Genomic DNA, 226,816 nt, shown 5'->3' with positions numbered 1-226,816 from the left:
AAGCCATCTCGCGGTGGATCTGACTTTCCGTAGTACGAGCACCGATAGCGCCCCAACTGATGAGATCGGCGATAAACTGACCGGTCACCATATCGAGGAATTCGGTCGCCGTCGGGACGCCGAGGGTGTTCACCTGCAGCAGCAGTTTGCGCGCCTGCTCAATGCCATGATTCACACGGTAGCTGCCGTTCAGGTCTGGATCGGAGATCAGTCCTTTCCAGCCAACCACGGTGCGCGGCTTTTCAAAATAGGTGCGCATCACGATTTCGAGTTCGCCCTGATGTTTTTCACGCAGCACCTGTAAACGGCGAGCGTAATCCATCGCCGCATCGAGGTCGTGAATGGAACAAGGGCCGACAATCGCCAGCAGACGACGATCTTCGCCGTTAAGGATTTTTTCAATGCGACGGCGTGAAGCGGTAACGTGAGCGGCAACGTCCGCTGATACAGGGTGGCGCTGAGCAAGTTCAGCAGGCGTAATCAAGCTCTCAATGCGAGCGGTACGCAGTTCATCGGTCTTATTCATGGATATCTCAGAAATTTGTTGCTTCGCCAGTCAAGGTGCTGGGAAGTGATGCACATCACGATAAACCAATCCCCGCTAAATTCAAGGGTGACACGTAATGTGCGCTCAATCACACTGCTATGATAAACAAATTCGATGCATTGTACTAGTGTATTAGTACATTCTGCGGCTTAATCCCATGATGTCCATGATTTTAGTAGCGATTTCTTCAACCGAATAGTTGGTGCTGTTCAGCCACGGGATCTGATGCCTGCGGTACAGAGCCTCAACCTCAGCGACTTCCATCCGACACTGCCGCATCGACGCATAACGGCTATTTTCCCGGCGCTCTTCGCGGATGGCCGCCAGACGTTCCGGGTTGATGGTCAGCCCGAAGAGTTTATGCTGCAGCGGTTTGAGCGACGCGGGAAGCACGAGGTTATCCATATCATCGGCAATAAACGGGTAGTTGGCGGCGCGAATACCAAACTGCATCGCCAGGTATAGGCTGGTCGGGGTTTTTCCGCAGCGCGATACGCCAAGCAGAATAACCTGCGCCTGGTCGAGATTGCGCAGTGAGATACCGTCGTCGTGCGCCAGCGTGTAATCAATGGCGGCAATACGGGCGTCGTACTTGGTCAGGTTACCTGGCGTTAAGCCGTGGGTGCGGTGGGCAATCGGTGTCGGATCGAGCTTCAGTTCTTCCTGCAATGGGGCCACCAGCGCCTGGACGATATCCTGACAAAAACCTTCACATTGCAGAATAATATGACGAATTTCGGGGATAACAATGGAATAGAAGACCAGCGGGCGAACACTGGTTTGCAGATAGATAGCATCAATCTGCTCCTTTACCGCCCTGGCGCGACTCTCGCTTTCGATAAACGGCAGGGTGATGCTGTTAATCGCCACCGGAAACTGCGACATCACCGCGTGGCCGAGCACTTCCGCCGTGATGGCGGTACCGTCAGAAATATAAAATACCTGCCTGTCGACTGCGTTATCCATATTGCTTGACTCCCATTAATTGCCTGAAAGGGTAAATTAAATTTAAACACAAGCCTGTGGTATTTGTCTTAAATTTAAAAATGAAACGGTATTTTTATTTTTAATGAAATGGTCGTTTCAATTTCCAAAAGCTACCAATAGACCGCTGGTTGCTGTGCCTTTTCAGCTGAATCAGTAGGTTATGAATAACCTGGAATCAATCTGAAAAAGTAAAAAAATAATTTGCTTACACGATTCACCGTTTTTTTCAGCCGTTTAAATATGCGAGGATAATTTAAGTAGTCAGTCGTTACTTATCACTGCTTCTTTAATCAAAAAAGGATTGTCTCGATGTCCAACAATGGCTCGTCACCGCTGGTGCTTTGGTACAACCAACTCGGCATGAATGATGTAGACAGAGTTGGAGGCAAAAATGCCTCCTTGGGTGAAATGATTACGAATCTGTCCGGAATGGGGGTTTCTGTCCCTAACGGATTTGCCACCACTGCCGATGCGTTTAATCAGTTTCTCGACCAGAGCGGTGTGAACCAGCAGATCTATCAACTGTTGGATAACACTGATATTGACGACGTTACCGCTCTGGCGAAAGCCGGCGCGCAGATCCGCCAGTGGATCATCGATACACCTTTCCAGAGTGAACTGGAACAGGCTATTCATGAGGCCTACAACCAGCTGGCTGCCGATAACGCCAATGCTTCTTTCGCCGTGCGCTCTTCTGCCACCGCGGAAGATATGCCGGATGCGTCATTCGCCGGCCAGCAGGAAACCTTCCTCAACGTCCAGGGTTATGAAGCGGTGCTGGTGGCGGTAAAGCATGTATTTGCGTCACTGTTCAACGACCGTGCCATCTCCTACCGCGTACACCAGGGTTACGATCACCGCGGCGTCGCGCTCTCTGCGGGCGTCCAGCTGATGGTGCGTTCAGACCTCGCGTCTTCTGGCGTGATGTTCTCCATCGATACTGAATCCGGCTTTGACCAGGTGGTGTTTATCACCTCCGCGTGGGGCTTAGGTGAGATGGTCGTACAGGGCGCGGTCAACCCGGACGAATTCTATGTCCATAAACCGACGCTGGCCGCTGGCCGCCCGGCGATTGTGCGCCGTACCATGGGTTCGAAAAAGATCCGCATGGTTTATGCGCCAACGCAGGAGCACGGCAAGCAGGTGCGTATTGAAGACGTGCCGCAGCAGCAGGGCGACATCTTCTCGCTGACCAACGATGAAGTGCAGGAACTGGCGAAGCAGGCCGTACAGATCGAAAAACACTATGGTCGTCCAATGGACATCGAGTGGGCAAAAGACGGTCACACCGGCAAACTGTTTATCGTCCAGGCTCGCCCGGAAACCGTGCGTTCCCGTGGACAGGTGATGGAACGTTACACGCTGCACTCCCAGGGGCGCATTGTCTCTGAAGGCCGTGCCATCGGTCACCGCATCGGTGCAGGCCCGGTGAAGGTCATCCACGACATCAGCGAAATGAACCGTATCCAGCCAGGCGATGTGCTGGTGACCGACATGACCGACCCGGACTGGGAACCGATCATGAAAAAAGCGGCGGCGATTGTCACCAACCGCGGCGGCCGTACCTGTCATGCGGCGATCATCGCCCGTGAACTGGGGATTCCAGCGGTGGTGGGCTGCGGTGATGCTACCGAGCGCATGAAGGATGACGAGAAAGTTACCGTCTCCTGCGCCGAAGGCGACACCGGCTACGTCTACGCTGACCTGCTGGACTTCAGCGTGAAAAGCTCCAGCGTCGACACTATGCCGGATCTGCCGCTGAAAATTATGATGAACGTCGGTAACCCTGACCGTGCGTTCGACTTTGCCTGCCTGCCGAACGAGGGCGTCGGTCTTGCGCGCCTGGAGTTCATCATCAACCGTATGATTGGCGTGCACCCGCGTGCGCTACTGGAGTTTGATGACCAGGAGCCTAAGTTGCAAAACGAAATCCGCGAGATGATGAAAGGCTTCGACTCGCCGAAAGAGTTTTACGTTGGCCGTCTGACAGAAGGGATCGCGACGCTGGGCGCGGCGTTCTACCCGAAACGCGTCATTGTCCGTCTCTCTGATTTCAAATCGAACGAATACGCCAACCTGGTGGGCGGCGAGCGTTACGAGCCGGAAGAAGAGAACCCGATGCTGGGCTTCCGCGGCGCTGGTCGCTACGTTTCCGATAGCTTCCGCGACTGCTTCGCGCTTGAGTGCGATGCGGTGAAACGCGTGCGTAACGACATGGGGCTGACTAACGTTGAGATCATGGTGCCGTTCGTGCGTACCGTGGAGCAGGCGAAAGCAGTGGTGGACGAACTGGCGCGCCAGGGGCTGAAACGCGGTGAAAACGGGCTCAAAATCATCATGATGTGCGAGATCCCGTCTAACGCCCTGTTGGCAGACCAGTTCCTGGAGCACTTCGATGGTTTCTCCATTGGCTCAAACGACATGACGCAGCTGGCGCTGGGTCTTGACCGTGACTCCGGCGTTGTTTCTGCGCTGTTCGACGAACGCAACGACGCGGTGAAAGCGCTGCTGTCGATGGCGATTCGCGCCGCGAAGAAGCAGGGGAAATACGTCGGTATTTGCGGTCAGGGTCCTTCTGACCACGAAGACTTTGCCGCCTGGCTGATGGAAGAGGGGATCGACAGCCTGTCGCTGAACCCGGACACCGTCGTTCAGACCTGGCTGAGCCTGGCTGAACTGAAAAAATAACGCTATTGCGCAGAGAAATCCCGGGCATCGACCCGGGATTTTTTTGCCTATAGGGTTGCGGGGGATCACACTCCGGAAAGAAAACCAAAAATCATAAATCTGCAGGCAATTTCTACAATTGTTCCTCACGCATCACTTCTGAATACTGATTCGCAAATGTTAACACCGTGTGCTTACCCTTCATCATTAGCCAATGATTTCGGGTACTTATCAGCGACTCAGGAGACCGGCTATGACCCCGATTTATAAAGACCCTCAGCGCCCGATTCAGGAACGCGTAACAGATTTACTGGCGCGTATGACCCCCGAAGAAAAATATGCCCAGATGCATGCCTGGTGGCTGGTGCTATCGGAAGACGGCAATCATCGTGAGAGAACGGATATGAGCGATGAGTTTGCTGGCGTCAGCGAGCAGACGTCTCTCAGTGAACGTTTAAAACTGGGTGTCGGGCAAATCACCCGCCCACTGGGCACCCATATTGTGGACGCCAAAACCGGTGTACGCGCAGCTAACCGCCTGCAAAAAATGATGATGGAAGAGACGCGGCTCGGCATCCCCGCGCTGTTCCACGAAGAGTGTCTGGTTGGGCTGCTGTGCAAAGACGCGACGCTGTTCCCATCCTCGTTGAACTATGGCTCAACCTGGGATGCGGAGTTGGTTAAGCGCGCCGCGCAGCAAATTGGCGAAGAGGCTCGCTCTACCGGCTGCAAGCAGGGGCTGGCCCCGGTGCTGGATGTCTCCCGCGACGTGCGCTGGGGGCGTACGGAGGAGACCTTCGGTGAAGACCCGTGGCTGGTGGGGGTGATGGCCTGCGCCTACGTGGAGGGCCTGCAGGGCGAAAAGCGAGACGTGCTGGCGACGCTGAAGCATTACGTTGGCCACTCGTTTAGCGAAGGGGCGCGTAACCATGCGCCGGTGCATCTGGGCTTTCGTGAACTGAACGATACTTTCCTGCTGCCGTTTGAAATGGCGGTGAAGCAGGCCAACGCAGGTTCAGTGATGCCGGCCTACCACGATATTGATAATCAGCCGGGCCACAGCGACAGCTTCCTACTGACAACAGTCCTGCGTGAGCGCTGGGGGTTTGATGGCATCGTGGTGGCGGACTACGGCGGCGTGAGCCTGCTGCATCAGCATCACGGGGTGGCGCAGGATGCGGCAGAATCGGCGGCGCTGGCGTTCAACGCCGGGCTGGACGTTGAACTGCCAAAAGACGACTGTGCGCGTCATCTGGCGGAGGCGGTTGCTCGTGGGTTGATTACGCCCGAGAAAATCGACGAGATTGTGGCGCGTACTCTGACCGAGAAGTTCCGTCTCGGCCTGTTTGAGCATCCGTATACCGATGAAAATGCGATTTCGTTGCAGTCCGATGCCACCCGGCAAGTTGCGCGCGAAGTCGCTACGCGTTCTATCACGCTGCTGGAAAATCGTCAGGCGCTGCCGCTCACCGGTAAACCGAAGCTGGCGGTGGTGGGGCCAACGGCTGACGACCCGCTGGCGCTGCTGAGCGGCTACAGTTTCCCGGTACATCTGATCATCAGCGACATGATGGAGAAAACCTCACAGGTCACTACGCCGCTGGCGGCGCTGCGCCATTATCTGGGGGACGACCATGTCCGCTATGCCAAAGGCTGCCACATCATTGAGCAGCGCATGGCCGGTGCGCCGGTCTTCCCAGGTGATAGCTCAGGTAAACCGATGCAGTCTTCGCCGGTCTCACATGACCTGAGTCTGATCCCCGAGGCGGTGCGCGCGGCGCAGGCGAGCGATGTGGTGGTGGCCTGCGTGGGTGACCTGGCTGGGCTATTCCAGAGCGGCACGGTTGGAGAAGGTTCGGATACCGACAGTCTGAACCTGCCGGGCGTACAGCAACAGCTTTTACAAGCGCTGGTGGATACCGGTAAACCGGTCGTGGTGGTGATGACCGGTGGCCGGCCTTACAACCTTCAGGGGCTGGAGTCTAAAGTCGCTGCTCTCATGCTGGCATGGGCGCCAGGGCAAGAAGGCGGTTGGGCGATTGCTGATATCCTAACCGGCCGCGCCGAACCGCAGGGGCGTCTGGTAGTCAGCGTGCCGAAAAGCGCGGGGGCAATGCCGTTCTACTATAACCACAAGCTGAAAAGCGGCGGCACGCCGTTCGCCTTCCACTTCGGCGCGCTCTACCCGTTTGGCTATGGTAAAGGCTGGGGAGAATTTAGCTACGGCACGCCGCAGTTACTGCAAAATCAGGTCGCTATCGACGGTGAAATTACCCTTAGCATCACGGTTAAAAATAGCGGCGAGCACCGCGGCAGTGAAGTGGTTCAGTTGTACGTGCGGGATAAGGTTGCTTCAATGGTGCGTCCATTGCAGGAGTTAAAAGCCTTCCAGCGGGTGACGTTGTCATCGAATGAACAGGCCACGCTGACCTTTACCGTTCCGGTCGATATGCTGAACTTCACTCGCTACGACGGTCAGCGCATTGTCGAGCCCGGCGAGTTTGAACTACAGGTGGGCAGTTCGTGTGCGCAGATTCATGGGCGAGCAACGGTGCAGGTGATGGGGGAAACTCGCGTCCTGCCGTTTGACTGGCGCATGATGAGCCGCTGTGAAGTACGGTAATTTCCCCTTATACCCGGAGGCGGCGTAGGGCGCTGACTCCGGGATGTTGCCAGATGGCAGGCAAAAAAAAAGCCCAACGTGGGAGTTGGGCAAAGACTACACACAGCAATTCGGTGTTTCTCTCAGGGGATATATAAATCAAGGGGTTGATCTAGTACCTTGGAACTTATACTAGGCCATGCCCGGTTTTAGCGTCGATCAGATTCGTCTCAATAGTTAAAGAAATGTGAATAATTTCCGTAGCATGTCGCAGAAAGCAAAGGAAAGGCGCTGGGTGGGGCGGGGGAAAAGTGAATTTTGCTTAAGTAAACAGGCGGGTTGCCCCGCCTTTTTTTATATTACGGTTTCGGATAGTTATTCTGCTCAAGCTCAGTCAGCTCTTCCAGAACCTGATCCGGATCTCGTGACGGCGGCGGCACTTCGTGCAGCCAGGCATCAAACAGGCGCCAGGAGACGGCTAACAGCACCGGGCCAATGAACAGGCCAATCATGCCGAAGGCGACCAGGCCGCCGATAACGCCGGAGAGGATCAGAATCATCGGCAGGTCAGCACCCATGCGGATAAGCATCGGGCGAATCACGTTATCCATCGTCCCGACCACGACGCTCCATACCAGCAACACCGTGCCCCAGGTGGTGTCACCCGTCCAGTAGAGCCAGATAATGCACGGAACCAGCACGATCAACGGCCCCAACTGCACCAGGCAGGAGAAGATCATCACCACGGTCAGCAGCGTAGCGTACGGCACGCCAGAGATGCCGAGGCCAATACCGCCAAGCACCGCCTGCGTCAGCGCGGTGACGACCACGCCCAGCGCAACGGCGCGAATCGCCTGGCCTGCCAGCAGCACCGCCGCATCGCCGCGTTTCGCCGCCAGACGGGTCGCGAAGTAGCGCATACCAAATGCCACCTTTTCACCTTGCCAGTACAGCAGGGCGCTGAACAGCAGCATCAAGGTGCTGTGCATCAGGAAACGCCCGACGTGCGCGGCCTGGCCGACAAACCAGGTGGTCGTGGTGCCGATATATGGGCGAACCTTCGCCATCAGCGCGCTGCCGCCCATATCCAGCAGGCTATGCCAGCCGCTGTAGAGTTTGGCGCCAACAAAAGGAATGCTGTTCAACCAGGCCAGATCGGGCAAGCTCAGCGTGCCGCTGGTAATGGCGTGTACCAGCGGCGTGGAGCCGTCAACCAGGCTGTTAACGAGCAGCGCGATGGGGATAACGAACAGTAAAAAAAGCAGCAGCGTCATGACCAGTACGGCCAAAGAACGGCGGCCAAAAAGTTTGCGCTGGAACCAGAGCAGCACCGGCCAGGTGGCAATAACGATAGTTGATGCCCAGGCGAAGCCCAGAATAAACGGCTGAACTATCCATAAACAGGCGATGATCATCAGTGCCAAAAACAGCACGGATAGCAGTATTTGTGGAATATCACGAGGCCGAGGATTCGTGTTCATAAATGAGTTTTACCTTCAGTTGCTTGTCAGCGTGTTGACGCAGCGTAAATCCGTTCATTGATAATAATATCAATAAATTCCCGGCGCTGATTCTGCGACAAAATCTACCGGGCGTATAAGAAAAAAATGTGATAAAAGAATAACTGCACCACGCAAACGATTAATTACTCTCTACACATCATCTTTGCCGCTTGGCGCCACGCGTAGACCGGCAAGATTTTGTGCGTACAACACAACATTCAGAAAGGGTCACAAGTAATGATCCCACAGATTTCCCAGGCACCTGGCGTAGTTCAGCTGGTGCTGAATTATTTGCAAGCACTGGAGCAACAAGGCTTTACCGGCGACACCGCCACCCGCTATGCCGACAGGCTGACGATGGCGACCGATAACAGTATCTACCAGCTTCTTCCCGACGCGGTGATCTTCCCACGTTCGACCGCAGACGTTGCGCTTCTGTCCCGTTTAGCGGCAGAAGAGCGCTTCCAGTCCCTGATTTTCACTCCGCGCGGCGGCGGTACTGGCACCAACGGCCAGGCGCTGAATCAGGGCATCATTATTGACATGTCTCGCTACATGAACCGCATCATTGAGATCAACCCGGAAGAGGGTTGGGTGCGCGTTGAAGCGGGGGTCATTAAAGATCAGCTTAACCAGTATTTAAAACCTCATGGTTATTTTTTCGCCCCTGAGCTGTCGACCAGTAACCGCGCGACGCTGGGAGGGATGATTAATACCGATGCCTCCGGGCAGGGGTCGCTGGTGTACGGTAAAACGTCTGACCATGTACTTGGCGTTCGCGCCGTGCTGTTGGGCGGCGATATTCTCGACACCCAGCCGGTGCCGGTGGCGCTGGCCGAAACGCTGGCGAAAGAGCAGTCGGCGGCGGGGCGTATCTACCGAACCGTTTATGAACGCTGCCGGGAAAACCGTCAGCTGATTATCGACAAATTCCCGAAACTGAACCGCTTCCTCACGGGCTACGACCTGCGCCACGTCTTTAATGACGAGATGACCGAGTTTGACCTGACGCGCGTGTTGACGGGTTCAGAAGGCACGCTGGCCTTTATCACTGAAGCGCGGCTGGATATCACGCCGCTGCCGAAGGTACGCCGGCTGGTAAACATCAAATATGACTCCTTTGATTCTGCGCTGCGTAACGCGCCGTTCATGGTCGAAGCGCGCGCGCTGTCCGTCGAAACGGTAGACTCTAAGGTGCTAAACCTGGCGCGGGAAGATATTGTCTGGCACTCGGTGAATGAACTGATTACCGACGTGCCGGACAAAGAGATGCTGGGGCTGAATATCGTCGAGTTCGCGGGCGACGACGAAGCGCTGATTGAAGGTCAGGTGTCGGCGCTATGCCAGCGGCTGGACGAGCTGATTGCCCAGCAGGAAGGGGGCGTTATCGGCTGGCAGCGCTGCAACGAGCTGGACGGTATCGAGCGTATCTACGCGATGCGTAAAAAAGCAGTCGGCCTGCTCGGCAACGCCAAAGGGGCCGCTAAGCCGATTCCGTTTGCGGAAGATACCTGCGTGCCGCCGGAACATCTGGCGGACTATATTGTTGAATTCCGTGCGCTGCTCGATAGCCATGGCCTGAGCTACGGCATGTTTGGTCACGTCGACGCTGGCGTGCTGCACGTGCGCCCGGCGCTGGATATGTGCGACCCGCAGCAGGAGATCTTAATGAAAAAGATCTCCGACGATGTGGTGGCGCTGACCGCTAAATACGGCGGCCTGCTATGGGGCGAACACGGCAAAGGCTTCCGCGCGGAATACAGCCCGGCATTCTTTGGTGAACAGCTTTACGCCGAGCTGCGCAAAGTGAAAGCCGCCTTTGACCCGGACAACCGTCTGAACCCTGGGAAAATCTGCCCGCCGGAAGGCGTGGATGCGCCAATGATGAAGGTGGATGCGGTAAAACGCGGCACCTACGATCGCCAAATCCCCGTGACCGTTCGTTCGGCGTGGCGCGGAGCGATGGAGTGCAACGGCAACGGTTTGTGCTTCAACTTTGACGCCAAAAGCCCGATGTGTCCGTCGATGAAGATCACCAACAACCGTATGCATTCGCCGAAAGGCCGCGCAACGCTGGTGCGTGAATGGCTGCGCTTGCTGGCGGATCGTGGCGTAGACCCGCTGCTGCTGGAAAAAGAGCTGCCGGAGAAACGCGCAAGCCTGCGGTCGATGATCGAACGTACTCGCAATAGCTGGCATGCCCACAAAGGGGAGTATGATTTCTCGCATGAAGTGAAAGAGGCGATGTCCGGCTGCCTGGCCTGTAAAGCCTGTTCCACCCAGTGCCCGATTAAAATTGATGTGCCGGAGTTCCGCTCTCGCTTCCTGCAGCTCTACCACACTCGCTATCTGCGCCCGGTGCGCGATCACCTGGTGGCAACGGTCGAAAGCTACGCGCCGCTGATGGCGCGAGCGCCGAAAACCTTCAACTTCTTTATGAGCCAGCCGCTGGTACGCAAGCTGTCGGAAAAACATATCGGTATGATCGATTTGCCGCTGCTTTCCGTGCCGTCGCTGCAAAAGCAGATGGTGACCCACCGTTCGGCAAATATGACGCTTGAGCAACTGGAGTCGCTGGCGCCTGAGCAAAAAGCACTGACCGTGCTGGTGGTGCAGGATCCGTTCACCAGCTACTACGATGCGCAGGTGGTGGCGGACTTTGTTCGTCTGGTTGAGAAATTGGGCTTCCAGCCGGTGCTGCTGCCGTTTTCGCCGAACGGCAAGGCGCAGCATATTAAAGGTTTCGTTAGCCGCTTTACGAAGACGGCGCAAAAAACCGCTGATTATCTCAACCGCGTGGCGGAATTGGATATGCCGATGGTCGGGGTCGACCCCGCGCTAGTGCTCTGCTATCGCGATGAGTACAAGCAGGTGCTTGGCGATAAGCGCGGTGACTTCAACGTCATGCTGGTGCACGAATGGCTACCGCAGGTGCTGGAGCGCAAAGAAAATACGCTGCTGTCCGGTGAACCCTGGTATCTGTTTGGTCACTGCACTGAGGTAACGGCGCTGCCGACGGCACCAAAACAGTGGGCGACGATCTTTGCCCATTTCGGTGCGAAGCTTGAGAACGTCAGCGTTGGCTGCTGCGGTATGGCTGGAACTTATGGGCATGAAGTGAAAAACCACGCTAATTCGTTGGGCATTTACGAGCTTTCCTGGCATCAGGCGATGCAAAGGCTTCCCCGTAATCGCTGTCTGGCGACCGGATATTCGTGCCGAAGCCAGGTGAAACGTGTGGAAGGTAATGGAGTGCGCCATCCGCTGCAGGCGCTGCTGGAGATGATAGGATGATCTGGAAACGACAAACAACGCTCGAAGCCCTCAATGCGATGGGTGAAGGCAATATGGTGGGGCTGCTGGATATTCAGTTTGATCATATCGATGACGATTCGATCGCAGCGACGATGCCGGTGGATCACCGTACGCATCAGCCGTTTGGGCTGCTTCACGGCGGCGCCTCAGTGGTGCTGGCGGAAACGCTGGGTTCGGTGGCGGGCTATCTGTGTACCGAAGGGGAAGACCGGGTGGTGGGGCTGGAAGTTAACGCCAACCATATTCGCTCTGCCCGCAACGGGCGCGTACGCGGCGTGTGCAAAGCGCTGCACGCCGGTCGTCGCCATCAGGTCTGGCAGATTGAAATTTTCGATGAGCAGGGGCGTTTATGCTGCTCTTCACGCTTAACCACCGCCGTCGTCTAGTCTAACCGGACGGTATGGCTTCCCATTCCGGGGAGCCATACCGTTTCCTGCCTCATTACTGCAACAGCGCATCCGGCGCGATATTCATATTCTTTAGCACTGGCCCCATGATATTGCCAAAGATCGGTGCTGCCACTGAGCCACCAAAGTGGGTGCCTGCGGTTGGGTTGTTTACCACCACCACCAGCGCCACTTCAGGATGGCTGACCGGCGCGACGCCCGCGGTGTAGTTCACGTAGCCGCCATCATATTTACCGCTGTCGCCCAGCTTCTCTGCTGTCCCGGTTTTGGTTGCCAGGCGATAACCTGGCACGGCAGCTCTCACGCCGCTACCGCCGGGCAGAACGTCGCTCTCCATCATATGAACCACTGTTTTGACAATGTTCGGATCGGCAACCTGCTGGCCCATGACCGGCGGTGTGACTTTGGTTATCGACAACGGTCGATAGACGCCATAGGAACCCATCGTGGCGTACTCACGGGCAATTTGCAGCGGCGTAACGCGAAGGCCATAGCCAAATGAGAAGGTGGCGCGTTCAATGTCCGCCCACTGCCGGCGGTGGAGCGGGAAGTAGCCCACGCTTTCGCCGCTCAGGCCGAGGTCGGTTGGTTTACCGAGGCCAAACGCCTGATAGGTATCGACCAGCGCCTGCGCCGGCATCGCGAGGGCAATATGGGACACGCCGATATCGCTCGATTTTTGTAAAATACCGGTTGGCGTGAGCTGCGGCCAGTGGCCAACGTCACGGATCAAATGCCCGTTCACGCGATAAGGCGTGGTGTTCAGCAGCGTATTAGGCTGGATGATATTGCGCTCCAGCCCTTCAATAATCACCAGCGGCTTCACCGTGGAACCCGGTTCAAAGCTGTCGTTGATCGCCACATCGCGCATCTGCGTCTGGGTGGCGTTATCAAAGTTATTCGGGTTATAGGAAGGATAAGAGGCCATCGCGAGGATTTCGCCAGTATCAATTTTAACCAGCACCGCCGCGCCGGAATCGGCCTTATTCAACAGAACGCCATCGCGCAGTTTGCTATAAAGGGTGTACTGATCGAACTTATCGATACTGAGCTGCACCGTCGGTGCCTGTTTTGGCGCATCGTAATTTAATACGCTGATAATGCCGCCATTGGCATCCTTACGGTAAATTTCTTTTCCCGGTTCACCCTGCAGAATATTGTCGTAGCCTTTTTCAACCCCGTTCAGGCCGGTATTATCTGCGCCGACAATGCCAATTAAGGGGGCGGAGGCTTCGCCCATTGGATAGAAGCGGCTGTCGTCGTAAATTTCGCTGATGCCTTTTATATGAAGGTCAGCAACATCCTTGGCGATACCGAGTTCAACTTTGCGCCCGAGAAAAAGAAAGTGGCGGTGTGCGTTCTGATAAATTTTGCTCGCAATTTGGTCTGGCGTGGTATTTAACGCCGCCGCAAGGTATTGCCATTTGGGGTCGCGGAAATTAGGGCTATCCTCAACCACTTTAACCGGATCGACCACCACATCGCGCGAAGGTACGCTCATCGCCAGTGCTTCACCGTTCCGGTCTACAAGCGTTCCACGGTTTGTTGGCAGCACCACGGTGCGCAGTGAACGTTGATCGGCCTCGCGCGCCAGCATCGGGTGATTTAAAAATTGCAGATCCGCCACTCGCACCAGTAAAACAGCAAGGCAAAACAGAATACCCAAGCAGAGTATTATGTAACGAGATGTAATAAATGAGTCTTTATTTTGCTTTTCTGTCGATTTTGTTTTCATTTGTAACATTAAACCACATGAATTTTTATTTTTTTTAATTAAAAGGCAGGCGGTCAGCGGTTTAATCGCGACCACAATGATGCGATGCAAATATCCATTTACCAGACGACCTGAATAATCAGTTTACAGGGAACGTCATTGATAACAAGTCATTAAGTTAACAGATTATTTCAACGTGGAAGAGATATTATCCTGAGCCAGATAGGGGACGTTCGAAGGGATATAGCGAATGATAGCGGCAAAAAAACCACCTAAGGAAGCTTTTATCATTAACGACTGCGTGGGTATTCCGCACGTCACCGGGACGTTATCGGAATTATCCGGCTTAGTTGGCTAACGTTGCTTCAGCTACCGTGCAGGTTAAACCTGAGCACATGGTTACCTTTTCACCATTGCAGCAGCGCTGAATATTGTGACCATCACCTTGCCGTGCAGGGAAAGCATCGTTGATGCTATGACCAAACATACCGTCAGGCGCATTTAAATATAAAACGGATTCTTTGCTTATCTTTTACCGTTGTTTTTATTAAATAAACCATAGTAAAAATAGATAACGTTCGTTTTTAATATTTAATACTGGATAAAACAAGTGAAGACAGCGTTCATTCTCTATCGCTATGATATGGCTTAGATTTAATAATTATTATTTTGTCTTAGCGTGGCGATATTTCTATGCTTTAAATGACGTGATTCAGGTTCTCTTAGAACCAAAGATAATCCACGTTTTCTGTTGCAAGGTAACCAAATGAATAAAAAAACAATTATTATCACAGGTCTGTTTTTTTACAACGTACAGCCATGCAAGTGCACTCTATTTCTATGATATTGGTACCGAAGATACTGCATTGGCAGGCGCGGGACAGGCGGCACACGCTCAGGATGCGTCAACGCTATTGACCAACCCAGCAGGCATGACGCGTTTACCGGAGCACATGGTAACCGGCGGGCTGCAGGCAATGGGGGAAATATCCCCTATACGCTGGATGATGAAACGGCGGGACGTCAAAGCCCGGGTAATATCATGAAGCTTTTTCCCAACGCGAGCATGTTTTATACCCAACGTTTAAGCGATACGGTTTCAGCTGGCCTGGGTTTGTACGGCAACTATGGGCTCGGGATTGATTTTGGCAATTGGGCAGGGGATCGTCTGATTAAGAAAAGTACCATGGTAGCGATGACGCTCAGCCCCGGTATTGCCTGGAAATTAAGTGATAAGGTTTCAATTGGTGCGGCAACCGGACTGAACTACGGAGTACTTTCACTGACGCGAAACGTCGATGGCAATGACGAAAAACAAAACGACCATGATTGGGCGATGAATTACCGCCTGGGTTTGTTGATGGATTTAACCGCGCAAACACGGGCAGGTATTACCTGGACGAGTAAAACGGATTATCACTTTAATATTGATGGTAAAGCGCGTTTCCCTAATGTGCCAAACGTTGAGTACATCCTGCCGATTGCCGCGCAGATTCGTGCGCCCCAGCAGATAATGATGAGCCTGGTTCACGATGTTAATAAACAGTGGTCGGTAATGGGCGACCTTGGCTGGCAAGACTGGAGCCAGTTTGGCAGTCCGCAGATTTCAGTTAACGGACAATCCACTGATAAAACCAACCGACTGAAGGATACGTGGCATACGGCATTAGGGGTTCAGTATCGCCCGGATGAGCAGTGGCGAGTTAACGCTGGCGTAGCGTTTGACAGCACGCCGTACAAATCACAAAGCGACGTCGCGCTTTCCCTGCCGACCGGCGACGAGTGGCGTTTTGCCACCGGAGCGCAATATCAGATTACGCCTGCCAGCAATATAGGGGTGGCGGTGGAATACCTGCATATGCAGTCTTCACAGGTTAAATCAGCGGCATTTGGCGGTAGATACAACCACCCGTGACTATGGTTTGCGAGCGTCAATTATAGCTACCAATTTTAAGCTGAATAACCGCTTCCCGTACCGAAACTGCGATGGTGTCCAGAATTCAGGTTATCCGATTTATCCAGAAATAAACAAGTTATCGATTATCAGCACACGCTAAAAAAACTATTGTAGCGCCACTTCTTAAGTCACTCACTGACAAATGGCAACGCTATAATAGGATGATTATGAAAAAGGCGCTTATTACACTCATTATTGCAAATGCACTGACGGCGACTACCGCTTTCGCGGCAGCAGATGCTGGAACCTGGTACACCGGCGGTAAGTTTGGCTGGTCACACTATTCGGATACCAGCACCAGTCAGCAGACCAATGCCGACGGAAATAAGTTCGGCGATGTAGGCAAGAATAGCGATAATGTGGGCGGCGGCGTATTTACGGGCTACCAGATTAACCCTTGGCTGGCCGTTGAAGGTGGCTATGATTATTTAGGTAATATGCAGTTTAATGGCCGAAATGGCGCATCGGGTTCTCAGATGAAAAGCCAGGGTCTGCAGTTGTCATTAAAAGCCAGCTATGGCCTGACGGATAGCTGGGATCTGTATGGCCGCGCAGGGGCGATGGGCTATCGCGCCGAGTCTGATATTAAAGGCCACAATCGTTTTGATACCGGTGTGCGTCCTGTGGTCGCCGTCGGTACAGAATATGCCTTTAATAAGAACTGGGCTGGCCGTCTGGAATATCAGTGGGTGAGCAATGTGGGTAATGAAAACCAGATTGGCGTGTCAAGCGATGTCCACTCTGTCACGGCGGGTCTCTCGTACCGTTTTGGTCAGCACGATGATGCTGCGGTTGTCGCCACACCAACTGCCGCCGTTGTTGCCGCACCGCAGGCCCAGCGTTTTAACTTAAAATCCGACGTGATGTTTGGTTATGATTCCGCGGCATTAACGGCTGAAGGTAAAGCGGCTATTGCCCAGCTCTATCACAACCCTGGAATGCAGCCAGCGAACGAAAAAACGACGGTGGTTATTGGCTATAGCGACCGTACCGGTGCTGCCAATTATAACCAGCAACTTTCCGCCCAGCGTGCGCAGGCTGTTGCCGATGAGCTAGTCGCTTTGGGGATGCCTGCGGGCAACATTACCGCCGAAGGGCATGGTGTCAGTGATTCAGTGACCGGTGCGAGCTGTGATGGGCAGTCTGGCCAACAGCTGATTAACTGCCTGGCGCCAGACCGTCATGTGGTGGTTGAGATTACTGACAAACAGTAATTCGGCGCTAAAAAAGCCCTTCTTATCTTCGGATAAGAAGGGCTTTTTTTAATCACATAACAGAGAGTTCAATGCGCTACTAAGATTTTGTAATCCGCTCATATTGGCTTCTTGCAGATAGTAGCTGTTAACCGACTGAATTTTATCTAATTTCGATAATAAACTGTACACTTTGTGTGTTGTGCTTTCAGAATCAAAAATTGCTTCAATATCAATGCTATTAAGGAACTCTTTCTTTAGGTAACACTGGAGCTGCTTGATGGTGTATTTGTTTCTGTGTTGAAGGCAATGCATGTTGCTTTGATTCTGCGATCTATCTGTTACTTTGCATTTTATTATTGGCACCTGCAGCATTTCAATTTTCATCAATATCTTTCGTGAAACTTGTTCACACGGGGTTAACGTCCCCGACAGTATGAGTGTATGAAGGGTTCTCATTACCTTTTCCTCTTTATGTATAGAACCCAACTTAATATCATAATCACGACTCTATACGGTGATGATTTTTGATTTATAAATAAACTTCACTGCCTATTAAGGAAGTTTAGAATTAAATTGTTTTCTGCTTAACGCTGCATGAGCTGAATGGTACGATTTTTAACCAATTCAATCTTTGCTATGATATGAGCGCTGTTGAGAACAAATATGTTTATTGAATCGTTAGTTTCAAAATTCAAAACTAAACTGTGGGGCTATTTTCTCCCCTTACTTACCGCTGGAAGTTTGAAAGATGGTGAGGTCTACAACTACTACGGCGTTTATTTTTCAGACGTAAAGCAAGAGAAATATCAGCTGGTCAAGCTGATTGGTAAAAGCGTCGTGCTTGAAAGATGGAATGCCGAGCAACATGCATATGCTACAAGATTGAATATAGCGATTAGCGAGATTGAGAAGATGAATGTTGAAATCATTCATTGGAAAAAGTACGGCCCACTCCGGTTCGACTCTATTGCCCTTTTTGCGATTAACTATTTTACGCGTATCGCCTATTTTAAGAACCTGTTTACCCGTACTAAAAATAACCTGTTGGTGCAGTTTACGCATAACAGGGAAATGACCGGGCTTGATCGTATCACGCTGATGAAAATGCTGGTGAACGAGTATGTACGCCAATCGCCTGAGAAGACGCATACCGGTGTGACCGGTAATGAAGTGAGTGACTTGCTGTACGGCACGCTTTGGTATCACCATATAAAAAATGAAGACTTTAGACGTAAGATTTTGCTACTGCTGCAATCGCTGGTGATTACTGGCGACGTCAAATTTGAAGAGGGCAAGTACCTTATTCAAGGTCAGGCGATTTCTACGATCGTCGCGTGGGAGTCGGGTGCAAGAAAGGATAAACAGCAACTCAGGATCCAGAAAAATATCAATCGCTTAATGCTGATTATTACCGCCTCAACGCTAATGATTACGCTGGCTATTTTAGCCCAGGCAGGCATTGTTAACCTGCATAATCTTTGGTTGCATCTGACCCAGCTGAAGCCTATTCGCCTGTTATTTAAATTACTCTAATACCAGGCGTTGAAACCAAGCTAATCCCTGGCTGATGACACCTGGTTTCGCCCAGCTTGTTTGGCTTTATAGAGTTCTTTATCGGCATCTTCAGCCAGTTTTTCCAGAGTACTGCCCGTTCTCCACTGGGCAACGCCGAAACTCGCGCTAAGCCAGGAAGAGTGCTGGGAACCTTGATGCGGAATCTTTGCATCACTGATAGTCTGGCGAATTCTCTCCGCAATCATAACGGCTTCCTGAATGTGGTTGCAGCGACTGAGCACGATAAATTCTTCACCGCCAAAACGGAACGCGGTATCCGTTGATTTTCGGAGCGACTGGGATAGGCATTTTGCGGTCTTCACCAGGCATTCATCACCGGCGACATGGCCATAGAAATCGTTATACTGTTTGAAAAAATCGATATCCATGATGATCATAAATAGCTTCTCGCCCGGCTTCCTCAACAACTGGATATTCTCTTCGAAGTGCGTGTTCAGGCTGCCTTTGTTCAGCAAACCCGTCAGCGAATCGCGATGAGCCAGCCGCGTAAGCTTTTTAATCAGCATGCTTTTGGCGTATTCGCTGTTTTGGGTGCGGGTATACCATTCCAGAAGAATATACCGGGCGCTTACTACCACTGCGAAAATGATAATGGTCCCAGAGACTTGCAGCAGATTAAATTTTTCAAAAGATGTCAGTTCACTAAAGAACATCGAAAATACAATGGGCGTACAAAAAAGAATCAATATTCTGCCTGATATATAGAACGAAATGGTTGCCGGTAATAAAAGGGTGATGAGCAAGGCGAGGGAGGTTGCAGGCGTATTGTAGTTCTGAATCATAAAATAAAACATTCCGCCCCATAGCAAACCTAAAACTAGCACGAGAAGGGATAAGGTTAATGGCTGAAATTTCTTTTTGATATGCCTTCTCAAGTAAAATCCGAGCAACGAAATGATGATGGTAATAAAACACAACTTGTTGATGATGGTGCTGTTAAGGTAGTGGGATGAGTGAGTGACATTGCTGGCCAGTGTCCACAGACAAAAAATCACATTAAGGCTAAGAAACCAGATGTAGCCCCATGAGTTAACGATATCTAAAATTTTCTTACTGTCGGTCATTACCTTCATTGTCTACGGCTCGCAATGTTTAATTCCAGTCTGAAATTATAGTCTAAACACCAATGCCGCCACGTCTTGAATTCGTTTAAGACTGGACTAAGCTCAAATGAACCTACGGTGTTTAAGCCTTACGCTCAATAATAAAAATATATGTATCTGGGTGATAGCCATGATCAGAACTAGGGCTGGAGAATGTGCGTGGTCATTGCGGTGGTTAATCCTGCTGATGCCATTGCTTTGCTGGAAAGTGCAAGCCGACAGCCTGTTTGATCCTGAAGATGGCATGCTGGATATGAGTCGCTACCTGCAGGATAACCAATATGGTTTTTTACCCATCCCCGTAGTCATTACGGAGCCCGCCGTGGGATACGGCGGCGGGTTGTTTGGCCTTTTTTTGCATGGCAAAGGTAAACGTGAGGATGGACGCTTTATTCCTCCGCCTATCAGCGCTTTTGGCGGCGGTGGAACCCAAAATGGCACCTGGTTTGTGGGGGGCGGGCATCGCCATACCTGGCAGGACGACCATATTCGTTATCTGGTGGCGGGGGGGTATGCGGATATTAATCTGGATATTTATACCGGTGATGTGATTGGCTTTGGTCACAACAAGGCGATAAATACCGAAACCAAAGGCTACGGCGGCATGCAAAAGTTGCTCTTTCGCCTTGGTGATACGCCTGTATTCCTCGGCGCCTCGCAGTTTTGGGCCAAAATGGATATCTCCGCCAAAAATAACCCCGTTATCGACAGCATCTGGAAGCGTGTGCTGGGAGAAAGCAGCACCTCCTCGGCTTTCGGTATCGTTGCGGAATATGACACCACGGATAATCTCTTTTGGCCCGGTCGCGGCGTCTCTCTTTCGGGGGAATACCAGGTCTATGGCAGTGTATTAGGCGGGGATTACCAATACGATTTGCTGACCCTGGACGGTAAGACGTTCCTGCCGCTTAATCCTTCCTGGACGCTGGCTCTCGCTGGAAATTATCAAAGCCTTTCCCATCAGGATAACCACCTGCCGCCGATGGCACGGCCCTATATCGCGCTAAGAGGGATCTCCCGTTATCGCTATCAGGGAAATGATGTTGCCACGGTCCAAACGCAGCTAGCCTGGCAGGCTACGCCGCGCTGGATCATTCAGGGCTTTATTGGTGCCGGGAGCGCTGTAGATACCTCATCCGATCTGTTTCACAGTGCAGAGGTCGCCTGGGGTACAGGATTTCGCTATTTGATTGCCCGTGAGTATGGGTTACGCACCGGGGTCGATATCGCGTTTAGCGATAACGAACAGGCGGTTTATTTCAACGTAGGCTCAGGGTTATAAGCGAGCTGCAGGAAAGGTGAGGCGCTTAATAATGAGATGGAAGCATACTGTTTTGCCATTGCTGTTGATATCAGGCGCGGTAACAGCAGCTGACGGTGATGACCATACCTTTCCTATCTGGGGGGACGAGGCCAGAGCGCGTGGCTATTCCATTCCATTGCCCTTTGGTATCAACATTAACTATATGAATATGCGCCAGAATATCGATGTTGATAGCATCAGTTTTTCAGGGCTGGCGCTGGGAAATCATCCTATTCCAACGGACATGTTTAATATTGATGCCGGGCATACACGAGAAAAAAGCAAATCAGAAACGGTGCGTCTCGATATGTGGGTTTTCCCCTTTCTGAATGTGTACGGATTAGTCGGGCACTCCCGGGGATCGTCCGTCTCCAACGTATCCGTTGATGCGGATCCCACGCGTTATACAGGCGTTGACCGGCTGATAGCCGGGGCCGTGCATCAGCTTTATCAAAGCGGCGATCTTCAGAATATTGATTTCAAACTTGATTTTAAAGGTACAACCTTTGGTACCGGCGTCACGCTGGCTGGGGGATATGAAAATTGGTTTGCGCTGGTGGACACCAACTATACGCGGACGGATTTCGATATTCTTGACGGAAAAATTTCGGCATTAACCGTCTCACCACGCATCGGATATCGCTTTAATCTCCAGGGACCTGTGGGGCCATCGCATCTGAGCGTCTGGTTAGGAAGCATGTATCAGGACGTTCAGCAGGAGTTCAAAGGGAGCCTTTCAGACCTGAGTATGCCCGCGGCACTGCAGCCCTTAATTGATGCGGTCAATCAAAACGGTGAAGGGCGCTTTGATGTGAAACAGCGTCTGACGTCACCCTGGAATGTACTGGTGGGTAGCCAGTATGAAATTACGCCGCACTTTAATTTCCTGACGGAAATTGGCTTTAACGAGCGGAACAGCTTCTTTATTGCTGGCGAATACCGCTTCTGATGATAACCAGACCTCTTATTCTGACGGGGCTTATGCTGCTGAGTTGTCAATCGGGGGCGATTTCTCTCGATAGAAAACCAGTGGATAACCTGCTGACAAAGCTAGGAGCAGACAATCAATACGATCCGGCGAAAGGAATTAACTGGAGCGTGCTGCCTGGCCCTTTCTATACGCCTGAATTAAAACTGGGGCTGGGGATGGCCGTGGCGGGGATTTACCGCGTTGACCCGTCCGATGGCACGACGCAAAACTCATCGCTGTCTTTCACCGGGTTCGTCAGTTCGAGCGGGGCATTAGGCGTTGGCCTAAATAATTACACCTTTTTCACCGACGATCGCTGGCGACTGTTTGCTGATGGCTCAATTGCCAAAGTGCCCACCAGTTTTTGGGGGATAGGCTACGATGCCGCACAGGGCGGTGAGCAGAGCTACACCAATAATTCTGTCAGCCTGCATCCGGTGTTACTTCGTGAGGTGGTCGATAATCTCTATGTAGGCGCTGGCTGGGACTTTTCATCCATGCAGGCGAGCGTAGAAAATGCCCATCCTGGAGACGTTTTTTCCCTCTGGCAGGCCGATCCTTCGCCGCTTTCTTCCGGGGCGTCGGTGGCGGTGAACTACGATTCTCGCGACGTGGTGACGCGCCCTGAACATGGGCAATTTTTTAAGATGGAATATACCGTCTATGATCCGGCCCTGGGCTCAGGTACCCACTTCACGGCGACAGAACTTCAGTACGATTATTACCATCTTCTCAATGAGAAAACCGTATTAGCGTTCGATCTCTGGGGCCGTTTTACGCGCGGCGAGGTACCGTGGGATAAGCTGTCGATGGCGGGTGATGACCGGCGATTACGCGGCTACTACCAGGGGCGATATCGCGATAAAGATGTGGTGAGCGGGCAGGTGGAATATCGGCGCAAACTCAACTGGCGACACGGCTACGTACTTTGGCTAGGGGCCGGGGCGTTGGGAAATGATGCCGGTGATTTAAGCCATCATCCGCTGCTTCCTACTGCTGGTATAGGGTATCGGTTCGAGGTTAAACCGGCGATGAATATCAGGCTTGATCTTGGCTTTGGCAGAGAGAGCGCAGGCTTCTATTTTCAGGTTGCAGAGGCATTTTGAATGGGTAAATGGCTATTGTTGCTGCTCGTTGTTATGGCGGACGCACAGGCAAACGACGGGTTATTATCGCTAAAACAGGCCAGTCAAGTCTCCCCCGTAGTGGCGCAGCTTCACGCACCGGAATCGCTGCGCCCGTGCTGTGCGTTCGGGCACGACCTGCACGTACGTGCGATTGGCGTACCGATTCCCTTCTATCAGATTGGTAATGTGCTCGCGCTGGATACACTGGGAGACCATCAATACAACGATAAAGCCTTCGGCGCGGTTAAAAATATTATCGGGTTGAGCAAAGAAGAGAACGGGCTGGTCTATACCCATCGAGGCGGTTTTATCGACATCGCCCACGTTCGCGATACGGCGGATAATACCTTCTTTCTTTTCTCCAAAATCCACCCAAAGTTAGGCCAGCGCTGGCGTTATTTTTACAGCAATGAACTGGGCGTCAGGCGCATACAGTTAAACGCCTTTCCCCCTCCGGCCGGGTTGAGTGCGCGCTATACGCTTGCGGCCTGGCTCGCCGGACGTCTAGCCTTTGAGTTGGCGCAGTGGCATGAAATTGCACAGTGGTACGGATTCCAGTCTGTGCCCGGTTTTTCGGAGGAGATTTCCGCCTTTTCGCCGGAAGATCTCTATTCTAATCTGCTCGGTGCACGCATTGCGGTTGCATTGATTCTGCAAGGTAAAGCCGGAACCGTCGATGACTATAATGCGGCGATGACGTCGGCGCTGAAAGAGGCGCTACTGAGCCTGGATATTGCGACTCGTACTGAAACTGAGCGGAAGTTTCGCGAACTGGATGGGGATTGGTGGAACAGTAAACGAAGAGTGCCGGATAAATTTCTGGTGTTAAAAAGAAACTACAACCTCAATATCAACCGCTTACCCACGCCAGTTGCCAATGAAAGCGCTCAGCCGCTGATGTTAACCTTTCCTGCCGTGGTTGAAGGGTATCAACTCTCACAGCTGGGTGCGCTTGAAATTTATCCGGGGAAAGAGATGCTGTTGCTTCCGCCACCCAAATCCTTCTACAGCCCACAGCAGTTTCAAAAACTGGCCGATAAAGCCGCGCGTTCGGATAAGGTACTGCTTGAGAGGATAGAGAAATAATTAAGGCCACAGTCGTGGCCTTAGGCTGTTATTTTCGACGATGGTCTTCGTCAATACGATAGCGTATTAGTTGAAGCCAAGACGGATCAAATCCAGCGGGCAATAGACGCCATCGCAACCCTCAATTTCAACGGAGTCTGTACGGCGAATTTGCTCAGCCGTTTTACCTTCACCGTGAATTGACCGGATAACGCCCGTCGCGCCATTGTTAGCAATCATGACGCGGCTGCCGATAGTGATAGCGTTACGGTTACGATCGTAAGTTTTCATCGTCTCCTCCTTTCACATTTCAAGACGGGATACATTTGCGGTGTGAATTAATACCGCTGTGACACGCGTCATGTTTTGAGCTTCGTCAATAGAGTGGTTATTTTTAGATGGAGCGCTTACGGAGTGAAAAACGAGTCAGGATTTCCGATAGCTGACAAACCACAGCACAAACCCGCCAGCCGCGCCAACGCCGGCCATGCTGAGAAAGAGAAGGGCATGAGAGAGGAAATAGTCAGCCAGCGTCATTCGTCCACTCCACACATCTTCAGTTGAGTCACCAATCGCAAAATCAATGAAGACCAGCACGAAGACGAACATGAGGGCATAGGTGATCATCATGTAGCAAAGCGCGTAAAGCTTGAAATCAGTCTTGCTGCTCACGAATGTGCCCCGGTGTGGTTTGAGCGGGTAAGATAACGTATTGCGGGAAAGATGCCTAGACGAGCCATTGGAAAGTCTTAGCAGACAAGTTGCCACCGCATCGCCAGAGGGCGAGAATTTCGCTATGATCCTCCCTCCTTCGCAATGCTGGCCGCCTGATGTCTACGATTATTGATACCTTTATCGCTCCACCGTGTTCCGCCGAGATAGAGATCCTCTATGAAGATGCGCATTTGTTACTTATCAATAAGCCTAGCGGATTGCTGAGCCTATCGGGTAAGAATCCGCAGAATCTCGATTCAGTACACTATCGGCTGGTTAAGGATTTTCCCGGCTGTACGCTGGTCCACCGTCTTGATTTTGGCACCTCCGGGCTAATGGTGGTGGCGCGCAACAAAGAGATGAACGCCGCGCTGTGTCAGCAGTTTAGCCAGCGTAGCGTGTCTAAGGTGTACACAGCGCTGCTATGCGGTCATCTGGAATATGACGAAGGGATTATTGACGCGGCGATTGCTAAGGATCCGGCGCTGTTTCCGCGCATGACGATTTGCCCGCTGCAGGGAAAACCGGCACGGTCACATTACCGGGTTGAAGCGCGTTTTTTCCAGCAGGGGAAAGAGGGAACGCAATTGCCGTTGACGCGGGTTACCTTAACGCCGGAAACCGGGCGCACGCATCAGTTGCGTATTCACTGCCAGCAGTTGGGTCATCCGATTTTAGGTTGCGATCTGTACGGCGGGCTATTGATGGCGGGCATCGAGGGTGTGCCCAGGCTGATGCTGCACGCCAGCGAGCTGACTTTTGTTCACCCCATTAGCGGTGAAGCGGTCAACGCGCGTCATGCTAGCCCGTTTTAGACATTAAAAAAGCCCGTCAGGGCTTTTGGTAAGAAGTTGGCGAGGTGATGTTTACCACATCAGATCGTCAGGGATTTTGAAATCAGCGTACGGATCGTCTTCGTCCTGCGCTTCCTGGCTTAGGACGCTGTGCAGAACAATACTGCTGGCATCGCGCTGAGCGATTTTTTCCGCCACGACCGCCGGGATAATCGCGTATTCGCTCTCACCGTTGCTCTGGGTTGCCAGACGCGCGATGGCGAGACGCCCGTTAATTAGCTGGCTTTGCGTCAGTTTATCGACGGTGATTTTTTTGATGATGCTGCCGTCGGTGAAGTTAAAGCTAATATCGCCTCGGCCCGGCATGACGCGGTTCATTTCAATCAGCTGTTTAACCTGCGCTTTATACTCTTTGGATAACACGGCCTGCTTTTGCTGCTCGCTGAGCAGTTTATCGCGCTCAATCTGCGCCTTTTTATTCTCTTCGACCGCTTCTCTTGCCTCACGAGCCTGAACGCGCGATTTTTTCGCCGTACGCTGAACCTTGGCCACTTTTTTACTGGAGACTAATCCCGCTTTTAGCATCTGCTCTTGTAAGGTAAGTTTTGTCATTTTCGCTTCTGAATAGGATGAATAATGGCGGGGATTATACCCGTAATTTTTGTCACGATGCCAGATTATAGGTCTCGAGAGCCTGGTTGTCCGGCGCCCGGTTGGCATTTCGCGCCTTTAATGCCCTGTTATTCATTGTGGTGATGAATGCGTAGCCGCATAATAGCGGCCAACCTCCGCAGGTGCGGGGTTAAGCGCCAGCTTTTTCTGGTGATGAAGGAAACACAATGGAAAGGCGTAACTTTCTGAAAGGTGCCGCGGCACTCTCCACCCTTGGGCTGGTGAGCCCGGTTTTTGCCAAAACCGAAGCCGTTGCGAAGCCTGCCGTCTCATCTTCCGGCAAATATCGCCGTTTTGTGATGACCCAGACCTACAGCCTTAAGGCTCCGCTGGGCTCTTCCGGCAAGGTCAATTTGTGGATCCCCATCCCGGAAGATACCGCCTTCCAGCAGCTGCTTGACCTCTCCTTTAGCGGCAACTATCAAAGCGCGACCCTGAATGCCAATAACCGTTACGGGGCGAAAGTCCTGTTTGTGACCTGGCCTGCCTCCAGCGGCCCGCTGGAGATCAAGGTCGAAATGGAGATTGAAACTCGCGATTGGGAAGTGCTGAAAGACAATCGCCTCGCCGACTGGCAGCTGCCGGTGGAAGGCGCGGTGATCCCTGACGAAATCAAGCCGTTCCTGCAGGCGACGCCCCATATTCCCGTTGATGGTCTGGTCAAAGAGACTGCGCTGAAAATTATCGGCAGCGAAAAAGCGCCGCTGAAGCAGGCGCGTCTGATTCATGACTGGGTAAGCACGCATATGCACCGTGACGATGCGGTGATTGGCTGTGGTACCGGTGACGTGGGTGAGATCCTGAAAACCGGTAAGCTGGGCGGCAAATGCACCGATATCAACTCGGTGTTTGTGGCCCTGTGCCGCGCGGTCGGCATCCCGGCGCGTGAAATGTTCGGTATTCGCCTGGGCGCGAGCCGCAAGCTTGATGGCTACTCCAAAAAAGCCTTCGGCAGCGCCGATGCGCAGGGCGTGGCAAAAGTCAGCGGCGGCCAACACTGCCGCGCGATGTTCTGGCTGGCCGGCTTCGGCTGGATGCCTGCCGACCCGGCTGACGTCACCAAAATGCGTCTGACCGAGAAAAAAGAGAACGGCGACCCGGCGGTGACGGCGGTGAATGACTACCTGTTCGGCAACTGGGAGATGAATTGGGTGGGCTTCAACCATGCGCGTGACTTCGCGCTGTCGCCAGCGGCAGAGCAGGGTGACGTTAATAACCTGGGCTACCCGTACGCCGAAGTTGATGGCGACCCGCTGAACTTCTACGATCCTGCGGCGTTTAGCTACGATTATGTCAGCGTCGAACAGCATTAAGGGCGGCGTCCTGACGCTACTGGCGGCGATCGTCGCTGCCGGTGCCTCGACGCTGTGCTGCATTGGGCCGCTGCTGTATCTGCTGTTCGGTATCTCGGCGGCGGGGCTGGTGGGTATTCCCGGCGCATCCTGGCTGCAGTTCCCGATGATCGTCGTCGCCGTAGGGCTGATGGCGCGCGGATTCTGGCGTTTGCATTTGTCGCCGAAGCCGGTGTGCGTCAACGTGGTGAGCCGTCGGGTGCTGGTGTGGCTCTACTGGCTGTCGGTGCCGCTGGTGCTGGCGCTTATCACCTATCCTTATGTTCTGCCCTGGATTTGGGAGTGGATGGAATGAAAAAAGCAGTATGCCTGGCGTTGATGCTCTTTACGCCGCTGGGTTGGGCCGCCGATAAGTTAGTTACTATTGATATCGGCGAGATGAACTGCCCGCTGTGCGTGATTTCGATTAACCAGGCGCTGCGGACGACCGATGGGGTGATTAAGGCGAAAGCATCGCTGAAAACGCGTCAGGCGGAGGTGGTGGTGCCGGAGAATTTCGATAACCAACGGCTGCTGGCGGCGATTGCCAAAACCGGGTTTAAGGGTGAGATTCACGGGGAAAGTGCGGTGCAGTGAGGCAGGGCTGGTGTGGATAAAAGAAAACCCGCTGTTGGCAGCGGGTTTTTTGTTGCATTAGAACTGGTAAACCAGGCCTACGCCAACGATGTTGTCGGTAGAGATACCGTTTTCCTGGTAGAAGGAATCGTTGCCGTCCAGCAGGTTGATTTTGTAATCAACGTAGGTGGACATATTTTTGTTGAAATAGTAGGTTGCGCCCAGATCCAGGTATTTAACCAGATCTTTATCGCCAACAGAGTTGGAGCTAACGTTAGCGTTAGTAGCGGTGCCGTACAAATCTTTACCTTTGGACTGCAGGTAAGAAATTGCCGGACGCAGGCCGAAGTCGAACTGGTACTGTGCAGTAACTTCAAAGTTCTGGGTTTTGTTTGCTACGCCATCATTACCATACGGGGTCATGTTGTTGGTTTCAGCATACATGGTTGCCAGGTAGATGTTGTTAGCGTCGTATTTCAGTCCCAGAGTCCATGCGTCAGCTTTATCGCCTTTAGCATTCGTGTTAACGATCTGATCGTTAGTACGATCAGAAGTTGCATACGCAGCAGAAGCGCTTACGCCCATACCTAAATCGTATGAGGTAGAAACACCAAAACCGTCGCCATTATCGTAGCGCACATCACTATCACCGACATTGCCGCGGTTGTTGGTTCCAACATCATCGGTGCCTTTGCTTTCGTTTTTGCCCTGATACTGCAGAGCAAAATTCAGACCATCAACCAGACCGAAGAAGTCGTTGTTACGGTAAGTCGCAACACCGTTAGCACGGCCAGTCATGAAGTTGTCTGCATTGGTATAGGTATCGCCGCCAAACTCTGGCAGCATATCGGTCCAACCTTCAACGTCGTACAACACGCCGTAGTTACGACCGTAGTCGAATGAACCGTAGTCGCCGAATTTCAGGCCAGCAAACGCCAGACGGGTCCAGTTGTTAGCACCATCACCTTCAGAAGAGTTTGCCTGAACGTTATATTCCCACTGGCCGTAACCAGTCAGCATATCGTTAATCTGAGTTTCGCCTTTGAAGCCAAAGCGGACGTAAGTCTGGTCACCGTCTTTTTTGGAATCGCTAGAGAAGTAATGCAGACCATCTACCTTGCCATACATATCTAATTTGTTGCCGTCTTTATTATAAACTTCTGCGGCATGAGCTGCGCCTGCTGCTAACAGCGCAGGGATAACGAGGGCCAGTACTTTTCTGTTCATTGAAATTATTCCTTTAGTATTTTTATTCGCGCACTTCCACTCAAATGGAGGAAGTAAGGCAATGCTAAAGGAGAGCTATCTGAGATGGTAAATAACATTTGTTACAACATAAGTAAAATCTAAAGAATATAATTCTCATGAAATGATGATAATTTTTGTGAATGATTGCGATCGAAATATATAAAATAAAAATTATACAAAGAATATTCGCTGCCTTAAGCTATCTCCGTTATATGCCTTTTTGTCACACAACGTATTTAAGTTGCCGTGTGCCATTTTCATTCTTCGTCATATAAAGTGACAAGCCCGAACCCTCATTCGGGCTTTTTTTATTTCTCTTTTATGGGTTTCTTTTCATTGGCTTAGGGTGGATGTGATTGACGTTAAACCGTAGGCTGGATGATTAATAGTCATCTTTTTTTGCGCACTCAACGTGCGATAAATTTGCGTGTGACGATGGGTGGATTTAAATAAATGGTGAAAAATTAGGGTAGGGGAGAAGAGAGTTTAGTGCGTAGAGAATATCCTGACCCACCGTAATAAAACTATTCCTGATACATTGTCAGGGATAGGTGTGAGGTATTTTATACATATTCGATTAAATAGTGTGATCGAGTGCATAAAAACAAATGTAACGGTGCTGGCTAAATGAGTCGTTATTTTACATGCAAAAAAAACCGCCTTCATAAAGAAGGCGGCTGTCGATTATAAACGTTATTCCTGCGGCGTGGTCTTCTCAGCCTTCCCGGCCAGTTGCGCGAGGAAGTCATAGCGCTTTTGCAGGTCCTCTGCCGCGTCTTTCCACAGCTGCTCGGCCACTTCCGGCTGCTGGCTGTTCAGACGACGGAAGCGCTGCTCGTTCATTAGCGTTTCGGCCAACGCGTCTGACGGTGGACGAGAATCCAACGCCAGCGGGATTTTACCTTCGTCAGCGCGACGCGGGTCGAAGCGGAACAGCGGCCAGAAGCCGGTAGCGGTAAGCTGACGCATCTGATCGTGGCTTAGCGCCAGATCGTAGCCGTGCTCTTCACAAGGGCTGTAGGCGATGATCAGCGACGGGCCCGGATAAGACTCGGCTTCCTGAATCGCTTTTACCGTCTGGTTGAGCTGCGCGCCGAGTGAAATCTGCGCCACATAAACATGACCGTACATCATCATGCTGACGCCCAGGTCTTTACGCGCTTTGCGTTTGCCGTGCTCGCCAAACTTGGTGACCGCGCCAAGCGGGGTCGCTTTGGAGGCCTGGCCGCCAGTGTTGGAGTAACACTGGGTATCCAGCACCAGAATATTGACGTTCTCGGTCAGGCTCATCACGTGATCCAGACCACCGAAGCCAATATCGTAGGCCCAGCCGTCGCCGCCAATCAGCCAGATAGACTTCTCTACCAGCGCATCGGCGTCGGTCAACAGCTCCTCAGCACCCTCGACACCTTTCAGCGCGCCGCGAAGCTGTGTGACCTGTTCGCGACGGACATCCGGTGTGGCATCAGCGTGCAGCGCGTCGTTCAGCTCAGCCGGAATATGTTCGGCAAAACCGTCCAGCAGTCGCATCACGCGCTGACGATGCTGATCGACCGTTAAGCGGAAGCCCAGACCAAACTCGGCGTTATCTTCAAACAGCGAGTTGGCCCACGCGGGGCCGCGACCGTTGGCATCGGTCGTGTACGGCGTGGAAGGCAGGTTGCCGCCATAGATAGAAGAACAGCCGGTGGCGTTGGCAATCAGCATGCGGTCGCCGTACAGCTGGGTCAGCAGTTTGATATACGGCGTTTCGCCGCAGCCGGAGCAGGCACCGGAGTATTCAAACAGCGGGGTAATCAGCTGCGAGGTACGAATATCGATACGCTCCAGCTTGCTGCGGTCGATTTCCGGCAGGTCGAGGAAGAAGTCATAGTTTACTTTCTCTTCTTCAACGTGCTCCAGGCGGGATATCATATTGATGGCCTTAATGCTTGGATCCTGACGATCTTTTGCAGGGCACACTTCCACGCACAGATTACAGCCGGTGCAGTCCTCAGGCGCTACCTGCAGAACGTATTTCTGACCGCGCATATCGCGGGACTTCACGTCCAGAGAGTGCAGGGAGGCCGGCGCGTTTTCCATCTCTTCCGGGGAGACCACTTTGGCACGAATCGCCGAGTGCGGGCAGGCGGCGACGCAGTGGTTACACTGGGTACAGAGATCCTCTTTCCAGATAGGGATCTCTTCGGCAATGTTGCGTTTCTCCCAGCGGGTAGTACCCACAGGCCAGGTACCGTCCGGCGGCAGCGCCGAGACCGGCAGCGCATCGCCAAGCCCGGCGAGCATCGCGGCGGTCACGGTTTTGACGAAATCTGGGGCCGCGTCGGACACCACCGGTGGGCGGTTAGGGCTGGTGGCGTTAACCTGCTGCAGCGGCACTTCAAACAGCGACTCGCGTGCCAGCGCCAGCGCCTGCCAGTTACGCTCAACCAAATCCTGACCTTTACTGCTGTAGCTTTTGGCGATAGCGTTTTGCAGTTCCATCAGCGCGCTATCGCCCGGCAGGATCTGCGTCAGATGGAAGAACGCCATCTGCATCACGGTGTTAATACGCGCGGCCAGCCCGCATTCACGGGCGATTTTCGCCGCGTTAATCACGTAGAAGCGCGCTTTTTTCTGGTTCAGTACGGCCTGGACTTCCTGCGGCAGACGCCCCCACACTTCATCGGCGCTGTAAGGGGTGTTGAGCAGGAAAATGCCGCCGGGCTTCAGGCGCTCGGCCATCTGGTATTTATCGATAAACTGCAGCTGGTGGCAGCCAACGAAATCGGCCTGCGCCACCAGGTAGGCGGAGCGAATGGGTGTGTCGCTCACGCGCAGGTGAGAGACCGTCAGGCCGCCGGCTTTTTTGGAGTCGTAGACGAAGTAACCCTGCGCAAACCAGGGCGTCGAGTTACCGATAATTTTAATGTTGTTCTTGGTAGCCGAGACGCTGCCGTCACTGCCAAGACCGTAGAACAGCGCTTCCAGACGTGCGCGCGACGGCAGCGTATTTTCCGGCAGCGGTAGGGAGAGGTTGGTGACATCGTCATAAATGCCGACGGTGAAGCGCGGTTTTGGTTTCGCTTCTGAGAGTTCATTAAAGATAGCCAGCACGCAGTCCGGGCCAAACTCTTTCGACGACAGGCCGTAGCGGCCGCCAATCACGCGCGGCAGGGTTTCACGCTCACCCTGATTAAACGCTTCCGCCAGCGCAGTCATCACGTCAAGGTACAGCGGCTCGGCCAAGGCGCCAGGCTCTTTGGTGCGATCGAGTACGGCAACGCTACGCGCGCTTTCCGGCAGCGCCTGCAGTAAATGCTGAGCGGAGAACGGACGATAGAGACGCACTTTCAACACGCCGACTTTCTCGCCGCGGGTCAGCAATTCGTCCACCACCTCTTCACAGGTACCGATGGCGGAGCCCATGATGACAATCACGCGTTCGGCCTGCGGATGACCGTAATACTCGAACGGTTTGTAGTGACGGCCGGTGGCGTCGGCGAAGTCAGCCATCGCCTGCTCAACGTGGTCGTATACCGCGTTGTACCATGGGTTAGTCGCTTCGCGAGACTGGAAGTAGGTGTCCGGGTTTGCGGAAGTACCGCGAATCACCGGATGTTCCGGGTTCAGCGCGCGGGCGCGGTGCGCGGTGATTTCATCCTGCGGCAGCAGGTCGCGAATGGTGTTATCCGACAGCGGTACGATTTTGTTGATTTCGTGGGAGGTGCGGAAGCCGTCGAAGAAGTGAATAAACGGCACGCGGCTTTTCAGCGTGGCGATATGCGAAATCAGCGCAAAGTCCTGCGCTTCCTGAACGCTGCCGGCACACAGCATCGCGCAGCCGGTCTGGCGGATAGCCATGACGTCGGAGTGGTCGCCGAAAATCGACAGCGCGTGGGTCGCTACGGTACGGGCAGCGACGTGCAGAACAAACGGGGTCAGCTGACCGGCCAGTTTGTAGAGCGTTGGGATCATCAGCAGCAGACCCTGCGATGAGGTGAAAGAGGTCGACAGCGCACCGGTTTGCAACGCGCCATGCACGGCGGCAATGGCGCCGGCTTCAGACTGCATTTCGACCACACGTGGGACATCGCCCCACACATTTTTAAGCCCATTCCCCGCCCATGCATCAGCCTGCTCGGCCATGGTTGAACTCGGCGTGATCGGGTAAATGGCGATGACTTCACTGGTTCGGAACGCCACTGAGGCGACCGCACCATTACCGTCAATTGTGATCATTGGTTATGACACCTTACATTGCGCAGAAAAGTGGCCCACGGGCATACCGAAGACCGGAAATTAATCCTTAATAGACACATCGCTCTTGTCGATGATGTTAGATGAAGTTTAGCAAACCCCGCGCTGAATCATTTTTGCTTTTGTGTCCTTGGTGGGCGTCTATATCAATGACGCGAATGTTTTTAGCCACAAAATTGCCAGAAAATGTTTCTAAGGTGCATAAATGCGCGCTTCCTCTCTCGACGAGCGCGGCTGCGCTGCCTATGATGCATAGGTTTGTTCCTATTTTTGCGATTCGGAGGGAAGTGATGCGAGCTGCTTTTTTTGTCGGGTGTGCGGCGCTTTTATTATCCGCGTGTAGCAGTGAACCTGCCCAGCAGGCCACGGCGGCGCACGTGACGCCAGGGATGAGAGCGGCAATGTCCAGCTCAGGCGAAGCAAACTGCGCGATGATCGGCGGAACGCTTTCTGCAGCCCGCCAGCTGGACGGGTCCAGCATTGGGATGTGCGCGCTGCCAAACGGTAAGCGTTGCAGCGAGCAATCTCTGGCGGTAGGAAGCTGCGGTAGCTACTGAGTGTTAACTCACCAGGTCGGCGAGTTTGAAGGTCAGCGTTTGATCGGCGGTTGCCAGCGTCAGCTGATGTTCAGTTAAATCGACCTGGGCACCCTGGCGGAGCATGTTGCTGAGCGTCGCGTCAAGCTGGTTAAGCTGCGCGTCGCTGCAGAGCTTACGGGTCATTGCCAGTTCGGAGGCCTTTAGTTCGCCGTTGCGGATTTTTGCGGTTCCGGAGAAGCGGTTACACATCTCGCCGGAGAGATAAATGTTATTTAATAGCGGCTGCTTCTCACCAAAGCTCACTTCGAGCGGAGCGCCATTGCTATTGACGGTCTTGCCATTCACGCTTTCCAGTACGAAACGGTGATGCTGTAGCTGATCGCCGCCGGTCGACATTTTGCTGTTATAGACGCAGCCTGAAAGCAGAGCGGCTGCGGCCAGCAATAAAAACACTTTCTTCATTGCACAGGACTTCTTATAGATATATTGATCAGGTGAATACTACTGAGGGATAACTGTACAGCGAGAGGGGGTTTCTGGACTTGGCGGAAAATGCTTCTCGGGTGGAGGGCTGACGTTATTAGTCAAATTCTTAGTTGTAGGCCGGATAAGCGAAGCGCCATCCGGCAAAATCCGTGCAGATTGCCGGATGGCGGCGTAAACGCCTTATCCGGCCTACCGCTAGTCCGTTCTTCCCCCACAACTGTGTGTTCTTTGTGGGGGAAGAAAAACGCATCAAGCAATAGCGTTAGGACAATCAGCCCCAGTATCGATCAAGCGCAGGTTCTCCAGCGTTGTCTCCGAAATGCTGGTCAGCGCTTCCGCAGTCAGGAACGCCTGGTGGCCGGTAAACAGCACGTTGTGACAGGCGGAGAGGCGGCGGAACACATCGTCCTGAATCACGTCGTTAGACTTATCTTCAAAGAACAGATCGCGCTCGTTCTCGTACACGTCCATCCCCAGCGCGCCAATTTTCTGCGTCTTCAATGCTTCAATCGCTGCCTGGGAGTCAATTAACGCACCGCGACTGGTGTTGACGATCATCACGCCATCTTTCATCTTCTCAAACGCGCTGGCGTTGAGCAGATGATAGTTATCCGCGGTCAGCGGACAGTGCAGCGAAATAACGTCCGACTCGGCGAACAGCGTCGGTAGGTCAACGTACTCTACGCCCAACTCCAACGCCGCCGCACTTGGATACGGGTCAAACGCCAGCAGGCGCATACCAAAACCTTTCAGAATCCGCAGGGCGGCAACGCCGATTTTACCGGTGCCGATCACCCCAGCGGTTTTACCAAACATGGTAAAGCCGGTCAGGCCTTCCAGCGAGAAGTTGGCATCACGGGTACGCTGATAAGCACGATGAATACGACGGTTGAGCGTCATCATCATGCCAATAGCATGTTCCGCAACGGCTTCTGGCGAATAGGCTGGAACGCGAACCACGCGCAGACCCAGCTCTTTTGCCGCATCGAGGTCGACGTTATTAAAGCCCGCACAGCGCAGCGCAATGTACTTCACGCCGATTCTTTTCAGCTCTTCCAGAACCGGGCGACTGCCATCGTCGTTGACGAAAATACAGACCGCTTCACAGCCGTGGGCGGTTTTCGCGGTTTTTTCCGTCAGCAGGAAATCAAAAAATTCGAGTTCAAAGCCATATGTCTCATTAACATTTTGCAGGTACTTTTTGTCGTACTGCTTGGTGCTGTAAACGGCGATTTTCATAAGACTTTTCTCCAATGATTTTGGCGTTAATTTAGCATGTTTCAAAAAATCTTACAAAATATAAAAATGTTTTGAAGGCTAAAGTTACGTAAAGAACTATCACCAGTATACGCGGATTATCAGCGGGGGAGAAATCACTGTCTCAATCAGAATCAACTGAAATTCCTCACGTTTTATTTTGTAGCCGCTATGATTAATCCATGACGGCGGCTTTCACTCACAGGTTTGACATGACACAATATGCCTCTTTGGATCGCCCGCTGCGCGTTCACGGCATGACTGCCTGCTTAATCTGGATATCACTGCACCCATGAAGGGTAAATATAAAGCCGTTATTGCGCTACTCCTGGTATTAATACTCCTGCCGCTCACGCTGGTGATGACGCTCGGATATTGGGTGCCCACGCTGGTGGGCATCTGGCTGCCGGCGGGAACCCGAATTGCGCTCAACGAAAGCCCACGCTTCACCCGCACCTCCTTACGCGTTCCTGATTTACGTTATCTGGTAGGGGATTGCGAGCTCGCCACGCTGAAAGACGTGACGCTGTCACATCCTAGTCGCTGGCAGCTGCATGCCACCGCCGTCAACCTGAACTCCGTCTGCTTTAATAAGCTCCCACAAAACGATGCGGTGCCGGGAGCGCCGCGTACGCTGGCGGAATGGCAGTCGATGTTGCCGAATACCTGGCTGTCCATCGACTCGCTGAGCATCTCGCCGTGGGAAAAGTGGCAGGGCAAGCTCAAGGTTTCGCTGACCACCCAGCATCAGGAGCTGGAGTATGAAGGCGACCAGGTGACCCTTCACGCCCGCCTGCGCGGGCAGGCGCTGACGGTCAGCGAGTTTCATGCCAGCCTGCTGGAAGGCGAACCGCCGGTGAAGCTACTCGGTGAATTTACTATGCCGCTGGTACCGGACGGTCTGCCGGTGAAGGGCCATCTTGAATCGACGTTCCAGGTGCCGCAGGTGCCGTCGCTGGTGGATGCGGAGCTGAACTGGGACGGTAATCAGGGGCAACTGGTGATGATGGCGCGCGGTGAAGACGACCCGATTGCCGATTTCCCGTGGCAGATTACCGAACAGCAGCTAGTTATCAGCGATGGTCGCTGGAGCTGGCCGTATCAGGCGGGCATTCCGCTTCGCGGGCGCGTGGGCGTGAAGCTGGATAACTGGCAGCAGGGCATCGATAAAACGCTGATTACCGGTCGCCTAAGCGTACTGACCTCCGGTGATGCCGGTAAAGGCGTAGCGGTACTGAACGTTGGGCCAGGAACGCTGAGTATGGATAACAGCGACATGCCGTTACATCTGGTCGGTGAGGCCAAGCAGGGCGACCTGATTTTCTATGCCAAACTTCCTGCGCAGTTAAGTGGACCGCTCTCTGCACCGACGCTGGTTTTCCAGCCTGGCTCACTACTGCGTTCGCGCGGTCGCGTTATTGATGCTCTAAATATTGATGATGTCCGCTGGCCATTGGCCGGGGTCAAAATTTCCACGCAGGGGATTGATGGCCGTCTGCAGGCGATCCTTCGCGCCCATGAGCAGCAAACCGGCGATTTTATCCTCCATCTGGATGGCAAGGCCGACAACTTCATGCCGGATAAAGGGACCTGGCAGTGGCGCTACTGGGGGGACGGTCACTTCACGCCGATGCAGGCGCGCTGGGACGTAACCGGCACCGGCGAATGGCGAGACAGCGCAATTGTGTTGAACACGCTCTCCACCGGTTTTGACAAGCTGCAGTACGGCACCATGACCATCGAGCAGCCGCGCCTGACGCTGCAGCAGCCGATTCACTGGATCCGCGACGAACAACATCCCTCCTTTACCGGCGCGCTGGCGCTTGATGCCAAAGAGACTCGCTTTACCGGCGGTAGCGTTTTGCCCGCCTCGGCCCTGAACTTCAGCGTTGACGGCCGCGACCCGACCTTCTTCCAGTTTAAAGGTGACCTGAGGGCGCAGGAGATTGGCCCGATCCGCGTTAACGGCCGCTGGGACGGCGAACGTCTGCGCGGGCAGGCATGGTGGCCGAAGCAGTCGCTGACGGTGTTCCAGCCGCTGGTGCCACCTGACTGGAAAATGAAGCTGCGTGACGGTTCGCTGTATGCCCAGGTGGCATTTTCAGCGGCGGTAGGGCAAGGTTTTGAGGCCGGTGGTCACGGCGTGCTGCGCAACGGCAGCGCGTGGATGCCGGATAACGAAGTCAACGGCGTCGATTTTGTGCTGCCATTCCGCCTGAAAGCGGGCGTATGGCAGTTGGGAACGCGTCGCCCGGTGTCGTTGCGTATTGCTGAGATTGTCAACCAGGTGACGGCGCGTAATGTCACCGCCGACCTGCAGGGCACCTGGCCGTGGAGTGAAGCATCGCCATTACAGTTGAGCGATGTCAGCGTTGATGTGCTTGGCGGTAAGGTGACCATGCAGCAACTACGCATGCCGCAGCACGATGCGGCGCTACTGCGCTTGCAGCATATTTCAACCAGCGAACTGGTCAGCGCGGTCAACCCGAAACAGTTCGCCATGTCCGGCCCGGTGGACGGTGCGCTGCCGCTGTGGTTGAACGACAGCAAATGGATAATCAAAGACGGCTGGCTGCATAACCCCGGCCCGATGACCCTGAGGCTGGATAAAGACACCGCCGATGCCGTCGCCGATGACAATATTGCCGCGGGTGCCGCAATTAACTGGTTACGCTATATGGAGATCTCGCGGTCGTGGACGCGTATCAATCTCGATAGTCTTGGTCTGCTGACGCTACAGGCAACGGTCACCGGGACCGGCGTGATGGACCAGAAACGCAGCACGGTGCGCCTGAACTACACGCACCAGGAGAATGTTTTTGATTTGTGGCGAAGCCTGCGCTTTGGCGACAAACTTCAGTCATGGCTTGAGCAACACGCAACCCTTCCCGGTGTGCCGTGTCGCAGCGGCACGGAATGTAAGGAGCAACAATGAAATTATCCATCGCCACACTGGGATTAATGGCAACCGGCCTGCTATCGGGGTGCGTGCCGCGCATTGAAGTGGCGGCGCCGAAAGAGCCGATCACTATCAATATGAACGTGAAAATTGAACACGAAATCCATATTAAGGCCGATAAGGATGTTGAGGATTTGCTCAAGTCCCGTAGCGACCTATTCTGAGGCTATGATGAGAAAAACCGGGATTATCGCCGTGCTGGCGCTCACGCTCTTCAGCCTACAGGCGCTGGCGCTTACGCTGCCCGAGGCTCGTCAACAGGGGCGGGTGGGAGAAACGCAGGGGGGCTATCTGGCGGCCATCGCCCAGGATAGCGAGACGCTGACGCTGGTGAAAAAAATCAATGAAGCGCGCAGTCAAAGCTATCAGCAGCTGGCGCAAAGCAACAACCTACCATCGCAGGAAGTGGCGCGTCTGGCCGGGAAGAAGCTGATTGAGAAAGCCCTGCCGGGGGAATACGTCCAGGGTATTAACGGCCAGTGGGTGCGTAAGTAAAGGTCGGGCGTTTAAGAAAAAACGCATTACGGTTGAAACAGGGGCGGCAACTCGCTCATACTCTTGGCATGTAACCTGTTCGTCGGTAACGATTTTACCGGCTAAACATGAGAATAATAAAGGAACTCCCAATGGCAGAAGAAACGATTTTCAGCAAAATCATTCGTCGTGAAATCCCGTCAGACATCGTGTACCAGGACGAGCTGGTCACCGCCTTCCGCGATATTTCTCCGCAGGCGCCGACGCATATTCTGATCATTCCCAACATGCTGATTGCCACCACCAACGACGTTACCGCCGAGCACGAACAGGCGCTGGGTCGTATGATTACCGTGGCGGCGAAAATCGCGCAGGAAGAAGGCATTGCTGAAGACGGCTATCGTCTGATCATGAACTGCAACCGCCACGGCGGGCAGGAAGTTTACCATATCCACATGCATCTGGTGGGCGGCCGCCCTCTGGGGCCAATGCTGGCACATAAAGGCTAATCTATGAAACGGGTCTGTCTCGGTCTTGTGCTTTGCGCGACGCTGCTTGCCGGGTGCCATTCGCGTCCGGAAATCGCCGTCAGCGAGCAGCAAACGCTGGTTATGGAGTCCAACGTCCTGGCGGCGGGGGTCAGCGCGGAAAAACCGGTGCTGAGTTCATCGGATATCCAGTCTACCGCCAGTGCGAAGCTGTTTAACGAAAGGCGAGAGCCGGTCACCGTTCATTATCGTTTTTATTGGTATGACGCCAGAGGGCTGGAAATGCACCCGCTGGAAGCGCCGCGCAGCATTACCGTTCCCCCGATGGGGTCGGTGACGCTGTACGGGACGGCTAACAGTCTTGGGGCGCATAAAGCCCGGCTTTATCTTTATCTCTGAGGGGTAAACTATCAATGAGTAAATTGGGTCGCTATGCGTTAATTGCTTCCCTGGCGATGTTCCTTGCCGGGTGTGTGGTGCGTGAACAACCGGCTCCGGTCGACACGGCCAATCCACAGCAGCCGCAGCAGCCAACCGAACCGCAGCAGCCGGTGCCGACGGTACCGAGCGTGCCGACGATTCCGGCACAGCCGGGGCCAATTGAGCATGGCGGTGAAGCGCCTGCGCAGCCAACGCCGCGCGTTCGTCACTATGACTGGAACGGTGCCGCGCAGCCGCTGGTGGGCAAAATGCTCCAGGCCGGCGGTGTCAACGCGGGCAGCATTCTGCTGGTTGATAGCGTCAACAACCGCACTAACGGCTCGCTGAACGCCGGTGAGGCGACGACTGCGCTGCGCAATGCGCTGGCGGGCAACGGTAAATTCACCCTGGTTTCTGCGCAGCAGTTGGCGGTAGCGAAGCAGCAGCTTGGCCTGTCGCCGCAGGATAGCCTCGGTTCCCGCAGCAAAGCGATGGGCATCGCCCGTAACGTGGGCGCGCAGTACGTGCTCTATTCCAACGCCACTGGTAACGTCAACGCGCCGACGCTGCAAATGCAGCTGATGCTGGTACAGACCGGTGAGATCGTCTGGTCAGGTAAGGGTGCGGTTGCGCAACAGTAAACTTTCGCGTGACGAACTTCTGTCACGCGTCTTCCCGCACTATGACATTGTCGCCAGCCCCGAAACCGCGGGGCTGAGCGGCAGTAGCTGCATTCTGCAACACGGCGAACGGCGGTTGGTGCTGCGTCAGCATCACGACCCGTATGCGTCGGAAAGCGACTTCCTTCGTCAATATCACGCCCTGCGTCGACTCCCGTCTTCACTGGCGCCAAAGCCGGTTTTTTATACGCCCGGCTGGATGGCCGTTGATTTTTTAGCCGGTGAGATCAAAAGCGTGCTCCCGGCGCATCGTCCGCTCGCCGCTCTCCTGTATGATTTGCACCAGCAACCGCGGTTTGGCTGGGCGCTTTCGCTACAGCCGCTGCTGATGCAGTACTGGGAACAGTGCGATCCGGTGCGGCGAACGCCGCTGTGGCTACGAGAACTTCAGCGTCTGCGTAAGCAGGGCGAACCTCGCGCGCTGCGGTTGGCTCCGCTGCATATGGACGTTCATACGGGCAACATCGTCCATACAGCCAACGGACTGCGGCTTATCGACTGGGAATATGCGGGAGACGGCGATGTAGCGCTGGAGCTCGCCGCCGTCTGGACGACAGATATGCAGCAGCGCCGCGAACTGACGTGGGCGTACGCCGAGCAGGCGCATTTTTCGCCGGAGCCGCTCTGGCGACAGGTTAAACGCTGGCGGCCATGGGTGCTGATGCTGATGGCAGGCTGGTTCGAGTGTCGCTGGCAGCAAAGCGGCGACACACAATTCATCACGCTGGCCGACGAGATATGGTGCCAGCTTCGCGACAAAAAGGAGGCCGTGTGGGGCCAGTAATGTTGGATGTTGAAGGCTATGAGCTGGATGCCGAAGAACGTGAGATTCTGGCGCATCCGCTGGTAGGCGGCTTAATTCTCTTCACCCGTAACTATCATGACCCGGAGCAACTGCGCGAACTGGTTCGCCAGATCCGTAGCGCCTCCCGCAATCATCTGGTGGTGGCGGTGGATCAGGAAGGTGGGCGCGTCCAGCGCTTCCGTGAAGGCTTCACCCGCTTGCCGGCAGCGCAATCTTTTGCCGCCGTGTTGGGCGAAGAGGCGGGCGGACGTATGGCTGTAGACGCAGGCTGGTTGATGGCGAGCGAAATGATCGCCATGGACATTGATATCAGCTTTGCGCCGGTACTGGACGTCGGCCATATCTGCACCGCCATTGGTGAACGCTCTTATCATGCTGACCCGCACAAAGCGCTGGCAATGGCGCGTCATTTTATTGACGGCATGCACAGCGCCGGGATGAAAACCACCGGTAAACACTTCCCAGGCCACGGCGCGGTCACCGCTGACTCGCATAAAGAGACGCCGCATGACCCGCGTTCAGAGGCTGAGATTCGTGCCAAAGATATGGCGGTGTTTAAAACGTTGATTACCGAAAACGCGCTTGATGCCATTATGCCTGCGCACGTTATCTATGATGAAGTCGACCCGCGTCCGGCAAGTGGTTCGCCACACTGGCTGAAAACCGTGCTGCGCGGCGAACTGGGCTTCGACGGCGTAATCTTCTCAGACGATTTGTCGATGGAAGGGGCGGCAATCATGGGCAGCTACGCCGAGCGCGGTCAGGCATCGCTGGATGCAGGTTGCGATATGATCCTCGTCTGCAATAATCGTAAAGGGGCCGTCAGCGTGTTAGATAACCTGTCGCCGATCAACGCTGAGCGTGTTACGAAGTTGTATCATAAAGGTTCATTTAGCCGTCAGGAACTGATGGACTCCGCCCGCTGGAAAACGGTTAGCGCTGAGCTGGAGCAACTCCACGAACGCTGGCAGGAAGAGAAGGCTGGTCATTAACCCTCCCGGTGTGGGAGTAATGGTGTGGTGAGGATCAAATGATTATCTATTTACACGGTTTTGACTCGAATAGCCCAGGTAACCACGAGAAAGTACTGCAACTGCAGTTTATCGACCCGGACGTACGGTTGATTAGCTACAGCACGCGGCACCCGAAACATGACATGCAGCATCTGCTCAAGGAAGTGGACAAGATGCTGCAACTGAACGCCGATGAGCGCCCGTTGATTTGCGGCGTAGGCCTCGGTGGTTTTTGGGCGGAACGTATCGGCTTCCTGTGCGATATCCGTCAGGTGATGTTTAACCCGAACCTGTTCCCGAACGAGAACATGGACGGCAAAATTGACCGCCCGGAAGAGTACATGGATATCGCGACCAAGTGCGTGAATAACTTCCGTGAAAAGAACCGCGACCGCTGCCTGGCCATTCTCTCGCGTCATGACGACGCCCTGGATAGCCAGCGTTCAGCTGACTTGCTGCATCATTACTATGAGATCATCTGGGATGAAGAGCAGGGTCATAAGTTCAAGAACATCTCCCCGCATCTGCAGCGGATCAAAGCCTTTAAAACCTTAGGTTAAGCGGCCCGCTAATGGCCCCGGCAACGCAGCGTTGTCGGGGCTTTTTTTTGTTAATTTTTAACCTAACCCGCCCTTTTTTCCGCTATGGAAATACCGTCCGCTCAACTTCTGCGCGATAAAACTTGATGCACATCAATTTTGGTATGACCAATGCACCATTCATGTTATTCTCATTGCAGCTGAATGGTTTCACACAAGTAACTTGTTGTTAATTAAAGGCTATATTCATAACTTTTAATTAACAATTGGTTAATAAATTTTAAGGGGGTCACATGACTACGCCAATGAAAAAAATCGTAATTGTGGGTGGTGGTGCTGGCGGCCTGGAACTGGCTACTCAATTGGGTAGAAAGCTTGGCCGCAGCAAAAAAGCGAAAATCACGCTGGTGGATCGTAACCACAGCCACCTGTGGAAACCGCTGCTGCATGAAGTGGCAACCGGCTCTCTTGATGAAGGCGTGGATGCGCTGAGCTATCTGGCGCATGCGCGTAACCACCACTTCCAGTTCCAGCTGGGTTCGGTGATGGACATCAACCGCGAAGCAAAAACCATTACCATCGCTGAATTGCGCGATGAGAAGGGTGAACTGCTGGTACCTGAGCGTAAGGTGGCATACGACACGCTGGTGATGGCGCTGGGCAGTACCTCCAACGACTTCAACACCCCGGGCGTGAAAGATCACTGCATATTCCTCGACAACCCGCATCAGGCGCGTCGTTTCCACCAGGAAATGCTCAACCTGTTCCTGAAGTACTCTGCGAACCTTGGCGCAAACGGCAAGGTGAACATTGCGATTGTTGGCGGCGGGGCGACCGGCGTTGAACTGTCGGCTGAACTGCACAATGCGGTGAAACAGCTGCACAGCTACGGCTATAAAGGTTTAAGCAACGAAGCGCTGAACGTGACGCTGGTGGAAGCCGGTGAACGTATTCTGCCTGCGCTGCCACCGCGTATCTCGGGTGCCGCGCACAGCGAGCTGACCAAAATGGGCGTGCGCGTGTTGACCCAAACGATGGTCACCAGCGCGGATGCAGGCGGCCTGCACACCAAAGACGGCGAGTACATTCAGGCTGACCTGATGGTCTGGGCGGCAGGTATTAAAGCGCCGGACTTTATGAAAGAGATCGGCGGCCTGGAAACCAACCGCATTAACCAGCTGGTGGTGGAGCCAACGCTGCAAACTACCCGCGACCCGGATATCTACGCGATTGGCGACTGTGCGTCCTGCGCGCGTCCGGAAGGCGGCTTTGTGCCACCGCGCGCTCAGGCTGCGCACCAGATGGCGACCTGCGCACTGAATAACATTCTGGCGCAGATGAAGGGCAAAGATCTGAAAGCTTATAGCTACAAAGACCACGGCTCTCTGGTATCGCTCTCCAATTACTCTACCGTCGGCAGCCTGATGGGCAACCTGATGCGCGGTTCGATGATGATTGAAGGGCGCATCGCGCGTATGGTTTACATCTCTCTGTACCGTATGCACCAGATTGCGCTGCACGGCTATGTGAAAACCGGCCTGATGATGCTGGTGGGCAGCATTAACCGCGTGATTCGTCCACGTCTGAAGCTGCATTAATCATTACGCTGTTCCCGGCCTGCACGTTATGACACCTGTAGGCCGGATAAGTCGTTTACGTCGCCATCCGGCAGGTGCTCGCATCTCGCCTGATGGTGCTGCGCTTATCAGGCCTACAAGAGTTAGCTGCACTTTCATCCTCAGAATCCTCCGAAACACCCATATCCCCACATAAAATCCTGCTTTTGAGTTTTTGTCTGATAGGCACTGCTAACGATCGGTTGCACAATTGTTAGCAATAGCAACAAAGGAGGATCTCCCGTGAATAAATCAATGTTGGCGGGTATAGGTATTGGCGTTGCCGCCGCGCTTGGGGTTGCCGCTGTAGCGAGTATGAATGTTTTCGACCGTGGCCCGCAGTATGCGCAGGTCATTTCCGCTACGCCTATCAAGGAAACCGTCAAAAATCCGCGTCAGGAGTGCCGCAACGTCGCAGTGACGCATCGTCGTCCGGTACAGGATGAAAACCGTATCGCTGGTTCTGTGCTGGGTGCGGTGGCAGGCGGCGTAATTGGTCATCAGTTTGGTGGCGGGCACGGCAAAAGCGTTGCTACCGTGGTCGGTGCATTAGGCGGCGGTTATGCCGGTAACCAGGTGCAGGGTGCGATGCAGAATAATGACACCTACACCACCAACGAGCAGCGCTGTAAAACGGTGTATGACAAATCCGAAAAGACGCTCGGCTATGATGTGACCTACAAAATTGGCGATCAGCAGGGAAAAATCCGTATGGATAAACAGCCTGGTAGCCAGATCCCGCTGGACAGCAACGGCCAGCTGGTACTGAATAAAGCCTAAAATAGCAGGTAGTCAGTTGTTCGCCCCGCCATCACTCAGATGGCGGGGCGTTTTTTTTATGACGGGGCGATCATCTGCGGCCAGAGTTGCAGCGTGGTGTTGGTTATCTGCATCAGGGTATCAAAGCTGGCCCCTTCGCGGGCGCTGATGGACATGCCCTGCAGAATACAGCTCAAGAACAACGCCAGCTCGGTGACATTTTTCTCCGCCGGGATTTCCCCTCGTGATTGACGCAGCGAAAGGAACTGATTCAGCGTCTGCTCCTGTACCGCATGGCGAGACTTAATGGTCTTCGCAATCTCTTTCGATGACGCCGCCAGCGCCGCCGAGGTGTTGATCATAAAACAGCCCGCCGGCGTATCCTTACTGGTAAAGCAGGTGGCTACCGCGGTGAAGTAGTTGCGTAGCGCTTCTACTACCGGCTGCTCATCGCAGAACAAGCAGGCTTCATTTTTGGAGGCAAAGTGCGTGATGTAGTGATCGAGAACGGCACGGAACAGCCCCTCTTTATTCACAAACTCGGCATACAGCGTCGGCGCTTTTGCACCCGTAGCTTCGACGAGGTCGGAGAGGGATGTTGCTTCGTAGCCATATTGCCAGAATAGCGTCATCGCTTTATCAAGCGCCGCTTCCCGGTCGAATACTTTAGGTCGACCGCGGCCTTTTTTCGCGCAACTTTGCGTGTCAGTTGTCATCGTGCCGCCTACCTTAGTCGGTGTTTAGTGAACGCTCATTATAAAAATAATCCCCAACAGGGGCTAGCGCTTCGTGAGAAAAAATAAAAAGAACATATTTATATGAAAAATATATGAATCTTCATTAAATAAACGATCGTTATAAAAATACGTTGACGTGTGACCTGGATCTCATTATGATTATCTTATCGATCGTTAAGTTAATAACATCTAACCTACAAAAATCATCTGCAAAGGTAAAAATCATGAAAACCGTAAAAACTCTGGCCATCGCAGCCGTACTGAGCTCCCTATCATTCGCAAGCTTTGCTGCCGTTGAAGTGCAGTCTACTCCGGCAGACCAGCATAAAGTCGGCAGCATCTCCGCTTCCGCAGGCCCTAACCTGGCGTCTCTGGAACAAGAACTGGCTCAGAAAGCAGATGACATGGGCGCGAAATCGTTCCGTATCACTTCTGTAAGCGGTCCAAACAACCTGCACGGCACCGCAGTTATCTATAAATAAGCGTTAAAACCCTCATAATGCTGATGTCACTGCCATAAAAAAGGCCCTGAGCGCATCCCGCTCAGGGCCTTTTTCTTTAATGGTTCTGCTACATATTTTGCTGTGCGATGTCGTGGTGACGGGTGACATCAACCGGCATCCCGGAGCGTACGTCCATCACTTTGTTCATCAGCGCCGCGTCGGTATTTGCATTCTGGCTGAACGCCTGCATGCTGGCGTTTAACACGATAGGCAACGTCTGCGGATCGTCATCAATATGTTCGGACAGCGGCTGGTGAACCTCCACCAGGCGTACGCCGTTTGGCTCGACCGACGCTTTGATTGGCGTGTTGATGATGGTCACTTTGGTGCCCGGCGTCACCTGGTCAAACAGCGCTTTGATATCGCCGTCGCGCAGACGAATACAGCCGGAACTAACGCGCATACCGATACCAAAATCGGCGTTGGTGCCGTGCAGCAGATACACGCCGCCGTACGCCGCGAGGCGAATGGCGTGGTGGCCCATAGGGTTATCTGGCCCGGCTGGCATCACCGCAGGTAGATCGATCCCCTGGGCTTTGTAGCGGGCGCGGATATTGGCCGTTGGCGTCCAGGTTGGGTTGGCGCGTTTATCGGAGACGGTGGTGACCATGGTTGGCGTCACCGTGGTGCCGCCTAACTGACCGATACCGATAGGGTAGACGGTGACCGTATTTTTACCCGGCGGGTAATAGTAGAGACGCAGTTCGGCCAGATTCAGCACGATGCCTTCGCGCGGTACGTCCGGCAGCAGCGTTTGCAGCGGAATGGTCAGTACGCTACCGGCGCGGGGCACGTAAGGGTCAACCCCTGGGTTAGCCTGAAGCAGTGCGAGGAAACCGACGTTGTATTTTTTGGCGATAGACTCCAGCGAACCGCCGTTATTCTCGACGACGTGGAAACGGTTTTCGCCGACCAGACGGCTGCCGGGCGGCGGTAGCGGCCAGCTGTTGGCGCTTACGGGCAGCGCAACGCTGGCGACGAGAAGTAATCCCAGTAGCCAGCGTGAAAGTTGCAGAGTTTGTTTCATTACTCTAATCCCTCAAAGTCACAATATGTTGCTTAAAAGTTAAAGCGACTATTATGCGGAAGGGAACTGTAGGGAAGTACTAAGGGTTTGAAAGAGTATGTAAAGGCGGCCCCGCAAGTGGGGCCGCTGGCGGTTAGAAGGACATTTTTACCGTGAACTGCACTTCGCGCGGGTCGCCAATTTGGTTGCCCAGGTTGTTGCTGGCGATAGACGAGGTGTAGTAGGTCTTATCGAACAGGTTTTTGACGTTCAGTTGCAGCGTGACTGGATACTGCAGCTTCATCTTATAGGCCGCAAAGACATCGGCCACTGCGTAGCCCGGCAGGTAGTAATCCGCGCCGTTGGTGCCTGAACGACGACTCAGGGCGTGGCCGCCGCCGCCTAGGGTCAGTGTGTTGCTGTCATAGACGTTATTAATGTCATAGGTCAGGAACAGTGAGCCGGTATGGCGAGGGACGTTTGGCAGCGGTTTACCAGCATAATCAGGGTCATCAAGCACCTTCGCATCGGTATAACCGTAGCTGGCAATCACGTTCAGGTTGTCAGTCAGCGAGCCCGCCACATCCACTTCAATCCCGCGTGAACGCACTTTCCCCGCCGTTTTAGCGTAGGTTTCGTCACCGATGGTCTCGGTATACAGCACGTTGCGTTTATGAATATCGAAGAAGGTGATATTCGACGTTACGCCGTTGAACAGATCAAACTTGGCGCCCATTTCATACGCCGTTGACTCTTCCGGCGGCAGGTCGCCGATGTAGCTAGCAATGGAGGACTGCGGCATAAACGACTGCGCCACGTTACCGAACAGCGAGACGTTTGGCGTCAGCTTATAAACCATCCCGAACTTCGGCGTCAGCTTCTCATCCTGACTATCGGTGTTGGCATTAAACGGGCGGCCTTTACCCGCATACTGGGTGTAATACTGGTAGCGTGCCCCGGCGACGGCAATCCATTTATCGGTCAGGTACAGCGCGTCCTGCACGTAGGTGGCATAGGTTTCCTGCTGAATGCGCTGGTCGCTGTCGGCCGCAGAAACGCTGGTGCATTTACTCAGCGAACCGTAAACCGGGTCATAAATGTTAAAGCCATTTTTGACGTTTTTGCAGCGAATCATATCGGTACGCAGCAGGTCATAATTCTCGTAGGCAATACCGGTGAGCATTTCGTTATAGAAGCCACCAATGACGACGTTGCCCTGTAAATCTGCGCGCGTGGAGTGCATACGCTGGGTAGAGCCCTGGGTTGCGTCGACGCGTCGGGTCAGGTTGCCGGTCTTCGCATCATAAGCCATCACGCGCGCCTGGTTATCGCTGTACATGTCCTGGCTAAAGCTGTAGTCGAAGCGCGCGGTCCACTGGCTGTTCAGGCGGTATTCCGCATTAAGCTGCGCCAGATCGGAATTACCGTCGGTAATATTGAATGGTTCGTCAAAACGCTCTTTGCTCGAAACGTTCACCGCATGCCCGGTATCAAGGTCGAAAATGGTGCCACGGTCGAACGGGGTATTGTAGTTACGGTGTGACCAGGAGAGGTTTACCGTAGCATCGTTGCCAAACCATGTCAGGGAAGGGGCAATAAAGCTGCTGCGCTCTTTGCCGAAGTTGCGCCAGTAATCTTCGTTCTGGTATTCACCAATCAGGCGATACGCCAGACGGGTGCCTTCAATGGGACCGGTCACGTCGATTTGCCCGGTGCCGCCGCCAAAGCTGCTGGAGGTGGCGGAAATATCGCCGGAGAAGGTGCGTTCCGGGCGCTTGGTGACGACGTTAATCAGGCCTCCCGGGTCCAGAATCCCGTACAAAGTAGAGGCCGGGCCTTTCAACACTTCCACGCGAGAGGTCGCGGCGTTAAAGCTGCGCGGCAGCACGGTGCGCAGGCCGTTGGTCATGATCGAACCGTCGCGGTTAGCGCCAAAGCCACGACGGGTAAAGGCGTCCTGGGTGCCGCCCAGGGTGTTGGTTTGCACCACGTTGGCGACGTTATACAGCGCCTCGTCAAGCGAAGTGGCGTGCTGGTCCTCCAGCACTTTGTCACTCACCGTGTTGACCACCTGCGGAATATCGAGCAGCGGCATGGAGGTGAGGGTGGCGGTGGAGCTGCTGATGGGCTGATACCCTTCGGTAACCGTCTGATCTGCCTGCGCGGTGCCTACAACCGTCATCGCTTCTTCTTTTTTCGCGCTATCGCCGCTCGGGGTATTTTCTGCCGCCATCAGCGAAGGAGAGCCGACCGCCCCCAGAAAAACCAGTGAAAAAAGTGCGCGTCCGGATTTTCCCGTGAACGTCGGGAATAACTGTGTCATCTCTCTGTTTCCCATAAAAAAACTGCCGAAGGATGGCAGTCAAAATTGATAAAAATCATTGCCCTGAAAAGCCAAAATTACCCATTCACACCAAGCCAGGATGTTCAGGATATGTAATTGAGAATCATTCAAACATGCAAAAATGTAGTAGTAAATCCAATCGGCAATAAATTTATCGGCGACTCAAAATGAGCCGAAATACGAGGTTGTAAAACAGAGGTGTTATTCATAATTTATTGAATGTAATTATGTTTATTGGTTTTTATTAGGTGTGAAAATCGCGCTTCGTAACCTATTCCTTATGAAATGAAGTGGTAATGTAGCGCTATTGACTACTACATTACGGCATTGCATGATCAAAAGAGAATGAGATTTATTTAAAGTGCAGAACGATACCACGTCGTTGCGGCCGGAGAGAAAGAAACATGCCACAGCGGCAACAAAATGCCCCTCAGGAACGCGGGATAGTGCTGGAGTCCCTTTGCGCCGGCTACGGCAACCAGCGCATCGTTGATAACATCAACCTGACCATCCCCGTCGGCAAGATGACGGTGCTGGCGGGCGCCAACGGTTCCGGTAAATCCACCTTACTCAACACCATGGCGCGGATGCTCAAACCGCTGGGCGGCTGCGTGCGCCTGGATGGCCACGATATTCACCAACAGCCAACGAAACAGGTGGCGCGCCAGCTCGGCCTGCTGCCACAGTCACCGTTGACGCCGGAAGGGCTGACCGTCTTTGAACTGGTTTCGCGCGGGCGTTACCCGTGGCAGGGGCTGATTCGCCAATGGTCGGCGGACGATGAACAGGCGGTAGAGACGGCGCTGCGCCTGACCGGCACGTTAGAATTTGCGCATCTGCCGGTCGACAGCCTCTCTGGCGGCCAGCGCCAGCGCTGCTGGATTGCCATGGCGCTGGCGCAGCAAACCGCCACCATTCTGCTGGATGAACCCACTACCTGGCTTGATTTACGCTATCAGGTGGAGATCCTCGAACTGCTCCAGCAACTCACCCGTGAGCATGGGCGCACCGTAGTGACCGTGCTGCATGACCTCAATTTCGCGGTGAACTACGCCGATACGCTGATTTTTATGAAACAGGGGAAGATTGCCAGCATCGTGGACGACAGCGCGCCCTGTACCGCAGAGGTCATCAAACAGGTTTTCGACGTTGACGTACATATGTTGCCTAACCCGCAAACCGGTAAGCCGCTGTTTATGCCGTTTTGCGCCCGTCCGGAGTCTGCCTGATGGCGACTCAGAGCCTGATCCAACGGCCAAAAACGGTTCGCCCGCTGTGGGCACTGCTGCTGGTTAGCAGCCTGCTGTGCCTTGGTGCGATTATTCATCTCGGGCTTGGCGCACGCGCCATTGCCCCCGGCGTGGTGGTTGACGCGCTGCTGCACTTCGACCCGCGCAATTTTGACCACCGCATTATCATCAACCTGCGCCTGACGCGGCTGCTGGCGGCGCTGTTGACCGGCGCGGCGCTGGGGGCGGCGGGGCTACTGCTGCAAACGGTGATCCGCAACCCGCTGGGCGAACCGCATATTCTCGGCCTTAACGCCGGGGCGACGCTGGCGGTGGTGGTCTGCTCTGCAGCGGGGATCTCCTATGGTGCGAGCCGTCCGCTGGCGGCGGCTTTAGGGGCAGCGGCACTCTTCGGGCTGGTGATGTTGCTGGCCTCAGCCGGGCGTGTCGGCGCAACGGCGATGAAAATTACCCTCTGCGGGGTAGCGCTGTCGGCGTTTGCGTCGGCGGTCACCGCGTCGATTCTGATCCTTGATGAACAGACGCTACAGGCGATGCGTACCTGGCTTGCGGGGGATCTCTCCGGTATTAGCCTCGGCACGCTACAGATTGCCAGCGTGCCTGCGCTGCTGGGCGTGCTGATGGCGGCGTTGCTCGCGTCGCGCCTCAATATCCTGGCCCTCGGCGACCGGGTTGCCAGCGGGCTTGGCGTATCGGTGGTGCGCACCCGCGTGCTGGGGGTGATTGCCATTGCGCTGTTGTGCGGCGCGGCGGTCTCGGTCGCCGGGCCGATTGGCTTTATCGGGCTGGTGGTGCCGCACGTTATTCGCCGTTGGGCCGGGCAGGATATCCGTACCGGGCTGCTGCTGGCGCTGCCAACCGGGGCGTTGCTGCTGTTGCTGGCGGATATTCTCGCCCGCTGGCTGCTGGCGCCACAGGAACTGGCGACTGGGGTGATGACCGCGATGGTGGGCGCACCGGTCTTTATTGCGATTGCGGTGAGGTATTTCAAATGACGCGAGCGCTTATCCGCGCGGGCTTTCGCCCCTTAGCACTTGGCCCATTACGTATTCTGCTACGCCCCCGGTTGTTGAAAATCTCCGCCGCGCTGATGACCGTGATTTTGTTATTAGTGGTCTTCGGCGTCACCCGAGGTTCATTGCCCATTCCCACTAGCGCTATTGGGCGGGCACTGTTTATGCCAGAGGCGTTAAGTGCGCAGCAGGTGTACATCGTGCGCGATATCCGTTTACCCCGACTGCTGATGGCGTTGTTCTGTGGCGGCATGCTGGGGCTTGCCGGTGCGGCAATGCAGTCGATTACCCGCAATGGTCTTGCCGACCCTGGATTGATAGGCGTGAAAGAGGGAACCAGCGTGGTCGTATTGACCCTAATTCTGGCTTTCCCCGCTGTAAGCCTCGCCTGGCGGCCGCTGGTCGGTATGCTCGGCGGCGTGCTGGTGGCGCTGCTGGTCATCGTACTGGCCCGTGATCTCTCGCGCCCGCGTTTTATTCTGATTGGTATCGGCGTGTCGTGGGCGCTGTCGGCGGCGATGGGGCTGTTCATCACCACGGCCGATATCCGCGATGTGCAGACGGCGATGACCTGGCTTGCGGGCAGCCTGCACGCTGCCACCTGGTCACTGCTGGCGGTTGCGGTGGTATGGGCGCTGCCGGCGGTGCTGATTCTCTATCTGACCGCGAGGGCGGCGGACGTCGCGTTGATGGGCAACCAGGTGGCGAACGGGCTCGGGGTGCGGTTATCGCGACTGACGCTGCTGCGCTTTTTCGCGCCGGTGCTGCTGACGGCGGCGAGCGTCTCCTGCGTCGGCAGCCTCGGTTTTGTCGGGCTGATGGCGCCGCATATGGCGCGCTTTATGCCGCGCGGCGGCCAGGTGGCGCTGCTGACCGGTAGCGCCTTGATTGGCGCGCTGCTGGTGCTGCTCACCGACACTCTCGGGCGACTGGCCTTTGCGCCGCTACAAATTCCGGCAGGAATCATCATTTCGTTGATTGGCTGTCCTTTCTTTATTTTACTGCTGTGGCGTCGTCGCGACGCATTGTGAGGTTCTGGATGATCCTACGTGGGCTGATGTCAGCGTTGTGCCTGTTTAGCGTTTCGGTGTTTGCACAAACGCACCCGTTTACCGACGATCTGGGCCGCGTGGTTCAGGTTCCCGATCACCCGAAACGGATTGTGTCGATGCACGATCTTGATATTACCATTCCGCTCATCGAGCTTGGCGTGCCGCCGGTCGCCAGCCACGGGAGGACTCGCCCGGACGGTAGCCACTATCTACGCTCCAGCGCGATGCTGACCGGCGTTGATTTTGACAACAGCGATATCAAGTTTATCGGCACCGCGGATATCGACCTCGAAGCGGTGGCGGCGGCTAAACCAGACCTGATTATTACCGAACCCAACCGTAACGTGCCGATTGAACAACTGGCGAAAATCGCTCCGACGGTGAGCATTGACCATCTGCTCGGCAGCGCGCCGCGTATCTACGGCAAGCTTGCCGAACTGACCGGCTCACAGGCGAGGCTGGCCCTTCTTGAGCGCCGCTATCAGACGCAAATTGAACAGCTCAAACAGACCATTGATACCAATAAGATCACCGTATCGGTGATTCAGGCCAACAACGGCAAAGTGACGGTACATCACTCTTATCATTCGTTAGGGCGCGTGCTGCGCGATGCAGGCTTCCGTTTCCCGCCGATGATTGAAAATATTCCGGACGGTCAGCGCATCGACGTGAGTGCTGAACAATTGCCGGAACTGGACGCTGATTTCCTGTTCGCTACCTGGCGCTCGGACACCGGAGGCAAACCGCAGGATGAGCTCAACGATATGGAAAAAGTGATGCCGGGCTGGTGCGATTTTATGCGCGCTTGCCGCACCGGGCATTATATTCTGCTGCCGCGCGACGAGGTTATCTCTAACTCCTATGCCTCGTTAAACCTGCTGGTGGCAGAGGTGCAATCGCAGATTGCCGGTCGTCCACTGCCTAAGGAAGCGAAATGAGCCAGACGGTGATGCGTAAAGAGAAACGCCGGGTCGATCTGTTTGGCGAACGCCTGCGCAGCCGCACGCCGCAGCTTTCGCCGCGCCTGCTGGCGGTCGCGCACTGGATTGACGACAATCGCGAGGCGGTGCTCGACCACACGGCGATGGAGATTGCCGCCGCCACGCAAACCTCCGATGCCACCGTGGTGCGCGCCATCCAGGCGCTCGGTTTTGCCGGGCTGCGTGATCTGAAGCAGACCATGCAGCACTGGTTTGGCCCGACTATCACCTCGTCGGAAAAAATGGCTTCGACGGTCGGGGCGTTGACCAGCGACGTGAATTCCAGCATTGATTTTGTGCTGGAAGGGCACCAGCGAGTCTGTGAGATGCTGGCCAGCACCAGCAACCGTGCGGCGATAGCCCAGGCGGTGGCGCTGCTCGGTGATGCGCGTCAGGTCGCGCTGTTTGGTATCGGCGCGTCGGGGATTCTGACGGAATACACCGCGCGCCTGTTTAGCCGGATTGGTCTGCCGTCTTGCGTGCTCAATCGCACCGGTTTTAGTCTCGCCGAGCAGCTTATTGCGCTGCAGCGCGGCGATGTGCTGATTATGATGGGGCAAAAATCGCCGCACCGGGAAGGGCTGACGACGCTGCGTGAGGCACAGCGTTTGGGTATTCCGACGATTTTGCTGACGCAGGCTACCGATTCGCGCTTTAGCGACATGGCGCAGGTAGTTGTCCACGTCCCGCGTGGCGAGAATGGTCGGGTGCCGCTGCATGGTACGGTGATGGTGTGTCTGGAGATGTTGGTGCTGTCGGTGGCCTCCACCCATTCGCAGCGGACGCTGCGTTCGATGAAGCGGATTAACGATTTGCATAAGGCGATTGGGAAGTCTGGGGGGCGGAAAGGGGGGTAGTGCGAGCGTTGCTAATGCCTTCGTTTTGAGTGGTAGGCCGGATAAGCAAAGCGCCATCCGGCAGTATCCCGCAGAATGCCTGATGACGGCGTTGTCTTATTCGGCCTACAGGGAACTGTTATCAGAAAGTTGCAAATAAGAGGGGCGCTTAACCATTAACCAGTTGCTTTTCTGCCGAATAATCATCACGCTACCTAAAAGACCGACCATCTGAGGAGAAAGACATGAAGGCACTGCCCGCGGTAGCGGTACTGGGTTTAGGCGCGATGGGGCACGCATTTGCTGCCAACCTGCTCAAAAAAGGCTTCACGGTGTACGGCTGGAACCGTACACCGGGTCGTGGTGACGATCTGCTGTCAGCAGGCCTTGTGGTGCGTGAAACCGCCGCGCAAGCGGTAAGCGAAGCGCAGGTGATTATCGCCATGCTCACCGACGGCGACGCTACTCTGGCGGCCATCCGCGCCGTCGCGCCATCCTGCCCGCAGGGGGCAACCTTCTGCCAGATGGGGACTATCGGCATTCAGGAAACCGCCGATGCCATCGCGCTGCTAGAAACACTTCGCCCCGATATGCTCTACCTCGATGCGCCGGTTTCCGGCACCAAAGCCCCGGCAGAAAATGCCCAGATTCTGGTGATGGCCAGCGGCGATGCATCGCGAGCGGGCGACGCACAGCAGGTCTTTGACGCGATTTCTCGCGGTACCCAATGGTACGGCGACGCGGGTAACAGCCAGAAGATGAAGCTGGTGATCAACGCCTGGCTGATTTCGATGATGCAGGGCGTAGCGGAAAGCATGCAGCTTGCCAAACAGTTTGGCTTTACGCCGGGTCAGCTGTGGGAAACGCTGGAAGGCGGGCCGCTGGCTGCGCCGTACGTGAAGGGTAAACTGGAGATGATCCGCAAAGAAGATTATACCCCGCAGATGCAGCTTCAGCATGCGCTCAAAGATGCGCGCCTGGCGCTGGAAAATGCCCCGCAGGGAACCATGCCGATGATGGCCGACATCGTCGATATGTGGACGCAGGCATCGCAGGGTGGGTTGGGCGAGCAGGATCTGGCGGCGGTTTACGCCTGGCTTGATAACGCACGTAAAGCATAAGCTCGGAGAGAAAATGCATGGAGTGGCTACGCCAGCGTATTGAACGTCAGGTGCTAGGCCTGACGGGTATAGCGCTGAATGAAATCGACTTTGAGCATCCTGCCGGGGAACCGGGGCTGTTCGGCCCGCAGTCGGCTATCTGGCCGGTGCACGGCGATTTCACCTCCATGCTGTGCGGCGGCATCAGCGCGTTACTGTTGCAGATGCTGCATCCGCTGGCGCTGGCCGGTGTGTGGGATCACTCCTCGTTTCGGGAAGATATCTTCGGCCGCCTGCGCCGCACCAGCCAGTTTATCTCGGCAACCACCTTCGCCACTGTCCCCGATGCCGAGCGCCTGATTGCCAAAGTCAAAGCGATTCATGAGCGGGTTAGTGGGGTGGATATCGACGGTACGCCGTACGCCGCCAGCGACCCGGATCTGCTGACCTGGGTTCACGTTGCGGAGTGCAGTTCGTTTATGGCTTCCCATCTGCGCTATCGCCGCGTGGTGGTGAGCCCTGCAAGGCAGGCGCAATATTTTATTGAGTCCGCGAGTATCGCCGAGCGGTTGGGCGCACGTAACGTGCCAAAAACGCCGCAGGCGGTGGCGGACTATCTCGAGCAGAAGCGGCCTCAGCTAAGATGCGATGATCGCACCCGTGAGGTGGCTCGCGTGCTGATGACCACGCATTTACCGGGAAGCGTGGCGCAGCCCGCAGGCGCTATTTTGATGAAAGCGGGCGTTGACCTGCTGCCCGGATGGGCGCAGGAGATGCTGGATTTGCGGCTTAATCCCTTAGAGCAGCGCCTGGTGCGAGGCGGTGTTCATGCCATCGCGGCTGTTCTGCGCCGTTCGGTGCGAAACGGCGCTTATCACTGCGCAATGCGGCGCATGAGTTCGTCGGCATAATAATCCGGTACTTCACTGTCGCGGATGGCCTTCGCCACCTGCGCCACATCGTACTGCACCGTTTTGACCGTCAACGTCAACTTCCCTTCACGAATTTCCCCTAACAACCAGCTGGCCTGCGGCTGTCCCGGCTTTATACGCCCTACGGCGCCGGGGTTGGCGAACAGCAGCGGTCGGCTCGTACCTCTGTCGATTTCCCGCACGCAGGCAAAGTGGGTATGTCCGCAAATCAGCGCATCGATGTCGTGTAATTGTGGAAAGGCCAGCAACGTGTGGGCGGTGGTATCGGCATACAGATATTCCGATAGCGAGCGCGGGCTGGCATGCACCAACAAAATCGGCAGCGGCAGGTCCAGACGTAACGAATCCGGAAGCGCTTGCAGCCAGCGGCGGTTCTCCTCGGTTATCACCCGTTTACTCAGCGCAATGGCTTCGACCCTGGCCTCACGCTCTTCGGGGCTGTGCACCGCCATGGTCGTTACCGGTTCATCGCAGGCCACCCGCTGGTCGTGGTTACCGCGCAGCACCGGGATCTGCCGCTCACGCAGTCGGGCAATAACCTCGTTCGGCCAGGGCGCGAAATCGACAACATCGCCGAGACAGTAGCATTGGCTAATAGCGTGGCGGCCAATATCGGCGAGGACGGCATCAAGCGCCGGTAGATTGGCGTGGACATCGCTAAAAATGGCAAAACGACAAAGCATGGTGGTCATCCAAAAGGGTTCGTATAGCCCATAGCATCGGCGTTCTGGCTGGCTTGTTCAATTCAGATGCTTGCCGTTATTATTAGATAAAACCTAACAATATGGAGCAGCCATGGAGCTTCGTCATCTGCGTTATTTCCTCGAAGTCGCTAACACCCTGCATTTTGGTGCGGCGGCCCAAACGCTTGGTATCGCCGTACCGACGCTCTCCGTGCAGATAGCCCAGCTTGAACGTGAACTGGGTACACCGCTGTTTGTGCGTAGCCAGCGGCGTGTAAAGCTGACCCAGGCCGGGGAGATTCTGTGCGACGAGGCGCAAGCAACGCTTTCGCAGGCCGAGCAGGCGAGAGCAAGGGTGCAGAGCGCGGCGCGAGGGGATCGAGGGTATCTGCGCGTGGGATATGTGTCATCGACCCTAATGACCGGGGTGCTGAGCTCGCTGTTTAATGGTTATCGCCAGCAATACCCCGACGTCGCCGTTGAGGTTAGCGAGCAGCCGATGGAGGGAATGGCAGCACAATTAGTGGAAGGTAAATTGGACGTCGCGTTGGTTCGTGGCCCGCTGGCGTTGCCCGCCGACGTGGCCCATCTGGCGCTGCATCAGGACCACTTTTGCCTGGCGCTAAGCGATAGTCATCCGCTAGCGCAGACCACGGCGATTGCGCCGGAAAGCCTTCGCCAGCAAACCTTTATTTTGCCGGAGCAGCGCTCCGGCACCGTTGAGGTGGCGAAACGAGGCGGCTTTACTCTTGAACACACCCGACGGGCCGGGGCGCTGACCGAAGTGCTAGCGAACGTTGCGCTGGGTAACGGCGTGGCGGTGGTTCCGGCGGTGATGGCGCAGACCATCCATCTGCCCGGCGTGTGTTATCGAGAGATTGCCGGTGATGAGATCCCATCGGTGCTGTGGCTGCTGTACCGCAAACGGGAACCCACCGCAGCGATTAAAAAGCTCGTGACGCTCGCGAAAGGGCAGATAGGAAACTGATTTTAAGTGACGTTGTCACTTAATGTTTTTTACTGTCGACTTGCGAATGAAATTCTTTATGATGGAAAAGGTATTCATCAGGAGAATTGGCATGACGAAAACACTTTATATCAGTGACCTTGACGGCACGTTGTTGAACCGCGAAGGCCAGTTTTCTGACTATACGCGTGAGGCACTGCGTCGCTTTGATGAAGCAGGGATACTGTTCACCTGTGCCACAGGTAGAACGCTGAGTTCGGTGGCGATGCTGCTCGGCGAGGCGCGTTTTACCTGCCCGGCGGTGCTCAGTGACGGGCTGCTGACCTTCGATATGGAAAGCGAGGCGATCGTGCAGGCTTCCACGTTGTCACAACCGTTGATTGAACAGGTGGCAACGACCCTTGATGAGTACTCACAGGACGGGTTTCTCTACTGTATCAAGGGTAACCAGTACGCGCTGTTCTATACCCAAGTGCGTACCGAGTTGAGCCAGCATTTTCTCAACAGCAAAGCGCCGTTTCTGGGTGACAATATCTTCCGTATCGATACTTTTACTGCGTTACCTGAAGGGTATCTGCCGCTCTACTATGTGCTTTACGATAAACAGCAAACCTTAGAGGCATTGCAGCCGTCGGTTCACGCCATTCCCGGTGCGCACAGTCTGCTTAACCGCGACGTTTATCGTGCCGAGCAGGATATCTACTTTATGAATATTCTCAGCGATACCACCTCAAAGCACTCGGCGGTGCAGGACCTGAAAACACGCCTGGGCGCAGATGAAGTGGTGGCCTTTGGTGATAACTACAATGACCTACCGATGCTAAAAAGCGCTGACCGCTGCTATGTACCGCAAAATGGCATTGCAGAAGCGAAGGCGGTGGCGACGGAAGTGATTGAAGATTGCTGGCTGGATTCGGTGGTGCGATTTATCGAGCGCGAGCAGGGGCTCCGCGTGTAGATTGTGCCGGTGGTTCCCCGGCGTCGCCATACCCCACATAAAAAAACCGGCCTTAAGGCCGGTTTCTGTTATCAGATTTTGCAGGCATCGCCGCAATCATCGTCGGCGACAATCGCCTGCGCTTTCTTGTCCGCATCGTCAAGACGTTCTGCGTTACGCTCTTGCGCTTCTTCCAGTCCATCAAAGACCAGATTATCGAGATCAATTTCCATCGTTCACTTGTACCCACTCTGTTCTACAATTGTCACAGTATATTGCAAAAATGTTGATTGATGTACCCGCATATGGACCCGTACACGTATTCAGCACGATCCGTTAGTGAAGAAAAAAGGAATCGCTGAAGTGTGACGGCGCGCGACTGGAATGCGCACGCAGTGTTCAAAAAGTAACTGATAACAGGCGAATACTGGAAACAGTAGAGCATATAGCCTTGAAAACGAGTATCAGACCGGAGGGATATGCAATGCAACAACAGGATCAACAAGCGTTAATGAACTTTGATTTTTTGGCCCGCAGTTTTGCCCAAATGCAGTCGCGAGGCCGCCCTGTCGATATTTGCGCGGTAACCGGCAATATGAACGAGCAGCAAAGAACGTGGTTCTGTGCGCGGTATGAATTCTACCGAACGCAGGCGGAAAGCGCGAAGCGGCAGCTACTTGAAGTGTGTTAATCGTTAACGGGCCGGGCGGCCCGTTTTTCATGCTAAGCGGGCACAAAGCGTGCCCGTTGTTGTTTCTGATTATCGCGCTTTTTTGGGAAAGACCAGCAGCGCCACAATCGGTGAAACCACCATCAGGGCAAAGACGTAGGTAAAGCCCACGGTAAATCCGCCGGTCAGGTCAACCGACCAGCCGATAAGCTGGCTGTTGATGGTCGCCAGCAGGAAGGTGCAGACCCAGAAGGTGGACATGGCGTAGGTGACGGTCTGCGTGGTGGCGTTTTTAAGACCCTCTTTCGGAATCGAGAAGATGAACGCAAACCAGGTCGCAAAGATCCCACCGGTAAGGAATGAACACACCAGAATCACGATGTCATTGGTGGCGAACAGCATGGCGAACGTCGTTACCGCCATAAAGATGCTGGAGATAAACAGCCAGTTTTTATAGTGGTAGCCGCGGTTTTTAAAGTACGGCCCCACCAGCGCGCCGAGCATAATCCCCACCTGGTTCACCGTGCCGCTCAAATGTGCGTGCGAGTCTGCCGGCAGATGTGCGTATTTGGTGTAGTACAGCGGCAGGAAGGTGAACATAAACACCATCATGATCATCGCGCCAGCGTACTGGGCAATCATCCCCCACACGATGCGGCTGAAGATTGCCTCTTTCAGCACCGCCATCTTGCTTTCGCGACTCAGGTTCGCCGCGTGCTGCTCGCTGCGCTCTTCGTCGGTAAAGCACAGCATCCACACCACGCCCAGCGCCAGGGTAATCACCCCATAGGCCGCCAGCAGGTTACGCCAGCCGCCGAAGAAGGTGGAGAGATAGCCCGCCAGCGTCAGCGCAATGATAGTGCCGATGATGTTTGAGGTGCAGTTGATGCTGTTCAGGGTTGCCGCCATCTTGTTATCGAAGAAGCGGGCCACCGTTGGCACCAGCGACACCAGGCATACCGCGCCGCCGAGGCCGCCGAGGAAGCGAATTATCAGCAGCAGGGTGAAGTTATCGACGAAGGGGATAAACACCGACACGCCAATCATTATGCAGCCCAGCAGGTACGATTTGCGCGTTCCCATACGCGCAACCAGCACCGCGGTACAGACTGCACCAACGATCTTGGCCCACAGAATCACGTTCGACATCAGCGCGGCGTGCGACACGTCAACGTTGAAATCTGCCATGATCTGCGGCATCACCGAGCCGGTGGTGGCCCAGGCGGCGCCGAATACCATGTAGACGGCGTAAAGCACGAATTCAATGGTCCACTTTTTCACGCGTGGACCTCACCGATGCTTAGTTCCACCATTTCCAGCAGCATTTCAGCGGCCAGACGCAGGGATTCGACGGGTAAAAACTCTTTGGTCGAATGGAAGTTGTGCGCGCCGGTAAAGATGTTGATGGTCGGCAGCCCTTTCGGGGTGATCACGCTACCATCGTAGCCACCGCGCATTAACAGTGGTTTTGGCGTAATACCGAGGTTATGCATCGCCCGTTTAACGTTCTCCAGAATCTCCGGTGATTTGTCGAGGCTTGGCTTCACGTTGTCGTAAATATCATTCAGCGTGATGGAAACACGCTCGTCGCCCCAGCGTTGTTTGAGGTCGGCAACAATTGTCTGCAGCGTGGATTTACGCTGCTGATAGCCGTCGATTTCGAAATCACGGATAGCGATATCCAGCGTGGCGCTGGCGGTATCACCGGTCAGCTTATGCGGCCAGTAGTAGCCTTCGCGGCCTTCGGTGTGCTCAGGGCGCTCTTTTGGCGGCAGGGCGGTAATCACTTCCGTGGCGATACATAATGCGTTGACCAGCTTGCCTTTTGCGCTCATCGGGTGAGCGGTGGTGCCTTTAACCGTAATCTGCGCGCTACCGGCGTACCAGTTTTCAATCACGTATTCGCCGACGCCGCAGCAGTCGAGGCAGATACCGAAGTCGGCGTTCAGCGCTTGCACGTCCAGCGCTTTCGCTCCGCGAATGCCAATCTCTTCATCCGGCAGCAGCACCAGACGAATATCGCCGTGCGGCACTTCCGGGTGGGCAATCAGGTACTGCAGCGCTTCAGCACCGGCGGCGATCGCCGCTTTGTCATCGGCACCCAGCAGGCTGGTGCCATCGGTGGTGATGAGATCCTGGCCGATGTAATCCAGCAGCTCCGGGTGGTTCTCCGGTGAGAAGCGTTCGCCGCTGCCCGGCAGGACGATGGCCTTCCCGTCATACTGGTTCACGCGAATGGCATGGGTATCGCCAGTATGGTCCGGCGCGGTGTCGAGGTGCGCGAAGAAGACAATAGAAGGGGCGTTGGCAATATTCGCCGGAAGCGTAATGGTGGTGATAGCGTGGTGGTTTATATCAACGGTCACTGCCGCATGATGGGCAAATTGGCTGGCGACGTGTTGGGCGAGTTTAAATTGATTATCACTACTCGGTAAATTCTGACTGGTGGGAACAGAGGTGGTGTTAATTAAGGTATATTCGAGGAATGTTTTAGTTATTTTTTCGCTATCAATACGTTTTTTCATTACGATTTGCCTATTATTTGGTTACGTAAAGAAACACTTTATTCACATCTTATTTGAAGGGATAAAAAGCTTCTTACCGTTCTCTCTTCTGCAACAGGAAACGCTTGCGTTATGTGTTTTTGAATGAGTTGCTTGCCATACAACTATACCTATTAATAGCACATTGCGCTGGCATGTAAAGCGGTGTATGAGAGGGAAGACGCAAGTGCTCCCCGAAGTTTCGGGGAGCGGCTGGAACAATTATTTAAAGCGATCCCACGGAATAATATTATCTAACAATACGGACAACAAAATTCCCATCAATAAGCCATTACTTAACAGTGGGCGAATGGTGAGCGGCACATCCTGTAAATATACCGGCGGCAGGTTCATTAGAAAGAGCCCGATAAATAAGGGCAATGCCAGGCGATAGATATTCCGCGAAGTGAATTTCACCTGCTGGCTAAATACCAGACTGGAATATAATAACGGCAGATAAGAGACCAGCATCACCGCGCTGCTGACGCCTAATGGAATAGAGCAGAAGAAACGAGTTAGCGGGGTCGCAATGGCGACCAGCAGGAACAGCAGGGCGCCGTAGAAAAAGGATTTCCGCGAGCTGTCGTTGGTCTGGGTTAACAGGCCAACGGAAGAGACGAACGGTGAAAACGGAATCACCGCCAGCGGCACGGTCACCAGCGTAATCACCCCGGAAACCACAAAGCTGCGGCGATAATGCGCACTGCTAGCGGGGCTCTGCGGGTAGAACACATCGGTACCGCGCACGGCGCCGTAGGTATTGCTGATGTTCACCAGACCGGTGATCACCGCGGTGAGAATAATCCCCGGCGACAGCGTGCCGTGACTGCCCAGCGGGAACAGTTGCCAGTGCAGTTCACCGAAGGAGACCGCCGACGCGCCGAAACAGATGCGCCACACCAGCCAGCCGACGACCGTGCCAATCAGCAGGGCATAGCGGGAAATGCGCGCAGGTAAGAAGATAATCAGGCCAATCACAAAGAACATAATGGCCGTCGAAATGGCGAACGGCCCAAGCTGGAGGCCGACGGTTGATTTGGCGATACCGAACGGCAGCCCCAGCATCCCTTTAAAGAAGATGGTGGTGAGCTGCGCGCCCAGCAGCAGCATAAAGGCGACCATCACCGTCGGGGTAAACAGCCGCGATAGACGATTGCCAAGACCGCTGATGCCGATAAGAATAGTCAAAACCGCAGAGATCGCGATACCCACCGCCAGGCTGCTGGCGATGTCGTTCAGCGCCGTGCCGCGAGAGGCTTCCGCGAGGGTGATGGTCAGAATGGTGCCCCACCACAGGCCGGTTGGCCCTTCCATAATGGCGCGACGATGGCCGAAAAAGACCTGCAGCAGACAGGCGACAGCGGTGCTCAGAAACGCATACTGCGTCAGCATCAACAGACTGCTGTCGGGCAGATGGAAAGCGGAAACCAACGTCGGTGGGACCACCACGGTGTTGCAGAAAATAAAAAAGAACCATTGAAAACCGGACAACAGATTTTCACGTTGAAACAGCGAATTCGGCATAGGGCACACCTGCAAATAAACGCTACTGTAGGCCTTTTTGTCGCCCGTTAGGCTTTTCAGGCATTAACTGCCTGAAAACGGGAATGAAATGCCGAAAAATCGGCATGAAATGCAATATTTGTGTGATGAATATATCTATTCTGGACTATGCCGCAAACTCCGCCAGTCTGGCAACGGGGAAATGTAATCTGGCGTCCTGACGGAACGCCTCCAGCAGGTATTCGACGGTCGCTTTGACGCGCGGCGCGACCAGCGCCCGGTGCGGATACTGAATCACCATTTCATAGCTACCGGAATCGTGCTGCCCGAAAAGCAGCGTTTTCAGCTGCCCGCTTTGCAGGTGCGCCAGCGCGTGATGCACACCAACCTGGGCGATCCCTAGCCCCAGCAGCGCCGCCTGAAGTTGGGCTTCGGGGGCTGAGAGGGTGACCACCGCCGCGTCCGGCTCCAGCGTTACCAGGCTGCCGTCAGGTGCGTGAAAATTCCAGGGCGACACTTTGCCGCCGAGAAAGCGACGGGCGATCAGATGATGATGTCTGAGGGCGTCCGGCGTGCTCGGTACGCCAAACTCGGCAAGATAGGCCGGTGAGGCGACCAGCGCCATATTCAGCAGACAGACCGGGCGGGAAATCAGCGACGAATCGACAATGCGCCCGCCGCGGATAGCCAGATCGTAGCCATCGCGGACGATATCGGTCACCCGATCGTCAAAATCCACCTCAACGGAAAGACCGGGATAGCGCTGACGCAGTCCCGGCACGGCGGGCAGCAGCTGTTCGCGCCCAAAGGCCGCGCTGGTGGAGATACGTACGTGCCCCCGCGTCTCCATTTTCCCGGCCACAACCGTATCGACGGCAGTATCCAGCGCCTCAATGGCGATACGCGCCTGCTGTAAAAAGGCCGCCCCTTCTTCGGTCAGGCTGAGCTTGCGAGTCGTACGGTTCATTAAGCGAACCCCCAACGTCTGTTCCAGCCCGGCAATGTTTTTACTGATAGCGGCGGCGCTCACGCCCTGAAGACGCGCGGCAGCGGCAAAACTGCCTGCATCGGCGGCATCGATAAACGAGGTAATGGCGCGCACGCGCTGGGAAAGATCCATATCTGGTTCCGATAGCAGGGGAAAAGATCTTTATTATTAACCTTAGGTTGAAAGTACATCAACCATAAGGCCTATTAAAGTTAGTAATAGGTCGTCGCATACTGGCTGTCATTCGAGATAAACATGACAAGGTAATCGACATATGAAAACGCTGGTGATTGTTTCCCATCCTTATTTCTCACAATCCCGCGCGATTCACGCGCTGCAGCAGACCGCCGAAGAGGCGGAAAACGTGACGGTACGTAATCTGGAAGCGCTATACGGTGATAACCCTGCGGCCATCGACGTGGCGGCAGAACAGGCCGCCTATGCGGAGGCTGACCGGGTGGTGTTCCTCTATCCTACCCACTGGTTCAATTTGACGCCGATGCTTAAAGCCTATTTGAATGCGGTCTGGACCTACGGCTGGGCCTTTGGCCCCGGGGGGGAGGCGCTGAAAGCAAAAACGCTGCAAATCGTTACCACGGCAGGGGCGAGCGAGTTCACCTATTCCCATGACGGGCTGCTCAACAGCACCATGGAAGAGGTGCTCACTCCGATGAAAGCCAGCGCCCGCTACGTGGGCATGGACTACCGTCAGCCGCTGGCGTTCTATGAGGTGGCGGCCCGCAATAAAGACAAGTTGAGCGAGTTCCAGTCACGTTTTGCCGCCGAGCTGCGCGCGGCGTAACCGGAGGTTAGGCATGATGATAAAACGTCAGTTAGGGCAAGGGCTTGAGGTATCGGCGCTGTCGCTCGGCGCGATGGGCTATGGTAAAGCTCGCGAGCTACCGGACCGCGAGCAGATGATTGCGCTGATCCGCCATGCGGTTGAGAGCGGGATGGATTTCTTCGACACCGCTGAAGTTTACGGTCCCTGGACCAACGAACGGATGGTCGGCGAGGCGCTTGCGCCGTTTCGCCATCAGGTCAAAATCGCCACCAAATTTGGCTGGGATATCGATCAGCTAACCGGCGAGCATCGCGGGGGCGTCAACAGCCGTCCGGAGCAGATCCGCCGCTCAATAGAAGGCAGCCTGAAACGTCTGGGTACCGATTACATCGACCTTTACTATCAGCACCGCGTTGATCCTGACGTGCCGATGGAAGAGGTTGCAGGAACGGTGCAGGACCTGATTGCCGAAGGAAAAGTGCGCTGGTTTGGCATGTCGGAAGCCAGCGCCGACTCGATTCGTCGCGCCCACGCGGTGCAGCCGCTGGCGGCGCTGCAAAGCGAATATTCCCTGTGGACGCGCGAGCCGGAGCGTGAGATTTTGCCAACGCTGGAAGCCCTCGGTATTGGGCTGGTGCCCTACAGCCCGCTGGGTAAGGGCTTTCTGACCGGGAAAATCAACGCCTCCACGGTCTTTGACAGTAGCGACATTCGCGCCCACACGCCGCGCTTTGCCGATGCCGCCCGCGCCAGCAATCAACAGCTGGTTACGCTTATCCGCCAGATTGCCGACAAACACGCCGCCACTCCGGCACAGGTGGCGCTGGCATGGTTGATGGCGCAAAAGCCGTGGATTGTGCCGCTGTTTGGCACCCGCAGCCAGACGCGTTTTGAGGAGAATATTGGCGCGCTGAACCTCACGCTTGATGCGCAGGATCTCAAACGCATTGCCGATGCCAACATCGAGATTCAGGGCGAACGCTACCCGGCGGAAGTCCTGCGTTTTTCTGGCCGATAGTGACGGTATTCATGAAACTGGCTCATAGCTCAGTTCTGATTTCACCCTCTAATCAACCTTACGCCATCGCTCTATACTTTCCCCATTTACCGATTCAGATGGGAGCCTGCGGGCTCCCTACGGAGACGCTACGATGCAACATTCATTAAATGACCGCCAGCAGGCGATGATCCCCATTGCCGCCCTGACCGCCAGCGGTGACATGACCCGATTGACGACCGCGCTGCATGAAGGGCTGGACGCTGGGCTGACCGTCAATGAAATCAAAGAAGTGCTGGTGCAACTGTACGCCTACTGCGGTTTTCCACGCAGCCTTAATGGCCTCGGCTGCTTTATGGCGGTGATGAACGCGCGCCAGGCGCAGGGCATTGTCGATGAAGAGGGGCCATCGGCAACGCCGCCAGCGGCGGACTGGGACAGCCTGAGCGCCGGGCGAGATACCCAAACGGCGCTGGTGGGCAGAGCGGTGAACGGGCCGCTGTTTGATTTTGCCCCGGCTATCGATACCTACCTGAAATCGCACCTCTTCGGCGACATTTTCCAGCGCGATGTGCTGGACTGGCCGACGCGCGAACTGGCAACCATTTCCGCGCTGGCCGCCATTCCTGGCGCAGAAAGCCAGCTGAAAAGCCACTTTGCCATCAGTCACCATAACGGCATCACCCCAGAGCAGTTTCAGGCATTTATCGCCGTGCTGGCAGCGAAATGCTCTTCGGATATGGCGGCCAATGCTAATGCGGTACTGGCGAAGTTTCTTGCTGAAACCGCAAAGTCATAACGCTGCGCGACGAGAGGCCGGATAAGTTCAGCGCCACCCGGCAATTGGCTTAATGACCGAAGTGCTCGCGCAGGATCTGCGTTAGCAGATCAAACACCAGCCTCACGCGGGCAGGGAGCAGCGGCAGGTGCGGGCGAAATATATAGAGCTGCCAGGGCTGATAGTTGAGCTCTGGTAGCAGATTCACCAACTCACCGCGCTGCAGGAACGGGCGCACGGTAATATCTGCCAGTTGGCTAACGGTGCGTCCGGCCAGCGCCGCCGCCAGTTCGCTGTCGATATCGAACGCGACAAACGCCGGATTGGCCGGAAAGAAACTATTATCGTTAGCAAACTGCCACGGCCAGACGCGGCCGGAGTTGCTGTTGCTGAGCGCGCTCAGCGGGTAGTGAAGCTGCAGCGCTTTAAGGTCAGCGGGCTCGCCCAGCCGCTGGATTAACGCTGGCGCCGCGACAATCTGCACCCCGACCGGACGGATCGTTTTAACGATATAGCGGTTATCCGGCACCGCACCGATACGAATACCAATATCAATCTGCTCATCAATAATATTCAGGTGACGACCGGTGTTGTGCCACTCGATGGCAATCTCCGGATAGTCCGACAGCTGATGCAGAAGCTGGCAGATAATATCCCGGTTCTCAAACAGCGGGGGCAGGGTGATGCGAACCTTACCCGCCATGGACTGCTCGTTGCGCTTCTGGCCTTCGGCGAACAGCGCTTCGCTTTCCGCCAGCAGCAATTCGGCCTTGGGCCAGAACTGCTGACCAAACGGCGTGAGCTTAATTTGCCGGGTATTACGCAGGAACAGCATTTCGCCAAGCTGGCTCTCAAGTTCGGCGATACCACGGGTGACTTGCTGTGGCGCAAGGCCCAACTGTGTAGCGGCTTCGCGGAATTTGAGTGTCTGCGCGGCGGTGCAGAAAATTTTTAGCGCATCAAGTTTATCGAGCATGGTGTGGCCTGATGATGAAGGGTTCAGTGGTTATTATATCCAAAAATGGAATTCTGAAAGCAGGATAAATTCATATACGGGTAATAATCCGCGACGGATAATCACGCCATCGAAACGTGGGGCGACAACGCCTGACAGTGTAAATATTCACAGGTTAGCAGGAGGGTTTATGGATCAGCGGACATGGCTTATTACAGGCGTAAGCAGCGGTTTTGGTCGTGAAATGGCGCAGCAACTGCTGGCGCGCGGTGAGCGCGTGATCGGCACGGTGCGCAGCACGGCGAAGGTAGAAGATCTGCTGGCCGCGTGGCCGGAAACCTTCAGTGCCCCGCTGCTGGATGTCACCGACGGTGCGGCGGTGCGCCAGGTTATTGATGAATCCTGGGCGCGTTTTGGCCGCATTGACGTGGTGATTGCTAACGCCGGATACGGCCTGTTTGGCGCAGCGGAAGAGCTGAGCGATACGCAGGTACAGCAAATGATTGATACTAACCTGCTTGGATCTATTCAGCTTATCCGCAGCGCACTGCCGCATCTGCGCGCACAGGGTGGTGGCCGGGTGATTCAGATCTCCTCCTACGGCGGCCAGGTGGCTTTCCCCGGTAACTCGATGTATCACGCCACCAAATGGGGCATTGAAGGTTTCGTTGAAGCCGTAGCGCAGGAAGTAGCGCCGTTTGGTATCGGGATGACTATCGTCGAACCGGGCGGTGCGCGCACCGAATTCCGCTACGGCAGCGCGCAGGTCGCGACGCTGATGCCGGAATATGATGTGACGCCAGCGCATAGCTTCCTCAAAATGCTCGATCCGGCGAACGGCCAGGCTCCGGGCGACCCGGCGCGAATGGCGGCACGTATTATTGAAAGCGTAGAGCTCAATCCGGCCCCGCTGCGCATGGTGCTGGGCTCGCAGGCGCTACACAGCACCATATCGACGCTACAGGCTCGTATTGCCGATTTTGAAACACAGCAAGCGCTTGCGGCATCGACCGATTTCCCCGCTGGCGAGTAACCCCTTCACCGGCAGCATGTGTCTGCCGGTTTATTCTTTTTTGTCAGGATATTATGAGCAGAACCGATCACTCCACGCCGAATAAACGCGCCGCCACCTCCGGGATCTTCTTTATTGTGATCCTCGGTGCGCTGATGGCATTTACCTCGCTTTCAACCGATATCTACCTGCCTGCCATGCCGATGATGGCCTCGGAACTGCAGGGGAACGTCGAACTGACTATTACCGGCTTCCTGATTGGTTTCTCGTTTGCTCAGCTTATCTGGGGGCCGATTAGCGACCGCATCGGCCGCCGTATCCCGCTGTTTATTGGTATGGTTCTGTTTGTGATTGGTTCTGCCGGCTGCGCGCTGTCGAGCGATATGCCGCAGATTGTATTCTGGCGCGTGTTTCAGGCATTTGGCGCCTGTACCGGGCCGATGCTGGCGCGCGCAATGATTCGCGACCTCTATGCCCGCACCCGCGCGGCGCAGATGCTCTCGACGCTGGTGATTATCAGCGCCATCGCCCCGGTAATAGGTCCACTGCTCGGTGGGCAGATTGTGACCATCGCTTCCTGGCGCGCGGTGTTCTGGCTGCTGGTGGTGATGGGGTCGGCGATGTTTATCGCGCTGTGGTGGCTACCGGAAACGCTGCCTGTCGAAAAAAGGCTGACCACGCCAATCACCAGCGCGTTTGGTAACTACGCTTCGCTGTTGAAAAACCGCGAATTTATGCGCTACACCCTGTGCGTAAGCTTTTTCTACGTGGCGGCCTACGCCTTTATCGCCGGTTCACCATTTGTCTATATCAGCTACTACCACGTTGACCCGCAGCACTACGGCTGGCTGTTTTCGGTCAATATTATCGGCGTGATGGCGCTAAGCTCCGTTAACCGCCGCTTAGTGCAGCGCCACCCGCTGCATACGCTGTTACGGGTAGCCGCTTTTGTGGCGGCGCTGGCGACCGTACTGCTGGCGCTGTCGGTGAAAACGCATATTGGCGGCATGGTGGCGATGGTGCTGACCATCTTTATCTTCTTCTCGATGAACGGCATTGTCGCTGCGGCCTCGACCGCCGCTGCGCTGGATACGGTGCCGTCGAATCTGGCGGGTTCGGCCTCGGCGCTGATTGGTTCGTTGCAGTACGGCAGCGGGATCGTCTCATCGCTGCTGCTGTCGGTGTTTAGCGACGGCACGCCGTGGGCGATGGCCTGGATTATGATGGCCTTTACGCTGCTGTGCTTTGTGATGGTGATGAAAGGTAAAAGCGGAGAGCAACGCACGTTGGCGCAGGAATAAGCCCACTGAATATTCGGTTACATATTGATACGAAAATGGTTGCAGCGGCTTATTATATTCTGTTTTGTATATGATAATGATGTTATATCGTAACGCCAAAATCCGCGTCCGTTTGCCATTCCTGCTATTACCAGATGTGTTGCAGCCGGGTAGGCGAAACCATTGGGAGCATCAGGGTGTCATTACCACCGCTATTGCAGAATCAGGCGCCGCATCCGCGCCTCTTTTTGCGTCTTACCATTGCTAAATTTTCCCTCTACGGCGTACTGCTGCTGGTCGGCCTGATTTACGCGTTCCTGCTGTTAATAGCAGGAACCGGCCTCTGGCTGCCTACGTTCCGGCTGCTGCTGGCCATCGTGCTGGTGGCGCTGGCGTTTGTTGATAACGCCATACGCTATGAGAGCCCAACCCCTGAGGCGCAAAGCGATGAAGCCCCCCCAGCGCGGCAGCGTCGGTTACTCCCTCCCGCCATACAGAACTGGCTGAACTATTTCCAAAACCACCTGGCGCTGACAGCGGTACTGTCGCTGCTGGCGATATTTTTCGCCGTTTCCGGCCTCGCGGACCGCAGCCCGGCTAGTGAAGCCGACACGGCGATAAGCCGGGTCATCCCCGGCATTCTGCTGGTCATCAGTTTTGGCCTGCTGGTTATCGAACGCACCATTGGCTTTAAGACCATCCGCCATTGGCGCTACCAGCAGGAATATGTCGGGCTGACGCGCGTGATGCTGAGCCTGCTGCTCCTGCTGGCCGGGTCGCTGCTGCTGGTGACCTATTCGCCGACGCTGACGCTGTGGCTTATCAAACTGGGCTGCCTGCTGGTGCTGCTGGTGGCGCTGGAATATTTCCTGCGCGTGCTGATTGTGATAGTTACGCCGCTACCTCAGGATACGTCTACCCGTTTCCTGACCCGTAGCCTGTTTGCCGCCCAGTATCGCTGGCCGCTGCGCCCGCTGGCTTTTGTTCTCGACACGCTGGAACAACGCTTTGGCATCGATCTGCGTCAGGTTCAGGCCTTCCGTCTGATGGGCAAAACCTTCGTCCCGGTGGTTTGTGGGCTGGCGGTGCTTGGCTGGTTGTTGAGCGGGTTGACGCAGGTGCCGCTGCATCAGCGGGGCATTTACGAACGCTTTGGTCGCCCGATGGCGGTGCTATCGCCGGGGCTGCACGCCGGTCTGCCATGGCCGTTTGGCCGGGTTCGCGCCGTGGAGTACGGTGCGGTGCATGAACTGCGCCTGAGCGATGAGCCGGAACAGAAAATGCGTGATGACATACCTGACAGCGCGGAAGGCCCGGCGCCACAAAATAGCTGGCGTTTGTGGGACAGCAGCCACCTGACCGATCAATCGCAGGTGATCGCCAGCCAGGCTGCTGATAAACAAAGCTTCCAGATAGTGAACATGGATATCCGCCTGATCTGGCGCGTGGGGCTGCGCAATGAAGACGCGCTCAACAGCCAGTATCAGGCGGAAGATTTGCCGGTGCTGATCCGCAGTATTGCCCGTCAGGTGCTGGTGGCGCAGTTTGCCAGCAAACAGCTGGATGAACTGCTCAACGAGCAACGCGCCAGTCTATCGACGACGCTTAATCAGCAAATCCAGCAGCGTTTAACCGCGCTGCATACCGGCGTGGAACTGCTCTCGACGCGTATCGAAGCCATCCATCCGCCAGCCGGGGCCGCCGACGCCTATCACGGCGTACAGGCGGCACAAATTGCCGCCAGCGCGCGGGTGGCTCGCGAGCGGGGCTATGCGGCAACGGTAACCAGCGGCGCGCGACAAAACGCCGAAACCCGCGAGAACGACGCGCAGGCGTTTGCGGCGGAAAATCTCTCCCGTGCCCAGGCCGCCGCGGCGCAGTTTGCCGCCGACAGCCAGGCCTGGCAGCAGGCCGGTCAGGCCTTTATTCTTGAGCGCCGTTACCACATTCTGAGCCAGACGCTGGCCCATACGCCGCTTCTCATCCTGGATAGTCACCTTCAGGGCACCAATGAACCCGTTCTGGATATGCGCCAGTATCCTGCGCTCTCCGATAGCACTGCACCACAGAAGGCCAGCAAACCATGAAGATCCATTCAATCGTTCCTCCGCAGCGTACGGAAAAAGTGGGCGTGCGTCAGGCGACATCTCCCGCGCCGCTGCGTAATAAGCGGGCGCTGCGCCTCGGTATTGCGGCCTTTTTACTGACCCTGGCGGTGCTAACGGCTTGCCTGCTTAACGTCAGCGCGGGCAGCGCGACGGTGGTGACCCGTTTTGGCAACCCGGAGCGGGTGCTGCTTTCACCGGGGCTGGCGTGGCGATTACCGGCGCCGTTTGAAACGCCAATCAACGTTGACCTGCGCGTGCGTTCCACCTCCAGCGGTTTGCAGGACGTGGGGACCCGCGACGGGCTTCGGGTGCTGGTACAGGCGTGGGTTATCTGGAAGGTGAAGCCGGATGACGGCAACGTGCTGCGCTTTATCCGCGCAGTTCAGAACCAGCCGGATGAAGCGGCGCGCCAGATTCGCACCTTTATCGGCTCGGCGCTGGAAACCACCACCAGTAACTATGCGCTGGCGGATATCGTCAACGTCGATAGCAGCAAGGTAAAAATCGCCCAGCTGGAGCAGGCGCTTCAGTCGCAGCTAAAAGCACAGTTGCTCAACAGCTACGGCATTGAAGTTATCCAGACCGGCATTGAACGGCTGACGCTACCGGCGGTGACGCTTAACGCCACCGTTGACCGTATGCGCGCCGAGCGCGAAACCATCGCGGCGGAGCGTACGGCGGAAGGTAAACGGCTGGCGGCGGAAATTCATTCCCAGGCCGACCGCGATGGGCGCATTGTGGAGGCCGATGCCTCCGTCAAGGCGGCGACGATTGTGGCGAACGCCCAACGCGATGCGGCGACGATTTACGGTAAAGCCTGGGCCAGCGATCCACAACTCTATAACCTGCTGCGCTCGCTGGATACGCTGAGCACCATCGTTAACGGCAATACCCGTATGGTGTTGCGCACCGATGCGGAGCCGTTCCGGGCGCTGGTGCAGGGGCCGGATGAGCTTAAAGAGACGGCGAAACCATGATACGTGATTCGCAGATTTCGACGCCGTGGGGGCAGTCGTACCGCCTGGCCTTTTTTGCGCTCTACGCGGCGGCAATTATCGCCGCCTGCGCATGGCTGTTTTCCAGCATCTACCAGATAGCCCCGGACAGCCGGGCGGTGGTCTACCGCTTCGGTAAGCCAGTGCGGGTGGAAGGGGCGGGGCTGCTGTTTGCCTGGCCGTACCCGATTGAGCGGGTGGAACAGGTGCCGGGCTCGGAGCGCATTCTCGAGCGTGATGTGTTGGCGCTGCAGCGGGAACAGCAGCTGAGTCAGATTAACAGCTGGGACAGGGACAACGATGCAGGCGCAGGTGCTGGCTATTTGCTGACCGGCGATGCGGGCGTGGTGCAGCTTAACGTGCGAGTGTTCTGGCGGGTTGACGACCCGGTGCAGTTTGCGCTGCAGCGCCCGCATATTGAGCCGTTGCTCGACCGGCTGGCTGAACGTGCGGCGGCGGTGGTGTGCGTAGGCCGCGATCTGGACTCGATTCTGGTGACCCGTCCTGAGACGCTGCAAAACGACAGTCATGCGGCGCAGCAGCGTATCCAGCTGCGCAGTGATTTTAAGCAGGCGATGGCGCAAAGCCTGACGCGGCTGGCTGCCGGGGGCAACGATCCGGGCATTCGTATTGAGCGCGTGGATATTACCTCTTCACTGCCGGAAAACGCCGTGGCGGCGTTTAACGCGGTGCTGGCCGCCGGGCAGCAGGCGGAGCAGGCGGTGGCGAGCGCGCGCACGGCGGCAGCATTGCGCACTCAGCAGGCGCAGCAGCAGGCCGACCGCACGCTGGGGCAGGCGCAGGCTCGTAGCCAGGAAATTGTGGCGCAGGCCAACGTCGATACCCGCACCATTGTTCAACTGGCTCAGGCACGTCACGACGGCACCGATGGCGGGCTGCTCCAGCGCGTCTGGCGTGACAAAGTGGCGCATATTCTGGCGCAGGCCGGGCAGGTGATTACCGTGGCTCCGGGTGACGACAGCCGACTGATCCTGCAAGGATTAACGTCGCAGCCCGCTGCGCCGACCAACAGCGAGGCAAAACCATGAGCCATCAGTGTAGCCACGGCCATATTCACTTTAGCGGTAATCTGCAAACGCCAGCCGAACAGCGGCGTATGCAGCGCCAGCTGACCCTGACCATGGTCACCATCGGCCTGCTGTTGTTGAGCTTACTCTGGCGGGCAATCGCCCCAGATCAGCCCGGCATCAGCGATATTCTTGCAGGCGTCGCCTGGCTGCTGGTGGCCGTTCCGGTGTTTCGCGCCGCGTGGCACAGCCTGCTGCACCCGGACCTGCACGGCGTTACCGACCTGCTGGTGGTGCTGGCGATGCTGGGAGCCTGGGCGCTCGGCGATTTAATGACCGCTGCGCTGCTGCCGGTTATCATGATTTTCGGCCATATCCTCGAAGAGCGCAGCGTAATGGGAACCCGTCAGGCAATTGCCGGGCTGAGTAAGTTGACGCGCAGCCAGGCCCGACGTGTGCGCGCCAACGGTGAACTGGAATCCGTGGACAGTCAGCATCTGCAAGCGGGAGAGGTTGTCGAGGTGCGACCGGGCGACCGGGTTCCCGCCGACGGGCGAATTCTTTCCGGCCACGCCAGTCTTGATGTGGCACATATCACCGGTGAATCCGTACCGGTTGAAGCCACCTCGGGCATGAACGTTTTTGCGGGCAGCATCAACCTGAACGGCCTGCTGCGCGTTGAAGTCAGCCATACCGGTGACCAGTCGACGCTCGGTAAAGTCATTGCACTGATGAAGGATGCCGAGCAGGCGAAACCGCCGATCACCCGCATGCTTGAGCGCTATGCCGGGCACTATCTTATTCTGGTGCTGCTGATTGCGGCGACCACCTGGTTTTTAACCTACAACAGCCAGGCCATGCTGGCGGTGCTGGTCGCGGCGTGTCCCTGCGCGCTGGTGCTCTCGGCGCCGGCCACCGCGATGGCGGGTATTGCCGTCGCGGCACGGCACGGCATTCTGATCCGTAATGCGGCATTTCTTGAAGAACTGGCGGATGTCGATGCGTTGATCGTCGATAAAACCGGGACGTTGACCCAAGGGCGCTTGAGCTTTGTGGAGGCGGTGCTGACGACGGACCTCCCGCGTGAACGGGTGCTGGCGCTGGCGGCTGCGCTGGGTGCCACCAGTAACCATCCGGTGAGCCGGGTGCTAGCGGAGTCGGTGACCGAACCGGGTAAAATCGCGCTGCGTGAGGTCAAAGAGATTCAGGGCGTTGGCATTACTGCGACAACCGATGATGGCGTTGCGCTACTCGGACGGCAGGCGCTGTTTACCCAGCATCACGTAACGGTAGCGCCGCTGCCGGAGCATGAAGGCCCGGTGGTCGGGTTGGCGCTCGATGGCGTTTTCCTCGGCTGGTTTCTGCTGGAAGATACCCTGCGCCCGGAAGCGCCTGCGGTGATTGCTGAACTGCAATTGCTAGGCGTTAACCGTGTACAACTGCTGACCGGCGATCGGCTGGCGGTTGCCGAGCGCGTGGCACAGCAGGCGGGCATTAATGAATTGGCGGCTGAAGCGCTACCGGCGGAAAAACTGCGTCAGGTGCAGGAGATGGTTGATGACGGCTGGCGGCCAATGGTCGTCGGCGATGGCATCAACGATGCGCTGGCTTTAAAAGCCGGTGCGGTGGGTATCGCGATGGGCGGCAGCGGTGCGGATATCGCGCTGGCGTCGGCGGACGTGGTGCTGGCGGGCGGTGATTTGCGCCGCTTGCCGAGCGCTATCCGCCTGAGCCGTAAATGCCGTGCGACGCTGCAGGTGAACGTCTTTATTGGGCTGGGCTGGACGATTCTTATCGTCGCCGCGGCGGCGATGGGATTGCTGGGTTCGGCTGGCGCGCTGATTGCGGCGGTGCTGCATAATTTGAGTACGCTGCTGGTGCTGCTCAACACCGGTCGCTTGTTGCAGTTCGATGAGACCCACTAAACGGAGCGTGGCAAAACCGCGTTGCCACGCGCTTTCTTGCGCTACAGCGCTCTGACGTTGCCCTGATACACCACCGGGCCGGAAGGCCCTGGCAGCGGGGAGCCGCCAGGCGGTTCCAGGCTTATGGCCAATATGGTTTGATTATCCAGCGCCTCGGCGGGGAGCTTGAAGGTATTACCGTCGCGCTGGGTGATTAGCCCGAGTGAGCGCGGTGGGGCACTGCCCTTGATCATCCACAGTTGCAGGGTTTTATCGCGCGGCAAGGTGACATCCAGCGCCGAGACCTGAAGCGTGGAAACCGATTTATCCAGCATCACCACGAACTGCCGTTCGGACTGCTTGTCGCTAAGAATGGCAATGGTCTGCAGCGCAGGCGCAGCGTCTGGTTTTATCACCTGAGTGAAGACGACGACCCCGCCCAGCGCAGCGGCAAGCGCCCAACCGAGCCAGAATAGCGGACGGTTTTGTGCCGATGAAACGGCGTGAGCGGTCTGAATTGGCGCCAGATCGCGTTCGATGTGCTGCCAAAGCCCAGGCGAAGGCGCAACATCACGGCTGGTGACGTCAATAGCGCTAAACGCCTTCTGCCAGCGCGCGACTTCAGCGGCAAAATCGCCGTCTTCATTCAGCCGTTTATCCAGCTGCCGTCGTTTCAGTGGGTCGGTTAGCCCCAGCACATAGATGGCGGCCGACAATACTTCTTTCTCTTCCGTGCTCATAGGCCAATACACTCCCTGAGGTGGGTCAACGCGCGACGGATCCAGCTTTTCACCGTGCCTTCCGGCTGGTTCATCGACAGAGCAATCTCGGTTTGCGACAGGCCGCGATAATAGGCCAGCGCAATGCTTTGGCGTTGCTCTGCGGGTAAATGGTCCATGCAGTGATGAAGTCGACGCGCCTCCTGATGTACGTCGTCGCCGGGAGGCGGCGCTTGAAAACTGTCTTCGGCCTCGCTTATCTCCTCAACCGAACAACAGCGATGCTCATGCTTGCGCAAATAATCGATCGCACGATTCCTGGCGATATGGCTGAGCCAGATTTGCGGTTCGCTGCGCTGCTCGTCGTAATAGATAGCCGATTGCCAGATTTGAATAAAGGTATCGTGGAGGATCTCTTCGGCCCAGTCACGACGTCTGACCATGCGCAGAATGATGCCTAGCAGTTTGGGAGAAAGGAGATGGTAGAGCTGCGCCAGGGCATCTTTATCGCCGCAGGCTATCTGATTCATTAATCCGGCATGAATATGAGGCGCATTAGCTGTCATTGGCTTCCCTTAAAGGTGCAGCCACACCAGGAGTGGCTGCACACAGTATAGGCAATGCTTTACGGCATCAGCACAGTATCGATAACGTCGATGACACCGTTACTCTGATTGACGTCATAGGTCGTGATATTGGCGATGTTGCCGCGCGCGTCTTTAATCTGAATATTGTGCGGCCCGTTTGCCATCACCCACAGCGATTCGCCGTTAACGGTTTTCAGCTCAGCCTTCCCACCGCCGGCTTTAATTTTTTTCTCCAGCGCTTTCATATCCAGCTTCCCGGAGACCACGTGATAGGTGAGCACGCTGGTGAGTTTTTGTTTGTTTTCAGGTTTCAGCAGTGAATCAACGGTGCCCGGAGGCAATTTTTCGAACGCGGTGTTCGTTGGGGCGAACACGGTAAATGGACCACTTCCTTCAAGCGTTGGTACTAACCCCGCCGCTTTAACTGCCGCGACCAGCGTGGTGTGGTCCTTCGAGTTAACGGCGTTTTGCACAATGTTTTTCGATGGATACATCGCCGCACCGCCGACCATGACGGTGCTGTTGTCCATCATTGCTGCCTGGGCAGCACCATTTACGATCAGGGTAGAAAAAAGCATCGTTTTAAGAAATTGTTTCATTTTCACTTCCCTCATTGGCTGTTTTAGGAAGGGTTTATGTGCCCTCATCTACTAATACGAATGAAGAAAGAAAACGGATGCAAAAAAGATGAATTATTTAATCAGGCGGGAAACCGTGGGCCGGTTACGGTATTTATCTTCCCACGGCATCCCGTAGCCAACCAGCAGATCGTCATTCTCCATCTCCCACGCGAAGTACTGCTTCACCGGGATTTCTACGCGCCCAGGCTTTACGAACAGCACGGCAACCGACACGGAGGCTGGCTGGTAGCGTTCAGACAGATGCGCAACCAGGCGCTTCATGGTGCCGCCGGATTCAATCGCGTCGTCAATCACGATGACGTGCCGGTTGGTGATATCAATATTCTGGTGATAGACGATGGTCGAACCGTTGTGGCGGTCACCCGGCGTGTGGGGGCAGGAGATATAGTCCATGCTGATATCAAAATCTAACTGCCGGGTCAGATCGGCGGTGAAGAGGATCCCGCCGGGCACCACGGTAATCACCACGGCATCGCGAAAATCGTGGTTTAGCTGCATCGCTACGTTGCGCACGCCTGCCGCAATCGTCGCTTCATCAAGGATAATTTCGCCAATACGGTGATTGCTCATGTTAACTCCTGGTCTGAGGTTATGACGGTAGCGATGGTGAATCCATCACAATCGAGCATGATTGCTGGTAATAAACATCATCATGCTGCACAGAAAATATCGACGGACGTTCAGCCAACCGAAATCACCGTGTCCTGTAAGATCCCGGCGATGATATCGCGCGCCTCACGGGTCTCGGGAAGCTCGCGGTGTTGCCCGCTGTGATACTGCGAAAGCCAGTACGTCAGCATCCCAAGAACCAGGCGTACGGCGCGCCCCGGCGCAGGTAAAGTCGCTGAGGCCGCACGGGTCAGGCAGTCGGTTATGGCTGGTTGAATGGCGATTTGCTGGTCGCTGGCGTGCTGGATGAGCGTGGCGTATAGCGGTTTCAGGCTACCGCGACGGGATTCGTAGTAATACTTAAGGAACAGTTCTTCCGCGCAGGTGAAGGGCTGCGCGCTAAACCAGGCGTGGGTCTGCTGCTCAAGTTGCTGTAGATGAGCGATCAAACCCTGGGGTAAGGTGATGCACACACGATGCTCCATGATGTCGGGAGAGTCCTGCCTGACGGCAACAGTGGGCTAATAGATAGCGCCACTATGATACATTGTGATAGGTTGTGCAATATATTGATCGTTTGTGGGAGGCGGCCTTGATTGATTATGATGCTTTGCCCGATCAGCGACAGGCGTTTATTCATCAATTGCTGATGAAAACCGGCCGGGTGATTGGCGCAGATGTGGCACGACAGCTTGGGGTTTCAGAACATACGATTCGTCGCGACCTGCAGGAACTGGCGCGTCAGGGATTGTGCAAGAAGGTTTACGGCGGTGCCGTCAGTCAGCTAATTGCTTCAAGTTCTCTCGCCTCGCGTATTGAACAAAACGTCTCTGAGAAGTCGCTGGTGGGGCGCAAATGTGCGGAACTGCTGAAACCAGAATCGTGCGTCTTTATTGATTCCGGCTCAACCTACCTGGCGATGGCGACGTTTATTCCGGAGGACATTGAACTGACGATTGTTACCAACTGCCCGCAAATCGCCGCGGCATTAGGGGCCAGAACCCACGGTGAACTGATTCTTTTGGGCGGTAAAGTGAATCCGAAAACGGGGAGCACGCTCAGCTCAGACACGGTGAATCAGGTGCGGGAGATGGTTTTTGATCAGGCGTTTATCGGCGTCTGCGGCCTGGATCTGCAGGCGGGGTTGAGCGCGGTCTATTATGAGGACGCCTGTTTTAAGAAGCAGGTCATCGCGCAGAGCAATGAGGTGATTACCGCCGTCACGGCAGAAAAAATCGCCCAGGTCGCCCGCTATAAAGTGGTTTCCTGCGAAGAAATTGATGTGATGGTGGTGAGCCCTGACACCCAGACGGTGGATTTCAACAACGGTAATATCCGCATCGAAAGGGCTGAATAGCCTATCTTCCGGGAGGGTGAGAACCTTCCCATTTCGCTACACGATAGGCGTGAAAGCAATGATGATGGCGTGATTTTAATTAAGTTTGAGAGGGATATTGCAGAGATACAGCAGAATGGTGCGTCTGAATGGACTCGAACCATCGACCCCCACCATGTCAAGGTGGTGCTCTAACCAACTGAGCTACAGACGCATAATGGTGCGTTTAATTGGACTCGAACCAACGACCCCCACCATGTCAAGGTGGTGCTCTAACCAACTGAGCTATAAACGCATTAATGGTGCGTCTGAATGGACTCGAACCATCGACCCCCACCATGTCAAGGTGGTGCTCTAACCAACTGAGCTACAGACGCATTGTTGCTTGCGGCAACGGGGACGAATATTAGCGGCAGCGACGGTCGGTGGCAAGCGGAAAATGTGTGATTTCACCCGACTGGAGAACTTTTGCCCATATTGCGCGCGTTTTAGCGCGCTTAGCGAAAATCCGTTGATCTCGCAGCATTTTATTTATCCAACCGTCGGAAGGATGCGATGGAAAATCAGGATGGTCTGTGTGGTTGAGAAATAAATTGTTATAATATAACATATCATTTTTCTCGCATCAGATAAGGATAAATAATCATGAAACTTCTGGGTAAAGTGACGCTGGCGGTGGGTGCGCTGGTGATGGCAGGGCAGGCATTCGCGCATGGACATCACGATCACGGGCAACCGTTAACCGCGGTGGAGCAAAAGGCCGCCGAGGGCGTATTCAACGACAGTGACGTCAAGGATCGCGAACTGAAGGACTGGGAGGGCATGTGGGAGTCGGTGAACGGCCTATTGCTGTCCGGCGACCTGGACCCGGTTTTCCAGAAGAAAGCCGATAAAGATAAGCGCAAAACTTTCGCCCAGATTAAAGAGTATTACCGCAAAGGCTATGCCACCGATGTGAACATGATTGGCATCGAAAACGGCACGATGGAGTTCCATACGGGCGATAAGGTGAGTTCATGCCAGTACCGCTATGCGGGGCACAAAATTCTGACCTACACCTCCGGCAAGAAGGGCGTGCGCTATCTGTTTGAGTGTCAGGATGCTAACAGCACTGCGCCGAAGTTCGTCCAGTTCAGCGACCATATTATTGGCCCGCGTAAGTCCAGCCATTTCCACATTTTTATGGGGAATCAGTCTCAGGACGCACTGCTGGCAGAAATGGATAACTGGCCGACCTATTATCCATTCCAGTTGACGAAACAGCAGGTGGTTGACGAGATGCTGCACCACTAAGTGATAGCGCCGGGCTACATTTGAGTGTAGCCCGGCCAAGCGGAGCGCCGCCGGGAAGGTTAACGCGAGGCGCGCTGAAGGATCACCACATCCGGTTGACGCTGCAGGAAACGCATTCTCAGCATCATCAATACCGCCGCCGACGTCAGACCAATAATAAAGCCCCACCAGAAGCCCGCCGGGCCCATTCGCGGAACCACGATATCGGTCAGCGCCAGCACGTAGCCGCACGGCAACCCCAGCACCCAGTAGGCGATAAAGGTAATAAAGAAGATCGAACGGGTATCTTTATAACCACGCAGAATACCGCTGCCGATAACCTGCACCGAGTCGGAAATCTGATACAGCGCCGCCAGCAGCATCAATTGAGCGGCAAGCGTCACCACTTCCGGATTATCGTTGTACAGCAGTGCGATATGCGTACGCATCAGGGAGGTGAAAATGGCCGTACATACCGCCATGCACACGCCGACGCCGAGCCCGGTGCGCGCGGAAACCTGCGCATCCGGCGTAGAACCCTGCCCAAGGCGGAAGCCCACGCGGATAGTCACCGCTGCCGCTAGCGACATCGGCAGTACGAACATCAGCGAGCTAAAGTTCAGCGCAATCTGGTGACCGGCAACGTCGACGATCCCCAGCGGAGAGACCAGCAGCGCCACCACGGCGAACAGTGTGACTTCAAAGAACAGCGCCAGTGCGATAGGCAACCCCAGAGAAACCAGGCGTTTCAGGATGGCCGCATCCGGGCGGGAGAAACGCTCTTTATTGCGGATATCGCGCATTGAGCCCGCATGGCGGACGTAATAGAACATGCTGAAGAACATCACCCAGTAGACCGAGGCGGTGGCAACGCCGCAGCCTACGCCGCCAAGTTCCGGCATGCCGAAGTGGCCGTAGATAAAGATATAGTTGACCGGAATGTTCACCAGCAGGCCGATAAAGCCCATCACCATGCCGGGCTTGGTTTTCGCCAGACCTTCGCACTGGTTACGCGCCACCTGGAAGCACAGGTAGCCCGGCGCACCCCATAACAGGGCGCGCAGGTAGCCGACCGCTTTATCGGCCAGCGCCGGGTCGATGTTATGCATTGAGCGGATGATATATCCCGCGTTCCACAGCACGACCATAATTAATACGGAGACGAGCCCGGCCAGCCAGAACCCCTGACGTACCTGCTGTGCGATACGGTCGCGGCGACCAGAGCCGTTGAGCTGGGCAATCACCGGGGTGAGGGCTAGCAGTAAGCCGTGACCAAAGAGGATCGCCGGCAGCCAGATAGAGGTACCGATGGCTACCGCGGCCATGTCGGTGGCGCTGTAGCCGCCCGCCATAACCGTGTCGACAAAGCCCATCGAGGTTTGAGCAACCTGCGCGAGGATAACCGGGATAGCCAGCGCTAATAACTGCCGCGCTTCACTAAAGTACTTCTGCACGTGAACACCTGTATTGTTGTTATTTATTCTCGCTATACGCTAGGTATAGGAGACAGAAAAGCCGCCTTAACCGGCAGCAAGAAGAATAAATAGAGGATTTGCTCCATTATTGTAGCGAGGATTTGCTTTTAATCTAGTCAAAAAATAGGTGGAGCGCCGGGGAAGGTAGCAACCTGTTTTCTCAACTGCTATTGTGCGTAGCAGACGAATCGGTAGACGTACCGTAATGATTATCAACAGGAGTTAACTGCATGTTCACTGGTATTGTGCAGGGCACGGCAAAAATCGTGTCCATTGATGAGAAACCGAATTTCCGTACCCACGTTGTGGCGCTGCCGGAACACATGCTGGCAGGCCTTGAAACGGGCGCATCGGTTGCACACAACGGCTGCTGTTTAACGGTCACTGAAATTAATGGCGACCAGATCAGTTTTGACCTGATGAAAGAGACGCTACGCATTACCAATCTGGGTGATGTGAAAGAGGGCGACCTGGTCAACGTCGAGCGTGCGGCGAAGTTTAGCGACGAAATTGGTGGTCATTTAATGTCGGGTCATATTATGACCACGGCGGAAGTGTCTAAAATTCTGACCTCTGAAAACAATAAGCAGATCTGGTTTAAAATTCAGGACCCGACGCTGATGAAATATGTCCTGTATAAGGGCTTTATCGGTATCGATGGTATCAGCCTGACGGTCGGTGAAGTGACTGCCACGCGTTTCTGCGTCCACCTGATCCCGGAAACGCTGGATCGCACTACGCTTGGCAAAAAACGTCTTGGCGATCGCGTGAATATTGAAATCGACCCGCAAACGCAGGCGGTTGTCGACACCGTTGAGCGCGTGATGGCGGCAAAAGAAGCGGCAGCGCAGCAGGCTGCGGCGGAATAAGCATAAAAAAGCCCGGGGCGTTCCGCTCCGGGCTTTTTTGTTTTTAACGGGCGACGCGCAAACCGCTCTCGACGCCGCGCGAGAACATCACCTGCCAGAGCTGAATATCTCGCGCACGGAAAGCACCCGCGCAGGCGTTGAGATAGTAGCTAAACATACGTTTGAATCGTTCAGAATAGTTGTCCGCGATTTCCGGCCAGCATTCGAGGAAGCGTTCATGCCATGCCATCAACGTTGTATCGTAGTCAGCGCCAAAGTTATGCCAGTCTTCCATCACAAAGTGGGGTTCGCTGGCGTGCGCAATCTGGCGTACTGAGGGTAAACAGCCATTCGGAAAGATGTATTTGTTGATCCAGGGATCGACGTTATTGTCCGTACGCTTCGAGCCGATAGTGTGCAGTAAAAACAGTCCGTCGGGCTTCAGGTTTCTGTCGACGACGGAAAAATAGGTGTCATAGTTTTTCGGACCAACGTGCTCAAACATGCCGACGGAGACAATACGGTCAAACTGGTCGTTAAGGTCGCGGTAATCCTGCAGCAGGATCTCGACGTCCAGCCCTTCGCAGCGGGCCTGGGCCATTTTTTGCTGTTCTGCCGAAATAGTGACGCCTTTAACGCTGACGCCGTAATTTTTTGCCATGAACGCCGCCAGACCACCCCAGCCGCAGCCGATGTCCAGCACGCGCATTCCGGGCTGTAACTGCAATTTCTGACAGATGAGATCAAGCTTGGCCTGCTGCGCCTCTTCAAGCGTTTCGGCGTCTTTCCAGTAACCGCAGGAGTATTGCATATAGGGGTCTAGCATGCGGCTAAAGAGATCGTTACCCAGGTCGTAATGTTCTTTACCGACCTGCCAGGCACGCTTGCGGCTTTGCAAATTAAACAGACGCGCAGCGGCAATGCGAAGCGTGTCTTTAATATGGTGAGGGAGTTGCGTTTCTAATCCGGCGCGTAGCACCTTGTCGAAGAAGATATCCAGACGATCGCATTCCCACCAACCGTCCATATAACTTTCGCCAAGTCCCAGCGAACCTTCTTGTAACACGCGTTTAAACAACCGAGGATTTCTGACTTGTATATCGCAGGGAGCATTGCCGTTTACTTCAATGCCTGCGCGGCCTAGCAGCTCGCTGACAATACGATACCAGTCGTCATCCGGTACACTAACTTCTTCTATACACGATGAGCTCATAGCTTCTCCATCCCGACCTGATGATCAGAACCTTAAAACAGCGTAGACGCTTTTTTTGGGTTTGTGAGAAATCTCACGAAATTCGTGAGCCTGCTATCCGACGTAGCACAGAGGAAGGGAAGAATCCCTTGCCGAAAGCCAATCCATGGTTCAACGGGAAGCTATCCTGCTCCCGCTTAATAAGTTCAATCTATATTATTTATGTGATGCGGATCCAGTATAGGACGCTAAGATTGTTGATTCAACTAAAAATCTTAGCGTCCTAATCATTTTCTGAGATATTGATATGAGTGATATTTAGGCGTGAGAAGCGGCGTGTTCCATTTCACGTTCAGCGCGACGAGCGGCTAACTGCATCCAGTAGCCGATGCCTGCGAGCAGCACGGTAACCAGCATCACGCTGGTGGTGGTCAGCAGCGGCGTGGCAATCAGCGTGGATACCGCAAGGCTTGCCAGGAAACACAGCCCTAACTGCAGCGTGTTTTGCAATGCAGCGGCGCGGCCCGTTGCCTGTGGGAAGGGCTTCAGCGCCTGAGCGACGACGATTGGGTAAATCGCCCCGTTTGCAATGGCCATCACGCAGAACGGAATCAGCAGGGCGGTTAACGATGCGTTTTCCGCCAGACCCACGGCCCAGGTACCCACCACGCTCAGCGCGTAGATGACCAGCAGCCACGGCAGCATCTGAGCGCCACGCCATTTTTGCAGCGCGGCGCGACAGCCGTAACCGCCAATCAGGAAGGCGATGGTTTGCGGCACATAGCTCAGGCCAATCACCGTCGGGCTGTAGCCCATCTCATGCAGGATAAACGGCGAACCGGTCAGCCAGGCGAAGAAGCTCGCCGAGCAGGCAGCGTAAATCAGCACGTTGCCGCGGTAATCTTTACTGCGCAGCAGGCGCATAAAGGTCAGCTTTTCTTCGCTGGTGGCGATTTTTTTGTGCGCAGGCTTGAGGCGGAACGCCGGAAGCATCAGCACCAGGGTAATGATAAACAGCGTGGCAAAGATGGCCTGCCAGTCAAAGTGCGCCAGCAGCCAGCTACCCAGCAGCGGGGCGAGCGCCGGAGAGAGCCCAACCAGCGGCATGATGGTGGCAAAAATGCGGTTGGTACGCTGGGCCGGATAGTAATCGGTCACCATCGCCTGCCAGGTCACCGCCGCGGCGCAGACGCCAACGGCCTGAACAAAGCGCAGCACCAGCAGCGTGGTGCCATCGCGCACCCACAGCATGCCAATGCAGCCGATAGCGAAAATGGTTAACCCGGATAGCAGAATCGGCTTGCGACCGTAGCGATCTGACAGCGGCCCCCAGAGGAGCTGCGCGACGGCAAAACCGGCCAGGAACAGGCTGAGACTTGCGCTTACGGCTGATGCCGGCGTCTGCAGGTCTTCCTGAATGGCGGCAAAGGCGGGGAGATACATATCGGTAGCCAGAAAGCCCAATACGCTCAGCCCCGCGAGCCAGACTAAAAATCCTTTCCCAGGTTGCATTAATTTCGCCCTTTTTATCATGAATAAACGATGCCGCTGAGTGTAGAGAGTGCATAACGGCTTGTGAAACGCTAATATTTGAGTCATGGATTCAAAATATTTGAAGGCATAAAATGTGGTCTGAATATTCTCTGGAGGTGGTTGATGCGGTGGCGCGCAACGGCAGCTTTAGCGCTGCGGCGCAGGAGCTTCATCGCGTGCCTTCTGCGGTCAGCTATACGGTGCGTCAACTTGAAGAATGGTTGGCAGTACCGCTGTTCGGACGTCGTCATCGGGACGTTGAACTTACCCCGGCTGGAGCCTGGTTTTTGAAAGAGGGCAGGTCTGTTATCAAAAAAATGCAGATCACCCGTCAGCAGTGCCAGCAAATCGCCAACGGCTGGCGAGGGCAGTTGGCGATTGCCGTCGATAATATCGTGAAGCCGCAGCGAACCCGGCAGTTGATTGTCGATTTCTACCGTCACTTTAGCGACGTGGAGTTGATTGTTTACCAGGAAGTGTTCAACGGCGTTTGGGATGCGCTGGCCGATGGTCGCGTAGAGTTGGCGATTGGCGCCACCCAGGCGATCCCGGTCGGTGGTCGCTTCGCGTTCCGCGATATGGGGATGCTCAACTGGCACTGCGTGGTGGCGAGTACCCATCCGCTGGCACAGATGGAAGGCCCGCTCAGCGATGATGTGTTGCGCAACTGGCCGTCGCTGGTGCGTGAAGATACCTCGCGATCGTTACCGAAGCGAACGACCTGGCTGCTCGATAACCAGAAGCGAGTGGTGGTGCCGGACTGGGCCTCATCGGAAACCTGTATCTCGGCGGGGCTTTGTGCGGCGATGGTGCCGGGGCATCTGGCGCAGCCATGGCTGGATAGCGGGGCATGGGTGGCGCTACAGCTTGAGAACCCCTTCCCGGATGCCGCCTGTTGCCTGACGTGGCAGCAAAGCGAAGCGTCGCCGGCGTTAAGCTGGCTGCTGGAATATCTGGGGGATAGCGAGACGTTAAATGAGGAATGGCTGCGGACACCCGAGTAGGGTGTCCGTGGGTAACGCTTAGCGGCGATAGTCGCGGAACGGGCCGTCGGCCACGGAGCGACGTTCGATAAGGCGCGGATGCACCTCAATCGACTGCGAGGTTTCTCGCTTGCTGACGATACGGTCCATCAGCATGTTAAACGCCGTCTCACCAAGCGAATCTTTCGGCTGGTGGATGGTCGTCAGCGCCGGGGTGAAGAAACGTGAGTTGCGCACGTTATCATAGCCGATCAGCGAAATGTCCTGCGGCACGCGCAGACCCATCTCATCCGCGGCGCACAGTGCGCCCATCGCCATAATGTCACCACCGCAGAAGATAGCGGTAGGGCGCGGCTGCTGGGACAGGATCTGCTGCATTGCGCGATAACCCGATTCTGGCTCGAAGTCGCCCTGCACAATCCAGTTCTTTGGTACGTTGATCTGCGCTTCTTCCATCGCTTTCATAAAGCCCGCCAGACGACCTGCGCCGGTGTTGCGCTCTAGTGGGCCAGGGATGACGCCGATATCGCGATGACCGCGCTCAATCAGGTAACGACCGGCGATATAGCCGCCTTCAAAGGCGTTATCGATAACCGAGTCGGTGAAGTCCGCTTTGGCTTCGCCCCAGTCCATCACCACCATCGGGATGTGTCGGTACTCTTCGAGCATCGTCAACAGGGATTCCGGATATTCGGAGCACATGACCAGCAGGCCATCCACGCGCTTTTGCGCCATCATCGACAGGTAGGCGCGCTGTTTTTCCAGGTTGTTCCAGGCGTTGCCCAGAATCAGGGTATAACCTTTCTCAAAGCAGTTTTTCTCAACGGCTTCGATAATTTCGGCAAAGTAGGCCGCTTCGCTGCTGGTTGCCAGCAAACCAATCGATTTGGTGTGGTTCACCTTCAGGCTGCGGGCAACGGCGCTCGGAGAGTAGTGCAACTCTTTGATCGCCGCCCAGACGGCTTCACGCGTCTCCTCGGCGACAAAACGCGTTTTGTTAATTACATGTGATACGGTTGTAGTGGAAACGTTTGCGCGCTTCGCTACATCTTTAATAGTTGCCATTCCATCTCACTCCAGACCCTGGCCTGCCCCTGATAAAATCGAAAGGAAAACGTTTGCCTTCACACACCCTGACGCAATTTTGTGGATTGCGATTCGCCGGGAAAACGATACAGGACGACAGGAGGGGGTCAATGGCCGGTACGCTTATAAATAAGCGTCGAATTTTGACTTATCCTGACGCAAAGTGGAAGAGTAAAAACAAACATCCTGCTAAATCTGTGAAGATTTTTGCGCAATACTGTGTAAAAATGAGCTAGCTCAGTTTTGCTGTAGCGATAAAAAGGAGAAAAGTTGATGAGTACCGAACTTAAGATGTCACTCACCACCACCGTCATTACCCTTGCGCTGATCGTTGCCGCAGGTTTGACTGCTGTACTGCATTAATTCCTCTGCGAGGGGGCACTCGCTCCCTCCTGTCTGATTGTTACCCATTTAGCAATAATCTTTTGCTGTTTTGTACACTTCTGTTTTTATGTGATTGATGTCATGCTTTTGCCCATTATCGACATGCCGCGTCTGTCGTGCGGCTAACCGGAGCATTTGCATGAAAATTAACTTTCCCTTACTGGCGTTAGCCATTGGGGCCTTTGGCATCGGGACGACCGAATTCTCCCCAATGGGTCTCCTGCCGGTGATTGCAAAAGGTGTGGACGTCTCCATTCCCGCAGCCGGGATGCTGATCAGCGCCTATGCCGTAGGGGTGATGGTTGGTGCGCCGCTGATGACGCTGCTGCTTTCACATCGTGCCCGTCGAAACGCCCTGATCTTCCTGATGGCCATTTTTACCCTCGGCAACGTGCTTTCGGCGATGGCGCCGGACTACACCACCCTGATGCTGTCACGTATTATCACCAGCCTTAACCACGGCGCATTCTTCGGCCTTGGCTCCGTTGTTGCTGCAAGCGTGGTGCCGAAGCATAAGCAGGCCAGCGCCGTGGCAACCATGTTTATGGGGCTGACCATTGCCAATATTGGTGGCGTGCCGGCGGCAACCTGGCTTGGCGAAACCATTGGCTGGCGGATGTCTTTCCTGGCAACGGCAGGGCTTGGCATTATTGCCATTCTGGGGCTGTGGTTCTCTCTGCCGAAGGGCGGGGCAGGTGAAAAGCCGGACGTGAAGCGCGAACTCTCAGTGCTAGTGCGCCCGCAGGTGCTGTCGGCACTGCTGACGACCGTGCTTGGCGCGGGGGCGATGTTTACGCTCTATACCTATATTTCACCGGTGCTGCGGACGATAACTCACGCCACGCCAGCCTTTATTACCCTGATGCTGGTGCTGATTGGCGTAGGCTTCTCTATCGGTAACTACCTTGGCGGTAAATTTGCCGACCGTTCGGTAAGCGGTACGCTGAAAGGCTTCCTGCTGCTGCTGATGGCAATCATGCTGGCAATCCCGTTCCTTGCGCAAACGCAGGTGGGCGCGGCATTCAGTATGGTGGTGTGGGGGGCTGCAACCTTTGCGGTGGTGCCGCCGCTGCAAATGCGCGTGATGCGCGTGGCTCACGAAGCGCCGGGTCTTTCTTCCTCGGTGAATATCGGGGCGTTCAACCTGGGTAATGCACTGGGTGCTGTCGCGGGCGGAGCGGTGATCTCCGGTGGTCTGGGTTACAGCTTTGTGCCGGTTATGGGGGCGATGGTTGCCGCGCTGGCGCTGCTGGTGGTATTCCTGAGCGGCCGTTCCCGTGGTGAAGAGGCACTGGCCAGCCAGTAAAAACAAAAACGCAGAAGGGAGACCTTCTGCGTGATACGAGATAACCCGGCGGAGCGTGGCGATGCCGGGTTATTTTTTGGCTTACGCTGCCAGATTTTCAGCCACAAACGCCCAGTTCACCAGAGCCCAGAAGTGCTCCAGATAGTTTGGACGCGCATTGCGGTAGTCGATATAGTAAGCGTGTTCCCACACGTCAACGGTCAGCAGTGGTTTCGCATCGGTGGTCAGCGGGGTTGCCGCGTTAGACGTTGAAACGATAGCCAGAGAACCATCCGCCTTCTTCACAAGCCAGGTCCAGCCCGCACCGAAGTTTTTCACTGCGGCATCGGTGAACTGTGCTTTGAATTCAGCGAAGGAACCAAAGGATTTAGCGATCGCATCAGCGACGGCACCAGTTGGTTCGCCACCGGCATTAGGTGCCAGGCAGTTCCAGTAGAAGGTGTGGTTCCAGACCTGCGCTGCGTTGTTGAACACGCCGCCTTCAGAGGTACGGACGATCTCTTCCAGCGTTTTGCCTTCAAACGCCGTACCTTTGATCAGGTTGTTCAGGTTAGTGACATAGGTCTGGTGGTGTTTGCCGTAATGATACTCCAGGGTTTCCACAGAAATGTGTGGAACAAGAGCGTCTTTGGCATACGGTAATGCAGGTAATTCGAACGACATTGCTACTCTCCTTTATTATATTTGTACACTCAATAACCATGCATTGAGTAGGGATAGAGTAGCAAATTAAAAGGTGAGATAAAAGATAAGCTTACCCCGTTTATTAACAAACGGGGTAAGTGATTAACGAATTGTCTTTGGTGTCACAACGCGGCGGGCGCCGACGTAGTGACGGACCCAATAGTCTTCACTCAGCGACGTTATCTGGATGTCCTGGCCGGTGCGAGGAGACTGAATAAATTTGCCGTTGCCGACGTACACGCCAACGTGATCGGCGGTACCGCGACCCTGAGTGCGGAAGAAGACCAGATCGCCGCTTTCCAGTTCACCACGTTCAACCGGGCGCGCATCGCGCAGGTGGTACATTTCGTTAGCGGTACGTGGAATACGGATGTTGACCAGATCTTTGTATGCGTAATAGACCAGACCACTGCAGTCGAAGCCGGTGCGTGGGGAGTTGCCACCCCAGCGATATGGCTTGCCTAACTGGCCCATCAGCTTGTTCATCGCCGTCTTCTGTACTTTCTGTACCCGCACTTTGTGCGCGGCAGCGATGGTCGTCGGTTTGGATTCGACAGGGCTGGTGGTGCAGACCTTCTTGTGACCTTTGCGAACCTTGCAGGTCGTGGTGACGCTGGCGGTTTTGACTGCACTGTTTTTCGCGCGGGTTTTAGCGGAGGCTGTCTTTGATTTGCTGGCGGCTGGAGCGACTTTCTTCGCTACGGCTGGCGTGGTTTTCTTCTTAGCGGCAACCGGAGTGGATTTTTTCTTAGCGTTAGATTTATTGTCCGCGTTCTTTTTCTTGCGTTCACTGCTTTTTACAGGAAGCGACTTTTGCGCCGTTGGGGTTTTGGCATGCCCTGTAGCATGCGCCAACGGCGTGAAGGATAACGATGTAAACAGCAATGCACAGAGCGTGAACGACCATTTTTTTATCTGCGCCACTGAACAACCCTCTGAGTAAGATGCAGGCCAAATGTCCTTGCCTGGGTATGGTTTACAAAACCCAACGATTCTAATCCATAAAAACACGAAATGTTAATAGTGTTTTTATGGATAAAACGTTGTTTCGTTAGCAACTGCAAAAAAAAACATCATTTGATACATAATGAGTCAAATAATGAGCAAGCTTTTCATCAGCCTGCCGATAAACTCATATTTATAAAGCAACTTAACGGTTCAGACGATAAAATAGTAAAGCGTGAACAAAATGTTATTTTCTGTTCAGGGTCTGAAACGTTACAATGTCAGACTACTGCCGTAAAAAGAAGTTTGAGGAAGCAAGATAATGAGCGAGACAATTGAAAAAATTCAGCGCCAGATCGCTGAAAACCCGATCCTGCTGTACATGAAAGGTTCCCCGAAACTGCCTAGCTGCGGTTTCTCTGCCCAGGCCGTTCAGGCACTATCTGCCTGCGGTGAGCGCTTTGCCTATGTCGACATCCTGCAGAACCCGGACATTCGTGCCGAGCTGCCGAAATATGCAAACTGGCCGACCTTCCCACAGCTGTGGGTAGACGGTGAGCTGGTTGGCGGCTGTGACATCATCATTGAAATGTACCAGCGCGGTGAACTGCAGCCTCTGATTAAAGAGACCGCGGCGAAGTACGCTGAAGAGCCGAAAGCAGAATAATCGGTTTGCCCGGACAGTGGGCACAGAAATAAAAAAGCGACCTTCAGGTCGCTTTTTTTATGCCGCTATTCTTCAGTTGCTATCGGCAGCGGCCAGCCGCCGAGACGTTTCCAGCGGTTGACGATTTCGCAGAATAGAATGGCGGTCTGCTCAGTGTCATACAGCGCCGAGTGCGCCTGGCTGCTGTCGAAATCCATGCCCGCAGCGGTACAGGCTTTTGACAGCACGGTTTGCCCCAGTGCCAGCCCGCTCAGTGCGGCGGTGTCGAAGGTCACGAACGGGTGGAAAGGATTACGCTTGAGTGAAGCGCGATCGGCAGCAGCCATCATGAAGCTGTGGTCGAAGGTAGCGTTATGCGCCACCATGATGGCGCGATTACAGTCGCTGTCTTTCATGCCCTTGCGCACCATCTTGAAGATGGCATGCAGCGCATCGTACTCGCTGACCGCGCCGCGCAGCGGATTGTTAGGGTCGATCCCGTTGAACGCCAGTGCTTCCGGCTCAAGGTTCGCGCCTTCAAAAGGTTCAACGTGGAAATGCAACGTCGTGTCCGGCATCAGCCAGCCTTGCTCATCCATTTTCAACGTAATTGCCGCTATTTCGAGCAGGGCATCCGTTTTGGCATTGAATCCCGCAGTTTCCACATCAATCACTACCGGATAAAACCCACGAAAACGGTCGCATAGACCATTAAGTTGCACATTGTCGGACATCAGAATCTCTTCACTTAGAAAAAGTAGCGCGCATTATGGCAAATTTTGCCGCGGCTTGGAAAGGCGGGGTAAAAAAACGGGCGCCTTAGGCACCCGTACAGGAGTTAGTTGCCAAGGCCTTTGCCGGCATCTTTCTCTTCGATCAGTTCGATTTTATAGCCGTCCGGGTCTTCAACAAACGCGATCACCGTGGTGCCGCCTTTAACCGGGCCAGCTTCACGAGTGACGTTGCCGCCGTTCTGGCGAATGCGGTCACAGGCTTCTGCGGCGTTGTCCACGCTCAGGGCGATATGGCCGTAGGCGGTGCCCAGCTCATATTTATCTACGCCCCAGTTGTAGGTCAGCTCAATCACCGCTTCATCGCTCTCTTCGCCGTAGCCGACGAAAGCCAGAGAGTATTTATATTCGGTGTTTTCGCTGGTGCGCAGCAGCTTCATGCCCAGCACTTTGGTGTAGAAATCAATGGAGCGTTGCAGGTCGCCGACGCGCAGCATGGTATGCAGTAAACGCATGTTATCCCTCGTCCTTACTTATGAATAATCTGGCTAGTATAGCGGCGGATGGCCGCCGCTATCAATCAACGTGGGATTACAGAGCAGGGTAGTCGGTGTAACCTTCCGCGCCGCCGCCATAGAAGCTTTCCGGACGCTGAGGGTTCAGCTCGGCTTTATGCTTCAGACGAGCAACCAGATCCGGGTTGGCAATGTAGTCACGACCAAAGGCCACGGCATCAATTAACCCTTTCTCAATCAGCGCTTCCGCTTTTTCCGGGGTGTAGGCGCCAGCACCGATAATCGGGCCGTGGAAACGAGCGCGTACTTTTTCGCGGAATGCTTCGCTGTATGGCTGACCACCGGCCCAGTCTGGTTCAGACATGTGCAGGTAGGCAATACCGCGTTTGCCCAGCTCTTCAATTAAGTAGAGCGCATCGGCTTCTTCGTTCGGGCCGTTATCGACGTTCTGGAAGGTACCAATTGGCGACACGCGGATACCGATACGGTCTGCGCCCCATTCTTTGATCCCGGCATCAACCACTTCCAGCACCAGGCGTGCGCGGTTTTCTACGCTGCCGCCGTACTGGTCGGTACGATGGTTAGAGGATGGCGACAGGAACTGGTGCAGCAGATAACCGTGCGCGGAGTGCAGTTCAACCAGGTCGAAACCGGCTTCACGGGCGTTGGCAATCGCCTGACGGAAATCGTTGACGATACCAGGTATCTCTTCCGTTTCCAGCGCACGTGGCATAGAGGTATCAACGCGGGTGGCGTGACCCTTCTCATCGCGCAGCGAAGTACGGGTATTGGCGCTCAGCGCTGAAGGGGCAACCGGTGCTTCACCGTTTGGCTGCAGGCTGGAGTGGGAGATACGCCCGGTGTGCCACAACTGAACGGCGATACGACCATCTTCTGCATGAACGCCAGCGGTGATTTTCTGCCATGCGGCAATCTGTTCAGGGCTGTGCAGGCCAGGAGCACCCTGGTAGCCTTTTGCCTGAGCGGAAATTTGTGTCGCTTCGGAGATGATAAGACCGGAGCTTGCGCGTTGGCGATAGTATTCGGCCATCAGCGGGGTAGGGATGTCACCCGGAACGATGCTGCGCAGACGCGTCAGCGGGGCCATAAATACGCGGTTCGGGGCAGTAACCGCACCCACTTTCAGTGGGGTAAACAGTTTTTCTTGCGACATGGTGACTCCTGAGTAGACCGGTCGTCTAGTGTTTAACGAAATAAAAACGCCGGGATTAGTCCGGCGCGGCAATCAGATTCCTGACGTGTGTCAGCGCGCTTTCAAGCGGCGTTGAACTGCGGGCCATTTTCGCCTGCAGATTCGCGCCCAACCACAGTGAGTAGAGTACCTGTGCCGTGGCTTCAGCTTCGCCGCTGAAGGTAAGGCAGCCTTCACGGCGGCCATTTTCCAGCGCTTGCGCCAGCAGCGTCATAATCTGGCTGGCACCTTTGTTCATTTCCGTGCGCATATCTTCGGAAAGATCGCACACCTCGGCAGAGAGTTTTACGGTCAGACAACCGCTGATAAGCCCCTGCTGGCAAAACTGGGTGAGCGTGTGCTGGTAGTAGTCCAGCAGGCGATCGCGGTAGTTGCCCGCGCCCTGGGTAAAATGCTGAACCAGGCGCTGGTGATAATCGGCAAAGTGCCGTTCCAGCATCGCGACGCCAAACGCCTCTTTTGAACGGAAATAGTGATAAAACGACCCCTTCGGCACTTCCGCCGTCTTCAGGAGTTCGCTAAGCCCCATTCCGGTGAACCCCCGGTGCATACAAAGACGCTCGCCGGTAGCCAGAATGTGTTCACGGGTATCATGTTCAATCAATTTGCTCATGCGATGCACTGTAATAGACCGATTGGTCTAATGCAAATGAATTTTTGAAAATGCAGGTTCACCCGCACGATGCGGGAGAAAAGTTGCGCCCCGGTGATTAAACGTCTTCAATGAGTGTATGACGAGGTAAAAGGGGGCTAACGTGGCGGAGCAACTGGAATTTTTCACGGTTCAAAGTCCGTGCCGGGGAATTTGTCAGTCGGATGAGCGCGGATTTTGCCGCGGCTGTTTTCGCAGTCGTGATGAACGCTTTAACTGGCAAAAAATGAACGATGCGCAAAAACAAGAGGTGCTACGGCTCTGTCGTCAGCGTCTGCTGCGTAAATTACGCGCGGGTAAAGCGACGAATACGGAAGATCCTCAGCAGCCCTCACTGTTTTAAGCGCAAAAGTGCGTATACTCATTCCAACTTTTTTTGTTGAGGAAGTGGTTATGGTTCAACGTATTACCCTGGCACCACAAGGGCCAGAATTTTCCCGTTTCGTGATGGGCTACTGGCGTCTGATGGACTGGAACATGACGCCGCGTCAGCTGGTGAGCTTTATTGAAGAGCACCTCGACCTTGGGGTGACAACCGTTGACCACGCCGATATTTACGGTGGCTACGCCTGCGAAGCCGCGTTCGGTGAAGCGCTGAAGCTGGCGCCGCACCTGCGTGAAAGAATGGAAATTGTCACCAAGTGCGGGATCGCCACGACGGCGAAGCCGGAACACGCGCTGGGTCACTATATTACCGACCGCAACCACATTATTCATAGCGCCGAGCAGTCGCTGCGCAACCTGGCTACCGACGTGCTGGATCTGCTGCTGATCCACCGTCCGGATCCTTTGATGGATGCCGATGAAGTGGCGCAGGCGTTTACCGCGCTGCATCAGAGTGGGAAAGTGCGCCATTTCGGCGTCTCCAACTTTACCCCGGCGCAGTTTGCGTTGCTGCAGTCGCGTCTGCCATTCACTCTGGCCACTAACCAGGTGGAGATCTCGCCAATTCACCAGCCGACCATTCTTGACGGCACGCTGGATCAGCTACAGCAGCTGCGTATTCGCCCGATGGCCTGGTCCTGCCTCGGCGGTGGTCGCCTGTTTAATGACGACGAATTCCAGCCGCTGCGCGATGAGCTGGCGAAAGTGGCGAATGAGCTTAACGCAGGCAGCATTGAGCAGGTGGTGTATGCGTGGGTGCTGCGTTTACCATCGCAACCGCTGCCGATTATCGGCTCCGGCAAAATCGAACGCGTGCGCTCGGCTATTGTCGCGCAATCTCTGGATATGACGCGTCAGCAATGGTTCCGCATTCGTAAAGCCGCATTGGGTTACGACGTTCCGTAATACCAGTAACGCAGGCGGTTTTCACCGCCTGCGTCCTTTCTTCTACGCCGGTTGTTCGGTCAGCGTACCGGGCGGCGGTGCCGTTTCCAGCTGCGAAAGCGAACAGTACAGACGCCATAGAATCGAGGCCAGCTCGCGGGCTGCTGGTTGATGGTGGTGGGCAAGCGTGTCGCAGATTCTCTGCAGCTCCTGAAGTGTGGCGGCCAGCGGGCGCTGCTGAACCCCACGTTCGCTCATCACATCCCGTAGCAGGCTAATACACATATCGCGCACCTGCGACAGTGGGTCGGAGCGGGCTTCCCAGGCGCGCAACTGCCAGACCACGTGCGAGCAGTTCAACAGCACCACGCCCCAGCGCAGTAACCAGCGGCGCGCCGGTTCATCCTGGCTGCTGCTGAGTTGGCTAACATGATGATAAACCAGCGATTCAAATTCATGCTCACTGTTTGCCGGGTGTCGGCTAAGCTGATCAACAAAGTGACGCCGTAACGCCCGAATATGACGGCGGCTTTTGCGCGCGTCTGAGCCGGGGGTGAGCACAGCAAACGCCAGCCAGGCCAGGCCGACGCCGATGATTTTGGCCAGATTATCGTTCAGGAAGTCGCCAAAGTTGTAGACCGGGGGATTGGTCACCGCGATAAAGGAGCCCATAAAGACGATAAGTGAACCCCACAGTCTCGCCTGTTTAGGCATCTGCAGTTTCAGCAGTTGCATTGTCAACAATAGCGGGAACAGAAACAGCATGAACTGCCAGAGATCGCTGATTTGCACCATCAGGCCGAATTTGACGCCAAAGCTGAATATCGACAAGAGGATCAGGGTACGCATCAGCAGCGTGAGCGAACTGAACGGGGACGGTACGTTGGAATAGAGCACGCAACAAATGGCTGCCAGGGTTAAGGCCGCCGCGCCCGATTCCCACTGGGTGCTGATGCTTAGCGCGCCAACGCTGACCAGCGCAAAGAAGGTACGGATGCCGCTCCAGGCGGCTTCAGCGTGGTCGGTATGGCGCATCAGGGCCGGAGCGGCAGGTACGGTAAACTCGGTCACTGCAGTGGCGTTTTCCAGCCGCTGGAGCCAATGGCTGGTGGTGAGATAAAGGCGGCAGAAGTAGCGTAAGCGGTGCCAGAACGCGTGGTGGCGATAATCCTGCGGGTCGCTCGGCGCCAGCGGGGCAATAATTCGCGCGACGGTATAGGCATCGCAGTCTGGCTTCGCCAGTGCCAGCAACAGTTCTTCCAGTACCGGGCGGATGGTTTGCGGCGCATCCGGCCAGTTCATCAGCAGGCGACGTAAGCTGGAGATAACGCTGGTCAGACGGAGTTGCTGGTGCAGCAGATAGTTGAGCAGCGTGTTCTGCCGTCGCAGGCGATAGTGGCTCCAGAAGGCCTGAATACGCAGCAGGTTCATCGTCAGGATCTGGCTTATCACACTCTGGTGCGCGGTGCGGATGGCATCGGTGGTGACCGGTTGCCAGAGCATGTTGGCGTGTTCAAGAAGCCGGGCGTGCATATTTTTAAGCGCCGTCAGCAGGGCGCTGCCGTCTGAGGTGCTGGGCAGGATCATCATCATCAGCCCGCCGCACAGAATCCCGACAATCACTTCACATACGCGCGCTTGAGCAATGTCCCAGAGCCGGGTGGCATCCACTACATTAATAATCGGAAACGCGATAATCGCACAGGTGTAGCCCGCCAGTTGGAAGGCGTAGGCGACGTTGTTAGTGTACATCGCGCAGGCCCAGGTACAGAACGCGAGCCAGCCGGACATCGCAAAAAGAAACAGCCAGGGATCGGTCAGGGTATGTCCGGCAATAAGCAGCGCCGCACAGGCGCCGAGCATACTTCCGGCAATACGTCCGAGGCTTTTACTGATAACGCCGCCAACGGTCGGAAAGCTCACCACTGCGGCGGAGGTCATTGCCCAGTAAGGCTCATCAAGGTTGAGCCAGTAGGCAATGCTCAGCGCGAGACACATGGCAATGGCGTTGCGCATGGCGTAGCGCCATTGCGGCACGGTCGCTTTAAACCAGGGCAATGACCGCCATGTTAAAGCGGGTAAGGTCATTGCTTCCCACCAACAATAGAGACGGTGCAGGTGGTACCGGCAACCAGTACGGTATCCGCTGGCAACGCATCTAATTCAATGCGTACCGGCACACGCTGGGCCAGACGCACCCATGGAATAGTCGGCTTGATATCGGCAACCAGTTTGCCGTCTGTCGCCAGACTCTGGTCGTGGATGGCACGACCGATGCTAGATACGTGACCCTGTAACTTTTTATCATCACTGTAGAGGACTACATCGGCGCGGTCACCCTCGCGGATGTGGCGCAGTTTGGTCTCTTCGAAGTAGCCGACCACGTAGAAGGAGTGGCTGTCGATAAGCGCAAAGACCGGATGCCCGACGGCGGCATAGTTGCCGACGCGGGTTGAAAGGTTAGTGACCCAACCGTCGACCGGCGCTTTTACGTTGGTTTGGGCCAGCTGCCAGCGGGCATGTTCGCGCTCGGCTTTGGCGGCATCAAAGTTGGCCTGCGCTGCTTTCAGCGTCATGTTGGCCGTATCAAGGTCTTCGGCGGAGATAAAGTTCTGCGACAGTCCCCGGCGACGATCCACTTCATGACTGGCGCGCGAGAGGTCGGACTGAGCCTTGGCAAGCTTCGCATTGGCATTCATCTCGGCAATTTTCCACGGCGTTGGGTCAATCTGGAACAGCACGTCGCCAGCGTGGACAAACTGGTTATCCTTCACGTTGAGGGTCAGAATACTGCCAGAAACCTGTGGCGTAATATCAACCTGTTCTGCGCGAATTTTGCCATCACGCGTCCACGGCGATTGCATGTAGTAGTTCCAGACCAGCCAGCAGGCGATGATAGCCAGAGCAGCGATGAGCAAAGTTGAGAAGTATTTTAATTTTTTCATTGAGTTACATCACCACCAAACCAGTATCATCAGCGCCATACACACTGAAAGGGCAAAGAAAGAGAGATCCATCAATAGCGGGTGCCAGATGTCACCGGCATACATCCAGTCACGTAATAAACGATGAATAATCAACCAGAGCAGGAAGCCCAGCAGGACGGCTTTAAATACAGGGGGGAAATAAATAGAAGCACCAACCACAAGGTCTTGCAGCGGGACTCCAGGAATGTGGAAAATAGACTTCACAAGCAGAAATCCTTTGCAATTGAAGAGTTATGGCTCGATAGTGTGTCGTGTTTTGACATACATTCACATCATTTGAAACAGTGTAACTCACGGATCTGGTTTGCGTGCACGTGGCAATTCATTTGTTTTGCTAATTTAAATACTGCACACTATTCTAAAATCAGTATAATAACTTAGCAAGCTAATTATAAGGAGATGAAATTGGAATCGCCATTAGGTTCTGATCTGGCACGGTTGGTGCGCATTTGGCGTGCTTTGATTGACCATCGCCTCAAACCTCTGGAACTCACGCAGACTCACTGGGTCACGCTGCATAATATTCATCAGCTGCCGCCCGAACAGTCGCAAATCCAACTGGCAAAGGCGATCGGCATCGAGCAGCCGTCATTAGTTCGTACTCTGGATCAGTTGGAAGAGAAGGGACTGATCTCTCGCCAGACCTGTGCGAACGACCGCCGTGCTAAACGCATTAAGTTGACTGAGAAAGCGGAACCGCTGATCCAGGAGATGGAAGCGGTCATCAGCCACACGCGCGGTGATATCCTGTCAGGGATCTCCGCCGAGGAGCTGGAGATGTTGACCACGCTCATCCGCAAACTGGAGCAGAATATCATTGAGCTGCAATCGCGCGATTGATACTCATTGATACTCAAAAAAACCCGCGACGTTCGCGGGTTTTTTTTCACCTCTATTTTTCCCAGACCACCACACGGTTTCTGCCCGCCGCTTTTGCGCGGTACATCGCTTCATCCGCGCGTCTAACACACTCTTCCACCGGCACCGACAAATCGACGGCGGTGAAAACGCCCATGCTGATAGTGATAGACTCCGGGAGTTGCGCATGGCTGCTCTGTGTATCGTGTTGACTGATTGCCAGACGAATACGCTCGGCAATCGTTCGTGCCACCTCAGGAGAGGTGTTTACCAGCAGTAGGGCAAACTCTTCGCCGCCGATACGCGCGGCAACGTCATTTTGCCGTACCGAATCCTGCAGGACTTTCGCCACGAACTGAATCACCTTGTCGCCCTGCAGGTGACCATATTTGTCATTGATGCGTTTAAAGTGGTCCAAATCGCTGACAATCACCGATACCGGCTGCCCGTTGGCAATGGTAGGAAGCAGTGTGGTAAACGAGTCGTAGAAATAGCTGCGATTATACAGCCGCGTTAATGGGTCACGGATGGAGTTCTGGTACGAGTCACGGTACTTCGCATTGGACTGGCGGTAGAGCGTGAACACGTCGCAAAACAGCACAAAGATGAGGAACAGGGTGGCGATGGTTTCAAACAGACGCGCTTGATACCAGCTGTAGCTGGCGGTCTCCTGGCCGGTCATCAGCACAAATATCGTGAAAGTATAGCAAGCGCAGAAGAAGGCGCCGCTGTACCAAAAGATATTGCGCAGTTGAGTAATCAGTAAAATAAGTATCAGGGTGACAACCCAAATTCCGACCATCGACCAGCTGATAAGCTGGCTCCATACATTAGTATATTTAAAGGTCACATTATCAATAAAGGTTACGTGAAGTAATGGATTGTTACTTGAATATAACCAAGCCAACTCCATCACGCAGGCACAAAAAATAACGATGGCGCTAAGAATGAAAAAGTGAATTTTACGGCTGTGCATCTCACGTAGTTTAAATACGTAGAGGATGACTGAGGCCATAAACAATATTGCCATTAAGATATTACGGAATACGAAAAATATCAGCGCATCATTGTAATTCGCATCGGTCACGCCACCGCAGAGGAACCAGTCAGGGTAGCTCTTCAACGTCCCCAGCATAAGCAGCGCCGAGGTGGCAAATGCGAAGGCAATGGGCATGAGATAGAGGCGGCGTTTGTCACACGAATATTTCATCACCATGAACACGGCGATCATGGTATGGAAGACCATCAGAAAGATAGTCAGCGTTGGGAACAATATCGGCGCAATAGCTGGAACATTGCTGATAACCGCGTTCGAAAAATAATTCAGAACAAGCGTGCCAATAAGGGTGACGGTCAGGTAAATCAAAAAGCGCTGAAGCGGAAATTTTAACAGCATATATGTGTCCTATGTATGCAACGCCGGGCATGCAATGGGCATCCAGCCCTATACACAGGAAGTGTAATGGATAAACTGTCAGTAAATATTGTCCACGCGCAAATTATACATAAGCTAAATGTCAATTATGCATTCATAGTATGAATTAATTTTTTATTTAAAATAAGTATTAGAAATAATGCTGCGGGGTGGAAAGGTACGTGGCCGTAGCGGCCACGTACGCGAAGTGAGGCTTAACGCGGGGAAACGGTGACCTGGCTACCGTTGCTTGCCATAACCACACGCTGGCCAGCAGAGAAGCGGGTATCGCCCTGTTTCTGCACCACCATGATGGTGTTACCGTCATCTTTACGAATTTCCAGCTCAACGCCCTGGGTTTTATTCATCGCCCCCTGAACACCTTGACCTGCTACGCCACCTGCCACAGCACCCGCCGCAGTCGCCAGGGAACGACCGGTGCCGCCACCGATAGTGTTACCCAGGAAGCCACCCAGAACTGCACCTCCGATGGCGCCGATAACGTTGTTATCGTCGCCGCCCTGAATCTGGACAGGACGTACATGGACGATGGTACCGTAGGTCACGTTCTGGACCTGTTTCGCTTCGGATGCAGAGTAAACATCGCCTGACAACCCGCTGTTGCTGACACATCCGGCCAGGGATAAACCAATCATTGAAACAGCCAATACGCGTAACATCATTTTATGAATCTCCAGTTCACTCAGAATCGCTCTTGTGAGCATCCGTACTAAACGATTATATGGTATTTGATTCGAGCGGTCATATATTCCGCATTTATTATTAATGATAATCCATAATGGCTTAACCAACGTTAAACGCAAGGGAAACTACCCTGCGGGCCGATGGCAGGTATATTGTTAAAAAGTATTATCAGTTAATAGCATTAAGTGTCACTTTATGATTGAGTGTTGACTTTGCAAAGATGACTAAGGACGGCGTATGAAATCCGGGCGATATATTGGCGTGATGTCGGGAACCAGCTTTGACGGTGTGGACGTAGTGCTCGCAGCAATTGATGAAAGCCGTGTAGCCCAGCTTGCCAGCCTCACCTGGCCAATACCGGTAGCCCTAAAAGAGGCCGTGCTCGCCATCTGCCAGGGGCAGGCGCTAACGCTTTCGCAACTCGGTCAACTCGACAATCGGCTGGGGAATTTGTTTGCTGAAGCAGTTATCGCGCTAATGTCTCAGGAGCATCTTGAGGCACACGATATCGTCGCCATCGGCTGTCACGGGCAAACGGTTTGGCATGAGCCAACGGGCGCTGCGCCGCACACGATGCAGATTGGCGACAACAATATTATCGCCGCCCGCACTGGCGTGAGCGTGGTGGGGGATTTCCGCCGCCGCGACATGGCGCTGGGTGGGCAGGGCGCGCCGCTGGTGCCCGCCTTCCACCAGGCGCTGCTGGCGCATCCTGACGAACGTCGGATGATCCTCAACATTGGCGGTATTGCCAACCTCTCTTTACTCGTTCCTGGTATGCCGGTGCGCGGTTTTGATACCGGTCCGGGTAATATGCTGATGGATGCATGGATCTGGCGCAGCCTTGGCAAACCATACGACAAAGACGCCGAGTGGGCGAGCGAAGGCAAGGTTATCCTGCCGATGCTGCAGGATATGCTTAGCGACCCATATTTCTCGGCGCCCGCGCCAAAAAGTACCGGACGAGAGTACTTCAACTACGGCTGGTTGGCGCAGTTCCTGGCGCGCTACCCAGGCCTGCGCCCACAGGACGTACAGGCGACGTTAACGGAATTGACCGCCGTGACCATCAGCGAACAGGTGATGTTGAGCGGCGGCTGCGAACGTCTGCTGGTCTGCGGCGGCGGCAGCCGTAATCCGTTGGTGATGGCGCGTCTGGCCGGTCTGCTGGCCGGAACGGAAGTGGCGAGCACTGATGCCTACGGGATCAGCGGCGATGATATGGAAGCACTGGCATTTGCCTGGCTTGCCTGGCGAACCGTCGCCGGGCTGCCGGGGAACCTACCATCGGTGACCGGTGCCTCGGAGGCGACAGTGCTAGGGGCTATTTATCCGGCAAATCCGCAGCATAATCAGAGTTAACTGACATCTTCTTTTACAGTGGGCCGGTAGACTTAACTTGAACGGGAGTGTGAAAATCACTCCTTGACCAGGAATGTCGGAAGGCCCAACACAATGAAAAAGCTATTTATTGCCGTTCTCCCTTTTATGCTTGCTGGCTGCAGTGCGTACAATCAATTTATGGAACGCATGCAGACCGACACGCTGGAATACCAGTGTGAGGAAAAGCCGCTGACCGTGCATCTCAACAATCAGCGCCAGCAGGTGAACTTTATCTATGACAACCAGCAACTGAATCTCCAGCAGGGGATCTCCGCGTCGGGCGCTCGCTATACTGACGGGATCTATGTGTTCTGGTCTAAAGGTAATGAAGCAACCGTCTACAAACGCGACCACATCGTGTTGAATAACTGCCAGTTACAAAACCCCAAGCGTTGAGATTTTCAGGCGGGCGGCGCACAATAACGCCACCCGTTGACTACTCTCTTAAACGCCATGTCTGATAACGACGATCTGCAACAAATCGCGCATCTGCGCCGTGAGTACACCCGTGGCGGCCTGCGTCGCCATGACCTTCCTGCTGAACCGCTGCCTCTGTTCGAACGTTGGTTACGCCAGGCATGTGATGCCAGACTGGCTGACCCTACGGCGATGGTGGTTGCCACGGTTGATGAAAACGGTCAGCCGTACCAGCGTATCGTTCTGCTTAAGCACTATGATGAGAAAGGGCTGGTCTTCTATACCAACCTTGGCAGCCGTAAGGCGCATCAACTTGAGAACAATCCGCGCATCAGCCTGCTGTTCCCGTGGCATATGCTGGAGCGTCAGGTGATGGTTATCGGCAAGGCTGAACGTCTGTCGACTCTTGAAGTGGTGAAGTATTTCCACAGCCGCCCGCGTGACAGCCAAATCGGCGCCTGGGTATCTAAACAGTCCAGCCGCATCTCCGCGCGCGGTATCCTCGAAAGCAAGTTCATGGAACTGAAGCAGAAATTCCAACAGGGCGAAGTCCCGCTGCCGAGTTTCTGGGGTGGTTTCCGCGTGTCGATTGAGCAGATGGAGTTCTGGCAGGGCGGTGAACATCGTCTGCACGACCGTTTTTTATACCAGCGCGATGCAGATGCCTGGAAAATCGACCGTCTGGCACCGTAATCCCTGAAATTTGTTGTGTTAAGCGCTAGCGCTGAGTGCGCCAGCGCTTTATTCTATAGAGCTTTCGCGTCTGGCGAAAAGTCGTGTACCGGCAAAGGTGCAGTCGTATATAGATGGAGAATTTGATGGCAAGCAGTAACTTGATTAAACAACTGCAAGAGCGGGGGCTAGTCGCCCAGGTAACGGACGAGGTAGCGTTAGCAGAGCGACTGGCGCAAGGCCCGATCGCGCTCTATTGCGGCTTCGACCCTACCGCCGACAGCTTGCATTTGGGGCATCTTGTTCCTTTGTTATGCCTGAAACGCTTCCAGGAGGCAGGGCATAAGCCTGTTGCACTGGTCGGCGGCGCAACGGGTCTGATTGGCGACCCAAGCTTTAAAGCGGCCGAGCGTAAACTGAATACCGAAGATACTGTGCAGGAGTGGGTGGATAAAATCCGCAAACAGGTGGCACCGTTCCTCGATTTCGACTGCGGCGACAATTCGGCTATCGCGGCCAACAACTATGATTGGTTCGGCGGCATGAACGTGCTGACCTTCCTGCGTGATATCGGTAAACACTTCTCTGTTAACCAGATGATTAACAAAGAAGCGGTGAAGCAGCGTCTTAACCGTGACGATCAGGGCATCTCTTTCACCGAGTTTTCCTATAACCTGTTGCAGGGCTATGACTTTGCCTGCCTGAACAAACTGCACGGCGTGGCGCTGCAGATTGGCGGTTCCGACCAGTGGGGTAACATTACCTCCGGTATCGACCTGACCCGTCGTCTGCACCAGAACCAGGTATTTGGTCTGACCGTTCCGCTGATCACTAAAGCTGACGGCACCAAGTTCGGTAAGACCGAAGGCGGCGCAGTCTGGCTGGATCCGAAGAAAACCAGCACGTACAAATTCTACCAGTTCTGGATCAACACCGCGGATGCTGACGTTTACCGCTTCCTGAAATTCTTCACCTTTATGGACATTGAAGAGATCAATGCTCTGGAAGAAGAAGATAAAAACAGCGGTAAAGCCCCTCGCGCACAGTACGTATTGGCCGAGCAGGTTACCCGTCTGGTGCACGGTGAAGAAGGTCTGGTGGCGGCAAAACGCATCACCGACAGCCTGTTCAGTGGTTCCCTGAGTGCGCTGAGCGAAGAAGACTTCGCGCAGCTGGCGCAGGACGGCGTGCCGATGGTTGAGATGGATAAAGGTGCTGACCTGATGCAGGCGCTGGTGGACTCCGAGCTGCAGCCGTCTCGCGGCCAGGCGCGTAAAACTATCGCCTCCAACGCGGTCACCATCAACGGTGAAAAACAGGCTGACCCGGAATATTTCTTCCAGGAAAGCGATATTCTCTTCGGTCGTTACACCCTGTTACGCCGTGGTAAGAAAAATTACTGTTTGATCTGCTGGAAGTAATATTCCGAAACGAGGGGGCGTGGGAAACTACGCCCCCTTCTTTTTTGTCGTCTGAGTAGAGCTAATGAACAACATTCTCGCCATTCAATCTCACGTCGTTTTTGGGCATGCGGGCAATAGCGCCGCTGAGTTTCCTATGCGTCGCCTTGGTGCGAACGTCTGGCCGCTGAACACGGTGCAGTTTTCCAACCATACCCAATATGGTCAGTGGACGGGCTGCGTGATGCCGCCAGCGCATCTGACGGAGATTGTGCAGGGCATTGCGGCTATCGACCAGCTGAAGCGCTGTGACGCGGTGCTGAGCGGCTATCTGGGCTCTGCGGAGCAGGGCGAGCATATTCTTGGCATCGTGCGTCAGGTCAAAGCGGCGAACCCGCAGGCTAAATTTTTCTGCGACCCGGTTATGGGGCATCCGGAAAAGGGCTGCATCGTGGCACCGGGCGTGGCGGAATTCCATAAGCGCTATGCCATGCCGGCAAGCGACATCATCGCGCCGAACCTGATTGAGCTCGAAATTCTCGCCGGCCGAGACGTGAAGGATGTGAACGATGCGGTGCTGGCTGCGCGTGAACTGATCGTTCAGGGGCCGGAAATCGTGCTGGTGAAGCATCTGGCCCGTGCAGGATACAGTCAGGATCGCTTTGAGATGTTGCTGGTGACGGCGGATGAAGCCTGGCATATCAGCCGTCCATTGATCGACTTTGGCGCGCGTCACCCGGTGGGTGTGGGCGATGTGACCAGCGGTCTGCTGCTGGTTAAACTGCTGCAAGGGGCTAGCCTTCGCGATGCGCTGGAGCATGTCACTGCGGCGGTGTACGAGATTATGGTAACGACGAAAGAGATGGGTGAGTACGAGTTGCAGGTGGTGGCAGCGCAGGATCGTATTGCTAAGCCGGAGCACTGTTTTAGCGCGACTCAGCTGTAAACTTTGCGTTCGGCGCCATTTCCGGCGTCGCGAAACTCGTCCGGGCTACAAAATTTGTGGTAGCCCGGATGAGGTGCAAAGCGCCGACTCCGGGGAGCCAGCACACTACTATTACTTCAGACCTTCAGCCGTCATGGCTGCCGCCACTGCAGGACGCGCCGCGACGCGCTCCATGTAGGCCGCAATATTTTTATATCCCGCCATTTCCAGTTTCACAGCAAACGCCCAGCGCAGCACGGTAAACAGATAGGCATCGGCGATAGTTAAGCGTGAACCGCTGATCCACTGCGCGTTCGCCAGCGATTCATCGATGTAGGCCAGCTTCTTATCCAGCAGCGCGCGCGCCGTTGGTTTGTAATCTTCTGGGGTATCCGGGCGGAACAGCGGCGTAAAGCCTTTGTGCAGTTCGGTCGCGATATAGTTCAGCCATTCCAGCGTTCTGTAACGATTGATGGTGCCGACCGGCGCCAACAGTTGGCGATCCGCAACGCTATCGGCGATGTATTGCATAATCGCCACACCTTCCGTTAGCAGAGTGTCGTCGTCCAGCAGCAGTGCGGGAACCTGGCCTTTCGGGTTGACCTTCAGAAAATCGTCACCGTTTTCCATACGTTTGTGCATCAGGTCGACGCCGATAAGCGTGAAGTCCTTTCCGCTCTCCCTTAAGGTGATGTGCGATGCAAGGGAACAGGCGCCGGGTTTGTAGAACAATTTCATGGGTAACTCCTTCAGACTTGGTTATTTTTGTTTTCCCTCGGCCGAAGGGCAGCAGAGGGATATGGAGGTATGTTAGTGCCTGAGGCAATAAAAAAAAAGCCGCTAACAGAAGTTAGCGGCCTAAATATTTATTCGTTTCCCGATGACGTTATACGGAAGCGACTTTACCGTCAGCAGCAGGTTTTGCGTCGTCCTGAGTCATACGGTTCAGTTTCGGCGCGGTCAGCAGCATCAGTACGGCGATAACGGCCGTTGCCACACCAATCTGCAGGAATACGTGGCCATAAATATCCAGGGACATCAGCGGGTCGGTCACGTTTTCTGGAACCGCCATCTGGCCAGCTACATAACCACCGATGATGTTTGCACCTGCGGTAGTCAGGAACCAGCTACCCATGATGAAGCCCATCAGACGCTGTGGAACCAGCTGTGCCACCATCGCCAGACCCAGACCAGAAATCATCAGTTCACCGATGCTCTGCAGGCCGTAGCTGATGATCAGCCAGTTAACGGAGACGATACCCGCGTCGGATGCGAATTTCGCGCCCAGCGGCAGCACCAGGAAGGCACCGGAGCACAGCACCATACCAATCGCGAACTTGGTCGGCATTGGCAGGTTGTCGCCCATCTTGTTATAGATAGCGGCCAGAATCGGGCTACCGATGATGATCCAGAATGGGTTCAGTGCCTGATACTGTTCCGGCTCAAACGCGATACCCAGGATAGAGTGTTCAACGTTACGAATCGCGAAGAAGTTCAGAGAGGTTGGCATCTGGCTGTACAGCACGAAGAAGATAATTGCTTCGAGCATCAGGATGAACGCCACGATCATCTTACGGCGCGGCGCACCGCTCATTGCGAAGGTTTCTTTACCAAAGATGAACACGATACCCAGTGCAATCACGCCCAGAACCATACGTGCGATGCCCTGGTTGTGCAGCAGCCAGGTGGCAACAGCAACCAGAATCACCACGCCAACGATGGTCAGCAGCAGGTTGCGGTAGTTGATTGGCTCGAAGTCAGGTTTGGAACCGTACTGTTTAACCCAGCGCTGGCAGAATGCGAAGTTAACCACGGTGATCAGCATACCGACGACGCTCAGCGCGAACGCGGTGCTCCAGCCGTATTTCGCGGCCAGCCACGGGGTTGCCAGCATGGAGAAGAACGAACCGATGTTCACGGACATGTAGTACATGGTGAATGCACCGTCCAGACGCGGGTCGTCTTTTGCATAGCAGGTAGAGAGCAGGGAAGACGGGTTGGCTTTAAACAGGCCATTACCCACGGCGATTGCCGCCATACCCATATAAACGATGCCTGCATCGTGACCAGACCACGCGACCAGCGCATAGCCGATAGCCAGAACCACGGCACCCAGCATAATCACACGTTTCGTACCCAGTACTTTGTCGCCCAGCCAGCCGCCGATAGCAACCAGACCGTACACTAATGCACTAAAGGAAGAGAACAGCGTGATGGAATCTGCTTCTGACATACCCAGCTGTTTAACCAGGTAAACGGCCATAATGCCTTGCAGGCCGTAGAAACCGAAACGCTCCCATAACTCGATAGAGAAGATGAGATAGAACGCTTTAGGTTGTTTGAAGGCGTTTAAGCTTACGCTTTCAGTTGGTTTATTGTTTGCAGTAGACACATATACCTCTTATTTACATCCCATTCTAATGGGGGGTGTACTGGGCGGAGTGCTCATTGGCATCCGCCTTATAGTTATTCTGGAGGGAAACGGGAAGTAATGTTCACTATCCTGCGCTTTCAGACAAGACCTTTGTAATACTCCGTTACAAATAAAAAGGGTGGAATAATTAACCAGACATATAAATGTTATTTAGCGTTAAATTTCACGCTTTAATTTTAAGCGGTTTTTTATTCTGAAACAGAGGGGCTAAAACGGCAATTCAACGATATCTTCTGCTGATTGCGCTTTTGTGTAGTGATATAGGCTGGATTCTGAAAAATAACTGGATGATCATATTGTGCGTTACGGAGGATTCATCCTAATGATGTAAGAAAAATGCTCGTAAAGAAACATAAATGCAACATCATGTTGTGGTCATGATCTGGTCAGTTTTTGTATAGAAAATTTCGTTGGTGATGGCCTATTTAATCTATAAAAGCGTTATAAAGGCGTTGGATGTGCCAAAAAATGAATAATTAAATGAGATTAAACGCGGTCTAGTCACTCGGAAGGGGGCGGCGGGTCGACTTGCCACGCCGCGAAAAATGGGCTACAGCTCCACTTTCTCTTTAAATTCACACAGATCTTCAATGATACAGGAACCGCAACGAGGCTTACGGGCGATGCAGGTGTAACGACCGTGCAGAATCAGCCAGTGGTGGCAGTCCACCTTAAACTCGGCGGGAACCACTTTCAGCAGCTTCTCCTCCACCTGTTCGACATTCTTGCCCGGCGCAAACTGCGTACGGTTACAGACGCGGAAGATGTGCGTATCGACGGCGATGGTTGGCCAGCCAAAGGCAGTGTTCAGCACCACGTTCGCCGTTTTACGCCCAACGCCCGGCAGCGCTTCCAACGCCGCCCGGTCTTCCGGAACTTCACCGCCGTGCAGTTCCAGCAGCATGCGGCAGGTCTTGATGACGTTCTCCGCTTTACTGTTGAACAGGCCAATTGTCTTGATGTACTCCTTCACGCCGTCGACGCCCAAATCGAGCATCGCCTGCGGCGTGTTCGCCACCGGGTAAAGTTTGGCGGTTGCTTTGTTGACGCTCACGTCCGTCGCTTGTGCGGAGAGCAGAACCGCAATCAGCAATTCGAACGGCGAAGTGAAGTTGAGTTCGGTGGTCGGGTGCGGGTTGTTGTCCCGCAGCCGAGTTAATATTTCAAGACGCTTCGTTTTGTTCATCAGGCTTTCTCTGCCCCATCCACGTTCACGCTATCAGCGGCAATAACCTGCTGAGCATGACGTTTCTTAGTCCGTTCATCGATAAGATATTTGATAGCCAGCAGCATTCCCAGACCGATAAATGCACCCGGTGGCAGCATCGCCAGCAGGAAAGGGGTGTCGGTATGGAAGACTTCAATGCGTAGCGCTTTCGCCCAGTGACCCAACAGGCCATCCGCGCCGTCAAACAGCGTGCCGTTGCCGAGCAATTCGCGGATAGAACCCAGCACAAACATGGTGCAGGTTGCGCCCATGCCAATCGCAAAACCGTCCAGCGCCGATAGCGCCGGCCCTTTTTTGGCAGCAAACGCTTCTGCACGCCCCACGACGATGCAGTTGGTGACGATAAGCGGGATAAAGATCCCCAGCGACTGGTACAGGCCGAACGCATAGGCGTTAATCAGCATCTGCACGGCGCTGACCACCGACGCAATAATCATCACGTAGATGGGAATGCGAATTTCCGCCGGTGTCCAGCGACGCAGGCTGGAGATGGCCAGGTTGGTCAGCGTCAGCACCAGCGTGGTGGCAAGACCCAAACCGAGGGCATTGGTGGCGGTTGATGTGACCGCCAGCAGCGGACACATCCCTAAAAGCTGAACCAGCGCGGAGTTATTCTTCCACAACCCCTGGACAATAACCTCTTTGACTTCGCTCATCGTTTATCCTCCACAGGCTTGCAGTTGTGACAGTTTATCGGGCAGCGTTTGGGCATACAGCCCTGCACGTTTTACCGCATTCACTACCGCACGAGGGGTAATGGTCGCCCCCGTGAACTGGTCGAACTGGCCGCCGTCTTTCTTCACTGCCCACTGACTATCGTTCGCACCGTCAATTTTTTTACCGGCGAAGAAGGTTATCCAGTTGGACAGGCGAAGCTCGATTTTATCACCCAGCCCCGGCGTTTCATGGTGCTCAGTCACGCGGGTGCCAAGTACGGTACCGTTAAAATCGGCACCAACCAACAGCTGAATCGCGCCGGAATAACCGTCCGGCGCGGTGGCTTCAAGTATGGCGGCGACCGGCTTATCGTCCTGACGGGCGATATAAATCTTATGCGCGCCTTTGCCAAGCTCCGGAGCTTCCACCACAAAGCAACTCTGCAGCAGGTCATTATTATAGCTGTCCGCCGGAATGACCTGCTGGAACAGGGCGTTTTGCTGCTTCTCGGCCTGGTCGTCGATGGTGTGCTTGGTCAACTGGTTGATCGCTGCCGTCAGCCCGGTAGAACCGGCTGCGAACAGCGCCAGCGTGACACCGTGTTTACGCATGGTCTTTAACATCTGAATCCTCAGCGGTGTCCGTAAACGCGCGGGCGCGTGTAGTAATCAATCAGCGGTACGGTGATGTTGGCTAACAGCACCGCAAACGCCACACCGTCCGGGTAGCCGCCGAAGCTGCGGATAAGCCAGACCAGCAGACCCGCCAGCGCACCAAAGATCAGACGACCTCGGTTGGTGGTAGAGGCGGTGACCGGGTCGGTAAGAATAAAGAACGCGCCCAGCATGGTCGCGCCAGAAAGCAGGTGCATCTGCGGTGAGGCGACGCTTTCCGGGTGGAATAGCCAGCCGAGCGTTGAGCAGACGGCCAGGCTCACCAGGAAACTGACCGGAATATGCCAGCGAATCGCTTTTTGCCATAGCAGGAATAGACCACCGACCAGATAAGCCACGTTGACCCACTGCCATCCCGCACCGGCCAGTGCGCCGTGATAAATCGACGATTTTAGGATCTCATCTACCGGATGTCCGGCATGAAGCGACGTTTTGAAGGTATCGAGCGGCGTCGCCTGGCTAATACCATCAACGCCCATTTTCAGCGCCGTCATGTCCTGACCCGTCGCGGTATGACCGCTGAAGATCACCTGCAGCGCGTCCATAAAGCCCGGCACGTTGGCGGCGATATCGTGCGGCGGTAGCCAGGAGGTCATCTGTACCGGGAAGGAGATCAGCAGCACCACGTAGCCAATCATCGCCGGGTTAAACGGGTTCTGACCCAGGCCGCCGTAGAGTTGCTTGGCAATAATCACGGCAAACCCGGTACCGAGGACCACCATCCACCACGGGGCAAACGGCGGAATACTGATGGCCAGCAGCAGGCCGGTCAGCAGTGCGGAGTTATCGGCGAGCGTCTGGCCGATATTCTGTTTGCGCAGACGCAGCACCAGCGACTCGGCAAGCCAGGCGGTAAGAATAGCAAGAACCAGTTGAATGACGGTTCCCCAGCCAAAAAACCAGCTCTGGACCACAATGCCGGGCAGCGCGGCAATGACCACCAGCAGCATAATGCGCGACGTCTGGCGATGGTTGTGGGTATAAGGGGAACTTGCGATTTTGAAAACCATTTAATCCTCGTTAACGGCCTGAGCGGCTTTCCTGGCTTGAACACGAGCAATAGCGGCAGCAACGGCAGCTTTGCGTGGGTCGTCGTTGGCGGCAGGTTCATTCATCTCTGTCGCGGCGGCCTTGCGCGCTTTGGCTCGCGCGATGGCCGCCTCAACGGCAGCTTTACGCGGGTCGACAGCTGTCTCTTCAACGGTAACGGCTTGCGCTTCAACTGGCTGCGCCGCTTTGCGCGCTTTGGCTCGCGCGATGGCTGCCTCAACGGCAGCTTTACGCGGGTCGACAGCTGTCTCTTCAACGGTAACGGCTTGCGCTTCAACTGACTGCGCCGCTTTGCGCGCTTTGGCGCGCGCGATGGCGGCTTCAACGGCGGCTTTGCGTGGATCAACCGCTTCATCAACACTAGTGGATTCCTCCGGCGTTGATTGTGCAGTTTTACGTGCTTTAGCTCGGGCAATAGCCGCTTCGACGGCGGCTTTGCGCGGGTCGACAGCTCCGTCAACGGCAGCGGGTTCTGCTGCATCTGTCGGGGGATCTTTGCGTGCTTTAGCGCGAGCAATGGCCGCTTCAACCGCGGCTTTACGCGGGTCGACAGCTTCTGCCGTTGCCTGCTGTTTTTCCGCCTGCGCGGCGCGAGCCTGAGCTTTGCGCGCTTCACGGGCGGCAGCCACGGCGCTGTTATCCGGCACGGCGCCAGCCTGAATCACAATCGGCTGCGCGGCCTGCTGCTGTTTTTCTCGTACGCGAGCCAGGGCAGCATGAATCGCATCCTGATCTTTGGCGGCAGGCTGAACGGCAGCTTTTTTATGACGCGCTTCACGGGCGGCTTTCTCACGTTCCAGACGTTGCTGACGTGCTTCGAAACGGGCTTTGGCTTCTGCGGCGCGCTGTTCTTCCTGGCGAATGGCGTTGATTTCGGCCTTTTCCTGACGGAAGTACTGCACCAGAGGAATGTTGCTTGGGCAGACCCACGCGCAGGCACCGCACTCGATGCAGTCGGAAAGATTGTGTGTCGTGGCTTTGTCATGCTGCTGGCCTTTGCTGAACCAGTACAGTTGCTGGGGCAGCAGATCTGCCGGGCACGCATCGGCGCAGGCGCTACAGCGAATGCAGCCTTTTTCCTCTTCCACTTCGCCCATTTCAGCGGCGGAAGGGGCCAGCAGACAGTTGGTGATTTTGACCACCGGCACATCAAGCCAGGGCAGGGTAAAGCCCATCAGCGGGCCGCCCATGATTACCATCTGATCGTTGGTCGGGCAAAAGCCTGCATGTTTGAGCAGATGCTGTACCGGCGTACCCAGTCGCGCCCAGACGTTACCAGGTTGGCCAACCGATTCACCGGTCAGCGTGACCACGCGCTCGGTCAACGGTTCGCCGTCGATTACCGCGCGTTTTACCGCATAGGCGGTGCCGACGTTCTGCATCAATACGCCGATATCTGACGAACGGCCGCCGTGCGGAACCTGTTTACCAGTCAGAATTTGCGTTAGCTGTTTTGCGCCGCCAGACGGGTATTTGGTTGGAATAACGCGCAGGCTAATACCGTGACAGCCCGTGAGTACCGCGCGCATCATTGAGATAGCCTGCGGTTTATTATCTTCGATGCCGATAAGCACCTGCTGCGGTTGCAGAATATGCGCGAGGATCTGAATACCTTCGACAATCTGCGCCGCGCAATCCTGCATCAGGCGATCATCAGCGGTGATGTACGGTTCGCACTCAGCGGCGTTGATAATCAGCGTGGTGATTTTATCGCCGCCGCCGCGCAGTTTGTTGCCCGTTGGGAAGCCCGCACCGCCTAAACCGGCGACGCCAAACTGGTGGATTCGTTCGATAAGTGCGTCGCGGCTATGGTTTTTGTAATCATTCCAACCGTCACGAGCTATCCAGCGGTCTTCACCGTCGGCTTCAATAATGACGCTCATCTCCGGCAGCGCGGAAGGGTGGGCGGTGGCATGAGGCTCAATCGCCACGACTGTCCCGGACGTCGGGGCATGAACCGGCAGCATGCGTCCCCAGCCGCGCGTTAGAGGCTGACCACGAAGCACGTGATCGCCAGGCTTCACGCTCAGTTCACCTTCTGCGCCAATATGCTGCTTCAACGGAATAACAAAACGCTGGGCAAGGGGAACCTGGCGCAGCGGGGTACCGTTAGACTGGGTTTTCATTTCAGGCGGATGAATGCCTCCGTCGAAATCCCAGATTTTGTCTTTTCTGAAGGCGGAGAATAGCTTAAGCATGGTGTTCCACAGGAATGATTCGTACCGGGATAGTGTGCAGATCCCACTTCCAGCTGTCGGTTGTCGTTTCGACAGGGCGTAACTCGATGCACTGCGTTGGGCAAGGGGCCACGCACAGGTTACAGCCGGTGCACAGGTCGCTGACCACCGTATGCATGGCGCGGGTCGCGCCAATAATGGCGTCTACCGGGCAAGCCTGAATGCACTTGGTACAACCGATACAGTTATTTTCATCAATGATGGCAAGCATGCGCGCTGGCTCAACTGCCGCTTCGTCACCGCCGATCGGCTGCGGGTCAACGTTCAATAGCGTGGCAATTTTCAGCATCACGGCTTCGCCGCCGGGCGCGCAGCAGTTAATTTTTTCGCCGTTGCTGACTGCTTCCGCGTACGGGCGGCAGCCTGGGTAACCGCATTGCCCACACTGGCTCTGCGGCAGCAGCTCATCAATTTTTTCAACTACTGGGTCATCCTCAACGGCAAAACGGCGTGAGGCATAACCTAAAATGACGCCAAAAATCAGCCCTAATAGGCTGATCGCAGCGACAGCAATCCAGAAGGTCATCATTACAACTTCACCAGCCCACTAAAGCCCATAAAGGCTAATGACATTAAACCAGCGGTAATCAGCGCAATAGCGTTGCCCTTGAAAGGGGCAGGAACGTCGGCAACCACCAGACGCTCGCGGATGGAGGCGAACAGCACCATCACCAGCGAGAAACCGACGGCGGCAGAGAAGCCGTACAGCGCCGATTGCAGGAAATTGTGGCCAAGGTTGATGTTCAGCAGCGCCACGCCGAGTACGGCGCAGTTGGTGGTGATAAGCGGCAGGAAAATGCCCAGCAGGCGATAGAGCGCCGGGCTGGTTTTACGCACCACCATTTCGGTGAACTGGACGACAACGGCGATGACCAGAATAAACGCCAGCGTGCGCAGGTAAACCAAATCCAGTGGGATCAGAATCCAGGTATCAATCAGCCAGGCGCAAATAGAGGCCAGCGTCATCACGAAGGTGGTCGCCAGGCCCATCCCCATGGCCGTTTCCAGCTTTTTGGAAACGCCCATAAACGGGCATAGCCCCAGGAACTTCACCAGGACGAAGTTATTTACCAGCACAGTACCGATAAAGAGCAATAAATAGTCAGACATCATTCGACCTGTAACAAAAAAAGCCACCTATTATCTGACAAAGCGTCTCGAGCGACAACAGGCTAAATGTGGGGTTATTACGCGTTAGTAAAGGTGCGTTTTACCCGCTGCGAGCGCTTGAGGTACGGCACAATCAGCGCGGCGGCCAACAGCGGAAGCAGCAGTTGTCGTACGGCAAGGTCGTCAGAAATCGGCGAGAAGGCGAAGGCTTTCACCGCCAGCAGGACGCCAATCATCAGCCAGATAATATAGTGCTTTGGCACGTTATGACGGCGTTTAAAGAAGGCGATCGTCAGCCAGAGGGTGTAATAACACATAGCGATAAACGACAAGAAGGAGAGCGCGAGCAGCGTGATATTCGCCGCGCCCATCTCTTTAATCAGACTCAGGGTGTTCGGCGTCAGCAGGACGTAACCAAATTTAACTAACGTTACGCAGATGCTTATTAACTGAACAATCAGCCAGGCCAGCGGGCCAAGCAGCCATCCGCCGATACGTTCCGCAGAATTATCTGACATTGTGTCTCCTGAAAATCAGCGCCAGTGAAGAGAAAAAAATACAGGCCGAGGAGTATAAGCAACTGGCGCTCTGGAAAAAACTACTATTGCACGAATCGCCAAACGGATTTTGGCACCTGACCGACATCGAACAGTCGCCCGCCGGAAACCAGTTCCGCACGACGATGGTCGGCAGCGCGATACATATTGATGATTTCTTCGGTGTTGGTCAGCGAATAGTTCAGGTGATCGTAGAGTTTTTCAAGATTGTCCAGCGAACTGACTTTGCGGAATTTTAATAAATAATCCAGAACGGTCATTTAAGGGTATCCATTTTATAATGTTAGGGCTCACCGTACAGCGTGTTTCAGTCCGTGAGAAAGAACTGAATGACGAAGCGGATAAAGGGCTGTGCAGCCAATAGGTGTATCGACATCCATTTTTATCGAGAGTTCAGCGTATACGACTAAACCTCAGCAGGACGGCCTGGATTATTTGGCTTATAGATGGGAATTACAATAACAGAAAATGTGCTTATTGATTTCGACACAAAAAATGTGATTTTTTAGGCTATCAGGGCGCCTGGCGCGCCCTGACAAAGTGAAATTAACGATTCTCGCCGCGGCTGGCAATCACGTCTTTATACCAGAAGAAGCTTTTTTTACGTTTACGCGTCAGATTTTGCTTATGGTCGACATAAACAAAACCGTACTGTTTTTTGTAACCGTTCAGCCAACTCAGCAGGTCGATAAACGACCACGGATAATAACCTCGGACGTCAGCACCAAGCGCAATGGCTTTTTCCAACGCATCAATATGAACGCGTAGGAAATCAATACGCGGGGTATCCACCACTTCACCATCGACGATAGGGTCGACGGCGCCCAGACCGTTCTCGGTAATATAGATAGGAATATCACCGTAACGCTCTTTGATCATCATAATGCCGTCGGTTAACCCCTGCGGCCAGATCTCCCAGCCCCATTCGGTGTAGACGCTTTCCGGGTTGCGGACGAAGTAGAATAGCCCCTCAACGCCTTGTTCGCCGCTGACTTTCTCTTTCGGTGGCGTTGCGGAAACGGTTTCACGACGATAGTAGTTCAGGCCGATGAAATCGCAGCGATTTTTACGTAGCAGTTCATCGTCTCCCGGGGCAAAACGCGGTACGCCCCACAGCGCCTGAGATTGCGCCAGCAGTTCATCCGGGTAGCGGCCTTTCAGCACCGGATCGTAGAACCAGTGGGTATGGATAGCGTCCGCCAGCGCGGTAGCCGCTTTGTCTTCCGGGCTATCGGTCAGCGCGGAGTGCGGTTGCAGTACGTTAACAAAACCAATTTCACCGTTGATTTGCATCCCGCGGAACGCTTTCACTGCCATGGCATGGGCAATAAAGACGTGGTGGCAGGCCTGAATAGCGCGTGCCGGGTTCCGTACGGAAGGGGGATGGCTACCGGTAATGTAACCGTGCCCAATAAAGACGATGGTTTCGTTAAAGGTGGCCCATTTCTTCACACGGGAACCAAAACGGGCATAGCACAGGCGAGCATACTCTTCGAAAGCTTCCGCCGTGGAGCGGGCTTCCCAGCCGCCTTCGTCCTGAAGCGCCTGTGGGAGATCCCAATGATAGAGGGTAATCATGGGTTCAATATTATGTGCTAACAGGTCATCAATCAGATCGCTGTAAAACTTCACCCCAGCTTCGTTGATCTCGCCGCGGCCGTTTGGCAGCAGGCGAGGCCATGAGATGGAGAAGCGGTAGCTTTGCAGCCCCATTTCCGCCATTAACTGGACATCTTCTTTTACGCGATGGTAGTGATCGACGGCAACGTCGCCGTTTGTACCCTGATAGGTTGTCCCTGGCTGGTGGGAAAAAATATCCCAGATAGACGGGCCTTTACCGTCTTCATTATGTGCACCTTCAACCTGGTACGCTGCCGTGGCAGCTCCCCAGAGAAAATTTGGGGGAAAAGCAGACATATAACACTCCTTACCTGTGTGATAACACGAGTGTAAGGAGTGCTTTTAAGCGGAGCAACCGGTTTCTGAAACCGGTTCCATTGATGAGATCTGAATCACTCTTTTACGATGACGGCGGGACATTTTTTTGCAGCGTTGCGGTAGCGGGTTCCGGCGGCTGGTAGTTATCGATGTGATGCGCCACAAACAGAAGCAGAACGGAAAAACCCAGAATAATCCAACCAATTAATTCAACAATACGCGTCATTACGGAAGTCATGAAATTTTACTTACAGTCCATTGATAAAAGAGAGCCAGGGCAAGATCTTAGCGTGCCTGCGTCACAACGCAAGTTTTCAGCCGAATCGTTTCGACAGATGGTGATTATTTCACCAATCGGCGGGGTGATGGGCCATAATGTTATTAAACTGTTGTATGAAGACTTCAGATGAGTTCAAATAAAGAAATCGATTACAAAATCAGTTCAAAGCACACAAAATAGAGAAGTGAGGCGACATATGAGTGACCAAATCCGTGTGGGATTAGTGGGTTATGGCTATGCCAGTAAGACATTTCACGCGCCGCTCATCAGCGGCACGCCGGGGATGGAGCTTGCCGTCGTCTCCAGTAGCGATGCCAGCAAGGTTCATGCAGATTGGCCTGCGGTACAGGTAGCCTCCGACCCGACGGCGCTATTTACCAACCCTGATATTGACCTGATCGTTATTCCGACGCCAAACGATACCCACTTCCCGTTAGCGAAAGCGGCGCTGGAAGCGGGCAAAAACGTGGTGGTGGATAAACCCTTTACCGTGACACTGTCACAGGCGCGTGAGCTGGACACCCTTGCTAAACAGCGGGGCAAACTGCTGTCGGTGTTCCATAACCGCCGCTGGGATAGCGACTTCCTGACGGTGAAAGCGTTGATCAATGAAGGCAAGCTGGGCGATATCGCTCACTTTGAATCCCATTTCGACCGCTATCGTCCGCAGGTGCGCGCCCGCTGGCGCGAGCAGGCCGGGCTGGGCAGCGGCATCTGGTATGACTTAGGCCCGCATCTTCTGGATCAGGCCGTCACTCTGTTTGGTTTACCACAAAGCCTGTATGTCGATCTCGGTCAACTGCGCCCTGGCGCGCAGTCAACGGACTACTTCCATGCGGTGTTAACCTATCCGCAGCGTCGCGTCGTGCTGCACAGCACGCTGCTGGCGGCGGCGGAAACGGCGCGTTATATCATTCACGGTTCGCAGGCGAGCTATGTGAAGTTTGGCCTCGACCCACAGGAAGATCGCCTGAAAAGCGGGGAGCGTCTGCCGCAGGCCGACTGGGGCTACGATATGCGCGATGGCGTACTCACGACGGTGGACGGTGAAACACGGGTGGAAACGACGCTGTTGACGCAACCGGGGAACTACCCTGCGTACTACGCGGCGATCCGCGATGCGTTGAACGGCATCGGTGAGAATCCAGTACCGGCCGGCCAGGCTATCCAGATTATGGAATTGATTGAGCTGGGGATAGAGTCGGCGAAGCACCGTGCGGCGTTGACGCTGGTCTAACCGTCAGGGTATTGAGCAATCCCGGCAGGCGTACCTGCCGGGATTTTTTTATGCCTGTTTAACGCGGGCGGTAAGCGCCTGTTTTTCGGCCGCGGAAAGGAACGCCATTTCCAGACCATTGATCTGCGCCTGACGAATCTGTGCCGGGTTTAAGCCTGCCGCCGGGGCGGCAGTGTGATACTCGTGCTGAATATCAATGCCCTGAACCGCTGGGTCGTCGGTGTTGATGCTTGCCAGCACGCCGTGTTCAAGGAACGTTTTCAGCGGATGCTGCGCCAGCGATGGCACGGTGCTGGTCTGAATGTTGGAGGTCAGGCAGGATTCAATGCCGATGCGTTTTTCCGCGAGGAAATCCATCAGCGCCGGATCCTGAATGGCTTTCACGCCGTGGCCGATACGTTCAGCGCCGAGGTCGCGAATGGCCTGCCAGATGCTTTCCGGGCCTGCCGCTTCCCCCGCGTGAACGGTGATGCGCCAACCAGCATCACGCGCACGGGTAAAGTGGTTCAGAAACAGATGCCCCGGGAAGCCCAGCTCATCGCCGGCCAGGTCGAGCGCGGTAATACCGTCACGGTGCGCCAGCAGGGCATTGAGCTCTTCTTCGCAGGCCGTTTCGCCAAAGGTACGGCTCATAATTCCGATAAGGCGAGCATCAACGTTAAAGGTTTTGCAGCCTTCTTTAACGCCTGCGATCACTGCTTCAACCACACCCTCGACCGGCAGCTGGTGCGTCATCGCCATATAGCGCGGAGAAAAGCGCAGCTCAACGTAGTGCAGGCCGTTGCGGGCCGCATCTTCAATGTTCTCATAGGCGACACGGCGGACGGCGTCCAGAGAAGCCAGAACCTTCACGCCCCAGTCAAGCTTGCTCAGGAAGCTCACCAGATCGGGTTCATTACTGGTCACCTGTACGTGCGGCAGCAGGGTTTCAAGCGTAGTAGCGGGGAGCGCGAGATTGTACTGGCGGCCAAGATCGAGGATGGTCTGGGCACGGATATTACCGTCAAGGTGGCGGTGGACATCGGTTAAAGGCAGGTTGGTATCAATCATGATCGCACTCATTTTTTAGTTAAAGTGCAAACCATTATACAACATGCCAGTAACCAGTTAAAAGTGTTGAAAAATAGATGCTTTTACAATCGTTTGGGGGGATGCGGGAGTATTTTCAGCATTTTTTCGTGTAGTGCGGTAGATCCAAAAGGGCCTGTTTTAAGATAAAAGTCAAAAAGTGGCAGCTAAAAATAGTAGGAATAATCTTAATATGTTGTTGTTTTTATCCTGATCTGAATAATGCGAATGATAACTCATAAAGGCAACGTTCTATGAAAACCTACGTCATTACCATCATCGCGCTGCTTTTCTTTCCTTCTCTTTCATATTCAGAACAGCAGGAACGGGAATACAACACCTGGTACTTAAGAAATGCCATTCTTTATGACATGACGCAGACCTCAGATGGGTCTCCCGTCATGCTGAGTATCGCCCAGCCAGGTCGAATCGGAGCCAATATGGTGGTGTCTTACCTGGCAGAGGGGCCGTGCGTTAGTGGCACTAAAACATTCAATGTCAATGGCAAAGATATTCCAGCTAAATACAGCTGCGTGCCGGTAGGCAAGGACCGGATCGAACATTTTGCCCTTAACGATTCACAGCAAATCAATGAGATGGTGAATCACCTCGAGTCTGATTTCACCTTGTTGTTGCAGAATAACATCAAGGTATGGGCAGCCAATATCAAATCGCCAAAGTATGGTATGGCGCCGAGGTTTTGATAGGGTGTTCCCGGTAGTGGGGGCACCATGCTGGCGTTTATCGCCACTTTTTTTGCCTCAGGTCGCTTGATTGATTTAATTGACTGCGCTGCATAAAAAACTCCCCACGCGACCGCCCGGAGAGTGCCGTAACTACAGCCCTAACTCGCTAAGCCCTGGATGATCGTCCGGGCGTCGGCCCTGGGGCCAGTGGAACAGGCGTTCATCTTCGCGAATAGGGAGGTCATTCAGGCAGGCAAAGCGACGCTGCATCAGGCCATCCTCGTTAAATTCCCAGTTTTCATTGCCGTAGGAGCGAAACCAGTTGCCGGAATCATCATGCCACTCATAGGCATAGCGCACGGCTATACGGTTACCTTCAAAAGCCCATAGCTCTTTGATAAGCCTATACTCTTGCTCCTTTTTCCATTTTTTCTCAAGGAAGGCCTGCGCCTCAGCGCGTCCGTGGATAAATTCGGCGCGATTACGCCACCAGGTGTCGGTAGTGTAGGCCTGCGCCACTTTCACCGGGTCTCGGCTATTCCAGCCATCTTCAGCAATACGAACTTTTTCAATAGCACTTTCGTGAGTGAAAGGCGGCAGCGGTGGGCGACGGTTGCTCATAAAGATCTCCAGATTGGCGATGTAGACAGATCTGTCTACTTGGTGCTAACGTATCCCCGTCTCCAGAGTTTGTCAACGGTGAAACAACGATGAGTAACGTGGTAAAAAACGGTCCAAAGACCATCAGCGCCAGGGAAAAAATTCTCACCACTGCGCATGCACTATTTTATCTGCACGGTATTCGTGCCACCGGTATTGATAAAATTATCGAGCAGGCCGGGGTGACCAAAGTCACTTTCTATCGTCACTTTCCCAGCAAGAATCAGCTGATTCTCGCCTATCTGGAATATCGCCACACGCGGTGGATGACGTGGTTTAGCCGCACGCTACAGCAGCAAAGTGACGCCGGGCTGGCGCCTGCTGCGGTGCTGGTCGCCACGATGCGGCAGTGGTGGCAACAGCCTGACTTTCGCGGCTGCGCTTTTCTGAATGCGACGGCAGAGATCGGCGATGCGCTGCCCGAAGTTGAGCAGTTGACTCGCGAACATAAAGCCGCCGTTGCCGCCGAACTGGCAGGGCGCTGGCCGGGCCATGAGACGGCGGCGGTAGTTGTGGCGCTGGACGGCGCGATTATGCACGCGCAGATGGGGCTGCCCGTTGAGTCCGTGGTGATGCAACTGGGGCAAATCCTGAATGCGCTGCTACCAGCGGTTAATAGGTCAGCGTAATCACCACCGTGTCGGAATAAACCCCCGCCGAAGGCCACTTCTGCGCGGGGACATTGCCGTAGACCACCAGATTCTGCGGCTGGCCGTCGCTGGAGTACTGTTTCTCCGGGTTGTCAGGCGACCATTCCACCGCATGGGCAGCATCCTGATACAGACCGTAGCTGACGCACTCACCGTCGTGGCAAAGCTGCCGGGCGTTACCGTCCGCGTGCAGGCCATGGCCGATGCCCACCGCATAGGTGGTGCCCGTCGGGCACTGAATGCTGATGTCGGCGGTTGAGCTTGCCTGCAATGTGTCCGCTTCGGCAGGTGATTTGCTGCCAAATTCCATGCTATCGACGTTGACGATTTCGCAGCCATTTTTCACCGTGGCGGTGGCGCTGATTTGATCGGTGACAAGCGTGCCTGACTCCTCGCTGCATGATGGCAGCGATTGCATCGATGATGCCGACGCATAGCGTATCTGAACGCCGGTGGCGTAATCGTAATAATTTCCGGCGCTGATGTTGCTCTGGCCGGGGTTGATTTTACCGATGAGCGGAATGTCATGCTCAACGTTACCCTGGCCGGACGCCAGCGACATATCAATCTGCGCGTAGACGTCACTGTTCTGGCTCAGCGGGTGTCTCAGGTCATACAGCGAGTACAGCGAAAAATAGAGCGGCGTGGTGGACGGCTCATTCTGGCTCATTGGAATCGGGTCGTTTGCCATTAGCTTCAGGCAGGCGCGAACGTATTCCGGTTGCCCGTCGTAGTTGTTGCAGGTGAAGGTCAGCCTGGTGCTGGTCGCGCTGCTAGCGCCAGGCGTAACGGTACCAAAACTCAGCCCCGGCGGGCTGCCGTTCCAGCAGTTTGCCGCTTGAGCGGTGGGAGCGAAGGCCAACATCAGCAGCGCAAACAGGCCGATGATCCCTAGTGAACGAGTTACTGACATAGCGCGTTTATTGACTCCACGGAATGGGTATGGCGAAGCTGTTTCGGTAGCGTCACCTGACAGGATGAAGCGGCCCATTTAACCTCTACATGGCCGCCGGTCGGGGGGTCTTCCAGATAAATCTTTCCTTCATAGCCCGCAATGGTTTGCTGAGTGCCGTGTGCGGGCGCTTCACCGGCTGCGGTCAGTACGTTAACCTGCGCCGAAAACGGCACCGCTTTTCCATCGACCGTTTTCACCGTCATCAGCAACGCATGGGTTTTGTAGATAGTGAACTTAGCCAGCGCGCCGCTGGCGGCTTTCGGGATCAGCACTTCGCCGGTATAGGGCGCACGATAGGCTTCGTCGAGCTGCAGCACATCGATATCCAACCGGTTTTCCTGATATGCATTGAGGTTGTTGAGAAACAGCATACCGTTCTTATCGGTATGGCCAACGGGCCGATGTTCGAGATAAACCGGGACGTCAGGCACGTTTGAAGTATCGACAATGGCGAACGCGCTGCCCAACATGCGGGTAGCGTACAGATGGCCCATAAACAGCCCCAACGCCCCAGACATTGAACCGTAGTAATCGCTGTTATTGTTCTGGCGGTTAAGACCCAGCGCCATATCGCTCCAGTGGTTACGGTGCTGAACGGTCGCGTGCAGCGTTGCGTTATCGCCGCTTTGGGCCGACATATTCCATCCCCAGCCGGGTTTGTTGGCATCAAGAGAGTGGGCCAGGCTGGCCTGTATTGCATTGCCTGCTTTATCGTGGCTGTCCTGCAGCGAAAGGTAATCTTTGTTCTGATTCAACGGCATACTAAAGTTCAGATACACCGTTGTATTGCGCTCATCGCCAAGTTCCCGGGTGAGACTGGTGGCTAAGGTTATCTGGTGGGTAAAGCTTCTTGACCAGGAGAGACCAACGTACTGTGATGAGGCGTCCGGGTAGGTTTGATTTACCCAGCTTATGCCGAAGGTACCGACCGCATCCACGGTGACGCTGGTGAATGCCGAATCTTCCCGCGTGGTCAGGGTATTGTCCGCCAGGGATGACACATCCCGATAGCCTCGGCTCGCCTGCGAATGGTTCAACGCCACGTTAAAACGACGATTGTTCCACTGCCAGCCTGAGCCCCACTGCGTCCCGCTCTCTTGTCCATAGCGACTGTTTGACGCGTTGGCGTGAAGCACCCCAAGCGAAGGCGACAGCAGGTAATCCCAGCCAGCCCCCTGATTGTGCAGGCTGGCGCTTTGCTCGGTATGCAGTCCGAGGGTTGATTTGTTGCTGATCCCGTAGCGCCAATCTCCCACGCCGACAAACTCACTCTCATAGCTAAACGACGAGTAGGTGTAATCCTTTCGTACCCAGCCAGCGCTCACACCCCAGGTGTTCAGCCCGGCGGACAGTAACTGCGTGGCGCCGTAAAGGTCCAGATTGACTACCCGCTGCTGGCCGTTAATATCGGTAATCACCACTTGCGCACCTTCATTACCGGTGAAAATAGGCGCGGTATTGAGCGTAAATTGCCCCGGATCCACCCGCTGTGAAGAGGCCTTCACCCCGCGAACGTATAGATCAACGGTTGATGGCAGGGTGACGCTATCGGTCAGAATATCCTGCGATGAGGTGCTGAAGTTTGGCTGCGTCGAATAGTTATGGGCGATATTGATACCGCCAAAACGCACGCTGTTGTTCCAGCTTTGGCTGCTAGTAAAGCTGTCACCAAGCGTTATGGAGAACAGTTTATCGACGTTTTGGTATACCCAACTGCTCATCAGACGATGAGTACCGCGTTCACTGTCAGTGGCGTTAGTGGAGTCCTGGGTATTAAACGAGGTGCTAAAAAAACCGGGTCCCAGGTCGAACGTGCGCAACTCGCTGAACAGTGAAGCCTCTTGCTCGCCGTTTTCGTGACTGGTGAACGCATTGTAGTTCAGCGCCAGTCCGCGCACTTCCGGCGAGAGCTGAGAGGTGTGAATCAGATGGGAGCCGTTGCGGTTGGCCAGACGGCTATCGCGCCCTAACCACGCTTTGCTGGCGACGATGTTGATATTCTGACTCAGGCTATCGAACGTTACGTCCAGGCCGTCCTGCGAGCTTAAGTCGAAGAAGCCCTGATTCTCTGGTAACGAGGCGGTTTTGATGTCCAGTTTTTTGGCGTCATTGGCCGAGATATACAGTTTATTATCGATATTTTTGGCTTTAACAAAGCCTTTAATGGCCTGTCCGTTAACGATTGCGGACAGGTAGAGCGTTTCATCATTGGCGGCGTATGCGCAGTGACAGAGCAGAAACCAAAGCGGTATGGCCTTACGGAGTAATATCGATGGTCTGTTTTTGCTCATTATCATTCAAATTAAGTGACAAAGATGACGCCGTATTGATTCCTTTTGGCAGGGGCCATTCCTTTTCACTGTTCGGTAGTACGTAGCCGAGTAACCCATTACTCATCGGCACGAGATGGCTGCCGGATAACAGAGTAATGTTGCTCAGCTTAATGTGCTGCGTGCCGTTGTTGCGGATCCTGAGCATCGCCGGGTGGGCGAGATGGTCAATTGATGCGCTCACGTTTTTTAGGTCCACCGGCTGCTCATGGCAGTTCACAAACACCGGGATGGAGTAGCGCAGCAGAAAGCGCACACCATCTTTTTCCGCCATGTTACTGCTGCCGGGCAGTTCATCGATGACCAGACGGTAGGCGTGTTCGGTATCACCGCTGGGCGGCACGGGAAGAATGACGCGGATAAGCTGCTGACGGGCCGCAGGGATTGTGGTCATTGGCGGGCTGACCAGTAAATCCTCGGTTTCACTTAGCGCGTCTGCATTGTTTTGCTGATGCCAGGCGTATACCCGGATTTGTGCACCAATGGCGGCGCTACCGACGTTTTTAACGTAGATCGCCTGCGCCGTTTCACCAGCGCAAAAGCCAACGTTAACCGGGTAAACCTGCAGGGTTGCAGCATAGGAAGAAAGGGCAAATAACGAGCCCAATGTCGCGAGCAGGATGCCCGCCAGTGTGCGTTTCATATGCTACTCCCCAGGAGGTGTATCAGTAGGTGACGGTCAGGGTCACGGTATCGGCATACACACCAGCGGGTGCCTGTGAAAGCGCGTCTGCAGTGACTTTGCCGTAGATAGGAATGACCTGCGCCGTGCCGGTACCGGTTTGTGGAATGCCGGTGGTGGAAAGTTCGCTCGTATCTTCCGCATTGCTATAAAGGGCGTAGGCTACTTTATCGGTACCGTCTTGATTCGACATGTTGTAGTCGTGGCTTTTTTCGCTGCTGAGGTTATAGCTCGTGCCGGTAGTACAGGTCACAGTCGCATTTGCCGAAGCGGTTGCATCGCCGGAATCGCTGGCACGAGAACCAAAATTCATATCGCCCACGCTTATCTGGCAGGATTTCTCAACGGTCAGATTGACATGCATGTCGGCACTTCGAGCCTGGTCTGTTCTTGCTGCGTTATCTGCAAAGGCCGCAGCCGAAAATAAAATGCTAATCGCAGTCAGAGTTAATGCAGTGGCTTGACGGTTAATCATTTTAAAACTCACTAATTTTTCGATTATTTTGGGGTGGGGTGTTAACGGGGGCGGAGAATAAAGATTAAGAAATGTCTTGGATTGAGCAATTGTGCTATGTCTAAGAGATGTGAATGGCAGGATCTGATATTAACAATCGATAGCTAAGACTTAAGGTTTGCGCAATGCCTGACAGCATTGCGCAATGGCGATTAACGCAGGGTGCGAATCGCTGCAATCAGACGTTCGACGCCTTGTTCCAGCTTCACGCGCGGGCATCCGGCGTTGAGGCGAATAAAACCGTTACCTTCTTCGCCGTAGGTGTAGCCCGGCATAATGGCGACCTTTTGCTGCTTAATTAACACTTCCTGCAGTTTACGATCGTCAATATTCAGCGGACGCAAATCAACCCATGCCAGATAGGTTGCCTGTGGCATAAACCATTGCAATTCCGGGAAGGCGGCGTTTAGCGTCTTCTCGATATAACGCATATTTTCCTGCAGATATTCGCGCAGCGCATCCAGCCAGGATTCACCCTGTTCGTAAGCCGCAATATGGGCAACCAGCGCGGGAACGGAAGGGGAAGAGAGGCCATCGCGGTTTTTCAGCGCAGTGAGATAAGCTTCGCGTGCAGCGTCATCGACAATCATGCCGTAAGCGCCGGTAAACGCCGGGATATTGAAGCTTTTTGACCCTGAAGTGAACAGCGCCCACTCGCCGCGAGCCACTTCGCTCCACGGAATATGCTTATAGCCTTGCCAGGTCATATCCATATGAATTTCATCGCTTATCACCCGCACGTTATGTTTTTCGCACAGGGCCGCCATGGTCTCGAGCTCTTCACGCGTCCAGACTTTGCCCGTCGGGTTTTGTGGGCTGCACAGCAACAGCACGCTGTTCTGTGGTTCAGCAAGTGCGGCTTCGAGTTTGCCCATATCGCAGAACCACTGACCATCGTGCTTATCCATCGGCACGCCAACCGCGTGGCGTTGATTTCCTTCGATGGTTTTAAAAAACGCGTCGTAGGCAGGGGTATGTACCACGATGCCGTCGCCAGGTTTTGACCACTGGCGGATCATCTCAGCCACCATATAAATGACGGAAGGGCCGTAGACGAGGGTGTTGGTGTCAATCACCGCCTGAAAACGGTGGGCGTACCAGTGGGCGATAGCCGGAAGAAACTCATCGTTTTTCCAGCGGCTATAGCCAAATACGCCGTGAGAAAGACGTTTGCTCAGCGCGTCCAGAATGCAGGGGGCGGTGGCAAAATCCATATCAGAAATGGTAAACGGCAGCAGGTCGGCGTCGCCAAAGCGGTCGGCAACATAGTCCCATTGGGTGCACCAGGTGCCGTGTCGGTCAATCACCGTTGAAAAATCAAACATGTGGAGATCCTAACGAAGGGAAGATTGGGCTATTTTGCCCCTGTTATGCACAGGGGCAAAGGGCTTTACGCTTGAACGGAGTTCATCAGTACCGACATTTCGTCTTTCACCGACTGTACCTGCGGACCAATGACCACCTGCAGGTTGTGCTGGTTAAGTTTCACCACGCCAATGGCACGGTTGGCTTTCAGCGTATCAACGTCCACCTTGTCCATATCGTTTACCGACAGGCGCAGACGGGTGATGCAATTGTCGAGCGAGACGATATTCTCAGCACCGCCCAGTGCCTGAAGGATTACCGGCACGTTGTAGCCAGATTTCCCGGTTGCACCGCTGGTGGTGTGCTCTGTCGCAGGTGCAGTATCCACATCGCGGCCCGGCGTTTTGATGTTAAAGCGCACGATAGCGAAGCGGAAAATCGCATAGTAGACCGCGAACCAGACCGCCGCGACAACCGGTACCAGATACCATTTGGTCGACAGGCCGTGCAGGATACCAAAGACCACGAAGTCGATGATATTGCCGTCGGTGTTACCGATGGTCACGCCCAGTACCGCCATGATGGTGAAGCCCAGACCGGTCAGCAGCGCGTGGATAACGTACAGCACCGGTGCGACGAACAGGAACAGGAATTCCAGCGGTTCCGTTGTGCCGCCGACGACGCAGGCAATCACGCCGGAAATCAGCAGGCCTTTAATTTTATGACGGTTTTCCGGGCGAGCGCAGTGGTACATCGCCAGCGCCGCGCCAGGCAGGCCGCCGAGGAACGCCGGCATTTTTCCCTGAGACAGGAAGCGGGTCGCACTTTCGGAGAAGCCGTGAGTGGTCGGGCAGCTCAGCTGCGCCTGGAAGATAGTCAGCGCGCCGCTGACGTCGTGGCCGCAAACGTCCATGGTGCCACCCGCTTCGGTAAAGCGAATCAGCGCCACCAGAATGTGGTGCAGGCCAAACGGCAGCAGCAGGCGTTCACCGGTACCGAAGATCATCGGGCCAAAATCGCCGGCGCTGTTGATCATATGACCCAGCGCGTTGATGCCCATCGCGAAGATTGGCCACACCAGTGGGATCACCAGACCAACCAGACCCAGCACAACGGTGGTGATAATCGGCACAAAACGGGTGCCGCCAAAGAAGGCCAGCGCATCCGGCAGACGAATGGTGTGGAAGCGCTCATGCAGCATCCAGACGATAATCCCGCAAATAACCGCGCCGAGAATACCGGTGTCGATGGACTGAATGCCGATAATATTCTGAATGTTATTGGCTTTCAGGATCGCAGCGTCGGTGGTTGGCAGAATGCCTTTGGCGGTCAGCCAGAAGTTTACCGCCAGGTTCATCACCGCGTAGCCGACAAAACCAGCGAAAGCGGCGACGCCTTTGTTATCACGCGCTAGCCCCAGCGGGATGGCGATACAGAACATCACCGGCAGGAAGCTAAAGGCGAAGGAGCCAACTTTACTCATCCAGATAAAGACGGCCTGCAGGAATGGGGTATCGAGCCACGGCAGCAGCGTGGTGACGTCATGGCTGCTAAGCGAGCTGCCGATCCCAAGCATGATCCCACAGAAGGAAAGCAGGGCAACCGGCAGCATAAAGGTTTTGCCAAGCTGCTGGAAAAACTCCCAGAGGGTGACTTTTGGTGCGGTATTCGCCGTCATTAAACGACTCCTTAATCCTGAAAAAAGGGTTTCTAACAATCACGGGACAGGAAGATAAAACGTTTTACCATTTTTTAGTGAGAAACAAATCACAAAAGCAAGTGATAATAAGGTTTATAAAGTGAGTCTATTGATAAAACGTTTTATCTCTTGAGTAAAAGGAGCCTCGCTGGAACCATGGCGATTGCAAAAAAAGTCACCATTAACGATGTTGCACTGGCGGCCGGCGTGTCCGTCAGTACCGTTTCGCTGGTTCTCAGCGGTAAAGGGCGAATATCTTCCGCGACGGGTGAGCGCGTCTACCAGGCGATTGACCAGCTAGGGTTTGTGCGTAATCGCCAGGCCGTCTCGCTGCGCGGTGGTCAGACGGGGGTAATTGGCCTGATTGTTGGTGACCTTTCGTCACCGTTTTATGCCGAACTGACCGCGGGGATGACCGCCGCCCTCGAATCACAGGGCAAAATGGTGTTTTTGACCCAGGGCGGGAAACGGGGCGAGCAGATGCTGCAACGTTTCGATGCGCTGGTGTCGCAGGGCGTTGACGGGGTGGTGATCGCCGGGTCGGTCGATCAGGCCGCTGAACTTCGGGCCAAAGCGGCAGAAACCGAAACGCCATTGGTGTTCGCTTCGCGCGCCAGCTACCTGGATGAGGTTGATATCATTCGCCCGGACAATATGCAGGCGGCGCAATTGGTGACCGAGCACCTGATCCGTCGCGGTCACCAGCGTATCGCCTGGCTCGGTGGGCAAAGCTCATCGTTAACCCGCGCCGAGCGGGTTGGCGGCTACTGCGCCACGCTAATTAAGTATGGGCTGCCGTTCCATAGTGATTGGGTGCTGGAGTGTGAGAGCAGCCAGAAACAGGCGTCAGAGGCCATTACCGGCCTGTTGCGCCATAACCCGACGATTAGCGCCGTGCTGTGCTACAACAGCGTGATTGCGATGGGCGCATGGTTTGGTTTGATGCGGGCAGGTAAGCAGAGCGGTGAAGACAGCGTCGAAAGCTATTTTGAGCAGCGCGTGGCGCTGGCGGCGTTTGCCGACGTGCCGGAAAAGGCGCTTGATGATGTGCCGCTGACCTGGGTGACAACGCCGGCACGGGAAATGGGGCAAAGCGTTGCTGAGCGTATTTTGCAGCGTATTGATACCGGGCAAGGCACGGCCAGAAATCTGATTATGCCGCCGCGGCTGGTGGCGCGGAAATAGGGTCCGGAGACGCTCCCGGCGTCGCGATGCTCGGCCGGGCTACAATACCGTAGGCCTGATAAGCGTAGCGCTATCAGGCACGAAACGACCCGTAGCGGTAATAAAAAAGCGCCTTTAAGGCGCTTTTTTATTTATGGTGCTGGGATGGTTGCGGGTTCATCCGGCTGGGTTAAGCCCGGCATACCGAACATGCCGACAAAGTCTTCCAGCGGCATTTTCTGCCCGTTCAGCGTGACCTGGCCTTCACCGTACTGCAGGCTGCTGCTAATCGCGTTGTCCTGAGTGGTGGTCAGACGGAACATTTGGCCCATCGCTGCCAGACCCTGAACCTGCTGCGCGGCCAGTTTGGTCGCATCTTCCTGCTGATAGCCTTCAAGACGCGCGACTTGAGTCATCAACTCGGTTGCCATCTCCATTGGGATCACCAGCTTGGCATCCAGCGATTTCACGCCACGATCGACCTGCTGCGCCAGTGTGGTCGCTTCGCCGGTCGCCTGCGCTGGTTCTTTCAGCGCCAGGGAGAGGTTCAGCGAGCTTTCGCCTTTGGCGTTTTTCCAGCTCAACGGTGACAGTGTCACTACCGGGTCACCTTTCAGCAGAATAGGTAGGGTGTTGAACAGCGCGTCGACCGCTTTTTGCTGATACAGCTCTGGGTTCTGCGCCAGATCCGGCTGCGCCATCAGCGCTTGAGTCTGCGCCTGATACTGCTGGCTGAACTGATGCATCGCCACACCGTCAATACCGTCAACTTTCAGCGTCAACTGGCCGCTGCCGAAATCCTGATTCTGCAGCTTGAGATTATTCAGCGTGTAATCGAGTTGGCTGTTAATCTTTTTGCCATCAGGCGTCAGGGATGATTTCCCCGCAATGGTCATACCGGTTAATTCGGCCAGATCTTTTCCTTCGACGGAGATCGCCAGGCGCTCCAGGGAGAGGGTCTGGTCACCGATGCGCTCCTCAAACGAGGTCAGCTTGCTGGAGCCGTCAGTTTTCAGGTTGTTGAAGGTGAACTGCACCTTCTGATCGTATTCGTTAACCGCGTTGACCTGGCCGCTTTTCGCTTCACCGGTCAGCGACACCAGGCTGCCCTGGCTATCCGCAGAGAGCACGAAATCGCCGCCGCTGAAGGTGACCTTCTCGGCATCTTTTTCGTAATCCAGCGGTTTGAGCGCAATGGCGGATTCAGTATCGCCGTTGTAGCTGATGCGGGTGTTGATATCGAACGGCGAGGTGCCTTTGGCGATGTCGAACAGCGGTTTGGTCACCTCATTGTTGACCAGCACGGTATTCACGCTTGCCATTGCAGGGGCAAGGTTGAAGGACTTCAGCGACGCCAGTGGGATTGGGCCGTGGCTGACGGACTCATCCAGAATCACGCTCTGACCCGGTTTTAACCATGAATTTTCCGCGCCAGCCAGCGGTTTCACCACCATTTTTAGCTGGCTGCTGAAGACACCTCGCTGGTAGTCCTGATAGCTAATCTCAAGACCGGCTTCCGGCGCGCTCAGCTTCAACTGGGCATTCGCCTGAGAGACCATTTCCGCAATATGTGATTCCAGTTGTTTGCCCGTGTACCAGGCTCCACCTGTCCAGACCACCCCTAAAGCGACGATAATACCTGCGGCTACCAGCGTTTTTTTCATAGTATTTGTCCATAAAATGAAACCAGGCGGGGAGGCCGCCTGGTTGAGTCATAAGGCTATGCAAAAGAGTAGCAAGCCTGTCCTGAAACTTCAGTATTTACTTTAACTTATTATATACACGCGCTAAACGGCCGCTGCCGCTGACCTGAATCGGGGATTCATTCGCCGCGACGAACGCAGATTCGCCCGGCTTCAGCACCAGACGCTGGTCGTTCTTGCTCAGTACGGATTCTCCGTCTACGCAGAACAGAATGGCGGCGCCATCCTGAGCCAGCGTGGCTTCGCTGGCGCTAAGGGTGTGCAGGGAGAAGGCGAAATCCTCAACCGGAATCGGGAAGTCAAGCGCCTCGCCGTGCTGCGTAGGCTGAGTCAGCAGTTCGTTTGCCGGTTTGGCGGTGAATTTGACGTTCGCCACCAGTTCCGGGATATCAATATACTTCGGTGTGAGTCCAGCACGCAGGACGTTATCGGAGTTTGCCATCACCTCAAGCCCGGTACCGCGCAGGTAGGCGTGCGGCGTTTCGGCGTAGAGGAACATCGCTTCACCAGGGTTAAGCTGAACAATGTTAAGCAGCAGCGGGGAGAAGAGGCCGCTGTCGTCTGGATAAAATTCAGCAATCAGGCGAATCGCATCCCAGGCTGGACCTTGCTGGGTTTCCAGCGCCGCGCGCAGCACTTTCAGCGCGTGGGTTTTCTCATCGCCCTGCATATTGAGCAGCCCAGCGAAGAGGGCGCTCAGGCGCTCGCTGGTCGGCTGGGCGATAAACTCACCGATAGCCGGGTTTGCGTCAGCAACCGGCTGCAACAGTGATGCGATTTCTGCAAACTCACGGAAGGCGTTCATCGCCAGGAACGGTGTTAGCGCAAAGACCAGTTCTGGCTTGTGGTTTGGATCTTTGTAGTTACGCTCGGCGGCGTCCAGCGGGATCCCGGCGGCGTTTTCCTTTGCAAAACCGACTTCCGCTGCTTTTTTGCTCGGATGGACCTGAATAGAGAGCGGTTGTGCGGCGCAAAGCACCTTAAACAGGTAAGGTAACTCGCCAAAGCGGGCGGCAACGTTAGCCCCCAGCAGCGTGGTTTTATTGGCATCAATCACGTCGCGCAGCGACTGCACGACGCCGTGGCTGTCGGTAATCTTTGAGCTGCTCTTCGGGTGCGCGCCCATCCACAGTTCTGCCATCGGCAGACCTTCAGGATTAGCCATACCGTAGAGTTCCGTTAACGCAGTTTTGCTGCCCCAGGCATAGTTTTGCACTGAGTTGATGAGTTTTTGCATTATCAAGCCCTGTTTCAATGTGGATTCTTTGGGCTGTATTAAAGCAAAAAAATGCGCTGTCGTATGCCGTAGAAATAAAAAGTCGTACTTGTCTCAGTTTTTGTTAAAAAATTGTGTACGATAGGGTGACTCGCTTTTAACCTGGGCAAATGGAAAGACTGCCCTTCATAACATCATCAAAGCAGTAAGTGAGAGCACAATGTCGAATAAACCTTTCTACTATCAGGATCCTTTTCCGTTAGAAAAGGATGAGACCGAATACTACCTGTTAAGCAACGACTACGTTTCCGTCGCAGAATTTGAAGGGCAGGAAGTCCTCAAAGTTGCCCCGCAAGCGTTGACGCTTCTTGCCAAACACGCCTTCCACGATGCTTCCTTTATGCTTCGCCCCGCGCACCAGCAGCAGGTTGCCGATATCCTGAACGACCCGGAAGCCAGCGAAAACGATAAGTATGTGGCGCTGCAGTTCCTGCGTAACTCCGATATCGCGGCGAAAGGTATCTTGCCGACCTGTCAGGACACCGGTACGGCGATCATCATGGGTAAAAAAGGTCAGCGCGTCTGGACCGGCGGCGGCGATGAAGCGGCGCTGGCTCGCGGCGTGTACGACACCTTTATTGAAGACAACCTGCGCTACTCGCAAAATGCCCCGCTGGATATGTACAAAGAGGTCAACACCGGCACCAACCTGCCGGCGCAGATTGATCTCTACAGCGTGGACGGCGACGAATATAAGTTCCTGTGCATCGCCAAAGGCGGCGGCTCGGCGAACAAAACCTACCTCTACCAGGAAACCAAAGCGCTGATCACCCCAGCCAAGCTGAAAAACTACCTGGTTGAGAAGATGCGCACCCTCGGCACCGCGGCTTGCCCGCCGTACCATATCGCCTTTGTGATTGGCGGTACGTCTGCTGAAGCCACGCTGAAAACCGTGAAGCTGGCGTCGACCAAGTATTACGACGGTCTGCCAACCGAAGGTAACGAACACGGCCAGGCATTCCGCGACGTAGAGCTTGAAAAAGAGCTGTTGGTGGAAGCGCAGAATCTGGGACTCGGGGCGCAGTTTGGCGGTAAATACTTTGCCCACGATATCCGCGTGGTGCGTCTGCCGCGTCACGGCGCGTCCTGCCCGGTCGGGATGGGTGTTTCCTGTTCCGCTGACCGTAATATCAAAGCCAAAATCAACCGCCACGGTATCTGGATTGAAAAACTGGAAAATAACCCAGGTAAATACATCCCAGAATCGCTGCGTAAAGCGGGCGAGGGCGAGGCGGTGAAGGTTGATCTGAACCGTCCGATGAGTGAGATCCTCAAGCAACTGTCCCAGTACCCGGTCTCTACGCGCCTGTCGCTGAGCGGCACTATCATCGTGGGCCGCGACATTGCGCACGCCAAGCTGAAAGAGCGCATGGACAAAGGCGAAGGGCTGCCGCAGTACATTAAAGATCACCCGATCTACTACGCGGGCCCGGCAAAAACGCCTGAGGGCTATGCTTCTGGCTCACTGGGGCCAACCACCGCAGGGCGTATGGACTCCTACGTTGACCAACTGCAGGCGGAAGGCGGCAGCATGATCATGCTGGCAAAAGGTAACCGTAGCCAGCAGGTAACCGATGCCTGCCACAAGCACGGCGGCTTCTACCTCGGTAGCATCGGCGGCCCGGCGGCGGTGCTGGCGCAAAGCAGCATCAAGAGTCTGGAGTGCGTGGAGTACCCGGAGCTGGGTATGGAAGCCATCTGGAAAATTGAAGTGGAAGACTTCCCGGCGTTTATCCTGGTGGATGACAAAGGCAACGACTTCTTCCAGCAGATTCAGGCGTCACAGTGCGCCCGCTGCGTGAAATAATCTCTTTTACCGCCCTTCGGGGCGGTTTTTGTTTCTCCGTTCATACTTATCTTTTTCGCAAGAGCAATGTCACTTCACAATCACTTTGAATTCAAGGAGAAGGTAATGACAACGTCACGCCGCGAAAGCGATTCTATGGGGCCGATTGAGGTTCCCGCCGACAAACTGTGGGGCGCGCAAACTCAGCGCTCACTGGAGCATTTCCGGATCTCCACCGAGAAAATGCCGCTTTCGCTGATTTATGCCCTGGCGCTGACCAAGCGCGCGGCGGCTAAGGTTAACCAGGATTTAGGCCTGTTAGCGGCAGAGAAAGCCGAAGCCATTATGGCGGCCGCCGATGAAGTCCTGAAAGACCAGCACCTCGACGAGTTCCCGCTGGCTATCTGGCAGACCGGCTCCGGCACCCAAAGTAATATGAACATGAACGAAGTGCTGGCTAACCGCGCCAGCGAACTACTGGGCGGTGAACGAGGCATGTCGCGCAAAGTGCATCCGAATGATGACGTGAACAAAAGCCAAAGTTCGAACGACGTCTTCCCAACGGCGATGCACGTGGCAGCGGTGATCGCGCTGAGAGAACACCTGCTGCCGCAACTGGCGGTATTGCAGGAGACGCTGCGCCAGAAATCGGAGAGTTTCCGCGATATTGTCAAAATTGGCCGTACTCACCTGCAGGATGCGACGCCGCTGACGCTGGGCCAGGAGTTCTCCGGCTGGGTGGCGATGCTGGAGCACAATCACCGCCATCTTGAACAGAGCTTACCGCACCTGAGCGAACTGGCTCTGGGCGGCACCGCCGTGGGAACCGGGTTGAACACCCATCCAGAATACGCGGTACGCGTGGCAAAAGAGCTGGCATCGTTGACCGGGCAGCCGTTTATCACGGCGCCGAATAAATTCGAAGCGTTAGCGACCTGCGATGCGCTGGTTCATGCCCACGGGGCGCTAAAAGGGCTGGCGGCATCGCTGATGAAAATCGCCAACGACGTTCGCTGGCTGGCCTCCGGCCCGCGCTGCGGCATCGGCGAACTTTCCATTCCGGAAAACGAACCGGGCTCATCCATCATGCCGGGGAAAGTGAACCCAACCCAGTGCGAAGCGATGACCATGCTGTGCTGCCAGGTGATGGGCAACGATGTGGCGGTCAATATGGGCGGCGCGTCCGGCAACTTCGAGCTTAACGTCTATCGCCCGATGATTATCCACAACGTGCTGCAATCTGTGCGTCTGCTGGCCGACGGCATGGAGAGCTTTAATGAGCACTGCGCGATAGGGATTGAGCCTAACCGCGAGCGTATCAATCAGTTGCTTAATGAGTCGTTAATGCTGGTGACGGCGCTGAATACCCACATCGGCTACGATAAAGCGGCGGAGATTGCCAAGAAAGCGCATAAAGAGGGGCTGACGTTGAAGAACGCGGCGCTGGCGTTAGGTTATCTCAGCGCCGAGGAGTTTGACCGCTGGGTACGACCAGAAGAGATGGTCGGGAGCCAGATAAGCGGGGCTTAATCCGGCGCTAACCACAGGTGCAGCCGCTCAATCATCAGCTTAAGCGGCTGCGCTTGCGGCTTATGCCGGTGCTGGACGTTATCGGCATCATAGTTCAGCAGTTCACCAAGATCCGGCACGCTGACGCCATTGCGCCCGGAAATTACCGCAATCAGTGGGCCAGGACAGGCGTACTGTATCTGTTTCTGCTTGCCGGCGTACCACACGCGGGCAATCGGCTGTACCTTCACCGGGCGTTTGATTTTCAGCTTCGCCTGCTGCGGCAGCGCCGCAATATCCTGATATTCACGTTCCAGCCTCGACTGCCACTGCTCACGGGTCCACGGCGGCACCGCACGCGGTGACTTCAGGCTTTTTTCAAGCTGCGCCAGTACTTCATCGCGGGTCAAATTCTTGATGATATGTTTATTCGCCCAGCCGAAACGGATGGTACTCGGGTCGGAGAGCAGGGTAATCGAGCGGTAGGCATTGAGGGTGATCAAACCGGGAATATAGCGGTGAACCCATTCAAAACGGGCCACTGACGGCAGGCCAGAATCGACGGTGATTATCTGCTCCAGCGCGGCCTTTAGCGCGTTGATATGCTGCACGCGTGCGGCAAGGGCTTCATGCTGCTCGCTGGTTGCCTGCAAGCAAATTGCACCGGGCAGGCGTACCGCCGCCTTGCTGCTGAGGTTCTCCGACTGCTGCTGAATAAACAGGTGGTTAAAGTGTTTCAGCGCCATCTCAAAAGCGGTTTGCCCCAGATGCTGGACGACCTGAATCTGAGATAGCGGCGCGTGCTCCGACGTTTTCTTTACTTCAGGCAGCTCAAATATCCGCGCGGTAAGCAGACGACAAGCGGAGAGTTCATCGCGCAGGTCCAGTAGATTACGCTCTATCTGGCGAAAGGTGTCGGTCAACCGCTCAACGAGGTCGTAGCTGGCCATGATTAGCTCTCCGTGATGCAATTAGTTACAACATACTATCAATGCCGTTCACTATAAGCCAGAATCTGGCACCGTGCAAACCGCGGTCAGCTAGCCGCGGGCAGGGAGATATGGTGGTAGATAGGCCAGGTCAGGTTGAAACGCGCGCCGCCCAGCGGGCTGACGTCACAGTGCGCCTGTCCGCCCATTGCCACGGCGATAGAGTGGACGATAGCCAACCCCAACCCGCAGCCGCCGGTCGCCCGGTCACGACTTGGGTCGAGGCGGACAAAGGGCTCGAATACGCGTTCACGCTCGCCTTCGGCAATGCCGGGGCCGTCGTCATCGACCTGCAGGCAAGCGATGCTTTCGTGCAGCATCAGGCTAACCTGAATGCGCGACTGGCTGTAGCGCATAGCGTTGTTGATAAGGTTGTCGAGCACGCGCTCCATCAGGCGCATATCCAGCGCGCCGTAATCCCCCGGCGTAATCTGGTCGACTGTTACTTCGCGTTGTGGATTGACCGCCTGCACATCTTCAACGTGCGTTGCGATCCACTGCGGCAGGTCTGGCGTGGTCAGCGAAAGCTCGGTCTGCGGGCGGTCGAGGCGAGCGTAGGTCAGCAGTTCTTCAATCAGCGCCTCCAGCTGTCCAATATCGCGATTGAGCGCCAATGACTCAGCTTCTGTCAGGTTTTCACTCATCTCCAGCCGATAGCGCAGGCGCACCAGCGGCGTGCGCAGTTCATGGGCAATACCGTCAATCAGCTGTTTCTTACTGGCAATCAGCGCATTGATGTTATCGGCCATCTGGTTAAAGGCGACGCCAAGACGTTCGAAGCTGGACATGCTGTCAAAGTGAATTCGCTCGTTCAGATGCCCCTCGCCAAAGCGCTGAGCGGCGCTCTCGAGGCGCAGCATGTCCTGCCAGTGCGGCCGCATCCAGATAAATACCGGGAAGGCGAGTGAGATGGCGATAAACGCCATGAGTGCAATATCCAGCAACCGCATCTCATGCATAAAGTAGAGGTAGGGGATTGGTCCGACGGCCAGCACATAGTGGCTGCGTGGAATACGCTGAATAAAGGTGTACTGATCATCAAGCGCGACGATATCGCCTTCGCGTAGGTGCTGCATCGATCTTTCGCCGAGCTGGAATTTGCTCAGCGGCTCAATGCGCAGGTCAAACGACAGGTTAAGATCGAGTTCGTTAAGTGTCTTGCTCCAGTTACGCGGCGGAATTTCACGCAGTTCGCTACGCATCAGATACAGAGAGCTTTTCATCAGATCGTCAAGCGACTGACGACCAGCCCGTTCGGCGGTGAATTTATAGACCAGCCCGACCAGCATGGTCATGACCAGAAAGCAGACAAACAGCAGGAGGTAAAACTGCACAAACAGCTTTTTCATGAAAAATCACCGAACGTTCAATGCGTTAACTATTCATATTTCCCACAAAAGGGAAGGCGGTATCTGCGGATATGCCGAGTCCAAAAGGGACTGGTGGCGGTAACCGTGCTTATCCTGGCAGAGTACACTGGATGACGCATTTCTGCATTCTCATGAATGCGATATCCAGCGATAAATACGTTTCGGTTATCTTCTGCTTTCATGTGGAAGTGTGGGCAATGATGCCTGGATGGAATGATTAATGATATTTTTTATTTTCATATGAAAGCCAAAATAAAATAATAATACTTTTTATTTACGAGATTATAACGTGTAATTCCCGATTAATACTTAGCATGATATTAATGTCATCATTCATTAGAATTATTTTGTTGAAAATATAAATGGTAAAAGTAATATCTTGTTTTGCGGACCGAACTAAGTTATTTAATTGTTAATTAAAATTTGATTTTTTTTAATATTACTAATTTTTTTTGTTATTTTAATGACGTCATGATTTCAATCGAAAGCTCATTTTCGTTATAGCCATGCAGTCGAGTTATAAATTCCAAATGGAAGTTGCTGCTTATTATCTATTGGTCAATTAAAACAATGGGTTAAGGTCTGTTTTAAGGTATTTTTAGTTTTTTGTTTATTAAGTGTTAAAACGAGCGGGTAATGGATTGTCTGCTATTCATCTATTACTTTTGAGAACGTCATAATGAAAAAACCCACTCCAGGTATTTTTATAATAGCTACGCTGTTAGCCGTTAATTCATATGCGAATGCATCACTTACAGGTGCCGATCTGGATGCCGCTAACGCATACTTTATTGCACACCCCGATATTGATAAATACGCATCGTGGATTCGCACTGCAGTCATGTCATCCGATACGCTGAAAGATGCGAACAATAAACTGGTGGGCAATAGCTATTATGACCAAGTGCAGGGTAAGGTTATTTATGTTCCCCAAATTGGGAATATCGTTACTCCCCCTGTCTCAACGGTAACACTTAATTCTACTTTGCCGTCCGTAGCGGTAAACGCGAACAAGCCCGTAATTGTACAGCCCAGAGTGTCTCAGAATGAGCCAGGCCTTCTCGCTGTCACATCGCCTCCCGTTGCAGTAAACACGGTGGCCGTAGCGAAAAGCAATACGGTATTGAACGTTGGCTATACCAAAAATGATCCTACGGGCCAGCCTGTCGATGTAAGAGCACTAGCGCAAGCGGCGCTTACCACCAGCAAATATGCGGCGGCTAATGCCCCACGAGATGGTATTGACGGTAAAAATGGAGCTGACGGTCACGATGGCGCTAAAGGCGACAAGGGTGACACCGGCGCACAGGGTTTGCAGGGCATTCAGGGCGTAGCTGGAGCCAATGGTAAAGATGGTGCTGACGGTCACGATGGCGCTAAAGGCGACAAGGGTGACACCGGCGCACAGGGTTTGCAGGGCATTCAGGGCGTAGCCGGAACCAATGGTAAAGATGGTGCTGACGGTCACGATGGTGCTAAAGGCGACAAGGGTGACACCGGCGCACAGGGCTTGCAGGGTATTCAGGGCGTAGCTGGAGCCAATGGTAAAGATGGTGCTGACGGTCACGATGGTGCTAAAGGCGACAAGGGTGATACCGGTGCACAGGGCTTGCAGGGTATTCAGGGCGTAGCTGGAGCCAATGGTAAAGATGGTGCTGACGGTCATGATGGCGCTAAAGGCGACAAGGGTGATACCGGCGCACAGGGCTTGCAGGGTATTCAGGGCGTAGCTGGAGCCAATGGTAAAGATGGTGCTGACGGTCATGATGGTGCAAACGGTCACGATGGGGTGACAAGGATACAGATTGATACCAAAACGCAAAAGCAGGTCGTCAATAACGAGCAAAAGATACTTAGCAACAGCCTTAATATTACGGCCAATACCCAGGGGGTTACGAATAACGCAAAGTCAATCTCTGCCACGAATCAGCGGGTTAATAACAATACAACCCAGCTGAGCCGCCAGGATGATGAATTACATTCTTTGCATTCAGAAATTCAGAACATGAATGGAGAGAATAACGCGAAGTTCAATGCACTGAAAGACGAAGTGGACCGCAACGAGAAACAGGCAAATGCGGGTATTTCTGGTGCTATGGCTATGGCTGCCATTCCACAGGTGCAAACTAACCAGCACGTTATGTTTGGCGCTGGAGCAGGAGAGTATAACGGAGAGTCTGCACTAGCCGTCGGGGCATCAGTTAACTTTAACGATCATGTCGTTGGCAAGGTAAATATGTCGGCGGATACGGCGAACAACTATGGCGTTAGCGTTGGGGTTGGCGTTGGTTTTTAATGATGTCCGATCGCGGCGATATACTGTACTAGTATGTTGATTTGTAGATAAACAAAGATGTTCCCCATTATTTGGGGAACTCGGCGAACCTTTCTATTATCCAGTCGAGAAAAAGCCGCAAACGCGCATTTAACTGTTTGGTCGGCGGATAGATGATTGAAACAGGAAATGAGGTGTTAGTTGAGTTTTCCAGAATAGGGATGAGCTCTCCTGAGTCAATAAAGCGCTTAGCGACGCTGGCGTGTGTTTGCCCAATTCCCATACCGTGAATGAGCATCCCAATCAGCGCGGCGCTATCATTGGCGGCAATATCGAAACGTCCTATCAGTTTATCACCCCCACGGTTGCGGAAACGTAGAGGCCAGACCTCACCCGTCGCGGCGCTGAAATAGCCAACAATTTTATGTCCGTCTTCGAGGTCAGTAAGCGTTTTGGGCGTACCGTATTGTGCAAGGTAGTCAGGGCTGGCGCAGGTCAGCAATCGATCTTTATATAAGGTTCTCGCGATTAACGATGAATCTGCCAGTTCTCCCGCGCGAATGACGCAATCAACGCCTTCTTCAATAAGGTTGACGGGACGATCGCCAACGCCGAGTGCTAGCTGGATCTGGGGATAGCGTCCACGAAACTCGTCGAGTATTGGCAATAGTACAAAGTTCGCTAATGACGAGTGAAGATCAATTCGTAGCCTGCCTTTTGCGGCCGTTCCCATATCGCGCAGCGCAGTCTCAGTGTCATCAAGCTTAGCGACAATTTTACTGATCCTTCGATAATACTCCGCGCCTTCAATGGTTAACGTCACGGAGCGAGTCGTGCGTTGGATGAGTTTTGTCCCGAGATGTTCTTCCAGTTCTTTGAGTGTTTTGCTGACGGTTGAACGCGGTAGCCCCAGGTGTGCTGCGGCCTTAGTAAAAGAGCGCGTCTCAACGATGCGCTGGAAGGTGCGTATAGATAAAAGATGGTCCATGAATTTATTCTATATCACATCACGTTATTGTGCACACAGGTGAACAGTGAAGTCTAAAAAGGCGTGGTTATCTGGATGTGTGATTTCGTTATGCTGCAGCTACTCAAGTCAAAAAAGGAAAGTAAAACGATGTCCACTGCAACCGCAGCACAACAAGCGTTGCTTGATGCACGCTATGGGAAAACACAAAGCAAACCAGAACCTATGATCTGGACACCTCAGGTTGAGGCGCTTCTGAGTCATAAGTCAGTCAGAACTTTTTTGCCTGACGCACTGCCAGCAGGCACCATTGAAACGATGGTTGCCGCAGCACAGTCAGCGTCAAACTCATCGGCGCTGAACCAGTGGAGCGTGGTGGCAATAACGGACCCTGTGCTAAAGCAGCGGATCTCAGATACGGTAGCGCGTTCCGTTCCGGCAGACCGTATTCCATGGATTGAGGAAGCGCCCGCACTGCTGCTTTGGGTTGCAGATCTTTCCCGTGGTGCAGAAATGACGCGGAATTCAGGTAAAGAACCTGTTGTGTTCGATTATCTTGATTCCTTTTTGATGGCGTCGATTGATGCTGCACTGGCCGCACAAAACGCCGCCGTTGCCGCGGAGTCTATTGGCATGGGGATCGTCTATCTTGGCGTGATGCGTAACATCGCAGAATCGCTAGCGGAAATGATCAACCTGCCGCAATACAGCTTTGTTACCTTTGGGATGGCGGTAGGGTTGCCGGATAACGCCCGAGCCAGCAGTATCCGTCCGCGTCCCGCTCAGCCAATGGTGCTGCATTACAATCATTATGAGCAAGGCCGCTACCGCGACTACCTTGATGATTACGAAACCGTTTACCAGGCATTCCGTGAACGCCAACGGATGAGCAAAAAAAACTGGAGTGGGTCTGTCGTCGAATCCGCAACCAGCATGGATTACATGGCGGGGCGCTCAGCGTTGCGTGAAACGGTTCAAATGCGCGGTTTTAAACTGAAGTAGACAAACCACTCGAACCCTCAACCATCAGCAGCCAAATTGCACTTCAGTGTGATTTGGTTTCTCTGGATGCCGTTGTGCGTAAGAAATCTGTAACGCCGGAGACAAGACCTGTTATGGTGTAAGTGCATAAAAAAAATCTAAATTGTGTCATTCCGCAATGGAAAAAGATGCGGATTCTCCTGCGCTTGATGAGAGGTTAGGCTATGCAACAGATCGATTTTTATATGGTAGATGCTTTCACCACCACGACATTTGGTGGCAATGCCGCTGCCGTTTGCCCGCTCACCGAGTGGCTGCCGGATGCGACGTTACTGAAGATGGCGAAGCAGCATAACCAATCGGAAACGGCATTTTTTGTCACCACGGATAATGGCTTTGAACTCCGCTGGTTCACCACCCAGGGGGAAATTAACCTCTGCGGGCACGCGACGCTGGCGGCCGCACACGTTATCTTTGAATACCTGAATTTCCCTGATGCGACGATCCATTTCGATACCCGTTTTGTCGGGCCGCTGACGGTGACTCGCAGCGGGGAGTGGTTAACGCTTGATTTCCCGGCCTGGAAGACCGAACCAGCCGCGCCGCCCGCGTTGCTGCTGGAAGCGTTGGGTATCAGCGAATATAAAGAAGTACGTGTTGCGCGCGATTACCTGGTAGTACTGGACAATCAGCAGCAGGTTGAGGCGCTACGGCCGAATATTAACGCCATGGTGCCGCTGGGAAAAATGGTCTGCGTCACCGCGCAAGGGACGGGCGAGTACGATTTTGTTAGCCGCTTCTTCTGTCCAGGTGAAGCCGTGGCTGAGGATCCGGTAACCGGCTCTGCGCATAGCATGCTCATCCCTTACTGGGCTGAAAAGCTGAACAAAACGGAGATGATGGCGCATCAGGGCGTGGAGCGTGGTGGAGAACTGCGCTGCCGCCACCTGGGGGAACGCGTTCATATTGGCGGGCAAGCGACGACCTATCTGATAGGCAAAATAGTGCTGCGCTAATATTTTCTGAGTGATACTGCTATTTAACGCGCCTCGGCGTTCAGGGCACCGAGGCGCGTGATATCAGTTAAGCGACGCTTCTGTTTCTTGCGTCGTCTCGTCTTTCGTCAATATTCGGCTGGCAATCACGCCGGACATCATCGAGCCATTCACGTTCAGCGCGGTACGCGCCATATCAACAATCGGCTCAATCGCAATAAAGATCCCGACCAGCGCCACCGGAAAATTCAGTGTGGAAAGCACAATCAGCGCAGCAAAGGTACCGCCGCCACCCACACCCGCGACGCCGATAGAACCCAGTGCGATAGCCGGCAGCAGCGTCACCAGGAAATGCACGGAGAACGGATTGATGCCCATCGTTGGCGCAATCATCGCCACCATAATGGCCGGATAAATACCGGCGCAGCCGTTTTGCCCCATGCTGGAGCCAAACGAGGCAGCGATATTGGCAATGGTGCTCGGCACACCAAATTTCTCCTGCGCGGTAATCGCCAGCGGAATAGCCGCCGCGCTGCTGCGGGAAACAAAGGCAAAGGTTAGCACTGGCCACACGGTTTTGTAGTAGTGCAGCGGGTTATGTCCGCTCAACACCAGCAAAATAGCATGCACAATAAACATCATCGCCACCGCCAGGTAGCAGGCGGCAATAAAGCCGAGCAGGCTGGTAAATTGCGCGAGCTGATAAGTGGAAAACACCTTCGCCATTAATGCCAGCACCCCGTAAGGTGTAAGGGCAATAACGATGCGCACCATCTTCATGACCCACATCTGAATGGCGTTAATACCGGCGCTTAATTTTGCACCTTCTTCCGGCGCCTCTTTTTTTACTTTCAGCAGCGCGATACCCGCCAGCAGGGTAAATATCACTATTCCGATCACCGAAACGCTTCTGGCTCCGGTCAGGTCGAGGAACAGATTGGTGGGAATCAAGGCGGTGATAAGCTGCGGCAGTGAAACGGCGGCGGTTTTCGACACATCGTCTGCGGTTAGCGTGGACTGCATCTGTCCGAAGGTGCTGGCGCTCAGCCCCAGGGTATGCGCCACCGTCAGACCAACAAACCCGGCGATCATCACCAGAATCAACATACAAGCGACGATGGTCAGCGACATTTTGCCGATCCCAGCATTGTTTTCGAGCTTATTAATCGCTGAGAGAATGGAAATAAAGATCAGCGGAATGGCGACCAGCTTTAATAAATTAACGTAGCCGTTGCCAATCACGCTGTACCAATCAATAACGGTGGTTCTGCTGTCGCTGGCGATAAAGTGAAGAGAAAGCCCGATGAGCGCGCCGATGAAAATAGCCGCGAAGACAGAGCGGGAAAGCGATGAACTGCGTTTGTCTATTTCGAAAATGCCCCATGAGCAGATCAAAAAAAGCGCAATATACGCGAGTGTAGTGAACATCTTTAAGCCTCTTGCCCCATTCAGCACCTGAAATGCCGGAAAGAGTTGTTTTCAATTAATTAACCTATTATCCGGATGGATAATAGCGCGCGGCGGATTATAGAGAGAAAGATGCTAATTTGTCATACAAAAAGTGTGACTTTTTGCATTTGGCCGACAGGGAAGGTGGAACAATATTGAGCGGCTTGTTTTCGCACCATGATTCTCGTAATTTGTCTTTTTTCTGTACTGTCGAGGGCTTTATGCAGGCTTTACTGGTTATTGATATGCAGCGGTTTGTCAGCGATAGAATTGCGCGTGGGATTGAGTATTTTCCTACCTCCAGCATCGGGAATATGAAAGCGGTTTTAGCCGCGTTCCGGACTGCTGGGAAAACCGTGCTTCACGTGCGGCATGAAACGACAGAACCTGGGTCCGATCTACATAAAGAGTCCCCCCATTTTCCGCCGGTCGAAGGATTTGAGGAGCAGGGCGAAGAAAAGGTCTTTATCAAACAAACCTCATCGGCGTTTAGTTCGACCGATCTCCACCAGTGGCTACAGCGCGAGAACATTAACGAGTTAACGGTGATTGGCGCCGTGGCCGGTTTCTGCGTTAACTCAACGATTCGATCCGGGGCCGATTTGGGGTTGAACATGACGATCGTTCGCGATGCGGTACTGAGTTTTCCTCTGGGCGAGGGGTTGAGCGCAGAAGCTATCTTCAACGTGACGCTGGGATTGCTTGAAGCGGGCTTTGCACGAGGTGTGACGACGGCCGAGCTGACGCAATAGCGAACGAAATTAGAGATAATATTGCCAGCAGCGTGTTTAGTGCGCAGCTGGCAGCATAAACACGCTGTTTTTGAGAGGGCTGGTGTGCCGTCTCTCGAGGGTTATAGTTTTATAGTCAGCATATTATGCTGTTGGGATGTGTGTTATTCCCAGGCGTGCGGTGCGAACAGATAACCTTTATTACGCACGGTTTTAATACGGTAAGGCTCGGTGGCACTATCGAGCAGTTTCTTACGCAGGCGTGAAATCGCCACATCTACGCTGCGGTCCATGCCGTCGTAGGTCACGCCGCGCAGGTTTTTCAGCAGCGCATCGCGATCCATAATTTGCCCGGCGTGCGTCGCCAGTTCCCACAGTAGATCGAAATCCGCCGTCGACAGCGCGATGCTTTCGCCGCTCAGCAGCACCTGCCGGTTGACCGGGTCGATGGAAAGGGTGCCGAAGCGAATTGCTTTGTGCGGCGTCAGGGTAGGCTGGGTCTGTACGATGCTGTTGTTGGCGGCTGGACGCTGGCGTAAATGCAGACGCAGGCGAGCCAGTAAAACAGCGGGTGGGGTGGTTTTGAGAATATAGTCGCTGGCGCCCATTTCCAGGGACAGGATATGGTTCATATCGCTATCGAGTGATGTCAGCAGAACAATTGGCCCGGTCCATTGGCCGCGCAGGTCGCGGCACAGCGTCATGCCGTCTTTACCCGGCAGCATAATGTCCAGCAGCACCAGGTCCGGGTTTTCTCGGGCGATCGTCGCTTCGGCGTTGTCGCCACGTGGCTCGACCACCACATCCATATCATGCTTTCCGAGATAAGCGGCGATCAGCGCCCCAACATCCGGATCATCCTCAACATAAACGATCTTATTCATTACTCTACGCACTGACGGAAAAAACGCTACGATACACTGAGCGCCCACCGCCTGCCACCTCTGCTTTCTCTATTTCTGAGCGGCATTAAGCATTCATTAATAGACGGACATCCGTTATGCTCAGACAACATGTTGTTTAGCGGTAAATAATGCAATGGGATTGTTAATTAAGGCGCTGCTTGGGGCGCTGGTGGTTGTCTTGATCGGGATTTTAGCGAAAACCAAAAACTACGCGATTGCGGGGCTGATCCCGCTGTTTCCCACTTTTGCGCTGATCGCGCACTATATTGTCGCCAGCGAGCGAGGCACCGAGGCGCTGCGAACGACCATCGTGTTCGGCATGTGGTCGATTATCCCGTATTTTCTCTATTTACTGTCGTTGTGGTATCTCACCGGCATGATGCGCCTGCCGCTGGCGCTAGCAGGCGCGGTGGCCTGCTGGGGCGTCAGCGCCTGGCTGCTGATCTTTTTGTGGGGACGTTTCCACTAAGCGCTAGACCAGCGGGCGACCACCATCAACGGCAAAGGTACGCCCGGTCACGTAGCAGCTGCCGAGGATATAGTCGACGAGATCGATAATCTCTTTCTCCCCTGCGGCAATCTTCATCAGCGACTTATTAAGCGCTTTCTGGCGATATTCCGCATCATCACCTTCATTAAACAGCACCAGCGCAGGCGCAATGGCGTTCACCTTAACTTCCGGCGCCAGCTTGCGGGCAAAGGATCGAGTCATATTATCCAGCGCCGCTTTACTGGCCGCATAGGCGATGTGCTTATCGCTACCGCGCTCTACGACGTAATCGGTAAAGTGAATAATATCGCCTTCGGCGTGACCATGACCGCGCAGCATATCTTCCAGCGCGTGGTTAAGCAGATAGGGGGCGTGCACATGGATTTGCATCATCGCGTTCAGCACGTGGCTGAGCGATGCGCCAGGGCTCTCCGCCAGCCAGCCGCTGGCGTTATGAATCACCGCACGCAGGCTAGAGCAGTGAGTTCTCACCGCATCCGCGAAGGTATAAATCCCCTCGTCGGTGGAGAAATCCGCCTGAATGCAGACCGCGCCTGCCCGCTGCATCACGTCGATAGCCGGGTAGTGGGTGCGGTAGCTTAGGATAACCGGCTGCTGCTGGGTGAGAAAGTGGTGGGCAAGGGCGAGGCCAATGCGGCGGCCTCCACCGGTTATCAGAATCGGGCGTGATAGCATGTTTCCCATCGTACTCTCCTTATATTAAAGACAATGGGGCCACGCGCATCACCCCATCAGCATCCACGTTGCCGGTACGGCGGCAACCAGAAGCAAACCAATTAAAGCCAACTCACGACGCTTCAGCATGACGTTATCGACATGGGTGCGGCGGGCATAAATAAAGACCAGTAGCCCTGGCGCATAGAGTACGACCGACAGCAGCAGGTGCATGGGGCCAGAAGCATACAATAACCATAAGCCATAAACACAGGCGCCGACACCAATAAGCTTGTGTAACGGACGATTCGCAATTTTAAGCAGGAACGCGCCGACCAGGAAGTAAGGCACGAGGATCATTTCGGACGCGATGGTCAGCAGCGTATTGTAGTCTGACCCGGTCAGCCAGATCAGCACCAGGCTTGCCTGCACGCTGAGGTTGGTCAGCCAAAGCGAAGCGGAGGGTGCATTATTGGCGTTCTGGCGAGCAAAAATACGCGGAAACGCTTTGTGCGTAGCGGCCAGCAGCGGCACTTCCGCCGCCATAATCGTCCAGCTCAGGTAAGCCCCGCAGACCGAAACAATCAGCCCAGCAGCAATCACCACTTCGCCCCACGAGCCCATCATGCGCACCATCAGACCTGCCATCGACGGGTTGCGCATTTCAGCAAGCTCAGGGCGCGCAACGACGCCCATCGACAGCAGCGTTACCAGCAGATAAACGCCCAGCGCAGAGATGACCGCAAGCAGCGTCGCGCGACCGACATCTTTTTTATTACGTGCACGGGCAGAAACCACCACTGCGCCTTCCACGCCGATAAATACCCACAGGGTAATCAGCATGGTATTTTTCACCTGTTCCCAGACCGGCACGCCTAAATCGATACCGTGGAAGTCGAGGGTGAACACGTCGCTGTTGAAGGCAAGGGCGGCGAGAACGATAAACAGCCCGAGCGGCACCAGTTTAGCTAGCGTCGCTACCAGGTTGATGCTGGCAGCAGTCTGCACGCCTCGTAGGACCAGAAAATGGACAACCCACAGCAGTATCGAGGCGCCGACGATGGAGTGCCAGGTATTGCCGTCGCCAAACAGGCGCATCTCCGGCGTATCGGTAAAGAAACTCAGCGCCGAGAAGACGATAACCAGATAGGAGACGTTGGCGATGACCGCGCACAGCCAGTAGCCCCAGGCGGAGCAGAAGCCAACCAGTTCGCCGAAACCTTCGCGTGCGTAGGTAAAGATGCCGCCGTCGAGATCGGGACGAATGCGGGTCAACACCAGCATTGCCACGGCAAGAAACAGGATGCCGACACCGGTGATTGCCCAACCGATCAGCAGCGCAGCAGGGCTGGCGACTTCCGCCATATTTTGCGGCAGACTAAAAACGCCCGCTCCGAGCATTGAGCTCAGCACCAGCGCCGTCAGGGCACTAAGCCCTAATTTCTTTTCCATGTGAATCCTGTCGCGGAAGAAGAAGAACAAGAATATTTATTTGGCGAAATCGCATAAAAATGGAGGATTGCGCTGAGGCGGCGATTTTACGGAGTGCAGTGCATACATGCAACAATGTATGTCCGAAAAAGTCACACTATCGGACGAGGGAAGATAAAAAATGGATAGCGAGACGGTTGAGTGGTTTAAAAACGGGCGGATGCGAGAGGATAGGATCGTGATGAAAAAAGCCGGCGAGAGGATCACCGGCTTTTTTGAGATTACTTGTACAGGTCGGCGCTGATGGTGACGTTGCCGCCACGCTCTTGCCACTGACGCGTAATGTGGTAGTACTTCGCGCCTTTCTTCGCTGCGCGTTTCGCCACCTGGTAGGACACTTCGGTCATATTGCCGTAGTTACCGGTGAACTTAACGCTGTCGAACGGAACCATCTGTGCTGCTGCAACTTTATTCAGCTCTTCAACCTTGGTGCCGTCAGGCAGCGTGACACTGTAACGTCCACCTTTAGAGGACTGGGTTTCGAAGAAACGACCTACGCCGGTACCTGCGCCCACGGCAGCGGTGGTGGCAACGCCGGGGATTTCAACCTGTTTGGCGGCTTCGCCACCTTCGGCCAGCGCCTTACGGCCAGCGTCGGAATCGGCTGGAATCGCATCCGGGCTCTGCAGAACGCGTTTTTCCGCGTCGGCTTTATAGATATACGCCGTTACGCGCTGGTTGCCACCGTCGTTAGCATCAACCTGACGAACGATAAAGAAGGATGCTGCACCTTTCGCCTTCGCTGCTTTGGTGATGGCATCGTTCACTTCAGGCTGGCTGCGGTAGAAGCCTTGCACGGTCACAGTGTCGTAAGGCACCAGTGCAACGGCCTGATCTTTTGGCAGCTCAACGATACCGTTAATCACGCGGTTTTTCGGGGCTTCTGATTTTGCCGCATCGGCTTTATAGAAATCTGCCGTTACGCGCCAGTTCCCGCTGTTGCCGAAATCAGAGGTGTCGACAACGTAAAAGGAGGCTGCGCCGTCTTTGTCCGCTTTACGGGATACCGCCTGAACGGCATCGCCAATGGCGTTAAAACGACCGGTAATCACGACACGATCATAGGGCTTCAGTGCGGACGCTTGCTCCGGGGTCAGCTCGGTTGCTGCCTGAGCGGACATGGCCGCGGCAGTCAGCATGGCGGACACGAGGAGGGTGTTCTTAAGCTTCATAAAAATAATCCTTCGCCTTGCGCAAACCAAATTCGGGAAATGTTGTAAACGGGAAACGCCTGATTATGGCATTGAAATGACTCTACTGTCTGCGTCATTTTTAACTTCAGATGCGAACCCGATGACGGTTTTGGATAACTTTTCCTGATATGTTGAAAAAACGGGCTCTTGACCAGAAAAACCGGTCAACCTTATGACTTTTTTAAGTTAATGGAATGTTAAATGGCATATCTTGCCCGCAAATAATCATGTTTTCACTCGCTGATGAAGCGATTTATGAGGCTCGCTAATCAAATCGGGGGTAAATATCGCTGTTTGTAACCGTCGCCACTCGGTATTCGGCATTTAATGCAAAAATAGTGTTTTTCGGAGCTAGATCACAATCGGGATTTTCAGTAGGTTATAGACAGTTTGTTACTGTTTTATTTATTCAGGTTGCTCGCCTGTTTGTTCGCTGACGGGTCATCCGCAACATACTGACAAAATGGCAAACCATCAAATTAGAACCGATGTAAGGGAATAGTTATGCGTATTGGTGTACCAAAAGAGAGGTGGGCCCAGGAAACGCGAGTCGCAGCAACGCCGAAGACGGTGGAACAACTGCTTAAGCTCGGTTTCAGCGTGGCAATTGAAAGTGGTGCAGGAAAACTGGCAAGTTTTGATGATGACGCGTTTGTTCAGGCCGGAGCCGAAATTGTCTCAGGCGATGCGGTCTGGCACTCTGACGTTATTCTGAAAGTCAACGCGCCGCTGGACGAAGAGATTGCGCTGCTGAATCCTGGCTCTACGCTGATTAGTTTTATCTGGCCGGCACAAAATGCCGCGCTGATGGAAAAACTTGCCGCGCGTGGTGTTAACGTGATGGCGATGGACTCCGTACCGCGCATTTCTCGCGCGCAGTCGCTCGATGCCTTAAGCTCGATGGCCAACATCGCCGGTTACCGTGCGATTGTAGAAGCGGCTCACGAGTTTGGTCGCTTCTTTACCGGTCAAATCACCGCGGCAGGGAAAGTGCCTCCGGCGAAAGTGATGGTGATTGGTGCTGGCGTCGCAGGTCTTGCAGCGATCGGAGCAGCAAACAGCCTTGGCGCGATTGTGCGAGCCTTCGATACGCGTCCAGAAGTGAAAGAACAGGTGCAGAGTATGGGCGCCGAGTTCCTTGAGCTGGACTTTAAAGAAGAAGCGGGTAGCGGTGATGGCTACGCTAAAGTAATGTCCGAAGCGTTTATCGCGGCGGAAATGGCGCTGTTTGCCGCGCAGGCAAAAGAGGTCGACATCATTGTCACCACGGCGCTGATTCCAGGTAAACCGGCTCCGAAGCTGATCACCCGCGAAATGGTTGACTCCATGACCCCAGGCAGCGTGATTGTTGATCTGGCGGCGCAAAACGGCGGCAACTGTGAATACACCGTGGCGAACCAAATCGTCACCACGCCAAACGGCGTGAAGGTGATTGGCTACACCGACCTTGCCGGTCGTCTGCCGACCCAATCCTCCCAGCTGTACGGCACTAACCTTGTAAACCTGCTGAAACTGCTGTGCAAAGAGAAAGACGGCAACGTCACCATCGACTTTGATGACGTCGTGATTCGCGGTGTGACCGTGATCCGCGAAGGCGAAGTCACCTGGCCGGCGCCGCCGATTCAGGTTTCTGCTCAGCCTCAGGCGGCGAAGAAAGCGGTTGAAGAGCCGAAAGAAGCGCCGAAACCGGCTTCACCATGGCGCAAATATGCGCTGATGGCGCTGGTGATTATTTTATTCGGCTGGCTTGCGAACGTCGCGCCGAAAGAGTTCCTCGGTCACTTTACGGTGTTCGCGCTGTCCTGCGTGGTGGGGTACTACGTGGTGTGGAACGTTTCTCATGCCTTGCACACGCCGCTGATGTCGGTCACGAATGCCATCTCCGGCATTATCGTGGTGGGCGCGCTCCTGCAGATTGGCCATGGTGGCTGGGTCAGCTTCCTGAGTTTTATCGCGGTATTGATCGCCAGCATTAATATTTTTGGTGGTTTCACCGTCACTCAGCGCATGCTGAAAATGTTCCGCAAAGGATAAGGGGTTAACAAATGTCTGGAGGATTAGTTACAGCTGCATACATTGTTGCCGCGATCCTGTTTATTTTTAGCCTGGCAGGGCTGTCAAAACACGAAACGTCCCAGCAGGGCAACTACTACGGTATTGCCGGGATGGCTATCGCCCTGATTGCGACCATCTTCGGGCCGGATACCAGCAACGTAGCGTGGATTCTGCTGGCGATGATTATCGGCGGCGCGATTGGTATTCGCCTGGCGAAGAAAGTCGAAATGACCGAAATGCCGGAACTGGTGGCAGTTCTGCACAGCTTCGTTGGTCTGGCGGCGGTGCTGGTTGGCTTTAACAGCTACCTGCAGCACGAAACCGGTATGGAGCAGATTCTGGTCAATATTCACCTGACCGAAGTGTTCCTCGGCATCTTCATCGGTGCGGTAACCTTTACCGGTTCTATCGTGGCGTTCGGTAAGCTGTGCGGCAAGATGTCTTCTAAGCCGCTGATGCTGCCAAACCGCCATAAGCTGAATCTGGCGGCGCTGGTGGTTTCCTTCCTGCTGCTGGTGGCCTTCGTGCGCACCGATAGCGTCGGCACCCAGGTGCTGTGCCTGCTGGTGATGACCGTTATCGCGCTGGCTTTCGGCTGGCATCTGGTCGCCTCCATCGGCGGTGCGGACATGCCGGTGGTGGTGTCCATGCTGAACTCCTACTCCGGTTGGGCAGCGGCGGCAGCAGGCTTTATGCTCAGCAACGACCTGCTGATCGTCACCGGTGCGCTGGTGGGTTCTTCTGGTGCCATCCTGTCTTACATCATGTGTAAAGCGATGAACCGTTCGTTCTTCAGCGTTATTGCCGGTGGTTTTGGTACCGATGGTTCCTCTACCGGTAGTGACGAAGAAGTGGGCGAGCACCGCGAAATCACCGCGGAAGAGACGGCAGAAATGCTGAAAAACTCCCACACCGTGATCATCACCCCAGGCTACGGCATGGCGGTGGCACAGGCGCAGTACCCGGTCGCTGAAATTACCGACAAGCTGCGTGCGCGCGGCATTAAGGTACGTTTCGGTATTCACCCGGTTGCCGGGCGTCTGCCAGGCCACATGAACGTGCTGCTGGCGGAAGCGAAGGTGCCTTACGACATCGTACTGGAGATGGACGAGATCAACGACGACTTCTCCGATACCGATACTGTGCTGGTTATCGGCGCGAACGACACCGTTAACCCGGCCGCGCAGGACGATCCGAAGAGCCCAATCGCCGGGATGCCGGTTCTGGAAGTGTGGAAGGCGCAGAACGTTATCGTCTTCAAACGCTCAATGAACACCGGCTACGCAGGCGTACAGAACCCGCTGTTCTTTAAAGAGAATACCTCCATGCTGTTTGGTGATGCTAAAGCCAGCGTGGACGCAATTCTGAAAGCGCTCTGATAGATAACGTGAATGCTAAGCCGCCGCGTCAGCCTGACCGGCGGCTTTTTTATTTGTTGCTTGATTGTTTTTGGTCAAAAATTGTGCGCTCATCGGTGTTATACTATTCAACGTCGTCCACACCTATGAGGAAATTATGGATACCTTGTTATCGCCTGCACAACTGGCCATCGAATATCTCCGCCGTGAAACCACCCCGTTAACCCCCGCACAATATCTGAAACGCGTTAAGCAACTTGAGCTGGAATTTGCCGACCTGATGTCGCTTTCCGCCATTGAACTTAAAGAAGAGATCGATTTTGCCTGGCGACTAGGGCTCCACTGATAGGTGTGTTGTTTGTAGCCCGGTCGAGCAATGCGACGCCGGGGATTCTGCTCCAGACAGAAAAAAACCGGCCTGAGCCGGTTTTTTATTACTATCACCAGGACCGTCAATCGTCCTCTTCGTCATCCATCTCCACCGGCGTCTGGTAATCGTTCGGCTTAATAGCCAGCAGATCGCAGCGCAGATGGTCAATGACCTGTTCCGCAGTATTGCCCAGGAACGCCGCCGAAATACCAGTACGGCCAACCGTGCCCAGCACCACGATACCGGCATCCAGATGCGCGGCTAAGTCCGGGATGACCTCTTCAGGCAACCCTTTCTCTACGTGGGTGAACTTCTCATCAATGCTGAATTTCTGACGCAGTGATTTCATCGCCAGCAGGTGCTGGCCGCGAATGGCATCGTTATAGACGCTTGGATCAAAATCAGGCAGTTCGATGGCAATGTTGATAGGGGTGACTGGATAAGCACCGATCAGGTGAACTTCGGTATGGTTGACCTGCTCTGCCAGTTCCATTGTCTCTTTCACCAGCTTCTCGTTCAGCGCGTTGTGGTACTCCTCTTCGCTGGCGAGGTTGACGGCCACCAGCGCTTTACCGCCTTCCGGCCAGGGTTGGTCTTTCACCATCCAGACCGGGCAAGGGCATTTACGCAGCAGATGCCAGTCGGTAGGCGTAAAGATGACCGACTCGAGTTTGTCGTGCTGGTGCGCCATTTTCAGCATCAGGTCGTGACCGCCGCTGATGACCTCCTGGATAATCGCTTCAAATGGCCGATTGTGCCACACCACTTTAATCTCAAGCGGAACGCCTGCTTCCAGGTAGAATTTCGCCTGCTCGCGGATCCATGCGGTTCGCTGGCTAATTACGCCCTGGCGCATTGCGGTGCGCTCGTCAGGAGACAAAAGGGTGGTCATTTCATAAGAGAAGTCGTAAATAGGCAAAAAAGCTTTGATGCGACCGCCAATCCGTTGATGCAGATAAACGGCACGGCGTAGCGCAGGCTGATCGTCCTGGTTAGGATCGATAGCAACGAGCATATTTTGATACTTGGCCATACAGGTCTCCTTACAGCTGTAACCACAGTTTGTAAGTAAAAGATAACTCATATATGGAGAATGAAACAGGGGATAACCTTCGCCAGATCAATAAACAGGATAAATTTGATGTGCAGAAGAGATATCGCTGAGCGTGACTGGGCGGAGGGAAAACGGGCCCGTTTTGTCTATGTTACACAATAAAAAGCCCCGAAGATTCGGGGCTTTTAGGCAGGAAAGTGCATAACCTATCAGGCAACGTTACGAGTATGACCAGCCAGCACCGCCAGCGCGTCGCTGTTTTCGATGGTGATGTATTTGCCTTTCACCGCCAGCATGCCGCTTTTCTGGAAACGACCCAGCAGGCGGCTGATGGTTTCTACCGTCAGACCAAGGTAGTTACCGATATCACCGCGGGTCATCGTCAGGCGGAACTCACGAGGAGAAAAGCCGCGCTGCGCAAAACGACGTGACAGGTTGTAGATAAAGGCGGCCAGACGCTCTTCCGCATTTTTCTTCGACAGCAGCAGGATCATATCCTGATCGCCTTTTATCTCACCGCTCATCAGACGCATCATCTGCTGGCGCAGGTTCGGCATCTTACCGGACAAATCATCCAGCGTTTCGAACGGGATCTCACAAACCATTGAGGTTTCCAGCGCCTGAGCAAAGCTAGGGTGGTGACCTGTCCCGATGGCATCAAAGCCCACTAAATCACCGGCCAGATGGAAGCCCGTAATCTGCTCATCACCCTGTTCGGTGATGGTATAGCTCTTGATAGTACCGGAGCGAATGGCGTACAGAGACTTCAGTTCATCACCGGCCTTGAAAAGGGTTTGCCCTTTCTGGATGGGCTTTTTGCGCTCGATAATATTATCCAGCTGATCAAGCTCATGCTCATTAAGAGTGAACGGGATGCAAAGCTGGCTGATGCTGCAATCCTGACAATGGATAGCGCAACCGCCAGACTGAATGCGTCGTATAATTCTCTTTTCCGGGATCATAGGTCTGCTCAAGCCGTAATTGATATTAGTCAATTTTAACATCTTTTTATGGAGCAGGTAAGTCTCGGCATAGGGATTCACCCAATATTAAAAAGGGATAGTTCCCATTGAGGATTATCTTATTGATATAAATCAATAATTTTTAGGTGCGATTATGAAAGGGGATGTTGTCACCCCGGTTATAAGGCACAGAAAATCAAAGTAGCAGGTAGCCTTCATGGCGCAGAAGCCACTCTTTACGCTGTACGCCGCCCGCGTAGCCGGTCATGGTGCCGTTGCGGCCAATCACGCGATGGCATGGCACGACAATGCTGACGGGGTTCGAACCGTTAGCTGCACCCACCGCCCGCGCCGCGCCTGGGCGACCGAGTTGTTCGGCGAGCTGGCCGTAGTGCATGACCTGCCCGCAGGGGATGGTGCGTAAGGTCTGCCACACTTCACGCTGGAAATCCGTGCCGCCGGTTGCCGTTGGTAACGAGTCAATAATGGCAAGATCTCCCTCAAAATAGTCTGCAAGTTTCTGGCTGAGTCCACCCGGGTTACGCGAAGCCACTCTGGTATAGCCCTGCTGACGGTAATGAATGTCCAGTAACTGCTCCATGCGATCGCTATGTTCTTCCCACTCAATTGCCCGCAGGTGAAAATTTTCGTCGCAAAGGATCCATAGCGGCCCAACCGGTGTAGCAATTTTATCTTCGAGCAAAGTCAGCATCAGTACGCTCTCATTGAAATGAATTATTCCTATACTCCACCATACCATGTGAATGCGAACGTTCTCTATACCTCAGATGTGTAACCCCATAAATTAAGAGGATTGTTTATTATCTTCAGGAAAGAGTGGATAAATAGAGAGATAAATAACAGCGAGGTGCGCGATAATATAACGCTATGACTGAGAATTATAAGTAATGCATTGAAAATCATGGCTAATGGTGATTTTCATGCGTGTTGTAGAATAAAAATCGGGGTCTGTCGACATCGCCAGACCCCGCAGCAACCACACAATTGTATCCGTACTGTTGCCCACTTTTGCTCCGAACAGCGGGTATTACTATTTATAACGGGTTCGCGTTAATTTTCCAGATAATTCTTGGTGATTTATTTCACGTATTAGCAACGCGAACCAAAAATTAACTTTCGATATACAATGTTTAAGCACACATTAATTTATTCAAATAAATAATGGGTTTTGAATGAAGATATTTGAGTGATGAGAATGCCGACAACGTACCGACAACGCATTGAGCCCGCCCGGCGACCCGGCTATAGTATGCGCCAGACGTAATGAAGGGGACGACTCATGAATCTTGACGACAAATCGCTGTTTCTTGACGCCATGGAGGATGTCCAGCCGCTGAAGCAGTGCCATGATGTTCACTGGCAACCTGCCCGTAATACTCGCGCCCGGCAGCAGATAGATACGCTGCAGCTCGATAATTTTCTCACCACCGGTTTTCTGGATATCGTCCCGCTCGCCACGCCGCTGGAGTTTAAACGCGAAGGGCTGCAAACTGGCGTGCTGGATAAACTTCGGCTAGGTAAGTATGGCCAACAGGCCAGTCTCAACCTGCTGCATCAACCGGTCGAAAAGTGCCGCCAGAGTCTGTATGCCTTTATCCACCAGGCGCAAAAAGAGAATCTGCGTAATGTGCTGATTATTCACGGCAAAGGCAAAACGGATAACGCTCACGCCAATATCATTCGCAGCTACCTGGCCCGTTGGTTGACCGAATTCGATAACGTACAGGCATTTTGCAGCGCGCTACCGCATCATGGCGGCAGCGGCGCGTGCTATGTTGCGTTGCGTAAATCGGAGGCGGCAAAACAGGAAAACTGGGAGCGCCACGCCAAACGTAGCCGCTAGCGCAGCAGCAAACTCAATTCAGTAGCCGCCTTTTGTAGTTCCGGCAATACTCGCTCTAACAGTTCAGCGGCGGAAACCTGCCCGGCATGCACCCCAACGTTCAATGCCGCTTCTACGTGTCCCTGCGGGTTAAACAGCGGCACCGCCAGTGAACGCAGGCCCATCTCTAACTCCTGGTCGTTTAACGCATATCCCTGCTGACGAACCGCCTTCAGTTCGCTACGCAGTTTGGCAACGGATGAAATAGTCTGCGGGGTATAGCGAATCATGGTGATGCGAGCCAGCATGTCGTTAAGCTTCTCTTCCGGCTGATAGCTCAGCAGCACGCGTCCCATCGAGGTTGACCATGCGGGCAGGCGACTGCCGATATCGAGATCGATAGTCATAATGCGCGAACTGGAGGCGCGGGCGATATACAAAATATCGTCGCCGTCGAGGGTCGCTATTGAACAGGACTCATTGAGCATTTCACTCAAATGCCGTAGCACCGGTTGCGCCGAACGCGCCAGCGGCGTTGAGGCTAACCACGCGTGGCCGAGGGATAAAATTCGCGGGCGCAGCTGAAAGTTTTTGCCGTCTTCCGCATAGACAAATCCGAGCTTGCCCAGCGTATACAAGCAGCGGCGCACCGCTGCACGCGGAATACCCGTCTTCTGGCTGATCTGTGAAATCGACAGCACCCGACGCTGCGGCGTAAAGGCCTGAATCACCTCCAGCCCACGCGCCAGCGAAGCCATAAAGTTTGGGTCACCTTTAAACGGGTCGCTGTCGCCCGTCAAAATATCGTCTGGATGTTTCTCCACTTTTTCTCTCCGTTTATGCCGCCGATCACATTCTTCAGCTAAACATACACGATGTTCGATAATCGCACCATATTTCGATTATCGCCCTTGACCGGCATCGTTAAGCGGGTCACATTTTGGGCGAACAACGAATATAAGTGCGATAACCGCACATCAAGGAGCAACCTGATGATCGATAAAAGTGTGTCGACGCTGACCGATGCCGTTGCGGGTATCCACGACGGGGCGACAATAATGATTGGCGGCTTTGGGCCTGCCGGGCAGCCGACGCAGCTGATTGATGCGTTGATTGAGCAGGGTGCGCGTGACCTGACCATCATCAACAATAATGCCGGTAACGGTGAAATTGGTCTCGCGGCGCTGCTGAAAGCCGGGCGCGTTCGCAAGATGATCTGTTCATTCCCACGCCAGGTCGATTCGCAGATTTTTGATGACCTGTATCGCCGCGGCAAAGTGGAGCTTGAGCTGGTGCCGCAGGGTAACCTGGCGGCGCGTATACAGGCCGCAGGCGCAGGGCTAGGGGCAATTTTCACCCCGACGGGCTACGGCACGCCGCTGGCGGAAGGCAAAGAGACGCGGGAAATCGACGGTCGCCACTATGTTCTGGAATACCCAATTAAAGCGGACTTTGCGTTGATCAAAGCCCATCAGGGCGACCGCTGGGGCAACCTGGTGTACCGCAAAGCGGCGCGTAACTTCGGGCCAATCATGGCTACCGCCGCGAAAACGACGATTGCCGAAGTGACTAATTTAGTGGCGCTGGGAGAACTTGATCCGGAGAACGTCGTCACGCCAGGTATTTTTGTGCAGCGCGTTTTCTCGCTGGAAAACCTCAACGTCCAGGCACAGCGCGCCTAAGGAGCCCATGATGCAAAAACTCTCTCGTGACGATATGGCTAAACGTGTGGCGCAGGATATCCCGGAAGGGGCCTACGTCAACTTAGGCATCGGCCTGCCGACGCGCATCGCCAACTACCTGCCGACGGATAAAGAAGTGTTCCTGCACAGCGAAAATGGCCTGCTGGGCATGGGGCCGAAGCCCGCGTCGGGGGAAGAAGACCCGGAGTTGATTAACGCCGGTAAAGAGTTTGTGACCTTACTGCAGGGCGGTTGCTACTTCCACCACGGCGACTCGTTCGCCATGATGCGCGGCGGCCACCTCGATATTTGCGTACTGGGTGCCTATCAGGTTTCCGCTTCGGGCGACCTCGCCAACTGGAGCACGGGCGCGCCGGACTCCATTCCTGCGGTGGGCGGCGCGATGGACTTAGCCGTTGGCGCGCGTCAGGTCTTTGTGATGATGGACCACCTCACGCGCGACGGCGAGTGCAAGCTGGTTGAGCACTGCACCTATCCGCTCACCGGCGTAGGCTGCGTTAGCCGCATCTATACCGACCTGGCCGTGATCGACATTACCGTCAGCGGCCCAGTGGTACGCGAAATTTTTAACGGTCTCTCTTTTGAAGAATTACAGCGAATTACCCCGGTAACGCTTTCCTATAACGCCGTAGCGGAAATCGCTTAAGGAACAATGATGAATCAAGCATTTATCTGCGACGCGGTCCGCACTCCGTTCGGTCGTTTTGGTGGTACTCTGGCAAGCGTTCGCGCGGACGATCTGGCGGCGCTGCCGCTGAAAGCCCTTATTGAGCGCAACCGTGGGCTAGACCCGGCACGTATCGACGACGTGATTTACGGCTGCGCCAACCAGGCGGGTGAGGATAACCGCAACGTCGCGCGTATGGCGCTGCTGCTGGCCGGGCTGCCGGAAACGGTACCAGGCACCACCATTAACCGACTTTGTGGTTCCAGCCTGGACGCCATTGGCGTGGCGGCGCGGGCGATTAAAAGCGGCGAAACGCAGTTGATGATCGCAGGCGGCGTAGAGAGTATGTCGCGCGCGCCGTTTGTGATGGGTAAAGCGGAAAGTGCCTACAGCCGTAGCATGAAGATGGAAGACACCACCATCGGCTGGCGTTTTATTAATAGCCAGATGAAAGCGCGCTACGGCGTGGACTCAATGCCGGAAACGGCGGAGAACGTGGCGATCGATTTTGCCATTGCCCGTGCGGATCAGGACGCGTTTGCTCTACGTAGCCAGCAGCGTACCGCGCTGGCGCAGGCCAACGGTGTGTTTAATGATGAATTAATTCCGGTGCACATCCCGCAGCGCAAAGGTGAACCGCTGATTTTTAGCCAGGATGAGCACCCGCGCAGCACTTCGCTTGAGGCGCTGGCAAAATTAAGAGGCGTGGTGCGCCCTGATGCCACCGTTACGGCAGGCAATGCCTCCGGCGTTAACGACGGTGCCTGTGCGCTACTGCTGGCGAGTGAACTGGCGATGACGCAGAACGATTTACAGCCGCTGGCACGTGTGGTGGGTATCGCCACCGCCGGCGTGGCGCCGCGCATCATGGGCTTTGGCCCGGCACCGGCGGTGCGTAAAGTCCTGGCGCAAACCGGGTTAACGCTGGCGCAGATGGATGTTATCGAGTTGAATGAAGCCTTCGCCGCGCAGGCGCTGGCGGTACTGCGTGATTTAGGGCTGCCGGACGATGCCGCGCACGTCAACCCGCACGGCGGGGCGATTGCGCTGGGCCATCCGCTGGGGGCGTCGGGTGGGCGGCTGGCGATGACCGCCGCCTACCAACTGCGTCGTACCGGTGGGCGCTATGCGCTCTGCACCATGTGTATCGGCGTAGGCCAGGGGATCGCGCTGATTATTGAACGCGTATAAGGAGCTGGAATGAGTGTGTTGACCCCGCTATTGCGCACTGAAGCATTAACGGACATCTTCAGCGATGAACGTCTCGTTCAGGGGATGCTGGATTTTGAAGCCGCTCTGGCGACGGCGCAGGCGCGCTGCGGCGTGATCCCTGATGCGGCGGTCGCACCGATATCCGCTGCCTGCCGGGTATCGCTTATCGACCTTCCGGCGCTGGCCGCTTCGGCAGCGAACGCGGGTAATCTGGCGATCCCGCTGGTTAAACAGCTCACCCAGCGGGTGAAAAATACCGATACGGATGCCGCCCGCTACGTCCATTGGGGGGCGACCAGCCAGGATGCCATTGATACGGGATTGATGCTCCAGCTCCAGCAGGCGCTTGGCGAAACGGAAACACGGCTTGCGCAGCTGATCCGCGTGCTGGCGGAACAGGTGAAGCGTCATCAGCACACGCTGCTGCCAGGGCGAACCTGGATGCAGCATGCGCTGCCTATTACCTACGGTCTGAAACTGGCGGGTACGCTGGATGCGTTACTACGCTGGCAGGAACGCCTGGTACAGATGCGTTCGCGGGTACTGGCGCTGCAGTTCGGCGGCGCGGCGGGCACGCTGGCATCGCTAAAAGAGAAGGGGCCGGAAGTCGCACAGGCGCTGGCTGCTCAACTGAACCTGACGCTTCCCGATACGCCGTGGCATAGCCAGCGGGACCGGTTGATTGAGCTAGCGAGCTGGTACGCCGGGCTGTGCGGGACGCTGGGCAAATTTGCCAATGACTTTGCCTTAATGATGCAAACGGAAGTGGCGGAAGTGAGCGAACCGATAGCCGAAGGGCGCGGTGGTTCCTCCGCGATGCCGCATAAACGTAACCCGGTGAGCTGCGCCGCGATTCTGGCAGCGGTGACCAGAGTGCCGGGGCTGATGGCAACGCTGTATGCCAGCCAGATTCAACAGCACGAACGCGCGCTGGGCGGCTGGCAGGCAGAATGGGAAACGCTGCCGCAACTGATAATGTTGGCGGGCGGGGTGCTGGAAAACAGCGAATATCTGGTAAAAGGGATGCAGGTTAATACGCAAAAAATGCGCGATAACCTGGATATCACTCACGGTCTGGTGATGGCGGAATCGGTCACCCAGGCGCTGGCGGCGCATCTCGGTAAAGCCGATGCTCACCATCTGATTGAAACGATTTGCCACCGGGCGATTGCGCTTGATTGCCCGTTACGACCGCTGCTGGAAAACGATCCGCTGGTGAGCCAGCATCTTTCTCCAGAGCAACTTACGCAGCTACTGGACCCGGCAAACGCTGTCGGTAGCGCGGACCACTTTGTGCGCCAGGTATTGGCGCGCTTTCAGGAGTTAGGGACATGAATATCCATTATCGACTCGACGGACCGGAAAAGGCACCGGTACTGGTGTTATCAAACTCACTGGGCACCACGCTCTCCATGTGGGACGCGCAAATGCCCGCGCTGACCGAATACTTCCGCGTACTGCGCTACGATACGCACGGTCATGGGCAAACGACCAAACGTGGAAAGGTGACACTGTCACAACTCGGAGAAGACGTTATTTCGCTGCTCGATCACCTGAATATCGACCGCGCCAGCTTCTGCGGTATTTCGATGGGGGGCCTGACTGGGCTGTGGCTGGCACGCTTCGCGCCGGAGCGTTTTGACGCCATTGCGGTGGCTAACACCGCCGCGAAGATTGGCGAACAGGCAGGCTGGCTCTCCCGTGCGCGCACCGTGCGCAGCGAAGGAATGGGCGTAGTGGCAGCCGGTTCCGCCGACCGCTGGTTTACCCCGGCGTTTCGTCAGCATGAGGCGGCGATAGTTGAACCGCTTTGCCATCAACTGGCTGAGTCCGATGCCGAAGGTTATGCCGAATGCTGCGACGCGCTTGCGGCGGCGGATCTGCGGGCAGAAGTGGCGGCGATTACCGTGCCGATGCTGATCATCGCTGGTGAGTATGACCCGGTCACCACCGTGGATGATGCCGACTATCTGCATCAGCAAATAGACGGCGCGTTCCAGGTAGAGCTTCCGGCCTCGCATCTCTCGAATATTGAAGCCCGCGGTGAATTTAACGCCGCGCTGGTCGCGTTTTTACGGAGGAATCATGGCGGATAACGAACGTTATCGGCAGGGAATGGCGGTACGACGGAAAGTGTTGGGTGATGCCCATGTTGACCGCACCGTGGCGAAACTTTCACCGTTAAACGAAGAGTTTCAGGACTTTATCACGCGCTACGCCTGGGGCGAAACCTGGACCCGTCCGGGGCTGGATCACCACACGCGCAGCATGATCACCATCGCTATGCTGATTGCGCTGAACCGTGAAGCCGAACTGAAAATGCATCTGCGCGCGTCGTTTAATAACGGCGTTACCCGCGATGAGCTGAAAGAGTTAATTATGCACTCGGCGCTTTACTGCGGTTTACCTGCGGCAAATGCCACCATGCATTTGGCTCAGCAGGTGTTTGATGAGGTTGATGCGGAGAAAGCGTGATCGTGAAGTGAAAAAATAAAACGTAGTTCCATTATTATCGGTAATCTTTTTCTATTTATACACAAATTCTTTCAAGTTGCATCAAGGCGGCAAGGGAGTGAATCCCCAGGAGCTGACTAAAGTCAGTGGCTGGGGTGAGTGAGCGCAGCCAACGCCGAGGCGGCTTGAAGGATGAAGTGTATAACGTTGATAATGGAGAACCGATGACAAGACTACGTTACCCAGGAATGTCGACGCTGCTCTGTATGCCGCTGGTGCTGCAGGGCTGCGTCGCTTCCTCGTCAACCGGCACCGTCACCAGGCCGCAGCTGACGGCGCAGGAAGCTTCCATCTATACCGCCGAAAACTACTTTGCTCGCGGCGGAATGCTCAACCATCTTCAGGGCCCCTGGCAGCCCAAGCCGATCGTTCCCGATAACGATACCCCGTGGCGGGTAGCGAAGTCCGGTGCGCCTTTTAGCGATATTCAGCAGGCGATTGATGCCGCCATCGCCCAACACAAAGGCCACGAGCGTCTCTATATCCGAATCGATCCCGGTGTCTATACCGGCACGGTTTATATTCCCGACGATGCGCCGCCTATCACCCTTTTTGGTACTGGTGAACAGGCCGACGCGGTGCGCATCGAGTTCGCGCTGGACTCGCAGTTCAGTCCGGCAAAATATCGTGAAATCGTCAACGCCAACCGCTATCCGCCAGGCTCTGCGGCCTATTATCAGTATGCGCTCTGCGCTGGCAGAACCAGTGCGCTGATAGGCACCAACTGCGCCGCCGTGTTCTGGGCGCAAAGCCATGATTTGCAGCTCTACAACCTGACTATCGCTAACAGCCTGCTGGATACGCTAGACGGCGGCACCCATCAGGGCGTGGCACTGCGCACCGATGGCGATCGCATTCAGCTCCAGCGCGTGCGTCTGCTGGGGCGTCAGGATACGCTGTATCTCAATATCAGCGACCGTAAAAATGATGCGCTGACCGATCGTCTTTATCGCGTACTTGTTGAGGACAGCTACGTTGAAGGGGACGTGGATTATGTGTTTGGCCGCGCCAACGTGGTGTTCGACCGGGTGCATTTCCACACGGTTTCCAGCCGTCGCTCGCCGGAAGCCTACGTGCTGGCCCCCAATACGTTGCCGGATAATCCGTACGGTTTCCTGGTGAAGAACAGCCGCTTTACCACCGACGAAGGGTATAAAGGCACGTTTAAGGCCAAACTGGGTCGCGCGTGGGATCAGGGCGCTGGTAAAACGGGCTACCTGCCGGGTAAAACGGCGAACGGTCAGGCGTTGATTGTCGATAGCACCGTCGATAGCGGCTACGATGCGCTGTCGCCGTGGGGCGCGGCGGCAACCACGGCGAGGCCGTATAAGGCAAATGCGGAGAGTTCACGGCAGCTTAACGATGTGAATTTCAACCGTTTGTGGGAGAGGAATACGCGCTGGGAGAAATAGCGCCAGTGTCTACACGGAGTCGGCTGCGCCTCGTCCGGGCTACATCATGAGCATGTAGCCCGGACGAGGCGCAGCCGGGATCGCCGCGGGTCAGAAAGGTAACCGTCGTGGCTGCGTCTGCATCGTAACCCAGCGCAGCTCAGTGAACTCATGGATCCCAGCTCGCCCGCCAAAGCGGCCGTAGCCGGAATCTTTGGTGCCGCCGAACGGCATCTGGGCTTCATCATGTACCGTCGGGCCGTTAATGTGGCAGATCCCCGTTTGCAGATTCTGCGCCACGTTCCATGCCCGCGCGGTATCGCGACTGTAGACCGCCGACGACAAGCCGTAGGCGCTATCGTTGGCAATCCGTACCGCGTCCTGCTCATCGGCCGCGCGAATCACCGCTTTTACCGGGCCGAAAGACTCTTCATGCCAAATGCGCATGGCGGGCGTGACGCCGTCCAGCAGCGTTGCCGACATCAACGTTGAATCCGCTTTTCCGCCGGTCAGCAGCGTCGCGCCGTGTGCCAGTGCGTCGTCTATCAGCGCATTGCAGCGATCCACGGTTTTCTTATCGACCACCGACCCTAACAGCCCATCCGGCAAGCCGTTCACCCGTTTAACCAGTGCGTCAATAAACGGCCCGGCAATCGCCTGTTCAACGATAATGCGCTCGGTCGACATGCAAATCTGCCCGGCGTTGGCAAACGCGCCGAAGGTCGCTCCGGCGGCGGCCTGGTCAATATCGGCGTCGTCGAGCACCAGCAGCGGCGCTTTGCCACCTAATTCCAGCACTACCGGCTTGAGATATTTGGCGCAGGTTTGGGCAATAATGCGCCCAACCGGCGTTGAGCCGGTGAAGTTAATCCGCCGCACGCCGGGGTGAGCGATAAGGGTTTCAACCAGAACGGGCGCATCCTGCGGGGCGCAGGTCAGATAGTTCACCACCCCCGCCGGGAAGCCCGCCGCCGCCAGGGAATCGATAATCAACCCTTGGGTGGCGGGCGACAGTTCAGAACCTTTGAGGATCACCGTATTGCCGCAGGCCAGCGGCGTGGCGATGGCGCGCACCGCCAGAATAATCGGCGCGTTCCACGGCGCCATGCCGAGCACCACGCCAGCGCCCTGACGAGTAGCCATCGCCAGATTGCCGGGAATATTTGAGGGGATAACCTGACCGTCAATCTGCGTGGTTAACGCCGCCGCTTCACGCAGAATATCGGCCCCGAGATGGACGTTAAACCCGGCCCACTGCGGCGTGGCACCCGTTTCAGCATTCATGGCGGCGATAAACTGCTCGCTGCGTTTTTCCAGCTCATCGGCGGCGGCCAGCAGCAATCGACGACGTTCACCGGGAGGTGTGTCGCGCCAGTGCGGGAACGCCGCGGCGGCGGCATCGGCGGTACGGGCGGCATCGGTCAGCGTGGCGGCGGGGGCTACGCTGGCGATGGTTTGGGTCACCGGGTTCTGACGGGTAAAGGTGGCGGCGTTTTGCGCAGCACACGCTTCGCCGTGAATAAACAGGGTACAGGTGATGGTCATGGCAGCCTCTTATCGACTCGGGTTATCCATCGAGTGTAAAGAGGCGTCGGCAGGTTGAATATCCATCAGGCGGATTTCGCACGCTTTTTTTCAGCTTTTGAAAGCGGTTCACATCCTTGTGCCGCCGAGGGTTACTTGAGAAGTGCGTGCAGGCGTTGCTGCGCGTCGTCGCGTAATGCCAGTAGATTGACCGCGTCACCCGGATCGGTGCTGCGGGCGTAAAGCGCGACCAGCCAGTCATAGACGTAGCGGGTGGCGGCGTGGACCGGCTGTTCGCCAAGCTGGGTCAAGCGCGTGCGGGACGCTGCTGTCGGTTGAACGAAAATAGCGCTGCCTTTCGCAATACGGCTGGCGGGGCGCTGTGCCACCGGCTGTTCTGCATAGCCCAGCCAGTTGATAAAGTTACCGATAATCGCGCGAAGCTGGGCCGCACCGGCCTGTTGCTCGGCGCTGGCGCGTCGTAGCTGCTGCGCCAGCGACAGGCGCTGGCTGGCTACCAGCAGAGACAATGCCAGCTGCTGTTGCGTGTCGCTGCTGAGCAGCGCATGCGGCTGGCGGCTCCACTGGCGCAGGTGTTTGCACCACAGCGCATAGGCCTGCGAACCATTATCCTGATGCGTCAGCGGGTTTGACGCGATGGCCTCCGGCGCGGCAAACAGGTCGACCGCGTCGTTAAACAGGCCGCTCACTTTTTCCTCGCGCTGCTGCTGAACCTGGCAAAGTGCATCGAATGCCGCCAGTTCAGGTAACAGGCTTTCCAGCAGTTCGCCGTGGCGGGCAGCGTGGGTTTGCAGTTCGCGAATCATGGTCTCTACGCGCGCCTTATCCGGCTGCGCTGGTGCCAATAGCGGCTGGCATAGCGTCCGCAGCTGTTGTTGACGGACGTGACTGATGGCCGCAAAGCGACGCTGGCGTAATTCCGGCTGCGAAGCCTGCGACAGCCACTCCATCAGGCGCTGCAAGCTACTGTGATCCAGCGCCTGCAGGGTGCCCCAGTGCTGGCCCGGTTTACCGACCAGTTGCTGAATGGCTTCATCAAAATGACGTTTGTGGATGAAACGATCGTCCTCCGGCGTAATCGCCCATACCAGCCCCGGCAGCTTATTTTCCTGCACCGGCTGGGTTTCATTCACCCAGCGCAGCAGGGTTTTGGCAGACGATGGGATCGCGCTGCGCTGCGCCGTGGCGTTGCAGGCGAGCAGGATATCCGGCTGCTGCTGCTGGCGATAGTAGTCGAGCAGCCAGCGGCATTTGCTGGACCACAACGGCGTCTCATCGGTGAGTGGCGGCACGGGAATGTCGATGATATCCACGTTATCCAGCACGCCGTGTTCGGTACTGAGCACCAGTTCCAGCGTCAGCTGCGCGAGTGTGGCAACCGGCACGCTCACCGCATTCTGGTAGCCATCGCGAGTCAGCGGGTGCACCAATACCGCGTCGTCACTGTTGCCACCCGGTGTTAAGAAGGCGTCCATTGGCAGGGTAAAAGCATCAACCAGCAGGCTCAGCGGTGCCATCACTTCCCGGCGGTTGCCGAGCTGATGCAGCGTGTGCGCAAGCGTCAGCCATTGCTGGGTTAACTCCTGCTGTTCACCCCACAGCAGTGACCAGGCGCGGGCGCGGGCGCTGAGATCCAGCGACGGCAGCAGATGGGCAAACTGATACCACAACGCATCGTCAATCTGCTGATAGTTGCCAGGCAAGGTATCGCGCCAGAAGCGGCTGATGGCGGCGATATCGGTAGCGGTCAGCCCGGGAACCGGCTGCGGCTGGCGCAGGCTCTGCCAGCCGCTCAGGCGTTCGGCAATCACGCTGCTGTCCGGCGGACGAATATCACCGCGCTGCCAGGCATGGGCGATAAACAGCTGCACCAGCTCCGCTTCGCGCATCAATTTCAGGCGCAGTGGAAAAGCATCATCCGGCGTGGACTGGTCGCGGCTAAAGCGCAGCGCCATTTGGGTCAGGCTATGACCGGGGTTGATATGGCTAAAATAGTCGAGCGTTTTGCTGCCGCTCTGCACCGTTAAGCGGCCTTCGCCGCTGCCGCACAGCGTACGCAGCAGGTGTGCTTTTGAGGGCTGCGAATGGCCGAACAGCGCAATGCTGGCGCGGCAGTTAAGCGCCAGTTGGTGGGTTTGCTGCTGCGCGTCGAGGGCGAGCAGGCGAATAAGCAGGGCGTCGGCGTCATCATCCAGCGCCGGGTGCGCGTGTCGCTCCGTGGCGAGCCAGTCCATTACAGCGTTTACAGTGGTCATTTCAGGAATACGCTCCCGCTATCAATCCAGTAATGGCTGCCGCTATGACGGCGGTCGGCCAACGTATTTAGCTTCAGGGTCAGGGCATCCGGCGAGACCGGCGTACCGTCCTGCAACCACGCATCGCTTAGTACGAACGCCTGCGGCGCTTCGTTTTTGCTGCCGCCCTGAAGCTTGAGTCGTACCTGCAGTACGCCGTCTCCGGCAATGGCGCGAGCCAGATCCGGTGAGTTGATGCTCAGGGTATAAAGCGGCGTGGCGGGCCAGCGGGTGTTAGCCAACTGACGGAAGCCGAGGGTGACATTACCGCGCAGCGGGAAATGCAGGCGGGCGTCGAGCTTCGCGCCCGGCTTGTCGAGATCAAGGTTGTGGTACCAGATGTTTTCGTCGCGAAGGGTATTAACGGTTTTATCCAGCACGCCGAGATAGCGCACGGTGGAGTAAGCACCGATATCCGCAGCCTTAAAGTTAAAGTGCGGCAGACGCAGATCCAACGCCAGGCTGCACAGCATCGCGCCGACGGCGGCGGTAGATTTCGGGTTGCCGATACGACCCTGCTGGCTGAATGGATACCATTCATGAACGTGATATTTATCCAGCCACACCATGCGGTTCACCGGCACCGGCTGCAGATAACGAATCAGCGCCTGAACGCCCGGCAGGCAGCCCGGTCGCCCGGTGACCAGCAGCACGTCACAGCTGTAGTGGGAAATGGCTTCACACAGCGCATGTAGCGGGCCGGCAAGAGTAAATTCACCGGCCAGCATGGCCGATTGAAGAGTGCTGAAGGTGACTTCCAGCGGCACGGCGAGAAGATCAAACGGTGCGCTCCCGGCGGGCAGCGCATGCTCGATGGCCTGGCCGACGTAGCTCATCACGTTGCGGGTTGGCGTTTGTGACAACAGCTCGCCAAAGGTGGCGTGCAGCCCGGCCAACGGGTCCTGCACGTCACTTTTCTCCCATGCGGCGAGAATGGCGTGTCCAATCGGCATAAACAGCTGCAGCGTTGTCTGCTGACGCAGTACCGCCTGAGTGTCTAAGCGGCCGGAATCGCCAAATAGCGTAGCCATCAGCGCCTGTGCATCGGCGACGCCGGATTTTTGTAGCTGGGTTTGCAGTGCAGGGAGAACGCAGCGCTGAATAATATCCAGCAGCACGTCATCTCCGGCGATTTTAAAGCCTTCGCGGAACAGCAATTGCGGGGTGATTTTGACGTTACCGCCAATACCATCGTCCAGTTGATACTCGGCAATCGCCATATCGGTGGTGCCGCCGCCGAGATCCAACGAGGCAATGCGTAGAGCGCGGCCTGCGGTTTCGCCCACTTCCGGCTGACGGTCAGGGCGCGCCATCGCGGTGAACAGCGCTTCGGTCTGCCCGGCGAAGTGGGAAATCGCTTCGTTATACAGCCACACCAGCTGGCCGCAGCTGGCTTCATCCCACTCCATATGAATTTTCGGGATCGGCACGACGCTTTTTTCCTGCAGGCGGACGTTGGCAAAATCATCATCCTGCGGGTGCCAGCCCATGGCTTTCCACACCAGCGCAATGGCTTCAAACATGCGGCGGCGGAAGATTTCGCGCTCCTGTTTCGGCATCGCCGACGGCAGGGTGAGGATCAGCGTACGCAGCTGGCGCGGCGAGGCCGGGAAGCCCAAGCGCAGACGGGTTGCCACGCTGTTGATTTGCCCCAGTGCCTGTGCCAGCAGCTCGCAGAGCATATGGGTCATCAGCGTGCTGCGACTGTACTGCGGCGAGAAGACCGGCATACGTTCATCCGGCGGCAGGGTAAACAGCGGCTGCCCTTCGTCGTTCATCAGGTTCATCAGCGGGAAAGCGGTCGCCAGCGGTTCGCGCTGGGTTTTGCTGTTCATCTGGCTAAAGCGCCAGTCCTGAACCGTCGGCGTTTCATCCCACAGATAGCGACGCGGGCTGGAGATCCCGCTGTAGCCTTCGGTACCGGCGCGCTGCATCGCCAGCTTGCGGGCTTCATCGCCCACGCGCACCAGTGACGGCCAGATAAAGGCGTCTTCGCGTCCGCTTTCCACCGAAAAATGCTGCTTACCGAAGCGGGATTCTGAGAACTCGACCCGGCTGGTAAACAGCGGTTCGTTCAGGTACTGCGGTTCGCTAAGTGAACGCACCTGTAGCTCGGCGGTCTGGCGCAGGCCGTCGTTGGCATCGCCGTGGTCTTCAATGATCACGCCGCAGGTGTGGGTGTTGCCCACGTCGAGAATTAAATCGACCGGAATGGCTGGCGTGCTGAGGGTGGCGGTGACCATTTTGATTTCCGGTACCGTCAGCTGTTCGCCGAGCAGCGCCAGAATATTCAGCCAGTGGCCCTGATACTCAAAGCTGCGCAGCGCCTGAGCAATGTCGCGCTCGCTGCGGGTTTCATGGGCAGTGGTGGTTTGCTGGAACACTTCCCGCAGCCAGCCATCAATCCAGGTCTGGTCGAGGAAATCGGCAATTTCATTGTCGCGCCAGGCCAGCGCAAAGCGAGTGCCGTTCAGTAGATCGCCCGCCACCGGGGAGAGCGATGTAGCGTCATCCGGGCTAATCTGGCTGTCGAATGCAAGCGTAACGCGGTGGGTATTGCCCGCGCTGTCCGGCTCCGCCAGCTTTCTTATCTGCACGCGCGCCCAGTTATCAGGCCCTTCGACGAAGGTGCGCGGTGGGTTAAAGCGCAGGAACGGCAGCGGCAGCCAGACGCCGTCGAGCAGCGTCAGCGAGTGGTGCAGGGCGAGCGTCGATTCGGGTTTGACCACTTCCGGGGAGCGGCCGGGTTCACCAGGCAGGGTATAGCGTTGGTTGACCACATCATAATCAAGGCGCAGCAGCGGGCCGTTGGCGGTTTTGCGCACGAAGCGCCCGTGCTGGAGCGACTCCTGCGGGCTCAGGCCGAAGTCGAGGAACTGAACGCCGCTGTTGGCAATCAGCGTAACGCTCTGTTTGTAATCGCAAAGGGTGACCAGCATGGCTTAGGCTCCCGTCTTTTTAAAGGTCAACGGCACAACAGTCTTAGCATCAAACCGTGCGGTACAGACGGCAACGTTGCTGTTGCCAGGTTTGCAGCTGATTTCCGGCAGCGGGTAGCGTGCGCCGTCGCTGCACTGCGCGTTGCCGCGGCTTTTGATCATCAGCTCGCCGTTCTGGTGCAGGCCGGAGAAGACCGCCGCTTTGCAGACGATACTGCCTTCACGCACCACGCGAGCGGTGCCTTTGTTGTTCTGAATCTGATAACGCAGGCTCGGTGCTTTGCCGCTATGGGCATCGCTGACGTCCATTTGAACGCGCCAGGTGCCGTTGAGGAAACGGGTTGTTCCGGCACGGAGCTGGTCGGCATCCATCACCATTGCGTCTTTCGGAATCACGGCGATCACCACCGGTTTTTCTTCTGGCTCGACAACGGGTTCAACCTTCACGCTCGCCTGGTGCAGCGGCAGGTCGCTAATCAGTACCGGCATTGCCGGGCCCTTGAGGACAACCGGTGCAGGCGCGGGTGCGGCCTGCGTAACGGGTTCGGATTCTGCCTGAGTGCTCGGGATCATTAACGGTACGGCAATGGCCACGGCAGCTACGGCAGCAACCAGCGGCAGGCCCCAGACCCAGCGTGGACGACGCGTTTTTGGTGCGACGGCAGCCGTAACAGGCGCAGGCGCCTGCGGTTGCTCTTCAGGTTCTTCCACCGGCAGCGTATAGGCATTAATCAGCGGTTCGTTGGCGGAGATAAGCGGGGCATCGGCTTCGCTGAAGGTGACGATCGCCGGTTCCGGCTCTTCCACTTCAGGCACGTCGTCAATGACCGGCTCTTCTTCTATTATCTCCGGTTCAACGTAACGCAGGCAGTCGAGGGCGTCTTCCCGCGCGCCTTCGTTGAGGTTCACAAAACCCCAGAAGCTGATAACCGGCTTGCCATCGACCAGAAACAGATGGTTTTCGCCGGGGAACTGCAGGGATTTTTCCAGCAGCGCGCCGAACAGTTGCTGTGCGGTTTTCTCTGACTGCAGGCATTTTTTGCTGAGCGCGCGGGCGCTCTCCTGCAGGCCTTCTAAATAATGCAGCGCGCGGGTACGCTGGGTTTCGTCGGCCGCTTTCCAGCCGATAATTTCACCGTCAACCGGGGAGTACCAGTCAACCCTGTCGCCTTCATCATTCAACTGCGGTATCGCCAGACAATCGGCCAGCGCCAGCTGTTTGCGTAAACGCAGGGTTTCGCGCACCTGAAGCGCAGAATGAAATACGGTTTGCCCGCCGCCGCCTACGGCCTGGAAATCATCAAGATTTCCACTGCGTAAAAGAGTTTTTGCCACGTTCCTGTCCCATAGACTTCTTCACGTCATTACTTTACGCAAAATCAAATGCAACAAACGGCGAAAGAGAGGGGTAAATAGGGTAATTCTCGCGGCATTGAATGGCTAGACGTAGGTAAAACCTTAAGGGGAATTGATGAAAAAACAGCAATGGTTATCGATAGAGGTTAACCTGATATGGCTGGCATGCCCGGCGGGCAGGGAAGTGATTGCAGTCCAGACACCAGGAGATGAGAGATGAATGGCATGATGTCTACGCTGGCTTTAGGGCGCATAATCTATCTATGCAAAACATTAAGAAATAATTGTCACATGTAAAATATGAATGATATTCGCAGTATTTATTTTAATTTTCAATAATATATTTCATTACCACCGTTTGATTTTAATCAATATCTTAAGGTTTGCTCGAGAGTATTTTGAATTTGTAGTTCAAAGCTAATTTAGTGTAATGAGAATTATCGCAAGAACATATAAGGATATTTGTCATGACTGATAATATGTTAGTTGGTGGTTGGTATATCAACCCCGAGCGCGTAGAAGGGAATACTCAAATCTCTGAAGAGAGCCAGTCGTTATTTGATGAAGCGGTACAGGGTCTGGATGGCGCTGGTTATTTTCCACTATTGTACTGCGGTGGGCAGGTGGTGGCTGGTCAAAACCACATGTTTATTGCCAGACAAACGCTTGTTCTGCAAACGCCGGTTCACCATGTCGTGCAGATGATTATTTACAAGCCGCTAAATGGCAAAGCCACCATCACGTTAATTAAACGCCTTTTGTAAGTCATCGAATAACACCTAACAAAGGTCGCTATCAAACAGGTGACCTTTGTTATTTTGTGGCATAAGTTAGGGGGGCGACGTATTTTATTGTTCACAACCTTGGTTTTTTGAGTAATAAGTTGGTCCCGGATTTACCGCTTCAAAACTTCCCTTTTCAAAAATCTTATTATTTTCAATCGATATGTCATCCATAAATTGATCAGGATTACTGCGAAACTTCATATAACTAACGTCGACGCTACCATCTTTTGAGTCCTGGACAACATCAATCTCTTCCAGATTATTTTGGCTGCGAAAAATCGCATTTGTAATCCTCGGTGTTGATGCGGCATTAGGGTTATACAGCGGGTAAAGTACGCCTCCCATCATTAATCCTTTTTCTGTAATCCTCATTGGCGATGGGGATATATCCTTACAGGTAAAAGGTTTTGACAGGTCGATTGCGTTGCTGAATATGCCTGCATAAACGGAAAAGTTTACACCCAATAGCAGTGCACCAGAGAGCGTGAACGTGGTGATAAACGTTTTGGTCATAGAGAATAATCCAAGCGTAAAGTAGTTTCATGAATTAAAATAATAGCGCATTATTGTAATAATTTCAATGTGTTAACCATGATCATTACAACCCAGCTGCTTATCCAATACGTTCAGGAATATTCATTAGGTTGTTACCGCCGACATGGTTGCAGTCTGCCGCAAAGGGTATGTTCTAGGTTGCTGAAAATAAAACGTTTAATATGATTTATGCGATTTGGTTATTTGCCAGTTATCTGCCCCTGTGCTGTTATTAAGCGGTCTATATAATAAAATCGAAAGGCTTATAACCATGATCACAGGGAACACCACAGGGAAAACGCTCCTCGCGCTGGCATTGAGCGCGCTGTTACCGGCCGGCGCGATGGCGGCAAACACCGACACGCTGGTTTACTGCTCCGAAGCATCGCCAGAATCCTTTAACCCGCAGATTGCCAGCTCCGGCCCGTCGTTTGTCGCCAGTTCGCAGGTGCTCTATAACCGTCTGATCAACTTTGACCCGGTGAAAAATACCCCGGTTCCTTCCCTGGCAACGGCCTGGACCATCTCTCCAGACGGCCTGACCTATACCTTTACGCTGCGTCAGGGCGTGAAGTTCAACAGCAACAAATTCTTCAAGCCAACGCGTGATTTCAACGCTGATGACGTGATTTTCTCAGTGATGCGCCAGAAAGACGTCAATCATCCGTACCACAAGGTGTCGCAGGGCAACTATGAGTACTTCAGCGACGTGGGCCTCGATAAGCTGATTAAAGAGGTGAAGAAGGTCGATGACTACCACGTGCAGTTCGTACTGAGCGAGCCGAATGCCGCGTTCCTCGCCGACTGGGGAATGGACTTCGCCTCGATTCTGTCGGCGGAATATGCCGATCAAATGATGAAGAAAGGTACCCCGGAGAACGTCGACAACTGGCCAATTGGCACCGGTCCTTACGTGCTGCAGCAATACAAAGTCGATTCGCAGATTCGCTATCTGGCGAACCCGAACTATTGGGATGGCGAGGTACCGACCAAACACCTGATCTTCGCCATCACCCCGAACGTGGAGACGCGTCTGGCGAAACTGCAAACCAACGAATGCCAGATTATCCCGGCACCGTCGCCGGTTCAGTTTGATGTTATTAAGGGTAACAAAGATCTGACGCTGCATTCCGTGGAAGCGCTGAACGTCGGCTATTTGGCATTTAATACCGAGAAAAAACCGTTTGATAACGTGCTGGTGCGTCAGGCGCTGAACTATGCCACCGACAAGCAGGCCATCGTTAACGCGGTGTTTATGGGCTCCGGTACGGTGGCGAAATCGCCGATTCCGCCAAATATGATGGGCTATAACAACGATCTTAAAGACTACAGCTACGATCCGGAAAAAGCGAAGGCGCTGCTGAAACAGGCCGGGCTGGAGAAGGGGGCGGAAGTGACCCTGTGGTCGATGCCGGTACAGCGCCCGTATAACCCGAATTCGCGCCGCATTGCTGAAATGATCCAGAATGATTGGGCCAAAGTGGGCATTAAAGCGAAGATCGTCAGCTACGAGTGGGGCGAATACCTCACCGGTATCCGTAAGGGCGAACACGATAGCGCGCTGTACGGCTGGATGTCGGACAACGGCGACCCGGATAACTTTGCCAGCACGCTGCTCGGCTGCGACAGCATTAAAACCGGCTCTAACGCCGCGCGCTGGTGCAATAAAGAGTATGATGGCCTGGTGAAAAAAGCCCTGGTGGTGAGTGACCCGGCGAAGCGTGCCGCGCTCTACGGTCAGGCGCAGGAGATTTTCTATCAGCAGGCGCCGTGGATTGCGCTGGCGAACGGCAAAACCTTCTACGCCACGCGTAGCAACATTACCGGCTATAGCGTTAGCCTGATGGGCAGCGATTTCTCGAAAGTGAAAATTAATTAAGGAGTGAATATGTCACATCTGGATGAGGTCATTGCGCGCGTGGACGCCGCGGTGCAAGAGAACGTGATTACGCATATGAATGAATTGCTGGTGGTGTTAAGCGACGACGCCGAGCTGAGCCGTGAAGATCGTTTCACCCAGCAGCAGCGCCTGCGCGTGGCGATTTCTCATCATGGCCATCACCTGCGCGAGCAGGAAGAGGCGCGTAAAGAACAGCTCACTTCCGGTGGGACGATTCTTTAAGTCAGGCATGGTTCCCGGCGGCGCTTCGCTTGGCCGGGCTACCATGTTGGTATTGTTGGCCTGATAAGCGTCGCGCCATCAGGCAGTCTGGTGCACGTTGCCGGGTGGCGGCGTTGCCTTATCCGGCCTACAACTTTACATATTAAAACTGGCGCTTCGCCACCAGCCACGCGCCCACAATCAACATCACCGCGCCGCACACCGGCCCAACCAGCGCCCGCCAGGGCACACCGTGACTTCTCACCACGTCCATCACCAGCCCGCCGATAAGCTGACTGGCGACCAGCACCGCAATGGTCGTTGCCGCCCCCACGTACTGATAGCCACTGATGCTGGCAAACACGAAGAACGACCCGAGCAGGCCGGGGATCAGCGTCCACCATTTGATGGTTGCCACCAGTTCACTCACTCCCGCTAGCCCGTGCTTAATCAGTAAAATACTGACAAACAGCACGATGCCGACCAGCGAGTTCAGCAACATCGCCACCAGAATGGTGGAGGCCGACTGGGTAATGCGTACCATCAGCGTGTTCTGGATAACCAGGCCGATACCGGCGGCTATCAGGAACGTCAGCGTGAGGGACTGATTCATGCTTGTCCGTCCGGGTCGCTACGGGTATCAAGCTGTAGCTGCATAAAGGTGAGGTCCAGCCAGCGGCCAAACTTGGTGCCAACCTGCGGCATCTGCCCGGTGGTGACAAAACCGTGCTTCGCATGCAGATGCAGCGACGCGCGGTTCTGTGCCTCAATGCCGGCTACCATCACGTGCTTACCGCGACGACGGGCCTCTTCAATCAGCGCGCCGAGTAGAATATTGCCGAGCCCTTTGCCCTGATGTTCCGGGTGGATGTAGACCGAATGTTCAACGGTATGGCGGAAACCGTCAAAGTTGCGCCAGTCGCCGTAGGAGGCGTAGCCGGTGACAATACCGTTCTCTTCGCTCACCAGCACCGGGAAGTGTCCTAGCTGGCGCGCTTCAAACCAGGCAATGCGGTTGTCGGTATCGACAGTTTTGTCGTTCCAGATAGCGGCGGTATGTACCACAGCATGGTTGTAGATTGCCGCAATGGCGGCGCAGTCTTCTTTTGTTGCAAAACGAATGGACATGGAGTTGCACCCTGTGTGTTGTTCACTATATTATTACGCCATGAATACTATTGAAGACAACTTAAATCAACGGATCGGTGCAAGAATTCGCATTGAGCGTGAGTCGCGCAGCTGGTCGCTGAGCGAGCTGGCCGAGCGTGCGGGCGTTTCCCGGGCGATGATCCACAAAATTGAACGCGGCGAAAGCAGCCCGACGGCGGCTCTGCTGGCGCGGCTTTCTGGTGCCTTTGGTATTAGCATGTCGACGCTGATAGCTCGCGCGGAGATGCAGGAAGGTAAGCTGCTGCGCTTTGCTGACCAGCCGGTCTGGCACGACCCACAGACTCACTACCTGCGTCGGCACGTTTCGCCGCGAGGTGAACTACCGATCGATCTGGTACAAATTGAGCTACCGGCAGGCAGCGACATTCCGATGCCTGCATCTGCCTATGCGATGGCGCGCCAGCTGCTATGGGTACAGGATGGTGAACTGCTGTTTATGGAAGGTGACATCGCACACCGTATGCAAACCGGCGACTGTCTCGAACTCGGGCCGCCGAACGACTGCCGTTTTATTAACGACAGCGGCAAACCCTGTACTTATCTGGTCGTCAGGCTCAACGTGCCGCTCTAATCCAGGCCGGGAGCGGCCTGAGCGGGGTGTTTAGCAATGATTCATCTTCTATTAATTATGCTGAAAACTACCTCGAAAAAAATATATATCGTATTTCCTGCGCAAAAAATAAAACGCCAGCTATTAATTATAAATAGTCTGGGTAAATAAAAGCGCGGAGTTATAATAAATATGCTGGATTTTGCTAAAGCACAACGTATCAGTTTGACGCAGCAAATTGAGAATAATATCAAGAATGCGCTGGTTGTCGGCGCGTTAAAACCTGGTTCACGGCTCGTCACGCGTGAAATTGCCGTGAACCAGGGGATCAGTATTACGCCGGTACGAGAAGCGCTGCTGCGGCTGGTCTCCTCAGGCGCGCTGCAGGCGGCGCCTGCACAGGCTTTTATGGTGCCGGTGCTGACTAATTCAGGTTATCTTGAAATTAATCAGATTCGTAAAAACCTCGAAGGTATGGCGACGGCAGCAGCGGCGATAAATATAACCACAGAAAGAATGCGTGAATTAAACCGCCTCTCTAACGCTTTCCATGAGGCTAAAGCGGCACGGGATGTTACCCTCATGCTGCAAACCAATTATCAATTTCGCTTTAAGATTTACGACTATGCGGAAATGCCAACTCTGGTGACGATGATTGAACAATTATGGGTGCGAGCGGGGCCAAGTCTTCATTATTTATATTTAAATTCTGTAGAACCGTTTCAGCATCGAAATGTATATGAATCATTGTTAAATGCGCTGGAAAAAAGAGATTCATCGGCGAGTTATTCGGCAATATCACAAATTATTGATGAATCAACCTCCTTCTTAAAACAGCAGTACCGCCATTAACATCCTTTCGGAAAATACGTTTCCGGGTTGCCCCGGAAACGTTTAGCTTATTACTCAAAACGCCATGCGACGTTCACGCCGACTCCGTAATTACGGCCCGGAGCCGGTTCGTAGTAGCGTCCGTTAGATTCGTTGACGATAACCGAGCCGACGTATTCCCGGTCGAACAGGTTATCCACGCGCCCGAAAACGTCCAGCGTCCAGTTGCTAAGATTGAACTTGTAGCCGGTATTCAGGCCAACGACGGTCCATGACGGCGCGCGGGCGGTGTTGGCATCGTTCGCCATAATATCGCCCATATAGTGCACGTCGGCCCCTGCGTACCAGCCGCTTTCCGGCTCATAGCTCAGCGAGGCGAAGCCCATATTGCGTGCTATGCCCGGAATACGGTTACCGTTACAGCTACCGTTGCCGCAGACGTCGGTGCGGTAGGTGGCGTTAAGCCAGGTCCAGGCCGCTTTGGCGCGCCAGTTTTCAGCAAACTGCTGATCGATAGCCAGTTCTGCACCCTGACGGCGGGTCTTGCCGGCGTTTTTATAGCTGGCGCGGCTGTCGATATTGCTGTCGGTCACTATCTCATTGGTGGTGTCGGTCTGGAACAGCGCGGCGCTGAGCAGGCCATTGCCAATGCGGGTTTTGCTGCCGATCTCATAGGTTTCATTGGTCGAAGGTTTGAGATCCAGGTTCAGCCCGTTTGCAGTGCCGGAACGGTAGGAAAGTTCGCTGATGGTCGGCGTTTCAAAGCCGCGACCGACGCTGGCGTACACGTTCCAGGCGTCGGTGATGGCGTATTTTAACGATCCCGCAGGCAGCCACTCGTGGTAGCTGGTGTCACCGCTGCTGTCGCCGTTTCCGGCGGTGACGTAGTGGTCGTTGGAGTCAAACCAGACGGAGCTGTAGCGCACGCCCGCGTCCAGGGTCAGCTTTTCGGTCAGCTGCCACTGGGTTTGCAGATACGGGTCGAGGTTCCACATCAGGTTGCGTTCGTTGCGACGCAAATTACCTTTCTCGCCATACTCCGGCGTGGTGCCGTTCATGATGTAGTTTTCGTAGCCCCGACGCTTCTCGTTCATGTTTTCGTAGTTCAAACCGGTGGTGAAGGTCACCGGGATAAGCAGTTCGCCGCGGTGCGTCCAGCGGGTATCGATGCCCTGATAGTGACGATCGAGGTCGATCACGCCGCCGGAATGAGCAGGATTCTTCTGCTGTGCCACTGCGGGAATTGACTGGTATTGCGTGGTCTGACGTTCCCCGGCGTACATCATCACGCTCAGGTCGTCCTGCTCGCTAAGTTGGCGTTCATAACGCAGGCCCGCCTGAGTCTGCTTCACGGTTTTACGCGTGTTGTACTGATCGCCGCGCGGCGACTGCTGGCGGTCAGCGTCCATTTCGCTTTTGGTCAGGCCGCCGGGATCGTTAGCGTTAATGTCGACGGTATTAAACAGCAGCGTCAGCTTGCTGACGTCGTTGATCCGCACGCCGAGCTTAGCGTTGGCGAGGTTCTTGCGCGCCGCACTATGGTCGCGGTAGCCCTGAGTGATGAATCGATTCGTCGACACCGTATAGTCAACGTCGCCCGCGTGGGTGCCGTCGCCCACCGCGCCGCTGGCCTTCATACCGTAATGCCAGGTGCCGTAGCTGCCGTAATAGCTGTTGGCTTCAATCGTGGTGGGTTGCTTCCCGGTCTGGGTGGTGACGTTAACCACGCCGCCGGAGGCGTTGCCGTACAGCGCCGAGAAGGGGCCGCGCAGCACATCAACATGATCCACGCTACCGATATCAATATTCGAGGTTTGCCCCTGGCCGTCGGGCATGGTGGCCGGAATGCCGTCAACGTATAGACGAATGCCGCGCACGCCAAAGGTTGAGCGGGAACCAAAACCACGAATAGAAAGCTGAAGATCCTGCGCATAGTTCTGACGGTTTTGCACCTGCAAACCCGGTACAGCGCCCAGTGATTCAGACAGGTTAACCTGCGGCGCGGCGTGACGCATATCCTCGCCATCGACCACGCTCACGGCAGCAGGGGTATCCAGTTCGGAGACCGCCTGCGGTGCGGCGGTAACGATTAACGTTTGTTCATCATTGGCCCAGGAAAAAGGAGCAAAAACAAGCGGCAACAGCAGCGCTGGCAGCGTTACTAAGCGTACAGTTATGATTTTCATGAAAAACTCGCAAAATGTACCAAATGGAACAGACCCGAATAGGTTAATACTTTTGTAAATATATTGAAAACTTTAGCAGCATAGATCGTTAATTTCCGGTGATGAAATAGCAACTATTTGGTTGCTGAGCGTAATAAAAGCTCCACTTTACATAAATTAATGATTACTATTCGCATCTACAAAACGTAGCGCTACGACGCTACGGAACCAGAAGCGATGTGAAGCAGAAAAAACTACGTTCATCAAAGGGAGTCGTCATGTCATTACGTCAATTGTCCGCGCCGCGTCTGCGCCGTTCTCTGTTACTGAGTGCTTTCCTGCTGGCGGGGAGCTTTAGCGCGCATGCTGCAGATGAAATGCTGCGTAAAGCGGTCGGCAAAGGGGCATATGAAATGGCCTACAGCCAGCAGGAAAATGCGCTGTGGCTGGCCACCTCACAAAGTCGTAAGACCGATAAGGGCGGTATTGTTTATCGTCTCGACCCGGTTACTCTGGAAGTGACGCAGGTTATTCATAACGATCTCAAACCGTTTGGCGCGACGCTGAATAACCAGACCCAGACCCTGTGGTTTGGTAACACCATCAACGGTGCCGTGACCGCGATTGACGCCAAAACCGGTGACGTGAAAGGCCGCCTGGTGCTGGATGGACGTGAGCGCAGCGAAACGGTTAAACCGCTGCAGCCGCGTGAACTGGCGGTGGATGAGAAAACCAATACCGTCTATATCACCGGCATTGGCAAAGACGGCAGCTCAGTCTGGGTGGTTGACGGCGATAAGCTGACGTTGAAAACCACCATCACCGGTACCGGCACCTTCGGTACGGGTCTGGCGGTCGATTCGGATAAACAGCGCCTGTACGTCACTAACGGCGACGGCGAACTGGTCACTATTGATACCGCGAGCAACAAAATTCTGACCCGTCAGAAACTGCAGGACGATGGCAAAGAGCACTTCTATATCAACATCAGCCTGGATAAAGCCGGTCAGCGTGCCTTTATCACCGACTCCAAACAGCCGGAACTGCTGGTGGTAAACCTGAAAGATGGCAAAGTGCTGTCGAAGGTGGATACTCAGGAAGGGCTGGCGGTGCTGTTTAACCCGGTGCGTAACGAAGTTTACGTGACCCAGCGCAAAGCGGGCACCGTGACGGTGATTGATGCGAAAGAGTATAAAGTCACCAAAACCATCAAAACCCCGACCTTCCCGAACAGCCTGACGCTCTCCGCCGACGGCAAAACGCTGTACGTTAGCGTGAAGCAGGAATCCACCCGTCAGAAAGAGGCCACTGCGCCTGACGATGTGATTCGTATCGCGCTGTAAGCGGCACGCCGGGAGGTCCGTCGACCTCCCGGAAATCATCACGTTATCTTCTGTTACATCCCGTCGATACCCCGTTTCTCCGTATCAGGCATACAATACGCCGACTTAACCCTGCCGTTGGCGGGGACAATGAACGGAGAGAAGATGAAAAAGCCTTTATATTTCCTGTGCGCAGGGGCAATGCTGCTGGCGCTGGCTGGCTGTACCACCAACTACGTGATGACCACCAAAAGCGGCCAGACTATTGTGACCCAGGGTAAGCCGCAGCTGGATAAAGAGACCGGCATGACCAGCTACACCGATCAGAACGGTAACGCGCGCGAAATTAACAGTAACGACGTGTCACAGCTGGTTGAAGATAATTGATGTGATTTTGGCTTAGCGACCACGCTTGCGGTATTCGCCCGGTGAAATACCGAACCGCTGCTTGAAGGCGGTAGAAAAGTGGCTGTGGTCGCTGAACCCCCAGCGATAGCCGATTCCGGCAAGTTTTTCGTCGTCTGGCGCGCATTGCAGCGCCTTCGCGCAGAGATCCAGACGGCGGTTTTTGATGTACTGCGCCACCACCAGGCCTTTATCGGCAAACAGCCGGTACAGACTTCTTACCGACATGCCGGTTTCATCGGCGAGCCACTCCGGGCGCAGATGCTCTTCCTGAATCGCATCGTCAATCAACGCCATGATCTTCTGAAACTGCTTCTCGCGCCGGGATGGCGCGACTTCCTGCTGATGCAGCATCGGGCGTAGCAGGCACACCATGGCATCCAGCGCCGCTTCGCTCTCGCTGGCGGAAAGCTGAGGGCTGCTCATGCTCTCATGCAGCAGACGCTGGCTAAGCTGGACCATTGGCAGAGATTTATCTAAACGGGTGGCGACGCTAATTCCGCTGCCGCGCAGCTGGTTTTCCAGCAGTTGGCGGGGCAGCAACAGCGAGACCTGACGAGAGGTTTGCTGCCAGAGAATAGAGCAGGGGCGCGAGGCGTCGATAAGGGTCATATCCCCGGTTTCTAACTTTACCTGCCGATCGTCTTGCTCAATATCGGCCTGACCGGCAAGTTGAAACACGGTGTAGAACCAGGCGTCGTTACCGCTGCGGATCTCCTGGCGGGTGCGGAACAGATTGACGTTGCGGGTGGTCACGGTGCTGAGCTTGAGGCTGCCCGCATAGCTGGTGTCTATCTCACCATGAAAGTCGCCATCCAACGCACGCGCAGCAAAATGCCCGCACACCTGATTGATCTTCGCCAGCCACGCCTGATATGTCTCACCGCCATTTACCGCTGCCATACGCCATCTCTGCAATGAAAATGTTTTGGTATTGTTGCATTTATGTTGCCTTTAACAAGGGTTAGCGGGGGAATATATGAAAGAACTATTACCTGTTGCACATTTCTGCCAGAGCAATCTGTTTAATTGCGGTCTCTGTCACAGCCGCACAAGCGAATGTCACAGAGACAAAAGCGCGATCTCCTGACCCGCCGTAGACTGAAACGACTAACCGCGAAGAATAAGGAGACGATATGTCCTCATCACAGGTAGCACTGCTCCCGAGCGTGCAGCAGTTTTTAGACCGTCAGCATGGCCTGTTTATTGATGGCGCGCAGCAGGCGGCGCAGAGTGAAAAACGTCTCACCGTCTGGGACCCGGCAACGGGCAAGGCGATTGCCACCACCGCGGATGCTAACGCGGCTGATGTTGACCACGCGGTGATGTCCGCCTGGCGCGCGTTTGTCTCCCGCAGCTGGGCCGGGCGCACGCCTGCCGATCGCGAACGTATTCTGCTGCGTTTTGCTGACCTCGTTGAGCAAAACGGCGAAGAGCTGGCCCAGCTGGAAACGCTGGAGCAGGGCAAATCGATCAATATTTCCCGCGCCTTTGAAGTGGGCTGCACGCTGAACTGGATGCGCTACACCGCCGGGCTGACCACCAAGATCAGCGGCCGCACGCTGGATGTTTCCATCCCGTTCCCGCAGGGCGCGCGCTACCAGGCGTGGACCAAAAAAGAGCCGGTTGGCGTGGTTGCCGGTATCGTGCCGTGGAACTTCCCGCTGATGATCGGCATGTGGAAGGTGATGCCGGCGCTGGCGTCGGGCTGTTCTATCGTCATCAAACCGTCGGAAACCACGCCGCTGACCCTGCTGCGCGTGGCTGAATTAGCCATTGAGGCGGGTGTACCAGAAGGCGTATTCAACGTAGTGACCGGCAGCGGCGCCGAGTGCGGCGCGGCGCTAACCTCGCATCCGCATGTGGCGAAAGTGAGCTTTACCGGATCTACCGCCACCGGCAAACAGATTGCCCGCGTGGCTGCCGACCGCCTGACCCGCGTCACGCTGGAGCTGGGCGGCAAAAACCCGGCTATCGTGTTGAAAGACGCCGACCCGGCCTGGGTTATCGAAGGGCTGATGACCGGTAGCTTCCTGAACCAGGGGCAGGTGTGTGCCGCCAGTTCGCGTATCTATATTGAAGCGCCGCTGTTCGACACGCTGGTCAGCGGCTTCGAGCAGGCGGTGAAGTCGCTGCAGGTGGGGCCGGGCATGCTGGAGACCACCCAGATTAACCCGGTGGTTTCCCAGGCGCACTGCGCCAAAGTGGCGGCCTATCTTGATGACGCCCGCAAACAAAATGCCGAGCTGATTACCGGTAACGTTGGCCCGGACGCGCAGGGCTTCTACATTCCGCCAACCCTGGTTATCAACCCGGAAGCTAACCTGCGCTTAACCCGCGAAGAGGTGTTTGGCCCGGTGGTAAACCTGGTGCGCGTTGCCGACGGTGAAGAGGCGCTGCGCCTTGCCAACGACAGCGACTTTGGCCTGACCGCCAGCGTCTGGACCCGTGACCTGACGCAAGCGCTGGACTACACCGATCGCCTGCAGGCCGGTACGGTATGGGTCAACAGCCACACGCTGATTGACGCCAACCTGCCGTTTGGCGGTATGAAGCAGTCGGGCACCGGGCGTGATTTTGGGCCGGACTGGTTGAACGACTGGTGTGAAACGAAGTCAGTGTGTGTCCGTTACTAATATACCGCACCCAACCGTTCCCTCTCCCCGTGGGGAGAGGGCTAGGGTGAGGGGGCCTGCACATAGCCAAAGACCCACACCTCCAATCAAAACCCATCCTCCACGGCGTCTACAAACGCAGACGTTATCTCTCTTAAATCAGTAGCTATTATCCACAGATGTTCGATAAATTGCTGCTGGGCAGTTTCTTAACAACTAACGACTTAGCAGGTTTTTTAAATGGGCGCGATTGATCAATTGATACTGAGATATCCGGGTGCCAACGCCTGGCAAATGGGAGATAGCCCGGAACTGGCCAACGAGCTTGCCGCGCTTATCAAACAAGGGATGAAAACGGCCTCATGCGGATCGTTATCTTCTTACCAGCAGGAAGCATCTGCTCCCGCGATTGGGAGCTACAACATTATTCTTGATGGCCAGAATGCGCCAGTATGCGTGACCCGACTCGTTTCAATGCGGCTCGTGCGTTTTTGCGATGTGACGGCCGAGTTTGCACGAAAGGAGGGGGAAGGCGATCTGAGTCTTGAATACTGGCAGAGGGAACATCAGCGATTCTTTACCCGTGAAGGTTTTTTCTCGGAGGATATGGAACTGATCGCTGAGGAATTTGAGGTTGTTGAGGTTCTGTAGACCGTTAACTTTTTCGAGACTAGCCAGATGAAATTGCACTTTGAGAGTGCGGAGTCCTATATTCAAAAAAAGCCGTGAGCAGTATTCTGCTTACGGCTTCAGGATCAGCGATGCGACATGCTGGTATTTAAGCGGCTTTAACGGCTTTGATTTTTTTACTGCCAGACGTATCTGGCTCAGGCATCTCTGTTTCAGCTGGAATATTGAGGTCGGGGAGTTTGTTGGTGCGCAGAATATGCTGCACGGCCACTTTCTGCTCAGCGAGATACAGCCCAAGATCTTCAGCCTGTTTTTCATCCATCGACGTTCCGCCTTGCAACAGCAAGTCGGTGAACGCTTCTGCCATGTCGAGCAGCCTGTCGTAAGCGTCAGCCTCTTTCTTACTGGCAAATGTCATTTTCTCTTCACCTTTTCTTACGACAACAAATTTTATTTCAACGGCCATTATTTGCCCCTTGCACTGTGATTATATCCAGTGTATCAGTTATGAGGCGGCGTTGCAGGGAAAATGTGTATACCTGACGCGTAAAAATGCTCGTGCCATTTTTAATAAAGGAGTTTGCATGCTAAAGGTTATCGCCGAAGATTTTATCAACCCCGAGTGCATCGACATCGTGCTCCCTTTTTACCGCGAGCTGATTGCGGCAACGAAGAAAGAGCCTCTATGTATTGCTTATGATTTATACCGGGACGAAAAAGATCCGGGGCATTTTATTTTCATTGAAGAGTGGCCAGACCGGGCAGCACTAGAGGCGCACTGTGCCAGCGAACATTTCACTCGACTGGTTCCTTTGATTGATCAATATGCGCGTAAAGCGGCGCAGTACATCCTGATGGATGTTCGGGTGGAACCGGGGAAATAAAGCCCGCTTCTGGTATGACGCGGGCAACGTAGGAAACCTGCGTCGTTTGCTTATGGCGAGATGAGTGAAGGTCTGCTGTGAGCGAAAAGCAGACGTCGAGATAATGGTGACAGGCAAATTATTGCCAGGGACTTTTGTGTAGATCATTCCTGGCGTCATTGCTGCCGCCAGGTTTCATTGTTGAAAGGTTGACGTTATTTATTTTCAATCAGATACTTAACCGTCGCCGCGTATTGCTGAACAAAAATATCAAGCGAGCTTGTGTCCATCCCCTGCGGATTCAGCTGATATTTACCTTTGACGAACATCGCCGGAACCCCTCTGAGTTCAACATCCATAGCCGCTTTCTCCTGCTTAGCCACTAAGGCTTTCACAGCAAAGCTGTTCCACGCACCATCAAAGTCTTCTGCTTTGATACCAGCATCAATAAAAACGCTACGGATATCATCAATATTCCTGATGCTGAGTTTCTTTTGTGCCGCCTCGAACATAGGGGATGTGATTTTGTCTTCAACGCCTAACGCGATTGCTACTGCCCACGCCTGCGTCAGTTCTTTGCCTAACGGCGGAAGAAACTCGACGTGATACTTAACGATCTTCGCGTTTGCCGGTAGTTTTTCAGCGACTTTGTCTGAGACGTGAATGACCTGTTCAAACTGATAGCAATGCGGACAGTTGAACGAAAAAAACTCCATTACTTCGGGTGCATCAGGTACCGTTTTGCTCAAAGAAATGTACTGTTTCCCTTCATTAAATTGCGCTGCATTAACGCCGGTTGTGAGAAATATGCAGGCAAAAGCTGCTAATAGAATCTTCATGAACCATAACCTCCAGTACTGTACTCAGTGATAAGAAAATATTTTTCCATGTAATTTCGGTAACTTAGAGATCATTTCAGCACCAGGAAACGCTGGCGTTTCATAAAGAGCTTTCTTTTTTGAATCCCATAGTATTATGATCATAATATAAAGAGGCCCGCTGGTGCAAATTATACCCAGTCCTGGGTTATCTGCCTGATCGAACACTCTGGAGATTTAAATGAAACCTGACAGTCGCGAGGCGGCCAAACTAGCCCGGCAGGAAGCGATTCTTAACGGGCCAGTCTTTAGCACAATGATGCAGCTCGCTGTTCCTACGATCCTCGTTCTGATTGCGCAAACGTTAGTCAGCGTAGCCGAAACGTATTACGTATCGTTTTTAGGAACACCGGCGCTGATTGGCGTCGCACTTGTTTTCCCGGTATGGATGCTGATGACCATGATGGCAGCCGGTGGAATTGGTGGCGGCGTGGCCTCAGCTGTAGCCCGCGCAACGGGTGCCGGGAAACATGACGATGTTAATGCGCTCATCCTGCATTCGGTTGTGGTAGCCATAGTTTTTGGTCTTGCTTTTACAGCCTTCTTTATCGGTCTGGGCGAACATATTTATGCGGCTATGGGCGGGGCTGGTGAGGCACTCAGTGCCGCACATGAATATTCTGTCTATGTATTTTTTGCATCTGTGCCGATCTGGATCGTCAATCTTCTTTCTGCCGTTTTACGCGGTATTGGCAATGTGAAAGTACCTGCGGCCGTCACGCTGATTGGCGCCCTGGTGCTGATCCCGCTTTCCCCTTTGCTGATCTTTGGCCTGGGGCCGATTAAGGGCTTTGGGTTAGCGGGGGCAGGTATGGCAATTAATATTTTTTACTGGATTGCAGCAATAGCTATGTTGCGTTACATGGCCAGTGGTCGTGCCGGTATCCGGATGACGTTGGTACGTTTACGCTGGCCTCTTTTCCGTGAAATTCTCAATGTAGGCCTGCTTGCTGCGCTGGGGACTATCCAGCTCAATGTAATGGTTTTACTGGTTACCGGGGCTGTAGGCGTGTTTGGTGTCGATGCCATAGGGGGTTTTGGTACAGCATCCCGTCTCGACTATGTTCTGATCCCCGTGCTGTTCGGGATTGGTACGGCCATTGTGACGATGGTCGGGATTAACGTAGGTGCCCGTCAGATAGACAGAGCGAAACGTATTACCTGGGTCGGTGTTGCTGTCAGTGTGGTATTCACCGAGGTTGTAGGCTTATTAGTGGCAGTTTTTCCTGGCGTCTGGCTTGGCCTGTTCACGCATGATGAAAGCGTTCTGGTTACTGGCGAACTGTACCTGCAGATTGTTGCTCCCTTCTACGCAGCCAACGGCATTTTGTTTGCACTCGGGTTTGCTGCGCAGGGCAGCGGTTATATGTGGAAAATGTTCCTGGTCGGAACCGTTCGTTTAATCCTCGCAGCCGGTGGCGGATGGATTGCAGTCGAGTACTTCAATGTGGGTCAGGCCGGACTGTTTGTTATCGTCATGGGATCTATGGTGATAGCTGCTCTTATGAGTGTAGTGATCGAGCGCTCGGGGGCGATGTGGCCCAAATACAATAAACAGAATCCGTCCGCGCTCAGGACGGTCCGGTCTTAAGCTGTTGCTGGTTACCGGATAAAGTTATAGATCGTAATCTTTGCCCTGAATAGTATTATCGCCATAATACTATTCAGATAATGCAGGATGAGGAACGTAGCATGAGATATTCCAAAGATCATAAAGAAGAAACGCATAAAAAAATCGTTGAATCTGCCTCAAAGAGGTTTCGTACTGAAGGTATCGAAAAGGTAGGTGTAGCGGGCCTTATGGCTGATGTTCAGCTTACGGTGGGAGGATTTTACAGCCACTTTAAGTCGAAGGAAGAGCTGATCAAAGAAGCGGTTTGTCTCGCTGCAGATGAAACATTTTGCGCAGCGTTTGGCGCTCCGGAAAATAATGAAAAGCTCACTATTCAGCTGATCCTGGACCGCTATCTCAGTGAGGGGCATCGGGACTCGCCAGAATCTGGATGCGTAATCGCGGCGCTCGCGTCTGAACTCAAGAATCGACCAACAGACACGCGTGACATGGTGTCAGACAAGATAACCCGGATAATTGAGCGTATTTCAGACTGCCTTCCTCAGGAGACAGACTCAGCAACCCGCATGCGAGTTGCCAGCGCCATCTGGGCTGTAATGATCGGAACGCTGCAGCTGGCGCGCATTATTTCCGATAAAGAGTTATCAGATCAATTACTGGTTGACGGAAAAAGAACGGCATTAATGCTTTCAGAGAAAGCAGATACACAACGCTGCACATAAGTGCATCACAATCTCAATACTTCACTAACAGTGAATGACTGGCAGACGGGTAATAATATGAACATTCAGGGTAAAACAATTTTAGTAACAGGCGCCAACCGCGGTATAGGCGCAGAACTGGTTCATGCTCTCATCCGAAATGGTGCAGGAAAAATTTATGCCGGCACCCGGGAACTGGGTAATTTACCAGAATTCGGTGACGAAAGGGTTACCTTCATCAAGCTTGATATTACTAAACCCGAAGACGTCAGCGCAGCAGTGGCAGAAATTGGGTCAATTGATATTCTGGTGAATAATGCCGGTGCAATGCTCTCTAACAATATTGAAACCGCTACGCAGGATGATTTAGCTTCGGACATGAATGTTAACTATTTTGGCACCATGAGAGTCATGCAGGCCGTTATTCCTGGAATGGAGAAGAACGGCAGAGGTGTGATTGCTAACGTGCTTAGCGTACTGGCACTTGCTCCTATGGCATCCACAGCCGGGTATGCTGCGTCTAAAGCAGCAATGCATTCAGCAACACAGGCTGCCAGGGGCCTTTTAAAGCCAAAGAATATTAAGGTTGTTGGTATATATCCAGGTCCGATAGAAACCCGACTGTCTGCTGATTTACCGATCGACAAAACACCGGCTAATGTTGCTGCCGAAGAGATTGTTAAGGGGCTCATCAACGACCTGGAAGATATTTATCCGGATCCGGTTTCACAGCAGGTATCGGGATTGTGGGGTGGCAATCCAAAAGGCCTTGAGCATCATTTTTCCGCATTCTAAATAACGGCCGTTCGATTTTTTCAATAGCTGGTAACACCGCATAATCTACGTTGTTGGACGGGCATGGCCATATTCATTTTAAATCCCCATGGGGTTTATTATTTATATGGCCGTATAATGCTCGAATTACTGCATCCAGAGCAACCAGTCAGACAGATTAGCGAAATAAATTAAAATTCTCTTATTGCATAAAACTGTCAGCCAGATAATTAAAGCTTATGCATCCAGTATATTATCAAATTATGAATATTTACTGGGGAGAAATTATATGCAAGAAGACAGAAGAGATTTTCTCAAAGGGGTTCGCAGGAGAAACCATGTCTATCGTGAGGTCTTCTGCCTGATCAAACACTCTGGAGATTTAAATGAAACCTGACAGTCGCGAGGTGGCCACACTAGCCCGGCTATGCTCAGGCCTATGGTCAGGAATCAGTTTTCCTATCACTCACTTAAGAAAGAGGCATATCAATGACCATCCACCTTCGTACTTTTTTACTGAGCACAATTGCGGCTTCTATACTTGCGGCTTCTGCATTTGCCGCTCCTGCACCGGCAGTATCGCGAACTGGAACCGAGGAAACGGGCCAGATTACATCCCTGCGAAATGGCGACATTGACCTGACCCTGAAACACCATATAAAGAAAATAAACGGAATAAACATACATTACGTTGAAGCCGGAAAAGGTCCTTTAGTGGTGCTCGTCCACGGTTGGCCAGAGTCCTGGTATTCATGGCGATATCAGATCCCTGCACTGGTAAAAGCTGGATTTCATGTGGTCGTCCCTGACATGAGAGGTTACGGGCAGACGGAGGCTCCCCAGGATAAGAACAGTTTTTCTTTGATGCGGATTGTCGGTGATTTAGTTGGCCTGGTACACGCCAACAACGAAGAGCAAGCATACCTCGTCGGACATGACTTTGGCGCCAGCGCTACGTGGCTGGCAGCTCAATTGCGACCGGACATGTTCCCTGCCATCGCTGCACTTAGTGTCCCATTCACGGCGCGTGCGCCGATGCCGCCTCTTGAAATGCTCCGAAACCTTCCAGGCAATAAAATGCATTACTGGACTTACTTCCAGAAAGAAGGTGTCGCTGAAGCAGAATTCGAACGGGATACGCGCGGCACCTTTATTAGCCTCTTTTCTAATGGAAGAGCAGACCCTTCGGGACGCCCGTTCCTGATGGACAAAGGTGCTGGTTTTCTTCCTATCCAGTCTGTACCCAACACACTCCCTAAATGGCTGTCGGAGAAAGACTTAGAGTACATTACGAATGAATTTCGTAAGACGGGTTTTCGAGGTGCATTCAATTGGTATCGGAACATCGACCAAAACTGGTATGACAGCGCCCCGCTGGAATCTGCAAAAGTTCAACAGCCAGCCCTGTTTATCGCGGGCAGTGACGATCCCGTCATCGCCAATCCGAATGGCGAGGCCAGCCTGGCAGCTCTTCCGAAATTAGTTCCACGAGTGACACAAGTCATCATTCCACATGGCAGTCATTGGATACAGCAGGAACACAGTCAGGAGGTCAACCAGGCTCTCATTGAATACTTTACAAATGTTCAGCGAAAATTGAATCTCTCCGAAAATTGATCCACTTCTCGCACTACTTGAGCACTTCAGAGCATGGGGCGTCGGGGATTCGCAATACCAAAGTGGCTCGGGCGATGCTCGTCGACGGCCAGGCCCTTGTGCGATGTAAATCAGATAAGGATCGGTAAACCGATCCTTATGATACACCCCAAGTGCCCCCAGCACGATTCTAAGACAGGCTGTCCGCTCCTGGCACTAAGCGGACGATTTGACTGAACTAAACGCTCGCCGTGAGTGAACTGCGGACATTATTGAAAATATGGCGAATGAAAAACGGATGGCAGGTCAGGTGAATTGAAAGCGCCACGTTAACAACGTGGCGACTGAAGGGCTTGAGTTAATCGTCGTACTTATCGTTCAGCATTTGACGAAGTCTTTCTCGTTCGGCTTCACTTCGCGTTGTATCTGACAAAACAGATCTGCCTTTGATGGCTAAATCCGTTTCTAACTCTGTCTGGGTAGAATAAGGCTTATAAGTCGTTCCGTTTGGATATGCATTCCCGCTAGTCAATGGCGCACCAAGACCTCGGTTGAAAGCTAATGACAGAATCCCCACAGCCAGTAACACTGTTATCAACGGATAAAAAAACGTAGGCGAGACTTGACCGATAAAGACTAGCAACCGTACGAATGGAATAACCGAGCATAGAATAAGGGCGCTACTTGCGAGAAACCATGACTTCAGTCTTCCATTTTCGCGTCCGTGTATGAACCCAAGACAAATCAAACCTGCAAATCCTATGACGGTAGACGTGATAATCAGCGTCACGTCAACCTGACGATAAGTCCAGTATATGGAATTTCCAGCAGTATATATGATTGAAAAGAGAACTAATGGAGCCAGTCGTTTAATGCTCTTACCCACGGCAAAATACAACGCTAATACCGGAATAGCGTTAATGATGCTACCTATTAATATAGGGATGAAGGGGATGGCCATATTGAACCTCGGGAACTTTAAGTGAAATTAAAACTTCAATGAATCTGGACAGTAATGACTATATTTGGGCTCCGGGAGACCGTCAAGCCTGCCAAAAAAAGCAGGATTATTGCACAGCTTCAGACTCACCCCAGCTAACACAGCTAACGGACAGACTGTTTTGAGCGAGGAGAAGAAGTTGGCGATAGCCTTCAAGAGCATCATTGGAATGAAAAATACCGCTTACGCAGCATTGTTTTCTGATTCCAGGTTGAATTGCCACGGACAATCTTAAGCTTCAATCGATTCTGAATTCTCTAACGCCTTATCGCTTTTCTGATTTCTCTCTCTAGCCGCTTTTCTTGACTTTATTAAAATTTATAGATTGATACTTCTTACACATCATTATTATTAGTGCTTTCCTGCGAAGCATTTAACGCTGGCTTGCTGAAAGCAGATCGCTGTAATATTTTTATCCATTGGCTGAATGGTTATGAAAACAACGATTTTACTCAATGTTGGAATACGGACTCTGCTTCTTGCTGGTTGTAACGACAACGATTTTAAATCACGTACCATGACTATTAATGTAGTCGTTTCGGCCTTACCTGCGGTGGCATATAACATCATAAATAGGAGGAACTGATGAAAAATTCGTTGCTGGTAATGGTTCTGCTTGGCTTAAGTGCATCGGCAGTGGCCGGGGAAGCGCACTTTTGTGGTTCCCCGGAAGTTGGCGCGGTGGCAAGTGGGCGTCAGGATATTACTGACAGTACCGTTTTCACTTGTGGAGGGGGAATCAAGGGTACACTCCCTGAACTGGCAAAACAGGGTTGGAAAGTTGTGCAAGTGAGCGATCAGATGGCATCGTTATCGTCGTCAGATCCAAGTAAATCCACCGTCTATTCGCGGTTGATAATACAGAAAGACTGACAACGTGTGCTTTCTTAATGACCCGCGTTACGCCATCTACCTCACGACACACATCGGCTTGCCGGATACCGGCTCGGGGTGTATCTCCGTTTCCACGCTGAATACGGTTCTCAGCAATTCAGGGTTCATCACCTCTTCTGGTGAGCCCTGCGCCATAACATGTCCGTTCGCCATGACCACCAGATGATCGCAGTACCGGCTGGCCTGATTGAGGTCGTGCAGCACGGCGACCACCGTTTTCCCCTGAGCCTGAAGCTCGCCCATCAACCGCATCAGTTCCACCTGGTGATTGATATCGAGATAGGTGGTTGGCTCATCGAGGAGAACAACGTGCGTATTCTGCGCCAGAACCATTGCCAGAAAGGCGCGCTGACGCTGGCCGCCGGAAAGATCGGTTAACCGTCGATCGGCAAGATGGTCGATCCGAGTCTGGCTCATGGCAGCATTGACTCGCGCGTTATCTTCAACGGAAAGACGCCCCCAGAGTGACAACCACGGGTTGCGACCGTACGACACCAGCTCCTGAACGGTAATTCCCTCTGGCGTTAAATGGTGCTGCGGCAGCAGCGCCAGCCTGCGGGCCAACTGGCGCGATGAGAGCGCGTTGATGGGATTCTCGTCGAGAAATATGCCGCCGGACTGCGGCATTAATAGCCGCGAAAAACAGTTTAACAGCGTCGATTTCCCGCAACCGTTAGGGCCGAGCAGGGCGGTGATCTTTCCCGCTGGCAGAGTGAGTGAAACGCCATCAAGCACCTTATGGGTACCGTAATTGACCGTCAGATTTTCAGTTCGTAATGTCATTTATCGCATTCTCACAAGCAGCCAGACAAACCACGGCGCGCCGATAATAGCGGTCAGCACGCCAGCGGGCAGTTCCAGCGGGGGATGAATAATTCGCGCCAGCAGATCGGCAATGACCAGCAGCGCGCCACCGGTCAGGGCCGAAACGGGCAGCAGCCAGCGGTGGCGTCCACCGATGAGGCTGCGCACCATATGCGGCACCACAAGACCGATAAAGCTAATCGGGCCGCAGACGGCCACGCCGGTTGATGTCATGGCGACCGCCAGCAGCAAAACCCGGAACCGGGTACGCGGCACCGACACGCCGAGCGTGGTGGCGCGCGCATCGCCGAGTGCCAGAAGGTCGAGATCGCGGCAAAAAACCAGACTTAGCGGCAGAAACAACATTAGCAGCGGGACGGCAATCGTCACAAAGCTCCAGTCACGGCCCCATAAGCTGCCGGTCAGCCAGAGCAGGGCGCTGTTGACATCCTGCGGGCGCGAGAGCATCAGATAATCCGTCAGGCTGGCCCAGCAGGCGGAAAGCGCGACACCCGTGAGCGCCAGCTTCATCGGCTGGCTGGTGTTCGCCAGCATTCTCAGCAGGATCAAACCCGCCATGCCTCCGGCAAAGGCCAGCAGCGGCAGTGCAATCACCGATAGTGACGGTAAAAGAAGCAGTGCGCCTACAGAGGCCAGGCTGGCGGCATGGTTTACGCCGAGGATATCCGGCGATGCCAGAGGATTGCGTACGATCCCCTGCACCAGCACGCCGGCCACCGCGAGGGCGGCACCGACAAACAGCGCCAGCAGCAGTCGCGGCAGACGGTAGGCGGTTAATACGTAATGATACTCGCGCCCGGTGTGCCAGTCGGTCAGCAGGGCGCGCCAGGGAACGGCAATCACCCCCATTTGTAGCGACAGCGCCGAAAATCCTACTAGCGCGAGGGCGATGAAAATCACTATCGCCATTTTCATCCGCGCCTCCTGACCAGCCAGACAAAGCAGGGCGCGCCAATCAGCGCTACTACTGCCCCAGCGGGCAATTCGCCGGGGAAGGCCAGCGCACGGGCCAGAACATCTGCCAGCAACAGTAGCGTCGCGCCCATCAGCATGCTCATCGGCAGGACTTTGCGCTGATCGAATCCCACCCAGAAGCGAGCCAGATGCGGCATCAGCAGGCCGATAAATGCCACCGGGCCGGCCACGCTGACGCAGGCACCGACCAGAAGCAACACCAGAATGTTGATGGCTAAACGTAGCTTCGGCAGATTCACCCCCAGCGTGCGGGCGGTACTGTCACTGACGTTAAGCAGGTTCAGTTGATTAGCCAGCAGCAACACCACCGGTACAGCAACCGCCACTAGCGGGAAAAGCTGCCAGAACTCCTGCCAGCGGGCGTGGGAAACACCCCCCGCGAGCCAGTATAAAATGCCGTAGGCGTGATCTTCTGTGAGCAGCAGGGTGATGCGGGTCAGGGCCATACAAAACGCTGAGAACGCGATACCCGCGAGGATCAGTTTGTTTCTGTCCTGTGTGTGGCGAAATCCACCACCTGCGGTCATCACCAGCAGCCAGCTTATGCCACCGCCACAGGCGGCGATAAAGGCGATGGAGTAACCCGCAACGGGCACAGGGCTGATGGCGCTGGTGAGCGCCATCGCCAGCGCCGCGCCGCTGTTAATGCCGAGCAGCGAAGGGGAAGCCATGGCATTATGCGTCAGGGTTTGCAGCAGCGTTCCCGCAAGCGCCAGGCTTGCGCCAATGAGCATGGCGACCAGGCTTCTCGGCAAACGAAGGTTTTGCACCAGCGCTTGTGGAAGCGTCGGCGTATGTCCGGGCAGCAGAGCGCGAATGGCGTCAACGCCAGAAACAGGAAGGGCCGAGTAGCAAAACAGACTCAGCCAGAAGATAGCGATAAGCGCGGCAAGGGGAAGCCCCCACTGCAGCGCCGGGTGTCTGAGAACCGTCATTTCACATCGGATAAAGGCTGGTGATGAAAGATTTTTACCGTGTCGCTGGCAATGCGCTCGGCCGCGAAAATGCCGCGCATTCGTGCCCAGGCGTTACTGTCGACCGATGCCGTCTGCTGTTTTTGCACCGCAGTTAACATCTGCCACAGCGGGTCTTGCTGCCAGCGTTTCACGATGCTCTCTTCGCGATAGTGCGCAACCAGCAACCATTCAGGATTGAGCGCCAGCAGCTGTTCCAGGCCGATGGATGGCATAGAGGCACCCGCCATCGCGGCAGGCACTTTCAGCCCCAGCGCGGTCAGAACGCTCCCGGTATAGCTCTCCTGGGTGTGAAAGTTAAACTGCTGCTCCCGAGATGTACCAAATAACACCAGCGTGCCTTTTGGCAACTGGCTGGCCCACGTTGACATCTGTTGTTTGTGTTGCGCCAGGCGTGACTGCATTTGTGCCTTTCTTCCCACGACTTCGCCGATGATAGCCGCAGATTGCAGGTTTTCAGCGTAGGTTTCATTGCGAGATTTCAGCAGCAGCACCGGTGCGATTTGCTGTAAGGCGTTGTAAATACCCGCATGGCGGCTGCTGTCGGCAACGATCAGATCCGGTTTCAGCGCGCTGATGGCTTCTAAACTCGGCTGCGCACGCGTGCCGACAGAATGCCAGGGTTTCAGATGGGCACGAACCTCTGGAAGAATGCGCGTGGCATCGTTGTCGTCGGCAATACCGACCGGACTGATATCGACAGCGGCCAGTGCGTCCGCGAACGACAGTTCCAGCACCACTATCCGCTGTGGCGTTTTATCAAGCGTAAAGGTGCCATGTTCGTCATGAACCGTGGCGGAAAAGGCGTGGCTGGTTACCAGCAGCAGAGCGGCGAATAGCGTACGTAATTGTGTGAACATATGAATTGCCTGTGTCGGGTGGCGCTTCGCTTACCCGACCTACAAAAACGGAATGCAGGCCGGGTAAACGGGATTTAGAACTTCAACGAACCCTGCATATACAGCGTGCGCGGCTGGCCTGCGTAGATGCCTTTATTGTTGTCGTCGTAAGAGCGGGTGAAATACGCCTGATCGAAGATATTTTTCACGCCGAACGCCAGGTTCAGGTCTGCCATCTGTGGGCCAAAATCATAGGCGACGCGTGCGCCCCAGAGCATAAAGCCGGGAATGCGACCGGTACTGCCGTCGGCGCTCTCTTTCACAGTGTTGGCGTTATCCGCAAACTGGCTGGACTGGAAATCGCTGTTCAGGTTAAAAGTCCAGCTGCCCGGCTTATAGTCCACGCCCAGCGTGCCTTTGTGTTTCGGTGAGAACGGCACCTGATTTCCGTAGGTGTCGCCTTTTTCACGAATTTCAGCGTCGACATAGGCATAGCTGGCATAGACCGAAACGTTGTCGAGCGTTGGCGTCAGCGTGCCGAGATCGTAGCGGGCCTGGGTTTCCAGTCCGCTATGACGCGTTTTCCCGCGTGCGGTAACGGTATCGTTGGTCTGGTTGGAGTCGTACTGATTATTAAAGTTAATCAGGAACAGCCCCATTTCCGCTGTCAGCGCGCCATCGTCGTATCGGGTTCCGAGCTCCCAGGTTCGCGCTTTTTCCGGTTCCACATTGCCGCTTTGCACAGCCTTGCCAATTTGGCTGTACTGTACGGTGCCGAACGAGCCTTCGGTGTTTGCATAAAGATTCCAGCTGTCAGTCAGGTGATAAAGCACGTTTAGCGCCGGAAGTGGGGCGTTATAGCTCACTTCCTCATGCGTGCCTTTGATGGCGTTGTTCTGGTATGACTCGATATGCTCAAAGCGCATACCCGGTGTGATAGTCCAGTTGCCAATGTCGATTTTGTCGTCCAGATACCAGGCGTGCGCTTCGGTGCCGGAACGGGTGTCGCGATCGTAAGGGCTGGCGCTGGACGGCAGTTGTCCGCTGCTGGTGGCGGTGTAGTAACGCATTTCATGCGTCGACTCGCTCACATAGCGATATCCCACACCCACTTCGTGCGCGGAAGGGCCCACCATAAAGCTCTGACTGTAGCGTGGTTCAATGCCGCGTACCCAGTAGTTACGTGGTGAAAGCGTGGTGCGTTTACCCTGTTCCAGGTAGCCGCTGCGCAGGGTTTCGGTATAGAAGCCCTGAATATTGAATTTATGCTGACTGTCCGGTTGGAACTGATAGCCGAGGCTTGCCAGCTTACGGCGCCCCCAGAAGCGATCGTTAGGGCGCGTGGACTGCCAGCGGTCGGCATTGTAATCCGCGCGCGACAGGCCGCCTGGCATGTCGGCCTCACCGTCGTAGTATTGCAGCAGGCTGTTGAAGGTATGCACCTCGTTCGGCGCATATTTGCTTTTCAGCATCAGGTCGTCGATGCGCGTTGCGCTGTGCTCGCGCCAGTCGCTGCCGCGCGTGCCGGAGTAAAGCAGGGCGGTACCAAAACCGTTATCCGCCGTGCCGCCCACCATCAGGTTGTGCGTCTCTTTGGGATTATTTTGTGAGGATGTGGGGCTGAGTTGCCCTTCCATGCCGGCTTCAATACCGAAATCTTGCGGAATAGCGCGGGTGACAAAGTTCACCACGCCGCCCACGCTCTGCGGCCCGTAACGCACCGCGCCACCGCCGCGTACCACATCGATGGCGTCCATATTGCCAAGCGAAACGGGCGCGAGTGAAAGCTGCGGCTGGCCGTAAGGGGCAAAGGGTACCGGAATACCGTCCATCAATACGGTTGAGCGGCTGGCGAGGCGCGGGTTCAGGCCACGAATACCAAAGTTCATCGCCAGATCGTGGCTACCGGTGCCGTTGTTTTCAGGGGCGGTGACGCCAGGAATGCGGTTCAGCACCTCGCGCATGGTGGTCGCGCCGGTTTTCGCGAAATCTTCACGGCGGATAACGTCACGTGCGCCAGCATGTTCGAAGACGTCGTTTTCACGCGCATCTCCCAGCCAGTCGCCCACCACGGTCAGGGCATCTTCTTGCGGGGTTGGCGCATGTTCCAGCGTCCAGCTGTTATTACCGAGCGGCTTCACCTGCAGGCCGCTACCGTTCAGCAGGTGTTGCAGCCCGGTTTCGACGTCGTAGTCACCGTGAAGACCGTTACTCTGCTTGCCACGCGTCAGGCTGGCGTCGACCGACAGGGTAATTCCGCTGAGCGCGGCATACTGGTTAAGGGCTTTGTCGAGCGAACCCGGTGCGATATCAACCTGTGCTGCGAAGGCGGATAACGATAATCCGGCCAGCGGCAGCAGGCTCAGGCGAATGGCGTTAACCAGAGGTGTTGTTTTGCTAAAAACGCGTAAAGGGGTCATACCTTCTCCATCATCATTTTTGTTGTGTTCAGCTATGAGTCGAATGAGAAGGGGAAAAAGGACAATCGAAATGAGAATTATTTTTCTTACAACGGTGTGATATTGACCCAGTATCGCGTAACTGACTGAATTTTAACTGGAAGAGTCTTAGCAATAATATCCAGAATGGCATCGGTATTTTTCAGCGGGAACGTCCCACTCAGGCGCAACCCGGCCACAGCCGGATCGCAGCGCAGTACGCCGTGGCGATAACGGCCGAGCGTGGCAATGACGCCACCCAGCGGTTTATCGCTAAAGCTCAGAACCCCCTGCGTCCAGGCGGCGCTTTCATCATCCGCAGAAGCGATGGCACCAAATTCAGACGCGCTAAACCGCAGGCTCTCGCCAGCGTTGACGATACGTTTTTCCTGAGGACGGTTTGCCAGTATGACTTCGACAGCGTGCTGTTGAACGGCAACTTGCGTGATGTTGTCCTGCTGGTAGACGGTAAATTCTGTCCCTAACGCGGTGAGTTGGCCCTGGCGGGTCACCACGCGGAAGGGTCTTTGTTGCGCGTCTTTCGCGGTGGTGATAGCAATTTCGCCGTACCAGAGGTGGATAGCTCGCTGATACGCATCAAAACGAACGTCCGCGGCGCTTTGCGTGTTGAGCGTCAGCTGCGAGCCATCGTCCAGCCGCTGGTGGCTGACCGCGCCCTTGGCGGTGCGGTAGTCCGCACGCAGACCTTCACCGGCTTCAGATTGCCAGAGCTGCCAGCCGCCGCCCACGCCGAGCAGCAATAGGAGCCCTTTCATGACATGACGACGGGTAAGGTGAGTATCGCGCAGCGCCCGGCTGGCGACATCGCCCGGTACATGGCTAAGCTGGCTGCGCAGGTTTTCAACCTGTTGCCAGGCCCACTGATGATCCTTGTCCTCTTCATACCATTGCTGCCAGCGCGCTTCCTGCTGTGGGCTGACGCGCTCGCCGCTCAATACGGCATACCAGTGTGACGCCGAGCGCAGTGCCTGGCGGCGAGAGTCGGTGATAGAGGCGCTCACAGGCCGTGCTCCAGACGAAACAGCAGACAATGTTCGATAGCCTTTGCCATATATTTTTTCACTGAACTGACAGACACACCGAGCTTTAGCGCTATTTCGCTGTACGTCAGGCCATCCAACTGCGAAAGCAAAAACGCTTCGCGTGTTTTTCCGCTCAGCCCGTCAAGCATGCTGTCGATGAGCTGCAGGGTTTCGAGCTGGCTCTCGCGTTCTTCAGGCGAAGGCGCGAGATTTTCCGGCATCAGCGCCAGCATCTCCAGATATGCTTTTTCCAGCGCGTTTCGGCGAAACAGATCGACCATCACCCGTTTGGCGATAGTGCACAGAAAGGAGCGCGGATCGCGGATCGTTGAGAGCGTGTCGCTGCCCATTACCCGTATAAACGTGTCCTGGGCAATGTCATCGGCGTCAAAGGCCGACTGGAGTTTGCGCGTCAGCCAGCCCTTCAGCCAACCGTGATGGGTGCCATAAAGCGACTCGAGCGTTAAGGAAGCAGTGGTAGTGGCGTGGTCAGACATGCGCAGTACATCAAAAGTTAATTATCACGCGGTCATATTAATATGAGAATGGTTATCATTACAATTAGAAATAAAATGGCACAACGTTGGAGATTTTAATGTGTTGTTTTTTATGAAAATGTGAAAAGGGGTTATGAATGGATATGGGGCGTATACCTCTTCTGACATGAAGCGAGCCACCTTATGACCAGAGAGCAACCTATTTTGACTCTCAGATCTACAACGTTCCATCGTACAGAGTCCGGCGGATGCCAATCTTCCTCACGCTACATTTTCTATGTTACTTTCATTTTTTTATTCAGAAATAAAGCGATGACAACGAGCCTCCAGTTCGACTTCTCTGCGCGCCCACTGGTTCCTTTTGCCCATGATTACCCCCATGGCGCGACGGAACCCTGGCATCGCCACGACTGTGCCCAGTTACTGCATACGCTGAGCGGTGTGGTAAGGGTAGAAACAGAGCAGGGATATTGGATTGTCCCGCCGAGTCGGGGCGTATGGTTGCCAGCAGGGACACATCATTGTCTGAAAATTACGGGGAACGTGGCAGCCAGAACGTTATTTATCGACCCTTTCGCCCGCGCTGACTTACCTTCAGTGTGTCAGGTTGTTCAGATTTCAGACTTACTGCGAGCGTTGATCATCAATTCGTTGTCATTACCCACGCATTACCATGCCGGCACGCGAGAAGAAAGGATCTACGAACTGATCCTTGATGAGATCCGCGTGATGAATGTGCTGCCGTTTAACCTTCCTGAACCGAAAACTCCCGCACTGCAGACGCTGTGTCAGCAGATTCAGAACGAACCCGGTAAGCCCTGGACCGCTGCCATGGCTGCGGCCCAGCTCAACATGAGTGAGAGAACGCTGTTACGGCACTTCCAGAAGCAAACGGGGCTTTCATTCAGCGAGTGGGTGCGGCGGGCAAAACTGATGATTGCGCTTAACTATCTTGCCCAGGGGCAATCGGTTTTGCGTGTGGCTCTGGAGCTTGGCTATGAGAGCCACAGCGCATTCAGTGCTATGTTCCGCCGTATTCTGGGCGCTTCCCCAAGTGATTACTTTCAGTCACGCTGAGCAAGGGGCAATGCATTAAGCAATGCCTGCAGTGACGCCCGCGCAACGTCGTTATTGATGCACACCCCCCAGTGGGTTTCGCCATCAGCACAGGTACAGCAGATATACGCCGCAGAACGACTTTCGTTATGCCTGCCAAGGGTATGCTCATGATAGTCTTCAATGGCTAAGGCGATGTTGCACCGCCATTTCAGCGCATCGGCAGCCGCAGAAAGTAACCCATTCCCTTTGCCATTTAACGAGATAACGCCTGCTGCGGTCTGAACGCGTGCCCGCAGCGACGTTCCACCCTCTTCAAGACTCTCACTCTGGTATTCCAGCAGCTGCCACTCGGGGGATGGATGGTGAATATAGAGCTTGCGGAACAACAACCAGATATCAGCCAGCGTCATCTCGCGACCATCGCTGTCGGTCTGCATCTGAACATGGCGACTAAAGTCCTGCTGCAGGCGGCGCGGTAATTTAAGACCGTGATTTTGTTCCAATATCCATGCTGCACCGCTTTTCCCCGACTGGCTATTCACGCGAATAACCGCTTCGTAGCTACAGCCAATATCGTTCGGGTCGACGGGAAGGTAGGGCATTTCCCAGCGCTCAGAAGCGGATTGCGCCCGAGCCGTAAACCCTTTTTTAATCGCGTCCTGATGTGAGCCGGAGAAGGCGGTGAAGGCGAGCTTGCCCGCATAAGGATGGCGGGGATGCACTGGCAATTGGTTACATTGTTCGACCTCTTCGACAACGTGCTTCATATCGCTAAAATCAAGCTGCGGGGAGATCCCCTGGCTGTAGAGGTTCATGGCCAGCGTGACCAGACAAACGTTCCCTGTGCGTTCACCGTTACCAAACAGACATCCCTCTACGCGGTCCGCGCCTGCAAGTATGGCCAGTTCCGCGCTCGCGATGCCGCAGCCGCGATCATTATGCGGGTGCACGCTGATACAGACGGCGTGGCGTCGTGAAAAATGGCGGCAAAAATACTCAATCTGATCGGCGTACACGTTCGGGGTATTCACCTCAACGGTCGCAGGCAGGTTAATGATCATTGGCCTTTCCGGGGAAGGCTCCCAGACATCGGCTACCGCTTCACATATTTGCAGAGCAAAATCAGGCTCGGTAAAACAGAAGGTTTCCGGGGAATATTCATAACGCCACCGGGTCTGCGGATTGGCCTCGCACAGAGCGCGAATGTTTTGTGTTGCGCTGACGGCCAACTGAATGATTTCGGCTTTGCTTTGGCGGAACACCAGTTCACGAAAAAGGGGGGCAGTGGCGTTGTACAGATGCACCGTTGCGTTAACGGCGCCATCCAGCGCCGCGAAGGTGCGTTCAATCAGGTCGCTACGCGCCTGCGTTAACACCTGAATCGTGACGTCTTTGGGTATCAGTTTGTCCTCAATCAGCTGGCGGACAAACTGGTAATCCGTCTCCGACGCGGCGGGAAAGGCCACTTCAATCTCCTTGAAACCACATTTGAGCAGCAGTTCCCAGAAGCGTAATTTTCGAACCGAGTCCATCGGTTCCGCCAGTGCCTGATTACCGTCACGCAGGTCGGTAGAAAGCCAGCGCGGGGCGTGCGTCAGCTGTTTATTCGGCCACTGGCGGTCAGGCAGAGCAATGGGGATATGAGGGGAATATTTTTGCGATGGTTCATGCAGCATGGTGTCTCTCCTTTGCGTTGGTCTCCCTTTATCCTGCTCAATCAGCATAGGGATTACCGACGCAAAGGTGACAACCTGTGTAGCAAAACCGCCACGCTGTGGATATCGCCCATTACCGTCTGGTTAATCTCTACCTGTGTGGCACCAAATCCCTACACCGCTTCAAATGCTGATGAATTTCATCACTGGCATCAAAAATAGAGTCCAGGTGTTTACTGTGCGCAATCATTCTGACGCGTAAATTCGGGTTACCGCATCCTTCGACAAACTCTGACATCTGGCCTGCATCAAATAGCTCATCTTTTTCGGCAATCAGAACCGTGACAGGGAGTGGCAATGCGGCAATTTGTTTTGCGGGCTGACGCGGTGTTAACGCATTTGCCATATTTACGCTGTAGCGCTGAACAAATTCAGGCCTTAATAACATCACCTCTTTGGGGAAATTAAGCGTCACGGCGAAACGGTTGCCACACAGTAATCCGCCACTGAGTGCATTGAGTATGAAAGGCCACTGGCTTACCGACGCGAAGGGAACCGACGTTCTGTTGTGAATATTGGCTGGCGCAAAAGGCCCCAATTCAGGGGCCAGTAAAATCAGGCTGTCACTTTTTTGCGATGGGGTGTAACGCGTAAAATAATTGATCAGCATTCCCCCTCCGCTGGAATGGCCCAGCAGATGAACTCTGGCCTGGGGGAATTTTTCGTGCACATGTTCAAGCACCGTATCAACATCCCGCCAGACCTGCCTCGGATGCACAACGCGCCCTTTATGACCCAACGATCGCCCATGTCCACGGATATCGATAAGGCCGGTACACACCGACCCACGATGGCTTATCTGGTGCGCAAGGATATCGTAACCCGCAGCTGAATTGACGCCGCCGCCGTGATAAACAAGCAGCACATCTTCGACTATGCTTTCCGGTTCAAAGCAGCGAATAGTTAATCCCGCTATTACATATTCAGCCACATTTTGAGGCGGTGGTAATAGCGCAATGAGTTGTTGATGGCGGTTGTTAAAGTTGATGAAATCAATCACGTCAAAATTTCCATGTGAGTAAAGGGAAGTGCCATCAGGCTCTTGTAGACCATTTTACGCAATCCGGGCGTCGCTCTGACCTACCAGAAACCGGTGAAATCATTAGCGTGACGGCTGATTGCAAAAGATAGGCCTGATAAGCGGAGCGCTATCAGGCATTTTTGTCCCATCCGCGAAATTCCCGGCGTCGCGCCGCTCGGCCGGGCAACGATTATCCCTGGAATTTGCCACCGGATTTACTGCGCTTGATTGCCGGAATATCGCCGGAATCATTCAACGCGCCTGGAAAGGTCTTCAGCCAGGCTTTCACTTTCCGCTGGTTGATATTCGCCACGCTCATGCCTTCAATGCAGCCCCATAGTTCGCGGGTATTCTGCGGGGTAATCACAATGCAATCTTTCATCACGCGGACTTTAACGGGCATGCCGTTGATAAATCCGGCCTGAGCGAGCCAATCTCCGCCAAGGTGAACGGCGCTGCCTTCCACGAAGGAGTAAAACTCGCAGTGGGTGAAATCGGGTACGGTAGTTGGGGTGAGGGGTGTTGCCATGGGGCAGCCTCCGATGAGTGATTTTTCTCTCTCATTGGCGGCTAAATCAGATGGGGTTAGAACAACCTACTCATCGATATCGGTGCATCTTTCGACGCCACGCTGGCCCACCATTGAGATGGTGACTGTGCGAACGACATGCGCACGTTTCTCCGATGAAGTTAGGTCAGGAGGCTAATCCCGGCACCTGATTTTGCAGGTACCGGCATAGGGTACAGCGGTTAGTGGGGGTGGGCAATAGTGGGGGTTGGAAGGGGGATCGCAGAAATGGAAATAGGTGATGGTGCCGTAGGGGGATTGGGGGTAACGACGGTTTCTGTGAATGACCGCTATGAGCGAAAAGCGGACCTTACTATCACGTTTGCGAATCCTTTTTGTCTTTCAACCACTTCCCGAAATTCCACATAACCTCGCAAACAGGTATCAGTTGCTTCCCTTCTACAGTTAATGCGTATTCAACGGTCACAGGAACGGTAGGGAAAACGGATCGGCTTATGAGATTAGCTTCTTCTAACGCCCGCAGATCAAGCGTCAACATTCGTTGAGAAATGCCGGGGATTTCCCGTCGTAGTTGGTTGAATCTTTTTGGCCCACTTAAAAGGAAATGAACAATGAGCAGGCGCCAGCGGCCACCCAGCATACGCATAGCTTCTTCGATGGGGCAAGTAGTGATGCTTTCTTTCATAGTTTACTAAGTATAAAAAATTTACCTATATAACAATATAGTGCCTTCTTTAAAAAAAATACTAAAGATTTTATGGTGTGTTTGATACTACAAAAGAGGGTCTTACACATGAAATTATTTTACAGCCCGGGCGCTTGCTCATTATCACCACATATTGTCGCTAACGAACTGGAGCTTTCTCTTGAGTACGTCAGAGTGGATTTGAAGAAACATAAATATAATGGTGTGGATGACTTTTACGCTGTTAATCCAAATGGTTACGTACCGCTACTCGAACTGGATGATGGTAACCGTCTTACAGAAGGGCCTGCGATTGTTCAATTTCTTGCCGACATGAAGCCTGAATCTGGTCTGGTACCCGCTAATGGTTCGCTGGCAAGGGCTCAGCTGCAGCAAAGCCTTAATTTTCTCACAAGTGAAATTCATCAGGGTTTCCACGCTGTATTTTATGCCGGCATATCAGGCAGGTATGGTGAAGCATCTAAGCAAAAACTGACTCGGCGCTATGCGTGGCTCGATCAGTTGCTCGGTTCTAGGCCCTTCGTTCAGAGCGAAAATTTTACGGTGGCAGACGCCTACCTTTTTGCCCTGACCGGATGGGCTAAAGCATCATGGATCACGACTTATATCGACTCAGGTTTTTCAGTCGAGGACTTTGCTCATATACAGGCATGGTATGAACGTATTAGGGCACGCCCTGCTGTTCAAAAATCCTTAGCAGAAGAAGGTCTTGGCTAATACCTCTAACCTGAATGATTTATCAGACCGACTTGCCTGAGGTAAACCCCAATTCAATGAAGGTTTACCTTTTCAGTTAAGACATAAAGAAAGCACAGCAACGTCCGCTCCTGGCACGGAGCGACCATTGGCAAGGTCCTACTCACATCGTGGCGGTTTGATCCGCAATAGCGCGCTAGGGAGACGGCGATTCTTCCCGCCAGCAAACTCAAAATAGCTCAACCACAAAAACCAATCCGTTTGATTCTTCGCCAACTTAACGAGAGAATCCATATCAAACATATGGAATAAGGAAGAAACGGAATGTTCACTCTTTATATGAGGTGGGACGCCGAGCGAGAACTGGCTCCATGTGATATTCAGTTCATTTTGTCGCCGCACGATGCGCTTGATATGGCGTGCATCTTTTACGAACTGGATTACCTGGAATATGACCAGCGCAGCCGCATTCTGCCTCACAGTGTCCCGAAGAGACGGGAAGGTGTTTACCACCGATTCACAACGCAACCCTACAAACGCAAGCGTCTTACTGAATACGACGGACTCTACGATGACGTGAAATGGAATCTGGAGCACGGCTGGATGGTCGGCGTAGACACTCAGGAAAAATGGGAGCACTTTCGTAACCCGTTTTATTTCGATGACGACAGTAATCTGGTCTACGACTGTTTCATGGACACCTACAGCGAAACTTTTCAGCACGAAGTTCGCAGGATTTACGCGTACAGCCTGAACGAACATCAGGGCAGAAAGCCCTCGCCAACCGTTAAACAGCACTATTCTGATGCCGCTATACCGAATGTTCAGGCAGGTAAAACTATCAATAGTAAAGCAGCCGGGAGACTTCTGGCGGCAGGTGGCATCTACAACGGTAACATTGAGGGATTCAACCAGGCCGCACAGCAACTCGGTGGCGATGTGCTAGCTGGCTATGACCAGGTCATGGACAACAAGGGGTTATTGATTACCGCAGCGTCTGTCGCCGCCGGGCTGGCGATGGGAAGAATTAACGTAGCTGGAGAATTAGAAGAATTATCGACATTCAGCAAAATCCCCATGTTTGAATCGCCAGCTTTAAGGGGATTTATCTCTGAGTCAGGAACATTACTAAATGCCGAACATGCTGTTGTCGATTACAGAAAGCTATCTACTTACTCTTTAAACCCTACTCATCCAACTGGAGGGCATAAAGCGAGGGTGTTCCAGTCAGCGCTGGGTTATAGCCCAACGAATGCTGACGTTTTAGGTCTACGAGTTCAGGAGGGGGTATTGTCGGCACCAGCGAAGATGCTAGACCCAATTAATTTTGGGCAAAAAATGGCTGTAGACATACCCATTTTGGGGGTAAATGGCGAAACAGCGATAGTTCGAACGGGCTGGATCTATGAAACAGATTCGTTAGTACCAAGGCTAACCACTATTTTTGTGAAATGAGAGTGCTAATGATGAAACGAGCCGAATTTGATGTCGTAATTTTAGCTGAGGATTTGCCTGAGGAAGGCTTAGCAAAAGGGATGATCGGGACGATAGTCGTGGTATTTGAAAACCCTACACTTGCTTATCTCGTTGAGTTCTGTGATGAAGAAGGCCGAACAATTGCTCTGCCTGATCTTTTGCCTGAGCAAGTAGCGGATTACAGCTTCTAAAACGATGCAAATCAAATTAAGCAGAAACGTGGAATGCCTGCCTCTGGAACAGGGCTGCTATTGCAGCCCTGAAAACTTAGGCTTCATGCCCTGGCAACGGACGGTGTGCTTTCCTGTTTCTTATGGTCCAACAGAAGTTGAATAACCCGGTGATTTTTTGGATTTCTTGTAAGTAGCGGGCGTCGCTTCGCTCAGCCGAGCTACCTACACCGCTATTCCCCAATAATCTGCCCAACATCAACCCGGTTCCCATCCGGGTCGGCGAACACAAAGGCGCGAATACCGTAATCTTTATCCTGAATCCCTTTGACGATCCTGGCCCCTAACGCCTGACAACGGTTGAATAGGGCGTTAGCGTCATCAACAAGCAGGTGCGCGATAGGAAAGGCCGCCGCTTTATGCTGTGGCTGGAGCGTCAAATGCAGCTCCGCCGCTTCGCGCTTCAATATCACAAATCCCACCGGATCGCCGTTTTCAAAAACGACTTCAAAATTGAGTCCATCAACGTAGAACGCTTTGGCAAGCTGGATATCTTTAACGGGGAGCACGGCCGCGATACGGCCAAATCTGACATGCTGCTGCATGACTAACCTCGTGGGTATAAGCAATGGGTCCATAGCGTAGGGCGGTGCCGTTGCTATGCGGCTGGGCGGTGCCAGATTGAGAATGACGATAGCGTATTTTAGAACGGTGGGAAAACAAAAGTTTAATGGTTTGACGTTGGGGGCGGTCCCGGTGGCGCTGCGCTTGGCCGGGCTACGAGCCGAATGTAATACGGACTCCGTTCAGAGCACAAAAAAACGGCCTCATCGCTGAGGCCGTCTTAGCATTACAACTTACTTCTTCTTCTCGCCCAGCGTCGGCGTCTCGTCAAAGAAGTTCCACGGTTTCAGCAGCGCGTGGGCCCACTCTGTTGGCATAATCGGCCACTCTTCGGCGCGTGCCACGTGGGTGGTGCCGGTGGTGATCCACACCACGTCATCGTGGTTGGTCAGCGACTCGTCATCCTTCGCGTACTGGCCGAGTCCGGTATCGTGAATGGAGCGGTTCGGGTATTTCCCTTCCGGGTAGCGCTCTTCCTGATGATAACGGGTCACCCACAGCTGTTTATCCATAAAGCTCAGGCGGTGATAGATCCACTCGTCCGGGGCGAACTTCGCGCCGGTTGCCGCCGGGTGCGTGCCGCCTGCGTAAGGGATAATCTGATAGGAGACCGGGTTACCCATACGGTTTTCTTTGGTAGTGTTGCTCAGCAGGCGAATCGTACCTGGGTCGAATTTCTGCGCCGCTTTCTGCTCGTTGTCGATGGTGTATTGGTTCACCTGCATGGTACTGGTACGCGGGCCGCCCGCGGTGTTCGGCTTCACTTCCGGGTCCATCGCCACCAGGCTGTTATTTTCGCCGTCCACGTCGAGGTCGAGGCGGAAGTTGTAAATATGCTGGTGGGTGGTGCCAACGATATTATGGTCGATCAGCGTGCCGTAACGGGTATCGTCTTTGGCGCTTGGGTCGTGCATGGTCTTCGCCTTCACGCCCTTAACCGCTTCAATACCGGTCGCCCCGGCATCAATGCCGATGGTGCCGTTTTCGTGGAATACCCAGTCGAAGATGTAGTCGTAGTTACCCACGGTGCTGATCCAACGGACCACCAGTTCACGGCGCTCGGTGCTGACGTTCGGCTGGCCCATCTCCTGGTGCTTATATTCCGGCCCAGCGTAGCGTTCGAATACCGCCACGGCGCGAGGAATGGTGGTTGGCGTGCCGGTATAGTCGGCGATGGTCTCATCCAGCAGCACGGCGTTGTTCGGCGCATCTTTGCCGCGCGCGATTGGCGAGGTCAGGGTACCCATGCCGTAGTCGCCGGAATCGAGATACGCTTTGAAGTACCAGCCCACGTCCGGGTCACCGTAAGGCACGATCATCCCACCCAGCGAGCCTTCATACATCACCTGGCGCTTGGTGCCGTTGTCGTTATAGGTCACGGTGGAGAGAATCGGCCCCACGCGAGAGTTCAGGCGCAGGTGGAAGTCCCAGTTCTGCCAGTGGATCATATCGCCGGTGATGGTGTAGTTTTTGCCTTCCGGCTCGATGATATCCAGCGGTTTCACCGATTTAGCCACGCGATCGCGGCCATCAAACGGACGGGCTTCCATTGGTACCGGGATCACCGGGCCTTCTTCAATCTTGATGATTTTCTTCTGCTCAAGGTCAACCACCGCCACCAGGTTTTCGATCGGGTGCGCCCAGTAGTTGCCGTCGCCGGTATCCAGATAGCTCACCACTTTCAGCAGGCGCGCGTCCTGCTTCAGGCCGTCTTTACCGTCGAAGTAGCCGACGGTCAGCGGGGTGGTGACCACTTTGGTGGTGTCTTTAATGCCGTGTTTTTTCAGCACGTCAGCAAATTCGGTGCTGGCGTTGATGATGTTCTGCACGCTGACGAAGTCGTCAATCAGCACCATGCCGTGTGCGTCTTTAATCGGTTTCCAGGAGAGGACTTTTTTATTCTGCAGGTCAACCACGGCTTCAATCACGTGTTTGCCATCCAGCATCACCACGTCGGCGGTGCGCGGGGCGTTAACCGGAGTGCCTTTTAAGGCGAATGCCCACACGGCCTGTTTGTCCGGCTCGTGCAGGGAAATTTCAGTAAAGCGGGTATTCGGTTGGAACTCTGGTGCCGCTTTCACAATGGTGACGGCTTCGCTGATTTCAGCAGAAGAGAGCGAGTTCAGCGGGTGCGGCACTTTCTCGACCTGGAAGGTTTGGTCGAGACCAGACTGGAAAACGTCGTTGATAAAGGTATCGGAAACCCACGCTTTACCGTCTTTCATCACCACCGGCACCTGAAGGGTCAGGGTTTTGCCGTTGACGATGGCGGTTTTGGCGCCCGGTTTTACCTTCACGAACGCGCCGTCTTTAATCAGGGTGTACATCTGTGCGTAGTCATCCCACTGAACGTCCGCGCCGAAATCCTGCAGGGTTTTGTCCATCGGAACCATATGCGCTTCGCCGCCGTGGGCGAATGCTGGGGTTTGCCAGGCGCAGAACAGGGCGACGGCCAGCGCCAGCGCTGTTTTACGGTTTGAACGAATCGAGCCTTTTGACATTGTGACCTCATTTTATCGTTATGTTGTGCCTTGCCGCTGCTACTTCGGCTTCAGTCTCTTAAGCTAACAGCGGAACGTCACGAAGCGTTTGCTTGCGCTTGCCAGGTTGTTTGTCAGTTTTGCCAGTTACAAAAAATGCCTCCGCAGAGGCATAAATATTTGTGTCGCCGGATAGCAGCGTGAACGTGTAGGCCTGATAAGCGAAGCGCCATCAGGCAATCACGCCACAGCTTACGCCGGGAAATCCCCGTGCTGGCGCGCAACCAGCGTCAGAATCGAGTACAGCGCTACCGCCTGCTGATGCTGATTGAAAATCTCGACCGACCATTCCACCACGCCGGTGGCTTTCTCTTCGGCGTTGCGCTGGCGCTTGACCGTTTTACGCTTGCAGGTCAGGCGCACCTGGATGGTGTCGCCCGGCTTAACCGGCTCAATAAAGCGCAGGTTTTCCATACCGTAGTTGGCGATCACCGGGCCGACGCCCGCATCAACAAACAGACCGGCTGCCGCGGAAATCAGGAAGTAGCCGTGCACCACGCGCTCGCCGAAAATGGAATCGGCTGCCGCAATCTTGTCCATATGGGCATAGAAGTGGTCGCCGCTGAGACAGGCGAAGTTCACGATGTCCGCTTCGGTCAGGGTACGGCGTGGGGTCAGCAGGCTATCGCCCGGCTGGATCTCTTCGAAGTACTTACGGAACGGGTGAATACGGTCTTCCACCACCTGTGCGCCGCGCACCCATTGCTGGCTTACCGCCGCCAGCATGGTTGGACTACCCTGAATAGCGGTGCGCTGCATATAGTGTTTCACCGCGCGCAGGCCGCCCAGCTCTTCACCGCCGCCCGCACGTCCCGGGCCGCCGTGTACCAGCTGCGGCAGCGGGGAGCCGTGGCCGGTGGACTCCGCAGATGACTCTTCGTTCAGCACCTGAATACGCCCGTGAGCGCGGGCTGCGCCGAGGATAAACTCGCGCGCCAGTTCGCCGCTCGCCGTTACCAGCGTGCCTGCCAGGCTGCCTTCGCCTGCGCGGGCCAGCGTCATCGCGTGTTCGCTATTCTGATACGGCATCAGGGTGGCAACCGGGCCAAAGGCTTCAATCGCATGCACCGCCGAAACCTCATCCGGCTGCGCGCAGAATAGCAGCGTTGGCGGGAAGAAGGCCCCGGCCGCGCTGAGATCCGCTTTGCCGCCCAGCAGCACCTCGCATCCCGCTTCAACCAGACGGTTAACGTTATTCTGCACGTCCTGACGCTGATCGCTATTGACCAGCGAACCCATCTTCACGCCTTCCTGCGCCGGGTCGCCGACCACCACTTTTTGCAGACGAGCAATCAGCGCGTCGCTCACCGCTTTTACCTGCGCCTGCGGCACGATAATGCGGCGGATGGCGGTACATTTCTGCCCGGCCTTGGTGGTCATCTCACGGACGACTTCACGGATAAACAGCGCAAATTCCGGCTGCTCTGGGGTGACATCGTCGCCCAGCACGCAGCAGTTCAGCGAGTCCGCTTCCATGGTGAAGGGGACAGACTTCGCCACCAGATTTGGATGCACGCGCAGCTGCTGCCCGGTATGCGCCGAGCCGGTAAAGGTCACCACGTCCTGGCAGTCGAGGTGGTCGAGCAGGTCGCCCGCACCGCCGCAGATAAGGCTAATCGCGCCGTTCGGCACCAGGCCGCTGTCGATAATCGCTTTCACCATCGCCTGAGTCAGTTGGGCGGTAGCGGTCGCCGGTTTGATGATCGCCGGCATCCCGGCAAGCCAGGTCGGTGCCAGCTTCTCTAACATACCCCAGCAAGGGAAGTTAAAGGCGTTGATGTGAACCGCAACGCCGGACTTTGACGTCAGCACGTGGCGAGCGGCAAAGCCACCCTGCCTGGACAGCGGGATCAGCTCATCTTCCGGCCACAGCACGTCGTCCGGCAGCTCGCGGCCACCGAGGCTGGCGTAGGTGAAGAGGGTGCCGATACCGCCCTCGATATCTACCCAGCTATCGCCGCGCGTGGCGCCGGTCTCAGCGGAGATGGCGTAGAAATCGGCCTTCAGCTCCATCAGATGTTTAGCGACCGCTTTCAGCATCGCGCTGCGTTCAATAAAGGTCATCGCCTGAAGCGCTTTGCCGCCGTGCTCAATAGCGAAGCGACGCGCCTGCGCCATATCCAACCCTTCGCTTGTCACATCCCACAGCGGTTCGCCGCTGATGGCGTGGTGAATGGTGCGGGCACGGCCCCGGCCGGTTTGCCAGGTGCCGGACAAATAGCTGGCTAACTGCTGCATGGTGTTTCTCCAGATATGTTACGTAATCTCGCTATTAATAGTTCTTTTACGAATCATTAAATGCAAGCTTGATTTTAATAATTTGTTAACAATGCGATCAAAGACACTTTACGTGTATTGATTATGATTCGGTTTCATTGGGATAAATCAACGGGTATTGCGGTGCGCATCACAAAATGCACAAACAAAATTTGTGGTTTTATTTAACTAAGATGTAACTTTTATAAAACAACATGATTCACAAAAATTGATTTGTTGAATTTATCGGAATCATAAGGTAATGACGTGACAACAGAAGAACAACGCTTTGACCAGCGCATCGCGCAGGATACCGCCATCGAACCGCAGGACTGGATGCCGGACGCGTACCGCAAGACGCTGATCCGCCAGATTGGCCAGCATGCGCACTCGGAAATCGTCGGCATGCTGCCGGAAGGTAACTGGATCACCCGCGCCCCAACGCTTCGCCGCAAAGCGATTCTGCTGGCGAAGGTGCAGGATGAAGCCGGCCATGGCCTCTACCTCTATAGCGCGGCGGAAACCCTCGGCTGCGCCCGTGAGGACATCTACCAGAAGATGCTCGACGGGCAGATGAAGTACTCCTCCATCTTTAACTACCCGACGCTCACCTGGGCGGATATCGGCGTGATCGGCTGGCTGGTCGACGGCGCGGCGATCGTCAACCAGGTGGCGCTGTGCCGTACCTCCTACGGCCCGTATGCCCGGGCGATGGTCAAAATCTGCAAAGAAGAGAGCTTTCACCAGCGTCAGGGCTTTGAAGCCTGTATGGCGCTGGCGGCGGGGAGTGAAGAGCAGCGTCAGATGTTGCAGGACGCTATCAACCGCTTTTGGTGGCCGGCATTAATGATGTTCGGGCCGAGCGATGACAACTCACCAAACAGCGCCCGCAGCATGGCGTGGAAAATCAAACTGCATTCCAACGATGAACTGCGTCAGCGCTTCGTCGACAACACCGTCCCGCAGGTCGACATCCTCGGCATGAAAGTGCCGGATGCCGACCTCTATCTGGACGAGGCCACCGGTCACTATCGCTACGGCGAAATCGACTGGCAGGAACTCAATGAAGTCATCAACGGGCGTGGCATTTGCAACCACGAACGTCTGGGCGCCAAGCGCAAAGCCTGGGAAGAGGGAGCATGGGTGCGCGAAGCCGCGCTGGCTCATGCCGAAAAACAACGCGCTCGCGATGCCGCCTGAGGAGAAAAAGAATGAGCAAAACATACTGGCCGTTATACGAAGTGTTTGTCCGCAGCAAACAGGGTCTGTCGCACCGCCACGTAGGCAGCCTGCACGCCGCCGATGATCAGATGGCGCTGGAAAATGCCCGTGATGCTTACACCCGCCGCAGCGAAGGCTGCTCTATCTGGGTAGTGAAGGCGAGCGAAATCGTCGCCTCACAGCCGGAAGAGCGCGGTGAGTTTTTCGACCCGGCCGAGAGCAAGGTCTACCGTCATCCGACCTTCTACACCGTGCCAGACGGCATGGAACATATGTGAGGCAACGATGAACACGCAAAACCCCGTTGCAACCTATGCACTGCGTCTTGGCGATAACGGCCTGGTGCTGGCCCAGCGTTTAGGCGCCTGGTGCGGCCACGCGCCGGAGCTGGAAATTGACCTGGCGCTGGCCAATATCGGCCTCGACCTGCTGGGTCAGGCGCGCAACTTCCTGAGCTACGCCGCCGAACTGAACGGCAGCGGCGACGAAGACACGCTGGCCTTTGGCCGCGACGAACGCCAGTTCAGCAATGTGCTGCTGGTCGAACAGCCGAACGGCAACTTTGCCGACACCATCGCCCGCCAGTTCTTTATGGATGCCTGGCACGTGGCCCTGTTCAGCCGCCTGGTTAACAGCCGCGACGCGCAGATTGCTGCCATCGCCGCCAAAGGGCTGAAAGAGGTGCGCTATCACCTGCGCTTTAGCCGCGGTTGGCTGGAGCGTCTGGGTAACGGCACCGACTATTCCACACAGCTGATGCAGCAGGCGGTCAACAACCTGTGGCGCTTCACCGGCGAGCTGTTTATGGCCGACGAGCTGGATATCAGCCTGAGCGAGCAGGGCATCGCCGTTGACCCGCGCGAATTAGAAACCGAATGGCAGACCACGGTGCACACCGCGCTGCTCGACGCCGGTTTGCCGATCCCTGAAGAAGCGGCGTTCCGTCGCGGCGGTAAGCAGGGGCTGCACAGCGAACATCTCGGGCCGATGCTGGCAGAGATGCAGTATTTACAGCGGTCGTATCCCGGCCAGCAGTGGTAGCAGGAGGTGGCTATGCAACGTCTCGCCGCAATCGCGCCCCCGGAGGTTCGTACCGTCTGGGGATTGTTAAGCGCCATTCCAGACCCGGAAGTGCCGGTGCTGACCATTACCGACCTCGGCATGGTGCGCCGCGTTGAGCGTCACGGTGACGGCTGGGTGATTGGCTTTACGCCGACCTACTCGGGTTGCCCGGCCACCGAACATCTGCTGGGTGAAATTCGCACGGTGATGGCGGAGCACGGCTATACGCCAGTGCATATCGTGCTGCAGCTCGACCCGCCGTGGACCACCGACTGGATGAGCCCGGATGCCCGCGAGCGTCTGCGCCAGTACGGTATCAGCCCGCCGCAGGCCCACGCCTGCCACGCCGACGAGATGCCGAAGGATGTGGTCTGCCCGCGCTGCGGCAGCACCCACACGTCGCTGATCAGTGAATTCGGTTCCACGGCCTGTAAAGCGCTGTACCGCTGCGATAGCTGCCGTGAACCCTTTGATTACTTTAAATGTATTTGAGGCTGCGATGACAACATTTCATTCGCTTACCGTGGCAAAGGTCGAACCGGAAACCCGTGATTCGGTCACCATCACCTTTGCCATTCCCGACGCGCTGCGTAGCGTTTACGCCTTCCGTCCGGGCCAGCACCTGACGCTGAAAACCCGCCTCGGCGGGGAAGAGTTACGCCGCTGCTACTCCATTTGCCGCAGCCACTCGCCGTCTGAAATCAGCGTGGCAGTCAAGGCCATCGACGGCGGCCGTTTCTCTCGCTATGCCCAGAGCGATATTCAGCAGGGCATGGAGTTTGAGGTGATGGTGCCGCAGGGCCACTTTGGCTACCAGCCGCAGGCCGAGCGTAAAGCCGAATATCTGGCGATTGCCGCCGGTTCTGGCATCACGCCGATGATGGCGATTATTGAAGCCACGCTCGCCACCGAACCGGCCAGCCAGTTCACCCTGATTTACGGCAACCGCAGCAGCCACAGCATGATGTTCCGCCAGGCGCTGGCCGACCTGAAAGACCGCTACCCGCAGCGTTTGCAGGTGGTGCATCTGTTCAGCCAGGAGTCGATGGACAGCGACCTGCTGCAAGGGCGCATTGACGGTGAAAAGCTGCATGCGCTGGGCAAAACGCTGCTCGATTTCAGTCGCTTTGACGATGCCTTTATCTGCGGCCCGTCGGCGATGATGGACGAAGCCGAAGTGGCGCTGCGCGAACTGGGCGTGCCGGAAAAATCCATTCACCTCGAACGCTTCAACACGCCGGGTACCAGCGTGAAACGCGCCACCGGCGTGCAGGCAGAAGGCCGCACGGTCACCATTCGCCAGGACGGCCGCGATCGCCTGATTGCGCTGAACGCCGAAGATGACAGCATTCTCGACGCCGCGCTGCGTCAGGGCGCTGACCTGCCGTTCGCCTGCAAAGGCGGTGTGTGCGCGACCTGCAAATGCAAGGTGGTGAGCGGTGAAGTGGCGATGGCGGCCAACTACAGCCTTGAAGCCGATGAAGTGGCGGCAGGTTACGTTCTGAGCTGCCAGGCGCTGCCAACCAGCGGCGACGTGGTGGTCGACTTTGACGCGCGGGGGATGGCATGAGCGAACTGCTGATTACCCGTCACGACCGCGTGCTGCAACTGACCCTGAACCGCCCGCAGGCGCGTAATGCCTTAAACAACGCACTGCTATTGCTGCTTGCCGAGGTGCTGGAAAGTGCGGCAGCGGACGCCAGCATCAGCGTGTGTGTGATTAGCGGCAACCCGCGTTATTTCGCAGCCGGTGCCGACCTTAACGAGATGGCGGAAAAAGACTTGCCCGCCACCTTTGACGATATTCGTCCGCGTCTGTGGGCGCGCATCGATGCTTTCAACAAGCCGCTGATAGCGGTGGTGAACGGTTACGCGCTGGGCGCGGGCTGCGAACTGGCGCTGCTGTGCGACCTGGTGATTGCTGGCGATAACGCCCGCTTTGGCCTGCCGGAAATTACCCTCGGCACCATGCCGGGTGCGGGCGGTACGCAGCGCCTTATTCGCAGCGTCGGTAAAGCGCTGGCCAGCCGTATGGTGCTGAGCGGCGAAAGCATTGATGCCGAACGCGCGCAGCAGGCCGGGCTGGTGAGCGACATTCACCCGGCTAACCTCTCCGATGAATACGCGCTGAAGCTGGCGGCGACTATCGCCAGCCGCTCACCGCTGGCGCTGCGGGCGGCAAAACAGTCGCTGCGTCTGGCGCATGAGGTGGGGTTGCAGGCCGGTCTGGTGCAGGAACGTCAGCTGTTTACGCTGCTGAGCGGCACCGAAGATCGTCGTGAAGGCGTGAGCGCCTTTTTAGAAAAACGCACACCAGAATTCAAAGGACGCTAATCGTGGACGCATTCATTCTCAGCGAAGTGGAACAGGGCGTGATGACCATCACCCTGAACCGCCCGGACCGACTCAATAGCTTTAACGATGTCATGCACCAGCAGCTTGCAGACTGCCTGAAGCAGGCCGAACGCGATGACACCATTCGCTGCCTGCTGATCACCGGGGCCGGACGCGGTTTTTGCGCCGGACAGGATCTGAACGACCGTAACGTTGACCCAAGCGGCCCCGCGCCGGATCTGGGCATGTCGGTGGAGCGTTTCTACAACCCCCTGGTGCGCCGCTTAGCCGCGCTGCCGAAGCCGGTTATCTGCGCCGTTAACGGCGTTGCCGCGGGAGCCGGTGCCACGCTGGCGATGGGCTGCGACATCGTGATTGCCGCACGATCGGCGAAGTTTGTCATGGCCTTCAGCAAGCTCGGCCTGGTGCCAGACTGCGGCGGAAGCTGGGTGCTGCCGCGCGTTGCCGGTCGTGCTCGCGCCGTTGGCCTGCTGATGCTCGGTGATAACCTCAGCGCCGAACAGGCTGCGCAGTGGGGCATGATCTGGCAGGTAGTTGACGATGCCGAGTTGAAAGATACCGCGCTAACCATGGCTCGCCATTTCGCCACCCAGCCGACCTACGGTCTGGGGCTGATTAAGAAAGCCTTACAGCTTTCCGAAACTAACTCGCTGGATGAGCAGCTTGAGCTTGAGCGCGACTACCAGCGCATGGCCGGGCGCAGCGACGACTATCGCGAAGGCGTCAGCGCCTTCCTCGCCAAACGTCCACCACAGTTCAGCGGGAAATAAGCCATGAGCCAGACTCTTCACACCGTCGCCGTGATTGGCGGCGGCACCATGGGCGCCGGGATTGTCGAAGTGGCGGCCAGCGCCGGGCACGCGGTGTTGCTGTACGACATTTCCGCCGAGGCGATTACTCGCGCCATCGACGGCATTGCCCAGCGTCTGAACGCCCGCGTTAGCCGCGGCAAAATCAGCGCCGAGCAGGCACAGGCGTTGCTGGCACGTATTACGCCAGCAACTGAATTAACGCAGCTTGCCGACGCGCAGCTGGTGATTGAAGCCGCCTCCGAGCGACTGGAGATTAAAAAGGCGCTGTTCAGCGAGCTGGCGGAGCTTTGCTCGCCGTCAACGCTGCTGACCAGCAACACCTCGTCTATCTCCATTACCGCGATTGCGGCGGGCATCAAACACCCGGAACGTGTGGCGGGGCTGCATTTCTTTAACCCGGCACCGGTGATGAAACTGGTGGAAGTGGTGAGCGGGCTTGCCACCTCAACGGAAGTGGTCGAGCAGCTTTGCCAGTGCGTAACCGCCTGGGGCAAACAGCCGGTGCGCTGCCGCTCTACGCCGGGCTTTATCGTTAACCGCGTGGCCCGCCCGTTCTACGCCGAAGCCTGGCGCGCGTTGGAAGAGCAAGTGGCATCAGCGGAAGTGATTGATGCCGCGCTGCGCGACGGCGGCGGTTTCCCGATGGGGCCGCTGGCGCTGACCGACCTTATCGGCCAGGACGTCAACTTTGCGGTGACCTGTTCGGTGTTTAACGCTTTCTGGCAGGACCGCCGTTTTCTGCCATCGCTGCTGCAACAGGAGCTGGCGCTGGCAGGGCGTTTGGGCAAGAAGAGCGGCCACGGCATCTATCGCTGGCCGGTGGAAAATCAGCCCGAACTGGCGCTGGCTGCCGTCTCTGCTGACCGCGCGGCGAAGACCGTTAAAGGTGACGTTGTCACCGAGTTGGACGATGTACTGCTGCTGGAAACCACCGGTGAAACCGCGCTGGCCTTAAGCGTGCAGCACAAGCGCCCGGTGGTGGTGTATGACCATGCGGCGGGCGATACCGTCGTCCTGGCAAGCGCGGAAACCAATCCGGATTCAGCCACCGACAAAGCGGTGTACTACTTCCAGCAGCAGGGCAAAAACGTGCTGCGTATTGCCGACTACCCAGGGCTGCTGGTGTGGCGCACGGTGGCGATGCTGGCGAACGAAGCGCTGGATGCAGTGCAAAAAGGGGTCGCTAACGCGGACGATATCGATACCGCGATGCGCTTAGGGGTGAACTACCCGCGCGGGCCGCTGGCCTGGGGCGAGTCGCTTGGCTGGGGGCGTGTGCTGCGTCTGCTGGAAAATCTACAACAGCACTATGGCGAAGAACGCTATCGCCCCAGTGCGCTGCTGCGCCAGAAAGCGCTGATGGAGATGCGTCATGAGTAATGAAGCCTGGCGCAACGCCCGCGCCATGTACGAGAAAGACACCTGCGCTCAGGCGCTAGGGATAGAAATTATTGAGATGGACGACGGCTACGCGCAGATGACGATGACCGTGTCGCCCTCGCAGCTAAACGGCCA

The 226,816-nt window shown here is 54.9% G+C and carries 214 protein-coding genes, 3 tRNA genes, 1 other RNA gene and 2 pseudogenes (2 of these 220 only partly in view); 112 read left to right on the top strand and 108 right to left on the bottom strand.

The annotated features are described in order from the left end of the window. Together aroH and ACLGE8_RS01945 are read right to left on the bottom strand one after the other, a co-directional pair. On the bottom strand, window positions 1-526 hold the 5' portion of the coding sequence (gene aroH / locus ACLGE8_RS01950; protein ID WP_410996019.1) for a 3-deoxy-7-phosphoheptulonate synthase AroH. The gene continues 521 nt to the left of window position 1, outside the view; the window shows 526 of its 1,047 coding nt (coding positions 1-526); it begins with the start codon at window positions 524-526; its stop codon lies beyond the left edge, outside the window. A gap of 153 nt (window positions 527-679) precedes the next feature. Next, window positions 680-1,513: a pyruvate, water dikinase regulatory protein gene (locus ACLGE8_RS01945; RefSeq protein ID WP_410996018.1), complete on the bottom strand. Its 834-nt coding sequence runs from the start codon at window positions 1,511-1,513 to the stop codon at window positions 680-682. 330 nt (window positions 1,514-1,843) lie between these two features. On the opposite strand from ACLGE8_RS01945, the gene ppsA reads away from it, so the two are divergent. Together ppsA and ACLGE8_RS01935 are read left to right on the top strand one after the other, a co-directional pair. Further along, window positions 1,844-4,222, top strand: coding sequence for a phosphoenolpyruvate synthase (gene ppsA, locus ACLGE8_RS01940; RefSeq protein WP_185668636.1), 2,379 nt, complete (start codon window positions 1,844-1,846; stop codon window positions 4,220-4,222). A gap of 232 nt (window positions 4,223-4,454) precedes the next feature. After that, entirely contained in the window at window positions 4,455-6,824 is a 2,370-nt protein-coding gene (locus tag ACLGE8_RS01935; protein WP_410996017.1) for a glycoside hydrolase family 3 N-terminal domain-containing protein, read from the top strand. Window positions 6,825-6,885: 61 nt separating this feature from the next. Here ACLGE8_RS01935 and rprA read toward each other — a convergent pair. Both rprA and ydiK read right to left on the bottom strand, forming a co-directional pair. After that, an RNA gene (rprA, locus tag ACLGE8_RS01930) (antisense sRNA RprA) lies at window positions 6,886-6,985 on the bottom strand. A gap of 177 nt (window positions 6,986-7,162) precedes the next feature. Continuing rightward, window positions 7,163-8,284: an AI-2E family transporter YdiK gene (gene ydiK / locus ACLGE8_RS01925; protein WP_410996016.1), complete on the bottom strand. Its 1,122-nt coding sequence runs from the start codon at window positions 8,282-8,284 to the stop codon at window positions 7,163-7,165. Between the two features lie 258 nt (window positions 8,285-8,542). On the opposite strand from ydiK, the gene ACLGE8_RS01920 reads away from it, so the two are divergent. Next, a complete protein-coding gene (locus ACLGE8_RS01920) occupies window positions 8,543-11,599 on the top strand; it encodes an FAD-binding and (Fe-S)-binding domain-containing protein (RefSeq protein WP_410996015.1) in 3,057 nt (1,018 codons plus the stop codon). Then, entirely contained in the window at window positions 11,596-12,006 is a 411-nt protein-coding gene (gene menI, locus ACLGE8_RS01915; RefSeq protein ID WP_410996014.1) for a 1,4-dihydroxy-2-naphthoyl-CoA hydrolase, read from the top strand. Before ACLGE8_RS01920 ends, menI begins: the two co-directional genes overlap by 4 nt. Window positions 12,007-12,061: 55 nt before the next feature. Here menI and ACLGE8_RS01910 read toward each other — a convergent pair whose 3' ends face one another. Next, window positions 12,062-13,762, bottom strand: a complete 1,701-nt coding sequence (locus ACLGE8_RS01910; RefSeq protein ID WP_410996013.1) for a penicillin-binding transpeptidase domain-containing protein — start codon at window positions 13,760-13,762, stop codon at window positions 12,062-12,064. A gap of 745 nt (window positions 13,763-14,507) precedes the next feature. Here ACLGE8_RS01910 and ACLGE8_RS01905 point away from each other — a divergent pair. The 3 genes and pseudogenes from ACLGE8_RS01905 to ACLGE8_RS01895 all read left to right on the top strand — a co-directional run bounded on the left by ACLGE8_RS01905 (window position 14,508) and on the right by ACLGE8_RS01895 (window position 18,427). After that, a pseudogene (locus ACLGE8_RS01905) lies at window positions 14,508-15,656 on the top strand (OmpP1/FadL family transporter). 209 nt (window positions 15,657-15,865) lie between these two features. Continuing rightward, window positions 15,866-16,912: a porin OmpA gene (ompA, locus tag ACLGE8_RS01900; RefSeq protein WP_410996012.1), complete on the top strand. Its 1,047-nt coding sequence runs from the start codon at window positions 15,866-15,868 to the stop codon at window positions 16,910-16,912. A gap of 645 nt (window positions 16,913-17,557) precedes the next feature. Beyond that, window positions 17,558-18,427 (top strand): hypothetical protein, encoded by an 870-nt coding sequence (locus ACLGE8_RS01895; RefSeq protein ID WP_410996011.1) that lies wholly within the window; start codon window positions 17,558-17,560, stop codon window positions 18,425-18,427. Window positions 18,428-18,447: 20 nt separating this feature from the next. Here the strand turns inward: ACLGE8_RS01895 and ACLGE8_RS01890 are convergent, their stop codons facing one another. Continuing rightward, on the bottom strand, window positions 18,448-19,533 hold the full coding sequence (locus ACLGE8_RS01890) for a membrane-associated sensor domain-containing protein (RefSeq protein ID WP_410996010.1): 1,086 nt from the start codon (window positions 19,531-19,533) through the stop codon (window positions 18,448-18,450). 226 nt (window positions 19,534-19,759) lie between these two features. Here ACLGE8_RS01890 and ACLGE8_RS01885 point away from each other — a divergent pair, with 226 nt between their 5' ends. Genes ACLGE8_RS01885 through ACLGE8_RS01870 form a run of 4 tightly spaced genes read left to right on the top strand, consistent with a single transcriptional unit; the run spans window position 19,760 to window position 24,058 of the window. Then, on the top strand, window positions 19,760-20,854 hold the full coding sequence (locus tag ACLGE8_RS01885) for a BamA/TamA family outer membrane protein (protein WP_410996109.1): 1,095 nt from the start codon (window positions 19,760-19,762) through the stop codon (window positions 20,852-20,854). Window positions 20,855-20,885: 31 nt separating this feature from the next. After that, window positions 20,886-21,824, top strand: a complete 939-nt coding sequence (locus tag ACLGE8_RS01880; RefSeq protein ID WP_410996009.1) for a hypothetical protein — start codon at window positions 20,886-20,888, stop codon at window positions 21,822-21,824. After that, the gene (locus ACLGE8_RS01875; RefSeq protein ID WP_410996008.1) at window positions 21,824-22,951 is read left to right on the top strand and encodes a BamA/TamA family outer membrane protein; all 1,128 of its coding nucleotides are present in this window, start codon (window positions 21,824-21,826) and stop codon (window positions 22,949-22,951) included. The genes ACLGE8_RS01880 and ACLGE8_RS01875 overlap by 1 nt, the downstream gene beginning before the upstream one ends. After that, window positions 22,952-24,058 (top strand): DUF4056 domain-containing protein, encoded by a 1,107-nt coding sequence (locus ACLGE8_RS01870; RefSeq protein WP_410996007.1) that lies wholly within the window; start codon window positions 22,952-22,954, stop codon window positions 24,056-24,058. It begins immediately after the preceding gene. Window positions 24,059-24,124: 66 nt separating this feature from the next. Here the strand turns inward: ACLGE8_RS01870 and ydfZ are convergent, their stop codons facing one another. Both ydfZ and ACLGE8_RS01860 read right to left on the bottom strand, forming a co-directional pair. Beyond that, the gene (gene ydfZ / locus ACLGE8_RS01865) at window positions 24,125-24,328 is read right to left on the bottom strand and encodes a putative selenium delivery protein YdfZ (RefSeq protein ID WP_185668649.1); all 204 of its coding nucleotides are present in this window, start codon (window positions 24,326-24,328) and stop codon (window positions 24,125-24,127) included. A gap of 135 nt (window positions 24,329-24,463) precedes the next feature. Further along, the gene (locus tag ACLGE8_RS01860) at window positions 24,464-24,709 is read right to left on the bottom strand and encodes a hypothetical protein (RefSeq protein ID WP_410996006.1); all 246 of its coding nucleotides are present in this window, start codon (window positions 24,707-24,709) and stop codon (window positions 24,464-24,466) included. A gap of 158 nt (window positions 24,710-24,867) precedes the next feature. Here ACLGE8_RS01860 and ACLGE8_RS01855 point away from each other — a divergent pair, with 158 nt between their 5' ends. Further along, window positions 24,868-25,566 (top strand): RluA family pseudouridine synthase, encoded by a 699-nt coding sequence (locus ACLGE8_RS01855; protein WP_410996005.1) that lies wholly within the window; start codon window positions 24,868-24,870, stop codon window positions 25,564-25,566. Window positions 25,567-25,617: 51 nt separating this feature from the next. Here the strand turns inward: ACLGE8_RS01855 and ACLGE8_RS01850 are convergent, their stop codons facing one another. Further along, complete coding sequence (locus ACLGE8_RS01850) at window positions 25,618-26,157, bottom strand: DUF2058 domain-containing protein (RefSeq protein WP_410996004.1); 540 nt, start codon at window positions 26,155-26,157, stop codon at window positions 25,618-25,620. A gap of 227 nt (window positions 26,158-26,384) precedes the next feature. Between ACLGE8_RS01850 and ACLGE8_RS01845 the strand changes: the two genes are divergently transcribed. Genes ACLGE8_RS01845 through ACLGE8_RS01835 form a run of 3 tightly spaced genes read left to right on the top strand, consistent with a single transcriptional unit; the run spans window position 26,385 to window position 28,145 of the window. Then, window positions 26,385-27,530 (top strand): transglutaminase domain-containing protein, encoded by a 1,146-nt coding sequence (locus ACLGE8_RS01845; RefSeq protein WP_410996003.1) that lies wholly within the window; start codon window positions 26,385-26,387, stop codon window positions 27,528-27,530. Continuing rightward, window positions 27,508-27,864: a hypothetical protein gene (locus tag ACLGE8_RS01840; RefSeq protein ID WP_185666090.1), complete on the top strand. Its 357-nt coding sequence runs from the start codon at window positions 27,508-27,510 to the stop codon at window positions 27,862-27,864. The genes ACLGE8_RS01845 and ACLGE8_RS01840 overlap by 23 nt, the downstream gene beginning before the upstream one ends. Then, window positions 27,861-28,145: a heavy-metal-associated domain-containing protein gene (locus ACLGE8_RS01835; protein ID WP_410996002.1), complete on the top strand. Its 285-nt coding sequence runs from the start codon at window positions 27,861-27,863 to the stop codon at window positions 28,143-28,145. The genes ACLGE8_RS01840 and ACLGE8_RS01835 overlap by 4 nt, the downstream gene beginning before the upstream one ends. A 57-nt stretch (window positions 28,146-28,202) precedes the next feature. On the opposite strand, the gene ompC is transcribed toward ACLGE8_RS01835, so the two are convergent. Next, window positions 28,203-29,351 (bottom strand): porin OmpC, encoded by a 1,149-nt coding sequence (gene ompC / locus ACLGE8_RS01830; protein WP_410996001.1) that lies wholly within the window; start codon window positions 29,349-29,351, stop codon window positions 28,203-28,205. 714 nt (window positions 29,352-30,065) lie between these two features. Continuing rightward, window positions 30,066-33,593 (bottom strand): pyruvate:ferredoxin (flavodoxin) oxidoreductase, encoded by a 3,528-nt coding sequence (gene nifJ, locus ACLGE8_RS01825; RefSeq protein WP_410996000.1) that lies wholly within the window; start codon window positions 33,591-33,593, stop codon window positions 30,066-30,068. A 308-nt stretch (window positions 33,594-33,901) separates the two neighbouring features. On the opposite strand from nifJ, the gene ACLGE8_RS01820 reads away from it, so the two are divergent. Next, window positions 33,902-34,168 carry a DUF333 domain-containing protein gene (locus ACLGE8_RS01820; protein WP_410995999.1) on the top strand — a complete coding sequence of 89 codons (267 nt, stop codon included), beginning with the start codon at window positions 33,902-33,904 and terminating at the stop codon, window positions 34,166-34,168. A gap of 3 nt (window positions 34,169-34,171) precedes the next feature. On the opposite strand, the gene hslJ is transcribed toward ACLGE8_RS01820, so the two are convergent. Both hslJ and ACLGE8_RS01810 read right to left on the bottom strand, forming a co-directional pair. Continuing rightward, window positions 34,172-34,612: a heat shock protein HslJ gene (gene hslJ, locus ACLGE8_RS01815; protein ID WP_410995998.1), complete on the bottom strand. Its 441-nt coding sequence runs from the start codon at window positions 34,610-34,612 to the stop codon at window positions 34,172-34,174. A gap of 273 nt (window positions 34,613-34,885) precedes the next feature. Then, window positions 34,886-35,875, bottom strand: coding sequence for a 2-hydroxyacid dehydrogenase (locus ACLGE8_RS01810; protein ID WP_220439788.1), 990 nt, complete (start codon window positions 35,873-35,875; stop codon window positions 34,886-34,888). 310 nt (window positions 35,876-36,185) lie between these two features. Between ACLGE8_RS01810 and ACLGE8_RS01805 the strand changes: the two genes are divergently transcribed. From ACLGE8_RS01805 to ACLGE8_RS01755, 11 genes are all read left to right on the top strand, one after another. Next, window positions 36,186-38,828 (top strand): YdbH family protein, encoded by a 2,643-nt coding sequence (locus ACLGE8_RS01805; protein ID WP_410995997.1) that lies wholly within the window; start codon window positions 36,186-36,188, stop codon window positions 38,826-38,828. Continuing rightward, the gene (locus tag ACLGE8_RS01800) at window positions 38,825-39,016 is read left to right on the top strand and encodes a YnbE family lipoprotein (protein WP_410995996.1); all 192 of its coding nucleotides are present in this window, start codon (window positions 38,825-38,827) and stop codon (window positions 39,014-39,016) included. Before ACLGE8_RS01805 ends, ACLGE8_RS01800 begins: the two co-directional genes overlap by 4 nt. 7 nt (window positions 39,017-39,023) lie before the next feature. Further along, entirely contained in the window at window positions 39,024-39,347 is a 324-nt protein-coding gene (locus ACLGE8_RS01795; protein ID WP_410996107.1) for a YdbL family protein, read from the top strand. A gap of 131 nt (window positions 39,348-39,478) precedes the next feature. Beyond that, window positions 39,479-39,835 carry a purine nucleoside phosphoramidase gene (gene hinT, locus ACLGE8_RS01790; protein ID WP_410995995.1) on the top strand — a complete coding sequence of 119 codons (357 nt, stop codon included), beginning with the start codon at window positions 39,479-39,481 and terminating at the stop codon, window positions 39,833-39,835. A gap of 3 nt (window positions 39,836-39,838) precedes the next feature. Continuing rightward, window positions 39,839-40,213 (top strand): YcfL family protein, encoded by a 375-nt coding sequence (locus ACLGE8_RS01785; RefSeq protein WP_410995994.1) that lies wholly within the window; start codon window positions 39,839-39,841, stop codon window positions 40,211-40,213. 23 nt (window positions 40,214-40,236) lie between these two features. Then, a complete protein-coding gene (gene lpoB, locus ACLGE8_RS01780) occupies window positions 40,237-40,875 on the top strand; it encodes a penicillin-binding protein activator LpoB (protein ID WP_410996105.1) in 639 nt (212 codons plus the stop codon). Then, window positions 40,856-41,698: a thiamine kinase gene (gene thiK, locus ACLGE8_RS01775; RefSeq protein WP_410996103.1), complete on the top strand. Its 843-nt coding sequence runs from the start codon at window positions 40,856-40,858 to the stop codon at window positions 41,696-41,698. The genes lpoB and thiK overlap by 20 nt, the downstream gene beginning before the upstream one ends. Further along, window positions 41,686-42,711 (top strand): beta-N-acetylhexosaminidase, encoded by a 1,026-nt coding sequence (nagZ, locus tag ACLGE8_RS01770; protein WP_185666101.1) that lies wholly within the window; start codon window positions 41,686-41,688, stop codon window positions 42,709-42,711. The genes thiK and nagZ overlap by 13 nt, the downstream gene beginning before the upstream one ends. 38 nt (window positions 42,712-42,749) lie before the next feature. After that, complete coding sequence (gene ycfP / locus ACLGE8_RS01765) at window positions 42,750-43,292, top strand: alpha/beta hydrolase YcfP (RefSeq protein ID WP_410995993.1); 543 nt, start codon at window positions 42,750-42,752, stop codon at window positions 43,290-43,292. Between the two features lie 272 nt (window positions 43,293-43,564). Next, window positions 43,565-44,869 carry an NAD(P)/FAD-dependent oxidoreductase gene (locus tag ACLGE8_RS01760; RefSeq protein WP_410995992.1) on the top strand — a complete coding sequence of 435 codons (1,305 nt, stop codon included), beginning with the start codon at window positions 43,565-43,567 and terminating at the stop codon, window positions 44,867-44,869. Between the two features lie 261 nt (window positions 44,870-45,130). Then, entirely contained in the window at window positions 45,131-45,667 is a 537-nt protein-coding gene (locus ACLGE8_RS01755; protein WP_185666104.1) for a glycine zipper 2TM domain-containing protein, read from the top strand. A gap of 56 nt (window positions 45,668-45,723) precedes the next feature. On the opposite strand, the gene ACLGE8_RS01750 is transcribed toward ACLGE8_RS01755, so the two are convergent. Further along, the gene (locus ACLGE8_RS01750; protein ID WP_410995991.1) at window positions 45,724-46,362 is read right to left on the bottom strand and encodes a TetR/AcrR family transcriptional regulator; all 639 of its coding nucleotides are present in this window, start codon (window positions 46,360-46,362) and stop codon (window positions 45,724-45,726) included. A gap of 245 nt (window positions 46,363-46,607) precedes the next feature. Between ACLGE8_RS01750 and bhsA the strand changes: the two genes are divergently transcribed. After that, window positions 46,608-46,865, top strand: a complete 258-nt coding sequence (bhsA, locus tag ACLGE8_RS01745) for a multiple stress resistance protein BhsA (RefSeq protein WP_185666106.1) — start codon at window positions 46,608-46,610, stop codon at window positions 46,863-46,865. Between the two features lie 88 nt (window positions 46,866-46,953). Here the strand turns inward: bhsA and ACLGE8_RS01740 are convergent, their stop codons facing one another. Beyond that, a complete protein-coding gene (locus ACLGE8_RS01740) occupies window positions 46,954-47,913 on the bottom strand; it encodes a L,D-transpeptidase family protein (RefSeq protein ID WP_410995990.1) in 960 nt (319 codons plus the stop codon). A 133-nt stretch (window positions 47,914-48,046) separates the two neighbouring features. Then, window positions 48,047-50,125 carry a TonB-dependent siderophore receptor gene (locus ACLGE8_RS01735; RefSeq protein WP_410996101.1) on the bottom strand — a complete coding sequence of 693 codons (2,079 nt, stop codon included), beginning with the start codon at window positions 50,123-50,125 and terminating at the stop codon, window positions 48,047-48,049. A 515-nt stretch (window positions 50,126-50,640) separates the two neighbouring features. Between ACLGE8_RS01735 and ACLGE8_RS01730 the strand changes: the two genes are divergently transcribed. The 7 genes from ACLGE8_RS01730 (at window position 50,641) to ACLGE8_RS01700 (ending at window position 57,378) form a co-directional block, all read left to right on the top strand. Further along, entirely contained in the window at window positions 50,641-51,465 is an 825-nt protein-coding gene (locus tag ACLGE8_RS01730) for an ABC transporter ATP-binding protein (RefSeq protein ID WP_410995989.1), read from the top strand. Then, on the top strand, window positions 51,465-52,481 hold the full coding sequence (locus ACLGE8_RS01725; protein ID WP_410995988.1) for a FecCD family ABC transporter permease: 1,017 nt from the start codon (window positions 51,465-51,467) through the stop codon (window positions 52,479-52,481). The genes ACLGE8_RS01730 and ACLGE8_RS01725 overlap by 1 nt, the downstream gene beginning before the upstream one ends. Continuing rightward, the gene (locus ACLGE8_RS01720; protein WP_410995987.1) at window positions 52,478-53,530 is read left to right on the top strand and encodes a FecCD family ABC transporter permease; all 1,053 of its coding nucleotides are present in this window, start codon (window positions 52,478-52,480) and stop codon (window positions 53,528-53,530) included. The genes ACLGE8_RS01725 and ACLGE8_RS01720 overlap by 4 nt, the downstream gene beginning before the upstream one ends. An 8-nt stretch (window positions 53,531-53,538) precedes the next feature. Then, a complete protein-coding gene (locus ACLGE8_RS01715) occupies window positions 53,539-54,489 on the top strand; it encodes an ABC transporter substrate-binding protein (protein ID WP_410995986.1) in 951 nt (316 codons plus the stop codon). Further along, the gene (locus tag ACLGE8_RS01710; RefSeq protein WP_410995985.1) at window positions 54,486-55,388 is read left to right on the top strand and encodes a MurR/RpiR family transcriptional regulator; all 903 of its coding nucleotides are present in this window, start codon (window positions 54,486-54,488) and stop codon (window positions 55,386-55,388) included. The genes ACLGE8_RS01715 and ACLGE8_RS01710 overlap by 4 nt, the downstream gene beginning before the upstream one ends. Window positions 55,389-55,612: 224 nt before the next feature. Next, window positions 55,613-56,488, top strand: a complete 876-nt coding sequence (locus tag ACLGE8_RS01705) for an NAD(P)-dependent oxidoreductase (RefSeq protein ID WP_410995984.1) — start codon at window positions 55,613-55,615, stop codon at window positions 56,486-56,488. 17 nt (window positions 56,489-56,505) lie between these two features. Continuing rightward, window positions 56,506-57,378, top strand: a complete 873-nt coding sequence (locus ACLGE8_RS01700; RefSeq protein ID WP_410995983.1) for an oxygenase MpaB family protein — start codon at window positions 56,506-56,508, stop codon at window positions 57,376-57,378. Here the strand turns inward: ACLGE8_RS01700 and ACLGE8_RS01695 are convergent. Beyond that, the gene (locus ACLGE8_RS01695) at window positions 57,342-58,091 is read right to left on the bottom strand and encodes a metallophosphoesterase family protein (protein ID WP_410995982.1); all 750 of its coding nucleotides are present in this window, start codon (window positions 58,089-58,091) and stop codon (window positions 57,342-57,344) included. The two genes, ACLGE8_RS01700 and ACLGE8_RS01695, sit on opposite strands and share 37 nt — an antisense overlap. Before the next feature lie 103 nt (window positions 58,092-58,194). Between ACLGE8_RS01695 and ACLGE8_RS01690 the strand changes: the two genes are divergently transcribed. Both ACLGE8_RS01690 and ACLGE8_RS01685 read left to right on the top strand, forming a co-directional pair. Further along, a complete protein-coding gene (locus tag ACLGE8_RS01690; RefSeq protein ID WP_410995981.1) occupies window positions 58,195-59,070 on the top strand; it encodes a LysR family transcriptional regulator in 876 nt (291 codons plus the stop codon). A 91-nt stretch (window positions 59,071-59,161) separates the two neighbouring features. Then, window positions 59,162-60,007 carry an HAD-IIB family hydrolase gene (locus ACLGE8_RS01685; RefSeq protein WP_410995980.1) on the top strand — a complete coding sequence of 282 codons (846 nt, stop codon included), beginning with the start codon at window positions 59,162-59,164 and terminating at the stop codon, window positions 60,005-60,007. A 71-nt stretch (window positions 60,008-60,078) separates the two neighbouring features. Here the strand turns inward: ACLGE8_RS01685 and ACLGE8_RS01680 are convergent, their stop codons facing one another. After that, window positions 60,079-60,219: a hypothetical protein gene (locus ACLGE8_RS01680; RefSeq protein WP_112205122.1), complete on the bottom strand. Its 141-nt coding sequence runs from the start codon at window positions 60,217-60,219 to the stop codon at window positions 60,079-60,081. Window positions 60,220-60,470: 251 nt separating this feature from the next. Here ACLGE8_RS01680 and ACLGE8_RS01675 point away from each other — a divergent pair, with 251 nt between their 5' ends. Continuing rightward, window positions 60,471-60,677 (top strand): glycogen synthesis protein GlgS, encoded by a 207-nt coding sequence (locus ACLGE8_RS01675; protein ID WP_185666118.1) that lies wholly within the window; start codon window positions 60,471-60,473, stop codon window positions 60,675-60,677. A 69-nt stretch (window positions 60,678-60,746) separates the two neighbouring features. Here the strand turns inward: ACLGE8_RS01675 and ACLGE8_RS01670 are convergent, their stop codons facing one another. From ACLGE8_RS01670 to ACLGE8_RS01655, 4 genes are all read right to left on the bottom strand, one after another. Next, window positions 60,747-61,937: an MFS transporter gene (locus tag ACLGE8_RS01670; RefSeq protein WP_410995979.1), complete on the bottom strand. Its 1,191-nt coding sequence runs from the start codon at window positions 61,935-61,937 to the stop codon at window positions 60,747-60,749. Beyond that, window positions 61,934-63,181, bottom strand: coding sequence for a peptidase T (pepT, locus tag ACLGE8_RS01665; RefSeq protein WP_410995978.1), 1,248 nt, complete (start codon window positions 63,179-63,181; stop codon window positions 61,934-61,936). Before pepT ends, ACLGE8_RS01670 begins: the two co-directional genes overlap by 4 nt. A 240-nt stretch (window positions 63,182-63,421) precedes the next feature. Further along, on the bottom strand, window positions 63,422-64,723 hold the full coding sequence (locus ACLGE8_RS01660) for a uracil/xanthine transporter (RefSeq protein ID WP_410995977.1): 1,302 nt from the start codon (window positions 64,721-64,723) through the stop codon (window positions 63,422-63,424). A gap of 145 nt (window positions 64,724-64,868) precedes the next feature. After that, the gene (locus tag ACLGE8_RS01655) at window positions 64,869-65,822 is read right to left on the bottom strand and encodes a LysR substrate-binding domain-containing protein (protein WP_410995976.1); all 954 of its coding nucleotides are present in this window, start codon (window positions 65,820-65,822) and stop codon (window positions 64,869-64,871) included. A gap of 142 nt (window positions 65,823-65,964) precedes the next feature. On the opposite strand from ACLGE8_RS01655, the gene ACLGE8_RS01650 reads away from it, so the two are divergent. The 3 genes from ACLGE8_RS01650 (at window position 65,965) to ACLGE8_RS01640 (ending at window position 68,270) form a co-directional block, all read left to right on the top strand. Then, window positions 65,965-66,492 (top strand): NAD(P)H-dependent oxidoreductase, encoded by a 528-nt coding sequence (locus ACLGE8_RS01650; protein WP_410995975.1) that lies wholly within the window; start codon window positions 65,965-65,967, stop codon window positions 66,490-66,492. A 16-nt stretch (window positions 66,493-66,508) separates the two neighbouring features. Next, on the top strand, window positions 66,509-67,492 hold the full coding sequence (locus ACLGE8_RS01645) for an aldo/keto reductase (RefSeq protein ID WP_410996099.1): 984 nt from the start codon (window positions 66,509-66,511) through the stop codon (window positions 67,490-67,492). A 106-nt stretch (window positions 67,493-67,598) separates the two neighbouring features. Further along, a complete protein-coding gene (locus ACLGE8_RS01640; RefSeq protein ID WP_410996097.1) occupies window positions 67,599-68,270 on the top strand; it encodes a carboxymuconolactone decarboxylase family protein in 672 nt (223 codons plus the stop codon). A 49-nt stretch (window positions 68,271-68,319) separates the two neighbouring features. On the opposite strand, the gene ACLGE8_RS01635 is transcribed toward ACLGE8_RS01640, so the two are convergent. Next, window positions 68,320-69,225: a LysR family transcriptional regulator gene (locus ACLGE8_RS01635; RefSeq protein ID WP_410995974.1), complete on the bottom strand. Its 906-nt coding sequence runs from the start codon at window positions 69,223-69,225 to the stop codon at window positions 68,320-68,322. 169 nt (window positions 69,226-69,394) lie between these two features. On the opposite strand from ACLGE8_RS01635, the gene ACLGE8_RS01630 reads away from it, so the two are divergent. The 6 genes from ACLGE8_RS01630 to ACLGE8_RS01605 all read left to right on the top strand — a co-directional run bounded on the left by ACLGE8_RS01630 (window position 69,395) and on the right by ACLGE8_RS01605 (window position 77,552). Continuing rightward, on the top strand, window positions 69,395-70,237 hold the full coding sequence (locus ACLGE8_RS01630; protein WP_410995973.1) for an SDR family oxidoreductase: 843 nt from the start codon (window positions 69,395-69,397) through the stop codon (window positions 70,235-70,237). A 53-nt stretch (window positions 70,238-70,290) separates the two neighbouring features. Next, a complete protein-coding gene (locus ACLGE8_RS01625) occupies window positions 70,291-71,517 on the top strand; it encodes a multidrug effflux MFS transporter (protein WP_410995972.1) in 1,227 nt (408 codons plus the stop codon). A gap of 176 nt (window positions 71,518-71,693) precedes the next feature. Then, window positions 71,694-73,583: a protease modulator HflK gene (hflK, locus tag ACLGE8_RS01620; protein WP_410995971.1), complete on the top strand. Its 1,890-nt coding sequence runs from the start codon at window positions 71,694-71,696 to the stop codon at window positions 73,581-73,583. Further along, window positions 73,580-74,581 carry a protease modulator HflC gene (gene hflC, locus ACLGE8_RS01615; protein WP_410995970.1) on the top strand — a complete coding sequence of 334 codons (1,002 nt, stop codon included), beginning with the start codon at window positions 73,580-73,582 and terminating at the stop codon, window positions 74,579-74,581. The genes hflK (ACLGE8_RS01620) and hflC overlap by 4 nt, the downstream gene beginning before the upstream one ends. Beyond that, window positions 74,578-75,648, top strand: coding sequence for a protease modulator HflK (hflK, locus tag ACLGE8_RS01610; protein WP_410995969.1), 1,071 nt, complete (start codon window positions 74,578-74,580; stop codon window positions 75,646-75,648). Before hflC ends, hflK (ACLGE8_RS01610) begins: the two co-directional genes overlap by 4 nt. Beyond that, window positions 75,645-77,552, top strand: a complete 1,908-nt coding sequence (locus tag ACLGE8_RS01605; RefSeq protein WP_410995968.1) for a heavy metal translocating P-type ATPase — start codon at window positions 75,645-75,647, stop codon at window positions 77,550-77,552. The genes hflK (ACLGE8_RS01610) and ACLGE8_RS01605 overlap by 4 nt, the downstream gene beginning before the upstream one ends. Window positions 77,553-77,593: 41 nt before the next feature. Here the strand turns inward: ACLGE8_RS01605 and ACLGE8_RS01600 are convergent, their stop codons facing one another. From ACLGE8_RS01600 to ACLGE8_RS01580, 5 genes are all read right to left on the bottom strand, one after another. Next, window positions 77,594-78,271 carry an anti-sigma factor domain-containing protein gene (locus ACLGE8_RS01600; protein ID WP_410995967.1) on the bottom strand — a complete coding sequence of 226 codons (678 nt, stop codon included), beginning with the start codon at window positions 78,269-78,271 and terminating at the stop codon, window positions 77,594-77,596. Next, window positions 78,268-78,816: an RNA polymerase sigma factor gene (locus ACLGE8_RS01595; protein ID WP_410995966.1), complete on the bottom strand. Its 549-nt coding sequence runs from the start codon at window positions 78,814-78,816 to the stop codon at window positions 78,268-78,270. Before ACLGE8_RS01595 ends, ACLGE8_RS01600 begins: the two co-directional genes overlap by 4 nt. A 59-nt stretch (window positions 78,817-78,875) precedes the next feature. Next, the gene (locus ACLGE8_RS01590) at window positions 78,876-79,436 is read right to left on the bottom strand and encodes a fasciclin domain-containing protein (protein ID WP_410995965.1); all 561 of its coding nucleotides are present in this window, start codon (window positions 79,434-79,436) and stop codon (window positions 78,876-78,878) included. 93 nt (window positions 79,437-79,529) lie between these two features. After that, window positions 79,530-80,048: a phosphoribosyltransferase gene (locus ACLGE8_RS01585; protein WP_410995964.1), complete on the bottom strand. Its 519-nt coding sequence runs from the start codon at window positions 80,046-80,048 to the stop codon at window positions 79,530-79,532. A gap of 110 nt (window positions 80,049-80,158) precedes the next feature. After that, window positions 80,159-80,572: a hypothetical protein gene (locus tag ACLGE8_RS01580; protein WP_410995963.1), complete on the bottom strand. Its 414-nt coding sequence runs from the start codon at window positions 80,570-80,572 to the stop codon at window positions 80,159-80,161. Window positions 80,573-80,679: 107 nt separating this feature from the next. Between ACLGE8_RS01580 and ACLGE8_RS01575 the strand changes: the two genes are divergently transcribed. Continuing rightward, a complete protein-coding gene (locus ACLGE8_RS01575) occupies window positions 80,680-81,444 on the top strand; it encodes a DeoR/GlpR family DNA-binding transcription regulator (protein WP_410995962.1) in 765 nt (254 codons plus the stop codon). 116 nt (window positions 81,445-81,560) lie between these two features. Here ACLGE8_RS01575 and ACLGE8_RS01570 read toward each other — a convergent pair. The 3 genes from ACLGE8_RS01570 to ACLGE8_RS01560 all read right to left on the bottom strand — a co-directional run bounded on the left by ACLGE8_RS01570 (window position 81,561) and on the right by ACLGE8_RS01560 (window position 81,800). After that, window positions 81,561-81,637, bottom strand: a tRNA-Val gene (locus ACLGE8_RS01570). A 4-nt stretch (window positions 81,638-81,641) separates the two neighbouring features. Beyond that, window positions 81,642-81,718, bottom strand: a tRNA-Val gene (locus ACLGE8_RS01565). A gap of 5 nt (window positions 81,719-81,723) precedes the next feature. Beyond that, window positions 81,724-81,800 (bottom strand) — tRNA-Val (locus tag ACLGE8_RS01560). A gap of 268 nt (window positions 81,801-82,068) precedes the next feature. Between ACLGE8_RS01560 and zinT the strand changes: the two genes are divergently transcribed. Next, entirely contained in the window at window positions 82,069-82,716 is a 648-nt protein-coding gene (zinT, locus tag ACLGE8_RS01555; RefSeq protein WP_410995961.1) for a metal-binding protein ZinT, read from the top strand. A 59-nt stretch (window positions 82,717-82,775) separates the two neighbouring features. Here the strand turns inward: zinT and mdtK are convergent, their stop codons facing one another. Beyond that, window positions 82,776-84,149, bottom strand: a complete 1,374-nt coding sequence (mdtK, locus tag ACLGE8_RS01550; protein ID WP_410995960.1) for an MdtK family multidrug efflux MATE transporter — start codon at window positions 84,147-84,149, stop codon at window positions 82,776-82,778. A 251-nt stretch (window positions 84,150-84,400) separates the two neighbouring features. Between mdtK and ACLGE8_RS01545 the strand changes: the two genes are divergently transcribed. After that, complete coding sequence (locus ACLGE8_RS01545; protein WP_410995959.1) at window positions 84,401-85,039, top strand: riboflavin synthase subunit alpha; 639 nt, start codon at window positions 84,401-84,403, stop codon at window positions 85,037-85,039. 43 nt (window positions 85,040-85,082) lie between these two features. On the opposite strand, the gene cfa is transcribed toward ACLGE8_RS01545, so the two are convergent. Then, window positions 85,083-86,231, bottom strand: a complete 1,149-nt coding sequence (gene cfa / locus ACLGE8_RS01540; RefSeq protein WP_410995958.1) for a cyclopropane fatty acyl phospholipid synthase — start codon at window positions 86,229-86,231, stop codon at window positions 85,083-85,085. A 297-nt stretch (window positions 86,232-86,528) separates the two neighbouring features. Further along, window positions 86,529-87,722: a purine nucleoside transporter PunC gene (gene punC, locus ACLGE8_RS01535; protein WP_410995957.1), complete on the bottom strand. Its 1,194-nt coding sequence runs from the start codon at window positions 87,720-87,722 to the stop codon at window positions 86,529-86,531. Between the two features lie 113 nt (window positions 87,723-87,835). Here punC and punR point away from each other — a divergent pair, with 113 nt between their 5' ends. Then, window positions 87,836-88,747, top strand: coding sequence for a DNA-binding transcriptional activator PunR (gene punR / locus ACLGE8_RS01530; protein WP_410995956.1), 912 nt, complete (start codon window positions 87,836-87,838; stop codon window positions 88,745-88,747). Between the two features lie 18 nt (window positions 88,748-88,765). Here the strand turns inward: punR and purR are convergent, their stop codons facing one another. Then, window positions 88,766-89,791 (bottom strand): HTH-type transcriptional repressor PurR, encoded by a 1,026-nt coding sequence (gene purR / locus ACLGE8_RS01525; RefSeq protein WP_410995955.1) that lies wholly within the window; start codon window positions 89,789-89,791, stop codon window positions 88,766-88,768. 294 nt (window positions 89,792-90,085) lie between these two features. Between purR and ACLGE8_RS01520 the strand changes: the two genes are divergently transcribed. Together ACLGE8_RS01520 and ACLGE8_RS01515 are read left to right on the top strand one after the other, a co-directional pair. Beyond that, on the top strand, window positions 90,086-90,175 hold the full coding sequence (locus tag ACLGE8_RS01520) for a YnhF family membrane protein (protein ID WP_333496471.1): 90 nt from the start codon (window positions 90,086-90,088) through the stop codon (window positions 90,173-90,175). Between the two features lie 160 nt (window positions 90,176-90,335). Further along, window positions 90,336-91,502, top strand: a complete 1,167-nt coding sequence (locus ACLGE8_RS01515) for an MFS transporter (RefSeq protein WP_410995954.1) — start codon at window positions 90,336-90,338, stop codon at window positions 91,500-91,502. Between the two features lie 81 nt (window positions 91,503-91,583). On the opposite strand, the gene sodB is transcribed toward ACLGE8_RS01515, so the two are convergent. After that, window positions 91,584-92,165 carry a superoxide dismutase [Fe] gene (gene sodB, locus ACLGE8_RS01510; protein WP_185666148.1) on the bottom strand — a complete coding sequence of 194 codons (582 nt, stop codon included), beginning with the start codon at window positions 92,163-92,165 and terminating at the stop codon, window positions 91,584-91,586. A gap of 123 nt (window positions 92,166-92,288) precedes the next feature. Next, the gene (locus ACLGE8_RS01505) at window positions 92,289-93,110 is read right to left on the bottom strand and encodes a C40 family peptidase (RefSeq protein WP_410995953.1); all 822 of its coding nucleotides are present in this window, start codon (window positions 93,108-93,110) and stop codon (window positions 92,289-92,291) included. Window positions 93,111-93,453: 343 nt separating this feature from the next. Between ACLGE8_RS01505 and ACLGE8_RS01500 the strand changes: the two genes are divergently transcribed. Continuing rightward, complete coding sequence (locus ACLGE8_RS01500) at window positions 93,454-93,798, top strand: Grx4 family monothiol glutaredoxin (RefSeq protein ID WP_035896299.1); 345 nt, start codon at window positions 93,454-93,456, stop codon at window positions 93,796-93,798. A 65-nt stretch (window positions 93,799-93,863) separates the two neighbouring features. On the opposite strand, the gene rnt is transcribed toward ACLGE8_RS01500, so the two are convergent. The 4 genes from rnt to ACLGE8_RS01480 form a co-directional block, all read right to left on the bottom strand. Next, the gene (rnt, locus tag ACLGE8_RS01495) at window positions 93,864-94,511 is read right to left on the bottom strand and encodes a ribonuclease T (protein ID WP_220439749.1); all 648 of its coding nucleotides are present in this window, start codon (window positions 94,509-94,511) and stop codon (window positions 93,864-93,866) included. Window positions 94,512-94,615: 104 nt separating this feature from the next. Beyond that, entirely contained in the window at window positions 94,616-95,023 is a 408-nt protein-coding gene (gene gloA / locus ACLGE8_RS01490) for a lactoylglutathione lyase (RefSeq protein ID WP_333496474.1), read from the bottom strand. 76 nt (window positions 95,024-95,099) lie between these two features. Next, entirely contained in the window at window positions 95,100-96,197 is a 1,098-nt protein-coding gene (locus ACLGE8_RS01485) for an alkene reductase (RefSeq protein ID WP_410995952.1), read from the bottom strand. Between the two features lie 55 nt (window positions 96,198-96,252). Then, window positions 96,253-96,849, bottom strand: coding sequence for a TetR/AcrR family transcriptional regulator (locus ACLGE8_RS01480; protein WP_410995951.1), 597 nt, complete (start codon window positions 96,847-96,849; stop codon window positions 96,253-96,255). Between the two features lie 142 nt (window positions 96,850-96,991). Here ACLGE8_RS01480 and ACLGE8_RS01475 point away from each other — a divergent pair, with 142 nt between their 5' ends. Continuing rightward, complete coding sequence (locus ACLGE8_RS01475; protein ID WP_410995950.1) at window positions 96,992-97,231, top strand: DUF1289 domain-containing protein; 240 nt, start codon at window positions 96,992-96,994, stop codon at window positions 97,229-97,231. Between the two features lie 50 nt (window positions 97,232-97,281). Beyond that, complete coding sequence (locus ACLGE8_RS01470; protein ID WP_410995949.1) at window positions 97,282-98,178, top strand: aldo/keto reductase family oxidoreductase; 897 nt, start codon at window positions 97,282-97,284, stop codon at window positions 98,176-98,178. 42 nt (window positions 98,179-98,220) lie between these two features. On the opposite strand, the gene ACLGE8_RS01465 is transcribed toward ACLGE8_RS01470, so the two are convergent. The 3 genes from ACLGE8_RS01465 to ACLGE8_RS01455 are packed head-to-tail and all read right to left on the bottom strand — an operon-like array spanning window position 98,221 to window position 101,348. Then, complete coding sequence (locus ACLGE8_RS01465) at window positions 98,221-100,245, bottom strand: FUSC family protein (RefSeq protein WP_410995948.1); 2,025 nt, start codon at window positions 100,243-100,245, stop codon at window positions 98,221-98,223. Next, window positions 100,242-101,102 carry an efflux RND transporter periplasmic adaptor subunit gene (locus ACLGE8_RS01460; RefSeq protein ID WP_410995947.1) on the bottom strand — a complete coding sequence of 287 codons (861 nt, stop codon included), beginning with the start codon at window positions 101,100-101,102 and terminating at the stop codon, window positions 100,242-100,244. The genes ACLGE8_RS01465 and ACLGE8_RS01460 overlap by 4 nt, the downstream gene beginning before the upstream one ends. Window positions 101,103-101,111: 9 nt before the next feature. Next, entirely contained in the window at window positions 101,112-101,348 is a 237-nt protein-coding gene (locus tag ACLGE8_RS01455; protein ID WP_410995946.1) for a DUF1656 domain-containing protein, read from the bottom strand. 195 nt (window positions 101,349-101,543) lie between these two features. Here ACLGE8_RS01455 and slyA point away from each other — a divergent pair, with 195 nt between their 5' ends. Further along, window positions 101,544-101,984, top strand: coding sequence for a transcriptional regulator SlyA (gene slyA / locus ACLGE8_RS01450; protein WP_333498293.1), 441 nt, complete (start codon window positions 101,544-101,546; stop codon window positions 101,982-101,984). A 52-nt stretch (window positions 101,985-102,036) separates the two neighbouring features. Here the strand turns inward: slyA and ACLGE8_RS01445 are convergent, their stop codons facing one another. Together ACLGE8_RS01445 and slyB are read right to left on the bottom strand one after the other, a co-directional pair. Further along, window positions 102,037-103,398 (bottom strand): GGDEF domain-containing protein, encoded by a 1,362-nt coding sequence (locus ACLGE8_RS01445; RefSeq protein ID WP_410995945.1) that lies wholly within the window; start codon window positions 103,396-103,398, stop codon window positions 102,037-102,039. Window positions 103,399-103,631: 233 nt separating this feature from the next. Further along, window positions 103,632-104,099 carry an outer membrane lipoprotein SlyB gene (gene slyB / locus ACLGE8_RS01440; RefSeq protein WP_185666161.1) on the bottom strand — a complete coding sequence of 156 codons (468 nt, stop codon included), beginning with the start codon at window positions 104,097-104,099 and terminating at the stop codon, window positions 103,632-103,634. Between the two features lie 259 nt (window positions 104,100-104,358). Between slyB and anmK the strand changes: the two genes are divergently transcribed. From anmK to pdxY, 5 genes are all read left to right on the top strand, one after another. Next, window positions 104,359-105,483 (top strand): anhydro-N-acetylmuramic acid kinase, encoded by a 1,125-nt coding sequence (anmK, locus tag ACLGE8_RS01435; protein ID WP_410995944.1) that lies wholly within the window; start codon window positions 104,359-104,361, stop codon window positions 105,481-105,483. A 93-nt stretch (window positions 105,484-105,576) separates the two neighbouring features. Further along, complete coding sequence (mliC, locus tag ACLGE8_RS01430) at window positions 105,577-105,900, top strand: C-type lysozyme inhibitor (RefSeq protein ID WP_410995943.1); 324 nt, start codon at window positions 105,577-105,579, stop codon at window positions 105,898-105,900. A gap of 57 nt (window positions 105,901-105,957) precedes the next feature. Then, window positions 105,958-106,614, top strand: coding sequence for a pyridoxamine 5'-phosphate oxidase (pdxH, locus tag ACLGE8_RS01425; RefSeq protein WP_035897054.1), 657 nt, complete (start codon window positions 105,958-105,960; stop codon window positions 106,612-106,614). A gap of 125 nt (window positions 106,615-106,739) precedes the next feature. Further along, on the top strand, window positions 106,740-108,014 hold the full coding sequence (tyrS, locus tag ACLGE8_RS01420) for a tyrosine--tRNA ligase (RefSeq protein ID WP_410995942.1): 1,275 nt from the start codon (window positions 106,740-106,742) through the stop codon (window positions 108,012-108,014). Between the two features lie 64 nt (window positions 108,015-108,078). Beyond that, complete coding sequence (gene pdxY, locus ACLGE8_RS01415) at window positions 108,079-108,939, top strand: pyridoxal kinase PdxY (protein WP_410995941.1); 861 nt, start codon at window positions 108,079-108,081, stop codon at window positions 108,937-108,939. Window positions 108,940-109,050: 111 nt separating this feature from the next. On the opposite strand, the gene gstA is transcribed toward pdxY, so the two are convergent. From gstA to blr, 13 genes are all read right to left on the bottom strand, one after another. After that, a complete protein-coding gene (gstA, locus tag ACLGE8_RS01410; protein ID WP_410995940.1) occupies window positions 109,051-109,656 on the bottom strand; it encodes a glutathione transferase GstA in 606 nt (201 codons plus the stop codon). 148 nt (window positions 109,657-109,804) lie between these two features. Continuing rightward, on the bottom strand, window positions 109,805-111,310 hold the full coding sequence (gene dtpA / locus ACLGE8_RS01405; RefSeq protein ID WP_410995939.1) for a dipeptide/tripeptide permease DtpA: 1,506 nt from the start codon (window positions 111,308-111,310) through the stop codon (window positions 109,805-109,807). 592 nt (window positions 111,311-111,902) lie between these two features. Beyond that, window positions 111,903-112,538, bottom strand: a complete 636-nt coding sequence (nth, locus tag ACLGE8_RS01400; RefSeq protein ID WP_035897047.1) for an endonuclease III — start codon at window positions 112,536-112,538, stop codon at window positions 111,903-111,905. Further along, on the bottom strand, window positions 112,538-113,236 hold the full coding sequence (locus ACLGE8_RS01395) for an electron transport complex subunit E (protein WP_410995938.1): 699 nt from the start codon (window positions 113,234-113,236) through the stop codon (window positions 112,538-112,540). The genes nth and ACLGE8_RS01395 overlap by 1 nt, the downstream gene beginning before the upstream one ends. A gap of 3 nt (window positions 113,237-113,239) precedes the next feature. Next, entirely contained in the window at window positions 113,240-113,860 is a 621-nt protein-coding gene (gene rsxG / locus ACLGE8_RS01390) for an electron transport complex subunit RsxG (RefSeq protein ID WP_410995937.1), read from the bottom strand. Window positions 113,861-113,868: 8 nt separating this feature from the next. Further along, window positions 113,869-114,921 carry an electron transport complex subunit RsxD gene (gene rsxD, locus ACLGE8_RS01385; RefSeq protein ID WP_410995936.1) on the bottom strand — a complete coding sequence of 351 codons (1,053 nt, stop codon included), beginning with the start codon at window positions 114,919-114,921 and terminating at the stop codon, window positions 113,869-113,871. After that, window positions 114,922-117,159: an electron transport complex subunit RsxC gene (rsxC, locus tag ACLGE8_RS01380; protein ID WP_410995935.1), complete on the bottom strand. Its 2,238-nt coding sequence runs from the start codon at window positions 117,157-117,159 to the stop codon at window positions 114,922-114,924. Continuing rightward, a complete protein-coding gene (gene rsxB, locus ACLGE8_RS01375) occupies window positions 117,152-117,727 on the bottom strand; it encodes an electron transport complex subunit RsxB (RefSeq protein ID WP_410995934.1) in 576 nt (191 codons plus the stop codon). The genes rsxC and rsxB overlap by 8 nt, the downstream gene beginning before the upstream one ends. Continuing rightward, a complete protein-coding gene (gene rsxA, locus ACLGE8_RS01370) occupies window positions 117,727-118,308 on the bottom strand; it encodes an electron transport complex subunit RsxA (protein ID WP_410995933.1) in 582 nt (193 codons plus the stop codon). Before rsxA ends, rsxB begins: the two co-directional genes overlap by 1 nt. Window positions 118,309-118,385: 77 nt before the next feature. Further along, entirely contained in the window at window positions 118,386-118,826 is a 441-nt protein-coding gene (locus ACLGE8_RS01365) for a DUF2569 domain-containing protein (protein WP_410995932.1), read from the bottom strand. A gap of 83 nt (window positions 118,827-118,909) precedes the next feature. Continuing rightward, on the bottom strand, window positions 118,910-119,125 hold the full coding sequence (ydgT, locus tag ACLGE8_RS01360; RefSeq protein ID WP_185666176.1) for a transcription modulator YdgT: 216 nt from the start codon (window positions 119,123-119,125) through the stop codon (window positions 118,910-118,912). 286 nt (window positions 119,126-119,411) lie between these two features. Continuing rightward, window positions 119,412-120,782, bottom strand: a complete 1,371-nt coding sequence (locus ACLGE8_RS01355) for a GH1 family beta-glucosidase (RefSeq protein WP_410995931.1) — start codon at window positions 120,780-120,782, stop codon at window positions 119,412-119,414. A gap of 103 nt (window positions 120,783-120,885) precedes the next feature. Then, on the bottom strand, window positions 120,886-121,041 hold the full coding sequence (gene blr, locus ACLGE8_RS01350) for a division septum protein Blr (RefSeq protein WP_185666178.1): 156 nt from the start codon (window positions 121,039-121,041) through the stop codon (window positions 120,886-120,888). 238 nt (window positions 121,042-121,279) lie between these two features. On the opposite strand from blr, the gene ACLGE8_RS01345 reads away from it, so the two are divergent. Further along, the gene (locus ACLGE8_RS01345; RefSeq protein WP_410995930.1) at window positions 121,280-122,320 is read left to right on the top strand and encodes an oxidoreductase; all 1,041 of its coding nucleotides are present in this window, start codon (window positions 121,280-121,282) and stop codon (window positions 122,318-122,320) included. A 48-nt stretch (window positions 122,321-122,368) separates the two neighbouring features. Here ACLGE8_RS01345 and add read toward each other — a convergent pair whose 3' ends face one another. Beyond that, a complete protein-coding gene (gene add / locus ACLGE8_RS01340) occupies window positions 122,369-123,370 on the bottom strand; it encodes an adenosine deaminase (protein ID WP_410995929.1) in 1,002 nt (333 codons plus the stop codon). A gap of 272 nt (window positions 123,371-123,642) precedes the next feature. Here add and ACLGE8_RS01335 point away from each other — a divergent pair, with 272 nt between their 5' ends. Continuing rightward, window positions 123,643-124,092 carry a hypothetical protein gene (locus ACLGE8_RS01335; RefSeq protein ID WP_410995928.1) on the top strand — a complete coding sequence of 150 codons (450 nt, stop codon included), beginning with the start codon at window positions 123,643-123,645 and terminating at the stop codon, window positions 124,090-124,092. A 132-nt stretch (window positions 124,093-124,224) separates the two neighbouring features. Here the strand turns inward: ACLGE8_RS01335 and ACLGE8_RS01330 are convergent, their stop codons facing one another. Continuing rightward, window positions 124,225-124,695 carry a DUF1348 family protein gene (locus ACLGE8_RS01330; protein WP_410995927.1) on the bottom strand — a complete coding sequence of 157 codons (471 nt, stop codon included), beginning with the start codon at window positions 124,693-124,695 and terminating at the stop codon, window positions 124,225-124,227. Window positions 124,696-124,784: 89 nt separating this feature from the next. Here ACLGE8_RS01330 and ACLGE8_RS01325 point away from each other — a divergent pair, with 89 nt between their 5' ends. Beyond that, a complete protein-coding gene (locus ACLGE8_RS01325; protein WP_410995926.1) occupies window positions 124,785-125,363 on the top strand; it encodes a TetR/AcrR family transcriptional regulator in 579 nt (192 codons plus the stop codon). On the opposite strand, the gene ACLGE8_RS01320 is transcribed toward ACLGE8_RS01325, so the two are convergent. The 6 genes from ACLGE8_RS01320 to malX all read right to left on the bottom strand — a co-directional run bounded on the left by ACLGE8_RS01320 (window position 125,347) and on the right by malX (window position 132,848). Then, complete coding sequence (locus tag ACLGE8_RS01320; protein WP_410995925.1) at window positions 125,347-126,297, bottom strand: spore coat protein U domain-containing protein; 951 nt, start codon at window positions 126,295-126,297, stop codon at window positions 125,347-125,349. The two genes, ACLGE8_RS01325 and ACLGE8_RS01320, sit on opposite strands and share 17 nt — an antisense overlap. After that, window positions 126,288-128,630, bottom strand: coding sequence for a fimbria/pilus outer membrane usher protein (locus tag ACLGE8_RS01315; protein WP_410995924.1), 2,343 nt, complete (start codon window positions 128,628-128,630; stop codon window positions 126,288-126,290). Before ACLGE8_RS01315 ends, ACLGE8_RS01320 begins: the two co-directional genes overlap by 10 nt. After that, the gene (locus ACLGE8_RS01310; RefSeq protein ID WP_410995923.1) at window positions 128,596-129,312 is read right to left on the bottom strand and encodes a molecular chaperone; all 717 of its coding nucleotides are present in this window, start codon (window positions 129,310-129,312) and stop codon (window positions 128,596-128,598) included. Before ACLGE8_RS01310 ends, ACLGE8_RS01315 begins: the two co-directional genes overlap by 35 nt. Window positions 129,313-129,334: 22 nt before the next feature. Further along, complete coding sequence (locus ACLGE8_RS01305) at window positions 129,335-129,715, bottom strand: spore coat U domain-containing protein (RefSeq protein ID WP_410995922.1); 381 nt, start codon at window positions 129,713-129,715, stop codon at window positions 129,335-129,337. 302 nt (window positions 129,716-130,017) lie between these two features. Beyond that, window positions 130,018-131,190 (bottom strand): MalY/PatB family protein, encoded by a 1,173-nt coding sequence (locus ACLGE8_RS01300; RefSeq protein WP_410995921.1) that lies wholly within the window; start codon window positions 131,188-131,190, stop codon window positions 130,018-130,020. Between the two features lie 65 nt (window positions 131,191-131,255). Further along, window positions 131,256-132,848: a maltose/glucose-specific PTS transporter subunit IIBC gene (malX, locus tag ACLGE8_RS01295; RefSeq protein WP_410995920.1), complete on the bottom strand. Its 1,593-nt coding sequence runs from the start codon at window positions 132,846-132,848 to the stop codon at window positions 131,256-131,258. Window positions 132,849-133,025: 177 nt separating this feature from the next. Between malX and ACLGE8_RS01290 the strand changes: the two genes are divergently transcribed. Further along, window positions 133,026-134,054, top strand: coding sequence for a Mal regulon transcriptional regulator MalI (locus tag ACLGE8_RS01290; protein WP_410995919.1), 1,029 nt, complete (start codon window positions 133,026-133,028; stop codon window positions 134,052-134,054). A gap of 131 nt (window positions 134,055-134,185) precedes the next feature. On the opposite strand, the gene ACLGE8_RS01285 is transcribed toward ACLGE8_RS01290, so the two are convergent. Both ACLGE8_RS01285 and manA read right to left on the bottom strand, forming a co-directional pair. After that, entirely contained in the window at window positions 134,186-135,697 is a 1,512-nt protein-coding gene (locus ACLGE8_RS01285) for a YdgA family protein (RefSeq protein WP_410995918.1), read from the bottom strand. A 97-nt stretch (window positions 135,698-135,794) separates the two neighbouring features. Then, window positions 135,795-136,973: a mannose-6-phosphate isomerase gene (gene manA / locus ACLGE8_RS01280; protein ID WP_410995917.1), complete on the bottom strand. Its 1,179-nt coding sequence runs from the start codon at window positions 136,971-136,973 to the stop codon at window positions 135,795-135,797. 199 nt (window positions 136,974-137,172) lie between these two features. Between manA and fumA the strand changes: the two genes are divergently transcribed. Next, entirely contained in the window at window positions 137,173-138,819 is a 1,647-nt protein-coding gene (gene fumA, locus ACLGE8_RS01275; protein ID WP_410995916.1) for a class I fumarate hydratase FumA, read from the top strand. A 105-nt stretch (window positions 138,820-138,924) separates the two neighbouring features. After that, the gene (gene fumC, locus ACLGE8_RS01270; RefSeq protein ID WP_410995915.1) at window positions 138,925-140,328 is read left to right on the top strand and encodes a class II fumarate hydratase; all 1,404 of its coding nucleotides are present in this window, start codon (window positions 138,925-138,927) and stop codon (window positions 140,326-140,328) included. On the opposite strand, the gene tus is transcribed toward fumC, so the two are convergent. From tus to ACLGE8_RS01255, 3 genes are all read right to left on the bottom strand, one after another. Further along, on the bottom strand, window positions 140,325-141,257 hold the full coding sequence (tus, locus tag ACLGE8_RS01265) for a DNA replication terminus site-binding protein (protein ID WP_410995914.1): 933 nt from the start codon (window positions 141,255-141,257) through the stop codon (window positions 140,325-140,327). The genes fumC and tus overlap by 4 nt on opposite strands. 86 nt (window positions 141,258-141,343) lie before the next feature. Beyond that, on the bottom strand, window positions 141,344-142,645 hold the full coding sequence (gene rstB, locus ACLGE8_RS01260) for a two-component system sensor histidine kinase RstB (protein ID WP_410995913.1): 1,302 nt from the start codon (window positions 142,643-142,645) through the stop codon (window positions 141,344-141,346). Between the two features lie 1,201 nt (window positions 142,646-143,846). After that, complete coding sequence (locus tag ACLGE8_RS01255; RefSeq protein WP_410995912.1) at window positions 143,847-144,431, bottom strand: hypothetical protein; 585 nt, start codon at window positions 144,429-144,431, stop codon at window positions 143,847-143,849. On the opposite strand from ACLGE8_RS01255, the gene ACLGE8_RS01250 reads away from it, so the two are divergent. Then, entirely contained in the window at window positions 144,375-144,962 is a 588-nt protein-coding gene (locus tag ACLGE8_RS01250) for a YadA C-terminal domain-containing protein (protein WP_410995911.1), read from the top strand. The genes ACLGE8_RS01255 and ACLGE8_RS01250 overlap by 57 nt on opposite strands. A 67-nt stretch (window positions 144,963-145,029) precedes the next feature. On the opposite strand, the gene ACLGE8_RS01245 is transcribed toward ACLGE8_RS01250, so the two are convergent. Next, complete coding sequence (locus tag ACLGE8_RS01245; protein ID WP_410995910.1) at window positions 145,030-145,929, bottom strand: LysR family transcriptional regulator; 900 nt, start codon at window positions 145,927-145,929, stop codon at window positions 145,030-145,032. 129 nt (window positions 145,930-146,058) lie between these two features. Between ACLGE8_RS01245 and ACLGE8_RS01240 the strand changes: the two genes are divergently transcribed. Continuing rightward, entirely contained in the window at window positions 146,059-146,910 is an 852-nt protein-coding gene (locus tag ACLGE8_RS01240) for a nitroreductase family protein (RefSeq protein ID WP_410995909.1), read from the top strand. 203 nt (window positions 146,911-147,113) lie between these two features. Continuing rightward, entirely contained in the window at window positions 147,114-147,905 is a 792-nt protein-coding gene (locus ACLGE8_RS01235; protein ID WP_410995908.1) for a PhzF family phenazine biosynthesis protein, read from the top strand. A 63-nt stretch (window positions 147,906-147,968) separates the two neighbouring features. Here ACLGE8_RS01235 and ACLGE8_RS01230 read toward each other — a convergent pair whose 3' ends face one another. Next, entirely contained in the window at window positions 147,969-149,312 is a 1,344-nt protein-coding gene (locus ACLGE8_RS01230) for a cation:dicarboxylate symporter family transporter (RefSeq protein ID WP_410995907.1), read from the bottom strand. A gap of 242 nt (window positions 149,313-149,554) precedes the next feature. Here ACLGE8_RS01230 and ACLGE8_RS01225 point away from each other — a divergent pair, with 242 nt between their 5' ends. Further along, entirely contained in the window at window positions 149,555-150,085 is a 531-nt protein-coding gene (locus ACLGE8_RS01225) for an isochorismatase family protein (RefSeq protein ID WP_410995906.1), read from the top strand. Window positions 150,086-150,228: 143 nt separating this feature from the next. Here ACLGE8_RS01225 and rstA read toward each other — a convergent pair whose 3' ends face one another. Further along, entirely contained in the window at window positions 150,229-150,948 is a 720-nt protein-coding gene (gene rstA, locus ACLGE8_RS01220) for a two-component system response regulator RstA (protein ID WP_410995905.1), read from the bottom strand. Between the two features lie 154 nt (window positions 150,949-151,102). Between rstA and ACLGE8_RS01215 the strand changes: the two genes are divergently transcribed. Next, on the top strand, window positions 151,103-151,438 hold the full coding sequence (locus ACLGE8_RS01215; protein WP_185666207.1) for a GlpM family protein: 336 nt from the start codon (window positions 151,103-151,105) through the stop codon (window positions 151,436-151,438). A 3-nt stretch (window positions 151,439-151,441) separates the two neighbouring features. On the opposite strand, the gene folM is transcribed toward ACLGE8_RS01215, so the two are convergent. The 3 genes from folM to ydgH all read right to left on the bottom strand — a co-directional run bounded on the left by folM (window position 151,442) and on the right by ydgH (window position 154,797). Beyond that, window positions 151,442-152,164, bottom strand: coding sequence for a dihydromonapterin reductase (folM, locus tag ACLGE8_RS01210; protein ID WP_410995904.1), 723 nt, complete (start codon window positions 152,162-152,164; stop codon window positions 151,442-151,444). 39 nt (window positions 152,165-152,203) lie between these two features. Then, window positions 152,204-153,586: an amino acid permease gene (locus tag ACLGE8_RS01205; protein ID WP_410995903.1), complete on the bottom strand. Its 1,383-nt coding sequence runs from the start codon at window positions 153,584-153,586 to the stop codon at window positions 152,204-152,206. A 260-nt stretch (window positions 153,587-153,846) separates the two neighbouring features. Continuing rightward, window positions 153,847-154,797 carry a DUF1471 family protein YdgH gene (gene ydgH / locus ACLGE8_RS01200; RefSeq protein ID WP_333497249.1) on the bottom strand — a complete coding sequence of 317 codons (951 nt, stop codon included), beginning with the start codon at window positions 154,795-154,797 and terminating at the stop codon, window positions 153,847-153,849. A gap of 525 nt (window positions 154,798-155,322) precedes the next feature. On the opposite strand from ydgH, the gene pntA reads away from it, so the two are divergent. The 3 genes from pntA to ACLGE8_RS01185 all read left to right on the top strand — a co-directional run bounded on the left by pntA (window position 155,323) and on the right by ACLGE8_RS01185 (window position 158,577). Then, a complete protein-coding gene (gene pntA, locus ACLGE8_RS01195) occupies window positions 155,323-156,852 on the top strand; it encodes a Re/Si-specific NAD(P)(+) transhydrogenase subunit alpha (RefSeq protein WP_410995902.1) in 1,530 nt (509 codons plus the stop codon). A gap of 11 nt (window positions 156,853-156,863) precedes the next feature. Beyond that, entirely contained in the window at window positions 156,864-158,252 is a 1,389-nt protein-coding gene (pntB, locus tag ACLGE8_RS01190) for a Re/Si-specific NAD(P)(+) transhydrogenase subunit beta (RefSeq protein ID WP_035895466.1), read from the top strand. A gap of 136 nt (window positions 158,253-158,388) precedes the next feature. Beyond that, window positions 158,389-158,577 carry a YdiH family protein gene (locus tag ACLGE8_RS01185; protein WP_035895467.1) on the top strand — a complete coding sequence of 63 codons (189 nt, stop codon included), beginning with the start codon at window positions 158,389-158,391 and terminating at the stop codon, window positions 158,575-158,577. Between the two features lie 106 nt (window positions 158,578-158,683). Here the strand turns inward: ACLGE8_RS01185 and uspE are convergent, their stop codons facing one another. The 3 genes from uspE to ogt all read right to left on the bottom strand — a co-directional run bounded on the left by uspE (window position 158,684) and on the right by ogt (window position 161,329). Next, window positions 158,684-159,634: a universal stress protein UspE gene (uspE, locus tag ACLGE8_RS01180; RefSeq protein ID WP_410995901.1), complete on the bottom strand. Its 951-nt coding sequence runs from the start codon at window positions 159,632-159,634 to the stop codon at window positions 158,684-158,686. Between the two features lie 230 nt (window positions 159,635-159,864). After that, window positions 159,865-160,617 (bottom strand): fumarate/nitrate reduction transcriptional regulator Fnr, encoded by a 753-nt coding sequence (fnr, locus tag ACLGE8_RS01175; RefSeq protein ID WP_015964308.1) that lies wholly within the window; start codon window positions 160,615-160,617, stop codon window positions 159,865-159,867. Between the two features lie 196 nt (window positions 160,618-160,813). Continuing rightward, on the bottom strand, window positions 160,814-161,329 hold the full coding sequence (ogt, locus tag ACLGE8_RS01170) for a methylated-DNA--[protein]-cysteine S-methyltransferase (protein ID WP_410995899.1): 516 nt from the start codon (window positions 161,327-161,329) through the stop codon (window positions 160,814-160,816). A gap of 588 nt (window positions 161,330-161,917) precedes the next feature. On the opposite strand from ogt, the gene smrA reads away from it, so the two are divergent. Then, complete coding sequence (gene smrA / locus ACLGE8_RS01165; protein ID WP_410995898.1) at window positions 161,918-162,481, top strand: DNA endonuclease SmrA; 564 nt, start codon at window positions 161,918-161,920, stop codon at window positions 162,479-162,481. Here the strand turns inward: smrA and ACLGE8_RS01160 are convergent. Next, window positions 162,478-163,284, bottom strand: coding sequence for an IclR family transcriptional regulator C-terminal domain-containing protein (locus tag ACLGE8_RS01160; protein WP_410995897.1), 807 nt, complete (start codon window positions 163,282-163,284; stop codon window positions 162,478-162,480). The genes smrA and ACLGE8_RS01160 overlap by 4 nt on opposite strands. A gap of 168 nt (window positions 163,285-163,452) precedes the next feature. Between ACLGE8_RS01160 and ACLGE8_RS01155 the strand changes: the two genes are divergently transcribed. The 7 genes from ACLGE8_RS01155 to ACLGE8_RS01125 all read left to right on the top strand — a co-directional run bounded on the left by ACLGE8_RS01155 (window position 163,453) and on the right by ACLGE8_RS01125 (window position 169,968). Continuing rightward, window positions 163,453-164,142, top strand: a complete 690-nt coding sequence (locus tag ACLGE8_RS01155) for a 3-oxoacid CoA-transferase subunit A (protein WP_333497285.1) — start codon at window positions 163,453-163,455, stop codon at window positions 164,140-164,142. A gap of 10 nt (window positions 164,143-164,152) precedes the next feature. Then, entirely contained in the window at window positions 164,153-164,809 is a 657-nt protein-coding gene (locus ACLGE8_RS01150; RefSeq protein ID WP_410996095.1) for a 3-oxoacid CoA-transferase subunit B, read from the top strand. A 9-nt stretch (window positions 164,810-164,818) separates the two neighbouring features. Continuing rightward, the gene (gene pcaF, locus ACLGE8_RS01145; RefSeq protein WP_410996093.1) at window positions 164,819-166,021 is read left to right on the top strand and encodes a 3-oxoadipyl-CoA thiolase; all 1,203 of its coding nucleotides are present in this window, start codon (window positions 164,819-164,821) and stop codon (window positions 166,019-166,021) included. A gap of 9 nt (window positions 166,022-166,030) precedes the next feature. Beyond that, complete coding sequence (locus ACLGE8_RS01140) at window positions 166,031-167,377, top strand: 3-carboxy-cis,cis-muconate cycloisomerase (protein ID WP_410995896.1); 1,347 nt, start codon at window positions 166,031-166,033, stop codon at window positions 167,375-167,377. Further along, window positions 167,374-168,138, top strand: coding sequence for a 3-oxoadipate enol-lactonase (gene pcaD, locus ACLGE8_RS01135; protein WP_410995895.1), 765 nt, complete (start codon window positions 167,374-167,376; stop codon window positions 168,136-168,138). The genes ACLGE8_RS01140 and pcaD overlap by 4 nt, the downstream gene beginning before the upstream one ends. Next, the gene (gene pcaC, locus ACLGE8_RS01130; RefSeq protein ID WP_410995894.1) at window positions 168,128-168,517 is read left to right on the top strand and encodes a 4-carboxymuconolactone decarboxylase; all 390 of its coding nucleotides are present in this window, start codon (window positions 168,128-168,130) and stop codon (window positions 168,515-168,517) included. Before pcaD ends, pcaC begins: the two co-directional genes overlap by 11 nt. 203 nt (window positions 168,518-168,720) lie before the next feature. Next, a complete protein-coding gene (locus ACLGE8_RS01125) occupies window positions 168,721-169,968 on the top strand; it encodes a putative acyl-CoA thioester hydrolase (RefSeq protein ID WP_410995893.1) in 1,248 nt (415 codons plus the stop codon). A 90-nt stretch (window positions 169,969-170,058) separates the two neighbouring features. On the opposite strand, the gene ACLGE8_RS01120 is transcribed toward ACLGE8_RS01125, so the two are convergent. The 4 genes from ACLGE8_RS01120 to ACLGE8_RS01105 form a co-directional block, all read right to left on the bottom strand. Then, a complete protein-coding gene (locus tag ACLGE8_RS01120; protein WP_410995892.1) occupies window positions 170,059-171,492 on the bottom strand; it encodes an aldehyde dehydrogenase in 1,434 nt (477 codons plus the stop codon). A gap of 131 nt (window positions 171,493-171,623) precedes the next feature. Then, the gene (locus ACLGE8_RS01115) at window positions 171,624-173,747 is read right to left on the bottom strand and encodes a virulence factor SrfC family protein (protein ID WP_410995891.1); all 2,124 of its coding nucleotides are present in this window, start codon (window positions 173,745-173,747) and stop codon (window positions 171,624-171,626) included. After that, complete coding sequence (locus ACLGE8_RS01110) at window positions 173,744-176,725, bottom strand: virulence factor SrfB (protein WP_410995890.1); 2,982 nt, start codon at window positions 176,723-176,725, stop codon at window positions 173,744-173,746. The genes ACLGE8_RS01115 and ACLGE8_RS01110 overlap by 4 nt, the downstream gene beginning before the upstream one ends. 3 nt (window positions 176,726-176,728) lie before the next feature. Further along, window positions 176,729-178,060, bottom strand: coding sequence for an SrfA family protein (locus ACLGE8_RS01105; RefSeq protein ID WP_410995889.1), 1,332 nt, complete (start codon window positions 178,058-178,060; stop codon window positions 176,729-176,731). A gap of 488 nt (window positions 178,061-178,548) precedes the next feature. On the opposite strand from ACLGE8_RS01105, the gene ACLGE8_RS01100 reads away from it, so the two are divergent. After that, window positions 178,549-178,845, top strand: coding sequence for a hypothetical protein (locus ACLGE8_RS01100; RefSeq protein ID WP_410995888.1), 297 nt, complete (start codon window positions 178,549-178,551; stop codon window positions 178,843-178,845). 84 nt (window positions 178,846-178,929) lie between these two features. Here ACLGE8_RS01100 and ACLGE8_RS01095 read toward each other — a convergent pair whose 3' ends face one another. After that, window positions 178,930-179,379 carry a hypothetical protein gene (locus ACLGE8_RS01095; RefSeq protein ID WP_410995887.1) on the bottom strand — a complete coding sequence of 150 codons (450 nt, stop codon included), beginning with the start codon at window positions 179,377-179,379 and terminating at the stop codon, window positions 178,930-178,932. A 292-nt stretch (window positions 179,380-179,671) separates the two neighbouring features. Between ACLGE8_RS01095 and ACLGE8_RS01090 the strand changes: the two genes are divergently transcribed. Together ACLGE8_RS01090 and ACLGE8_RS01085 are read left to right on the top strand one after the other, a co-directional pair. Next, window positions 179,672-181,279 (top strand): ABC transporter substrate-binding protein, encoded by a 1,608-nt coding sequence (locus ACLGE8_RS01090; protein WP_410995886.1) that lies wholly within the window; start codon window positions 179,672-179,674, stop codon window positions 181,277-181,279. Between the two features lie 9 nt (window positions 181,280-181,288). Continuing rightward, entirely contained in the window at window positions 181,289-181,522 is a 234-nt protein-coding gene (locus ACLGE8_RS01085) for a DUF2526 family protein (protein WP_410995885.1), read from the top strand. Between the two features lie 142 nt (window positions 181,523-181,664). Here ACLGE8_RS01085 and ACLGE8_RS01080 read toward each other — a convergent pair whose 3' ends face one another. Both ACLGE8_RS01080 and ACLGE8_RS01075 read right to left on the bottom strand, forming a co-directional pair. Beyond that, window positions 181,665-182,114 carry a DMT family transporter gene (locus ACLGE8_RS01080; protein ID WP_333497298.1) on the bottom strand — a complete coding sequence of 150 codons (450 nt, stop codon included), beginning with the start codon at window positions 182,112-182,114 and terminating at the stop codon, window positions 181,665-181,667. Beyond that, window positions 182,111-182,629 (bottom strand): GNAT family N-acetyltransferase, encoded by a 519-nt coding sequence (locus tag ACLGE8_RS01075; protein WP_410995884.1) that lies wholly within the window; start codon window positions 182,627-182,629, stop codon window positions 182,111-182,113. The genes ACLGE8_RS01080 and ACLGE8_RS01075 overlap by 4 nt, the downstream gene beginning before the upstream one ends. 40 nt (window positions 182,630-182,669) lie before the next feature. Between ACLGE8_RS01075 and ACLGE8_RS01070 the strand changes: the two genes are divergently transcribed. Then, window positions 182,670-183,242 (top strand): helix-turn-helix domain-containing protein, encoded by a 573-nt coding sequence (locus ACLGE8_RS01070; RefSeq protein ID WP_410995883.1) that lies wholly within the window; start codon window positions 182,670-182,672, stop codon window positions 183,240-183,242. Window positions 183,243-183,413: 171 nt separating this feature from the next. Then, window positions 183,414-184,073, top strand: a complete 660-nt coding sequence (locus ACLGE8_RS01065) for a GntR family transcriptional regulator (RefSeq protein WP_410995882.1) — start codon at window positions 183,414-183,416, stop codon at window positions 184,071-184,073. 50 nt (window positions 184,074-184,123) lie between these two features. Here ACLGE8_RS01065 and pqqU read toward each other — a convergent pair whose 3' ends face one another. Further along, window positions 184,124-186,238 carry a TonB-dependent receptor PqqU gene (gene pqqU, locus ACLGE8_RS01060; RefSeq protein WP_410995881.1) on the bottom strand — a complete coding sequence of 705 codons (2,115 nt, stop codon included), beginning with the start codon at window positions 186,236-186,238 and terminating at the stop codon, window positions 184,124-184,126. Window positions 186,239-186,495: 257 nt separating this feature from the next. On the opposite strand from pqqU, the gene ACLGE8_RS01055 reads away from it, so the two are divergent. Both ACLGE8_RS01055 and ACLGE8_RS01050 read left to right on the top strand, forming a co-directional pair. Then, the gene (locus tag ACLGE8_RS01055; RefSeq protein WP_410995880.1) at window positions 186,496-187,560 is read left to right on the top strand and encodes a YncE family protein; all 1,065 of its coding nucleotides are present in this window, start codon (window positions 186,496-186,498) and stop codon (window positions 187,558-187,560) included. A 144-nt stretch (window positions 187,561-187,704) separates the two neighbouring features. Continuing rightward, window positions 187,705-187,926, top strand: coding sequence for a YgdI/YgdR family lipoprotein (locus tag ACLGE8_RS01050; protein ID WP_035897298.1), 222 nt, complete (start codon window positions 187,705-187,707; stop codon window positions 187,924-187,926). A gap of 12 nt (window positions 187,927-187,938) precedes the next feature. Here ACLGE8_RS01050 and feaR read toward each other — a convergent pair whose 3' ends face one another. Then, window positions 187,939-188,847: a transcriptional regulator FeaR gene (feaR, locus tag ACLGE8_RS01045; protein ID WP_410995879.1), complete on the bottom strand. Its 909-nt coding sequence runs from the start codon at window positions 188,845-188,847 to the stop codon at window positions 187,939-187,941. Between the two features lie 233 nt (window positions 188,848-189,080). Between feaR and ACLGE8_RS01040 the strand changes: the two genes are divergently transcribed. Beyond that, the gene (locus ACLGE8_RS01040) at window positions 189,081-190,580 is read left to right on the top strand and encodes an aldehyde dehydrogenase family protein (protein ID WP_410995878.1); all 1,500 of its coding nucleotides are present in this window, start codon (window positions 189,081-189,083) and stop codon (window positions 190,578-190,580) included. Between the two features lie 219 nt (window positions 190,581-190,799). Continuing rightward, complete coding sequence (locus tag ACLGE8_RS01035) at window positions 190,800-191,210, top strand: ASCH domain-containing protein (RefSeq protein ID WP_410995877.1); 411 nt, start codon at window positions 190,800-190,802, stop codon at window positions 191,208-191,210. A gap of 127 nt (window positions 191,211-191,337) precedes the next feature. Here ACLGE8_RS01035 and ACLGE8_RS01030 read toward each other — a convergent pair whose 3' ends face one another. After that, on the bottom strand, window positions 191,338-191,655 hold the full coding sequence (locus ACLGE8_RS01030) for a YebG family protein (RefSeq protein ID WP_410995876.1): 318 nt from the start codon (window positions 191,653-191,655) through the stop codon (window positions 191,338-191,340). A gap of 118 nt (window positions 191,656-191,773) precedes the next feature. On the opposite strand from ACLGE8_RS01030, the gene ACLGE8_RS01025 reads away from it, so the two are divergent. Beyond that, entirely contained in the window at window positions 191,774-192,073 is a 300-nt protein-coding gene (locus tag ACLGE8_RS01025; protein ID WP_410995875.1) for a putative quinol monooxygenase, read from the top strand. 194 nt (window positions 192,074-192,267) lie between these two features. On the opposite strand, the gene dsbA is transcribed toward ACLGE8_RS01025, so the two are convergent. Then, window positions 192,268-192,891: a thiol:disulfide interchange protein DsbA gene (gene dsbA / locus ACLGE8_RS01020; protein ID WP_410995874.1), complete on the bottom strand. Its 624-nt coding sequence runs from the start codon at window positions 192,889-192,891 to the stop codon at window positions 192,268-192,270. Between the two features lie 220 nt (window positions 192,892-193,111). Here dsbA and ACLGE8_RS01015 point away from each other — a divergent pair, with 220 nt between their 5' ends. The 4 genes from ACLGE8_RS01015 to ACLGE8_RS01000 all read left to right on the top strand — a co-directional run bounded on the left by ACLGE8_RS01015 (window position 193,112) and on the right by ACLGE8_RS01000 (window position 197,595). Beyond that, the gene (locus tag ACLGE8_RS01015) at window positions 193,112-194,521 is read left to right on the top strand and encodes an MATE family efflux transporter (protein WP_410995873.1); all 1,410 of its coding nucleotides are present in this window, start codon (window positions 193,112-193,114) and stop codon (window positions 194,519-194,521) included. A 101-nt stretch (window positions 194,522-194,622) separates the two neighbouring features. Next, window positions 194,623-195,225, top strand: coding sequence for a TetR/AcrR family transcriptional regulator (locus ACLGE8_RS01010; protein ID WP_410995872.1), 603 nt, complete (start codon window positions 194,623-194,625; stop codon window positions 195,223-195,225). 57 nt (window positions 195,226-195,282) lie between these two features. After that, on the top strand, window positions 195,283-195,999 hold the full coding sequence (locus ACLGE8_RS01005; RefSeq protein ID WP_410995871.1) for an SDR family oxidoreductase: 717 nt from the start codon (window positions 195,283-195,285) through the stop codon (window positions 195,997-195,999). 468 nt (window positions 196,000-196,467) lie between these two features. Beyond that, window positions 196,468-197,595 (top strand): alpha/beta fold hydrolase, encoded by a 1,128-nt coding sequence (locus tag ACLGE8_RS01000; protein ID WP_410995870.1) that lies wholly within the window; start codon window positions 196,468-196,470, stop codon window positions 197,593-197,595. Between the two features lie 337 nt (window positions 197,596-197,932). Here the strand turns inward: ACLGE8_RS01000 and ACLGE8_RS00995 are convergent, their stop codons facing one another. Then, window positions 197,933-198,535, bottom strand: coding sequence for a hypothetical protein (locus ACLGE8_RS00995; protein ID WP_410995869.1), 603 nt, complete (start codon window positions 198,533-198,535; stop codon window positions 197,933-197,935). Between the two features lie 624 nt (window positions 198,536-199,159). On the opposite strand from ACLGE8_RS00995, the gene ACLGE8_RS00990 reads away from it, so the two are divergent. After that, on the top strand, window positions 199,160-199,447 hold the full coding sequence (locus ACLGE8_RS00990; protein ID WP_410995868.1) for a hypothetical protein: 288 nt from the start codon (window positions 199,160-199,162) through the stop codon (window positions 199,445-199,447). A 36-nt stretch (window positions 199,448-199,483) separates the two neighbouring features. Here ACLGE8_RS00990 and fecE read toward each other — a convergent pair whose 3' ends face one another. The 7 genes from fecE to fecI form a co-directional block, all read right to left on the bottom strand. Next, window positions 199,484-200,251, bottom strand: coding sequence for a Fe(3+) dicitrate ABC transporter ATP-binding protein FecE (gene fecE / locus ACLGE8_RS00985; protein ID WP_410995867.1), 768 nt, complete (start codon window positions 200,249-200,251; stop codon window positions 199,484-199,486). Continuing rightward, entirely contained in the window at window positions 200,252-201,208 is a 957-nt protein-coding gene (fecD, locus tag ACLGE8_RS00980) for a Fe(3+) dicitrate ABC transporter permease subunit FecD (protein ID WP_410995866.1), read from the bottom strand. Next, the gene (gene fecC, locus ACLGE8_RS00975; RefSeq protein WP_410995865.1) at window positions 201,205-202,203 is read right to left on the bottom strand and encodes an iron-dicitrate ABC transporter permease FecC; all 999 of its coding nucleotides are present in this window, start codon (window positions 202,201-202,203) and stop codon (window positions 201,205-201,207) included. The genes fecD and fecC overlap by 4 nt, the downstream gene beginning before the upstream one ends. After that, on the bottom strand, window positions 202,200-203,102 hold the full coding sequence (locus tag ACLGE8_RS00970; RefSeq protein ID WP_410995864.1) for a Fe(3+) dicitrate ABC transporter substrate-binding protein FecB: 903 nt from the start codon (window positions 203,100-203,102) through the stop codon (window positions 202,200-202,202). Before ACLGE8_RS00970 ends, fecC begins: the two co-directional genes overlap by 4 nt. 74 nt (window positions 203,103-203,176) lie before the next feature. Next, on the bottom strand, window positions 203,177-205,501 hold the full coding sequence (fecA, locus tag ACLGE8_RS00965; RefSeq protein WP_410995862.1) for a TonB-dependent Fe(3+) dicitrate receptor FecA: 2,325 nt from the start codon (window positions 205,499-205,501) through the stop codon (window positions 203,177-203,179). Window positions 205,502-205,587: 86 nt separating this feature from the next. Beyond that, entirely contained in the window at window positions 205,588-206,541 is a 954-nt protein-coding gene (gene fecR, locus ACLGE8_RS00960) for a ferric citrate uptake sigma factor regulator FecR (protein ID WP_410995861.1), read from the bottom strand. Next, window positions 206,538-207,059, bottom strand: a complete 522-nt coding sequence (gene fecI, locus ACLGE8_RS00955; RefSeq protein ID WP_410995860.1) for a ferric citrate uptake sigma factor FecI — start codon at window positions 207,057-207,059, stop codon at window positions 206,538-206,540. The genes fecR and fecI overlap by 4 nt, the downstream gene beginning before the upstream one ends. Before the next feature lie 312 nt (window positions 207,060-207,371). Between fecI and ACLGE8_RS00950 the strand changes: the two genes are divergently transcribed. After that, window positions 207,372-208,136 (top strand): AraC family transcriptional regulator, encoded by a 765-nt coding sequence (locus tag ACLGE8_RS00950; protein WP_410995859.1) that lies wholly within the window; start codon window positions 207,372-207,374, stop codon window positions 208,134-208,136. Here the strand turns inward: ACLGE8_RS00950 and leuA are convergent. The 4 genes and pseudogenes from leuA to ACLGE8_RS00930 form a co-directional block, all read right to left on the bottom strand. Continuing rightward, entirely contained in the window at window positions 208,124-209,794 is a 1,671-nt protein-coding gene (gene leuA / locus ACLGE8_RS00945) for a 2-isopropylmalate synthase (RefSeq protein WP_410995858.1), read from the bottom strand. The two genes, ACLGE8_RS00950 and leuA, sit on opposite strands and share 13 nt — an antisense overlap. A 130-nt stretch (window positions 209,795-209,924) precedes the next feature. Further along, window positions 209,925-210,833, bottom strand: a complete 909-nt coding sequence (locus tag ACLGE8_RS00940) for an alpha/beta fold hydrolase (protein WP_410995857.1) — start codon at window positions 210,831-210,833, stop codon at window positions 209,925-209,927. A 211-nt stretch (window positions 210,834-211,044) separates the two neighbouring features. Continuing rightward, window positions 211,045-211,302: pseudogene (locus tag ACLGE8_RS00935) on the bottom strand (SymE family type I addiction module toxin); the annotation flags it as partial. Between the two features lie 436 nt (window positions 211,303-211,738). Then, window positions 211,739-212,068, bottom strand: a complete 330-nt coding sequence (locus ACLGE8_RS00930) for a winged helix-turn-helix transcriptional regulator (protein WP_410995855.1) — start codon at window positions 212,066-212,068, stop codon at window positions 211,739-211,741. Window positions 212,069-212,176: 108 nt separating this feature from the next. On the opposite strand from ACLGE8_RS00930, the gene ACLGE8_RS00925 reads away from it, so the two are divergent. From ACLGE8_RS00925 to ACLGE8_RS00915, 3 genes are all read left to right on the top strand, one after another. After that, entirely contained in the window at window positions 212,177-212,806 is a 630-nt protein-coding gene (locus tag ACLGE8_RS00925) for a glutathione binding-like protein (protein ID WP_410995854.1), read from the top strand. Window positions 212,807-213,109: 303 nt separating this feature from the next. Further along, a complete protein-coding gene (locus ACLGE8_RS00920) occupies window positions 213,110-214,240 on the top strand; it encodes a DUF6883 domain-containing protein (RefSeq protein ID WP_410995853.1) in 1,131 nt (376 codons plus the stop codon). An 8-nt stretch (window positions 214,241-214,248) separates the two neighbouring features. Further along, window positions 214,249-214,452, top strand: coding sequence for a DUF4926 domain-containing protein (locus ACLGE8_RS00915; protein ID WP_410995852.1), 204 nt, complete (start codon window positions 214,249-214,251; stop codon window positions 214,450-214,452). A gap of 212 nt (window positions 214,453-214,664) precedes the next feature. Here ACLGE8_RS00915 and ACLGE8_RS00910 read toward each other — a convergent pair whose 3' ends face one another. The 3 genes from ACLGE8_RS00910 to paaZ form a co-directional block, all read right to left on the bottom strand. Beyond that, entirely contained in the window at window positions 214,665-215,036 is a 372-nt protein-coding gene (locus tag ACLGE8_RS00910) for a glyoxalase superfamily protein (protein WP_410995851.1), read from the bottom strand. A gap of 252 nt (window positions 215,037-215,288) precedes the next feature. Further along, on the bottom strand, window positions 215,289-217,556 hold the full coding sequence (gene tynA, locus ACLGE8_RS00905) for a primary-amine oxidase (RefSeq protein WP_410995850.1): 2,268 nt from the start codon (window positions 217,554-217,556) through the stop codon (window positions 215,289-215,291). Between the two features lie 231 nt (window positions 217,557-217,787). Further along, window positions 217,788-219,833 (bottom strand): phenylacetic acid degradation bifunctional protein PaaZ, encoded by a 2,046-nt coding sequence (paaZ, locus tag ACLGE8_RS00900; RefSeq protein WP_410995848.1) that lies wholly within the window; start codon window positions 219,831-219,833, stop codon window positions 217,788-217,790. 285 nt (window positions 219,834-220,118) lie between these two features. Here paaZ and paaA point away from each other — a divergent pair, with 285 nt between their 5' ends. The 9 genes in view from paaA to paaI are tightly spaced (at most 12 nt apart) and all read left to right on the top strand, a layout consistent with a single transcriptional unit that may run on beyond the window. Then, window positions 220,119-221,051 (top strand): 1,2-phenylacetyl-CoA epoxidase subunit PaaA, encoded by a 933-nt coding sequence (paaA, locus tag ACLGE8_RS00895; RefSeq protein ID WP_395594606.1) that lies wholly within the window; start codon window positions 220,119-220,121, stop codon window positions 221,049-221,051. Between the two features lie 11 nt (window positions 221,052-221,062). Continuing rightward, entirely contained in the window at window positions 221,063-221,350 is a 288-nt protein-coding gene (gene paaB, locus ACLGE8_RS00890) for a 1,2-phenylacetyl-CoA epoxidase subunit PaaB (RefSeq protein ID WP_032943000.1), read from the top strand. A 7-nt stretch (window positions 221,351-221,357) separates the two neighbouring features. Next, window positions 221,358-222,113, top strand: coding sequence for a 1,2-phenylacetyl-CoA epoxidase subunit PaaC (gene paaC / locus ACLGE8_RS00885; RefSeq protein WP_410995847.1), 756 nt, complete (start codon window positions 221,358-221,360; stop codon window positions 222,111-222,113). A gap of 12 nt (window positions 222,114-222,125) precedes the next feature. Continuing rightward, entirely contained in the window at window positions 222,126-222,626 is a 501-nt protein-coding gene (gene paaD, locus ACLGE8_RS00880; RefSeq protein ID WP_185666263.1) for a 1,2-phenylacetyl-CoA epoxidase subunit PaaD, read from the top strand. A gap of 7 nt (window positions 222,627-222,633) precedes the next feature. Then, window positions 222,634-223,704 (top strand): 1,2-phenylacetyl-CoA epoxidase subunit PaaE, encoded by a 1,071-nt coding sequence (gene paaE, locus ACLGE8_RS00875; protein ID WP_410995846.1) that lies wholly within the window; start codon window positions 222,634-222,636, stop codon window positions 223,702-223,704. Continuing rightward, window positions 223,701-224,468, top strand: a complete 768-nt coding sequence (gene paaF, locus ACLGE8_RS00870) for a 2,3-dehydroadipyl-CoA hydratase PaaF (RefSeq protein WP_410995845.1) — start codon at window positions 223,701-223,703, stop codon at window positions 224,466-224,468. Before paaE ends, paaF begins: the two co-directional genes overlap by 4 nt. 2 nt (window positions 224,469-224,470) lie before the next feature. After that, window positions 224,471-225,259, top strand: a complete 789-nt coding sequence (gene paaG / locus ACLGE8_RS00865; RefSeq protein ID WP_185666266.1) for a 2-(1,2-epoxy-1,2-dihydrophenyl)acetyl-CoA isomerase PaaG — start codon at window positions 224,471-224,473, stop codon at window positions 225,257-225,259. 3 nt (window positions 225,260-225,262) lie between these two features. Further along, complete coding sequence (locus ACLGE8_RS00860) at window positions 225,263-226,681, top strand: 3-hydroxyacyl-CoA dehydrogenase (protein ID WP_410995844.1); 1,419 nt, start codon at window positions 225,263-225,265, stop codon at window positions 226,679-226,681. After that, a protein-coding gene (gene paaI / locus ACLGE8_RS00855; RefSeq protein WP_185666268.1) for a hydroxyphenylacetyl-CoA thioesterase PaaI crosses the window boundary here: on the top strand, window positions 226,674-226,816 show its start. It continues 280 nt past the right edge of the window; 143 of the gene's 423 nt are visible here — the first part of the coding sequence; the start codon lies at window positions 226,674-226,676; its stop codon lies off the right edge, out of view. Before ACLGE8_RS00860 ends, paaI begins: the two co-directional genes overlap by 8 nt.

Origin of the sequence: Kluyvera sp. 142486, assembly GCF_046569695.1 — a bacterium.
Classification (GTDB): domain Bacteria; phylum Pseudomonadota; class Gammaproteobacteria; order Enterobacterales; family Enterobacteriaceae; genus Kluyvera.
The sequence above is the reverse complement of the archived record's forward strand: the minus strand, read 5'-3'. Positions and strand labels throughout refer to the sequence as shown.

What these genes read in the sequence shown, in the direction of transcription:
- fecI (WP_410995860.1), bottom strand. Translation starts at nt 207,059, where the DNA reads ATGTCTGACCACGCCACTACCACTGCTTCCTTAACGCTCGAGTCGCTT.
- bhsA (WP_185666106.1), top strand. Translation starts at nt 46,608, where the DNA reads ATGAAAACCGTAAAAACTCTGGCCATCGCAGCCGTACTGAGCTCCCTA.
- ACLGE8_RS01355 (WP_410995931.1), bottom strand. Translation starts at nt 120,782, where the DNA reads ATGTCTGCTTTTCCCCCAAATTTTCTCTGGGGAGCTGCCACGGCAGCG.
- ydgT (WP_185666176.1), bottom strand. Translation starts at nt 119,125, where the DNA reads ATGACCGTTCTGGATTATTTATTAAAATTCCGCAAAGTCAGTTCGCTG.
- ACLGE8_RS01090 (WP_410995886.1), top strand. Translation starts at nt 179,672, where the DNA reads ATGATCACAGGGAACACCACAGGGAAAACGCTCCTCGCGCTGGCATTG.
- rnt (WP_220439749.1), bottom strand. Translation starts at nt 94,511, where the DNA reads ATGTCCGACAATGTGCAACTTAATGGTCTATGCGACCGTTTTCGTGGG.
- ACLGE8_RS01690 (WP_410995981.1), top strand. Translation starts at nt 58,195, where the DNA reads ATGGAGCTTCGTCATCTGCGTTATTTCCTCGAAGTCGCTAACACCCTG.
- ACLGE8_RS01520 (WP_333496471.1), top strand. Translation starts at nt 90,086, where the DNA reads ATGAGTACCGAACTTAAGATGTCACTCACCACCACCGTCATTACCCTT.
- ACLGE8_RS01240 (WP_410995909.1), top strand. Translation starts at nt 146,059, where the DNA reads ATGTCCACTGCAACCGCAGCACAACAAGCGTTGCTTGATGCACGCTAT.
- ACLGE8_RS01470 (WP_410995949.1), top strand. Translation starts at nt 97,282, where the DNA reads ATGGTTCAACGTATTACCCTGGCACCACAAGGGCCAGAATTTTCCCGT.
- ogt (WP_410995899.1), bottom strand. Translation starts at nt 161,329, where the DNA reads ATGCTGACTTTGCTCGAAGATAAAATTGCTACACCGGTTGGGCCGCTA.
- ACLGE8_RS01100 (WP_410995888.1), top strand. Translation starts at nt 178,549, where the DNA reads ATGACTGATAATATGTTAGTTGGTGGTTGGTATATCAACCCCGAGCGC.
- ACLGE8_RS01065 (WP_410995882.1), top strand. Translation starts at nt 183,414, where the DNA reads ATGCTGGATTTTGCTAAAGCACAACGTATCAGTTTGACGCAGCAAATT.
- ACLGE8_RS01735 (WP_410996101.1), bottom strand. Translation starts at nt 50,125, where the DNA reads ATGGCGGCAGAAAATACCCCGAGCGGCGATAGCGCGAAAAAAGAAGAA.
- ACLGE8_RS01110 (WP_410995890.1), bottom strand. Translation starts at nt 176,725, where the DNA reads ATGCTGGTCACCCTTTGCGATTACAAACAGAGCGTTACGCTGATTGCC.
- ACLGE8_RS01115 (WP_410995891.1), bottom strand. Translation starts at nt 173,747, where the DNA reads ATGACCACTGTAAACGCTGTAATGGACTGGCTCGCCACGGAGCGACAC.
- ACLGE8_RS01685 (WP_410995980.1), top strand. Translation starts at nt 59,162, where the DNA reads ATGACGAAAACACTTTATATCAGTGACCTTGACGGCACGTTGTTGAAC.
- ACLGE8_RS01150 (WP_410996095.1), top strand. Translation starts at nt 164,153, where the DNA reads ATGCAAAAACTCTCTCGTGACGATATGGCTAAACGTGTGGCGCAGGAT.
- ACLGE8_RS01215 (WP_185666207.1), top strand. Translation starts at nt 151,103, where the DNA reads ATGGGATTGTTAATTAAGGCGCTGCTTGGGGCGCTGGTGGTTGTCTTG.
- fecE (WP_410995867.1), bottom strand. Translation starts at nt 200,251, where the DNA reads ATGACATTACGAACTGAAAATCTGACGGTCAATTACGGTACCCATAAG.
- ACLGE8_RS01025 (WP_410995875.1), top strand. Translation starts at nt 191,774, where the DNA reads ATGCTAAAGGTTATCGCCGAAGATTTTATCAACCCCGAGTGCATCGAC.
- ACLGE8_RS01125 (WP_410995893.1), top strand. Translation starts at nt 168,721, where the DNA reads ATGACAAGACTACGTTACCCAGGAATGTCGACGCTGCTCTGTATGCCG.
- malX (WP_410995920.1), bottom strand. Translation starts at nt 132,848, where the DNA reads ATGACGGCGAATACCGCACCAAAAGTCACCCTCTGGGAGTTTTTCCAG.
- ppsA (WP_185668636.1), top strand. Translation starts at nt 1,844, where the DNA reads ATGTCCAACAATGGCTCGTCACCGCTGGTGCTTTGGTACAACCAACTC.
- ACLGE8_RS01655 (WP_410995976.1), bottom strand. Translation starts at nt 65,822, where the DNA reads ATGGATCTTTCCCAGCGCGTGCGCGCCATTACCTCGTTTATCGATGCC.
- ACLGE8_RS01315 (WP_410995924.1), bottom strand. Translation starts at nt 128,630, where the DNA reads ATGAGCAAAAACAGACCATCGATATTACTCCGTAAGGCCATACCGCTT.
- ACLGE8_RS01320 (WP_410995925.1), bottom strand. Translation starts at nt 126,297, where the DNA reads ATGTCAGTAACTCGTTCACTAGGGATCATCGGCCTGTTTGCGCTGCTG.
- ACLGE8_RS01700 (WP_410995983.1), top strand. Translation starts at nt 56,506, where the DNA reads ATGGAGTGGCTACGCCAGCGTATTGAACGTCAGGTGCTAGGCCTGACG.
- folM (WP_410995904.1), bottom strand. Translation starts at nt 152,164, where the DNA reads ATGGGAAACATGCTATCACGCCCGATTCTGATAACCGGTGGAGGCCGC.
- ACLGE8_RS00915 (WP_410995852.1), top strand. Translation starts at nt 214,249, where the DNA reads ATGATGAAACGAGCCGAATTTGATGTCGTAATTTTAGCTGAGGATTTG.
- ACLGE8_RS01855 (WP_410996005.1), top strand. Translation starts at nt 24,868, where the DNA reads ATGTCTACGATTATTGATACCTTTATCGCTCCACCGTGTTCCGCCGAG.
- ACLGE8_RS01000 (WP_410995870.1), top strand. Translation starts at nt 196,468, where the DNA reads ATGACCATCCACCTTCGTACTTTTTTACTGAGCACAATTGCGGCTTCT.
- pepT (WP_410995978.1), bottom strand. Translation starts at nt 63,181, where the DNA reads ATGAAAAAACGTATTGATAGCGAAAAAATAACTAAAACATTCCTCGAA.
- hflC (WP_410995970.1), top strand. Translation starts at nt 73,580, where the DNA reads ATGAAGATCCATTCAATCGTTCCTCCGCAGCGTACGGAAAAAGTGGGC.
- ACLGE8_RS01810 (WP_220439788.1), bottom strand. Translation starts at nt 35,875, where the DNA reads ATGAAAATCGCCGTTTACAGCACCAAGCAGTACGACAAAAAGTACCTG.
- ACLGE8_RS01675 (WP_185666118.1), top strand. Translation starts at nt 60,471, where the DNA reads ATGCAACAACAGGATCAACAAGCGTTAATGAACTTTGATTTTTTGGCC.
- nth (WP_035897047.1), bottom strand. Translation starts at nt 112,538, where the DNA reads ATGAACAAAACGAAGCGTCTTGAAATATTAACTCGGCTGCGGGACAAC.
- ACLGE8_RS00910 (WP_410995851.1), bottom strand. Translation starts at nt 215,036, where the DNA reads ATGCAGCAGCATGTCAGATTTGGCCGTATCGCGGCCGTGCTCCCCGTT.
- ACLGE8_RS01225 (WP_410995906.1), top strand. Translation starts at nt 149,555, where the DNA reads ATGCAGGCTTTACTGGTTATTGATATGCAGCGGTTTGTCAGCGATAGA.
- ACLGE8_RS00950 (WP_410995859.1), top strand. Translation starts at nt 207,372, where the DNA reads ATGACAACGAGCCTCCAGTTCGACTTCTCTGCGCGCCCACTGGTTCCT.
- ACLGE8_RS01485 (WP_410995952.1), bottom strand. Translation starts at nt 96,197, where the DNA reads ATGTCGCAAGAAAAACTGTTTACCCCACTGAAAGTGGGTGCGGTTACT.
- ompA (WP_410996012.1), top strand. Translation starts at nt 15,866, where the DNA reads ATGAAAAAGGCGCTTATTACACTCATTATTGCAAATGCACTGACGGCG.
- ACLGE8_RS01840 (WP_185666090.1), top strand. Translation starts at nt 27,508, where the DNA reads ATGTCAGCGTCGAACAGCATTAAGGGCGGCGTCCTGACGCTACTGGCG.
- ydgH (WP_333497249.1), bottom strand. Translation starts at nt 154,797, where the DNA reads ATGAAGCTTAAGAACACCCTCCTCGTGTCCGCCATGCTGACTGCCGCG.
- ACLGE8_RS01255 (WP_410995912.1), bottom strand. Translation starts at nt 144,431, where the DNA reads ATGACCGTCAGCACCATCTTTACCATTGGCTCCAGCTACGCCCTGAAT.
- ACLGE8_RS01835 (WP_410996002.1), top strand. Translation starts at nt 27,861, where the DNA reads ATGAAAAAAGCAGTATGCCTGGCGTTGATGCTCTTTACGCCGCTGGGT.
- rstA (WP_410995905.1), bottom strand. Translation starts at nt 150,948, where the DNA reads ATGAATAAGATCGTTTATGTTGAGGATGATCCGGATGTTGGGGCGCTG.
- ACLGE8_RS01645 (WP_410996099.1), top strand. Translation starts at nt 66,509, where the DNA reads ATGATAAAACGTCAGTTAGGGCAAGGGCTTGAGGTATCGGCGCTGTCG.
- sodB (WP_185666148.1), bottom strand. Translation starts at nt 92,165, where the DNA reads ATGTCGTTCGAATTACCTGCATTACCGTATGCCAAAGACGCTCTTGTT.
- rsxG (WP_410995937.1), bottom strand. Translation starts at nt 113,860, where the DNA reads ATGTTAAAGACCATGCGTAAACACGGTGTCACGCTGGCGCTGTTCGCA.
- dsbA (WP_410995874.1), bottom strand. Translation starts at nt 192,891, where the DNA reads ATGAAGATTCTATTAGCAGCTTTTGCCTGCATATTTCTCACAACCGGC.
- ACLGE8_RS00920 (WP_410995853.1), top strand. Translation starts at nt 213,110, where the DNA reads ATGTTCACTCTTTATATGAGGTGGGACGCCGAGCGAGAACTGGCTCCA.
- ACLGE8_RS01015 (WP_410995873.1), top strand. Translation starts at nt 193,112, where the DNA reads ATGAAACCTGACAGTCGCGAGGCGGCCAAACTAGCCCGGCAGGAAGCG.
- menI (WP_410996014.1), top strand. Translation starts at nt 11,596, where the DNA reads ATGATCTGGAAACGACAAACAACGCTCGAAGCCCTCAATGCGATGGGT.
- ACLGE8_RS01660 (WP_410995977.1), bottom strand. Translation starts at nt 64,723, where the DNA reads ATGCCGAATTCGCTGTTTCAACGTGAAAATCTGTTGTCCGGTTTTCAA.
- hslJ (WP_410995998.1), bottom strand. Translation starts at nt 34,612, where the DNA reads ATGAAGAAAGTGTTTTTATTGCTGGCCGCAGCCGCTCTGCTTTCAGGC.
- paaD (WP_185666263.1), top strand. Translation starts at nt 222,126, where the DNA reads ATGCAACGTCTCGCCGCAATCGCGCCCCCGGAGGTTCGTACCGTCTGG.
- pdxY (WP_410995941.1), top strand. Translation starts at nt 108,079, where the DNA reads ATGAACAACATTCTCGCCATTCAATCTCACGTCGTTTTTGGGCATGCG.
- hflK (WP_410995969.1), top strand. Translation starts at nt 74,578, where the DNA reads ATGATACGTGATTCGCAGATTTCGACGCCGTGGGGGCAGTCGTACCGC.
- ACLGE8_RS01895 (WP_410996011.1), top strand. Translation starts at nt 17,558, where the DNA reads ATGTTTATTGAATCGTTAGTTTCAAAATTCAAAACTAAACTGTGGGGC.
- leuA (WP_410995858.1), bottom strand. Translation starts at nt 209,794, where the DNA reads ATGCTGCATGAACCATCGCAAAAATATTCCCCTCATATCCCCATTGCT.
- paaC (WP_410995847.1), top strand. Translation starts at nt 221,358, where the DNA reads ATGAACACGCAAAACCCCGTTGCAACCTATGCACTGCGTCTTGGCGAT.
- ACLGE8_RS01910 (WP_410996013.1), bottom strand. Translation starts at nt 13,762, where the DNA reads ATGAAAACAAAATCGACAGAAAAGCAAAATAAAGACTCATTTATTACA.
- ACLGE8_RS01515 (WP_410995954.1), top strand. Translation starts at nt 90,336, where the DNA reads ATGAAAATTAACTTTCCCTTACTGGCGTTAGCCATTGGGGCCTTTGGC.
- ACLGE8_RS01710 (WP_410995985.1), top strand. Translation starts at nt 54,486, where the DNA reads ATGAGCCAGACGGTGATGCGTAAAGAGAAACGCCGGGTCGATCTGTTT.
- ACLGE8_RS01010 (WP_410995872.1), top strand. Translation starts at nt 194,623, where the DNA reads ATGAGATATTCCAAAGATCATAAAGAAGAAACGCATAAAAAAATCGTT.
- smrA (WP_410995898.1), top strand. Translation starts at nt 161,918, where the DNA reads ATGAATCTTGACGACAAATCGCTGTTTCTTGACGCCATGGAGGATGTC.
- ACLGE8_RS01585 (WP_410995964.1), bottom strand. Translation starts at nt 80,048, where the DNA reads ATGAGCAATCACCGTATTGGCGAAATTATCCTTGATGAAGCGACGATT.
- paaB (WP_032943000.1), top strand. Translation starts at nt 221,063, where the DNA reads ATGAGCAAAACATACTGGCCGTTATACGAAGTGTTTGTCCGCAGCAAA.
- ycfP (WP_410995993.1), top strand. Translation starts at nt 42,750, where the DNA reads ATGATTATCTATTTACACGGTTTTGACTCGAATAGCCCAGGTAACCAC.
- ACLGE8_RS01055 (WP_410995880.1), top strand. Translation starts at nt 186,496, where the DNA reads ATGTCATTACGTCAATTGTCCGCGCCGCGTCTGCGCCGTTCTCTGTTA.
- ACLGE8_RS01310 (WP_410995923.1), bottom strand. Translation starts at nt 129,312, where the DNA reads ATGAAACGCACACTGGCGGGCATCCTGCTCGCGACATTGGGCTCGTTA.
- ACLGE8_RS01795 (WP_410996107.1), top strand. Translation starts at nt 39,024, where the DNA reads ATGAGAAAAACCGGGATTATCGCCGTGCTGGCGCTCACGCTCTTCAGC.
- ACLGE8_RS01920 (WP_410996015.1), top strand. Translation starts at nt 8,543, where the DNA reads ATGATCCCACAGATTTCCCAGGCACCTGGCGTAGTTCAGCTGGTGCTG.
- pcaC (WP_410995894.1), top strand. Translation starts at nt 168,128, where the DNA reads ATGGCGGATAACGAACGTTATCGGCAGGGAATGGCGGTACGACGGAAA.
- ACLGE8_RS01185 (WP_035895467.1), top strand. Translation starts at nt 158,389, where the DNA reads ATGGATACCTTGTTATCGCCTGCACAACTGGCCATCGAATATCTCCGC.
- rsxD (WP_410995936.1), bottom strand. Translation starts at nt 114,921, where the DNA reads ATGGTTTTCAAAATCGCAAGTTCCCCTTATACCCACAACCATCGCCAG.
- pntA (WP_410995902.1), top strand. Translation starts at nt 155,323, where the DNA reads ATGCGTATTGGTGTACCAAAAGAGAGGTGGGCCCAGGAAACGCGAGTC.
- ACLGE8_RS01300 (WP_410995921.1), bottom strand. Translation starts at nt 131,190, where the DNA reads ATGTTTGATTTTTCAACGGTGATTGACCGACACGGCACCTGGTGCACC.
- ACLGE8_RS01650 (WP_410995975.1), top strand. Translation starts at nt 65,965, where the DNA reads ATGAAAACGCTGGTGATTGTTTCCCATCCTTATTTCTCACAATCCCGC.
- pqqU (WP_410995881.1), bottom strand. Translation starts at nt 186,238, where the DNA reads ATGAAAATCATAACTGTACGCTTAGTAACGCTGCCAGCGCTGCTGTTG.
- fumC (WP_410995915.1), top strand. Translation starts at nt 138,925, where the DNA reads ATGACAACGTCACGCCGCGAAAGCGATTCTATGGGGCCGATTGAGGTT.
- ACLGE8_RS01465 (WP_410995948.1), bottom strand. Translation starts at nt 100,245, where the DNA reads ATGACCTTACCCGCTTTAACATGGCGGTCATTGCCCTGGTTTAAAGCG.
- fumA (WP_410995916.1), top strand. Translation starts at nt 137,173, where the DNA reads ATGTCGAATAAACCTTTCTACTATCAGGATCCTTTTCCGTTAGAAAAG.
- ACLGE8_RS01330 (WP_410995927.1), bottom strand. Translation starts at nt 124,695, where the DNA reads ATGAGCAACCGTCGCCCACCGCTGCCGCCTTTCACTCACGAAAGTGCT.
- ACLGE8_RS01720 (WP_410995987.1), top strand. Translation starts at nt 52,478, where the DNA reads ATGACGCGAGCGCTTATCCGCGCGGGCTTTCGCCCCTTAGCACTTGGC.
- ACLGE8_RS01870 (WP_410996007.1), top strand. Translation starts at nt 22,952, where the DNA reads ATGGGTAAATGGCTATTGTTGCTGCTCGTTGTTATGGCGGACGCACAG.
- ACLGE8_RS01730 (WP_410995989.1), top strand. Translation starts at nt 50,641, where the DNA reads ATGCCACAGCGGCAACAAAATGCCCCTCAGGAACGCGGGATAGTGCTG.
- ACLGE8_RS01085 (WP_410995885.1), top strand. Translation starts at nt 181,289, where the DNA reads ATGTCACATCTGGATGAGGTCATTGCGCGCGTGGACGCCGCGGTGCAA.
- fecA (WP_410995862.1), bottom strand. Translation starts at nt 205,501, where the DNA reads ATGACCCCTTTACGCGTTTTTAGCAAAACAACACCTCTGGTTAACGCC.
- ACLGE8_RS01500 (WP_035896299.1), top strand. Translation starts at nt 93,454, where the DNA reads ATGAGCGAGACAATTGAAAAAATTCAGCGCCAGATCGCTGAAAACCCG.
- ACLGE8_RS01715 (WP_410995986.1), top strand. Translation starts at nt 53,539, where the DNA reads ATGATCCTACGTGGGCTGATGTCAGCGTTGTGCCTGTTTAGCGTTTCG.
- ACLGE8_RS01890 (WP_410996010.1), bottom strand. Translation starts at nt 19,533, where the DNA reads ATGACCGACAGTAAGAAAATTTTAGATATCGTTAACTCATGGGGCTAC.
- ACLGE8_RS01155 (WP_333497285.1), top strand. Translation starts at nt 163,453, where the DNA reads ATGATCGATAAAAGTGTGTCGACGCTGACCGATGCCGTTGCGGGTATC.
- ACLGE8_RS01850 (WP_410996004.1), bottom strand. Translation starts at nt 26,157, where the DNA reads ATGACAAAACTTACCTTACAAGAGCAGATGCTAAAAGCGGGATTAGTC.
- ACLGE8_RS01005 (WP_410995871.1), top strand. Translation starts at nt 195,283, where the DNA reads ATGAACATTCAGGGTAAAACAATTTTAGTAACAGGCGCCAACCGCGGT.
- ACLGE8_RS01935 (WP_410996017.1), top strand. Translation starts at nt 4,455, where the DNA reads ATGACCCCGATTTATAAAGACCCTCAGCGCCCGATTCAGGAACGCGTA.
- purR (WP_410995955.1), bottom strand. Translation starts at nt 89,791, where the DNA reads ATGGCAACTATTAAAGATGTAGCGAAGCGCGCAAACGTTTCCACTACA.
- ACLGE8_RS01595 (WP_410995966.1), bottom strand. Translation starts at nt 78,816, where the DNA reads ATGACAGCTAATGCGCCTCATATTCATGCCGGATTAATGAATCAGATA.
- pcaF (WP_410996093.1), top strand. Translation starts at nt 164,819, where the DNA reads ATGAATCAAGCATTTATCTGCGACGCGGTCCGCACTCCGTTCGGTCGT.
- punR (WP_410995956.1), top strand. Translation starts at nt 87,836, where the DNA reads ATGTGGTCTGAATATTCTCTGGAGGTGGTTGATGCGGTGGCGCGCAAC.
- pcaD (WP_410995895.1), top strand. Translation starts at nt 167,374, where the DNA reads ATGAATATCCATTATCGACTCGACGGACCGGAAAAGGCACCGGTACTG.
- paaE (WP_410995846.1), top strand. Translation starts at nt 222,634, where the DNA reads ATGACAACATTTCATTCGCTTACCGTGGCAAAGGTCGAACCGGAAACC.
- ACLGE8_RS01285 (WP_410995918.1), bottom strand. Translation starts at nt 135,697, where the DNA reads ATGAAAAAAACGCTGGTAGCCGCAGGTATTATCGTCGCTTTAGGGGTG.
- ACLGE8_RS01040 (WP_410995878.1), top strand. Translation starts at nt 189,081, where the DNA reads ATGTCCTCATCACAGGTAGCACTGCTCCCGAGCGTGCAGCAGTTTTTA.
- ACLGE8_RS01080 (WP_333497298.1), bottom strand. Translation starts at nt 182,114, where the DNA reads ATGAATCAGTCCCTCACGCTGACGTTCCTGATAGCCGCCGGTATCGGC.
- ACLGE8_RS00860 (WP_410995844.1), top strand. Translation starts at nt 225,263, where the DNA reads ATGAGCCAGACTCTTCACACCGTCGCCGTGATTGGCGGCGGCACCATG.
- ACLGE8_RS01785 (WP_410995994.1), top strand. Translation starts at nt 39,839, where the DNA reads ATGAAACGGGTCTGTCTCGGTCTTGTGCTTTGCGCGACGCTGCTTGCC.
- nifJ (WP_410996000.1), bottom strand. Translation starts at nt 33,593, where the DNA reads ATGATCACAATTGACGGTAATGGTGCGGTCGCCTCAGTGGCGTTCCGA.
- ACLGE8_RS01885 (WP_410996109.1), top strand. Translation starts at nt 19,760, where the DNA reads ATGCCATTGCTTTGCTGGAAAGTGCAAGCCGACAGCCTGTTTGATCCT.
- ompC (WP_410996001.1), bottom strand. Translation starts at nt 29,351, where the DNA reads ATGAACAGAAAAGTACTGGCCCTCGTTATCCCTGCGCTGTTAGCAGCA.
- ACLGE8_RS01605 (WP_410995968.1), top strand. Translation starts at nt 75,645, where the DNA reads ATGAGCCATCAGTGTAGCCACGGCCATATTCACTTTAGCGGTAATCTG.
- ACLGE8_RS01805 (WP_410995997.1), top strand. Translation starts at nt 36,186, where the DNA reads ATGAAGGGTAAATATAAAGCCGTTATTGCGCTACTCCTGGTATTAATA.
- ACLGE8_RS01750 (WP_410995991.1), bottom strand. Translation starts at nt 46,362, where the DNA reads ATGACAACTGACACGCAAAGTTGCGCGAAAAAAGGCCGCGGTCGACCT.
- ACLGE8_RS01590 (WP_410995965.1), bottom strand. Translation starts at nt 79,436, where the DNA reads ATGAAACAATTTCTTAAAACGATGCTTTTTTCTACCCTGATCGTAAAT.
- ACLGE8_RS01945 (WP_410996018.1), bottom strand. Translation starts at nt 1,513, where the DNA reads ATGGATAACGCAGTCGACAGGCAGGTATTTTATATTTCTGACGGTACC.
- ACLGE8_RS01035 (WP_410995877.1), top strand. Translation starts at nt 190,800, where the DNA reads ATGGGCGCGATTGATCAATTGATACTGAGATATCCGGGTGCCAACGCC.
- ACLGE8_RS01070 (WP_410995883.1), top strand. Translation starts at nt 182,670, where the DNA reads ATGAATACTATTGAAGACAACTTAAATCAACGGATCGGTGCAAGAATT.
- rsxA (WP_410995933.1), bottom strand. Translation starts at nt 118,308, where the DNA reads ATGTCTGACTATTTATTGCTCTTTATCGGTACTGTGCTGGTAAATAAC.
- paaZ (WP_410995848.1), bottom strand. Translation starts at nt 219,833, where the DNA reads ATGCAGCAGTTAGCCAGCTATTTGTCCGGCACCTGGCAAACCGGCCGG.
- blr (WP_185666178.1), bottom strand. Translation starts at nt 121,041, where the DNA reads ATGACTTCCGTAATGACGCGTATTGTTGAATTAATTGGTTGGATTATT.
- add (WP_410995929.1), bottom strand. Translation starts at nt 123,370, where the DNA reads ATGATTGATACCAACCTGCCTTTAACCGATGTCCACCGCCACCTTGAC.
- paaF (WP_410995845.1), top strand. Translation starts at nt 223,701, where the DNA reads ATGAGCGAACTGCTGATTACCCGTCACGACCGCGTGCTGCAACTGACC.
- ACLGE8_RS01845 (WP_410996003.1), top strand. Translation starts at nt 26,385, where the DNA reads ATGGAAAGGCGTAACTTTCTGAAAGGTGCCGCGGCACTCTCCACCCTT.
- ACLGE8_RS00995 (WP_410995869.1), bottom strand. Translation starts at nt 198,535, where the DNA reads ATGGCCATCCCCTTCATCCCTATATTAATAGGTAGCATCATTAACGCT.
- ACLGE8_RS01880 (WP_410996009.1), top strand. Translation starts at nt 20,886, where the DNA reads ATGAGATGGAAGCATACTGTTTTGCCATTGCTGTTGATATCAGGCGCG.
- ACLGE8_RS01205 (WP_410995903.1), bottom strand. Translation starts at nt 153,586, where the DNA reads ATGGAAAAGAAATTAGGGCTTAGTGCCCTGACGGCGCTGGTGCTGAGC.
- manA (WP_410995917.1), bottom strand. Translation starts at nt 136,973, where the DNA reads ATGCAAAAACTCATCAACTCAGTGCAAAACTATGCCTGGGGCAGCAAA.
- ACLGE8_RS01345 (WP_410995930.1), top strand. Translation starts at nt 121,280, where the DNA reads ATGAGTGACCAAATCCGTGTGGGATTAGTGGGTTATGGCTATGCCAGT.
- hinT (WP_410995995.1), top strand. Translation starts at nt 39,479, where the DNA reads ATGGCAGAAGAAACGATTTTCAGCAAAATCATTCGTCGTGAAATCCCG.
- ACLGE8_RS01875 (WP_410996008.1), top strand. Translation starts at nt 21,824, where the DNA reads ATGATAACCAGACCTCTTATTCTGACGGGGCTTATGCTGCTGAGTTGT.
- fecC (WP_410995865.1), bottom strand. Translation starts at nt 202,203, where the DNA reads ATGACGGTTCTCAGACACCCGGCGCTGCAGTGGGGGCTTCCCCTTGCC.
- rstB (WP_410995913.1), bottom strand. Translation starts at nt 142,645, where the DNA reads ATGAAAAAGCTGTTTGTGCAGTTTTACCTCCTGCTGTTTGTCTGCTTT.
- zinT (WP_410995961.1), top strand. Translation starts at nt 82,069, where the DNA reads ATGAAACTTCTGGGTAAAGTGACGCTGGCGGTGGGTGCGCTGGTGATG.
- ACLGE8_RS01095 (WP_410995887.1), bottom strand. Translation starts at nt 179,379, where the DNA reads ATGACCAAAACGTTTATCACCACGTTCACGCTCTCTGGTGCACTGCTA.
- ACLGE8_RS01630 (WP_410995973.1), top strand. Translation starts at nt 69,395, where the DNA reads ATGGATCAGCGGACATGGCTTATTACAGGCGTAAGCAGCGGTTTTGGT.
- punC (WP_410995957.1), bottom strand. Translation starts at nt 87,722, where the DNA reads ATGCAACCTGGGAAAGGATTTTTAGTCTGGCTCGCGGGGCTGAGCGTA.
- cfa (WP_410995958.1), bottom strand. Translation starts at nt 86,231, where the DNA reads ATGAGCTCATCGTGTATAGAAGAAGTTAGTGTACCGGATGACGACTGG.
- ACLGE8_RS01235 (WP_410995908.1), top strand. Translation starts at nt 147,114, where the DNA reads ATGCAACAGATCGATTTTTATATGGTAGATGCTTTCACCACCACGACA.
- ACLGE8_RS01395 (WP_410995938.1), bottom strand. Translation starts at nt 113,236, where the DNA reads ATGAGCGAAGTCAAAGAGGTTATTGTCCAGGGGTTGTGGAAGAATAAC.
- ACLGE8_RS01050 (WP_035897298.1), top strand. Translation starts at nt 187,705, where the DNA reads ATGAAAAAGCCTTTATATTTCCTGTGCGCAGGGGCAATGCTGCTGGCG.
- uspE (WP_410995901.1), bottom strand. Translation starts at nt 159,634, where the DNA reads ATGGCCAAGTATCAAAATATGCTCGTTGCTATCGATCCTAACCAGGAC.
- pntB (WP_035895466.1), top strand. Translation starts at nt 156,864, where the DNA reads ATGTCTGGAGGATTAGTTACAGCTGCATACATTGTTGCCGCGATCCTG.
- ACLGE8_RS01230 (WP_410995907.1), bottom strand. Translation starts at nt 149,312, where the DNA reads ATGTTCACTACACTCGCGTATATTGCGCTTTTTTTGATCTGCTCATGG.
- gstA (WP_410995940.1), bottom strand. Translation starts at nt 109,656, where the DNA reads ATGAAATTGTTCTACAAACCCGGCGCCTGTTCCCTTGCATCGCACATC.
- ydiK (WP_410996016.1), bottom strand. Translation starts at nt 8,284, where the DNA reads ATGAACACGAATCCTCGGCCTCGTGATATTCCACAAATACTGCTATCC.
- ACLGE8_RS01680 (WP_112205122.1), bottom strand. Translation starts at nt 60,219, where the DNA reads ATGGAAATTGATCTCGATAATCTGGTCTTTGATGGACTGGAAGAAGCG.
- ACLGE8_RS01325 (WP_410995926.1), top strand. Translation starts at nt 124,785, where the DNA reads ATGAGTAACGTGGTAAAAAACGGTCCAAAGACCATCAGCGCCAGGGAA.
- tynA (WP_410995850.1), bottom strand. Translation starts at nt 217,556, where the DNA reads ATGTCAAAAGGCTCGATTCGTTCAAACCGTAAAACAGCGCTGGCGCTG.
- ACLGE8_RS01705 (WP_410995984.1), top strand. Translation starts at nt 55,613, where the DNA reads ATGAAGGCACTGCCCGCGGTAGCGGTACTGGGTTTAGGCGCGATGGGG.
- feaR (WP_410995879.1), bottom strand. Translation starts at nt 188,847, where the DNA reads ATGGCAGCGGTAAATGGCGGTGAGACATATCAGGCGTGGCTGGCGAAG.
- ACLGE8_RS01600 (WP_410995967.1), bottom strand. Translation starts at nt 78,271, where the DNA reads ATGAGCACGGAAGAGAAAGAAGTATTGTCGGCCGCCATCTATGTGCTG.
- ACLGE8_RS00990 (WP_410995868.1), top strand. Translation starts at nt 199,160, where the DNA reads ATGAAAAATTCGTTGCTGGTAATGGTTCTGCTTGGCTTAAGTGCATCG.
- gloA (WP_333496474.1), bottom strand. Translation starts at nt 95,023, where the DNA reads ATGCGTTTACTGCATACCATGCTGCGCGTCGGCGACCTGCAACGCTCC.
- ACLGE8_RS00970 (WP_410995864.1), bottom strand. Translation starts at nt 203,102, where the DNA reads ATGTTCACACAATTACGTACGCTATTCGCCGCTCTGCTGCTGGTAACC.
- ACLGE8_RS01140 (WP_410995896.1), top strand. Translation starts at nt 166,031, where the DNA reads ATGAGTGTGTTGACCCCGCTATTGCGCACTGAAGCATTAACGGACATC.
- ACLGE8_RS01625 (WP_410995972.1), top strand. Translation starts at nt 70,291, where the DNA reads ATGAGCAGAACCGATCACTCCACGCCGAATAAACGCGCCGCCACCTCC.
- ACLGE8_RS01820 (WP_410995999.1), top strand. Translation starts at nt 33,902, where the DNA reads ATGCGAGCTGCTTTTTTTGTCGGGTGTGCGGCGCTTTTATTATCCGCG.
- ACLGE8_RS01120 (WP_410995892.1), bottom strand. Translation starts at nt 171,492, where the DNA reads ATGACCATCACCTGTACCCTGTTTATTCACGGCGAAGCGTGTGCTGCG.
- pdxH (WP_035897054.1), top strand. Translation starts at nt 105,958, where the DNA reads ATGTCTGATAACGACGATCTGCAACAAATCGCGCATCTGCGCCGTGAG.
- slyB (WP_185666161.1), bottom strand. Translation starts at nt 104,099, where the DNA reads ATGATGTTACGCGTATTGGCTGTTTCAATGATTGGTTTATCCCTGGCC.
- ACLGE8_RS01580 (WP_410995963.1), bottom strand. Translation starts at nt 80,572, where the DNA reads ATGGAGCATCGTGTGTGCATCACCTTACCCCAGGGTTTGATCGCTCAT.
- ACLGE8_RS01725 (WP_410995988.1), top strand. Translation starts at nt 51,465, where the DNA reads ATGGCGACTCAGAGCCTGATCCAACGGCCAAAAACGGTTCGCCCGCTG.
- ydfZ (WP_185668649.1), bottom strand. Translation starts at nt 24,328, where the DNA reads ATGAAAACTTACGATCGTAACCGTAACGCTATCACTATCGGCAGCCGC.
- tus (WP_410995914.1), bottom strand. Translation starts at nt 141,257, where the DNA reads ATGGCCAGCTACGACCTCGTTGAGCGGTTGACCGACACCTTTCGCCAG.
- ACLGE8_RS01460 (WP_410995947.1), bottom strand. Translation starts at nt 101,102, where the DNA reads ATGAAAAAATTAAAATACTTCTCAACTTTGCTCATCGCTGCTCTGGCT.
- ACLGE8_RS01365 (WP_410995932.1), bottom strand. Translation starts at nt 118,826, where the DNA reads ATGTCAGATAATTCTGCGGAACGTATCGGCGGATGGCTGCTTGGCCCG.
- ACLGE8_RS01335 (WP_410995928.1), top strand. Translation starts at nt 123,643, where the DNA reads ATGAAAACCTACGTCATTACCATCATCGCGCTGCTTTTCTTTCCTTCT.
- ACLGE8_RS01545 (WP_410995959.1), top strand. Translation starts at nt 84,401, where the DNA reads ATGTTCACTGGTATTGTGCAGGGCACGGCAAAAATCGTGTCCATTGAT.
- fecD (WP_410995866.1), bottom strand. Translation starts at nt 201,208, where the DNA reads ATGAAAATGGCGATAGTGATTTTCATCGCCCTCGCGCTAGTAGGATTT.
- ACLGE8_RS01290 (WP_410995919.1), top strand. Translation starts at nt 133,026, where the DNA reads ATGGCGATTGCAAAAAAAGTCACCATTAACGATGTTGCACTGGCGGCC.
- ACLGE8_RS01635 (WP_410995974.1), bottom strand. Translation starts at nt 69,225, where the DNA reads ATGCTCGATAAACTTGATGCGCTAAAAATTTTCTGCACCGCCGCGCAG.
- ACLGE8_RS01695 (WP_410995982.1), bottom strand. Translation starts at nt 58,091, where the DNA reads ATGACCACCATGCTTTGTCGTTTTGCCATTTTTAGCGATGTCCACGCC.
- ACLGE8_RS01305 (WP_410995922.1), bottom strand. Translation starts at nt 129,715, where the DNA reads ATGCATGTCAATCTGACCGTTGAGAAATCCTGCCAGATAAGCGTGGGC.
- ACLGE8_RS01245 (WP_410995910.1), bottom strand. Translation starts at nt 145,929, where the DNA reads ATGGACCATCTTTTATCTATACGCACCTTCCAGCGCATCGTTGAGACG.
- ACLGE8_RS01760 (WP_410995992.1), top strand. Translation starts at nt 43,565, where the DNA reads ATGACTACGCCAATGAAAAAAATCGTAATTGTGGGTGGTGGTGCTGGC.
- ACLGE8_RS01740 (WP_410995990.1), bottom strand. Translation starts at nt 47,913, where the DNA reads ATGAAACAAACTCTGCAACTTTCACGCTGGCTACTGGGATTACTTCTC.
- ACLGE8_RS01800 (WP_410995996.1), top strand. Translation starts at nt 38,825, where the DNA reads ATGAAATTATCCATCGCCACACTGGGATTAATGGCAACCGGCCTGCTA.
- rsxB (WP_410995934.1), bottom strand. Translation starts at nt 117,727, where the DNA reads ATGATGACCTTCTGGATTGCTGTCGCTGCGATCAGCCTATTAGGGCTG.
- ACLGE8_RS01445 (WP_410995945.1), bottom strand. Translation starts at nt 103,398, where the DNA reads ATGCTGTTAAAATTTCCGCTTCAGCGCTTTTTGATTTACCTGACCGTC.
- mliC (WP_410995943.1), top strand. Translation starts at nt 105,577, where the DNA reads ATGAAAAAGCTATTTATTGCCGTTCTCCCTTTTATGCTTGCTGGCTGC.
- anmK (WP_410995944.1), top strand. Translation starts at nt 104,359, where the DNA reads ATGAAATCCGGGCGATATATTGGCGTGATGTCGGGAACCAGCTTTGAC.
- ACLGE8_RS00930 (WP_410995855.1), bottom strand. Translation starts at nt 212,068, where the DNA reads ATGAAAGAAAGCATCACTACTTGCCCCATCGAAGAAGCTATGCGTATG.
- ACLGE8_RS01030 (WP_410995876.1), bottom strand. Translation starts at nt 191,655, where the DNA reads ATGGCCGTTGAAATAAAATTTGTTGTCGTAAGAAAAGGTGAAGAGAAA.
- fnr (WP_015964308.1), bottom strand. Translation starts at nt 160,617, where the DNA reads ATGATCCCGGAAAAGAGAATTATACGACGCATTCAGTCTGGCGGTTGC.
- tyrS (WP_410995942.1), top strand. Translation starts at nt 106,740, where the DNA reads ATGGCAAGCAGTAACTTGATTAAACAACTGCAAGAGCGGGGGCTAGTC.
- ACLGE8_RS00925 (WP_410995854.1), top strand. Translation starts at nt 212,177, where the DNA reads ATGAAATTATTTTACAGCCCGGGCGCTTGCTCATTATCACCACATATT.
- ACLGE8_RS01480 (WP_410995951.1), bottom strand. Translation starts at nt 96,849, where the DNA reads ATGAGCAAATTGATTGAACATGATACCCGTGAACACATTCTGGCTACC.
- rsxC (WP_410995935.1), bottom strand. Translation starts at nt 117,159, where the DNA reads ATGCTTAAGCTATTCTCCGCCTTCAGAAAAGACAAAATCTGGGATTTC.
- ACLGE8_RS01075 (WP_410995884.1), bottom strand. Translation starts at nt 182,629, where the DNA reads ATGTCCATTCGTTTTGCAACAAAAGAAGACTGCGCCGCCATTGCGGCA.
- slyA (WP_333498293.1), top strand. Translation starts at nt 101,544, where the DNA reads ATGAAATTGGAATCGCCATTAGGTTCTGATCTGGCACGGTTGGTGCGC.